The organism is Streptomyces sp. NPDC048734 (genome assembly GCF_043198675.1).
Taxonomy (GTDB): domain Bacteria; phylum Actinomycetota; class Actinomycetes; order Streptomycetales; family Streptomycetaceae; genus Streptomyces.
This window is the reverse complement of the sequence record NZ_JBICUZ010000007.1, coordinates 121,664-347,234: the sequence shown is the minus strand read 5'-3', so window position 1 is coordinate 347,234 and position 225,571 is coordinate 121,664. Positions and strand designations below refer to the sequence as shown.

The following is a 225,571-nucleotide window of genomic DNA, read 5'->3' as shown; positions in this document are numbered from 1 at the left end:
TCGACCGCGGCGACCACACGCTGCACGGCCCGCTCGGCGTCGGCGCGCCCGGGGGCGCCCTCGGCCGCGAAGTCGATCGATCCGTCCTTCGCCTGCCAGGGCCGGATCCGCTCCACGGCATCCTTGAGCACGGGCCAGGCCGGGTGCTCCACCACCCTGGCCACGGGAGGAACCCGCCCCTCCGAACCCACCTGCACAAGAATTTCCGTCATGTCCCATCCTCCACAAAGAACCTCACGTATGGACACCGTATGCATAAGAGGTTCTTCCAGCAAGATGACCTTCGGGAAATTATCCTGCACACCCCCATGGTCACCGCGTTTTTTCCTGTACGCCATCGGACGGTCGGAGGCTTTCGGCGCGGGCCGCCGGGTAGTGGTTCCCGCGGTGCGCGCCGACCGCACCTGTCTGTCCGTCCAGGGAAGCGAGTCGTGACGTGAACGTCCCCACCATCGGCCACCGCGGGGTCATGGGTGTCGAGCCCGAGAACACCCTCAGGTCGTTCGTCGCCGCCGAGCGGGCCGGTCTCGACGCGATCGAGCTGGATCTGCACCTGAGCAAGGACGGCGCGCTCGTGGTCATGCACGACGCCGACGTGGGCCGCACCACGGACGGCAGCGGGCCGGTCGCCGACCACACCCTGGCGGAGCTGCGCGCCCTGGACGCCGGGCTCGGCGAACGGGTGCCGGTCCTCGAGGAGGTCCTGGCGGCGGTGTCGGTGCCGCTCCAGGCCGAGATCAAGGACGTGCGGGCGGCGCGGGCGCTCGCCGAGGTGATGCGGGAGCGGGACCTGGTGGAGCGGGTGGAGGTGTCCTCGTTCCACGACGAGGCCGTCGCCGAGATCGCCCGGCTGGTTCCCGGCGTGCGCACGGCGCTCATCGACAGCCTCCACCCCGTGCGAGCCGCCCCCGGCGGGCAGACCCCCCACGGCCCCGGCATCGCGGAACGCGCGGTGGCCGCCGGAGCCGCGACCGTGTGCCTGAAGCTGCGGCGGCTCACCCTGGAGATCGTCGAGGAGGTCCGCGGGCACGACCTGCGGATCATCGGCTGGGTGGTCAACACCCCGGACCAGCTGCGCCTGGCCCGGGCCTTCGGGCTGGACGGCGTGACCACGGACCGGCCGGAGATCGCGGACGCCGGTCGGCCCGGTGGCGGGGACTGCGACCGGTCGGGGAGCAAGGACCACGACCGGCCGGGGAGTCGGGACGCCGGCCGGCCGGAGGCCGGGCACACCGGCCGGCCCGGGGGCGGGGACACCGACCGGCCGTAGCTCCGGCACCGACGGCCGGCCGGCGAGCGAGGGACACCGGCGTCCCGGAAGCGGGGGCATCGGCCGTCCCGGAAGCGGGGACATCGGCCGTCCCGGAAGCGGGGACATCGGCCGTCCCGGAAGCGGGGGCATCGGCCGTCCCGGAAGCGGGGACATCGGGGGTCCTGGAGCGGCGGGAGCACCGATGGCCCGGAAGCGGGAACATCGGCGGGTCCCGGCTCGGGCACGCCGGTCGGCCGGAGGCCGGGCACCCCGCCGTCTCAGGGCACGCGGCTCATCCGAGGGGCTTGACCAGCAGTTCGAACTGGAGGTCGTCGCGCTGCGGGACGCCGAAGCGCTCGTCGCCGTAGGGGAAGGGCGTCATCCGGCCGGTACGGCGGTAGCCGCGCCGTTCGTACCAGGCGATGAGTTCGTCGCGCACCGAGATCACCGTCATGTGCATCTCGGTGACGCCCCATTCGGCGCGGGCCCGGCGCTCGGCCTCCTCCAGCACCGTCCGGCCGAGACCGCCGCCCTGGACGGTGGGGCTGACCGCGAACATGCCGAAGTAGGCGTACTCGCCGCGGTGTTCGAGCTGACAGCAGGCGATGATCCGGCCGTCCCGCTCCACCGTGAGCAACCGGGCGTCGGGCGACTTGATGATCTCCCGGACGCCTTCGGGTTCGGTGCGCTGCCCTTGCAGGATGTCCGCCTCCGTGGTCCAGCCGGCCCGGCTGGAGTCCCCGCGGTAGGCCGACTCGACGAGCGCGACCAGCGCGTCCACGTCGGCGTCGGCGGCATCACGGAAGCTGACATCGGTGGCGGTGGTGTCCATGCGGGGTTCTCCGGATCTGTGGCGCGGCTGGGCACCGCCGAGCCTAACCGTCGCCTACGCTCCGGATGCATGGTGCATGTACTCAGCAGCCGAATCCTGCTCCGCCCCACCGACCCCGAGCGTTCCCGCGCCTTCTACGGGGAACAGCTGGGCCTCGCCGTGTACCGCGAGTTCGGTACGGGCCCGGAGCGGGGCACCGTCTACTTCCTCGGCGGCGGGTTCCTGGAGGTCTCGGGGCGGACTCGGACCCCGCCGGACCCCGCCGTACGGCTGTGGATGCAGGTCCCCGACGCGGCGGCGGCCCACGAGGAGCTGACGGCCGCGGGGGTGGAGATCGTCCGGCCGCCGGTGAAGGAGCCGTGGGGTCTGGTCGAGATGTGGATCGCCGACCCGGACGGGACACCGATCGTGCTGGTGGAGGTGCCGGCCGACCATCCGCTGCGGTACCGACCGGGCATCTGACCTCAGCGGATGCCGGGGAGCGGACCCGGGTCTAGCGTGCTGAGGGGGTGCTCCCTCTGCCGGAAGGAACGCCATGAAGCTCGACGTGCCCGTGCCCGGTGGGCCCTGCTGGGCCGAGCTGGGCACCGACGACCTGGCGGCCGCCCAGCGGTTCTACACGGAGTTGTTCGGCTGGCGGTGCGAGACCGATCCCAGGGAGGAGGCGGGCGGCTACACCGTCGCGCACCTCGGGGACGCCGACGTCGCCGCGCTCAGCCCTCTGTACCAGAAGAGCCGACCGGTGGCCTGGAACGTGTCCTTCGGGGTCTCGGACGCCGACGTCACCGCGCGGATGATCGAGGAGGCCGGGGGCAAGGTGCTGGTCGGTCCGATGGGCGTGTTCGACATGGGCCGTTTCGTCGTCGCCCTCGACCCCGGCGGCGCCGCCTTCCAGCTGTGGCAGGCGCAGGCCTTCCCGGGGGCCGGCCTGTTCAACGCGCCCGGCTCGCTGGGCTGGGTGGAACTGCTGACCCGCGACACCGCGCGGGCGGAGGCGTTCTACACCACCGTGTTCGGGTGGACCGTGGCCACCTCCGAGTACTACACGCGGTGGGGTGTCGGCGGTGTCGACTTCGGCGGCATGGTGGCGATGGACGACAAGTTCCCGCCCGAGGTGCCGCCGCACTGGCTGCCGTACTTCGCGGTGGCCGACGTGGACGCCGCGGCCGCGACGGCCGGGCGGGCGGACGGCACGGTGCTGATGGAGCCGACCTCGGTGCCGGAGGGCCCGCGGATCGCGGTGCTGCGGGACCCGCGGGGAGCGTTGTTCGGCGTGTACCGGGCGGGCGACGAGCGCTGAGCCCGGCCGGCCGCAGCGTGGTGTCCCCGGCGTTGACCTGGGCCTCGGTCCCGGCGTCGGCCTCGGCCTCTGCTTCGATCTCGGCTTCGGCTTCGGTTTCGGCTTCGATCAGATCCGCAGCGTCTGCATGTGCCCCTCCAACCGACTGAGCAACTCCCCCAGCAGTCCAGCGAGTTCGCCCTGCCGGTCGGCGTCCAGGGCGGACAGTACGGCGCTCTCGTAGGCGAGTTGCTCGGGCATGATGCCGTCGACCAGCGCGCGGCCGGCCTCGGTCAGGCGGAGGTGGGCGACGCGGCGGTCCCGGGCGTCCCCGCGGCGCTCGACCAGACCGCGTTCGGTCAGGTGCTTGACGCGTTTGGTGACGGCGGCCCCGGAGGAGAACGTCTCCCGGACGAGTTCGCCGGGAGTCAGTTCGTGGTCGGTACGGCGCAGCGCACCGAGCAGGTCGAACTCCGCGCGGGTGAGCCCGGCGCGCCGCAGCGGGGCGTCCTCGGCCTGCTGAAGGAGCGCGGCACAGCGGTTGACCCGTCCGATGATCTCCATGGGTCCGGTGTCCAGCTCGGGCCGCACGGCCTGCCACTGCCGCACCACGGAGGCGACGGTGTCACCATGGGCCGCGGCCGCGCGGGAGGCCGTGTCGTCCCCGGCGTCGGGCTGCCGCCGAGCGCCGGCGCCCGGACCGGCAGCGGGCCGCCGCGCGCCTGCCCGGGCCGGCGGCTCCCGCACGTCACCGCCTTCACCGGCCGGCTCCCCCCGAGCGGCGCCGGGTCCTGCGGAATCGGTGGGACGCCGTCGGGTCGCACCCGCACGGCCCCCGCCGGCCTCCCGCCCCCGCGTCTCGTCGTTCCCGCCGGTCGGCCCACCCGCGTCGTCCCCGTCCACAGGTTGTCCCTGCGTCGCCGTCATGGCCGTACGTCCTCCGGTCTCGCCTCGTTGTGCCCGGTCAGGTGGAGTCCCTGGCGCCGGACCGTCGCGGCGAGCGTACGGTGTCCGTCCTGTTCGGCCGCGACGACCCGCTCCTGCGGCAGGGCGCGCTGCCACCACTCGCCGCTCGCGGCATCGGCGGTGGCGCGCAGGTCGACCAGTGCGGCGGCGAGGCCGCGGCGGGCGGACTCCAGCGCCGCCGGGGCGGGGTCCGGCCGGGCGAGGAGGCGGGCGGCGGTGTCGCGGGCGCGCTCGGCGGCCGTCAGGGCGTGTTCGAGGCGGTCGCCGGAGCGGCGGTTGGTGACGGCGACGGCGGCGACGAAGCCGACCAGCGCGCCGACGAGGGTGTCCACGACCCGTTCGGCGATCAGCGTGCCCGCGTCCTCGTACCGGGCGAACTCGGTGATGAGCAGTGCCATCGGGGTCACGCAGACGCTGCCGAGCCAGTAGTTGCGGCTGATCAGCGCCTCCGCGCCGAAGTTCAGGGCGAGGCAGGTGAGGACCAGGGCGGCCTGGTGGAGGTGGGCGAGCGGGACGATCGCGGCGAAGGCGAGGACGCCGACGAGGTTGCCGACGACGCGCTGGACGCCGCGACTCCAGGTGAGGGTGACGTTGGCCTGGTAGAGGGAGGCGGCGGTGACCAGGGCCCAGTAGGGCCGGCCGACACCGAGTGCGAGGGAGGCGTAGCCGGCCAGGGCGCAGCCGAGGGCGGTGCGGACGGCGAGCGGGGAGAGGGGGCCGAGACGCCGCCACAACGGCCTTCGCGGCGCGGCCGGTTGGCTGTCCACTCCGAGGAGCTCGTCGTCGTCCACCAGGTCGTCGGGGCGCGGGACGGCCCCCGTGCCGCGCAGTGCGCGGGCCCAGTCGCGCAGCCGTACCGGATCGGTGTCGGCGGGCGCGGCGAGTGCCACCTCGGCGCGGACCACGAGCCGCTCCAGCGCGCGTGCGGTGTCCCCGTCGCGGGCCGGCAGCAGCGTCTGCCACGCGGCGTGCACGGCGGCGGCCGCGGCGGCGCGGGTACGGGTGTGTCCCTCGCCGGTGCCGCGCGTGGCGGCGTACGCGGCGGCGGCGTTCAGTGCCTGCGCGGTGGCACGGCGCTCCGGGCCGTGCGGACGCAGCAGGCCCGGCGCCATGCCGACGGTCCAGGACCAGGCGCCCGCGAGGAGCGCGAGACCCAGGTGGCCGGGGATCCGGCCGAGGGTCTGCGGCGCGAACAGCGCGGCGGAGCTGATGAAGGTGAGGATGACGTTGCCGGGCGGCCCGATCCGGGTGGCGTCGCAGAGTGTCTTCTGCGCGGCCGCCAGGAGGGCGCCGACGGTGACGAGGACGACGGCGTCGGCGGCGAGGGCGGCCGCGAGCAGCGCGACGGCGAGCCCGCCTGTCATGCCCAGCACCACCAGGGCCAGGACGCGGGCGCGGGCGGTGTAGGGGCGGTCGTGGGCGTACAGCGCGCACAGGGATCCGGCCATGGTGTACATCGCCAGGTCGAGGCGGCCGAGGGCCAGCAGGATCAGGTTGGGCGGGGCGACGGCGGCGACGACGCTGACCGCGGGCTTGAACCAGATGTCGGAAGGGCGCCCGAGCCTCAGCACCCCGGCCAACGGGAGACGGACACGGGAGCCGGCCCGGCGGGGACGGGGGGTGGGACGAGAGTGGTCGCCGGATCGCTGGGGGGTCGTGCTGCTCGAACTCACCCTCATCAATTTAGCAGGTGTTTTACCTGTAAACGATATGACGTGACACCGCCCGAACGCCTCTCTCACCCGCTGTGCTCCGTCGAATGCTCCCCGTGTACATCCTTGCGCTCGCGTGCGCGCCGCGTGGTGCGGGCATCGCCTTCCTGGACCGTCCGTCCGTCGAGCGGGGAGGTACGCGTGCACGGACCGGCATCGCCCGGCTGGCTGCTGGTCGCCGTGTGCGCGGCCGCCGGCGCCTACTGCCTGCTGCGGATGCGGAGCAGCGACGAGACGCAGCGCCGGGCCGCGGGCGACGAGGCGCTGATGGGGTTCGGAATGGCCGTGATGGCCGTGCCGGGCACCGCGTTCACCCCGCCGACATGGGTCTGGCCGCTGTACGCGACGGTCTTCGGCGGGGCCGCGCTGCGGGCCCTGTGGGCGGCCCGGACGGGCTCGCACCACCTGCACCACCTGGTGGGCACCGCGGCCATGGTCTACATGGCGGCCGCGATGACGGCGTCCCCCGCGGCAGGTCACGGGCACGGCGGCGCCGGGATGCCCGCGCTCACGGGTGGCCTGCTTGTCTACTTCGCGGCGTACGTCCTCGTCTCCGGAGTACGGCTGCTGCCGGTGGCCGGGGTGCCGGGCGGCGCCGGCACGGTCGCGGGGAACACGACGGCGGGGAGTGCCTCTGCGGGGAGCACGGCCGCGAGGGACGCCGCCGCGGGGCGTGCCGTGGCGTGGGGCGACCGGCCCGAGCTGGCGCGTGCCTGCCGACTGTCGATGGGGATCGGCATGCTGGCCATGCTGCCGGCCTTCTGAGGCACCGGCCCTGTGGGGCGGGCTGCCGGCCTTCTGAGGCACCGGCCCTGTGGGGCGGGAGACAGCCCGCGGCCGGACGACTCGTGGTGCTGCAGGGTGAGCGGTCGGACGTCCGGTGGCTGCCCGGCGGGGCGCCCCGGCCGGTCGTCACGACGGCCGCGCTGCGCCGCCTGAAGGGGCGCAGCCTGAAGGGGCGCCGGCTGGCCGCGGTCCTCGCGCACGAGCAGGGGCACGCCCGGGCTCGTGCGCGACTGGCTGCCGCGCTGCCCGGCCGCGCCGGCCTCCGGTTTCCCGCAAGGTGCCGGTGTTCTCCGCGTTCCGTGCCGAGACGCACCGGCTGGTGGAGCCGGCCGCCGACGACACGGCCTCCCGCCGCTTCGACAGGCTGACGACCGCGCTCGCACTGGTGGAGCTGGACGAGGACCGAGGCGTGTCCGGCCACGCCCTGGGCCCGCAGGCCCACGTCCCGCAGCGGGTGCACCGGCTGCCGGCGGCCCCGGGCCGGCTCACCGCGGCCCGCCGACCGCGACTGACGGCCGCGGCCTCGCTGGTCCCGGCGCTTGCGGCACTTCCGGTGCTTCCGGCGCTTGCGGTGCTTCCGGCGCTTGCGGTGCTTCCGGCGCTGGTGACGCTGGTGCCGGCGCTGCGGGCACCCGGCTGAGGCAGCCCGGCCGACGGGTGGCTGGCTTGGCACCCCGCAGTTCGGCAAGGATCACTTCATGCACCGCCACTTCGTCGACTCCCCGCCCGCCCCGTCGCCGTACCGCACCGCCGTCCGTACGGCGATCGCCCTGGGCCTTTGCTCGCTCGCGCTGCTGATCCTGGTGGCCGCCCAGTGGCATCCCCTGATCTCCGCCGACGGAGACATCTCGCGCACGACCCACCGCTGGGCACTCGCCGATCCCGACGTCACCCACGCCGGCCGCATCCTGACGGACTGGGTCTGGGACCCGCTGACGATGCGACTGCTGTGCGCGGCGGTGGCCGTGTGGCTGGTGTGGCGCCGCTCGGCGTGGTGGACGGCGGTGTGGCTGATCACGGTGTCGGCCGTCGGCACCGCTCTCCAGCAGGGCCTCAAGGCCGCGGTCGACCGTGAACGCCCGGTCTGGACCGACCCCGTCGACTCTGCCCACTACGCGGCCTACCCCTCCGGCCACGCCCTCACGGCCACCGTGGTCCTGGGTCTCCTCCTGTGGCTCCTGCACCGCCACGGCGCGGGCCCCGTCCTGTGGCGTACGGCGGTGGCGGTGGCCGTCGTCTCGGTGGCGGGCGTCGGACTGACCCGCGTCTGGCTGGGGGTCCACTGGCCCACGGACGTGCTCGGCGGCTGGCTCATGGGCGCGACGCTGGTGTGCCTGGCGATCGCGGCGCACGTGAGGTGGCGGCCATGACCCGCCGGACGGTCATGACCCGCCGGACGACGGCGGCCCCCGTACGGTGACGGCCGTGCGCGCGCCCCGTGGTCAGCGAGGGCTCGTTCGTGCGCGTGTTCGTCCGAGTGTTCCCCGACGCGGATCCTTCCGAGGCGCACCACCCGGAACTGCCGCTTTTCCAGGATCAGCTCCATGACTTCCACCGTGCTGTTCGACTTCTCCGGCACCCTCTTTCGCATCGAGTCCGCCGAGTCGTGGCTGCGGGCGGTGCTCGACGCGGCAGGTGCCGAGCTGCCCGAGGGCGAACTGCTGGAAACGGCCCGGGCACTGGAGGCGGCCGGTGCGCTGCCCGGCGGGGCCTTTCCGGTGCGGATGCCCGAGGAACTGGCGGACCTGTGGCAGGTACGCGACAAGAGTGCGGAGCTGCACCGGGCCGCCTACACCGGACTCTCCCGTCAGGTGCCGCTGCCCGACCCGGCCCTGCACGACGCGCTGTACGACCGGCACATGCGCCCGGCCGCCTGGGCGCCGTACCCGGATGCCCCGCACGTGCTGCGCACCCTGCGCGAGCGCGGGGTGCGGGTGGGTGTGGTGAGCAACATCGGGTGGGACCTGCGGCCGGTGTTCCGCGAGCACGGCCTCGACACCTACGTCGACGCCTATGCGCTGTCGTACGAGCACGGGGTGCAGAAGCCGGACGCGCGACTGTTCTCGACGGCGTGCGAGGCGCTCGGCGCCGATCCGCGCGCCACGCTGATGGTCGGCGACAGCCGGCCGGCCGACGGCGGGGCGGCGGTGCTCGGCTGCTCGGTGTACTTCGTGGACCACCTGCCGGCCGCCGAACGGCCGGACGGCCTGCGGCCGGTACTGGACCTGGTGGGCTGAAACACCCGCCGATCGCCGTACCGCACACCGGCTGTCGCATACCGGCTGTCGCCCACCGCCCACCGCCCACCGGCTACCGGTGCGTGGCGGATCAGCCCCGGCAGCCCTCCACCCGCGACGAGGACCGCACCCGCGCCTCGTCCGGGTTCTCGCCGAACCCGGCCTCGGCACGCCGCCGGCGCAGCAGGTCCCAGCACTGGTCGAGGGCACGTTCCAGTTCGCCGATCCGCTGGTGTTCGGGGGCGTCGTCGATGCGGCCGGCCGCCAGGTCCTCCCGGAGCCGGAGGAACGCGGAGCGGAGTGAAGGAAGGCGTGGAGGAGGAGCCGAGGGACGAGACTCCCGAAAAGATGCCTCAGGAAACCATCGGGTGAGAAGTACGCCCACTCTGGACGATCCCCCGCGTCGCCCAGAGCAGGCGGTTCCCGGCACGCCTCCACAACGGAGCCGACCGGGCTGCGTTGAGTATAGTTGGCTGGCAGCCAGTCAACGCAGGAGTTACAGGATGTCCCCGCGCAGCGCCTCGGTCAATGAAGAATTGCGTCGGCGTTCCCGGGAACGACTCCTCCAGGCGGCCGTCGAGCTGGTCAGCGAGCGCGGGTACGAGGCGACGACGCTCGCAGACATCGCGGACCGGGCGGGATCGGCCCGCGGTCTGGTGTCGTACTACTTCCCGGGCAAGCGCCAGTTGGTGCAGTCGGCCGTGCACCGGCTGATGCACCGCACACTGGAGGAAGCGCTGGAGCGCGAGCCGCGCGTCGAGGACGGCCGGGAGCGGATGGCGAGGGCCGTCGACGCGATCCTGGGACTGGCCCGGGACCGGACGGTGCTGATGCGCCAGCACATGGCGGGACTGCTCCAGGCGGAGGGGTTCCTGCAGTGCCCCGAGCAACGGCGGCTGGCCGAACTGCTGCGGGACACGGTGGTCCGGCACGGCTCGCCGGACGTCGACACCGATTACCCGATGCTGCGCTCCCTGCTCATGGGCGCCGTCTACGCGATGGTGCTGCCGAACGTGGGCATGCCCCTGACGCCGCTGCGGGCCGAACTGTTCACGCGGTACCGGCTGGACTGGGCCCAGGGGGTCCCGCCGGACGCCGAGGCGCCCGGCGGGACGTGTGACACCGATTTCTCACGCTTCTTCGCGACGGGCCGGCCGGCCGCGTCCGGTCCGGGGCCCGCGGATCGGACGGGACCCGCGGATCCGACGGGACCCGCGGGCGGGCCGAGAGGCGTCGATCAGTCGAAGTAGTCCGGCTGCGTCTGGACGTTCAGCTCACGCAGTCGCACGTGCTTCGCCGGGTCCGTGCGCCGGTCGTTGATCTTCAGCACGTCGAAGCCCTTGGCGATGTCGTTCGAGTAGATGTAGCCGTTGTAGTAGTACGCCGACCAGGGGCCGGCGGTGGTCAGCCGCTCGGTGTTGACCGGGCCGCGCTCGAAGTAGGCGATCTCCTTCGGGTGGGCGGAGTCGGTGAAGTCCCAGACGGAGACGCCGCCCTGGTACCAGGCCTGGACCATGATGTCCTTGCCCTTGACCGGGATCAGCGAGCCGTTGTGCGCGACGCAGACCTCGGTGGGGGCCTGGGGACGGTCGATCTTGAAGTAGCTGCGGAAGACGAGCTTGCGCTTGTCACCCTTGCCGACGATGTCGTAGACGCCGTCGGCGCCCTTGTCCGGACCGATCTCCGCGGTGCAGGTGGCCGCGCCGCCGCCGCCCAGCTCGTCGGTGAAGACGACCTTGTCGGCCTTCTGGTTGAAGGTCGCCGAGTGCCAGAACGCGAAGTTCACGTTGTCCTGGACCTGGTCGATGATCCTCGGGTTCTCCGGGTCCTTGATCGAGAACAGGATGCCGTCGCCCATGCAGGCGCCCGCCGCCAGGTCCTTCTCCGGGAACACGGTGATGTCGTGGCATCCGGTCGTCTTGGAGACACCGGGGTTGGTGGGCCCGCCCGGGTTGCCGCCGCCGTCCGGCCCCTCACCCGGGAACAGCACCGGGAAGTTCACGATCGCGGCCTTCTCCGGCGCCTTGCGCGGCACCTTGATGACCGAGATGCCGTCGTGCGGGGGCTGGCAGTCGGGATAGGCCGCGTTGGGCGAGTACGACGAGACGTAGACGTAGACGTTCTTGCGCTCGGGCACCAGCGTGTGGGTGTGCGACCCGCAGGCGGTCTCGACGGCGGCGACGTACTTCGGGTTCGCCTTGTCGCTGATGTCGAAGACCTTCATGCCCTCCCACGAGGACTTCTCGGTCGCGGGCTGCGTGGTGCTGTTGCAACTGCTGTCGCTGCGCGAGGAGTCGGTGGACAGGAACAGCAGGTCGCCGGAGACGGAGATGTCGTTCTGCGAGCCGGGGCACAGCACCTGGGAGACCGTCTTCGGGGCCTTCGGGTTGCTGATGTCGAAGACGCGGAAGCCGTCGTAGTTGCCGGAGAAGGCGTACTTGCCCTGGAAGGCCAGGTCCGTGTTGGTGCCGGGCAGCAGGTCCTTGGGGATGTTGGCGAGATGCTCGATGTTGGCGGAGTGGACGATCTCGTCCTGGCCGGGTATCTCGCCGTCGGCGATCGCCTCGGCCACGTCGGCCTGTGCCTTCTGGGACACCTCGCGCTCCACGGCCGGGCCGTCCCCCGGGTCGGGGGTCGCGGCGGCCGGCACTGCAGAGAGCAGCGTGGCCAGGAGCCCGGCACAGGCTGCGACAACTCCCAGGCGTCTGTGCCGCGTTCGGGATTCTTTCAACAGGATCACTGCGTCCTCCCTGGTCGCCGTTCACGGGGAACGGTTCACGGTCCTCCGAAGTATCGTCTTCATCATGCACAGATCAATAGTCGGCAACGCACTTGTCATGAATGTTTTCGATCAGTGAGGCGCAGACTCGTACCAGGACGGTCCAGGATCGTCCGCCCACCCATGGCCGGTTCTGAACTCGCCAGCACCTGGAGGTCGTTGTGCCCGTCCGCCGTGCGCCCCTTGCCGTCGCCGCACTGTTCGCCCTGGCCCTGACGGGCTGCGACGCCGGGTCGGACTCCGAGTCGGGCGCGGCCGCCGGGCCTTCGGTGATCGTGCCGGGGAAGCCGGGAGAGGCCAACCGGACACTCTCCGCCCAGGACGCGGCAGCGCAACGCGTCGACGACGACACCCCCAACAGCGCGGACATCGACTTCGCCCGGATGATGATCGAGCACCACCGCCAGGCACTGGAGATGACCGGACTCGCCCCGGAACAGGGCGAGTCGGCGAAGGTCAAGGCGCTCGCCTCCCGGATCACCGCCGCGCAGGGCCCGGAGATCGAGGCCATGGAGAGCTGGCTGGCGACCTACGACAAGGGCGGCAGCGGCGGCGCGGGCGGCGGACACGAGCACGCCGCGATGCCCGGAATGGCGACCGAGGCGCAGTTGAGGAAGCTGCGGGCGGCGAGCGGCAAGGCCTTCGACCAGCTCTTCCTGACCTTGATGATCACTCACCACGAGGGGGCCATCACCATGGCCGCGGACGTCAAGGCACAGGGCAACAACATACGAATCGAGGAGATGGCCGACGACGTCGTCGCGGAGCAGACGACGGAGATCACGCGGATGCGCGCGATGCTCTGACGCCTGCCCCCTCGGGAACTCCGGCCGCACGGCGGGCCGGGCGGGCCGAGGCCGCATGGGGCGGGCCGAGGCGGTACGGGGCAGTACGGGGCGGACCAAGGCGGTATGAGGCGGTACGGGGCGCCCCACCGGGGCGGGACGGCGTGCAGCGGTTCGCGCCGGGCTTCCTGAGCCGGATCGCGGTGCTGATCGGCGTCGTGGTGGGTCTCGCGGTCGCCGTCCCGTTCGGTTTCACCGACTTCGGCGGGGTCACCGACGCCGACTGGGTCGGCGTCAGCACGCCGTTCCACTTCGGGGCTCCCGCCTTCGAGGCGTCGGCGATCGTCTCCATGCTGGTCGTGGCGCTGGTGTCCATGACGGAGACGACGGGGGACCTCATCGCGGTCGGCGAGCCGACCGGCCGCAGGGTCGACCCGCGCTCCCTCTCCGACGGCCTGCGCGCCGACGGCCTGTCGACCGTGCCGGGCGGTGTGTTCAACACCTTCCCCTACACCGCGTACGCGCAGAACGTGGGGCTGGTGGGCATGACCCGGGTGCGCAGCCGCTGGGTCGTGGCCACCGCCGGCGGCATCCTCGTCCTGCTCGGCCTGCTGCCCAAGCTGGGCGCGGTGGTGGCGGCGGTTCCGGCGCCGGTTCTCGGCGGTGCGGGCCTCGTGATGTTCGGGACCGTCGCGGCGAGCGGGCTGCGGACGCTGGCCGAGGTCGACTACGAGGGCAACCACAACCTGACCGTGGTGGCCGTGTCGGTGGCGGTGGGTGTGCTGCCGGTGGGCGTGCCGACGGTCTACGAGAAGTTCCCCGACTGGTTCCAGACGGTGGAACAGCGGTGTCAGCGCGGGCTGCGTGACCGCGATCGTCCTGAACCTGCTGTTCAACCACCTTCCCCGAGGCGGTTGTTCACCGCGCGCGAAGACGCCGGGCCTCGCGGCCGGCGGCGTCGAGGACGGCGTCGAGAAGCCCCGGGAAGAGGTCGTCCAGGTCGTCCTTGCGCAGGCCGTTCATCTTGGCCGTGCCCCGGTAGGCCTGCCGCAGGACGCCGGCTTCGCGCAGCACCCGGAAGTGGTGCGTGGTGGTCGACTTGGTGACCGGCAGGTCGAAGTGGGAACAGGAGAGCTCGTCGCCGTCGGCGGCGAGCTCCCGCACGATCCGCAGGCGCATCTGATCGGAGAGCGCGTGCAGCACGGCCTCCAGCCGGATCTCCTCGCGCGCCGGATGCGGAAGATCGCGGCTGCTCGCTGCGGGGGCGGTCACGGCGGCTCCACTTCGTCGGGAATCCCCATGGTACGAGATCCATCGTAGTTTGACACTCGACGTACTACGATGCCTATCGTACGAGTCGACCACCGGCCCCGCGACGAATGGAGTCCGCCGTGAGCGCGCTCTTCCAGCCCTACTCCCTGCGCGACGTGACGATCCCCAACCGGGTGTGGATGCCGCCCATGTGCCAGTACTCGGCCGCACCCGAGGGCCCGCTGACCGGCGTCGCCACCGACTGGCACTTCGCGCACTACGCGGCCCGCGCGACGGGGGGTACCGGCCTGATCATCGTCGAGGCCACCGCCGTCTCCCCGGAGGGCCGCATCTCGCCGTACGACCTCGGCATCTGGAACGACACCCAGGTCGAGGCGTTCCGCCGGATCACCCGCTTCCTCGTCGGGCAGGGCACCGTCCCCGCGGTCCAGCTCGCCCACGCCGGCCGCAAGGCCTCCACCGACCGGCCCTGGAAGGGCGGGGCACCCGTGGGACCGGAGGCGCACGGATGGCAGCCGGTGGGCCCGAGCCCGGTCCCCTTCGCCGAGAACCACCCGGTGCCGGGCGAGCTGACCGTTCCTCAGATCTCGCGGGTCGTGGGCGAGTTCCAGGACGCGGCGCGGCGCGCTCTCGCCGCCGGCTTCGAGATCGCCGAGATCCACGGCGCCCACGGCTACCTGATCGGCAACTTCCTCTCCCCGCACTCCAACCACCGCACCGACGAGTACGGCGGCTCCTACGAGAACCGCACCCGGTTCGCGCTGGAGGTCGTCGACGCCGTACGGGCCGTGTGGCCCGACGACAAGCCGTTGTTCTTCCGCGTCTCCGCGACCGACTGGCTGGAGGAGGACGGCTGGACCCCCGACGAGACGGTCCGCTTCGCCCGTGAGCTGCACGCGCACGGCGTGGACCTGCTCGACGTGTCCACCGGCGGCAACGCCTCGGGCGTGCGCATCCCGGTCGGTCCGGGCTACCAGGTCCCGTTCGCCGCGCGGGTGAAGGCCGAGACGCCGATGCCGGTCGCCGCGGTCGGCCTGATCACCGACGCCGGGCAGGCCGAGAAGATCCTGGTCAACGGCGAGGCCGACGCCGTGCTGCTCGGCCGCGAGCTGCTGCGCAACCCCTCCTGGGCACGGCAGGCGGCCCGCGAGAGGGGCGCCGAGGTGCGGGTGCCCGACCAGTACCACCGGTCGGTGTGAGCCCCGGGCCCGGTCGGTCGAGCACCGTGGCGCTCGCGGCACCCGGCGCCACGGCGGTGAGGACGCGGCCCCGTCCCCCGTCGGCGAACAGCCTCACCACGCCGTCGTCCGTCCTACGCGCCCCTCCGTCCCGCCGGGGCGGGGAACGGTCGCGGTGACGTGGCGTCGCCGCGACCGTTCCCCCGCTCCCGGACTTCCGCGCCGCCCCCGGCGAGCGGCATCAACCCAGCGCGCACTGCGTCCCGTTCAACGTGAAGGAGGAGGGCGCCCGGTTGTCGCCCGTGTGGCTCGCCTGGTAGCCGAGGGTGACGCTCGCGTTCGGCGCGAGCGTGCCGTTGTACGACGCGTTCGTGGCCGTCACCGCCCCGGAGGCCGGGGTGTAAGTGGCGCCCCAGCCGTGGGTGACGGCCTGTCCGGCGGGCAGGGTGAAGCCGAGCCGCCAGCCGTTCACCGTCGGGGTGCCGGTGTTGGTGAGCGTCACCGAAGCGGTCAGACCGGTGTTCCACGCGCTGGTGGACACGGTCACCCTGCAGGAGCCCGTGGGCTGGGGATCCGGTCCGGGTCCGTCGCCGGCGTCCAGGCCGAAGAAGGTGAGCACCCGGGCCGCCATGCCCCACGCGTAGAGGTTGTGGCCGACGCCCTGGAGACTGATGGCCTCCACCGGGGCCCGGTCACCGGTGCCGCCGTAGCGGGTGCGGGTCCAGCCGGTCTGCGGCGAGTCGGTGACGGACGGGGTCTGGCCGATCCCCCGCACCTCGGTCCACTGCTCGATCTCCTCGCCGAAGTTGGGGTAGCGCAGCACGTCGTCCTCGGTGCCGTGCCACAGCTGCATGCGCGGCCGGGGCCCGGTGTAGCCGGGATGGGCGCCTCGCACCAGGTCGCCCCACTGCCGCGGGGTGCGGACGACGGTGCCGCCGGAGCAGGCGCTGTTCCATTCGGAGCCGTCGGTGGTGGCGAAGCAGCCGAACGGGACGCCGGCGAACGCGGCACCCGCCGCGAACACGTCGGGATAGTCGCCGAGCAGGACGTTGGTCATCATCGCCCCGGAGGAGATGCCGGTGGCGAACACGCGCGAGGCGTCGGCGGAGTAGGCGGCGCTCACCCAGTCGATCATCGACTTGATCCCGACGGGGTCGCTGCCTCCGTCGCGGCGGAGTGCCTGCGGCGAGGAGACGTCGAAGCACTTGCTGCTCCGGGTGACGGACGGGTAGACGATCACGAAGCCGTACCGGTCGGCGAGTTGGGCGTACTCGGTGCCCGAGTGCATGGCCGGGCCGGAGCCCCCGCACCAGTGCACGGCGACGAGGACGGCGGGGTGGGCGGCGACACCGGCCGGCGCGTACACGTACATCCGGAGGTCGCTGGGGTTGGCGCCGAAGCCGGTGACCTCGGTGAGGGTGGCGGGTGGGACCGCCGCCGGCGCGGAGGGCGGACGGGCGGAGGCGGTAGGGGCGGCGAGCAGGACGCCGGTGAGCAGGAGCAGCACCGCGAGTACCGAACGCAGCGCTCTCCTGAGGAAGTCGGGGGTGATCACGCCGGTCCCTTCTGTTGACGGCTCGTCATGCACGGAAGGAGGTTTCAGCGGGCGGAGTTCGTCCGGACCTCGCATAGTGGCATGCACATGCTCTCCATGGAAGCGCTCCCACGGCCCCGTTCCCAGGGCCTCACCGGTCGGCCGTCACGACCGGGTGACTTCCGCCGTCTTCTGCGTGAGGCGTTGACTAGAAAGCGCTTGCCCTCTACCTTCCGTTCAGAAGTGTGGACGAGCCGCTCGCCGTGACCCGCGAGGCTCCACGCCTCTCAAACAGTGTGTTCAATACCGAGAACGTGGTTCACACACAGGAATCGACCGTCGTTCCGGCGACGTCCGGCGCGACACCGGAGAACTTCGACCATCCCCCACCTGGAAGAAGGCATCGGGACATGACTTCCCCAGCACCCACACGCCCCCGCGGGCGCGCCCTGACGGGCTCACTGGCCGCCGTCGGCCTCGCGGTTGGCATGATCATGACTAGCGGGGCGCTCACTCCGGCGAGCGCGGCCACCTGGCCCACCGCGAACGGCAGCCAGGGCGTCTCCGCCACCATCTCGGTCTCCGGCACCAAGGACTACGGGATGAAGCGCCTGTACGGCACGGGCGACCTGGGCAGCGGCAGCCAGGACGAGGACCAGGGACCCATCCTGGAGCTGGCCGCCGGCACAGTCCTCAAGAACGTCATCATCGGCGCGCCCGCCGCCGACGGCATCCACTGCAAGGGCAGTTGCACGCTCCAGAACGTCTGGTGGGAGGACGTCGGCGAGGACGCGGCGACCTTCCGCGGCTCGTCGTCGTCCAACGTCTACAACGTCGTCGGCGGCGGGGCGAAGGAAGCCAGCGACAAGGTCTTCCAGTTCAACGGCGCCGGGACCCTGAACGTCTCCAACTTCGCCGTCAAGAACTTCGGCACCTTCATCCGCTCGTGCGGCAACTGCTCCACGCAGTACAAGCGGACGATCAACCTCAACACCGTCGAGGTCACCTACCAGGGCAGCAGGCTCGTCGGCATCAACACCAACTACGGCGACAGCGCGACCCTGCGGGGCATCACGATCGTCGGGGACACCAGCAAGAAGATCGTCCCCTGCCAGAAGTACATCGGCAACAACACCGGCAAAGAGCCGACGACGAACGGCTCGGGCCCCGACGGCACGTACTGCAAGTACGCCGCCTCGGACATCACCTACAAGTAGGCCGAGCACCCCGCAGACCGGGCGTTCCCCCCACGGGCGGCCGGAGGAGGCGACCCGCACGCGCCCCCTCCGGCCGTCACGCGTGTTCACGCGCGCGAGCCGTCACCTCCCGCCGGAACCCGGCGCAGGCGGCGCGCGGTGCGGCGCCGGGCCGGTGCACCGGCAGCAGCCCGGGGGCAGGACGGGGTCGGCGAGGTCACGCAGGCGGGAGCCCGTCGGCCCATGGAGCGCATGGCCTCACCCTCCAGGTGCCCCCCTGTCCGGTACGCGCCGCCCGCGGTCGCCGACGCCTTCTGCGCGACCCGGCTCGGCGGCGGCCGGGGGCACTGCTTCGGCACCCTGCCCGACGGTGCCGACCTGGACGGGATTCCGGAGCGGTCACCGTCGCCCGCCGACGGCTGACGAGGGCCCAGGAGCACGGAAGTTACACGAAGCAGCTGCGGTTAGAGGCCGTCACGAAAATGATCGACACTCCCCTTCGCTTGAGTTGGAACTTATGACGAACAAGAAAGCACGTAACTCAGCGGACCGCATGGAGGTCGTCGTGAACGCCGAAGAACTCGTCGAGGTCGTCCTGCCCGGCAAGGTGGAGCCCGAGGAGCTGCACCTGCGGCACGGCGTCGTGCCCCCCGCCCGAACAGCGCACTCCGCCCAGTCCGTCCCCGCCCGGACAACGCCCCAGGGCGGGTGCCGCGGGCACGGCGTGGACGAGGCCGCCCTGATCCGGTACAAGTCCGGCATCATGATCGACGCGCCGATGAGCACCGTGTGGAAGCTGCAGACCGACGTGGAGCGCTGGCCGTCCTGGCAGCCCCCCGTCACCAGCTCGGAGCGCCTGGACACCGGCCCGCTGCGCCGGGGTTCGCGGTTCCACTGGACGACGCCGGCGCCCGCCACCCCGACGGCCCCCGCCACCACCCTCGACATCACGTCCACGGTCCAGGAGATCCGGCGGGGGCACTGCGTGCTGTGGCGCGGCCCGGCGGTCGGCGAGGGGCTGCGCATCGACGAGGGGGTCCACCTGTGGACCTTCACGAAGGTCGGGGACGGCGTCCGCGTCCACACCGAGGAGACCTGGACCGGCTCCCAGGCCGAGGCGGACCTTCCCACCGCCACCGCCGCTCTCGGCCGGGGTCTGGAGACATGGCTGCGCGACCTCAAGGCCACGGCCGAGGCGCGCTCCTGACGCCGGACGGCCCCGCTCAGCCCGCGGGCCGCCCCCGCACCGCGTCGAACAGGGCCCACTCCACGGCCCAGCGCTCGATCCGGCGGCGCTCCAGCCGGCCACGCAGGTACCCGCCGCCGGCGCACGGCAGGACCCCCACGGTCACGCCCGCCAGGCCGCCGACGAGCCAGCCCCGCACCCGGGCCTGGGCGGCGGTGGCGGGCTCCGTGACCAGACGGCCCCGGCGGTCCGTCCACACCGTCACCGTGGTGCCGACGCCGCTGCCCGGAGCCACTCTGACCTGACCGGTGCGGGCGGATCCGTCGGGCCCGGTCCAGCCGGCCTCGGCCCAGACCCGTTCGCCGGCGGGCGCGGTGGCCTTCCCGGGTGCCCGCTCGGTGAGCCGTCCCGCGACCGGGCGCCACTCGGCGCGCTCCCGGGCCAGACCCTGCTCGACGGACCGGGCGGCCGTCCAGCCGGCCAGCACGCCGCACACGACGGTCAGCACCCAGGCGCCGAGCACGACCCAGGCCTCCACCGTGTCGGAGCGCCGCTTGAGCGGATTGCGCCGCCAGCGCCACAGCCACACCCTCGGACCACGGAACGCCATCGAAGGTTTCCTCCTCATGAGCGCATGAACATCCCGGCCGCCCTCCCATACGCGGCCGGCGGTCCGGATGCTCAGGACGAGTCCTCCGTCCCGACGGTGCCACGGACGCGGTGGGCGCGCCGGCCTCCCGCCGAAGGTGGCCGACACCTTGCGGTCCCGGACCGTCGCCGCCGCGGTGACCTGCGGCGACGACCACTTCAGGGGTGACTGTCAGTGGTTGGGTGCAGACTGGCCGGTAGTTGGGACAAGGACGTCACAGCACAGCGGAGGTGACCGGCATGGCCGAGGTACTGCTCGCCGTGGGCACGCGCAAGGGCCTGTTCATCGGACGGAGGCGCGGGGACACCTGGGAGTTCGACGGATCCCCCTGCTTCAACGCACAGGCGATCTACTCGGTCGCGATCGACACACGGGGCGGCCGCACACGGCTCCTCGCCGGCGGGGACAGCTCCCACTGGGGCCCGTCGGTGTTCCACTCCGACGACCTCGGCCGGACCTGGACCGAACCGGCGAAGCCGGCCGTCAGGTTCCCCCAGGACACCGGGGCTTCGCTGGAGCGGGTGTGGCAGCTGCACCCGGCCGTCGGCGAGCCGGACGTGGTGTACGCGGGCACGGAACCGGCCGCGCTGTACCGCTCCGAGGACCGCGGGGAGAGTTTCGAGCTGGTCCGCCCGCTGTGGGAGCACCCGACGCGCTCCCGGTGGGTGCCCGGCGGCGGCGGTGAGGGCCTGCACACGGTGCTCACCGACCGGCGGGACCCGCGGGCGGTGACGGTGGCCGTGTCCACGGCCGGCGTGTTCCGCACCACCGACGGCGGCGCGAGCTGGACGCCTTCCAACTCCGGGGTCTCCGCGGTGTTCCTGCCGGATCCGAACCCGGAGTTCGGCCAGTGCGTGCACAAGGTCGCGCGGGACGCGGCCGATCCGGACCGGCTGTACCTGCAGAACCACTGGGGGGTGTACCGCAGCGACGACGCGGGCGCCCACTGGACGGACATCGGCGCCGGTCTGCCGTCCACCTTCGGCTTCGCCGCCGCCGCGCACCCCCACCGCGCGGACACCGCGTACGTCTTCCCGATCAACGCCGACGCGGACCGGGTGCCCGCCGACCACCGCTGCCGGGTCTACCGCACGACGGACGCGGGCAAGAGCTGGGAGCCGCTGTCGGCCGGTCTGCCGCAGGAGGACCACTACGGCACCGTGCTGCGCGACGCGCTCTGCACGGACGACGCGGACCCGGCGGGCGTGTACTTCGGCAACCGCAACGGCGAGGTGTTCGCCTCGGCCGACGACGGCGACAGCTGGCGGCAGTTGGCCTCGCACCTGCCGGACGTGCTCTGTGTGAGGGCCGCGGTGGTCGGATGAGTCCGACGGGTGGAACCTGGGGTCCTGGCCGCAGGTTGATCACCGACGCCCGTACGGCAGTAGGGTGACGCCCGTGGCACCACGACCCTTGCATGAGATCGTCGAACCGGGCTGGGCGAAGGCCCTCGAACCCGTGGCCGGACGGATCGCCGGGATGGGCGACTTCCTGCGCGCGGAGATCGCCGCCGGACGCACCTACCTCCCCGCCGGGCCCAACGTACTGCGGGCCTTCCAGCAGCCCTTCGACGAGGTCCGCGTCCTGATCGTCGGGCAGGACCCGTACCCGACGCCGGGCCACGCGGTGGGCCTGTCCTTCTCGGTGGCACCCGAGGTACGGCCGCTGCCCGGCAGCCTCGTCAACATCTACCGGGAACTGAACAGCGACCTGGGGCTGCCCCAGCCGTCCAGCGGCGACCTGACACCGTGGACGCGACAGGGGGTCCTGCTGCTCAACAGGGCGCTCACCACGGCCCCGCGCAAACCCGCGGCGCACCGGGGCAAGGGCTGGGAGGAGGTCACCGAGCAGGCGATACGGGCGCTCGCCGCCCGCGGCAAGCCGCTGGTGTCCGTCCTGTGGGGCCGCGACGCGCGCAATCTGCGTCCGCTCCTCGGCGACCTGCCCTCGGTGGAGTCGGCGCACCCCTCGCCCATGTCGGCGGACCGGGGCTTCTTCGGCTCCCGGCCGTTCAGCCGGGCCAACGACCTGCTGGTCCGGCAGGGGGGTCAACCCGTGGACTGGCGCCTGCCGTGACCTCCCGCGCAGTTCCGGAACCCTCCCCCGCCGTCCTGGCCGTGGACTCGGGCGGCTCCGGACTGCGGGTGGCCCTCGCCACGGCCGATGGCGGCGCGCCCGCCGTACGGTCGTCACGGAGCCCCGTGCGCACCGGCGCGCGGGGCATCGACCCCGAGCACCTGATGGCACAACTGGTTCCCATGGTGCGGTCGTTGGCGGCGGAGACCGGGGTGTCCCGGCCGGACACGGCGGTGGTCGGCGCCGCCGGTCTCGCCACCCTCGGCGGCGCGCTGCGGGCGGAACTGCCGGGCGCGCTGGCACGGGAGTTCGGGGTCGGCACCACCGCCCTGGCCGCCGACGCCGTCACCGCCTACGCCGGCGCCCTCGGCACGGATCCGGGCGCCGTGGTGGCCGCCGGGACCGGACTGATCGCGATCGGCACGGACCTGACGTCCTGGCGGCGGGCCGACGGCTGGGGCCATCTGCTGGGCGACTGCGGCGGCGGCGCGTGGATCGGGCGGGCCGGCCTGGAGGCCGCCCTGCGCGCCCACGACGGCCGGTCCGGCGGTTCCGCCGCGCTCCTGGCCGGTGCCGAGGAGCAGTTCGGACCGATGCCGGGTCTGCCCGGTCTGCTCTACCCGCGCCCCGACCGCGCCGCCGTCCTCGCCTCCTTCGCACCCCGCGTGGCCGCCTGCGCGCCGGCCGACCCGGTCGCCGCGGACATCCTGCGCGCGGCGGCCCGGCACATGGCCGACTCGGCCGCCGCGGTCTGCCCGCCGGACGCCGGACCCCACCCCCGCGTCGCCGTCACCGGCGGCCTCGTGAGACTGGGCGACCCCCTCCTCGTACCACTGGCGGAGGAACTGGCGCGGCGGCTGCCGTACGCCCGGCGGGTGGCGGCCGCCGGTGATCCGCTGGACGGCGCCGTCCGCATCGCCCTCGCTCTCACGGCCGGCACGCTCGGCCTGCCGGTCGACGGGACGATGCTCTGCGTGGCTCCGCGGGGGGAACGGCGCGCCATGACGGAAAAGGGGGATTGAACCCTTCACGGGCAAGTCGCCCGGAACACACGCCGATCACTTCTGATCCGTACGTAACTCATCAGACAAAACCGGACGGATACCGCTCACCTGCACCCTCCCCGAACAGGGGAGCCCAGGAAGCCAGTAACATGCGGCGCCATGAGCTCCCCCACTGGGCCCGCGTCCGGCCTCCCTGTACGAATGCCGCGCCCCCGCCAGCCCGGGCGGCACCGCCGACCCGAGCCCCTGGCGGCTCCCGAGGGCGCGCCCGCGCTCGTTCTCGCGGTGCCGGGTACGCCGAGCGCCGCCACCCGCGGCCTCGCCGAGGAAGTCGTGAGCATCGCCCGCTCCGAGCTTCCCGGCCTCGACGCGCGCATCGGGTACCTCGACGGGGACGACGCCGAGTTCCCCAGCCTCCCGTCCGTCCTGGCGCACGCCGCCGACGAGCGCACCGCCCGCTACGAGCAGGCCCTCGCCGCCGGGGTGGACGCCAAGGAGCCCGACGGCCCGGTCGCCGTCGTCGTACCGCTGCTGGCCGGGCCGGACAGCGCGCTGCTGCGCCAGGTCCGCCAGGCCGTCATGGAGAGCCGCGTCGCGGCCGACCTGACCGACGCGCTCGGCCCGCACCCGCTGCTCGCCGAGGCGCTGCACGTGCGGCTGTCGGAGGCCGGTCTGGCCCGCGCCGACCGCGCCCGCCTGTTCACCGTCGCCACGGCCGCGGACGGCATCATCCTCGCCACCGTGGGCGGCGAGGAGGCCGTACAGGCCGCCGGCATCACCGGCATGCTGCTCGCGGCGCGCCTCGCCGTGCCGGTGATGGCCGCGGCCCTCGACCAGGAGGGTTCCATCGCCTCCGTGGCCGAGCAGCTGCGCGGCTCCGGCTCCCAGCAGCTGGCCCTGGCGCCGTACCTCATCGGTCCGGAGATCGACTCCACCCTGCTGGAGGAGGCCGCAAGGGAGGCGGAGTGCGCGTCCGCCGACGCGCTCGGCCCGTACCCGGCCATCGGCAAGCTCGCCCTGGCCAAGTACACGACGGCGCTGGGGATCGCGCCGCAGCAGCCGCAGGGCGCGCCTGCCCGCCAGTCGTAAGCGACGCGGGCGCGAGCCCGCACGACCTGCACGGACGCCGAAAGGGCCCGCTCCCGACCGGGGAGCGGGCCCTTCGTCGTGCCTGCGGGCCGGGGTGCGGAGCCCGGCGGGTGGGCCCCGCCGGGCTCCTGGCGGGTTCGGGGACCAGTGCTGCGACCGGGGAGGTCCACCGCCGCGCGCCGCCCGGCCCGGCACTCCCCCCAGCCTTCGGCCGGGGGCACCCCCACGCCGCGTTGTCGGGGTCGCCCCGACACAACCAGTATCGGGGCGACCCTCCGCCTTGCGATCGCACGCACCAGACGCCGCCGGGCCTGCCCTTCGGGCAGACGACGCCACTTTCGAAACACGCCCTAGCCGAAGACCACGCAGGACGCCGCCGGCACCGGGACCGAGCCGCCGCGCCGGGGCAGTCCGGTCGCCGGGTCGAGGGCGAACCAGGTCACGTCGCCGGAGCGCTCGTTGGCGACGTACAGGAAGCCGGCGGACTCGGTGAGCGCCCGCGGCCAGCGGCCCGCGCAGGGCACGGTGCCGATGAGGCGCAGCGCCTCTCCGCCGCCCTCGACGGCGAACACCGACAGCACGTCCTCGCCCCGGGTGGTCGTCCACACGAACCGTCCGTCGGGCGAGACGACGATGCCGGACGGGTAGGCGTCCCCGGCAGGCGCGCCCGGCAGCACGGGCACCTCCGCCAGCGGCTTCAGCGAGCCGTCCGGGTCGTCCCAGCGGCAGACGGTCACGGTCGGGGTGAGTTCGTTGACGACGTACGCGTGGCCACCGTCCGGATGGAAGACCAGGTGACGGGGGCCGGAGCCGGGGCGCAGGGCGAACTCCCGGTGCAGGACCGGCCTGCCGTCGCGCAGGTCGCACACCCGCACCGAGTCCGTCCCGAGGTCCACGCTGACCAGCCGACGTCCGCTCGGGTCCGCCTGGACCTGATGGGCGTGCGGCCCTTGCTGACGCGGGGTGTGGGGGCCTGAGCCGCTGTGGTGGAGCACGCCGGAGGGCGCCGGGGCGAGGGTGCCGTCGGGTCGGACCGGCACGGCGGTGACACTGCCGGATCCGTAGTCGGCGGTCACGACATGGCCGTCGAACACGGTGAGGTGGGTGGGGCCGCCGCCGACCGGCACGGGTGGTCCGGCCTGCTCCGGGACGTCCCCCGCCAGGCTGTACGCGGCCACCGCGCCCTCGGCGGTCTCACTGACCGCGTAGAGCGTGCCGCCGCTCGGCGACAGGGTCAGGTACGAGGGATCGGGAACGCCGTTCACGCTGCTCAGGACGGTCAGCGCGCCGTTGCCCGGGTCCACGGCCGCCGCCACGATCCCGGGCCCTCCGGCCGCCGTGAACGACCCGATGAACGCCCGCCGGGGCCGCCTGCCGACGTCTGCCACCGCTGTCCCCTCTCGTGCCGCCGCTGTCCGGGGTGACGGTAGCAGCCGGTCACGCGCGGTCTAGACCAAGACGGGGCGGGTGACGCGGCAGGCGCCGCGGGGTTTCGCCGGGCGGCGCGAGCCGTGGCGGAGGACGGAACGCCGACCTGCCGGGCGTGGCGGGTGCGGCGGGCGCTCAGGCTCCCACCAGTGGTGAGCCGGACGGGGCGCGCAGGGGGTGTGCCAGTTCGGCCAGGGCTCGTTCCAGGCCGTGCAGGTGGGCCAGGGCGGGGCCGGCCGCCGAGGGGTGCTCGGCGGGGACGAGGTGTTCCGTGCCACCGTCGGTCAGGGCCTCCACCGCGGCCTGGACGCGCCAGCAGGCGGCGGCGAGGCGGGCGTCGTGGGAGGCCTCCGGGTCGGCGGCGACGGCGACGAGCCCGCGGATCTCGCGCGCGCAGTCGTCGAGCAGGTCGAGGACGCGGCGGGCGCGTGCCTTGCGGCCGAGCATGGGGTTCAGCGGGTGGGTGAGCGGGGCGACGGAGAGCCGGACCCGGCCGAGGAGCTGTTCCAGTTCGGCGACGCGCGCGCCGGGGTCGGCGAGGGGATCGCCGGCGAGGCGGGCGGCGGCTTCGGCGGTACCGGTGTGGACGCAGCGCAGCGCGCGCTGGATCCAGGCGTCGGTGACGGCGTGGGTGGTGACGGGGAGCACGAACAGCACCGCCAGCCCCGCGCCGAGCGCGCCCACACCGGTCTCGGCGAGGCGGACCGCCAGCAGGCCGGGGGTAAGCACGCCGAGGAGCCCGTAGAGCAGCTCGGCGAGCAGGGTCACCCAGAGCATCATCCAGGTGTAGGAGACGGCGGCCGTGTAGAAGATGCCGAAGACGCAGACGGCGACGAGGGCGGCCGTGGGCGCGCCGGCGCCGTGCACGGGGACGGCGACGAGGAGGCCGAGGCCGATGCCGATCACCGTGCCGAGCACCCGGCGGAAGCCGCGTACCAGGGTCTCGCCGCGGGAGGTGGTGTTGACGAAGATCCACCACGTGGCGCCGACGGCCCAGTACCAGCGCTCCCCCGACACCGACTGGCCCACGAGGAGCGCGAAGCCCGCGCCGGCCGTCGCCTGGACGGCCTGCCGGGTGGTGACCCGGGCGAGGCCGTGCCCGCCCGGCGGGGCGGGCACGGCGGCCGGGGGCAGACGGCGCTCGTAGCACCACAGGCCGAAGCGCACGGCCGCCGCGCCGAGGACGGAGAGGACGACGGCCGCGGCCAGCTCGGGGAGCCGTCCCCCGGTCGCGTGCAGGAACTGGGCGACGAAGAACATCATGAACGCGAACACGCCCAGGCTGTGGCCGCGCGGCCCCCACCGGCGGGCGTACACGCCCGCGCCGGTGACGGCGAGGAAGGTCAGGTCGCGGGCCAGGGGCTGGTCGTGCAGGAGGGCCGCGGCGGCCAGGACGGGCAGGCCGACGGCGGGCAGCAGCGCGGTGGTGACCGCCTGGCCGCGCACGGTGGTGTCGGTGACGGTGAACAGGGCGAGCAGCGCGGCGAGCCCTCCGGTGACGGCACCGACCAGGGAGAGCCCCGCCAGGCCGCAGACCACGACGGCCAGCCCGATGCCGAGGACGGCCCGCGCGGCGAACCGCAGCCGTACCCGCCCCGGATCCGGAGCCGTGAACACCCTCTTCAGCACTTCTCGCCCCCAACGGTCACCCGTGAACACCGGCATGAAAAAGGCGCCGCGGGATCCGCAGCGCCATCGACGGCACCATGACAGCACCCGTGCCGCCGCTGGCTCAAGTGGCTGGAAACCGACTGGTCCATTGGCCCACCGACTGCCCTTCAGGGAGGACCATGGAAGGGCCAACGGACCAGGAACGGCCGGTCTGCCTGCAATGCACCCACCTGGGCCATTGGTACAGTCGTCCGCGATCACCGATGAACACGAGGAGTCCGGGCACCATGGCCGTCGACCAGCTCGACACCCGCATCCTGCGCCTGCTGCTCGAGCAGCCCCGCACCAGTGTGCGGGAGTACGCGCGCGTGCTCGGCGTGGCCCGCGGCACGCTCCAGGCCCGCCTCGACCGGCTGGAGCGCGAGGGCGTGATCACCGGCTCGGGCCCGTCGCTCTCGCCCGCCGCACTGGGCCACCCCGTGCTCGCGTTCGTGCACATCGAGGTCACCCAGGGCCACCTCGACGACGTCGGCGACGCGCTGGCCGCCGTGCCGGAGATCGTGGAAGTGTTCTCGATCACCGGCGGCGGTGATCTCCTCACCCGGGTCGTGGCCCGCGACAACGCCCACCTGGAGGACGTGATCCAGAAGCTGATCAGCCTGCCCGGCGTGGTCCGCACCCGCACCGAGGTGGCGCTGCGCGAGCGGGTGCCGTACCGCCTGCTGCCGCTGGTGGAGTCGATCGGCCGCACGGTCGGCGGCTGACGGCGGCGACTCCTCGCCGATCCCGTCCGCACCGGTTGACGCCTTCCGTCACCCCCTCTACCGTCTGGTCGATCATCCGCACGCTGTCCGTGATATCGAACACTGTGGACCCTGGAGGAGCAGCACATGGCACCGCCCCTCACCAGACGGACCCTTCTGCAGAGCGCGGTCCTCGCCGCCACTGTCCCCGGCATCGGGGGCGCGGCGGCCTCGGCGGCGGCCGGGGCCGCGGCACCGCCGCCCCCGGCCGCCCGGACGCTCCGGCCTTTCCCGCTCGACACCGTCCGGCTCGGCGCCGGTGTCTTCGCCGCCAAGCGGCAACTGATGCTCGACCACGCCCGCGGCTACGACGTGAACCGGCTACTCCAGGTGTTCCGCGCCAACGCCGGCCTGTCCACCCTGGGCGCGGTCGCCCCCGGCGGCTGGGAGGGACTCGACGGCGAGGCAGGCGGCAATCTGCGCGGCCACTACACCGGGCACTTCCTCACCATGCTGTCCCAGGCCTACGCGAGCACCGGCGAGCAGGTGTTCGCGGACCGGATCGGCACGATGGTCGGCGCGCTGACGGAGGTGCGCGAGGCCCTGCGGCACGACCCGGCCGTCCTGAGCGTGGACGGACGGTTCGGACGGGCCGCGGAGCACGTGCGCGGGTCCTACCGGTACGTCGACCTGCCCGCCGGAGTCCTCGGCGACGCCGCCGAGATCACCCTGGCCGCCTGGGTGAGGCCCACCCACGACGGCGACTGGGCCCGCGTCCTGGACTTCGGCGACGACACGACCCGCTACCTCTACCTGGCCGTGCGCAACGCCGCCGGTGTGCCCCGGTTCGCCGTGACCACCGGCGGGCCCGGCGCCGAGCAGGCCCTCGACGGGACCGCCGCGCTGCCCCTGGACCGTTGGAGCCACCTCGCGGTCACCATCGGCGGTGGTACCGGAACCCTCTACGTCGACGGCACGGCCGTCGCCCGGAACACGGCGATGTCCCTGACCCCGGCGGCTCTCGGCGCCCTCGCCCACCACTGGCTGGGCCGCTCCCACTACGCCTCCGACCCGCTCTTCGCGGGCGCGTTCGGCGGGTTCGACGCGTGGTCGCGCGTGCTGACCGCCGAGGAGATCGCCGGGCTGCGGAGCACCCGCGTCCCCGGCGACCTCGTCTCCTACGCCTTCGACGAGACGTCCGGCTCCTCCTTCGCGGACTCCTCCGGGCGCGGCCTGACCGCCACTCTGCGCCGCACCTGGGGCGGCCCCAGCCATCCGGGGTTCCTCGCGGCGTACCCGGAGACGCAGTTCGTCGAGCTGGAGTCGATGACCCGCAGCGACTACAGGCGCGTGTGGGCGCCCTACTACACCGCCCACAAGATCCTGCGGGGCCTGCTGGACGCGCACCTCGCCACCGGTGACGCCCGCGCCCTGGACCTGGCGGCCGGGATGGCCGACTGGATGCACTCCCGACTGTCGAGGCTGCCCGGAGCCACCCTGCAGCGCATGTGGGGCCTGTTCTCCAGCGGCGAGTTCGGCGGCATCGCCGAAGCCGTCTGCGATCTGCACGCCCTCACGGGAAAGACCGAACACCTCGCGCTGGCCCGGCTGTTCGACCTCGACCGGCTCATCGACGCGTGCGCCGCGAACACCGACGTCCTCGACGGCCTGCACGCCAACCAGCACATACCGATCTTCACCGGGTACGTCCGGCTGTACGACGCGACGGGCGAGGAACGCTACCTCACCGCCGCGAAGAACTTCTGGGACATGGTCGTACCGCACCGCACGTACGGCATCGGCGGCACCAGCACGGGCGAGTTCTGGCGGGCACGGGACGTCATCGCCGGCACGATCGGCGCCACCACGGCCGAGACGTGCTGCGCGTACAACCTGCTCAAGCTCAGCCGGACGCTGTTCTTCCACGAGCAGGACCCGAAGTACATGGAGTACTACGAGCGGGCCCTGCTCAACCAGGTCCTCGGTTCCCGGCAGGACCGGGCGGACGCGGAGAAGCCGCTGGTCACGTACTTCATCGGGCTCACGCCAGGTCATGTGCGCGACTACACGCCGAAGCAGGGCACCACCTGCTGCGAGGGCACCGGCATGGAGAGCGCCACGAAGTACCAGGACTCGGTGTACTTCGGAGCCGCCGACGGCAGCGCGCTGTACGTCAACCTCTACAGCGCGTCCACGCTGACCTGGGCCGAGAAGGGCGTCACCGTCACCCAGAGCACCGACTTCCCGCGCGAACAGGGCACCACGCTCACCGTCCGGGGCCGTACGGCGTCCTTCGCGCTGCGGCTGCGGGTGCCGGCGTGGGCGACCGCCGGGTTCCGGGTGACGGTCAACGGCCGTGCGGCGAGCGGCACTCCGACGCCCGGAACCTACTTCACGGTGTCCCGGACCTGGCGCGACGGCGACACCGTGCGCGTGTCGGCCCCGTTCCGGCTGCGGGTCGAGAAGGCCCTGGACGACCCGTCCCTGCAGACCCTGTTCCACGGTCCCGTGAACCTGGTCGCCCGCGACCCGTCGACGTCGTACCTGGAGTTCGGCCTCTACCGCAACGCGGCGCTCTCCGGCGACCTGTCGCCCTCGCTGACGCCCGTGAGCGGGAAGCCGCTGCACCACACGCTCGACGGCACCGAGTTCGCGCCCTTCTTCGAGGGCACCGAGGACCCGACGCACGCCTACGTGCGGCGGGTGGAGCCCCGGATCGTCTTCGGCGGCACCGACTCGGGGGTGGCCAACCCCGCGAAGGAGGACGGCACCACCCTGCTCGACGAGGTCTGGGCGGGGGCGCCGTTCAGCGGGAAGGGGGCGCTGGTGAGCCGGGTGCGGAGCGTGGTGGACGCCTGGGTCGCCGCAGGACTGCTCGGGCGGGCCGACGGGGAGCAGGTGGTGAGCACCGCGCGGAACGCGACCTTCGTGCCCTGACGCCCGGCGGCGCTACGAGCGGCGGCGGGGTCTACCGCCGGTGCCGCGCCGGCCGCCGCCGCCCTTGGCGCCACCGGCGCGGCCCCGGGCGGCCCCGCCCGAGCCGGCCTTGCGCGGGGCGCCGCCGGTCCTCGGCTTGGCACGCTCGGCCTTCGGCTCGGCCGACGGTTGCCGGTCCCGGCCACGGGTGCTGTTGACCGTGCGGCCGCGGACGATGCCGATGAAGTCCTCGACCAGATCGGTGGTGGCGTCCTCGGGCCAGGCGAGGGCGACGCCGGACTGCGGGGCGTCGACGAGGGTCCGGTAGGTGAGGTCGCGGCGGTGGTGCAGCCGGGCCAGCGACTGGGGCACGACCAGCACGCCGATGTTCGCCGCGACCAGCTCGATCGCGTCGGCCGTGGTCGCCGGGCGCTCGAAGGCGGGCTCCCCCGGGAGCCGCTCCCAGTCGAGGACGTCGTCCAGCGGATGGACGACCACCTCGTCGGCGAGGTCGTCGAGGGTCACCTCGTCGGCCGCCGTGATGACGTGGTCCTTGGGGACCACGACGACCGTGGTCTCGGTGTAGAGGGGGATCGCGCTGAACACCGTACGGTCCACCGGGAGCCGGACGAAGGCCGCGTCGGCGGCGCCCTCGCGCAGCATTCCGGGGGCCTCGGCGGACGTCGCCTGAAGGAGGACGAGGGGTACGTCGGGCAGGCGCTCCTGCCAGGTCCGCGCCCACTTGGCGGGGGTCACTCCGGGGACGTACGCGAGCCGGAACGAGGGGGAATCCGCCGAGTCGGTCATCCCGCCAGGTTACCGGCTGTGGTCGGCGGTCCGGTTCACGGCCGATACCCTGGACGGCATGACGTCGCACCAGAGCACCCAGACGATGAAGCCCGCGACCGCGGCGAAGAAGCTGGGTGTGTACCTCCCCGCCACCCCCGCCGAGTTCCAGGAGGGTGTCGTCACGCGCGCCGAGCTGAACGAGCTCCAGGCGAACCCGCCGGAGTGGCTGCGCGCCCTGCGGGAGAAGGGACCGCACCCCCGTCCGGTGGTCGCGGCCAAGCTCGGCGTGTCCATCGCCGGACTGGCGCGCGCCGGGATCACGGAGGCGCTGACCACCGAGCAGATCCAGGAGATCAAGGACGCCGGGCCCGAGTGGCTGGCGAAGGAGCGGGCCACCCAGGCCGAGGTCCGCAAGGAGACGGCGCGCCTGCGGCAGCGCGACGCCGAGAAGGCCGCCGGCGCGGAGTCCTGACCCGCCTCCCGTACGGCGTCAGAGCCTGACCCGCCTCCGGTACGGCGCCGGCAGCCCGCCCCGCGCGCCCGTGATGGTCGCCCCCGGCCATCGGGGTGACTACGATCTGGTGAGGTTCACCGACGTGGGTGTGCGAGGTCGCTGGGGGTTGGGATGGTTGCTGGTCGTGTGGTGCGCTTCGACAGCCAGCGGGGTTACGGGTTCATCGCGCCCGACGACGGCGGGGAGGACGTCTTCCTGCACGTCAACGACATGCTGATGCCCGAGTCGCAGGTCCGCAGGGGCATCGTCGTCGAGTTCGAGATCGAGGACGGCGAGCGCGGCCCGAAGGCCTCCGGGGTACGGCTCGCGCGCGGGGCGGACGGCAAGCCGCTCGCGGCCGACGACGACGTCCTGTGCGACGTGCTCAGCACGGAGGAGTTCACCCGCGACGTCACCGAGGCCCTGCTGACGGCGGCGCCCTCGCTGACCGCCGAGCAGATCCTCCAGGTGCGCTCCGGGCTGGCCCAGTTCGCGAAGAACCACGGCTGGGTCGAGGGCTGACCTCCCCCGCCGGTACACCTCCCGTGACCGGCCCCTGGGCCGCGCGCGCCCTGGTCCCCGCCGCCCGCTCCCGCTTCCGCTTCTGCCCGGTGATTCGAGGGCGTGCGGCGCGGCGACCGTCTCGGCGGCGGTGATCGAGGTGCCCGGTTGCGGGAAATCCGGGAAAACGGTCGCCGGAACGCCGACCACTCGTCGCGGACCCGTTGTCAGTGGCCTGATCTAGAGTTCCCGTCACTTGATCAGTGCGGGTGCGGGAGGCACACATGGGGTGGGTGTCGGCCGGCGACTACGAAGTCGCCCTCGACGACGGCAAGGTGGTGTGCCGCAACGCGGCGGGGCGACGGTTGAAGTCCGTGCCGCCCAAGATCGCCGACGATCCGGCCGTGGTGGGCCTGCGTCAGCTCGTCGAATGGCTGGAACGGCACGAACAGCGGTGCCTGACCGACGTGGAGCGCTGGATGGTGCGCTCGCTGCCGGTGCCGTTCGCCGTCCTCGCGCGGGTGTGGCCCGACCCGGCGTGGCGGGCCGCCCTGCGCGACCTCGTCGTCACCGGTGAGGACGGCGAGGTGGCCGGATTCCTGCGGGACGCCGACCCCGAGCGCGGCCTCGGCCTCGTCGACCTCGACGGCGACACCGTCCGCATCACCCCCGACCTCGTCCGCCTCCCGCACCCGGTGCTCCTCGAAGACCTGGAGGACCTCAGGGAGTTCGCCGTCGAACTCGGCGTCGAACAGCGCGCCCAGCAGCTGTTCCGCGAGGTCTGGCACCGGCCCGCCACGCTCGACGCGGAGGCCACCTCCGTCGAGGAGTACGCCGGCGGCGCCTTCAAGGAGCTGCGTTTCCTGCACGGCAGGGCCGCCCAGCTCGGTTACCGCGTGCGCGGCGGCAACGCCGTCTGCTCCGTCCTGGAGGACGGCCGGGGCGTCGAGGCCCGGGTGTGGATCGGCGACTACGAAGGCTACGAGGAGACGGAGACCGGCCCCCTCACCTTCACCGACCCCGCGGGCCGGGCGCTGAAGCTCGGTCAGGTGGGGCCGGTGGCCTGGTCGGAAGGCATGCGCATGGCGGCCTCGCTGTACGCCGGGCGGAACATCGAGGACGAGGAGCAGGCGGCATGACGACGTACGACGAGACGACTTCCGCGGCACTGCTCGACGCCGGCGCGATCCTGCCGCCGGGCACGACCGGCCGGGAGGACGCCGACGCCCTCACCGTGCGCACGTACACGCATCCCGCCCTGGACGAGCGCAGGATCGTGCGGCTGGTGCCGGGCACACTCGGCGAGGCGGAGGACCTGGCGCTGGACTTCCTCGGCCTGGTCCGGGAACCGGAGACGCCGCAGGTAGGGCAGATACGCCGGGAGACGCTCGGCTTCCCCGCCTGGGCGCTGGTCAACGACCCGGCGAACGGCCACCACGCGCTGGCCCTCGTCAAGGACGTCGAGCGGCTCGCACGGCAGGCCAAGTCCCGCCCCGGCGCCGCCAAGGAGGGCTTCGAGGCGCTCGGCGAACGGCTCGGCCGGACCGTGCCGCACTTCCTGCCCACCTTCTACGAGCAGGCCGCCCGCGTCTTCCTCCAGCACGAGAACACCACGTACGCCGCCGCGTTCTTCGGCAAGGCCCGCGAGGCCGAGCGGGTGCACGCGCTGGCCGTCGACGAGGAACGGCAGCGCGCCGTGTTCCTGGAGTTCGCGTTCGCCGGGGCGCTCACCGTGAAGGCGCTCAAGGAGCACGTCAAGGCCCTCGCGGCGCGCCTGAGTCCCGCCGACGCCTGGGCCCAGTTCCGGCAGCTGACGGTGGAGCGCTGCGCGGCCGGCATGCCGCCGTACGCCTCGCTCCCGCAGGACGCGCGCGGGCTGGTCAAGGCCGCGGGCCTGGACCGGGTCGCCGAGGAGTGCGCGCTGGTCGCCGACCTGATCGCCTCCCCGGCGGCGGTCCGGGCGCCCGCGTCCTTCTGGAACACCTACCGGGCGACGCTGGTGCTCCTCGCCAGGGAGCAGCCCGCCGTGCGGGCCCGGCTGCTGGAGATCATGCCGGCCGGCCTGGGCCGCTCCACGCGCGACGACGAGTTCTGGCTGGACCTGCTCACCGAGTGCGGAGCGGACCTGCTGCTCACCGGAGAGACCGATTCCGACGTCGACGCGGCGGACTGGCTCAGCCGCTGGTCCCTGCACCGCAAGCACGGCAGCTCGGTCAGCGACCGGTCGCCGGCCACGCTGGCGCTCGTCCGGCGGATGGCGTCGCGGCTGCGCGAGGGCGGCCGGCCCGTCGACCTCTTCACCGGGCGCTGGCACCCCGGCGCCGACCTGGACCTGCTCGACCTGTGCCTGGCGGAGGACGTGCCGCTGGCGGACCCCGCCACCGGCCGGGACGTCTTCCTCCCCCTGGGCCAGTGGCTGAAGGACAAGGCTCCGGGGCGGCGGGACCTGACGGCACTCGCGGCGCACCCGCGCCACCGCCGGCTGCTGTACCTGTCCGTCGGCACGCTCAACGGCCACCGGCCGGACACGCAGCTGCTGGAGGGGCTGGCCGGTCATCCCGTACTCGCCGACGTGCTGCGCGAGTGGCTGCAGGACGCGGCCGGGGAGCTGACCGCCGCGGCCGGTCTGCCCGCCGCGCGCGCGGCGCTGGAGAAAATGCGGCCGTTCCGGGCGGTCGCGGCCCGGGTCGGGCCCGCCGCCGTCGCCGAGGTCGCCGCCCACGAGGTCGCGCCGCTGCTCGGCCGCACGCTGCGCGCCGGCATCCCGGACGAACTGGTCTGGCCCGCGCTGGAGGAGGCGGTGAAGCGGCTCGACGCCGAGACCAGGCACGACCGTGACGACACCCTGCGCGTCGACGAGGCCTGGCCCGCGCTGATCCTCTCCCGCAGGCACAAGGTGATCGTCGTCGGCCCCGAGGACGTCCTCCTCGAACACGACCTGCGACTGCCCGAGGGTCTGGACCGCTGGCAGCGTCCGTCGTTCCGCTTCACGGACGGCGAGCTGCTGGTGATGTGGCCCAAGGACGGCAAGCAGTTCGGCTACTGGTCGGCCCGCCCCTCCGACGTCTTCCCCCTGAGCGGCGAACGGGTCCCTCACTGGTACGGCGCCCACGACGCCGGTGAACCCTCGATCCCGCTGCCGGGGGGTGGCCGGGCCACCGGCGGCCGCACGCTGCACGCCGGTGACACCGTCCTGCCGCCGAGCCGCCGCATCCTCGGCGACGGCACCTCGTACTGGCGTCAGGGCCGGCAGGGGCGCAAGCAGGTGTGGCTGGAGTACGACCCGGCCACCGGCACCCACGGGCGTGCCTCGCTGCCCGCGTTCCTGCGCTCGGGCGTCAGCGACGACGCCGCGCTGCTCCAGCAGCACTGCGCGGTGCTGCCGCTCCAGCCCGGTCTGGAACACAGCCCGTTCGGCACGGACGGCGCGGTCCTCGGACGCTGGGTGCGCGAGGAGGGCGAGGGCGCCCAGGCCCGCATCACCGCCGGTACGCCGGACGGGCGCACGGTCTCCCTGCCGAAGGACCGCGACGGCGTCACGCGCGGTGTGCCGGTCGGCGCGCTGCGGCTCCCCGGAGGGGCCGAGCCCGTCGTCGTGGCCCTGCACCGGCAGATCGTCTTCCACACCGCGGACGACACCTCCGCGTCCGGGGAGTCGGGACGGGTGACCCCCCTGAAGCAGGGCGGCGAGTTCGCCGCCGGCACGCGGCTGGTCCCGCCGGTCGACTTCTGGCACGCGCTGCGGCCCCGGGACGAGGCCGCGTCGGCGGTCCTGCGGGCGCTGAGCGACGAGCAGGCGGCCGTGGTACTGCGCACCGGCGCGGAGGCGCTCGCAGAGCACGCCGCGCGCGTGGCGGCGGCGAAGGCCGCCTCGGCGGGGGGCGCGCCCGAAGGGGCGGCGGCGACCACGACGGGGACGGCGGCGGTGTCGAACGGCGCCTCCGGCGACACCGCCGACGGCAAGCCCGTCCTGCCGACCGCCGACGATGTCCTGCGCGAGGCGGTCTCCCGTTGCCTGCCCGGTCTGAGCGAGCGGCGCCTGCTCATCGGGGTCTCCGCTCTGGTGCGCGCGGTGCTGCGGCTCGCGGAGTCGACCGCCGCGTTCGTGGCGCCCCCGGCGGAGCCGAAGCCGGCGCAACGGCAACGCGTCGAGGGCATGTTCGGCGACTACAGTCCCCGGCACGCGGACGACCAGACGCTGCGGGAGGCCACCGCCGGCCTCGCCGACCAGCGGGGCTGGTGGGGCGGCGGGCAGCAGTGGAGCGCCGTGCGGCAGATCCGCGCCGTCAACCACGTGTTGTCCGGCAGGCCCGCCGACGGCAGGCCGCTGCCCGAGCGCTCCCGGTCGACGGGGTCCGCCGAGGGGTGGCGCAGCGACGAGTTCACCGTCCCCGGCATCGGGGGGCTGTGGCCCTCCCTGCTCGACGTGCTGCGGCCCCTGGCCTACCGTGCCGCCTCCCCGGTCCTCTCCGACGCGCACCGGGAGGCTCTCCTGGTGCTGTTCGAGGTGATCGCGGACGGGCGGCTGGCCGCCGCCGACGGCGCCGCTCTGCGGGAGGTCGTGCTGAGCGAGCCGCAGGACAAGCACGAGCGCGTGGGCCAGGTGCTGCGCCACGGGGACCGTACGGTCGTCGTGCTCGGCTGCCGGCAGGTCGACCGGGAGAAGGGCCGGGTGCACTGGCTGGCCCTGGACCACGACCCGTCCGGCGCGTTCGGCGCGATCGCCCACTTCGTCCTGGAGCGGGAGACGGCGCACCCGCCGGTGTTCCCCGCCGACGCCCTGGCCGCCGTCACCGCGCTGATCCGGGACAAGGGCCCCGCGCCCTGGCAGCAGACGGCTCCGGACGCGCTCGCCGCCGCGACCGGGGGCGGACTCGGTCCCGTGCAGTCGGCGCTGCTGCTCGCCGGCAAGCCGGTGGAGGTGGCCACGGACCGGCTCGCGACCATCGGCCTGAAGCCCCGTCAGAAGACCTTCGGTGACGGCCTGCTGACCTCCCTCCGGCTCGGCGACGGGTCCGCCCTCGTCGGCGCCCTGCTGCCCGACGGTCCCGGTGACCTGTGGACCGTCGGCCCCGACACGGCGGCCGCGGGCGCGATCTGGCAGGAGCGGTTCGGCGGGTTCGTCCGGCTCCCCGAGGACATCGCCGCCGATCTCGAACTCGCCGGGGTCTCCGCCGGTGCGGCCGAGGACGTGCTCAACCCGACGCGCACGCCCTGGATCAGCCGCACCACCGTCCAGCGGCCCGGCAGGAACGGCGACCTCGTCCCCGACGACGCACGGGCGCTGCCCGGCCGTCACCACCTGTCGAGCGCCGTGGCCTCCCTGGCCGGGCTCGCCTACACGCTGCCGTACGGCCATCCGCTGCGCGCCGCCCTGCCCGAGGGGCTCGCCGCGGTCCGCCGCCGCCTCACGGACCCGGGACTGCTGCTCGACCTCGACGTCACCTGGGCGGAGAAGGACCTGACCGCCCCCGGCCTGCGCAAGGCCTACGGTCTGCCCGCCACCGGCGGCAGTGACGCGGACGGGCTGACCCGCCTGGGCGACGCGCTCGTGCTGCGCCCCTGGTACCAGGACCAGGAGGCGGTCCTGGTACGGCCGGCCGGGCTGACCGGGCCGGACGACGCCGTGTTCGGACTCGTCGAGGGGCTGGCCGGGCCGGGACGCGGCGGCGGCCTGCGCGCGCTGCGGGCCGTCCTCGGCGACGACCTCGCCCGGGCACTCGCCGCCGGCACCGGTCCCGAGGGGGCCGGCGGGCACGCCCAGGACCCGATGGTCAGCGTGCCGGAACTGGTCGCGGAGGCCGCCGGGGCGCACGGCCTGAGCGAGGACGCTGCGGCGCTGTACCTGCAGCTGCTCGCCCTGCCCGACCCCACGGACCGCAACTGCGCCCGCTGGACCGGCTGGAGGCCCGCCCGGACGAAGAAGGCCCGTGCGGAACTCGCGGCCACCGACCTGGTCGTGGAGGCCAAGCGGCCGCGCGCCGGGCGCACCCTCTTCCTGCCCTGCGGCTGGCGCGACCTGAAGGCGCCGGCACTGCCGGTCGAGGTGTGGAAGGAAGGCCTGTATCCGGTGGGCGAGCGCTCCCGTGCGGTGCCGCTGACGCCGGTGCCCGAGCTGTTCACCCGTGCGTGGGAACGCGTCCGCGCCGGCGACGCCCCGGCCTACGAGGAACTGACCACCCGCGCCACCCGCAAGGGCCGCCGCCGATGACCACCGTCCCCCCGCACCTGGAAGAACACGCGCCGATGACGACCACCCTCTCCCCTGCTCCGGCCCGCCAGGTCGTCCCGCCCGAGGACCGGTACGCCGCCGAACTGGCCTTCCTCGCCGCGTACGACGACGGGCCGCGTCCGCCCGCCTGGCGGCTGACCCCGCGGGCGGTCGTCACGTTCGTCATGGGCAGCGACGGTCGGGCCCTGAAGCTGCCCGACGGTGCCGGGGCGGCCGACGGGGTGCCGCGCCGGCTCGTGATCGAGGGCAAGTTCGTGGGCGACCGGGCCCTGGTCGAGCGGTGTGTGGTGACCCTCGCGGGCGAGCGCGGTCTGCTGCTCGTCGGCGAGCCCGGTACCGCCAAGTCCATGCTGTCGGAGCTGCTGTCGGCCGCCGTGTGCGGCACCAGCGGCCTGGTCGTGCAGGGCACGGCGGGCACCACGGAGGACCAGATCAAGTACGGCTGGAACTACGCCCTGTTGCTGGCGCAGGGACCGAGCCGGGAGGCGCTGGTGCCCTCGCCGGTGCTGACCGCCATGCGCCGGGGCGGTATCGCGCGGGTCGAGGAGGTCACCCGCTGTCTGCCCGAGGTGCAGGACTCCCTGGTGTCGCTGCTCTCCGAACGGCGCATCGCGGTACCCGAACTGGCGGGCTCCGAGGACGCGTTGGCGCACGCGGCGCCCGGGTTCAACCTCATCGCCACCGCCAACCTGCGCGACAAGGGTGTCTCCGAGATGTCCGCGGCCCTCAAGCGCCGTTTCAACTTCGAGACGGTCGGCCCCATCCCGGACGTCGACGCGGAGACGGCGCTCGTGCGCAGCCAGGCCCGGGCGTCGGTGGAGCGGGCGGGAGCGCCGTTCCACGTCGACGACGCGGTGCTGGAGGCGCTGGTGACGGCCTTCCGGGATCTGCGCGAGGGCCGGTCGGCGGAGGGCTGGGAGGTGGAGCGGCCGTCCACGGTGATGAGCACCGCCGAGGCCGTGTCGGTGGCGGGGGCCCTGGCTCTGGCGGCGGCGTACTTCCCGGGGGACCGTGACGTGCTCGGCCTGCTGCCGGGGCATCTGCTGGGCGTGGTCCGCAAGGACGACCCCGCCGACGCGGCCCGGCTGCGCGGCTACTGGGACGGTCCCGTCCGCCGCCGCGCGGAACAGGGCTCCGCCACCTGGCGCACCCTGTGGGACCTGCGCACGGTTCTGGAGGGCTGACGGCCGTGTCCCTCTCCCGCCTCTCCCCCCACCACGGGCCCGGCGCGGCCGGCCCCCGCCTCGGGCCGGACGCGGCCGGATCCGGCTCCGGTCGGGTGCCGTCCGGATCCGACTCCGGTCAGGTGCCGACCGGATCCCGTCCCGGTTCCGTGCCTCCCGAGGAGGCCCTCGCCGCCCTGACCGGCCCGGCGGCGCCCTACCTCGTGGGCGTACGGCATCACGCGCCCTCCCTGGCCGCGGCGCTGCCCGCGCTGCTGGACGCGGCGAAGCCGGACGTGCTGCTCGTCGAGCTGCCGGCCGAGATGCAGGAGTGGCTGCCGTGGCTCGGGCACGAGGAGACGCGGGCCCCGGTCGCCCTCGCCGCCGCCCCCTCTGACGGGAGGGACGGTGCGGGGCCGGCGTTCTATCCGTTCGCGGACTTCTCGCCCGAGCTGGCCGCCGTGCGCTGGGCTGACCGGCGGGGCGTGCCGGTGGTCGCCTGCGACCTGCCGCTCGCCGACCGGGCGTGGGACGCGGGCCGGGCCACCGCCCCGGCGCCGGGGGCGGGCGGTCCCGGGCTGGCCGCCGCGCTGCGGGCCGGGGTGAGCGGCCGTCCCGGGGACGATCTGTGGGACCGGCTCGTCGAGGCCACCGCACCCGGTTCGCCGCCGGAGGCCCTGCGCCGGGCGGCCCTGCTCACCGGCTGGGCGCTGCGCGAGGACGCGGCCGCGGCGGGCGGCGTGCCCGAGCTGGACCTGCGGCGGGAGCGGTGGATGCGGGAGCGGATCGCGCGGGCCACCGCGCACGGGGAGCGGGCCGCCGTGGTGGTCGGGGCCTTTCACGCCCCGGCGCTGGTGGGTGGACACCCGGAGAAGGCGGCGGGGGCGGAGGAGACCGGTCAGGCCGCAGTCGGCCCGGACCGCCCCGCGTGGACCACGTCCCTCATCCCCTACACCTACGCCCTGCTGGACGAGCGGTCCGGTTATCCGGCGGGCATCCGGGACCCCGAGTGGCAGGACATGGTCCTGCGGGCCGCGGGTGTTCCCGAGGCACTGGAAGAGGCGTTGACGCGGGCCGCCGTCCGCGTCTGTGCCGAGCTGCGCCTCCTCGGTCACCCGTCGGGGCCGGCCGACGCGCGGGAGATCGTCCGGCTCGCCTCCGATCTGTCCCGGCTGCGCGGGCTGCCCGCGGCGGGCCGGGGCGAGCTGGTGGAGGCCGTGCAGACGGTGCTGACGCAGGGCGAGCCGTACGGGCGGGGCCGGGCCGTGGCGCGGGCGATGGAACGGGTGCTGGTCGGCACCCGCACCGGACGGCCCGCGCCGGACGCGCCGCGCTGCGGTCTGGCCCCGGCGGTGGAGGGCGAGGTGGCGGAACTGGGCCTGCCCGGACCGGCGGACGGGGTGCCCGGCGCGGCGCGGGATCTGCGTCTGGACCCGCTGCGCTCCGACCTCGACCGCCGCCGTGAGCTGCTGCTGCGCCGGCTGGCGGTGTGCGGAGTGCCGTACGGGGAGGCGAAGGAGGTGGTCGGCGCGGGGGGTGCCGAGGCGCTCACCTCGCGCTGGGAGGTGCGCTGGACACCCGCGACGGCGGCCATGCTGACCGCGGCCGGTGTGCGCGGGGTCACCGCCGCGCAGGCCGCCGAAGGGGTGCTGCGGGAACGGCGGCGCGCCGAGGAGAACGAGGGCGGGCCGACGGCGGCGCAGGCTCTCGACGGGCTGGCGCGGGCCGCCGAGTGCGGTCTGACCGGGCTCGCGGACGAGCGGCTCGACGACCTCGCCGAGGCGCTCCCCGGCGCCGGCACCCTGCCCGAGCTGCTCACCGGGCTGGCCCTGCTGGACCGGCTGCGGGCCGGGCACGTCCCCGGTCTCGGCGCCGACGGGGGGCGTACGGCACGGGCGGCCGGCGTGGCCGAGCTGCTCACGTCGGCGGCGGTGCGGCAGGTGGACGGCCTGACCGGTTCCGAGGACCTGGCGGACGCCCGCGCCCTGCTCGAACTGGCCCACCGCGCCGACCTGTCGGGCGGCATCAGGCTCACCGATGCCCTCGGCCGGCTGGCCACCGACGGGTCCCCGCTGATGCGCGGCGCCGCCGGGGCCGTACGCGTGCTGCTCGGGCAGGAGGATCCGCGGGGGTTCGGGGACCGGGTGGCGTCCTGGGTGGACGGGGCCGTCGACGCCGACTCGCGGGCCGCGCTCACCGCGCGGCTCGGCGGGCTGCTGACCGCCGCCGGTCCCCTGCTGGAGGCGGCGGCGCCCGCGCTGGAACCCCTGCTCGACCGGGTGTCGGAGCTGCCCGACCGGGAGTTCCTCGACCGGCTCCCGGCGCTGCGCGGCGGCTTCGACGCCCTCAGCCCCGCGGCCCGCGACCGTCTGCTGGCGGCCGTCGAGGAACGCCTGGACGTCTCGCGCGTCGCGGACACCGGCGGTGTCGACCCGGTCGCGCTCGCCGCCTGGACGCGGGCGGACCTCGTCGGCCGCGAGGCCCTGCGGACTCTGGGGCTGCTGCCCGCGCCCGCCGCCGCGCAGGCGGACGTGCCCGTCGGGTCGTCGGCGGCTCGGGCCGAGGGCGGTCTGCTCGCCCCCGGTGACCGCTGGCGACTCGTCCTGGGCCGCAGGAAGGATCAGCTTCCCTCCTCGGCTGCTTCGCTCGCGACCGCGCTGGACGAGCTGTACGGCGGTGGACGCGGGGAGGGCAGCAGGGGCGACCTGACCGGGCGCGGCCCGGGCGGCGGCCGGGAGGTGCCCTACCCCGGCGTGCGGGAGTGGTCGCAGGAGCTGGCGATGCTGTTCGGTCCGGGCGTCCGGGAGGAGGTGTTGGCCGCGGCCGCCGCGGCGGGCCGCAGGGACGTGCTCGCCGAGCTGGACGCGGACAGCGTGCGCCCCTCGGTCGACCTGCTGCGCACCGTGCTGAGTCACGCGGGCGGTCTGCCCGAGGCCCGGCTGGCCGCGCTGCGTCCGCTGGTCCGGCGGCTGGTCGAGGCCCTGACCCGGCAACTGGCCACCCGGCTGCGGCCGGCGCTGCACGGCACGGCCCTGCCGCGCCCGAGCAGACGCCCGGGTGGCGGCCTCGACCTGCCGCGCACCATGCGTGCCAACCTGGCGACCGCGCGCCGCTCCCCCGACGGCACGATCCGGGTCATCCCCGAGCACCCCGTGTTCCGCACCCGCGCGCGGCGGTCCGCGGACTGGCGGCTGATCCTGGTCACCGACGTGTCCGGGTCGATGGAGGCGTCCACGGTCTGGGCCGCGCTCACGGCGTCGGTGCTGGCCGGGGTGCCGACCCTGTCCACGCACTTCCTGGCGTTCTCCACCGAGGTCATCGATCTCACGGGGCACGTCGAGGACCCGCTGTCGCTGCTGCTGGAGGTCAGCGTGGGCGGCGGCACGCACATCGCGGCGGGACTGCGGCACGCCCGTGAGCTGGTCACCGTCCCCTCGCGGACCCTCGTCGTGGTCGTCAGCGACTTCGAGGAGGGCTATCCGCTCGGCGGGCTGCTCGCCGAGGTCCGCGCGCTGGTCGGGGCGGGCTGTCACGTCCTGGGCTGCGCGAGCCTCGACGACACGGGCCGGCCCCGCTACTCCACGGGCGTCGCCGGTCAGCTCGTCGCCGCAGGCATGCCCGTGGCCGCCCTCAGCCCACTCGAACTCGCCCGCTGGGTAGGGGAGAAGATCGCATGACTTTGGACCTGCCCGTGGAACACCCGGGCCCGGAAGGGACCACTGATCACCCTGGCCCGGAAGAGGCCTCGGATCGTCCCGGTCCGGAAGGGACCTCGGGTCACCCGGAACCGGAAGGCGCCTCCGGTCACCCGCGCCCGGAGGCGGCCTCGCGTCACCCGGACCCGGAGGCGGCCTCGGACCGCCCGGGCGCGGGGCTGCCCCCGGTCGTCCCGTCCGTCACCGCCGAGCTGGTCGGGGCGCTGTCGCCCCGGCTGCGCAAGCGGCTGGACGCGGGGGTCGCCAAGCTCGCGGCCCGTCCGGTGGCGCGCGACGGCGACATCGTGCGGATCGCCGTCGACGACGACACCGACCTCGAACTGCGCGCCCCCGGTGGAACGGTGACCAGTACGGACGCCATCCGCTGCGGCTGCCTGCTGGCGCCGGACTGCCTGCACCGCGCGGCCGCCGCCTCGGCGGCGCCGGTCGCCGAGGACGCGCCACCGGCCGCGCCGGCCGGCGAACCGGCGGACACGGCGGGTGAGTCGCGGGAGGAGGACGGCCCCGGACCCGCACCGGAGTCGGCCGGGCCGGAGGAACGCGCCGCCGCCCGTGCGGTGTTCGAAGCGGCGGCCGCCGTCCTGGAGGCCGGTACCGACGGGGCCGGCGCCGTGCTCCAGTCGGAGCTGCTGCGCGCCGCGCACACCGCGCGCCTCGCGGGTCTCCCCCGCGCCTCGGCCGCCGCAGTCTCCGTGGTCACCGGGGTGCGCGCGGCCCGTTCCGCCGATCCGGCCCACCGCCTCGACGACCTCGCGGACGCGCTCCGCGGCCTCCTGGCCGTGGCGCACCGCCTCCCCCACGCCACGGGCCCCGACCTGGCCGAACTGCGCGGCACGGCACGGCAGCCGTACCGTCCCGACGGCTCCCTGCGGCTGTACGGACTGTTCTCCGAGCCGGTCCTCACGGCCACCGGTCACGCGGGCGCGGTCACCTGGACCGCGGACGCCGACGGCCGCCTCTACACGGTGTCCGACGTGGCGCCCGGCGGTCCCGGCCGCGCGACCGGGGCCGCCGACCGGGCCGTCCGGATCGGCGACACCTCCCTGACGCACCGTGAACTGGCGCGCGCGGGCCTCGCCGTGTCGGGCGCGACCGTCTCGCCGACGGGACGTCTCGGCGCGGGAGCGGGGGTGCGGGCGGTGCGCGCGTCCGGCGCGCCGTGGCGCGGCGGGCCGCTGGAGCAGCTGTGGGCCGTACCCGTGGCCGATCAGGTGGCGCGGGCGCTCGGGGGCGGTCACGATCTGCTGTTCCTCGAGGTGACGCTCCGGGGCACGGTCCGGGAGGCGGCGGGCGACTGTCTGCTGGCCGACTGCGCCGGCGTGCCCCTGCGGCTGGCGGTGGCCCACGACGCGCCCGCTCTGCCGTACCGCGAGAACCTGCGTCTGCTGGCGGCGGCCGGGAGCGGCAGTGTCCGGATCGTGGCCCGGCTGGCGCCCGGACCGGTTCCCCGTGCGCTGCTGCTGGCCAGCGAGCACCCGAGCGACCCGGCCGCCCGGGTGGACCTGGGGCTGGACCGGCTCCAGCACGCGGATCTGCCCGCGACGACGTGCCGGGACAGGACTCCGGCTGCGGCCCCGGACGCGGACGAGGCACCGCTGCACCTGCTGCGCCGACGGGTCCACCAGGCCGTGTCGGGGGGCCGCCGGGTGCTGGCCTTCCCGGGCGGCGCGGCGGGCGACGGCGCCCGGCTTCGCCGCGTGGGACTCGGCACGGCGGGCGACCTCCTCGACGCGCTGCACGCCGCCGCGGCGGACCGCGCCCGTGACGCGTTCGGGCGGCTCCTGCCGTCGGACTCGGGGCGTTTCGCGAGCGCATGGCTGGCGGCGGCGCTGTACACCGGCGAGGTCGAGCGGGCGCTGTGCGCGCAGGCGTGGGGGGCGGCCGCGCTCCCGGCGTGAGGGCGATCCGCGGACCCCGTTTCTTCAGATCCGCGCCCCCGCCTCTTTAGGACAGGAACTGACCTGTATCCCTCCTACCGTGGTCCACGAACGCGGAACACACCTCTCGGAGACGGAGACACGCCATGTCCCTGAACAGCACCGCCCCCCTCGCCCCGGCCCTCACCGGGGAGCGCGCCGACCTGCTGGAGACCCTGGCCAAGCACCGCGGTTTCCTGCGCTTCACCACCAACGGCCTGACCGACGAGCAGGCGGGGCTGCGGACCACCGCCAGTGAGCTGTGCCTCGGCGGGCTGATCAAGCACGTCACCTCGGTCGAGCGGAACTGGGCCTCCTTCATCGTGGACGGCCCGTCGGCGATGGGTGACTTCGACGACATGACCGAGGAGGACTTCGCCCGACGGGCCGACGAGTTCCGGATGCTGCCCGGTGAGACGCTGGCGGGGGTGCTGCAGGAGTACGCCGAGGTGGCCCGCCGTACCGACGAACTGGTCGCGTCGCTGCCCGACCTCGACGCGGCGCACCCGCTGCCGTCGGCACCGTGGTTCGAGCCGGGCAAGCACTGGTCGGCCCGCCGGGCACTGCTGCACGTGATCGCCGAGACCTCCCAGCACGCGGGGCACGCCGACATCATCCGCGAGTCCCTGGACGGCGCGAAGACCATGGGATGAGCCGGTCGGGCCGCTTGTTCGTCAGGGGACCGGAGAAGATGCCCCTGCCAGGGCCCGAGGTCCACGAAGAGGCCCCGGCCGGCCGGTTCGCCGCACTCACGGTCGTACGTCCGTGAGGTGAGCAGGTCGGTCAGGTGCGGTGCGCGGTCCCGCAGGCCGCACCAGGGGGCAGCCGCGCCCGGGCCGGACGGCCGGAGTGGTTGACGACGACCAGGTGGCGTGCCTCCGTACGCGTCCCCGTCCAGCTCAGCAGGGCGCGGCGGCTGTCGTCGCCCGGCAGGCCGGCCGGCGTGACCGTCCGCCGTTCGCCCCGCCGGAGGGCCGGCGTCGCCCGCAGCAGCCGGCCGTAGAAGTCGCGCAGCGCCTCGTCGACCGGTTCCGGGTGCCGGCGGGAGAGGAAGACCGGCGGGCGCACGCACCGGCCCTCGAACTGGCCGTCGTGCCACAGCGTCGCGCCGGGCGGGGTGGCGACGGTGAGGGCCGCCGCGCGTCCCCGTTCGCCCGGCAGGGTGGTCGCCGCCCGCGGCTCGCCGTGGTTCTCCAGGAAGCGGGCGAGGCCGCGCTGGGGCGCGAGGCCGGCCCGCGGGTGGGCGCGGACGGCGCCGGCGTCCTCGTGCAGCGGACGGTCGTGGAGCCCCTTGTCGTAGCAGTGGTCGAACCCCTGCCGCTGGAGGGCCTGTTCGAGCCCCCGGTACGCCTCGGCGACGAGGAGCGGGCCCGGGCGGCGGGCCCGGACCAGCGGGACGACGTGGGAGACCGGCCGGAACATGCCGGAGACAGGCAGTAGGCAGGTGAGGGGTGCTCCGTCCTGGTGAACCCCGTTGAGGAGGCAGGTGCTGGCGGGTGATCTACTCGGTGGTGCGGAGGCTGCGGCCCGACGTCGTACTGATGGACATCCGGATGCCCGTCATGGACGGCCTGGAAGCCGCCCGCCGGATACTCGCGCAGGTCCCGGACTGCCGGGTGATCATGCTGACCACCTTCGACCTCGACCACTACGTCTACGCCGCCCTCGCCGCCGGAGCCAGCGGATTCCTGCTCAAGGACGTCACCCCCGCGCATCTGGCCGCAGCCGTACGCCTGGTCGACACCGGCGATGCCCTGCTCGCGCCCTCGATCACCCGCCGCCTGGTGGAGCGCTTCGCCACCAGCGGCCCCAGAACCGGTTCGGGCCCCGCGACCCCGGCCGTCCACCGGGACCTGGCCGCGCTGACGCCGCGCGAGCGTGAGGTGCTGACGCTCATGGGCCGGGGTCTCTCCAATGCCGAACTGGCGAAAAAACTGACGCTCGGTGAGGCGACGGTGAAGACCCACGTGGCCCGGATCTTCGCCAAACTGACCCTGCGCGACCGAGCCCAGGCCGTCGTCCTCGCCTACGAGACGGGGCTCGTCTCACCGGGCGAGTCCGCCGGCACCACCAACCCCTGCCGACAGCCGGCAGACTCACCGCGGCCGGCTGTACCGAAGGACACGCCTGAGAGGTCCTGACAGAAGTTGTTGATCAAGCGACCGTCGGCTTGTCCACTCGTTGCTCAGGTCGTGGGGCCGGGCCGGTCGTCATCTCCCGTCCGCCTCACCACAGGGTCGTGTCTCCACGGTCGTACCGGTCGCGCGGGCCCGAATGGTGGGGCGCGGCGGAAAGGTGTCGGACCGGCGGTGGCCCTCGGGGGCCGGTGGTGGGGGTCCCCAGGGGTCCGGGGAAAATGTCTGGCCCCGCCGGGCGGGTGAACACCACGGTGATCGCGATGACGACTCACTCCGTTGACAGATGGGGGGACCCCACCGCGCAAGGTGAGTGCCGATGCTCACCCGAACCGCGAACGGGGATTCCCGACTCTCCTTCTGGCCGCCGCAGCCGTGGCGGGAGTTGCTCGGCGCCGCCGTGCGCCCCGCGGCCTCCGGCCCGGGCGCGGGCGAGGGCGAGGGCGAGGACTACACCTACGGCAGACCCGCACGGCGCTCGGCCGGGGTGCCCGGGGTCGTCCTGCCCAGCCTGCGGCGCAGACCGCCCCACGTCTCGGTGATCATCGACACCTCCGGATCGGTCAGCGACGCCGAACTGGGCAGCGCGCTCCTCGAAGTCGCGGCCATCGCCCGCGCCGTGGGCGGTCGGCGCGACCTGGTCAGGTGGCTGCCTGCGACGCGTCGGCGCGGATCGTGCACCCGCCGTGCCGGGGCGAGGGCATCCCCCTGATGGGTGGTGGGGGCACGGACCTGCGCACGGGCTTCGCCAAGGCGCTCCGGTCACCGCCCCGGCCGGACGTCATCGTGGTCCTGACGGGCGGTCAGACGCCCTGGCCCGCCTCGCGTCCGCCGTGCCGGACGGTCGTGGAGCTGTTTCCCCGAAGGGGCGGGGCGTGGGACGAGGACGATCCCGACCACGTGCCGAGGACCCCGCCCGCGTGGGCACGGGTGGCGGAGATCGGGTCGGTGCCGTCGTGGGGACACCCGTGAGGCCGGCGGTGGCCGGTGCGGGCCCCTTGCGCGGACGTCCGTACGGGCGGTGCCGGCGCGCTCGAAGACGGGTCCCCGGCTGTCTGCCCCACCGTCGTGGTGGGGCAGGCCCCACCTCCGGTCCGGTGGGCCGCTCCCTCGTGCCGGGGAGCGGAACACGGCATCGTTCGACGTGGCGGTTCCGCAACGGGGTTGATTCCCAGGTGGCCCGAGTGCCCAGGTCCGCGTGCCCGTAGGTCCGGCTGCCAGTAGGTCCGATCACCCCGGAAGGAACCCGCGATGACGTCGCCCGTCCTGTCGAAGCCCCGGCCGAAGCCCAGGCCGGAACCGCGGCGGCGGCCGGCCCCGGAGCAGCTGCGCACGGGCGGTCCGGCCGGCGCGGGGCCCGTGGTGGCGGCCGCCACGACGCCCGGCCCGCTCGCCTCCTTCGTGCGGTTCGTGGTCTGCGGCGGCGGGGTCGGGCTCCTCTCCGGCGCCGCCGTCCCGCTGGTGGCCACGCTGATTCCCTGGGCCCTGGCGAACGCGGTGGTCACCGTGGCCTCGACCCTGGTGTGCACCGAGTTGCACGCCTTCTTCACCTTCGGCACCGGACGACGCGCCGGGTGGCGCCGTCACCTGCAGTCCGCCGGTTCGGCGACCGCCGCGTACGGGGTCACCTGCGCCGCGGTGCTCGTCCTGTACGCGGTGCGGTCGTCACCCGGTCTCGTCACCCAGCAGGCCGTGTACCTGGGCGCTTCCGCCCTGGCCGGCACGGGGCGCTTTGTGGTGCTGCGCCTGTTCGTGTTCGCGGACCGCGCGCGGGGCGGGACGGTCGAGGCCCCGCGGGGCGGGGCGACCACGCCGGTCACGGCCGCTCCTGCCTCGGTCGGGCCGACCGCGGCCGCCGTGTCCGCCGCCAGGCCGCCGGTCGTCACGCGGCCCGCCCTGGCCGCCGCCTGCTGAACCGCTCCCTCGGCCCGCCGGGCCCACGGGCCGAGGCCGGGTTGCGGCAGGCGCCGGTCTCCTTGAGCGCGCCGCGGACCTGTTGTACGGCGCCGAACCCGGCCTGCACGTCCCCGTACCGGGCGGCCCGGCCGGGCACGGGGAAGATCCGCTGGACGTGCAGGCCCCACCCGTGGTGACCGTGCGTCAGCTGCGGGCAGGCGTCTGTGCCACCTGCCCCGGCGGCACAGGCGGCGCCGTGTCCGCCCCGTCCGCCCCGCCCGTCGTGAGCCCCGTGTCCGCCCCGCCCGTCGTGAGCGCCGCGAGCGTTTCGCCGGCGCGGGCGGCCAGTCGCTCGTCTGCGCGGATGATCCGGTTCTCGATCCCCGCGGTCACCACCCGCCGGTCGCCGCGGGCCAGGCGTTCGACGCGGCGCAGGTGTTCGCCGGTCAGGGCGGCCCGGCCCAGCGCCGACAGCGCCTCGAACGCGGCGGCCGAGTCGACGTCGGACTCCGCCGCGTCCAGCACCGGCCCGGCCAGCGCGGTGCGCTCCAGCGGGCCGCGCAGTTCCTCCTCGGGGAGCGCGGCCAGCAACGCGAGGACCGCGGCCGGTGCGTGCAGTGGTGTGGCGAGGAGATCCTCCAGCGCCGGGCGCAACGGCCGGGCCGCGGGCCCCAGCCGGACCGCGAGGCGCGCCGTCCGCAGGGCCGTCCACCGGGTCCAGGGGCCGCCGTCGGCCCTGATGACGGCGTCGAACACCGGGACCGCAGTGGCGGCGTCACCCGTGATGTCCCAGAGTGCGGCGGCGAGTTCCGCGAGGGCGTCGAGGCGGGGGATCGTCCGGCCCTCGGGCCGTTCCCGCAGGGCGTCGCGCATCGCGGGCACGAGTTCCCCCGCGGCCTCCCCGAGACCGGTGACGAGCTGGGCGGCCTCCCTCAAGCACCTTCCTTCGCCGGTCAGTTCGGCGCGTATCGCGGCGAGCAGCGGTCCGCTCTCGCCCGTCAGCCCGTGCAGGGCACGCGACGCGGACAGCCGTCCCCCGTCGGGACCGTGCAGGGCGGCCGCGCGCAGGGCCTCTGCCGTGCGGGCCCGGAGCTCGCCGCCGGGCGGGCAGACCGCCGCCAGCGCGGTGGACGGCCCGTCCTCCGCTCGGCGCGACCTGCTCGGTCCGGTGAACGGTCGCCGCCGGCTGACGCCGGGTCAGGCGGTACCCGGGGAACCGCCGCGGGGCGCGCCCGGCGGTGTGTGCGGCGTCACACACCCCGAGAGCCATCCGAGTTGTCTGCATCACAGCGCAAATGTCCCTTTGTCGCCCATGCTCGAGGCAGCCACCGGCTCCCGAACTGGAGCCCCTCGGCGATGCCTTGGGCGCCGAATCCCGAAGTGACCCATGACACAGCACTCGTGACACTCCCGCTCGTTCTCCTGGAAGGTGACCCACCATGGCCGCGTACCTCTGCCCCCCTGCCGTGATACACGGCGAACACGCCGTGCGGACCAGCCAGATCGTGGCGGAGGTGCGCGACCGGCATCCGCATGCGGCGTGGGCGCCGCGCGTCGACGCCATCGCGGCGAGCACGGGCATCGAGACCCGCGGGTGGATGCTGCCGCTGGAGGCCGCCGTCGCGCCCGGCAACGGCGGCGGCCTGCCGGCCGTCGGCGCAGGACCGACCCAACAGGCCCTGGCAAGCGCCGGTTTCGCCCAACAGGACGTGGAGCGGGTGATCGCCGCCCTGGAGGCGATACCCGGACCGCAGACCGTCCAGGAACGCACCGCGCCGGCCTGGGAGGCCGTGCGGTCCTACGGCGAGCGGGCGGCGCGCGGGGCCCTGCAGATCGCCGGGCTGGAGGCCGCGGACGTCGACTGCCTGATCACCAGTCACTCCACCACCCCGGCGCTGCCGGGCCTGGACGTCGCCCTCGCCAACAAGCTCTCGCTCCGCGGCGACACCATGCTGCTCCCGGCCACGCAGTGGGCCTGTGTCGCGGGGACCCGCTCGCTGGCGCTGGCGGCGGATCTCGTGGCCGCGGACCCCGACCGGGTGGTCCTGGTCGTCATCGCGGAGGCGCTCAGCACGACCTACCAGCCCGCGGACGACACCCTCGAGTCCCTGATCGTCCGGTTGCTGTTCGCGGACACCGCCGTCGCCGCGGTGGTCACGGGTCGCCCGCGGCGCGAGTCGGTGCTGCGGCTGGACTCCGCCTGGCACCACACCCTGCCCGGCACGCAGGACCTGCACCGCCTGGAGACGCGGGCGGACGGCACCCACTTCGTGATGGACCGGCGCGGGCCGCGCGCCGTGCAGGAGACGGTGACCGCGATGTGGGAGTGGCTGCGCGCCCGTTACCAGGACGACCCCGTCTCCTGGCACCCCGACGTGCTGCTGGCGCACCCCGGCGGGACCCGCGTGCTGGAGTACATGGAGCAGACGATGCCCGACTCCTGGCCGTCGGGGCTGCTGGACCACAGTCGGGAGAGCTACACCAGCGGCAACCGTGGCGGCGCCGCCGTGTTCGACATCCTGCGGCGGGCGCACGACGCCGGGCAGAAGCCGGGCAGTCGCGCCGTGCTGTACGCGGCGGCGCCGGGCCTCACCGCCACCGCCCTGGAAGGAGAGTGGCTGTAGGGCGGGCCCGCGCCACCGCGGCGGTGACGGGGCGTCCGCGGCACCGGCCGCGCCACGCCGCCGTCACCGCCGGGGAGCACCGTGCGCACCGCGGTGCCCGCCGACGCGCACGCCGCCCGGACCGACACCGCGCTCCGGTACGCCGGCCGGCTCCGGTACGCCGGCCGGCCGCGTCACCTCACGACGGTCGCCCAGACCACCTTGCCGGTCTCCGTCCACCGCACTCCCCACCGGGTGGTGAGCCTGTGCACGATGTGCAGGCCACGACCGCCTTCGTCGAGGAGGCCGCCCGGGCTCAGGCGCGGTCTGCCGTTGCCGGTGTCGCCCACCTCGCACAGCAGGCCGTTGCCGGTCCTGATCAGCCGTACCGTGATCGGACCGGTGGAGTAGCGCACCGCGTTCGTGACCAGCTCGCTGACCAGCAGCGACACGTTGTCGCGGGCGTCGTCCCTGGTGCGCCACTGCCGCAGCAGCGTGGAAACCCGCGCGCGGGCGCGGGCGGGCGCGTCGTCGCGGGCGGGCAGCCGCCAGGTCGCGGTGTCCCCCTTGCGGTAGCCGATCGTGCGGGCGAGCAGCAGGGCCACGTCGTCGCGCTGGCGCGCGGGCGCGAGCACGGAGACGACCTGCCGCGCGGCCTGCTGCAGGGAGTCCCAGGGGTGCACCGTGGACACGGTCTCCGCCAGTCTGTCGATGCCCTCGTCGATCGACATGGCCGGATCCTCCACCAGACCGTCGGTGTAGAGGGCGAGCAGGGAGCCCGGGGGTGCGTCGAAGGTGTGGAGGTCGAACGGCTCCCGCAGCGCGAACTCGGCACCGAGGCCGGGATGGGGGCGGACCGCGAGCAGGTCCGCCTGCCCGTCCGGCGACACCAGGACCGGCGGGAGGTGGCCGGCGCTGGACAGCGTCATCCGGTGACTGACCGGGTCGTAGAGGACGATGCAGCAGGTCGACCCGAGGGCGCTGTAGCCGGCCGTCAGCCCGGACTCCGCGTCGTCCAGCAGCGTCACGGTCTCGTCCAGGTGTTCCAGCACCTCGTCGGGCGCCAGCCCCGCGGACAGCAGCGCCCGGGCCTCCATGCTCAGCTGGCCCATGGTCGCCGCGGCTCCCAGGCCGTGCCCGACGACGTCACCGACCACCAGCGCGGTACGCCCGTCCGCCAGGGGAAAGCTGTTCACCCAGTCGCCGCCGACGCCGGCGCTGTCGGGGGTGGCGGGCTGGTAGACGCTGGCAACCGCGATGGTGTCGCCGCCGGTCCGGGGCAGCAGCCGGCGCTGCAACGCCAGGACCTGCGTGTGCTCGCGCTGGTGCTGGCGGGCCAGGTCGACGTGATGGGCGGTCCTGGCCACCAGTTCCTGCAGGTCCAGCAGCTCGCTGTCGCGGAAGGGACGGTCCGCCCGCCGCCAGACCTCCGCCACGCCCAGCACGACGGGCGGCGAGCCGTCCAGTACCAGCGGGATGCACGCCACGCCCGCCGACCGGTCGCCGGGCACCAGGGCGCGTACCACTCGCGGACTGCCGAGTACCCGCTCGACCGTTTCCCGGTCGGGTATGACGATCGTCTGCGGGGCGTCGTCGCGCCGTACCGCCTGCGCCAGCAGGCGACTCGCGTCGCCGGGGAGATCGTCGCCCGGCGTCGCATAGCCGTCGGGCCACGCGCGGTCCGGTACGAGGGCCGCCCGCCGGAGCCGGATGCGCCCCTGTTCCTGCCCGGTGACTCCCTCGCCCGTCCACACGGCGAAGTCGAGGTCGACGGCGGCCACGTCTCCCCAGGCCAGCAGTGACTCCGCCAGCGACTGGGCGGTCTCGCCGATGTCCAGCGACGTGCCGACCGCGGTCTCGGCGGCGTACAGGTGCAGCCTCCTGGCCATGGCGATCAAGGAGACGGTCAGGCCCCCCTCGGGCGCCGCGGCGGGCAGGATGCTCAGGGAGACCACCAGCTCCGACCCGTCGCCACGCCGCAGGCGCTGGATCCGGGCGACGTGCGCCTCACCGGTCTCCAGGACCTGCCGCAACCGCCGTGTGACCGTCGGTACGTCCCCGGAGGGCAGGAGATCGACGAAAAGACTTCCGGTCTCGGCTTCCAGGCCCGCGAACACGGGGGCGTCCAGATTGCGGCGGGTGATCCTCAGATCCCGGTCCAGGTTGACCGCACCGAGAATCTGATCCTGCCGACCGGATTCCGGGTCGTCGGGCACGCGCCGGCGGAGGGTGCGGTCGTCCCGCTCCTCGGCGGCTGCCGCTCCGCCGCGCGGCATGTAGCGCCCCAGGGCGCTGCTCACCAGCTCGAAGGGCGACGACGGAGACGGTGTGGAGTCCATGCGGCTCTCTCGGCAATCCCCGGCACAGCACCGGGGCCGTACTCGGAACCGTGCGACGGGGCCCCGAGCTCCCTGACCGCACACCTCATTGAATAACACCGGGGGTCGCTTCGCCCACACCAGCGGATCGCGCGGTGAACACGGACCGTGAGGGAATGCCGCGGGCGGTGGGCGTCGCACCGGCGGGCATCGTGCCCGTGGGCATCACCCGCCACCCGCCAGGAGGTATCGCATTCCCGCCGCGCCTCACGCCCTCCTCGTGATCACACGAAAGCGATCTTCACTCGCGCTTCACTCGCGAGAGGGGAGACCGGAAACGCTCAGCACAACCGCCGCGGTGAGGATCTGCGGCGGCTTCGTCGACATCGGCTGCCGCTGGTCGAGCAGCGCGAGACGCTTTCGGAGCCGTACGCCGAGCTCGGCCTCCTGGTGGGCGGCCTGCGAACGCTGCTCGGACGTTCCGGCGTTTTCCTGATCCGGTCGCCTTCGTCAACCGGGGTCGCTAATCTTCCCAGGGGTCGTGCGAGTCGGCGGGGGCAATGGAGCGAGAAGCACGTCAGCACCTGCGTGGTGTGGTGGAGGAGATCAGCGGGTGGCGCAAGCTCGCGGTGGGGATCCTCGAGCAACGTGGGCCCGTCGAGACAGCGGCGGAAGACGCCGACGGGCAGTTCCTCGGCCGCGTGGCCCCGCTCGGGACCGGGACCACCACCGCATGGCGCGTACTGCAGCTCGCTCCGTCCGATGCAGACCTGGTGAACTCCCTGGCCTGCCGTCGGGCTCTTCCGCCGCTCACTGCCCGTGCCCAACAGGGCATCCGCGAGTTGACCGGCGACGCCGGCCGGGCACTGACGGCCGTCCGGGCGCTGTTCGGTGCCCGCCGGATGTTCTCGGGCAAGAGCCGCAAGGACGAAGCGGGGCAGGCTGCGGCCTACCTCGTCTCCCTTCACGAGCGGGCTGCGGGCACCCGACTCGTCACCGAGTTGGAAGGCCTGGCGGCTTGGGACAGAAGTGCCGTCCCCGCGGTCGGGCTCCCGGCCGTCCTCGATGACACGGTCGGCCTCGGCCACCGCCTCGGCGCCCGGGCCGAACTCGTCGGACGGCATGAACTGGACGCCGCCGGGACCGCGATCGGCGCGATCGATCGCGCCCTGCACCGCGAGAACGAGTTCAGAGCGGCAGTCGAGGCCGCCGGCAGCGCCGTCCGACAGGCCGAGGTGCGCAAGCTACTCGCCGAAATGCCCGTCGAGCGGCTCAAGGACGCGACCAGCGGCCAACTACGCATCACGGCACTGATCGATGCCCGAATCAGAACCGTGCAGCAGGTCCTCGACCAGAGATCACGGATCCGATCGCTCCCCGGAGTCGGTGAGACCACGGGCAACCGGATGGTCGGCGCCGCGCAGACCATCCGGCAGACCACGCTGGACGAGACGCCGGTCCGCATCGACGTCAAAAACCGGTCCCACGCCACCACGAAGCTCCTCACGACGATGCGGGCCTGGGACGCGGCACGCTCGATCCGCGGCGCGGCAGCGGACCTCGCCGCCGCCGACGCGGTACGACCGCTCCTCCGGAGTCTTGATCCCCGGACCTCCCACCTGGTTCTTGTCCCCCAGGCCCGGTCCGTCGCCGAGTTGCGTGCCGCGCTGGCGGCCGTCGAGCGCCGCGGGGCGTTGCTCGACGGTGGGGCTGACGTCGCAGGCGGTGATCCTTGGGAGGACTTCAGCGCCCGACCGGCCGATTACTACGCGATGCTCGCGGAGCTCGGATTCCTGGCGGACGACGCCGAGAGGAGCCAAGGGGACCTGCCGTCCGAGATCGTCGACGCGGTCAGGGCACTCAAGCTCGACACCAGCCATCTCAAGGCGTCTCTGCGCGGGTACCAGTCATTCGGCGCCCGCTTCGCGCTCGTGCAACGGAAGGTCGTCATCGGCGACGAGATGGGTCTGGGGAAAACGGTCGAATCACTCGCCGTGCTCGCCCACCTGCGCGCCAAGGGCTCCTCCCATTTCCTGGTGGTGTGTCCCGCCGCCGTCGTGACCAACTGGGTGCGCGAAGTCCAGGCGAAGTCCGACCTGCGCGCGTACCGCCTGCACGGGCCGGGTCGCGACGACGCGCTGAAGTCCTGGATCCGCAACGGCGGAGTCGCGGTCACCACCTACGACACCCTCGGTTGGCTGGAAGGACGGATACCCGAACGCGCCTCACCCGCATGCCTGGTGTTCGACGAAGCGCACTACATCAAGAATCCGGATGCCCGGCGCACCCGACGCTCCACGGCCCTCATCCACGCATCGGAGCGAGCGGTCCTCCTGACCGGCACCCCGCTGGAGAACAGGATCGAGGAGTTCCGCAATCTCGTCGGCCACCTCCGGCCGGACCTGTCGGTCAGTGCCTCGGAAATCGCTCCTCGCCAGTTCCGGAAGCAGGTGGCCCCGGCCTACCTGCGGCGCAACCAGGAAGACGTCCTCACCGAGCTCCCGGAGCGGTTCGAGGTCGACGAGTGGATGCCGATGTCCAGCGCCGACGAGCAGCATTACCGAGCGGCTGTCGTCGAAGGCAACTTCATGGCCATGCGCCAGGCCGCTCTACGCGCCGGCGCCAAGTCCGAGAAGATGCGGCGCCTCGTCGACATCGTCCAGGAGGCGGAGGACAACGAGCGCAAGGTGCTGGTCTTCTCGTACTTCCGTGACGTCCTCGACGAAGTGGCGTCGGTCCTTCCGGGAAAGGTGTTCGGGCCCTTGACCGGTTCCGTACCCGCCGCGAAGCGACAGAGCATGGTCGACGAGTTCTCCCAAGCCCGCCACGGGGCCGTCCTCGTCGCCCAGATCGTGGCGGGCGGCGTGGGTCTGAACATCCAGGCGGCATCAGTCGTCGTGATCTGCGAGCCCCAGCTCAAGCCGACGACCGAATGGCAGGCGATCGGCCGCTCGCACAGGATGGGACAGCTGGAGTCGGTACAGGTACACCGCCTGCTCTCCGAAGAAGGCGTCGACCAACGCATCATCGAGATACTGGCGCGCAAGCATCAACTCTTCGCGGAGTTCGCCCGCGTCTCCGAAACCGCCGACAGCGCCCCGGAAGCGTTCGACATCACGGACGCCGAGCTGGCGCGGGAGATCGTGGCGGCCGAGCGCGAACGCCTGCTCACCGGCGGCTGACGGACGCGGGACACGGAGCCGGCCACGGTCGGCCGCAACTCGATCGAGGCCCCCCGACGATCACTGCTCTCGCACCTGTGCCGTTCTCGCACCAGCTCTCCTGAGCACGGGCGATCCAGGCGATCCCGGAGCCTGCCACCACTTGTCCCTCATGACGCTTGCCTGTCACACGCATCCGACTTCTCGACCTTCTCGGTGAAGGAGACGATCAGACGCTTCATGGCGTCGGCGTCCTTGTGGTCGGAACCGTAGGCCTGAATTCCGGTGTAGAGCTCTTCCCCGTACTTCTCGTCGACGCAGTCTTCCGTCTTGCCGAACGCCTGCCAGTCGGAGTACACGTACCGCCCCGCGTCCGCGGTCTTCTCCACCCGCTCGAGGGTCTGGCTGCGGAGGAAGTACGCCGTGTCACGGCCCTCCTGCCACCATTTCTGGACCGTTCTGACGGCGAGCTTTCCGTCCACGGACACATCGCACCAGGTCGCCGTGGGGTAGACGACGGGCTTGACGGAGAGCTTCCTCCCCGGTGGGAGGAACGGAGTGAGCTCCTCGGCATCGACGCGTATGCCACAGAGGGTGCCCGGCACGGAGTAGTCCCTGGTCTCCTCGTCGGCGCCGCATCCCGTGACCGCGGGGGCCAGGACGGCGAGGAGGACGGCGACGAAGGCAGGACCGGAGCGTGGTCCGGGAACCGGTCGACGGCGGGTCATGGTGGTACCTCTCGAGGGCTGCTCGGTATTCGGGTGGGGTTCGACGGCTTCGTCAGGATGTTGTCCGGCTGCCCGGGGTACGGCCGTCGACGATCGACTGGGCGTTGTAGAAGCCCTGTTCGCCGCTGTTCCGGGCCCAGGCCTCGGCGTCGGCGGGGTCGACCATGCCGTGCTCTTCCGCGGCCAGCCGGGCCGCCTGGCCCGAGCGGTTGCCGTCGTTCTCCATGCTCTTCTGCCAGAGCTCGCCCCTCGCGTCCTCGGAATCCTCCAGTTCCGTGCTCTTGAAGTCCTGGAACATGGATTCGAGGACGGTGCCGGTGACGGTGGTGGTGGCTCCACCCGCGAGAGCCCCGACCCAGGGGGTGGCGACGAAGGAGGTTCCCACACCGACCGCCGTACCGAGACCACCGGAGATGCCGCTCTTGACCAGGTCCATCGAATCCTTGTAGGCCTCGTCCCTCTCCTTCCCGGCAGCCGCCAGTTCCTCCTGGCGGCCCAGGGCGAGGATGCCGGAGATCTCCCCCGACTTCTCCGCGATCTGCCGCACGACGCCTTCCGTGTCGTCGTCCACGACCTGGCCGGCAGGCAGATCGGGGTTGAGGTGGTGCTCCATCAGCTGGCTCATGTACGCCTTCTGGCCCACCTCCACCGCCGCGTAGCCGTCCGGGTTCTGCCCCACGGCGAAGAGGAGCTTCGTCACGTCCCGCGGATCGAGTACGGCCTCTTCCCCGTACATCGGGTACATCTTCTGCGTCCGCTCCCAGGACGTCGAGTCGGGGTCGGTCCGATCAGCGCTGCTGATGGAGCGATTGATGTCCGGGAGGTACTCGGAGGTGATCTGACCCACGCTGTCGAGCATGTGCCCGTGCTTGAGCAGACGCTCGTCCGGGTCCTCGCCGATGGACGACACGAGGCGTTCCATGAGCTTGGTCTGCTCGGCGTTGTGGTGCGGCGTGTCCAGCGTCGGCTGCTCACCGGCCGGGTGACCCGTGGTGGCGGCCTCGAGGGCCATCGCCAGGTTGTTCCGTCCCGCGATGCTCTCCTCGTGTTCGGAGTCGAAGTCGGCGGGCCAGTCGCGCTCCTCGAAGAGGTAGTCGAAGTTGGTCAGTGACTTCTTGACCTCCTTGTCGTCCTTCTTCTCGGTGAAGTCGTGGTCCTCGTCCTTGGTGAGGAAGGTGTCGTTGAAGAAGGACGTCGCGGCGTCCGGGTTGTTGGCGAGGGCCTTGAGGTAACCCGTCATCGGGTCCCAGCCGGTGTCCGTGCCCGTGTGGTTGAGCGTCGCGTCGGGTCCCAGACGCTGCCAGGCTCCGTGCCGACCGTTGCCCGTGAACTTCTTCTCCGTGGCCATGAGCCTGTCGCCGTAGCTGTTCAGGAACCGGTCGTCGTAGTCGCCCCAGCGCATCAGGTTGCTCATCACCTGTCCGCCCAGGGGGAAGCCCCCGCCGCGGCCCACGGGCTGGTCGACCAGGGCCACCATGTTGCCCTTCCAGGAGGTCATCGCGGCGCTGTCGCTCTGGGTGGCGCCGGCGAGCGTGAGACTCAGGTTCCTCTGGAGGTCGTCGAACTGCTCCCGGCGGTCACGGCGCAGGTCCCACCCCGTGTTCGGGTCGGTGATGCCTGCCCAGAAGTCCAGCGTCTTCCGCGGTCCGAGCGTGGTGGCGAAGCGTTCGGCGAACAGCGGGTCGTCGGAGTACTTGCTCAGCCCCGCGTTGAGCCGGTCGAACTCGGCGGTGGAGAGCTCTTCCGGGTCCTTCTTGGCGAGTGCCGCCAGGTCGTCGGCTGTCTTGAGTGCCTCGGCGGCTGCGTCCCGGTCCTGGTAACCGGCGTCGCCGAAACCGTGGTTGGTCTGGTCGGCCAGCGCCTTGAGGACCTTGTCGGCGGAGTTGTCGCTCTCGGTGGCCTTGCCGAGGATGCCCTGGATCTCGTCGCGCAGGGCGTTGACGTCGCTCTGGGTGTGGGAGGGCGGGGTATGGCCCTCCGCCGCGCGGTCCGGGTGGATGTTCATGGTGACGGTGAAACCGCCGTCACCGGTGTCCATCACGGTGAGGTTCTTCTTCAGGCCGCGGTCGATGGCGTCCTTCAGCTGGGTGTGGTACTCCCTCAGCTCCCCGGCGGTGTCCTTGAGGATGCCGTGGATGGACTTGGCCTGGGTGTGGGCGTCCTTGATCTCACCGGCCGTCTTGCCGATGAACTCCTTGGTGACCTGTGAGTTCTCACCGGCCCAGTTCGCCTTGTTGGCCGCCTGGTGCAGGCCCTTTTCGGCGTCCTCGGCGAGGGTTCGGAGAGAGCGGACGATGACCGACCAGTCCTCGACGGCGTCGTCGAGCAGTTTGAGGTTGGCGTGGCGCAGAGTGTCGAGATCCATGAGTGGGGCCCCCGTTGTGCGGTTACTTCTTCTCGCCGTAGATCGGGTTCTTGTCCCCGGCCGGTCCGACCCGCTCGTCGAAACCGGCGTCGAGGACGGCGATGCTGCTCATCTGCCGCAGGATGTAGGCCTCGTCACCGTTGTGGATCTTCTTGGTGACCTGCATGTGGTTGGAGATGTGCGCGCAGGCGTCGAGGACGGTGTTCAGTTGCGTGGACCAGCGGTTCGACACGTGTCGGAGCCCGGAGCCGAGCGCGAATCCCTGTGCGGTCAGGTCGCTCGCCGCCTTGTCGACGCTCGTGTTGTCCAGGCGGGCCTGGTCCCAGAGCCGGTCGTAGAGCGTGTGCGCGTGGCTGCCGATCTTGGAGAGGTCCTGCTGGTTGACGTTGAGGTCGCCCGTGCTGCCGGGCGTCGTCGGGGCCGGGCCCGGGCCGGAGTCACCGGGGTACTGGTTGAGCTGCATGCGCGTCGCGCCGCCCTGCTGGCGCTCCAGCGCTTCAGTCTTCAGTTGGTCCCACTCGTCCCACGCCACTGACCTGCTCCTTACCCCCGACGGACATCGCCGGCAGGCCGCTGAACGGCCCCGACGCCGCTAGCGTAGTCATTCGTCCTGGCGTTCGGGACCACCGCACCAAGTCTCCCTCAGATCCTCCACAGGACGTGGCCCGGGCAGCGTGCGTTTCGTCCCCGGAGCCGGAGCCGTCAGACGGCCTTCTCACCCCACCGGCAAGTCTTCTGTCCGACCGACCTGGGTGACTGCCATTGCGCGACCCTGACGGTTCGTTCGCTTCGGGACGGCTGACGCAGCAGGGCCCGGGAGGGATTCCGTGGGGGGTCAGCGCGCTGGTGCCCGTCCTCACCCGCACCCACCGCGCGCCGGCCGCCCGGATGCTCGCCGAGGTGGACCTGACGCCCGTCCAGGGGCTGTTTCCGGCCCACCTGCGGGAACACGAGTCCAGCTCACGGGCAGAACTGGCGGAGGCGCTGTGGGGCGAGGCGTCCGCCGTGGCCAAGGTGCCGACCCGCGTGGAAGCCGCCGGGTCGGCGGCACGGGAGGACGCTCCCCCAGGACCGCCGAGTCCTGCTGGTGGCCCTCACGGACAAGGGACGCGCCGCGTGTGGCCGGTGGTCCGGATCCGGACGACCCGGGAGGAGGCCACGCCAAGGACCTGAGTCCGGTCGAACGGGATCAGGTCGAGCACCTGCCAGGCCGGGTCCTCGCAAGCACCGGCGCCCGCCACGCCCAGGCAGAATCGACCGCGCCCTCCGGGAACGGCCCGTCCAGGGAACGCGCGGACCTCCCCCGAGGCCATCACCGATCCGGACGGCGTCCCATTCGGTGCGTCCGGAAGTCGCTCCTGCAGTGACGGCGGACAAAGCCCTACCCGAGGAACGACAACCGCACCTGACGGTCGGCGTTGTCCTTGTTCGTGCCCGCCAACCTCCATCAGGACAACCATCACGCTACCTGGTTGCGCCCCACACTGATCGGTCGCCGGAAGGGCTTCGTATGAAGGGCAGGCTGACTCAGAGGTCCTGACAGAAGCTGTTGATCATGCGACTGTCGTCCCGGTTGGTCGTTGCTTGTGCCGTAAGGGAGAGACAGTCGCGGCCGTGGATCGTGTCGGATGAACTGTGGTCGCTCATCGAGCCGTTGTTGCCTGAGCCGGGTCCGAGGCCGGTCGAGGACAGGCCGCGGGTGCCGGACCGGCAGGTCCTGTCCGGGATCTTGTTCGTGCTGCACACCGCCATCCCGTGGGAGTACCTCCCCGGGGTTGGGCTTCGACTCCCTTTGGGGCCGACCGACGCGCTCCGGCGGGTCGGCCGGTCGTGTCGAGCCTCAGTGGCGCTCGGGCAGGTCACGCTCGGCGGGCAGCGGTGCGCGGGCAGAGGTGCCGGAGGGCGTCGTGGAGCGCGCGGTCGAGGCGGGTGTCGGCTTCTTGCCGCAGAAGGCGGCCTCCAGGGTGTTGCCCAGCGCGGTGTTCGCGGCGCCGTGGTTGGAGGTGTTGGCCAGCGCCGAAAGGCTGCGGCGGCCGTCGCGGGTGGAGAAGGCGTAGGTGTAGAAGCCCTGGACGGTGCCGGTGTGCCCGTACACCTGGGTGCCGCAGGACAGGTCGTAGCGGCGCAGACCGAGGCCGTAGAAACGGGTGTTGGTACCGTCCGTCGGCGTGACCGTGGTCATCGCCTCCAGTGTCGTCGGGGACAGCAACCGGCCGCGCATCAGGGCACTGGTGAAGGTGTTGAGGTCGGCGGGGCTGGAGATGACGGCGCCGGCGGACTGCGCCCAGGACACGGTCTGCTCGGTGGAGTCGACGAGCGGCGCACCAGCCTCGTCGGGGTGCAGATAGCCGCGCACGTGTGTGCCCTTGATGCGCGTGTCGGGGTGGAGGTACGCGGTTTTGCGCAGCCCCAGCGGCTTGATGACGCGCCGCTGGTAGGCGTCGGCCACCGGGCGTCCCGTCAGCTTCTCGATGAGCATACCGACGACGACGAAGTTGGCGTTCGAGTACTTGTACGCGGCACCGGGCTCGGTGGTCCGAGGTTCGGCGAGGGAGAGGTCAACCAGCTCCTGGTAGCTGAACACGCGGTTGCGTACCGCCTCGAAGCCCGGCACGGTCTCGTTGAACATGGCGTCGGTGTAGTCGGCCAAGCCACTGCGATGGGTGAGGAGATGACGAACCGTGATCCGGTCGTCGGGCAGCAGCTCTTCGAGATACGTGTTGACGGGCGCGTCCAGCTTCAGCCTTCCCTCTTCGACCAGTTGGAGCAACACGACGCTGGAGAACGTCTTGCTGACGCTGCCGATCCGGAACCGCGCCCGGGTGTCCATGGCCGCGCCCGACTCCCGGTCACGGACGCCGACGGCTCTTCCCCTGACCCCGTCCGGGCCCGAGTAGCGGGCCATCGCACCCGGCGCCCCGTTGGCCATCGCGGACTCGAGTGCGGCAACGATGCCGGCCATGTCGGGTGCGGGCGTCTGGGTGCGGATGGTGGTGGGGGCCGCGGACGCGCTGGTGGCGGGAGCGAGAGCACCGGCGAGAGCGGCGATCAAAGCTGCGCTCACGGGCAGACGTCGGTGTGACAACAGGGGCACGGTCATCCTCGGTTCTTCTTCAATTGCATGGGTACGGCAGCACCGCGGCGGTCGGCCTCGGCCGCTCTCTACGGGCCGGGGGCTGAAGCGGTGTATTCGTCGCCAGGCGACCGCGGCTCCGACGGGCCGAGGGCCGGTCGGAGCCACATGCCGTTCTTCACCGGGTCGGGAGCACGCGATGGCGGGTGGCGAGGTCCGGCCCGCCCCGGCGGGCGAGGTGGACCCGGTGGGCTGTTCGGCTCAGCACAGACTCAGGCCAGGGACTTGGTTCTCGGGAACGCTCAGGTAGATGTTGGTGATGTAACCCCCGTACTGGGGCAGGTAGGCCCACCAGTCGTTGGTGTAGGGAGGGATGCTGACCTCCTGGCCCCGCTTCTGGCAGGACACCAGGACCTCGGCGCCGGCGGGCAGCACCGTCAGCTTGCGGGATGTCGTGGTGGAATCCGCGCGGACGTTGACGTCGGCGCCCCACGTGCCGATCCACGTGCCGGCGGGGCGCATGGCCCCGGGCACGTTCAGGGAGCGGGTCAGCCGGCCCAGGTCGGTGTACGCCCTGCCGTACGAGGTGCCGTCCGGGTGCAGGGTCAGGACGGCCACGATCGCGCGGTCGTCGGGGCCGACGGTACCGGTGCTGTGCAGGGCCGGCCGGTCGAGGTCGACACCCGCGACGGCCGGAGTGCCGGTGCGGGCCGTCGGTGTGGCCCGCACCGGTGTGGTGCAACCGCCCGAGCTGAAGCCCGACCAGCCTTGCTTGACCGCCCAGGGACGTTCGAAGGCGCCGGGGATGCCGAAGTGCTGGTCATAGCCGTCGCTGGCACAGCGGGTGGAAGAGCGCAGGCCGTCCATGACGTAGTCGCGTACCGCTGCGGGCGCGGTGTCCAGCAGGTACCGGTAGATCCTGACGGCGTCCCGGGCGGAGAGAGCGGTGTATCCCCAGTAGCCGGGATGGGTCGCCGGAGGGCGGGTGGTGTCGGTGAGGCTGAGCTTGCGTACCATCCGGTCGATGATCGCGCCGCCGCCGTTCACGGTCCAGAAGTGGCTGGCCGCGTCGTCGTCACTGGCGCGCAGCATGTCGTCGACGCGTGCGCGGTCCTGCGCGCCGAGTGCGTCGGGGCCGCGGTCGCCCAGGAGGTCGAGGGCGATCAGGAGCTTGACGACGGAGGCCGAACGGAAGGGCAGCGAGGGGTTGACCTGTTCGGTGAAGGAGCCGGATCTGCGGTCGTAGACGGCGACGCCGGCCGTCACTCCGGACGGCACCTCAGCGCGCGCGGTCCTGGGCGTCGGGTCGGGTGACGGGGCGGCTGCCGCGGCCGGCAGGGCGGCCGAGAAGACCAGCGCCAGCAGAGCAGCCCCGAGCACGGCGACGTGCGCCGGCCGCCACGGCGGGCGTCGTCGAGCGGGGACGAGGAAACGGGTGAGAGACAGAGTCATGAGTCTCCAGAGATACGCGAGCGTCGGATGCGATGTGTGACCTGAGGATCCGTGGGCCGGGGCGCGGTCCGCCGCGGGCGCGATACCGGTCTGCCGGTTCGTGCCCGGCGGCGGACCCCAGGAGAGGGCCGGATCTCAGTGGTACCGGCGGGTCACCACCAGTCGACGTTGTTCTTGGTGGCGCAACGGACGACGCCGTTGGAGGCGAGCGAACCACAGACCCGGAACTGGTAGTTGGGGTCGGTACTGGTGCGCTTGAAGGGAGTCGTCAGGCTTTGGCCGTGGTTCTGAACGGTGAAAGGTCCGCACTGGAGCCAGGGGTGGATCGGCCATTCGGGCCTGCCTCCGTCGTCCCATCCGGCGGCCCGCCAGTCCATCCACACCTTGTCACCCGGACGGGTGGGGCCGCTGATCTTCCCGAAGCCGATCTGCTGGTCCCCGTACACCCCCTTCTCCAGGGTGATGACGACGCCACCGCCGAGATCCAGGCTGCGAGGTTTGTCGGTGTCCCCGGAGGCGTTGTCCGGGTGGTCGCGGAAGCCCCGGGCGCCGCCCGTGCAGTCCGACGCGGCGGCCTGGGCCGGGGCGACGGGCCCCGCAACGGCCAGGCCGGCCGCGAGGGCGCATACCGCGGCGAGAGAGGTGAGCGCGGAACGCAGTGAACTCATGTTGCAGATGCCCTTTCAGTGGTTGACGGTCGCGGCGTCAGCCGCGCCAGACCTTCACGTACGTGACGGCGTCGTTGAGGGTGTCGCCGACGTACGGGACCTGACCGGTGAACGAGCCGTTGCCGCGCGGGCCACTGAGGTACGACTTGGTGCAGCCGCCCATCACCTGGAAGGACGTCAGGTTGTTCGACCACCATGTGCTCGGCGTGAAGCTGTAACCGGTCGCGTCGCACGGGCCGTCGTAACCGTAGATGCGGTCGTACACACCGCCGTAGTCACTGTGCTCCGCCCAGAGCATGAGCTGGGTTGCAGCGGCCGGTGCCGCCCGCTCGGCGCGTCCGTCCGCGTCGGGTCCCGAGAAGCAGGTACGTGAGCGGACCGTCGATTCCCCCTCGCCGCGCTCGACCCCGTTCAGGACGGTGACGCAGTGTGTGGCTCCCGTCCGTTGCTCAGCGGCCGTCGCGGCAGGCGCCGCGACCCCCAGACAACTGGTGGCGCAGACCACGGCGGTGAGCAGCGCACGGCGGCGACGGTGGGCCGACGGCTGTGCGTCGGCGGACGAGGCTCTTGCCGCTGGTGTCTTTCCGAACATATGTGATCTCCCCGTATGCCCGGCGGACCTCGTGGTCCACCCGGAGCCGATGGTGGCGGGATCGCTCCGTACCGGACTATGGGGAGAAGTGCTCATGGACAACGGCGGGTTACGGTGAAGAGGCATACGCACGGAGACGTCGGGGGACATCGTCATGCCGGATCGGTACGCACGCATGCTGGACTTGTCGATCGAGGTCATGAGCACCGAGGCCCCTGAGTTCGTCTGGCCCTTGCTCACCGAGGAACTGCTCACGGCGCTCGACGGCGAGCTGATCGTCGTCAAGGAGGTGCCCTGGACACGTGAGCAGGGCAGCGTGGTGATCCGATCCCCAACGCCTCTACCGGGCGTTGGTGACGACTCGGTGCAGGCTCACATCCGTTCGGGGTACCCCTTCATCGAACGCTACGGGGCCAGCACCGACTGGGCACCGCAGAGCGCCGCACGTGTGGTGGGGGCGCGGACCTGGCAGAACAGTCCGACCGCCGACGCTCTCCACCAAGCGTTCGGGACACGGCACGTGTTCGGCCTGCCGCTGCCGGGGAGGGGACCGCACGTCAGCGGATTCTTGGTGCACCGGTCCGGCGGCGACTTCTCCCGGCACGATGAGCGCTACGCCGCACGCGTCCAGCCACTGCTCAAGGCCGCGACGGCCCACCGGTCCCTCCTGACGGCGCTGCGCGAGTCCTCCGGCAGCGATCGCAGGCGGCAGGCCAACCAAGCCCTGGCGACGCCACTGACCCCGCGCGAAACAAACGTGCTGCACCTGCTGGCCACGGGACTGACCGCCGAGGTGATCGGACGCAGGCTGGGCATTTCGCCGCGCACCGTCCACAAGCATCTGAACGCGCTGTACCGGAAGCTCGGAGCCGCGGACCGGCTCAGCGCGGTACTGCGTGCCCAGGACGCAGGCCTGCTTCCCGGGCCGTCCGGGCCGTCCGGCGCACACCCCGGCCCGGGCTCGGCCGGCTCGCATACCCGGTGAACGGGAAGCCCCCTGCCCACCTGCCTCGCGGTCGTCACCGGCAGGAACGGGGGCGTATGCGTAAGCCGTGTCGCTGCTGCTGGAAGCGGGCGGAGGCCATCGGCTTCAGAGGAGACCCGGCGGGTCGGGGTGGGGCCGGCTTCCCGGGACCAGCAGCTCGTGCGGCCGGCTCCGGGAGGGGGAACTCGGCGCCGAAGTCCTCATCGTCGTCCTCGTAGTAGACCCCGGCGGCCTCTCGCACGAGACAGGCACGCCAGTGGCCGCCCGTGCTGGAGTGCCCCTCGACGAAGACCGTGTCGCTGTCCAGCACGAAGCCGGTCAGCGTCGGTGCCCCGTCTCCTCGGCCAGTCCCGCGAGCATCGCCGGGCCCTCGTCGGCGAGTACCGGGCCCGGGTAGCGGGCGATCTGCCAGCCGCCCGGCCGGCGTTCGTGTTCGCCGACGCCGTCGTGCCGTCCGATGACGGCCTCGCGCTCGTCGAGCGGCGTTTCGCTGCGGCACACGACATAGCCCCCCAGAAGCCCACGGTCAGGCCTCCCCGACCGTGCGCCGCTGCAGTCGCTGTCGCGCCCAGGCGACGAAGCCAGGGAACACCCCGGCCGCCTCGGCCTTGTCGACCAGCGCGGCCACGTCAGCGACCGGGTCGTCGTCGATGCGCAGCACGATCTCGCTCTGCGCGGCGCCCCACATCCTGACCAGCTCGCCGTTCGGGTTGGTGCGGGTCTCCTCCAGAAGAGTCTTGCGGTCGAGCAGACGCGTCATGCGCGGAAGGTCATCCTCCACGAGGGCGCGGGCGAGTTCCCGCCCGCACAGATCCCGCGTACGCGGCTCTGTGAAGGCCCACCGGGACCTGAACGGCATCTCCTCGTCGGGCTCGTGGGCGACTTCGGCCGGCGGGACCACGGGGCAGGTGGCAAGGGCGCCACTGGCATCGGGGGCCGGCGGGTCGACGTGCTGCCGATTGACGAACTCCCAGTACGGCAGCGGGACGACCCAGAAGATCACGTCGAAGACGTGCCTGCCCGGATCGACGGCGTGGGTGTCGAACTGCAGGAACAGGTGGTCGCCGTTCTCGGCCGCGAGACGGAAGGTCCTGCCCTTCCTGGTGAAGCCGACCGCCTTCAGGACCGGGGCCACATGCTGCCCGACAAGGGTGTCCAGGGGATTCATGCCGCCGTTCAGACCCCGCTCGCGTCCTCGAACACCACACGGAGATCCTCCCGCGCGGGGTCGTCCTCTGGAATGCCCGGTGGCAGTACCGGTGCTAGCGCGCGGAAGACCTCACGCATCGCCTGGTTGTCGTACCCGGCGAGCGTCTCGGTCGCCTGCAGCAGCAGGCCGCCACCGCGCAGCTCCCGTACGGCGTGGAAGGCGCCGGTGGCCGCGAGACCCGAGGCGCCGCCGAGGCGGGCGGCGAGTTCGCCGGGCACGCCGCTGATCCAGGAGCAGCCGCGTAGGCAGGTGCGGGACTCGCGGAGATGTCTGCGGTGAGTCCGGCGCAGAGCCGCTTCCAGATCTGGGGTGTCGTGGACGTTGAGATGGTCCACGCGCGCGAACACCGGGTTGGCGCCGTCAAGGGCAGTGGCCAGGAAGTCGAGCAGGCCTGCGCAGAAGAGCGGATCGGCGATCCGATCTCCTCCCGGGAGGAACACGGAAAGCTCGGTGTGCGTACCGTCGCGGCCCCTGTGCTGGCTGCCGATACGCCCGAGATCCTCAACCCGTTCCTCTTCATCGACCAGGGGCTCATGGGAACCGACACAGGCGTGGAACGGATGCGAGCGAAGCTCTTCGGCGAGCGCCGACCAGTTCTTCCGGACATCCTTGAGCTTGGTGTCCCGCCCGCCTCTGAGGGACTCCGCAACGACCGCGTACGAATCGCTGGGTTCTTTCGCCTCATCGGAGAAGAAGTCGATCGCCGTCCGGAGCCAATGGACAACGAGCTCCCCTCGCGGCGCGGCCACCTGTTCGTCGAGCGCGGCCCAGAGGGTCACGTCCTTGACGGGGCCGTCGTCCTCGATCACAGCTTCCTCCTCAAGCGGTCGCCTCTGACCCCACTTGCCGCCCCGCCAAGGGCTGTCCCGCGATGACCGAAGTGGGAGCAGTCGCCACACCTCCTGGTAGACGTTGACGATGTTCCCTCTCCAGATCACGTAGCCACACTGACCAGCGTGCCCACAGCTGACATGTCGGCGATTTGAGGTCTCAGCACCATCGGCCGGCAGACGCTCGTGGCGAGCGTTCACGTCGATGACCACCGCCGGAGGCGAGCAGACTGCACGGTGTGTGGAAGGCCGGTCCCCGCGCACGGTGGGGCTCCGGTCCGACTGTGGCAGTGCCCTGGCGGGAGGAAACGCCGTCTGGAGCGGCCATGGCCGCTCCAGACGGCGTCACGTTTGGTGCGGCCGGAAGCCGCTCCTACAGTGACGTCTGACGCGGCACTATCCGAGGAACGACAACCGCACCTGACGGTCGGTGTTGTCCTTGTTGGTGTCCACGAGGCACACCGACTGCCAGGTTCCCAGCTGCAGGGCGCCGTCCACCACCGGCAGGGTGGCGTGGGGCGGCACGAGGGCCGGCAGGACGTGGTCGCGGCCGTGGCCGGGGCTGCCGTGGCGGTGCTGCCAGCGGTCGTCGGCGGGAAGGAGGGTGTGGAGGGCGGCGAGGAGGTCGTCGTCGCTTCCGGCGCCGGTCTCGATGATGGCGATGCCGGCCGTCGCATGGGGGACGAAGACGTTCAGGAGGCCGTCGCGGCCGGCCGCCGCCTCCCGCAGGAAGGTCCCGCAGTCTCGGGTGAGGTCGACGACCCTCTCCTGTGCGCCGGAGGCGATGTGCAGTACCCGGGTGGTGAACGCGTCTGACATGCCTCCATCCTGACCCATCGGCGACCCCGTACACCGGATTCCCCAGGCCGGTGTCCGCCCGACCCGTGGCACAGGGGGTCCGGTCCGCGAGACGCTCGTCGACCACGGCCACGCCGGCGCAGAGGAGCGCCGACGCGTTCGCGGGAAGATCCACGACCTCACCACTGTTGGTTCAAACGTGAACGACATGCGTGAGGTCGAGGTGGTCGTCATAGGCGCCGGGCAGGCGGGGCTGGCCGCCGCCTACCACCTGCGGCGCACCGGCTTCGAGCCGGAGCGGGACTTCGTGGTGCTGGACCACTCCCCCGGCCCGGGCGGCGCCTGGCAGTTCCGGTGGGCCTCACTGACGTACGGCAAGGTGCACGGGATGCACGCGCTGCCCGGCAGGGAGCTGACGGGCGCTGATCCGGCGCGACCCTCCTCCGAGGTGGTCACCGAGTACTTCACGGCGTACGAGCGCGCCTTCGACCTGCGGGTACGGCGGCCGGTCGATGTGACGGCGGTGCGCGAGGGGACGGACGGGCGACTGCTCGTGGAGAGCACCGCCGGTACGTGGGCGACGAGGACGCTGATCAACGCCACCGGCACCTGGGACCGGCCCTTCTGGCCGCGCTACCCCGGGCAGGAGACCTTCCCGGGCCGGCAGTTGCACACCGCGCGCTATCCGGGGCCCGAGGCGTTCGCCGGGCTGCGGGTGGTCGTGGTGGGCGGCGGCGCGTCGGGGACCCAGCACCTGCTGGAACTCGCCCCGTACGCGGCCGCCACCACCTGGGTGACGCGACGCCCGCCGGTCTTCCGCGAAGGCCCCTTCGACGAGGAGGCGGGCCGCGCGGCGGTCGCCCTCGTGGAGGAGCGGGTGCGGCAGGGGCTGCCGCCGAAGAGCGTCGTCTCCGTGACGGACCTGCCGCTGAACGACGCGATCAGGCAGGGGCTGGCGGACGGGGTCCTCGACCGGCTGCCGATGTTCGACCGGATCACCCCGGACGGCGTGGAGTGGGAGGACGGGCGGCGGGTGTCCGCCGACGTCATCCTGTGGGCGACCGGCTTCCGGCCCGCCGTGGACCACCTGGCACCACTGCGGCTGCGCGAGCCGGGCGGCGGAATCCGCGTCGAGGGCACGCGCGCGGTCGCCGACCCCCGTGTGCACCTCGTCGGCTACGGCCCCTCCGCGAGCACCGTCGGTGCCAACCGGGCGGGGCGCGCCGCCGTGCGGGACATCAGGCGGCTGCTCGCCGAGCGGGCCGGCGAGCCGGCCGCCGCCTGATGCGCCACCGCCGGATCAGCGGGCCTTCGACGGACTCGCCGAGGCCTGAGCGCTCTGCTGGACCCTGTTGAACTCCGCGACGTTGCGCTGGTGTTCCTCGTAGCTGGCGGTGAAGCGCGTGTCGCCCGGCTTGACCGTGACGAAGTACAGCCAGTCGCCCGGCGTCGGGGTGATCGCGGCGCGCACGGCCTCCTTGCCGGGGTTGCCGATCGGGGTCGGGGGCAACCCCATGCGCTGGTAGGAGTTGTAGGGACTGTCGATGCGGGTGTCCGCCGTGCTCGTCCTGGGCGTGGAGCGGTTCAGCGCGTAGTTGACGGTGGAGTCCATCTGCAACGGCATGCCGCGCTCCAGACGGTTGAAGACGACGCGGGCCACCTTGCCCATGTCCGCCCTGGTGGCGGACTCGGCCTGGACGATGCTGGCGACGGTGACGGCCTGGTAGACGTTCATGGCGTTGCGCTGGGCCCCGGCTGCGACGGGGGCGCCGTTGAAGTTCCTGTTCGCGGTCTCGACCATCCGGGCCAGCAGCGCCTGCGGCGTCGGTTCCTTGCCCAGCGGATACGTCGCCGGGAAGAGATAGCCCTCCGGATTGCCCTCGGCGTCGGCCGGCAGCTTCAGGCCGGCCTTCGGCAGCGATTTCCTGGTGGTGCCGGGCGGCAGGGCGAGGGCCTTGTCGACGGCTTCGTAGATCTGGCTCGCACGCCGGCCCTCCGGGATCACCAGCGTCGTCGGTCTCTTCTCCTCGGAGCTGTCCATGCTCAGCAGCGGCACGGCCACAGCGGTGCCGGCCGCGACGGCTCCGACGGCGATGAGGACGAGACGGCCCCGGCGCGTCAGTCGGATCGCGCTCCGTGGCGGAGTGTTCATCTGCATGCGGGCACGGTAACCCGCACAACGTCACAATTCCGACATAACCTGGCCTATCGTCATCTTGTCATCTCGTCGGTTCCAGGCGGGCGTCCCGGCGCACCAGCTCGGCGTATCGCCCGTCGCGCTCCAACAGTTCCTCGTGCGTACCCCGTTCGGCCAATCGGCCGGAGTCCAGGACCACGATCTGGTCGGCGCTGCGGATGGTGGACAGTCGGTGGGCGATGGTGAGCGTGGTGCGGTCGGCCGAGAGCGCGTCGATGGCCTCCTGGACGGCGTGCTCGGTCCGGGTGTCCAGGGCGCTGGTCGCCTCGTCGAGGATCAGCACCGGCGGGTCTCGCAGGATGGTGCGGGCGATGGCCAGGCGCTGCTTCTCACCACCGGAGAAACGGTGGCCTCGCTCGCCCACGACCGTGTCGTACCCGTCGGGCAGTGCGGCGATGTGGTCGTGGATCTGGGCCGCCCGCGCCGCGGCGTGCAGTTCCTCGTCGCTGGCGTCCGGCTTGGCGAAGCGCAGGTTGTCCGCGATCGAGGAGTGGAAGAGGTACGTCTCCTGCGAGACGACCCCGACCGCGCGCGCGAGGGTGTCGAAGTCGAGGTCGCGGACGTCGACCCCGTCGATGGTGACCCGGCCGCCGGTCACGTCGTACAGACGCGGCACCAGGTAGCCCAGCGTGGACTTGCCCGCGCCGGTCGGCCCGACGACGGCGAGGCTGCTGCCGGCCGGGACGGTCACGTCGATGCCCTCGAGGACGGGGGCGACCGTGTCGTCGTCGCCGTCGTAGCGGAACTCCACGTGCTCGAAGCGGACCTCGCCCTTGATCTGGTCGAGGTGGACCGGGTCCGCCCGCTCGGTGATGTCGACGGGCAGGTCGAGGTACTCGAAGATGCGCTGGAAGAGCGCGAGGGAGGTCTGGATCTGCACGCCGGTCGACAGAAGGCTGACGGCGGGGCGGAACAGGCCCTGCTGGAGCGAGACGAAGGCGACGATCGTGCCCAGGGAGGCACCGGGTCCGCCGAGCCCCATCGTCAGGCCCGCGGTCCAGTAGATGACGGCCGGCATGGCCGACATGACGATGCCGATGACGGCCATGCGCCAGCGGCCGGCCATGCTCGACCTCACTTCGAGGTCGACGAGGCGCTCGGACTCGTCGGCGAAGGAGTGGGTGAGGGAGTCGGCGCGGCCCATGGTGCGGCCGAGCAGGATGCCGCTCACCGAGAGCGATTCGGTGACCGTCGCGGCCATCCCGGCCATCTGTTTCTGCCGCTGGGTGGTGATCTTCCGCCGTTCGTTCCCGACGCGGCGGCTGATCCACACGAACACCGGCAGCAGGAGCAGCGAGACGACGGTGAGACGCCAGTCGAGGGCGACCATCGCGACGATCGTGGCGACGACGCTGGTGAAATTGGAGACCAGGGAGGTGGCGGTGGAGGTGACGGTCGCCTGCATGCCGCCGATGTCGTTGGCGATGCGGGACTGGACCTCGCCGGTGCGCGTGCGCGTGAAGAACGCGAGCGACATGCTCTGGAGGCGGCCGTAGACGGCGGTGCGCAGGTCGTGCATCACGCGCTGGCCGACCGTGGTGGAGATCAGCGTCTGGAGGACGCCGAAGACCCCGGCGAGGACGGCACTGAGGATCATGCCGAGGGCGAGCAGGCTCAGCAGGCCGGTGCGGCCTTCGGGGATGGCGACGTCCAGAGCCTCCTTCAGCAGGAACGGCGTGGCCACCGAGACGAGCGAGGAGGCGGCGACGAGCAGGCCGACGACCGCGAGCCGCCCGCGGTAGGGACGGAAGAGTCTCAGGATGCGGCGTACCTGCCGGGGGTGTTCCCCGGTGTCGCCGGACGGGTTCCAGGAATCTGGCGTGTCGGGGTGCATGGGCTCCTACGGGAGGTGAGACGAGGCGAGCGGGACACAGAGAGCGTAGCTCATTGTTACCTACACTCACAATGAGCGGGGTCCTGATATTGTTCCCGCATGACCACCTCCGATCCCGACGGCGCGCTCGCCGAGCAGCTGCTGCGGTTCACCCGTCGGGTGCACCGCATCCAGAAGCACCATCTGGAGCTGTCGGACCTGGGCATCACACCCGCCCAGTCCCGCCTGCTGCGCACCCTCTCCCATTTCAGCGCACCGCCGCGGATGACGGACCTCGCCGAACGCCTGGAGGTCGTACCGCGGGCGGTGACCACGCTGGTCGACGGGCTGGAGGCGCACGGCAAGGTCCGCCGGGTGCCCGACCCGACCAACCGCCGGGTGATCCGGATCGAGCTGACCGACGCGGGCCGCGCCACGCTGCGCGAACTGCACCGGGCACGTCAGTCGGCGGCGCGGGAGATCCTGGCCCCCCTGACGGACGTGGAGCGAGTGGTGCTCGGGGATCTGCTGGACACGTTGATCGGCGGGGCGGCGGCTCCTCACTGCTGAGGCGTTCACGCACCACATGAGGGCAGGCGGCGTCCGCCCCTCCGGGATGCCGGAGGGGCGGACGCCGCCTTCGGGGACGACTTTCCGGCGACTGGCCGGCCGCCCTGGTCACCGGCGGCGGGTTCCTCGGGACGGTGACCGCCTCAGGTGGCGGCCGGAACCACGCGGTGCCGCGGAAAACCGGTTGATCCAGACCACCCTGCGGAGCGAACCTTTCACGGTTTGCTGTCGCCGCTCGCCGCGGTCCCCTCCCCCATCCCTGACACGAGCCACTGGGACGTCATGAAGATCCGAGACCTTCCCTATCCAGACCCGGGTGTGCCCGACGCCCGCTCGGGGCCCCGATTCCTGTGGTGGCTCGGACGCAACCAACTGGGCGGCCAGCTCACCTCCCTGGCCTGGGGCCTGCTGCACTTCATGGCCGTCTCGGCACAGCCGTTCTGCGTCGGGTTCGCCATCGAGGCGGTCGTCGACCGCTCCGGCGCCCGGCTGGCCCTCGCCGGTGGGCTGATGGCCCTGTTCGGCGCCGCCACCGCGCTCGGGGACACCTTCCTGCACCGCGCCGCGGTCACCAACTGGATCACCGCGGCCGCTCGCGTCCAGCAGCTCCTCGCCCGCAAGGCCTCACAATTGGGCTCCGCGCTCAGTCGGCGGGTCGCGGCCGGGGAGGTCGTCGCCGTCTCCACCGGCGACGTCGAGAAGATCGGCTGGTTCGTCGAGGCCGTCTCCCGCTTCACGGCGGCCGCCCTCACGGTCGTGTTCGTCTGTGTCGGCCTGGTGGTCTACCAGCCGGCCCTCGGCGTCGTCGTCGCCGTGGGCCTGCCCGTCGTCGCCTTCGCGGCGCTGCCCCTGCTGCCCCGCGCGACCCGCCGGGCCGACCTTCAACGGGAGAAGGCCGGACGCGCCACCGAACTCGCCTCCGACACCGTGGCGGGCCTGCGGGTACTGCGCGGCATCGGCGGCGAGGACCTCTTCCTCGACCGCTACCGCCGCGCCTCCCAGGAAGTCCGTCACGCGGCCGTGCGCAGTGCCCGCATGTGGTCACTGATCAGCGCCATCCAGGTCCTGCTGCCGGGACTGCTGCTGATCGCGGTCGTGTTCCACGGCGTCCACCTGGCCCGCGCGGGCCGCATCTCCGTCGGCGAACTCGTCACCGTCTACAGCTCCGTCATGGTCCTGGCCTATCCCCTCAGGCACTTCGAGGAGATCGCGATGGCCTACTCCTTCTCCCGTCCGTCGGCGAAACGCGCCGCCCGCGTCCTGTCGATGGAGCGGGTCACGGACGCGGGTGGATCACGCGCCGCGGACCTGCCCTCCGGTGACCTGTACGACCCGGCCACCGGCCTGCTCGCCCCGGCCGCACGGCTCACCGCCGTGGTGTGCGGCGACCCGGACACCGCCGGACGACTGGCCGAACGCCTCGGCGGACACCCTGCCGAGAGCGGTCCGTCCGTGCTGCTCGGCGGGGTCCCGCTGGACGAGTTGCCGCTGGGCAGCGCGCGCACCGCCGTCCTCGTCCAGGACAAGGACCCGGTGCTGCTGTCGGGCTCCCTGCGCGACCTGCTCGACGTGCCCGCCTCGGGCGCTGTCGGCGCGGCCGAGGCGCTGGCGGCCGCCCGGTGCGGGGACGTCCTCGACGCCCTCGTCCAGGGCTCGCTGGACGTGGACGATCCGCTGGACGCCCACATCACCGAGCGAGGACGCTCCCTGTCGGGCGGCCAGCGCCAGCGGCTGGCGCTGGCCCGGTCACTGTTCACGGACCCGGAGGTCCTCGTCCTGGACGAGCCCACCTCCGCCGTCGACTCGCACACCGAGGCACGGATCGCCGAGGGGCTGCGGGAGATCAGGACGGGGCGCACCACGGTCCTGTTCACCTCGTCCCCGCTGCTGCTGGACCGGGCCGACCGGGTGGTCCTCGTCCACGAGGGCCTGGCCGTCGCCGCCGGCGTGCACCGCGAACTGCTGCGTACCGAGCCGCGGTACCGCGCGGTGGTCACCCGCGAGACCGACGAGGAGACCTCGGTGAGCGGTGCGCTGGACGAACAACTGCACGAACTGCACGGGCTGCACGGACTGCAAGACGCAGAACGGCACGAGATCGAGGAGTCCGCATGATCGGCGTGGCGCCACCGGCCTACGACCCGGCGGCACCGACGACAGCCAACACGCTGCCCGTCGGCGCCCCCGCGACCGTACGCGCCTACGTGGCCGAACTGCTGCGTCGGCACCGGCGTGCGTTCGGGATCCTCCTGGCCGTCAACACGGTCGCCACCGTCGCCTCGATGGTGGGCCCGTGGCTGCTCGGCGACGTCGTGGAGCGGCTGTCGGAAGGAGCCCGCGAACTCCACCTGGGCCTGACAGCGACGCTGTTCACCCTCGCCCTGGTCGTCCAGGCAGTCTTCGTGCGGCAGGTGAGGCTGCGCGGCGCGATGCTCGGCGAGCGCATGCTGGCCGACCTGCGCGAGGACTTCCTCGTCCGGGCGGTGCGCCTGCCGCCGGGCGTGCTGGAGCGGGCCGGCACGGGCGACCTGCTGTCGCGCATCACCACCGACATCGACCGGCTGGCCAACGCCATGCGCGAGGCCGTGCCGCAACTGACGATCGGCGTGATGTGGGCGGCACTGCTGCTCGGCGGACTCGTCGTGACCGCTCCGCCGCTGGCACCGGCCGTACTGGTCGCGGTGCCCCTGCTGGTGGTGGGCTGCCGCTGGTACTTCAGGCGGGCCCCGGCAGGCTACCGCTCGGAGGCCGCCGGTTACGCCTCCGTCTCCGCCGCCCTCGCCGAGACCGTGGACGCCGGCCGTACCGTCGAGGCCCACCGCCTGGGCGACCGGCGCGTGGGACTGTCGGAACTGCGGATCAAGCAGTGGACGGCCTGGGAGGACTACACGCTGTGGCTGCGGTCGGTCCTCTTCCCGGTCATCAACCTCGTGCACGTCACCGTCCTGGGTTCGGTCCTCATGCTCGGCGGGGTGTTCGTCCTGCAGGGCTGGATCGAGGTCGGTCAGCTGACCACGGGCGCGTTGCTCGCCCAGATGCTCGTCGACCCGGTGAACCTGATCCTGCGCTGGTACGACGAGCTCCAGGTCGCGCAGGTGTCGCTGGCCAGGCTCGTCGGGGTGCGCGACATCGAGCCGGACGCCGGTGACTCCGGGCTGGAACCGGACGGGCGGGACGTGCTCGCCGACCGGGTCCACTTCGGCTACCGCGAGGGCGTCGACGTGCTGCGCCAGGTGTCCCTGGAGGTCGCGCCCGGCACCCGGCTGGCCCTCGTCGGGCCCTCGGGCGCGGGCAAGTCCACGCTGGGCCGGCTCCTCGCGGGCATCTACGCGCCCAGGGACGGCCGGGTCGCCCTCGGTGGCGCGGAACTGTCCCGGATGACCGCCGAACGCGTCCGCTCGCACGTGGCGCTCGTCAACCAGGAGCACCACGTCTTCGTCGGCTCGCTGCGCGACAACCTGCGGCTGGCCCTGCCCCACACCCGCCTCGAGGAGGACCGGCCGGATCCGGCCGACGCCGGGCCGGCGGAGGAGGCCGCGCTGTGGGCGGCGCTCACCGCGGTCGACGCCGACGGCTGGGCAGGCGCTCTGCCCGACGGCCTGGACACGGAGGTCGGCTCGGGCGGGCACGTGCTCACCCCGGCACAGGCCCAGCAGGTCGCGCTGGCCCGCCTGGTCCTCGCCGACCCGCACACGCTGGTCCTGGACGAGGCGACCTCGCTGCTCGACCCGCGCGCCGCCCGTCATCTGGAGCGCTCTCTCGCCCGCGTCCTGGACGGCCGCACCGTGGTCGCCATCGCCCACCGCCTCCACACCGCGCACGACGCGGACGTCATCGCCGTCGTGGAGAACGGGCGCATCAGCGAGCTGGGCAGCCACGCAGAGCTGGTCGCCGCGGACGGGGCCTACGCGGCACTGTGGCGGTCCTGGCACGGCTGAGGAGGCGGATTCGGGACTCGGACGGACAGGAACCGGTAGGGGCCGGCCCGCAACCGGACAGGCAGGTGGGAGCCGGCCGCCCGGCTCGCCCGGGCGGGCACGGCGGCCGGGCCACTGCGGGACGGGCGGCTGCTCCACGAGGCCGGATCACCGCCGGACGAACGGGAGGCGGTCACCGCACCGGGCCGGCGACGCTGTGCGAGACCTGCGGGGCCCCCGTCGGCGGACCACCGCAGTCGCCCCCCGCCGACGGCGCCGGGGGGAGGCCGTCAGCCCGCGTCCGAGCGCGCCGGCGCGGTTCTGGCGTTGCGCACTCCCGAAGGGGGGTGGAACGCTGGAGAGCGGCACCCCACGCGGCAGGCAGCCGGGCCGGCCGGTCCGGCGCGCACCGCCACCGGCCGGTGTCCCGTGCCACGGTCGCCCACCGCCGACCCCGCGGTGAGGATGGGCCCGTCACCCCCTGGAGGTACCCGTGAACAGCGCCGACGGATGGGGAGACGACGTCTACCAGCCCGACGCCTCCGAGATCCAGGACGACGCCGGACTTCTCGACGCGGAGGACACTCTGGAGAACGACGGCGTCGGCGATCCCCTGGACCGGGGATGGTCGCCTCCTGAGCGGCCCTGGGCCGTGGAGCACTCCGGCGTGACGGCCGCGGAGCGCCGGCAGGGCGAGACCCTGGACCAGCGGCTCGCGGAGGAACTGCCCGACCTCGTCGCACCCGACGGCGACGGCCTCGGCGACTGCGACGGCACCGACGGGGAACTCCTGGACAACGAGGTCGGCGCCGTCCGCTCCGGCCGACTCGTCGCACCGGACGAGGGAGCCCACGAAGACGAGGAGAGTGCGCTGGTCGCCACCGACGTCGGTATCGACGGCGCCGCCTCCTCCGCGGAGGAGGCGGCGATGCACATCGTCGACGAGGACGCTCTGCCCGGCTGATCGGCGCCGTCCGTCCGGTCCGGCCGCCGCGGCCCACCCGTGCCGGCCGGCCCCGCACCCACCGCGCGCACTGTCCGAGGAGCACGCATGCAGCAGGACAAGCACCCCGACCACCACTCGGTCGTCTTCCGTGACCGCACGGCCGGCTGCGCCTTCCTGACCCGGTCCACCGCGGCCAGCGACCAGACGATCGAGTGGGACGACGGGGAGACCTGCCCCCTCGTGGATGTCGAGATCTCCTCGGAGAGCCACCCGTTCCACACCGGCAAGGCCCGCACCGTGGACACGGAAGGCCGCATCGCCCGCTTCGAACGGCGCTACGGGGAAGGCACGCCGACCTGAGCCGATCCCGTCGGCCCCGGCAGGACTCGCCCCGGCACGGCTCAGATGTAGTTGAGCGCGGCCGCGCCGCCCACGCCTCCGAGCACCATGAACACGGGCATCAGCACCTTCAGCTCGACCCAGCTTCCGGCCCGGAACCGCATCGCCTTGGGCGGACCGATCGGGTACCAGCGCTTGCGCCCGATCGGGATGGGCCACAGAACCGGACAGCCCGAGACGGTCAGCGCGTCCCCGATGTCGTGGACCAGGGCGCCGAGCACGATCGGCAGTCCGAGCCAGAGGTACTCCTGGCCCGGGTCCGTGAACAGCCAGTCCGATCCGTTGCCCGGCTTGTCCAGCAAGCCGGCGATGATCCACGCGCTCGCCGCCGCCAGCAGCCACACCAGCACGTCGCTGCTGGACCCCCGCGTCGCCCGCCACAGCAGGCCCTCGATCGCCAGGACCATGTGGACGAAGAGCAGCGCGAGAACCGCCCAGCGTCCGCCGGTGATCGCCAGCGCCGAGCAGCCCGCGCCGATCGTCACCGCCCACAGCCAGGTGTGCGTCAGGGTGCGGTGCCCGCCGGAGCGGCGCGGGTCGCCCTGCTTGCGCGTGCTCTTGTAGACGGCGTAGGAGAGCTTGTCCACGATCTCGCACAGCCAGCGCGAGAGGGGTCCGAAGGCGCGGGAGATCGTCGCGGCCTTGTGGTCGAGGTCCGGGGCCAGAGCAGCGCCGGCGCAGATCAGCGCGCCGGCGAGCAGCACCGGCCACGGCATCGAGTGGCCGGCCGCGGCCGCCGCCGCGCCGACGCCGAGCCAGGCGGCGGCGCCCGACAGTGAGTGTGCTGGTCCCATCATGGCCGTTGCCCGCCCCATTCCTCGTGCGCCGCTGTCCAGTTGAACGGGTGCGATGACGCTCCGTCGGCGACACAGCGTAGCTGCCGTGATCTTCGGTCCCGCATCCGATTCCCCCGTTGCGCACCGGGGCAGGCAAGATGGGGGCGTGACCCTCATCGATCAGCTGCCGCCGACCGCAGATCCCGACGCCCTGTACGAAGCCTTCGAGTCCTGGGCCCAGGAGCGCGGTCTGACGCTCTACCCCCATCAGGAGGAGGCGCTGATCGAGGCGGTCTCCGGGGCGAACGTGATCGTGTCGACGCCGACCGGCTCCGGCAAGAGCATGATCGCGGCGGGTGCGCACTTCGCGGCTCTCGCCCGCGACGAGGTCACCTTCTACACCGCTCCGATCAAGGCGCTGGTGTCGGAGAAGTTCTTCGAGCTGTGCAAGATCTTCGGCACGGAGAACGTCGGCATGCTCACCGGTGACGCGTCCGTCAACGCCGACGCCCCGGTCATCTGCTGCACCGCCGAGGTGCTCGCGTCGATCGCGCTGCGCGACGGCAGGCACGCGGACGTCGGCCAGGTCGTCATGGACGAGTTCCACTTCTACGCGGAGGGTGATCGCGGCTGGGCCTGGCAGATCCCGATCCTGGAACTGCCACAGGCCCAGTTCATCCTCATGTCGGCCACGCTCGGCGACGTGTCCTTCTTCGAGAAGGACCTCGCCCGGCGCACCGGCCGGCCCACCGCGGTGGTCCGCTCGGCGACCCGGCCCGTACCGCTGTCCTACGAGTACCGCTTCACGCCGCTCACGGAGACGCTCACCGAGCTGCTGGAGACGAAGCAGGCTCCCGTGTACATCGTGCACTTCACTCAGGCGCAGGCGGTGGAGCGGGCGCAGGCGCTGATGAGCATCAACATGTGTTCGCGCGAGGAGAAGGAGCGGATCGCCGAGCTGATCGGGAACTTCCGCTTCACCACCAAATTCGGCCGCAACCTCTCGCGTTACGTACGGCACGGCATCGGCGTGCACCACGCCGGCATGCTCCCCAAGTACCGGCGACTCGTGGAGAAGCTCGCCCAGGCCGGCCTGCTGAAGGTGATCTGCGGGACGGACACGCTCGGCGTCGGCGTCAACGTGCCGATCCGCACCGTGCTGTTCACGGCGCTGACGAAGTACGACGGCAGCCGTGTCCGCACGCTGCGGGCCCGTGAGTTCCACCAGATCGCGGGCCGGGCCGGTCGGGCCGGCTTCGACACGGCGGGCCTGGTGGTCGCGCAGGCGCCCGAGCACGTCGTCGAGAACGAGAAGGCGCTCGCGAAGGCCGGCGACGATCCGAAGAAGCGCCGCAAGGTGGTCCGCAAGAAGGCGCCCGAGGGCTTCGTCGGCTGGACCGAGAGCACCTTCGAGAAGCTCATCGCCTCCGACCCGGAGCCGCTGGCCTCCCGCTTCCGGGTGACGCACACGATGCTGCTGTCGGTCATCGCACGCCCCGGCAACGCCTTCGAGGCGATGCGGCACCTGCTGGAGGACAACCACGAGCCGCGCAAGCAGCAGCTGCGGCACATCCGGCGCGCGATCGCGATCTACCGTTCGCTGCTGGACGGCGGGATCGTGGAGAAGCTCGACGAGCCGGACGCCACGGGCCGCGTCGTCCGCCTGACGGTGGACCTCCAGCAGGACTTCGCACTGAACCAGCCGCTGTCCACCTTCGCACTGGCCGCGTTCGAGCTGCTGGACCCGGAGTCGCCGTCGTACGCGCTCGACATGGTCTCCGTCGTGGAGTCCACGCTGGACGACCCGCGGCAGATCCTCGCGGCCCAGCAGAACAAGGCGCGCGGCGAGGCGGTCGCCGCGATGAAGTCGGACGGTGTGGAGTACGAGGAGCGCATGGAGCGTCTCCAGGACATCACGTACCCGAAGCCGCTGGAGGAGCTGCTGTTCCACGCGTACGACACGTACCGCAGGAGTCACCCGTGGGTGGGTGACCATCCGCTGTCGCCGAAGTCGGTGATCCGTGACATGTACGAGCGGGCGATGTCGTTCACCGAGCTGGTGTCGCACTACGAGCTGGCCCGCACCGAGGGCATCGTGCTGCGCTACCTGGCGAGCGCCTACAAGGCGCTCGATCACACGGTCCCGGACGACCTGAAGTCGGAGGACCTGCAGGATCTGATCGAGTGGCTCGGCGAGATGGTGCGGCAGGTCGACTCCAGTCTGCTGGACGAATGGGAGCAGCTGGCCAACCCGGAGGAGATGACCGCCGAGGAGGCCCAGGAGAAGGCCGACGAGGTCAAGCCCGTCACCGCCAACGCGCGTGCCTTCCGTGTCCTCGTCCGCAACGCGATGTTCCGCCGTGTCGAACTCGCCGCCCTCGATCATGTCGACGAGTTGGGCGAGATGGACGGTGAGTCCGGCTGGGACGCCGACGCGTGGGGCGAGGCGATGGACAAGTACTGGGACGAGTACGACGACCTCGGTACCGGTCCGGACGCCCGCGGCCCCAAGCTGCTGGTCATCAAGGAGGAGCCGCAGCACGGACTGTGGCGGGTCCGTCAGATCTTCGACGATCCGAACGACGATCACGACTGGGGCATCAGCGCGGAGGTCGACCTGGCGGCGTCGGACGCCGAGGGTCGCGCGGTGGTCCGTGTCACCGACGTCGGCCAGTTGTGAGTACAGGACGAGGCAGACACCGCACAGGAGAAGCACACACATGACGAATCCGGCCGAGAGGCTCGTGGACCTGCTGGACCTCGAGCAGATCGAGGTCAACATCTTCCGCGGCCGCAGCCCGCAGGAGTCGCTGCAGCGGGTCTTCGGCGGACAGGTCGCCGGCCAGGCGCTGGTGGCGGCCGGCCGGACGACGGAGGGCGACCGGCCCGTGCACTCGCTGCACGCGTACTTCCTTCGGCCGGGCCAGCCGGGGGTGCCGATCGTGTACCAGGTCGAACGGGTTCGGGACGGGCGGTCGTTCACGACCCGCCGGGTCACCGCGGTGCAGCAGGGACGCACGATCTTCAATCTCACCGCCTCCTTTCACAAACCTGAGGAAGGTCCCTTCGAGCACCAGCTGCCACCGGCCCGCGAGGTGCCGGATCCGGAGTCCCTGCCGACGGTCACCGAGGAGGTCCGGGCACATCTGGGGGCACTGCCGGAGCAGCTGGAGCGGATGGCGCGACGGCAGCCCTTCGACATCCGGTACGCGGACCGGCTGCGCTGGAGCTCCGAGGAGATCAAGGACGCCGAGCCGCGCAGTGCGGTCTGGATGCGTGCCGTCGGTCCGCTGGGTGACGATCCGCTGGTGCACACCTGCGCCCTGACGTACGCCAGCGACATGACTCTCCTGGACGCCGTGCGTCTTCCGGTCGAACCGCTGTGGGGGCCCCGGAACTTCGACATGGCGTCCCTGGACCACGCGATGTGGTTCCACCGGCCGTTCCGCGCGGACGAGTGGTTCCTCTACGACCAGGAGTCGCCCGTCGCGATCGGGGGTCGCGGTCTGGCCCGCGGGCGGATCTACGACCTTCAGGGGCGACTGCTGGTGTCCGTCGTGCAGGAGGGCCTGTTCCGGAAGCTGTAGGCCCGGGCGTCTCGGACGCTTCTGCGGAGCAGCCGGCCCAGGAGTCCGGTCCTGGGCCGATCGGTCCGCGGAGCCTGCTCCCGTTTCCCGGCCGGCCGTGGCGGGGCGGGCTTCGCGGCGGGTCGTGGTGCCGGTCGGTGTGCGCGGGCCAGTTCGAGGGCGTGCGCCAGGTCGGAGCGCAGCCAGGCGATCTCGTCGGGGTCGGCCGCCGTCATGATCCTCTCCGCCAGCCGCGCTGCCGGTGAACCCGGGACGCTGTGCGTCGGGGGTCCGGGCCGGAAGCGGTTCAGGTGGGAGCGTTCGTAGGGGTCCCTGGCGATGTCGGCGACCTGTGCCGGGTCCAGGAGGGCGGCCAGGGCGCCCGCCCGCTGCCAGGGACCCTCGGCCTGCCGCAGCAGGGATCCGAGGTGCCGCCCGCGCCAGTTCCGGGCCCGCAGGTCCAGTCCGGCGGCCAACTGCTCCCGCATCCCCTCGGGCGCACGGCCCGTCAGCAGGGTGGCGTTGTCCTCGTCGCCGGCGAACTGCCTTAGTTCATCGGCGAGATAGAGCCATACGACGGCACGGTAGCGATTCGGATAGAACGTCACGGGCACCAGGAACCCCATCCTGGCCAAGCGGGTGAACCGGCTCGGGGGCACCCGCATGACGGCTGCCGCCTCGGTGGTGCCGACGGCCTCGACGCTCCTGGTCAGGGCGTCGGGGAAGCCGGGTGCCGCGCGCAGGCGGTCGATCTCGGCGCGGGCCACCCGGCGGCCCCCGCCTCCTTCGTCGGGCACGGTCCTGATGCGTCCGAGGTGCACGGCGAGATCGAACTGGCTGCGCTTGAGGCCCAGTTCCCGTGCCGCGCGGCTGTAGGTGCAGGAGAGGGCGTGCGGTGACGCGACGGTGTTGCCTGACATGGTCGGTCTCCCCCGTGGAGTGCGGGGCCCCGCGCCGTCCGCGGTGGCCTCGGGAAAAACCGTAGCCGGATTCGCGAAACTCTTGGCGGCCTGTGGATAAGTCCACGGGGAAAGCGAACACGCAGGTCAGAGGTGCGGATAGGGGTCGCTGTCGGGTCGGCGCGCGTCGACGGCGAGGTGCTCTCCGACGCGATTGACGAGCAGGGCCATCTCGTAGGCGATCTGTCCCATGTCGGCCTCGGCCGTGCTGAGCACGCAGAGACAGCTGCCGCTGCCGGCGGCCGTGACGAACAGCACCGCGTCGTCGAACTCGACCATCGTCTGGCGCACCCCGCCGACACCGAAGTGACGGCCGGATCCCTTGGCGAGGCTGTGCAGTCCGGACGAGACTGCGGCGAGGTGCTCGGCGTCCTCCCTGCGCAGTCCCGTGCTCGCGCCCGCCACCAGCCCGTCGTTGGACAGGACCAGCGCGTGGTGCACTTGTTCGACGCGCTCGGTCAGGTCGTCCAGCAGCCATCCCAGGCTCTGCTTCTGTGCCATGATCCGTCTCCCCGTGACGTTTCCCCGTGTGATGTTCCCGCCTGGCCGACAGGTCCGTCCGCCAGCCTTCCCCACCTCCGGCCGCCGGGCAAGGAGGATGGGGGCATGGCACAGAAGATGACCGACGAGGAATGGCGGGCGTTCGTCTCGCAGGGCACCCGCACCGCAAAGCTGTCGACGGTACGGGCCGACGGAAGCCCGCACGTGGCACCCGTCTGGTTCCTGCTCGACGGGGACGAGGTGGTGTTCAACACCGGTAAGGAGACGGTGAAGGGGCGCAATCTGGCGCGGGACGGCCGGGTCGCCCTGTGCGTGGACGACGACCGGCCGCCGTTCGACTTCGTGGTGCTGCAGGGGCGAGCCCGGATCTCGGAGGACCTCGACCAGGTGCGGCTGTGGGCGACCCGTATCGCGGCGCGGTACGTGGGAGAGGACCGGGCCGAGGCGTTCGGGGCCCGCAACGGCGTCCCGGGCGAACTGCTGGTCCGCGTCGGGATCGAGAAGGTCCTGGCGCAGAGGGCCGTGGCGGACTGACGCGAAGGGCGTCCTCCCTCAGCTCACGGAGTCGAGGATCCGGGCGGTGTGCATCCGCCCGGCGTACTCGACGAGCCGGATCAGCACCTCCTTCCCCGAGTCGCGGTCGCGGGCGTCACACGGGACGACCGGGGTTCCCCGGTCCAGGTCGAGGGCGCGGGACACCTCCGAGGCGCCGTGGGAGTGCGCTCCGGTGAAGCGGTTGACGGTCACCACGAAGGGGATGTGCCGATGCTCGAAGTAGTCGACCGCGGGGAGGCAGTCCTCCAGCCTCCGGGTGCCGGCGAGCACCACGGCGCCCGGTGCTCCCTGGGAGAGTTCGTTCCACAGGAACCAGAAGCGGTCCTGGCCCGGGGTGCCGAGACGGAAATGCGCCGGGCCGATCGCCTCCCGCTCGAACGCGTACGCCAAGGCGCCCTCCGCACCGGTGAGGGATCATGCGGAACATGAGCGACGACCACACACACGTCCAGGAGTTCTTCACCCCGCGCGCGGCGGACTGGGACAGCCGGTTCCCCGACGACGCCCCCGCCTACGCGGCCGCAGTCGCGGAACTCGGTCTGCACGGGGGCGGCCGCGTGCTCGACGCGGGCTGTGGCACCGGACGGGCCCTGCCACCGCTGCGCGACGCCGTGGGGCCCTCCGGGATCGTCGTCGGGGTGGATCTGACCCCGGCGATGCTGGAAGCCGCCGTGCGGGCCGGACGTGACCGTGCCGGGCGACTGCTGCTCGCCGATGTCACCGCGCTCCCCCTGCGCTCCGGTTCGCTCGACGCGGTGTTCGCCGCAGGTCTCGTCGCCCACCTGCCCGACCCCTCGCGGAACCTGCGCGAACTGGCGCGGGTGGTCCGTCCCGGCGGCGCGCTGGCCCTCTTCCACCCGATCGGCAGGGCGGCCCTCGCGGCGCGCCAGGGCCGCAGTATCACCCCGAACGACCTGCGTGCCGAGCCGAACCTGCGGCCGCTGCTCGCGGGCTCGGGGTGGCGCATGACGTCGTACGTCGACGAGGACGCCCGGTTCCTGGCGCTGGCCGTGCGCGAGGGCTGAGGCTCACGTGTCTCCGGCGACAGCCTTCACGAAGGCGTCGGGGTTGTCGAACATGACGTTGTGCCCTGCGGTCGGCACGGTCTCGACCCGTACACCCGCCGTTCTCAGGGCGTCGGCACCGTCGAGCGGACCGCTCGACTCGCCTTGCAGGTAGACGCGCTCGACCTTGTCGAGTCCCATGAGGATCTTCCGCATGACCGGTCGGGATCCTCGTCGCAGCCCGACGGCGGTACGGTGCAGGCCTCGCGGGTCGGCCAACCGCATGGTCGCCGCCCACAGCGGTCCGACTCCGTCGAGCACGCGCGCGTGGCCGCTGTGGACGAACTCGTCCTCCGTATAGGAGGCGATGCCGCTGCTGCCCGCGGTCATGGGCGGGAAGGCGTCGAGGTTGGCTTCGGTGAGGACCAGCCGTGCGACCAGGTCGGGCCGGCGGTGGGCGAGGACGATCGCCACGGAACCGCCCATGCTGTGAGCGACCAGCTCGGCACCCGTGACGCCCGCCGCGTCCAGCGCCGCGGCCAACGCGTCGGCGTGCTCCTCGAGCGTGTAGCCGAAGTCCTGTGGCCGGTCGCTGATGCCGTGTCCGGGCAGGTCCACGAACAGGCTGCGCCGGCCCGCGAGTTCGGGCCGGGCCGCCACATGCGCGTGGTAGACGGCCGAGGCGGCCCCCAGGCCGTGCACGTACACGCGCGCGGGCTCCTCACCCGGTGTCTCCGTCCAGCGGATCCTGCTCCCGCCGGGACCGAACTCGGCCTGCCGCATCGCTGCCTCCCCGGCGCGCCGTCATCGACTCGAACACATCGAGCATACTTCGCCACCGATGTATTACGCCAGCGATATAGTTTGTTCCCGATGTAGTGCCCATAAGAGGTACTGCGCCGATGCGGCAGAATGCGGTCATGCTGGAGCTCGCCATCCTCGGCTTCCTGTACGACGCCCCGCTGCACGGCTACGAACTGCGCAAGCGCATCTCGGCGCTGACCGGCCATGTGCGGCCCGTGGCCGAGAGCACCTTGTATCCGGCGATCAAGCGCCTGGAGAGAGCGGGGTTGCTGGTGCGCGCCACGGAGCCGGGCGCCGTGGCCGCTCCCCGGCACGTTCTGAGCCTCACTCGCGAGGGACGACTCGAGCTGCGCCGCCGGCTCGCCGAGCCCGACCAGCGGGACATCACCGACGAGAACCGGTGGTTCACGGTGCTCGCCTTCCTGCGGCACCTGGACGACGCCCCGGCCCAGGCAGCGTTGCTGCGCCGTCGGCTGGCCTTCCTCGAAGAGCCGGCGAGCTTCTTCTACGACGGCGAACGGGCCCTGCGAGCGGAGGAGTTGGACGACCCGTTCCGGCGGGGTGTCCTGACCGTCGCCCGGGCGACCTCGCGGGCCGAACTCGCGTGGTTGCGCGAAACCCTGACGTCACTGGAAGGCTGAGCCGTCACCGTGCCGTACGGGGCAGCCCCGCAGTCCGGGCGTCGGCCGGGTGCCCAACTGCTCGAGGCGGTAGCCGTCCGGGTAACTCCTGATCTCCCGGTTCTGGCGCGCGAAGTGCGGTGTGCGGCGCGGCGGGAGGAGTCGGACGGCACGTCCACGCGCGCGTACGGCCCGACGGACCAGCGCGCGCGTGACGGGGGCGGGCGGGGTGTACCGGAAGGCCCGCAGGAGCGGTTCGTCCAGCAGGGCGAGGGTGGCGGTGCGCAGCACGGGGGCGAGCGGCCTCGGGTACCAGGAGGCCATCAGGTCGAGGGTGGCGTCCGAGACCGCCCGCGCGCCCTCGTCCCAGGCGAAGTGGGCCTCCTCGTAGGCGTCGAGGAATGTCTCGAACTCCTCGTAGGACGAGGGGACGCCCTTGATGCCCATCCGGTGCCCGAGGGTGCGGTAGTGGACGATGGAGGCGACGATCTCGTGGCGGGACAGCCTGCGCCATCCGTAGGCGTCGATCCAGCGCTTGGGCACGACGACGAACGTGCAGAGCACGTAGCGCATGTCGTCGTCGCTGATGTCGTAGCTGTGGTGCATGCGGTTGATGCGGCGGACGGCCGTTCGGCCCTGTTCGCTGTCGAATCCGTGCTCGACGACGGCGTCGAGGAGCAGCGCGGTGTCGTCGTAGCGTTTCTGCGGGCGCTCCGTGAGTTCCGCCGTGCGCGCGAGCAGACGGCCGATGCTCGGCACCGCGTAGGTGCGGTAGAGGGCGAGCTCCAGGGCTCGGGTGACGTCCCAGGGGAACTCGTGGGCGACGGTCAGCCGGTAGATCTCGGAGGCCTCCTTCACGGGGTCCATGCGCCGGATCCGTTCGAGCCGCTCGTAGCGCTTCACCGCTCCGTCCCCCTTCTGCCGCCGGAACTCCGACTCTACTCTGAGTGACAGCAGGTGAACGCTCGGTCGGCACAACGGGCAAGGGAAGGCGGTCTGCGATGTTCGACTCGGTCCGCAGGATCCGGGGGTGGCTTCTCGGCGCCACGCGCGGGCGGCCGCGTCCGGCCGAGGGGCGTTCCGCCGGGGATTCTCGGGGATCCGGCACGAAGCGCGCGCCCAACCTGTTCGAGGCGGCCGCCGCGTACGTGGCGGCGTGCGCGGAGGACGATCAGGACGGGATCGAGGAGGCGGCGGGCTGGGTGCCCCCCGAGGCACTGTCCTTCGGGGTCAACGAACTGGCGTGCCGGGCGGTGATCGCGCTCGCGCGTGAGCGCGATGAGTCACCGCGGACGGTGGCGCGGGCTCTTCTCGGGCTGCCGTCGGCGTGACACTGCCGGCGGCAAGAGGGCGATTCGCCCCTGTCCGGCAGGAAAACTGCAGCTCCGGACGGGTCGAGGAGTCGTGACAAGCTCCTTCTCGCCGCACTAGGGTGCGCGCCGATGGACGAACCGACGGGGAGGCTGGGATGGCAGGGACGGAAGAGGACGCCGTCGCCGCCGCGGACGATGCGCTCTACGTGCTCACGGCGGTACTGCTGACGCCGGCGAAGTTCCCGAGTGTGCTGGGCGACGACTACCCGGAGGCCTGCGCGGCGCTCGGCCTCGCGCCGCTCGCCGACGGCTACGGCCTGGTGCTGGGCCAGGACGGCGAGGGCGCCCGGTGGACGGTCGTCATCGACGACGTGTCGCTGGTGGCCGTCGCCATCGCGTCGTGGGACTGCGGCATGGAGTACGACCTGTCGCCCGACGAACGCACGGTGGTCGCCGCCCTGCCCGGTTGGCCCCTGGCGGTGGCCGTCGCGGCGCCCGGCGTGCCGGCGCCTCACGACCCCGAGCCGGAGGCAACGGACGGCCCAGCCCTGCGTCCGCCGGACACGACCGTCTGGGGCCCCGCGCAGCGGCGGCTGGGGGCCGACGAGATCGCGCTCCAGTGGGCGGTGTGGCGAGAGCAGATCGACGACGCCGAGTTCGCGCCCGCGCCGGAAGGGGCGGAGCCGGCCCATGGCGGGGAAGGGGAAGAGCACGGCAGGAACACCCCGGCGGGGCACGGTGGTGTCCGACGCGTCCTCGCGGAGGTCCGTGCCTACATGGAGACACCGCCTCCGCTGGGGCGCGTGCGCTCCTCGTTCGCTCCGGGTGACGCGCGCACGCTGCGCGCGGACGGCCCCGGCTGGTCGCTGGTGGCCCGCACCGACGACATCGCCTTCGTCCTGCTCGACGACGAACCGGGTGAGGTGCTCCCGGTCGGGCGGGGGCCAGAACTGCCCGGCCTGCTCGAGGCGCTCGACAAAATGGCCGTACGGCCCAGCTGAGCCCGCGGGTATGCCGGACGGCGGGGGCCGCGACGCGGCCCCCGCGGATCAGCGGCCGATCTCCTTGCGCGTGACCCGGCGCAGCCTGCGCCGCTGCGAGGGATCCAGCGCGAGGTACGCCACGGCCGGAACCCCCAGCACGATCAGCAGAGCCGCCCACCAGGGCAGCCAGATCAGCAACAGGAGCCCTACGGCCACACCTCCTGCGGCGATCTTCGCGTTCTTCGACATGTGCGTCGCCTCCTCCGCGGCCACTGCCGCTCTCTGGTGTGAGAACGGCTCTGCGCGGCGCCCGGTTCCAGCATCAGCCCTGAGACGTCCCTGACGTCCACCCCGAGATGCCCCTGAGCCCTCTCGACCGCGCATCTCGCGGGAGCCCTTCCTGCGGCGGCACGCGTTCGGTGGCGGAGTGCTGTACCCTCGGCCGCCGACATCAGTAGTCAAATTTGAGGAGTGGCATCTCCGTGCAGTGGGTTTCCGCCGGAACACCGTCCGAGACCATGGAACTGGCACGTCGGCCCGCGGTGTTCGTGCCCGGCGTCCCCGCGCGTACCGGCCGCTTCGCCTTCTGGCAGCACGACGGCGAGGTCCCGCCCGTCCCAGGGGCGGGCTCACTGGAGGACCTGTCCGTCGTCCGCCCCTCCGGTACGGGCGTGGCACTGGTCCGCGTACCGGCCGTGCTGCTGCCGGTGCACGAGGCCCTGCCCGTCCTCACCCGCGCGCGTGCCGTTCGCGAGGCGCACCGGGCGGTCGCCTTCTGGGGGGCGGCGGCTCTGACGGCCCTCGAGCTCACCGCGCGCGGGCTGCTGCTGCCCGGTCTCTCCCCGGACGATCACGACGCCTGGCGCGCGGGTCCCCTGGGACCGGACGACGTCGAGCGGGTGCGCCGGCTGGCCGCCGCCATGCCTCCGGAGGCACACGCCCTACCGCTGGACCACGTCCCGCCGCTGCGGCTGCCGGACCAGGAACGGCTGCTGCGGGCCTTCCTGGACGCGGTCGCGGACACTCTCCCCCGCTCCCCCGCCGCACCGCTCCTGACGGGCGGACCGGCCTACGCGGCGCCAGGGCCGCTGCGCGTGCCGCAGCTGCGGGCCTGGGCCGCCGACGTGGCGGCCGGCCACGACGCCGGTGTACGGGTTTCGCTGCGGATCGAGATCTCGGGGCTCGCCTCGGGTGCCGAGGAGGCGGCACCGTCCTTCCGCGCCGTGCCGCAGGTGCACAGCGTGAGCGATCCCGCACTCGTCGCGGACGCCGCAGAGATCTGGCAGGGCTCCGGTGCCGGCCGGCCGGTGTTCGGCCCACACGCGCGAAGGGACGCGCTCCTCGCCCTGCGCCGTGCCGCCCGCGCGTGGCCCGCGCTCACGCCCCTGCTGTCGGCGGCCGTGCCGGACTCCGTCGATCTGGTCGACGAGGAGATCTCGGAACTCCTGGGAGAAGGATCGCGGGCGCTGGCCACGGCGGGAGTCGAGGTGCACTGGCCCAGGGAACTGGCCCGCACGCTCACCGCCCGCGCGGTGGTGGGCCCGCCCGACGACCTCACCGGACCGGACCGGGCCGCCTCGGACACGCCGTCGTTCCTGTCCGCGGACGCGCTCCTCACTCTCAGCTGGTCGTTCGCGCTGGGCGACCAGCACCTCACGCGCGACGAGCTGGACCGCCTCGCCGAGGCGAACCGGCCGCTCGTGCGGCTGCGCGAGCGGTGGGTGCTGATCGACCCCCAGGAGGTGCGTCGCGCGCACGTCCGGCGGGACCGCGAGGTGACCCCGGTCGACGCGCTCGCCGCCGCTCTGACCGGCTCCACGGAGGTCGACGGCCGTCGCGTCGAGGTCCTGCCCACGGGATGGCTCGCGGTCCTGCGGGAGCGCCTGTCGCGCCCGCAGGACGAGGAACCGGTGGAACAGCCCGCCGCGCTCCACGCGACGCTGCGCGACTACCAACGACGCGGCCTCGGCTGGCTGGCCAGGAACACCTCCCTGGGGGTCGGCTGCTGCCTGGCCGACGACATGGGCCTCGGCAAGACCGTCACCCTGATCGCCCTCCACCTGCGCCGCCGGGCGGACCCCTCTGCCGCCGGTCCCACGCTGGTGGTCTGCCCGACGTCCCTCATGGGCAACTGGCAGCGGGAGATCGAGAAGTTCGCCCCCGGCACACCCGTGCGCCGCTTCCACGGGCCGCGCCGCGATCTCGCGGACCTGGCCGACGGGGAGTTCGTCCTCACCACCTACGGCACCCTGCGCATGGACGCGGGCCGGCTGGGCGAGGTGCCCTGGGGGCTGCTGGTGGCGGACGAGGCGCAGCACGTGAAGAACCCGTACGCGGAGACCGCGCGAGCACTGCGCACGATCGGGGCACGCGCGCGCGTGGCGCTCACGGGAACGCCGGTCGAGAACAACCTGTCGGAGCTGTGGGCGATCCTGGACTGGACGACCCCCGGACTGCTGGGCCGGCTGGGCACGTTCCGCACCCGGTACGCGCGGGCGGTCGAGGAGGGCGGGGACCCGGCCGCGGCCGCACGGCTCGCCCGGCTCGTGAGCCCGTTCCTGCTGCGCCGCCGCAAGTCGGACCCGGGCATCGCGCCCGAGCTGCCGCCCAAGACCGAGACCGATCACCCGGTGTCCCTGACCGGGGAACAGGCGGGCCTGTACGAAGCCGTGGTGCGCGAGACGCTCGCGGCGATCGCCGAGGCGGACGACATGGCGCGGCGCGGGCTGGTCGTGAAGCTCCTGACCGGCCTCAAGCAGATCTGCAATCACCCGGCGCAGTACCTCAAGGAGGAACGGCCGAGGACCGCCGGGCGCTCCGGGAAGCTCGAACTGCTGGACGAGCTGCTCGACACGATCCTCGCCGAGGGGTCGAGCGTCCTGGTGTTCACGCAGTACGTGCGCATGGCACGGGTTCTCGAACGCCACCTGGCCGCGCGGGGCGTGCCGACCCGGTTCCTGCACGGCGGCACGCCCGTCGCGGAGCGCGAGGCCATGGTGGCGCGCTTCCAGGACGGCGAGGTGCCCGTGTTCCTGCTGTCGCTCAAGGCCGCCGGGACCGGACTCAACCTGACGCGCGCGGAGCACGTCGTGCACTACGACCGCTGGTGGAACCCGGCCGTCGAGGCGCAGGCCACCGACCGGGCCCACCGCATCGGACAGACCCGGCCGGTGCAGGTGCACCGGCTGATCGCGGAGGGCACGGTCGAGGACCGCATCGCCGGGATGCTGCGCCGCAAGCGCGAACTCGCCGACGCCGTGCTGGGTTCCGGAGAGGCGGGGTTCACGGAACTGTCGAACGCCGAACTGGCCGAGCTGGTCGAACTGCGAGGGGGAACGCGGTGAACGCGTACGACAGCGAGCGGGAACGCACTTTTGAGGCGCCGCCTCCCGCACTGGGGAGGGGTTTCGCGCGGTCGTGGTGGGGGCGGGCGTGGCTGGCCGCACTGGAGGAGGGTGCGCTGGACGGGCAGCAGGTGCGGACGGGCCGCAGGCTCGCGCGCGCGGGAGCGGTGGGCGCCGTGTCGGTTCGGCCGGGGCGGGTCACGGCCGTCGTCAAGGACCGTGACGGCACGGGACACCGGGCCGATGTGCTGCTCGACGTCCTGACGGACGGCCAGTGGGACCGGTTCCTGGACCTGGCCGTGGAACGGGCCGGGCACGTGGCCGCGCTGCTCGACCGTGAGCTGCCGCCGCACCTGGTCGAGGACGCGGGGACGGCGGGTGTCGACCTGCTGCCGGGGCCGGGCGACCTGGAGGCGGAATGCGGCTGCGGCGCGTGGGACCACTGCGGCCACACGACGGCCCTGTGCTACCAGGTGGCGCGGCTGCTCGACGAGGATCCGTTCGTCCTGCTGCTTCTGCGCGGCGGCGCCGAACGGGCCCTCCTCGCAGACCTCCAGACCCGCAGCACCGCCGCGGCACCGGCCGGGACCGCGTCCGCCCCGCAGGAGGGCGTGGACGCGCTGGAGGCGTACCTCGCCGGGCACGTCCTGCCTCCGTTGCCCGCCGTTCCCGGGCTGCCCGAACAGCCCGGCGTACCGCCCTCGCTGGACACCGAGGTTCCGCCCACCGGGGAGGTGGAACCGGCCGTCCTGGAACTCTTGGCCGCCCGGACGGCCGTACGGGCCCGTGCCCTGCTCGCGGAGGCTCTGCGCAGCGGTACGGAACGGCGGGCTCCGGCCGAAGTGCTGACGGTCGGTGAGGACGCTGTGCGGCTGGCGGCGGGCGGTCCCCGGGACGCCGGGACGCCGCGTCGCGTGTCGGACCGGCTCGCCGCCGGTTCCGGGCGTGGCGGGGAGCAACTGGAGCTGGCCGTCCGGGCCTGGCGCATCGGGGGCCGGGCCGCCCTGGCGGCGCTCGAGGAGGAGTGGACCGTCGAGGGCGAGGCTCTCGCACGCGCGCGTGCCGCCCTGGACGCCGCCTGGGCGAAGGACGAGCGGCCGGCGCTGCGGGCGCGGGGCAACCGGTGGACGGTGGTCGGGTCGGCCGGTCAGCTGCGTCTGGGGCGGGACGGCCGCTGGTGGCCGTACCGCAAGGAGCGCGGGCGCTGGGTGCCGGCCGGGGACGCGGCCCGGGACCCGGCGACGGCCCTGGCCGCCGTCGACTACGACGCAGCCGTCGGGTACGACGGGGAGGAAGGGCCCTCCTGAGGTGGGGGCCGCTCCGGTGGAGGCGGGCGGGCAGGCGGGACCGACGGTCGGCCGACGGCACGCGTTCACCGGGGCGTCGCACGGTGTTCCGCGGGTGAACCGACTCTGTCCGCTGTCACCGATGCGTCAACGCGCGATGCGGCACGCGGCCGCGTGCGTGCCGCACGACGGCAGGCTCACGGGAGCAGTTCCTCCAGAGACGGCAGGAGGGACTCGAGATCGCTCGGCAGCACAGTCGGCAGCCCACTGGGCAGCTGGGACGGCAGCTCGGTCGGGAATCCGCTGGGCAGCCCGCTCGGCAGGCGGAGCGCGGGGGTGGGCGAGGAGCCCGTGCCCACCGGCACGTCGCCGTCGGGCGAGTCGTCGTTCCCGGAGGCCATCAGCACCACGGCGACGACGGCTGCGGCGGCCACCAGCAGCGCCAGCACGGCGAAGAGCGGGTTCCTGTGCCTTCCGGGGCCGTCGGGAGGGCCGGGCGGCGCGGGGGGCGGCTGGGACGGCGGCCGGCCGTCGCCTCCCGCGCCGCGATCGGGGCCGAAGCCCGGGGAAGGCGGTCCGAAGCCGCCCGGAGGCGGCGTGTCACCCGGCGGGCCGGGCGGCTTGGGCGGTACGGGCGGCATGGCCATGGCGTCCAGGGTCGCGGTGGACGCGTCGACGCGCGACCCCTGAACGGAAGTCGACACCGGCTCATGCCGTGGACGGCATCATTCCGGCGTACTGCCCACGGAGACGCCCGGCTCGGCGTGTTCGACGGCACACCCGCGCGTACGTCCCGACGGCACACCCGCGTACGCGTGAGCCGCACACGCACCTGACCGGTAAGCCACACGCGCGTGCGTGGTGAATCGTACGCGCGCGTGCGTCGTGATCAGTACACGCGCGTGCGTGGCGAACGGCGCGCGTGAGGGCACCGGAAGGGTCCGGACGCACCCACGCGCGCGTGCCGTCAGCCGCGGGCGCCGAGCAGGTGGTCCATGGCGAGCTGGTCGAGACGCTCGAAGGCCATGCCGCGGGCGGCGGCCGCGTCGGCGTCGAAGTCCTCGAACGCCGCACGGTCGGCGAGCAGGGCCTGCAGGCCGTCGGCGGCTGTGGGCTGGGCCAGCTGGTCCAGGCGGGAGTCACGCAGGGCCTGCTGGACCTCGGGGTCGTCGCGGAACGCGGCCGCACGCTCCTTGAGGATCAGGTAGTTGCGCATGCAGCCCGCGGCCGACGCCCACACGCCGTCGAGGTCCTCGGTGCGCGGGGGCTTGAAGTCGAAGTGCTTGGGACCCTCGTAACCGGCGCTCTCCAGCAGGTCGACCAGCCAGAACGCCGAGCGCAGGTCGCCGGCGCCGAAGCGCAGGTCCTGGTCGTACTTGATGCCGGACTGGCCGTTGAGGTCGATGTGGAAGAGCTTGCCCGCCCACAGCGCCTGGGCGATGCCGTGCGGGAAGTTCAGGCCCGCCATCTGCTCGTGACCGACCTCGGGGTTGACGCCGTACAGCTCCGGGCGCTCCAGGCGCTCGATGAAGGCCAGCGCGTGCCCGACGGTGGGCAGCAGGATGTCGCCGCGCGGCTCGTTCGGCTTGGGCTCGATGGCGAAGCGCAGGTCGTAGCCCTGCTCGACGACGTACTCGCCGAGGAGGTCGAAGGCCTCCTTCATCCGGTCCAGGGCCACCCGAACGTCCTTGGCGGCGCCGGACTCCGCGCCCTCGCGCCCGCCCCAGGCGACGTAGGTCTTCGCGCCCAGCTCGGCGGCCAGGTCGATGTTGCGGATCGTCTTGCGCAGCGCGTAGCGGCGCACGTCGCGGTCGTTCGCGGTGAACGCGCCGTCCTTGAAGACGGGGTGCGTGAACAGGTTGGTGGTGGCCATCGGCACCTTCATGCCGGTGGCGTCCAGGGCCTGGCGGAAGCGCTTGATGTGCTCCTCGCGCTCGCTGTCGGAGGACCCGAAGGGGATCAGGTCGTCGTCGTGGAAGGTCACGCCGTGCGCGCCCAGCTCGGCCAGGCGCCGCACCGTCTCGACCGGGTCCAGGGCACGCCGCGTGGCGTCACCGAACGGGTCGCGTCCCTGCCAGCCGACGGTCCACAGACCGAAGGTGAACCTGTCCTCGGGGGTGGGCTGGTAGCTCATTGCCGCGGCTCCTTGCTTGCAGACTATTTCGTCATGGCCGTTTACAAATTAGTATGCGGAAGCATCTCTGGGAAGTCAGATCCCGCGGAGCCGCGGAAAAAGTTAGGGAGATCCCGATGTCAGCAGCCGAGGGTCCGCTCGTCGTCGGCGTGGACACGTCCACCCAGTCCACCAAGGTGCTGGTCGTCGACGCGGCCACCGGCCGGGTCGTCGCGAGCGGCCAGGCACCGCACACGGTGACCTCCGGCGCCGGCCGGGAGAGCGACCCGCGCCAGTGGTGGGACGCCCTGCACGAGGCCCTGCGCCAGTGCGGTGACGCGGCGCGCGAAGCGGCTGCCGTGTCCGTCGGCGGGCAGCAGCACGGGCTCGTGACGCTGGACGGACGCGGCGAACCGGTGCGCCCGGCGCTGCTGTGGAACGACGTGCGCTCGGCCCCGCAGGCCCGCCGGCTGACGGAGGAACTGGGCGGCGCGAAGTTCTGGGCGGAGCGCACCGGCCTGGTGCCGGCCGCCTCCTTCACGGTCACGAAGTGGGCGTGGCTCGCCGAGCACGAGCCGCAGGCCCTGCGCGCGACCAAGGCCGTCCGCCTCCCCCACGACTACCTCACCGGACGTCTCACGGGCGAGGGCACGACCGACCGCGGTGACGCCTCCGGCACCGGCTGGTGGGCGTCCGCGACCGAGGCGTACGACGACGAGATCCTGGACCGTGTCGGCCTCGACCCGGCACTGCTGCCGCGCGTGGTGCGGCCCGGCGAGGTGGCGGGCACCGTGCGGGACAGTCACGACCTGCCGTTCTCCAAGGGCACCCTGGTCGCCGCGGGCACCGGCGACAACGCGGCGGCCGCGCTCGGCCTCGGGCTGCGCCCCGGCAGCCCGGTGCTGAGCCTCGGCACCTCGGGCACGGTGTACGCCGTGTCGAAGCGGCGCCCCACCGACCCGACGGGCACGGTGGCCGGCTTCGCCGACGCGCACGGCGCCTGGCTCCCGCTGGCGTGCACCCTGAACTGCACCCTCGCCGTCGACCGCGTCGCCGCCCTGCTCGGCCTCGACCGTGAGGCCGTCGAGCCCGCCGCCGGTCTCACGCTCCTGCCCTACCTGGACGGCGAGCGCACCCCGAACCTGCCGAACGCCTCCGGTCTGCTGCACGGCCTGCGCCACGACACCACCGCCGGCCAGCTGCTCCAGGCCGCCTACGACGGTGCCGTGCACTCCCTGCTCGGCGCGCTCGACCTGGTCCTCGACGAGGACGCCGACCGCACCGCCCCGCTGCTGCTGATCGGCGGCGGCGCCCGCGGCACGGCCTGGCAGCAGACCGTGCGCCGGCTGTCCGGACGGCCCGTGCAGATCCCGGACGCCAGGGAACTCGTCGCACTGGGTGCCGCGGCACAGGCGGCCGGCCTGCTGACCGGGGAGGACCCGGCCGCCGTCGCCCGGCGCTGGAACACCGCGCGGGGCCCGGTGCTCGACGCCGTGGAGCGGGACGAGGCGGCCCTGGCCAGGATCGCCGGGGTACTCTCCGACGCGTCCCCGCTGCTGGAGCGGGGCACGGACACCCACTGAGGATCGACGCAGGCATGAGCGCACCGCCGCACGAGGCCCGCCCGACCGGCCCCGGGCGAACGCTGCCCGACACCCAGCAGGGCATGCGCCGCCGCAACCTCGCCCGGGTGATGCACGCCGTCAGCGCCGAGGGACCGCTGTCACGGGCGGCGGTCGCCGCACACATCGGCCTGACCCGTGCGGCGGTCTCGACGCTCGTCGACGAGCTCATACGCACCGGTCTGATCGAGGAACTCGGCCCCGAGCGGCCGGGCAGGGTGGGCCGGCCCGGATCGGCGCTCGCGATCAGCGGGCGCGGGCCGGCGGGGATCGGCGCGGAGATCGGCGTGGACCACCTCGCGGTCTGCGCCGTCGACCTGCGCGGCGAGGTGCGGGCGCGCGCCGTACGGCACGGCACGAACCGGGGCCGTGCCCCCGGACCGGTGCTCCGGGAACTCACCGCGCTCGTGCGCCGGGTCGTGGCCGACGGGGAGCGTGAGGGGCTGTGGCCGGCGGGGCTCGCGGTGGCCGTCCCCGGGCTGGTGGGCCGGGACGCCCGCACCGTCGTCCGCGCCCCGAACCTGGACTGGCACGACGTCGATCTCGGCGCCCTGCTGCCCGGCGGGTTCCCGCTGACCGTGGACAACGAGGCCAACTTCGGCGGCCTCGCGGAACTCTGGCTCGGCACGGACACGCCGCGGGACTTCCTGCACGTCTCGGCGGAGATCGGCATCGGTGCCGCACTCGTCGTCGACGGCAGCCTGCTGCGCGGTACCCGCGGTTTCGCCGGCGAACTGGGGCACGTTCCGGTCCGTCCCGACGGGCCGGACTGCGTGTGCGGCGGCCGTGGCTGCCTGGAGCAGTACGCCGGCGAGGAGGCGGTCCTGCGCGCGGCCGGCCTGGAACCGGGCGAGGACCGCGTCGGGCTGCTGGCCCGGCGCGCGGCGGACGGCGACGAGCGGGTACGCGGGGCACTGCGCGAGGCGGGCACGGCGCTGGGTGTCGCCCTCACCGGAGCCCTCAACCTGCTGGACCCGGAGGCCGTCGTGCTCGGCGGGGCCCTCGCCGGACTCGCGCCCTGGCTGCTGCCGTCCCTGGAGTCCGAGCTCGCCCGCCGCACGGCCGGCCCGCCCTGGCCGGTGTCCGTCTCCCCGCTGGGCCCGGAGGGCCCGCTGCTCGGTGCGGCACACTCCGTGGTGCGGGCGGTGCTGGACGACCCGGCGGGAGTGGCGGGGCGGGGCTGAGTGCCCGGGCCCGACGCCCGATGCGCCGGCAGGGCCGGAGCGCGAAGGCGTCCCCGCGAGCTGCCGCTGTTCCCCTCTTTCGGGTGACCCCGGTCCAAACGGTTGTCGGGAGGCACCCCCGGCGTGACGATGTCCCCAGCCGCATCGCCTTCCGGAGGACGACGTGACCGATCCCTGGGTGGCCCTGGAACCGGGTGCCGACCCCGCCGAGCGTGTACGGACACTGCGGCGGGCGCACGACGCGTTCACCCGGGCCGGCAGGGTGCCGCGGCCGGTGCGGTCCGTGGTGGCCGACTCGTGGCGGCGATCGGCGCGGGCGGGCGTCGGGCCGGACGGCACCGCGGACGTGGAGCTGACCGACGCGGACCTCGGCGCCTACCGGGCCGAGCATCCACTGGCACGGGTGATGCCGCTGTTCCGGGAGTTGATGGGCACGTTCGCCGCCGACGGAGAACACCTCCTCGCGGTCTGCGACGCGCACGGCCGGCTGCTCTGGGTGGAGGGTCACCCGGCGACCCGGCGGCAGGCGGGGCGGATGAACTTCGTGCCGGGCGCGCGGTGGTCGGAGACCGCGGTGGGGACGAACGCCCCGGGGACCGCGGTCGCCGTGGACCGGCCGGTGCAGGTGTTCGCGGCCGAGCACTTCATCCGGCGGGTGCAGCCGTGGACCTGCGCGGCGGCGCCGGTGCACGACCCGCGGACCGGGCGGGTGCTGGGCGCGGTGGACATCACCGGCGGCGACGGGCTGGCGCATCCGCACAGCCTGGGCTTCGTCCAGGCGGTCGCGCGGGCCGCGGAGTCGCACCTCGCGCTGCTCGCCCCGGAGCGGCCGGAGACCGACCCGCCCGAGCTGACCGTGCTGGGGCGCGACGAGGCACACCTCGCGGTGGGCGGGCGACGGATCAGGCTGAGCCGACGGCACAGCGAGATCGTGGTCCTGCTGGCCCGCCGTCCGGAGGGCCTGACCGGGGACGAGCTGCTGTGCGCCCTGTACGAGGACGAGTCGGTGACGCCGGTGACGCTGCGGGTCGAACTCGCCCGGCTGCGCGGGGTGCTGGGACCGGGGTTGCTGGCCTCGCGGCCGTACCGGCTCACCGTCCCCGTCGAGTCGGACGTCGCCGTCGTGGAGCGGCGGCTGGCGGCCGGGGCGGTCACGGCCGCGATCACGGCGTACGCCGGGCCGCCGCTGCCGGCGTCGCGGGCACCGGCGGTGGTACGGCTCCGGGACCGCCTGGTCGGCGGCCTGCGCGCCGCTCTGCTGGCCGGCCGGGACCCCGACCTGCTCGCCGACTGGGCGCACGCGCCGTGGGGCGAGGACGACGTCGACGTGTGGCGGGCACTGGCGACGGCACGGCCGACGGCCGCGGTACGGGCTCGGCTGGCCGCACTGGAGTCGGAGCTGGCGGCGCCGGCGCCATGGACGCGCCGCTGACCACCGGCCGCCCACCGGCACCGTCGACAAGTCACCCTGCCCACGCGCCGCCCGGACCGGCACCGTCGACGCGACGCGCCGCCCGGACGGCTCCGGTCGTCACCCCGCCCGCGCAACGTGCATGCAACGTCGGCCTGCCTAGCCTCGCGCGCAGAGCTGCCCGACGGCGGGCAGCGCTGCTGAGGGAGGCCATCCACCATGACCCGTTACGCGGCGCCCGGAACCGATGGCGCGATCGTCTCCTACCGGACGCGTTACGACCACTTCATCGGCGGCGAGTACGTGCCTCCGGCCCGCGGCCGGTACTTCGAGAACCCGTCCCCGGTGAACGGGCAGCCGTTCGCCGAGGTGGCCCGCGGCACGGCGGAGGACGTGGAGCGGGCGCTCGACGCGGCGCACGCGGCCGCGCCGGGCTGGGGCCGGACGTCGGCGAGCGAGCGTTCCGACATCCTGCTGAAGATCGCGGACCGTATGGAGGCCCACCTGGAGCCGCTCGCGGTCGCGGAGAGCTGGGAGAACGGCAAGCCGGTCCGCGAGACGCTGGCGGCGGACATCCCGCTGGCCATCGACCACTTCCGCTACTTCGCGGGTGCGGTCCGAGGGCAGGAGGGTTCGCTCAGCGAGCTCGACGAGGACACGGTGGCGTACCACTTCCACGAACCGCTCGGGGTGGTCGCGCAGATCATCCCGTGGAACTTCCCCATCCTGATGGCGACGTGGAAGCTCGCGCCGGCCCTGGCCGCCGGCAACGCGGTGGTCATCAAGCCCGCCGAGCAGACACCGGTCTCGCTGCACTACTGGATGAGTCTGGTCGCCGACCTGTTGCCGCCGGGTGTGGTGAACATCGTCAACGGCTTCGGCGAGGAGGCGGGCAAGCCGCTCGCGTCCAGCCCGCGGGTGGCGAAGGTCGCATTCACCGGTGAGACGTCGACCGGGCGGCTGATCATGCGGTACGCCGCGGAGAACCTGAAGCCGGTCACGCTGGAACTGGGCGGCAAGTCGCCGAACATCTTCTTCGACGACGTCTGGGAGAAGGACGACGACCTGCGCGACAAGGCCCTGGAGGGCTTCACGATGTTCGCGCTGAACCAGGGCGAGGTGTGCACCTGCCCCTCGCGCGGACTGGTCCAGCGCGGCAACTACTCCGAGTTCATGGCGGCCGCCGTCGCCCGCACCGAACTGATCAGGCCCGGACACCCCCTGGACACCGACACGATGATCGGGGCCCAGGCGTCCGGCGACCAGCTCAGCAAGATCCTCTCCTACATCGACATCGGCCGGCAGGAGGGCGCCAAGATTCTCACCGGTGGTGAACGCGCCGACCACGACGGCGAGTTGAAGGGCGGCTACTACGTCCAGCCGACCATCTTCGAAGGCGACAACCGCATGCGGATCTTCCAGGAGGAGATCTTCGGCCCGGTCGTCTCGGTGGCCTCGTTCGACGACTTCGAGGACGCCGTCAAGATCGCCAACGACACGTCGTACGGCCTCGGCGCCGGGGTGTGGACGCGGGACATCAACACGGCGTACCGCGCGGGACGGGCCATCCAGGCGGGCCGCATCTGGACGAACTGCTACCACGCCTACCCGGCCCACGCGGCGTTCGGCGGCTACAAGCAGTCGGGAATCGGCCGCGAGACGCACAAGATGATGCTGGAGCACTACCAGCAGACGAAGAACATCCTCACTTCGTACAGCCCGAAGAAACTCGGGTTCTTCTAGAGCCTGAAGTCGGGTTGCCCGGAGACCTCGCCGTGCTCCGGGCAACCCGACACGACAGGTGCTCAATGTCATCGATCGAGTTCTTCACGTCACCTTCTGACGTCCAGAGGAACTCTCCAAGCGCCGTAACAGGTGGTGGGCGCCTGTCCGGCATATCGGGCGGATGACTCAAGGGAACCCAGGGAAGTGCAGGAAAATTACAGGACAGATCGGTCGACAGCCACAAGGGAAACCCTTCAAGACATTCGGGTGTTTCCGCGAAGCCTTCTGGAGGGCTGTCGCCCACGGCCCGCGCCTGGCAGCAGGTTTCAGTAAAGCAAACAGCACACGCATGGCTGCCGGTAGAGCACCGTTTGCGACGAACCAGCGATCCGCAGGAGAGAACAACAAGTACGTCCCGCACCACGTGACGCCGGTTCAACATGGCGGCGGTGTCCGCGATCCGGACGACTTGATAGTCGTGACCCACCGGTACCATGCTGAAGTACTGGACCCAGGCTGTCATCAGTGAGGCGTGGTGGACGTGCGTGACCTTACCCGCGATCAGCTCGTCGGGCTCGTTCGGAAAATCATGGCCGCGAACGGGACGGAAGAGGAAGACGATGGACTCGTTGAGATTCTCGAAGCGAACGCGCCTCATCCTCGCGTGCTCAATCTCATTTACCACCCCGACGAGGAAGGCTTCACGGACGAGCTGACGGCGGAAGAAGTCGTGGACACTGCTTTGACCTACTCTCCTTTCGCCTTGTAAGAAGACGTGGTGTTCCTGGACGGCCGGTCGGGGCACGCCGGTCTCTCGCCGTGACGGAACTTCTCCCTCCTGAGGACGGACCGATGCTGAACACGGAAGAGGCGGCCAGGCTGGCACAGAAGTTCCTGGACGAGAAAGTGAGCCATGCGGGCATGGCCTTTGCGCTCGTCGAAGGAGAGCACGCCCGGGTGGGAAGCACCTTCTACTTCGACTGCCAGTCGGTCGCCCACCTCCGCAGCGGAGACTTCCGGGACATGGCTGTCGGCACGGGCTACGTGTGCGTCGATGGAGCGACAGGGGAGTGTCGCATGCTGGGAGCGACCGAGTCCGCCCGACTCGACCTCTTCTGACCCGCCCGGTCACGCCCCGTGGTGTGACGTCGTGGGGGAACGGGCCGGTGGCACACGGCAGAGGTGCCACGCACGCCACCGGCCCGTGACACCGTTCAGCCACGGGGCACCGACCGAGAGGCATACCGCGGACACCGGTCCGGACGACGTGATCCTCCTCGACGGACAGTCCGAGCAGGCGGGACCCGGCATCTATCGGAGCTGTGGATTCCTCAGGAGCGACCGATGATCAGTCTCGAACGAGCGGCGGAACTGGCCCGGCAGTACGTGGCCGAGGATCCGCTCAACTCCCAGGTGGAGCTGGTGCCCGTCGAGGGCGCCGTAGCCGTGGTCGGCGAGGCCGTCTACTTCGGCTTTCAGAACCGGGGCTACCTGGAGACCGGGGACCCGTCCCGGATGACCATCGGCATCGGCCCCGTCCGAGTCGATCGGGTGACGGGCGGATGCAGAATGCTCGGCTCCGTCGAGGCCGGGGAGATGGACCTGTTCGACGACGATGAGCTTGCCCTGCCGGGTCCGGGCGGTTGGCGGCTCGTTCCGCCCGAACTGCTGGACGCCTGGCGGGCGGCCTTCGACGCGGAACCGGCCGCTGCCGACCTCTCGGCACCCTGTCCGCACTGCGGCGCGACCGGTCTCCACCGCTGGTACCGGGCGGACGGTCCGCTGGACGAGACGTTCGACGGGGTCCACGCCGTCGCCTACGGATGGCGCACCGAGTGGTGCGCCTCGTGCCACCTCTGCCACGAGGACGGCGACAGCTTCGTACCGGACCACTGGCAGTCTCCGTACGACGTGCCCGAGGCGTACGAGATGAAGTTCGCCCCGCGCCACATCGAGGCCGCCCGCCAGAGGAAACTCACAACCGAACCGACTCGGAACGACTGAGACCGACGACGGTGCCGTGCTTCCCGCCACGTGATCAGCAGGGAGGTACTGCCCGTCGACCGGACCTTTCGGACGTTCGTTTCATGTCAGGAGACGGCATGACGAGACCACCCTGCCGGTAGAGCTCGTCGAGGGCGAGCGCTCCGGACGACCCGGTACGACAAACACGCCCGCTTCGACCCGGGACAGACGTCGGCGGGGTGGAGCCTGGGTGATCCTGGCTCCACCCCGTGGTGCGGGCGTGTCACTGGAACTGTGCGAAGAACCTCCAGATCTCTGCCTTGGTCCAGGTGGCGACGCCGCTCTCGCCGGGAGAGCCGTCGACCGGACCGGGTATGTGGCCTCCGTCGAACGCGGCCCATTGGACCGGGTACCCGGCACGGCAGCCCGAGTAGGTGGTGGTGATGTGCGTTCGGCTGCCCTGCGCGGGCTCGCGCGGGCTTTGGGCAGTGCAGCCGTTGTTGGCGACGAACTTGTCGCGCAGGGACCGTCCTTGCGCGATGCCGAGGACGTTGTCGCTGATGCCGTGGATTCCGAAGTAGGCGATGGGCTGGGTGCCGCCGCTGCACCCGCTGATCTGGGCGCCGGAGATGACCGCGACGGCCCTGAAGACGTTCGCCCGGCTGCATGCGAGTGCGTAGCTCATACCGCCGCCCCAGCTGAATCCCGTGGCGAAACGCTGTGCCGGGTTGACACAGAGGCCGCCCTCGATGCGCCGGATCATGTCGTCGACGAAGGTGACGTCCTCACCGCCCGAATTGGCCCAGCCGTTGCCGAGGCCCTGGGGGGCGACGAGGATCGCACCGTTGTTGGACTGTTCCTGTTGGCCGTAGTAGGACCAGGCGTTCCCGCTCGTGCCGCCCGAGGCGACGTCGCCGGCGGTTCCGCCCCGCCAGTGGAACGCGAAGATCAGCCGGTAGGGGTGGCTGTTGTCGTAGTTGGCGGGAACCCTGAGGATGAAGCTGCGGCTCTTGCCGCCGCTCTGCATCGTGTGCGTACCGCTCGCCAGAGTCGGGGCGCTGCCGCATCCGCCGCCGCCACCACCGGACGACAGCTTGATCATCTGCCATTGCTGGTTGGCGCCGCCCCAGTCGGTGTACTGGACGACGTTGCCGCCGTCGGCGGTGGAGCCGCCCTGCACCTCCACCGCCTTGCCGCTGGTGCGGTTGACCAGCCGGACGTGGCCCGCGTCCGAGTCGGCCAGGCGGAACTGCTGGTTGGCCCCGTTGTGGTCGGCCCACTGCTGGATCGCGGCACCGTCTGCGGTCGAGGCGCCGGCCACGTCGAGGACCTTGCCCGAATGCCGGGCCTTGAGGCGGTAGAAGCCGTCGCCGGAGTCCACGAACTGCCACTGCTGGTTGGCTCCGTCGTTGCGCGTCCACTGGCTGGCCCGCGCGCCGTCGGCGGTGGACGCGCCGGAGACGTCCAGTGCCTTGCCACTGTTGCGATTGACCAGGACGTACGAGGCGTTGGGGTCCACCGTCGCCGCCTCGGCGGGCGACGGGTTCACCGCGGCGAGCATGCCGGCCGCGAGGGTCGCGGCCGCCACGGCGGCGACCCGGGACCACCAGCGATGTCTTTGTGGAGGGGCGGGGGAAGCCGCACCGTGGGTCTTCATCGATTCACCCCTTCGTCTGTGGCAGGTCCCATCAGGTGCGGGTCCAGCGTTGGTTGCTGCCGTTCGAGCAGGAGTAGAGCTGGATCAGGGTGCCGTTGGCGGTGCCGCTCGCGACGGCGTCGAGGCAGAGGCCGGACTGGACGCCGACGATGGATCCGTCGGAGTTGAGGCGCCATTTCTGGTTGTCGCCGCCCCAGCAGCCGTAGATCTGGACTTTGGTGCCGTTGCCGGTGCCGGCGGCGTCCAGGCACTTGTTGCCGTAGACCCTGAGCTCGCCGGCGGTGGTGTACGTCCACTGCTGGTTGGTGCCGTTGTGACAGTCCCACAGGTGGAGCTGGGTGCCGTCGGTGGTACTGGTGCCGGGCACGTCCAGGCAGCGGCCCGAACCGACGCCCTTGATCGGTCCGGAATCCGCAGGGGGCGTGGAGGTGCCGCCGTTGAGTGCGTTGAGGACGGCGGTGTAGGCGGACTTCTTGCTGCCGTCGCCGTTGAACAGCAGCGGCGTGTGCTCCGGTCGCCAGGAGTCGGTGTCGCGCACGCCCCAGACGGTGATGCCGAGGCAACGCGGGACGGCCAGGCAGTCGTTGGTCACGTTGGCGTAGGTCGTGGCCGGGGCGCCCTGGATGTCGAGTTCGGTGACGGCCACGTCGACGCCGAGGGCGGCGAAGTTCTGCAGGGTGGTGCGGAAGTTGCTGTTGTAGGGGCTGCCGCTGTTGAAGTGCGACTGGAAGCCGACGCAGTCGATCGGCACGCCGCGCTGCTTGAAGTCCCGGACCATGGCGTACATGGCCTGGGTCTTGGCCCAGGTCCAGTCCTCGACGTTGTAGTCGTTGTAGCAGAGCTTGGCGGCCGGGTCGGCGGCGCGCGCGGTGCGGAAGGCGACCTCGATCCAGTCGTTGCCGGTGCGCTGCAGGTTGGAGTCGCGTCGGGCTCCCGAACTGCCGTCGGCGAAGGCCTCGTTCACGACGTCCCACTGGGCGATCTTGCCCTTGTAGTGGGCCATCACGCCGTTGATGTGGCCGATCATCGCCTGGCGCAGTGTGCTGCCGCTGAGGCTCTGCATCCAGCCGGGCTGCTGGGAGTGCCAGGCCAGGGTGTGGCCGCGCACCTGCTTGCCGTTCTGCACCGCCCAGTTGTAGACGCGGTCGGCGGCGGTGAAGTTGAACTGGCCCCGCTGCGGTTCGGTGGCGTCGATCTTCATCTCGTTCTCGGCCGTCACCGAGTTGAACTCACGGTTCGCGATCGACGTGTACGTCGAGTCGCCCAGCCTGCCCGAGGCGATGGCGGTGCCGAAGTAGCGGCCGCTCTGCGCCGCCGCGGCGCCGAGCGTGCTCTCGGCGGCGAGCGTGCTCTCGGCGGCGTGTGCGGTCGGCGGCGCGACCAGTGCGGTGACCATACCGAGGACGCCGACGAGCAGCGCCAGCAGCAGGCCGCGGATCTTCCGGTGGATAGCGGGTCTGGGAAGGGCGTACGAGCCCATGGGGGTGCCTCCAAGGTAGAGATCACGGAAGGACTGAAGCGCGGGGGAACGCGTCGTCCGCTCCCACTCGGCGGACGGACGGGGCGGGCCGGAACCCGGGCTGCACGGAACCACCGGACACCGCGTCACCGGACACCGCGGTCATGGGACCGGGACGATCTCGACCGGCACGGACGGCACCCGGCCGGCCGTCGGGTGACGTACGGCGGGTGGCGGCGGTGTTTCGACACGGGCATGGGGGTACTCCATCGCGGCTCAGCCGGGGGGACCGCCACGCGGCGTCGCGCACCTCTCCAACTGCGCGAAGAGCCAGGATGCGCTGGTGCGAACCTCACCGGAACGAAACGGGGTGGCGCAGGTGACTTGGTGCGTGGGTCTGTTGTGCGGCTGTACGTGGGTCCGCCGGGCAGCGCAGACGGCTCAAGACTGCCGTGGTTCGGCATCTCGAACCATGACCGGTTTCCCAGACAGGGATGATTGAGGTGTTGACGATGGATCGTCAATACTCCTCGCAGAAGAAGTTTCGGTTTCCCGCTCGAAACTTTCTGGAATCCCGGCGGACCGGAAGGCGAGCCCTCGACGCCGTCGACGGATGCCGTGGGGCTGGGGCCGGGACGAACGTACGGACGCCACTTACCCAGCCTCTCTCTTCCGCCCGGTCGTCTTGGACCGGCGAGCCGCGTCCGTCAGCTCCGGAGTGGATCCGGACGGCGAGACAGTCCGCCGGCCCGACGGGGAGGCGCTGTTTGTGGACAGATCGGCGACAGGCCTTGACCGGAGGGCCCCGCATTCCTAGCTTGTGGCGTCGAAGCATCCGGGAATTCTTCGAAACTTTCGAGATGGCCCCCGTCCCCGGCACGTCCGCTCCGCGGTTCATCGTGATCACCTCACCCCGCCCCCTCGAAGGAGGCCCTCCGATGTGGTTTCGCCACCCGTCCCTGGCCCGGCCAAGGCGCTTACTCGCCGTTCTTGCGCCCTTGCTGCTCGTGGCCACCTTCCTCGGCGCCCAGCCCGCCGACGCGGCGACCGTGGACCCCAACGCCTCGTATGTGCTGGTCAACCGCAACAGCGGCAAGGCCCTGGACGTCTACAACATGGCGACCAACGACGGCGCCCGCATCACCCAGTGGACCAGGAACGATCAGAACCAGCAGCAGTGGCAGTTCGTCGATTCCGGGGGCGGCTACTACCGCATCAAGTCCCGCCACTCGGGCAAGGTGCTGGACGTCCACAACTGGTCCACCGCGAACGGCGGCTCGATCGTCCAGTGGGCCGACCTGAACAGCACCAACCAGCAGTGGCGGCTGGCCGACAGCTCGGACGGCTACGTGAGGTTCGTCTCGCGCCACAGCAACAAGGCCCTCGAGGTACAAGGCGCCTCCACCGCCGACAACGCGAACATCGTCCAGTACGACGACTGGGGCGGCACCAACCAGCAGTGGCAACTCGTCAAGGCCGGCGGCGACAACCCCGGCCCGTGCGACCTTCCGTCGACATACCGCTGGACGTCAACGGGCGCGCTGGCGCAGCCCAAGGCGGGATGGGTCTCGCTCAAGGACTTCACCGTCGCCCCCTACAACGGCAGGCAGCTCGTCTATGCGACGACGCACGACACGGGGACGAGTTGGGGGTCGATGAACTTCGGCCTGTTCGGCAATTGGTCGGAGATGGCATCGGCCGGCCAGAACACGATGTCGGCTTCCACCGTCGCGCCCACGCTCTTCTACTTCGCGCCGAAGAACATCTGGGTGCTCGCCTACCAGTGGGGCGGGACGGCCTTCTCCTACCGGACGTCGAGCGACCCCACCAACCCGAATGGCTGGTCGTCCCAGCAGGTGCTCTTCTCCGGAAGCATCTCCGGCTCCGGCACAGGACCCATCGACCAGACGCTCATCGGTGACGGGACGAACATGTACCTGTTCTTCGCCGGTGACAACGGCAAGATCTACCGGGCCAGTATGCCGATCGGGAACTTCCCGGGCAGCTTCGGCACGACCTCGACAGTGGTCATGAGCGATACGACGAACAACCTGTTCGAAGCCCCGCAGGTCTACAAGCTGCAGGGCCAGAACCGCTACCTCATGATCGTCGAGGCGATCGGCTCGCAGGGCCGCTACTTCCGCTCGTTCACGGCCACCAGTCTGAACGGCTCGTGGACGCCCCAGGCCGCGACCGAGAGCAATCCCTTCGCCGGCAAGGCCAACAGCGGCGCCACCTGGACCAACGACATCAGCCACGGCGAACTGATCCGCACCAGCGCCGATCAGACCATGACCGTCGATCCCTGCAACCTGCAGTTGCTCTACCAGGGGCGCAGCCCCAACTCCGGCGGCGACTACGGCCTCCTGCCCTACCGTCCGGGTCTGCTGACACTGCAGCGCTGACGGCGTGGCACGAGTCCGGCTCCGGTGGGGAGCCGGCGTGGGGGGGGGGGGGGGGGGGGGGGGGGCCCGCCCCCCCCCCCCCCCCCCGCCCGGGTCACGCGACGAGGTCAGCGCTCACACGGCGACGGAGCGCGGGGTCGGGCAACGCTCACCAGCCCGAAGGCCATCCCGTATGGCGGTGCCGCCGACCGCGCTCGCTCCTGAGGTTTTCAGGGTGGCCACGGAGATGGCCGTAAGCCTGGATCTTCATGCCGTACCGGTCGGACCAGAAGTACGCCACCGGCGCGAACGGTTGCGCACCTCCGGGGCGGCGAGCAGGTCGCGGGCGGCGGCCATGCCCTGTTCGACGGCGGCGGTGCGGTGCTCGATGCGCATCGAGGTGCCGAACAGCGGGTTGTACCAGCGGGCGACGTCACCGGCGGCGTACACGTCCTTCGCGGCCCCGCAGCACTCGTCGCACACCACTCCGTCGCCGATGGAGAGCCCGCTGCCGTCGAGCCACTCGGTGCCGGGCGGCGGGCCGACGGCGACCAGGACCTCGTCGGCTTCGACGAGTTCGCCGTTCCCGAGCCGCACCCCGTCGTCGGTCACCCCGGTGACGGTGACCCCACGGCGCAGGTTCACGCACCGGTCCAGGTGGGTCCGGGCCAGCATCCGGCCCACCTCCGTGCCGACGGCGTGCGCCAGCGGTACGGGGGCGGGTTCGAGCGGGGTGACGCGGACCTCGAGCTGCCGGGTGACGGCGGCGGCCTCCGCGCCGAGGAAACCGGCGCCCACCACGACCAGGCGCCGCCCGGGGTGAGCCGCTCGCGCCGGGCGAGGGCGTCGTCGAGGGTGCGCAGGACGTGCGCGACCTCGCCCGGCAGCCGGCGTGGCCGGACCCCGGGGGCCCCGCCGCGGCACTGCCCCTGCGGTCCCCTCTCCCAGGCCGCGGACACGGGTACCGACCCGCCACCGCAACCGACTCATGCCCGGCGCCAGGAAGAAGCCCCCGTGGCCCACCGCGATGCACCCCGACCGGGAACGGGCGCCTACGCCCGGCCGTCCGGATCCGCGGTCACCGCCCGCACCGCGGCCGGAGCACGACCTGCCGCCGACGCCGCGGCGGCCGGTACGGGTCGTCCGCCTTCGCCGGGGCGGGCCACGGCGTCGTGAGGACGATCTCGGATTTCCTTTCCCGGCCGGCTCTTTCTCGCTCGTCCCTCGTACGTTTCCGGCCAATCACGTGAGCCGTCGTCGTCGGTCCGGCGGTGTCCGGGGCGTTGGACTCCGGACACCGCACGGGTCCGCGCGCTTCCGTCGTGGTCTCCTCCTCCGATGGGGTGCACGGCGTACGGCGCGCCGGCGGCGGGGGGCGCGTTCGCCACCGGGAAGGCCGCGCATGCCGTCGGCGGCGGGCGCGGGGGTTGTGCCCGGCGGCCGTGGCGGGGCGTCGTGGCACATGGTGCGGCCGGGTCCGGTCGGCGGCGTCCCCTCCCGTTCCCCGCGCAGTTCAGATGCCGTTCCCCGCACGGAGTGGCGAATTCCGGCTCATGTCCGGCGCGGCCGGCGACGATCCGCAAGGGCCCCGCCCGCCCGGGAGTTCCCTTCGGCGCCGCGAATGCCAAAGCGAAGCGGGAACCCCGGGCGCCGCGCCGACGCCGCCCGGATCCGCCCCCCTCGGCGCGGTGATCGCGGATGGCGGGCGCGGCGAGAACCGCTCGCCCCGATGCTGCCGTACGGGGCCCTGCAGCGCCCCACACCGCTCGTGTGAAATCGAACCAGCTCTCGTTCAGGCGTCCTTGTCCTCCGCGTCGGCGCCTGGTTAAGCTCCCGACTGTTTCAATTCCTGCACCTTTTCTACACATCTTTGCCAACTGTGGCGCCATTTCGCATGCGCTCTCGCATGCGGGTTCGAGTGTGACGGCGGAAACGGGGAGGGCTGCGCATGGGATCTTCTGTTCCCGAAACAGGGGCCTCGCGCGTCCAGGCCGTTTCGACTCCGCCGGTCCTGGTCAAGGACACCGAGTCCGCCGAGGACACCGAGCCCGTCACCCGCGACGTCCGGCTCCTCTGGTGCGCGAACGCCGCGGACTCCCTGGGCAGCCAGGCGTCCGGGGTCGTCCTGCCGCTGCTGCTCCTCGGGCTCGGCTACTCGCCGGCGGTGGTGGGGCTGGTCGCGGGGGTGTCCACGGCGACCGGGCTGGTGCTCGGCCCGCTCGTCGCCGTACCCGCCGACCGTGGCGCGCGTAAGCGGGTGATGTTCTGGTCGGCGGTGGTCTCGGCGCTCGCGATGGGCTCCGTGGCCGTGGCCCTGGCCGTCGCGGAAGGACGGCCTTCACTGGTCCACCTGCTCGCCGCCGTGCTCGTGGAACGTACCGCCACCGCCTGCTACGAGGCCGCGGCACGCGGCACGGTGGCCCTGATCTCCACCCCCGGGAACCTCCCGCGCGTGGTGGCCGGGCTGGAGGCGGGCGACCGGGGTGCCCTGGTCGCGGGGCCCGCCCTGGGCGGCATGCTGTACCAGGCCTCGCGCGCGCTGCCCTTCGTGCTGGACGCCGTCTCGTACGCCGTCACGGCCGTGTGCGTCCGGGCCATGCGCTCGCACCTGCGGGCCGACCGGACCGACCGGACCGACGGTGCGGACGCGGTGGACACCGCGGACCGGGCGGACGCGGCCCACCGGGCGGACGGCGCGTCGGGGCCGGCCGGTGGCACGGCCCAGGACGGTCCCGTGCCGCGGCCCGTGCCACCGCCCGCGTCTCGCTCCGCACGCGGCACCTGGTCCGCTCTGGCCGCCGAGGCGAGCGCCGGAGTCCGGCTCGTCCGGACGACGCCCCTGCTGCGGCTGGTACTCGTGTGGACCACCACCGTCAACGGCGTACTGGCCGCGCTGTACTACGACGCCGTCTTCACCTTGCAGGAGAGCGGCCACGGCGGCACGCCCATGGGTCTGGTCCTGGCGCTGTCCGGCGCCGCCGGACTCGCCGGCTCGCTCGCCGCGCCCCGGCTGGTGCGCGGACTCAGCCCCGTGCGGGCGGTGGTGACGGTGTCCTGGCTCATGGTCCCGCTCGCCGCCGCGCTCGCGACGGCCGGGGGACCGTGGTCGTACGGGGCGCTGTTCGGCGGGTTCTGCCTGATCATGCCGCCGGCCACCGTGATCCTCCAGGCGCGGGCCATCCAGGGGACGCCGCCCGGACTCCAGGCCCGCGCGGGCTCCGTGCTCGCCACCGCCGCCGGCGGGGCCGCCGCTGTCGCGCCCGCGCTCGCCGGGTTCCTGACGGCTCACGCGGGGGCCGCCGTACCCGCGCTCGCCTCCGCCGGAGTACTGGCCCTGCTCGCTGTGCACACCACCCTCGGCGCGGGACGCGTACTGGCGCCGGGCATACCGCCGAAGGGCACACCGGCGGGAGACGTTCCGACGAGGGGGCGAGGCGCATGACCGGATCCCGCTACCAGGTCTACCTCGCCGCCCTGCCCGAGGTCTGCGCCGCCGATCCGGCGCTGATGGCGTTCACCGCCGACGCGGAAGGCCGTTGCGAGGTGTTCGCCTGGGACGCCGGGACCGGGCGCGCCCGCCGGGTCACCGACCGGCCGCGGGGCACCCTGCACGCGGCGATCGACCGGGACGCGAACGTGTGGTGGTTCGACGAGGACGCGCACGGCGAGGGGCACTGGCGGTTCCAGCCCTTCCGCGGCGGCCCCGACCTCCCCGGGCTGACCGGGGTGCCCGCGGGCACCCCGCGCGGCCTGGCCGTGAGCGACGACGGGATCGTCGCCATGGGGCTGGGGAACGGCCGCACGACCACCGTCCACCTGGGCCGGCGCGGCGCTCGCGCACGTGAGGTGACGCGCGTCGACCGGCACGCCACACTGTCCGGGATCACCGCCTCGGCCGGTCTGCTGGCGATCAGCGGACCGGCCGGTTCCGCGCACGCCGTGACCGTCCTGGCCGCGGACGGCACACCGCGCGCCGTGCTCTCCGGCTCCGGGGAACACGGCAGACTCTGGTCGCTCGGCTTCGCGCCCACCGCCGAGCGCGACGAACTGCTGCTGGTGCGCGAGGACGACGACCGCTATCTGCTGGCCAGTTGGCGGCCGGAGACCGGGATCCGTACGTACCCGTGGTGCGCGTTCGCCAGTGAGATCACCGCCCGCTGGTACCCGGACGAGGACGAGGGGCGTACCGTCCTGATCCGCGAGGACCGCCACGGCCGCAGCACCCTGCACCGGGCCCGCCTGGACACCGGCGCCCTCACGCGCGTGCCGACACCGCCCGGCAGTCTGCTGGACGCGGCGCCGCGAGCCGGTGGCGACGTGCACTACCTGTGGACGGACACGGCCCATCCGCCGCGCATGTGCTCCACGGCCGGTACCGCGCTGCCGGCCCTCGGCACCGTGCCGGGACGCGTACCGGGCGACCACCGCGACCTGTGGACGCCGACCCCGGACGGCCCCGTGCACACATGGCTCAGCCTTCCCGAGTGCCACGGCCTGCCCCGGGGTCCAGAACTTCCGCGGGGCGAAACCTCCGAGGGCCGGGCCTCCGCGGACGAGGCCTCCGAGGGCCTGGCCACCGGGGGGCGGGGCGCGCCGCCGCCCGTCGTCTTCCTCGTGCACGGCGGTCCCGCCGACCACGACCGCGACGCCTACGACGGTGTCGTGCACTCGCTCGTGGCCTCGGGCTTCGCCGTCGCACGGGTCAACTACCGCGGCTCCACCGGCTACGGCCCCCGCTGGCGCCGGGCCTTCGGCGCGGGCGTGGGGCTCACGCAGGTCGAGGACCTGGTGGCGGTGCGCGCCGATCTGATCGGGCGCGGGCTGGTGCGCCCGGACGCCGTCGGACTGTGGGGCACCTCGTGGGGCGGCTACCTCACGCTGCTGGCCCTCGGCACCCGCCCCGGGCTGTGGCAGGCGGGCGTCGCCGTCAAGCCCGTCGCCGACGGCGTCGCCGCCTACCGCACCACCACGTCCGCGCTGCGCACCCTGGACGAGCGCCTGTACGGAGGCACACCCGACGACGTGCCCGAGGCGTACGCCCGCAGCTCGCCGATCCAGTACGCCTCGCGCGTGCGGGCACCGCTGCTGGTCGTGGCCGCCACCCGGGACGCCAAGTGCCCGCCCGGCCAGGTGCGCGGCTACCTCGCCGCGCTGCGCGCCGCCGGAGCCCGCCACGAGTCGATGTGGCTCGACAGCGGGCACGACGGCTACGAGGGCGGCGACCACGTCGCCGTACTGCGCCGCGCCGTGGTCTTCCTCGACCGCGAGCTGCGCGGCGCGCACCGCGCCCCCCAGACGCCCCCCGCCGACCGGAGGGGGGATTCCGGCCGCGTCCGTACCGCGGCGGCGGCCGGGACAGGTACCGCCGAACACACCGAGAGGAGAACCGCCCATGCAGAAGGACATCATCCACAACGACCCGCTCGAGGGTGACGAGGAGAACCGGAAGCCGAGCGTCGGCGTCACGGTCACCATCCCGTTCCGCAACGCGGAAGACGCGGAAGAGGGCTGATCCTCGCCGGCCGGCCCGGCGGCCACAGATGCCGGGCCGGCCGGTCGGCCCGGCACCACAGGGGCGGCCACCGCAACGGGGTGTCCGTCCCGACGGGGTCGGGGGCGTCCCGCCACGGCCGCGGCCGGTTGCCCGAAAAGCCCCGCCTCCCGCCTCCTTTCTCCGCCGTCTTCCCCGTTGCCCGTTCCCCGTCCTCCGGCCGTCCCACGAGGAGCTGCCATGCGCGTACTGCTGGTCAACATGCCCTGGTCGCCCATCGACCTCCCGTCGCTGGCCCTGGGAATCCTCAAGCGGAGTGTGGACGAGCACGTGCCGGACGGCAGTGCCGAAGTCCTGCACGCCAACCTCGAATTCACCGACTGGATCACCCGGCGCATGGAGTTCACCGCCGAGGACTACGAGTACTACGCCCTGGCCTCCTACTTCATGGGCTGCGGCGACTGGGTCTTCTCCTCCGCGCTCTACGACGACCCCGACTGGCGGGACGACGAGTTCGCCGCCGCGATGAAGGGGAAGCTCAACGCGTCCCGGATGCGGATGACCCGCGAACTGCACCGGCTGGTACCGGAGTTCGTCGCGGACATCGCCCGGCGGATCGTCGACGAGGCACCCGACGTCGTGGGCTTCACCTCCACCTTCCAGCAGAACACCGCCGCGCTCGCGGCCGCCCGCCAGGTCAAGCAGCTCGCGCCGCACATCGTGACCGTCATCGGCGGCGCCAACTGCGACGGCGAGCAGGGCGCGACGGTCCACCGCAACTTCCCGTTCGTGGACTACGTGATCCGTGGCGAGGGCGAAGCCGCGTTCCCGCGGCTCCTGTCCGCGCTCGGTGAGGAGCACCCGGACCTCTCCACGGTGGCCGGGCTGTGCCACCGCGATCCGGACGGTGTGAGCATCGCCAACGCGATGGCCACCAGCCCGCTGCCGCCCGCCACCATCCTGCCGCCCGACTACAGCGGCTACTTCGAACGCCTCGGCGCCTCCGTGGCCCGCAACTGGGTCGAGCCCAAGCTCGTCGTCGAGGGCGCCCGGGGCTGCTGGTGGGGCGAGAAGCACCACTGCACGTTCTGCGGACTCAACGGTTCCTTCATGCAGTTCCGCAGCAAGAGCCCGGACACCTTCTACGACGAGATCATGGATCTCGCCCGCCGCCACCGTGTACTGGACATGTACGTGGTCGACAACATCCTCGACATGGGATACCTCTCCACCGTCCTGCCCCGGATCATCGAGAGCGGCTACGACCTGCGGCTGCACATCGAGATCAAGGCCAACATGCGCCGCGCCCACCTCCGTACGCTCTCCGACGCGGGCCTGATCTACGTGCAGCCGGGCATCGAGAGCCTGAACAGCCGCGTACTGGACCTGATGGACAAGGGGGTCAGCGGCTGCCAGAACGTCCGCATGCTCCGCGACGGCGCCGAGACCGGCCTGTCGGTGTCCTGGAACTACCTGCACGGCTTCCCGGGAGAGAGCGCGGAGGACTACGACCCGGTCATCGCGCAGATACCGGCGCTGGAACACCTCAACCCGCCGGTCGACCTCTCGGCCCGTATCGCCATCGAACGGTTCAGCCCCTACTTCAACCGGCCCGAGCTGGGCTTCTCCGGCCTGCGCCCGGAGGCGCACTACCGCTTCACCTACGACCTGCCGGAGGAGGAGCTCCACGGCCTCGCCTATGTCTTCGAGGCGCCGGAGCGGGGCATCGGCAAACCCACCGTCACCGCGCTCAACGCCGCGCTCGCCGCCTGGCGCAAGCACCACGCCGACGCGCGTCTCACGCAGGCCGACCTGGGCGACCGCATCGTCCTGGTCAGCAAGCGCCGGGCCTTCGAGTGGCGGGCGATGGAGCTCACCGACCCGTACGAGATCGCCGTGTTCCGGCTGCTGGACCAGCCGCACACACCGGCGGCCCTCACCCGCAAGGCCGCGGGCCGGGTGCCGGGCGGGGCGCTCCGGGAGGACGAGGTGCAGGAACTGCTCGACCGCTGGGTGGGGCTCGGGCTGGTCTTCACCGACAACGGGCAGTACGTGCACATCGCGCCCTCGGCGGTGAACGAGGACCTGCTGCGGCTGGACTTCATGCGGCACCGGTACGCGGCGCCCGTACCGGCCGCCGCGCCGGCCGAACCGCACATGACCGGAGTCTGACCCGTCTTTCCTCTTCCCCTCCCCCTTTTCTTTCGGCCCCCTCCCGGGGTTCGTCCGACTTCGCCCGGGGTTCGTCCGAGGTCCGTCCGACCCTCGTCCGAGCGTCGTCCCACCGCCGTCCGACCGTTCAGGCGCACCTGGAGGCCAGTCCGATGAGTGCCAGCTCCACCCTCACCGCGTCCGCCGCCGTCTGGCGTGACTACGACCCCGTCGCCTGCGCGCTGCCGGGGATGTTCCTCGGCGACGTCGCGCTGACCGGTCCCGTCGCCGAGGAATGCGACCGGCTGTGGGAACTGGGCGCGCGCCGCGTCCGGCTGTCCGGCGTCGTCGATCTCGCCGACACGGGAACGCCGGACGCGGCGGCCCGTGCCGTACGAACCCTCAGCCTGGTCAGGGACCTGACCGCCCGTGCGGTGCTCGTCGAGTGGGACCTGCGGCCGGATCCGGACGGGGGCCCGACGGCCGCCGAGGACATCGGCCGCCTCCTGAGCCACCTCCAGCCGCCGCAGCGGATCGAGGGGGTGGACCCGGCGAGGGCGGACGACGCGCTGCGGACCTGGCGCAACGGCCACTACCTCGGCAAGTGCCTCTGGCGGCAGGGGCCGGGCTTCGTCCAGATCCGCGACCGCCGCTGGGGAGATCTCCGCCGGTTCACGGTGGACGAGCCGCACTACCAGGAAGCGATCGAGCGCCTGGCGTACGGGGCTCCCGCGTCGGCGGTGCCGTCGGACGCGCTCGCCGACTTCCGCGAGGAGCGACTCGTGCTCGCGGTCGGCGGGGTGGAGTGGTGGCTGCCGTACCGCGTCAACCGCTGGATACAGGAGGCGATGACGATCTGAGACGGGGTGTTCCCGAGCGGCAACCGGCGGGACGCGGGTCCTGACCGGGGTGCGGCGGCTGCCGGCCCCGTCGCGGCGGAAGGTGAGCGAGAAGGCTCTGCCGCCGCGCGAGATCGACGGCAAGCCGGTGCCGCCGCACCGGCGCAAGGCGGTGCGCGCGAACGCCGACCTGCCGGAAAGGGCGGTGGACCGCGACGCATGCTCGGTGTGCGTGCTGTGCTGGAACAGCCGTTCCGCGCGCTGGAGCGCCGCGACGTCTTCGCCTCGCCCTCGCACCGCCGGTCCGGGCCGCGCGCCCGCCTGCCTCAGGGAAAGGTGCTCGGCCGGTCGGGGACGCGACGTCGGGATTCCTGATGCCTCCCCGTCCGGTCCGGGCAGTCCGCGGCCTGGTCGAGGGCTAGGAGGAGGCGCATGCCGTCGGCGCCGGCGCCCCCGAGACCGTTCCGGCTGTCGGCGACGCGCCGACGCGAAGACCTTCCCCCATCGCGGCCTTCTGGCGGCGGGTCGGAAGGGTGAGGATCACCACTCTGAGGGCGGGATGTCGTATCGTCCGGCGCTGCCGTCCGACAGGGCGCCCTCTCCGTTCCGGGACCGGAAGTCCGGATGCCTGCCGGGCCTCGGCGTACGGACAAGGGTGCTCCGGTAGGGCGTCCGTGTCCGGCACGCGCACCCGCGCACCCCCGCCGGAGCGTGCCGGCTCCCTCCGGCCGGGACGCGCCGAACCGGTCGCGGGCGTCGGCCGAGGACGTCGTCCGACACGGGGCGAGCACTGAGCGCCGACGCATCGGACGATCCGTCACCTGTTTCTGCGCGCAGGGAAGTTGACGGCGCGAACCGAAGCCGAGGCGTGGCCGGCGAGTCCTCCTGTCCCCCGTTCCGTCCGGAGTATTGACGTCCCGTGAAACAACTCAATAGTTTCAGTATCTTCGACTCACAGGGGGTGCTTCCCAGGGAATCCCGTGCAGCCGGCACCACCACGATCCGTTCCGGGAGGGGCGCCACCCGCGCGGCACCACGTCGCCACGTCACCCGGCTCACCGGCGGCGTCGTCGCGACCTGAACATCCGTACTCAGCTGCCGTCAGCGCCCGGCTGCCGGTCGACGCGGAGACCGGCCACGTCTGCGTCACGACCACGCGCACCGCGGGCCGGTCGGCCACGATCGGGACAGGAGGGATCACCCATGGGCCGCTACGGCCGGCTCCGCCGCATCCAGCAGATGGACCCTCGACAGGACTTCGAGCAGATCTACCGGTGGATCGTCCACTACGAGTTCCCCCGCGACTATCTCCACGGGACCTCGATCGCGTTCCTGCGCGACTACGGCGTCCCGCGCATCTCCCGACTCCTGGACCGCACACAGGAGTTCGAGCGCGCCGGCCAGAAACGGTACGACGACACGGTACTGCTCACCTACGAGATGGTCCGCGCGGGGGCGGACTCGGAGCACGGCCGGGCGGCCGCCCGTCACCTGAACCGCATACACGGCCGGTACCGGATCCCCAACGAGGACTTCCTCTACGTCCTGGCCACCACGGTGGTGGGGCCGAAGCGGTGGATCGACCGGTTCGGCTGGCGGCGCCTGTCCGGGCAGGAGACCGAGTCCCTGGCGCTGGTGGGCCGGCGGATGGGCGAGATGATGGGCCTCTCCGGCGTGCCCGGCACCTACGCCGCGTTCGAACGGCTCCACGACGACTACGAACGGGAGATGTTCGCCTACGACCCCGCCAACCGCAGGGTCGCCGCGGCCACCCTGCGGATCCTGGCCTCCTGGTACCCGGCCCCGGTGCGGCGGCCGGCGTCCCGGGTCGTACTCGCCGTCCTGGACGAACCCCTGCTGGAGGCGCTCGGCTTCCGTCCGGAGCCGCGCTGGCTGCGGTCCGCGGTCCACCGCGTGTTCCGCGTCCGGGCCTCGCTGATCCGTCTGCTGCCCGCGCGGCCGGAGCGGTTCCCGCGCAAGCCCAGGGCGCGGACCTATCCGTTCGGCTGGACCCTGGACGACCTGGGTCCGCGCTGGGTGCACTCCCGTCCCCCGACCCCGCTCCAGGACGAGACGCCGCCGGAACGGGCCTCCTCTCCGGCGCGGCCGTCCGCACCCCGTGTTCCCCGTCAGGAGACCCGATGACCGACACCGCCCCGCCCACCGCGCCCCGCGCCGCGACCTTCACCACGTACTCCCCCGCCACCGGCGAGCCGATCGCCGCACACCCGGTGAACGGGCCGGAAGAGGTCTCCCGCGCCATGGCCTCGGCCCGGACCGCCCAGGCCGGCTGGGCGGCGCTGCCCGCGTCCCGGCGCCGCGACCACCTGCTGCGCTGGAAGAGGGCCCTCGCCGCCGACCTGGACGCCGTGGCAGCCGTCATCGCCGGGGAGACCGGCAAGCCGGCCGGTGACGCCGCGCTGGAGGTCGTCCTCACGCTGGAGCACCTGGGCTGGGCCGCCCGCAACGCCGAACGCGTGCTGCGCCGGCGGAAGGTGGGCACCGGACTGTTCACCGTCCACCAGCGGGCCTCGCTGGTGCACCGGCCGCTGGGGGTGGTCGGTGTGATCGGCCCCTGGAACTACCCCCTGTACACCCCGATGGGCTCCGTCGGTTATGCCCTGGCCGCGGGGAACGCCGTGGTCCTCAAGCCGTCCGAGCTGACGCCGGGCACCGGGGTCCTGCTCGCCGAGCTGTTCGACGCCGCCGTGCCCGGGCACGCCGGGCTGCTCACCACCGTCACCGGCGCGGCGTCCACCGGGGACGCCCTGGCCCGGTCCGGGGTCGACAAGCTCGCGTTCACCGGTTCGCCGGGGACGGCCCGCAAGGTGATGGCGGTGTGCGCCGAGACGCTGACGCCGTTCCTCGCCGAGTGCGGCGGGAAGGACGCGGTGATCGTCACCGCGGACGCGGACCTGGACGCGGCCGCCGACGCGATCGTGTGGGGCGCGCTGAGCAACGCGGGCCAGACCTGCGCGGGGGTGGAGCGCGTCTACGCGGTGCGCGGGATCCACGCGGCGCTGTGCGAGCGGGTGGTCGAGCGGGCCGGGGCGCTGCGCCCGGGTGCCGGGGCGGACGCGTCCTACGGCCCGATGACCCTGCCGGACCAGGTCGCGATCGTCGAGCGGCATGTGACCGGTGCGGTCTCGGCGGGTGCGCGGGCCCTGCTGGGCGGGCCCGAGTCGGTGCGCGCCCCGTTCGTCGCGCCGGTCGTGCTGACCGGTGTTCCGGAGGACGCGGCGGCGATGACGGAGGAGACCTTCGGGCCGGTCGTGGCGATCAACGCGGTGGCCGACGTGGACGAGGCGGTGGAGCGGGCCAACGCCTCGCGCTACGCCCTGGGGGCCGCGGTGTTCTGCCGCGACGGGCGCGCCGGTGCGGCCATCGCGGCGCGACTGCGCGCGGGGGCGGTGTCGGTGAACTCGGTGCTGGGCTTCGCGGCGGTGCCCGCGCTGCCGTTCGGCGGGTCGCGGGACTCCGGCTTCGGGCGGATCCACGGCGCGGAAGGGCTGCGTGCCTTCACCTCCGTGCAGTCGACGACGGTGCAGCGGTTCACCCCGCCGATCGTGCTGACCTCCTTCGGGGTTCCGGCCGCCACGCGGGAGCGCGCGGTGCGGCTGGCCAGGGCACTGCACCGGCGCCGCTGAACGAGCGGGCGGCGCCCGGCCCGCCGGACCGTACGGGCGAACCGTCCGTCCGGACGAACCGTCCGTCCGGGCGAACCGGCAGGTCAGGCCTCCAGCAGCGGGGCCAGGTAGCGGCGGGCGAAGGCCCGGGCCTGGTCCTCGTCCTCCATCTCGATGCAGCTGGCGGGGTTGAGCAGGAAGGACACAGCGACCCGCACCATCAGCTCGGCGACCGGACGCGGGTCGTCGTCGGGACGGCCCTCGACCTGTTGCGCGCGACGCAGATGGACCGTCAGGTACTCGACGGTGGCGGAGAGCGAGGAACCGCCCTGCACGGTCAGGTAGGGCAGCACCAGCTCGGGTTCGAGGCGCAGCAGGCCGCCGAAGAGCGGGTGGGCGCGGGTGTGGCGCAGGGCGACCACGAAGCCCTCGACGACCCGCTCCTTCATGGTCGGCAGCGCCGCCACCGCCGCGTCCAGCCGCTGGAAGAAGCGGCCGAGTTCGCGCAGCAGGGTCTCCTCGACCAGCTTGTCCTTGGTGTGGAAGCGCCGGTAGACGGTGACCCGGGAGACGCCGGCCCGCTTGGCGACGTCGTCCACGGAGGAACGGCGCAGCCCCAGGAGGGTGAACTGCTCCAGTGCTGCGTCGAGGATCCCGCGCGCCACGGGGTCCTCCGGCTCCGGCTGGGCGAGGACCCGGTCGAGCCACGAGTCGTTCGTGTCAGTTCTCATGGTGCTCCTCACGATACCGGCGAACGACCCCCCGAGAGACTCTGAAACATCTAGCATGTCTTTGTAACTCCGCTGCTTGCCCGACCCTGACCGAGCCGCCGACCGGCACCCGGAACCCGGAGGACCTGATGGGCAGTCGACTCACCGAGGAACAGACCGCTTTCGCCGCTGCCGTGCGCGATTTCGCCAAGCGCGAGTGCGGCACCCGGGAGCAGCGTGACGCGCTGACGGGAGGAGGCCGCGAGGCCCATCACCCCGAGTTGTACGGAAGGCTCGCCGACCTGGGCTGGCTCGGGGTGTGCCTGCCCGAGGAGTACGAGGGCGCCGGCGGCGGACTGGCCGACGCCTGCCTCTTCCTGGAGGAGACCTCGTACGGGATGGTCCCGTGCGGGGGTTTCGTCACCACCGTCATCGCCGCGAAGGCGTACGAGCGGTTCGGCACCGAGCGGCAGCGGCGGGAGGTGCTGCCCGGCGCCGTGCGCGGCGACGTCCTGTCCATCGCCATGTCGGAGCCGGAGGCCGGGTCGGACGTCGGCGCGCTGCGTTGCCGCGCCCGGCGGCAGGGGGACGGCACGTGGGTGATCGACGGTCAGAAGACCTGGATCTCCAACGCCCACTGCGCGAAGAGCATCCTTCTGGTGGCCCGCACCGGCGAGGACAAGCACGGCGGTCTGACCATGTTCCATCTGCCCGCCGACGCCACCGGTGTGGAGGTGCGGGGCATCGAGACCATGCGCGGCCGGGAGGTCAACGACGTCTTCCTCACCGGGGTGCGGCTGCCCGCGGACGCGGTCGTCGGCCAGGTGGACGACGGCTGGCGGCAGTTGATGGCCGGCCTGAACCACGAGCGGCTCTTCCTGGCCGCGAACATGCTCGGCCTGGCACGCCGCGCCTTCGACGACGCCGTCGCCCATGTGCGCGAACGCGAGCAGTTCGGGCGGCCCGTCGGGTCCTTCCAGGCGCTCAGGCACCGGATCGCCGATCTCGCCACCGAGATCGAGTGCACCCGGCTGCTGGTGCGCGAGGTGGCTCTGGACTGCGACGCGCAGCCGGACCGGCTGTTCCCGCGCGAGGCGTCCATGGCCAAGCTGAAGGCCACCGAGCTCGCCAAACGGGCCGCGCTGGAGGGCATGCAGATGATGGGCGGTTACGGCTACACCACGGAGTTCGACATGGAACGCCACCTGCGGGTCGCGGTCGCCTCCACGGTCTACGGCGGGACCAGCGAGATCCAGCGGGACGTCATCGGCAAGACCTACGGTCTCTGAGCCGCCCCGCACGCGAACGGCGGCCGCCCATCCCTCGGACGGGGGTGGGCGGCCGCCGTTCGCGTGCGGGAAGCACGGGACCGTGCGGGCGCGGGGGCGACAGGCGACAGGCGACAGGCGACAGGCGACAGGTAACGGCCCGAGGGGCGACGGGGCGAGGGGTGTGGAAGGAAAGCGGCCCGGTCAGTCGGGGTAGAGCTCGGACAGCTCGTCGGCGTACTTGTCCCGGATGACCCGGCGCCGCATCTTCAGCGACGGCGTCAGCTCGCCGGTCGCCGGACCCCACTCCTCGGCGAGCAGCTCGTACCGCTTGACCTGCTCGGTGCGGTTGAGCCGGGTGTTGGCGGCGGCGACCGCGCGGTCCACCTCCGCCCGGACGGCGGGGTGTCGTGCCAGCCCGGCCAGTCCCCCCTCCGCCTCGACGCCGTGGGCCACGGCCCAGGCGGGGGCGGCCTCCGCGTCGAGCACCAGCAGGGCGACCAGGTAGGAGCGGTTGTCGCCGTGCACCATCGCCTGGCCGATCAGGGGGTGTTCCTTGAGGGCGTTCTCCACCAGGGCCGGCGAGACGTTCTTGCCGGTGGAGGTGACGATCATCTCCTTCTTCCGGTCGGTGAGCCAGAGGAAGCCGTCCTCGTCGATCCGGCCGATGTCACCGGTGGCCAGCCAGCCGTCGGCGTCCAGGGCGGACCGCACCGAGCCGTCCGGCTGGAGGTAGCCGGAGAAGACGGACGAACCCCGCACCAGGATCTCGCCGTCCTCGGCGGTACGGATCTCCACGGACTCGACCGGGCGTCCCACCGAGCCGAGCCGGAAGCCGGTCTTCGGGCTGTTGCCGGTGGCCACGCCGGTGGTCTCGGTCAGCCCCCAGGCGTCCATGACGACGATGCCGAAACCGGCCCAGAACCTCACCACGTCGAGCGGCATCGGCGCCGACGCGCTGGCCGACCAGGTCACCCGGTCCAGCCCGCCCGCGGCCAGCATGGGCAGCAGCACGTCCTCGCGGACGCGCGCGTAGCGCTCCTCGAGCCCGGCGGGCGGGGTCTCGCCCCGCTCGCGGTACCCGACGTGCTCGCGGGCGACCTCGAACGCCCGGTCGATGACCACCCGCTGCTCGGCCGGCATCAGTGAGAGGACGGCCCGCACGGCGGCGGACAGTTTCTCCCAGATCCTCGGCACGCCGAAGAACTGCGCGGGGCGCACCTTGCGCACCACCTCGCCGACGCGCGTCGGGTCGACGCAGAGGTAGACGTGCGAGGCCCGGTGGCAGGGCAGGTAGATGCCCAGCATCCGCTCGGCGATGTGGGCGAAGGGCAGGTAGCAGACGTGTTCGACGTGCGGGGGCAGCTCCACCACGGCGTCCAGCGCCAGGGCGTTGGACATCACCTGGCGGTGGGTGAGGACGACGCCCTTGGGCTCGCCGGTGGTGCCGGAGGTGTAGACGACGGTCAGCGGGTCCTCGGGGCGGGCGGCGTCCAGTTCCCCGGCGAACCGCTCCGGCACCGGTTCGCGGAGCAGGCCGGCGTACGGGAGGTGACCGCCCCGCGCACCCGCCTCGACCACCACCAGCCGCTCCAGCGGGGTGTCGGCGTCGGCCAGCAACGGCTCCCACACGGCGACCTGCGCCGCCCCCTCCACGACGGCGAGGCGGGCCCGGCAGTTACGGGCGATGTGGGTGATCTGCTCGGGGGCCGCGGTGCCGTAGACACTGACCGGGACCGCACCGAGGCGGACCAGCGCCAGGTCCGACAGCCAGTGTTCGGGCCGGTTGGCCGTCATCAGCAGTACGTGGTCGCCGCGGCCGACGCCGAGGGCCCGGTAGCCGGCGGCGAGGCTTCGGGTGTGCTCCTGGACCTCCGCCCAGCTGAGCGTCGTCCAGTCGCCGTCCGGGTCCGCCGACTGCCAGGAGAGGGCGGGGAGCCGAGGGTACTCGCGGGCGTTTCGGGCCAGCAGATGCGGCAGGGTCCGGTCGGCCGGGTCGCCGGGCAGGTCACCGGTGGTGCGGGGTGCTGATGTCATCGGGGTCCCCTTGCGGGTCGGGAGGGAGCGTCTGGGGAGACCGGGGCGCTGAAAGCCCCTGCGGGCGTGCCTGGTGGAACCGGCGGGAAGCGGGACGGCCGACCGTGGGCCCGGGCTCCGGGGAACGACGGCCCCGCGCACCCGAGCCGGTCGGTGGGCAGGAGGTGCGGGGGCGGCGTGGGCCGCCGGAGCGGTCGAAGCGACCGTCCTGCCGGGCGGCGGCCGCCCGCTCCTGGGAGAGCTCCGCGTAGGAGTCCACGTCGTGCCGGGAGAAGCCCTCCAGAGTGGCGATCAGGTCAGCGCCGATGCCCTGCGGGACGAAGTCGGGTCCGGACGCAGTCGCGAACGCGACACGGGTGTCGTCGGGGGGCGGTCGGCGGTCAGCCGAGCAGCGAGCGGCCGATGATCTCCTTCATGATCTCGGTGGTGCCGCCGTAGATGGTCTGGATGCGGCTGTCGAGGAACGCGCGGGCCACCCGGAACTCGCTCATGTAGCCGTATCCGCCGTGGAGTTGAAGACAACGGTCGACGGTCCGCTTCTGCAGTTCGGTGGCCCACCACTTGGCCATCGAGGCGTGCACGGCGTCGAGCCGGCCCTGGCTGTGCTCGGCGACGCAGCGGTCGACGAAGGTCCGGGTGACCGCGGCCTCGGTGGCCATCTCGGCGATCTCGAAGCGGATGTGCTGGAGCGTGGCCAGCGGTCTCCCGAAGGCCACGCGCTCCTTCACGTACCGCGTGGTGACGTCCAGGATCTCCTCGGCCGCGGCGGCGGCGCCGACCGCGATGGCCAGCCGCTCCTGGGCGAGGTTGTCCATGAGGTGGGCGAAGGCCCGGTTCTCCTCCCCCAGCAGGTTCTCCTTGGGGACGCGTACGTCGTTGAAGAACAACTCGGCGGTGTCCTGGGCCTTCTGGCCGATCTTGTCGAGGTTGCGGCCGCGTTCGAAACCCGCCGTGCCGCGCTCGACGACGAGCAGGCTCTGCCCGCCGCTGCCGCCCTCGGGGGTGGTGCGGGCCACCACGACGACGAGGTCGGCGAGGATGCCGTTGGAGATGAAGGTCTTCGCGCCGTTGAGCAGGTAGTGGTCGCCCTGGTCGGTGGCGGTGGTGCGGATGCCCTGCAGGTCGGAACCGGCGCCGGCTTCCGTCATGGCGATGGCGGTGACGAGGTCGCCGGAGACGAATCCGGGCAGCCAGCGCCGCTTCTGCTCCTGTGTGGCGAGCCGGGTCAGGTACGGGCCGACGATGTCGTTGTGCAGGCTCAGGGCCAGCCCGGAGGCACCCGCGCGGGCGAACTCCTCGATGAGGACGGCGCTGTACCGGAAGTCGCCGGTCCCGCCGCCGCCGTACTCCTCGCCGACGGCCATGCCGAGCAGGCCCCGGCGGCCTGCCGAGCGCCACACCTCGCGGTCGACGACGCCGTCCTTCTCCCAGCGTTCGTGGTGCGGGGTCACCTCCTTGGCGAGGAAGGTCCGCACCGTCTCGCGGAAGGCCTCGTGGTCGGGGCCGTACAGGTCTCGTCGCGGTGTCACAGCCAACTCCTCACGCGCTCGATCAGACGGGCTGGGTCGGGACCGACGGGGGTGACGTTGAGCATGGTCACGCCCGCCGCGCGGAAGACCTCGACGCGGTCGCGGACGTAGCCCTCGGGGCCGGCCAGGCAGAGGAGCTCCAGCAGTTCGGCCGGTACGGCGGCCTCCGCGTCCTTCTTGCGGCCGGCGAGGTAGTGCTCCTGGACGGCGTCCGCGGCGGCCCCGTAGCCGTAGGAGCAGACGAGGTCGTGGTAGAAGTTGCGGCCGGAAGCGCCCATGCCGCCGACGTAGAGGGCGACGGTGGGGCGCATCAGCTCACGGACGGCCTCCGCGTCGTCGCCGATGGCCAGCAGGCCGCCCGCCACGACCGAGAGCGGGCCGAGCGCGGGGTCTCGGCGTGCGGTGCCCTCCGCGAGGGGGCCGCCCCAGACCTCGGCGGCGTGCTCGGGGACGTAGAGGAACGGCAGCCATCCGTCGGCGATCTCGGCGGTCATCCGGACGTTGGCCGGGCCCAGCGCCGCGACGTAGACCGGGACGGCGTCGCGGACCGGGTGGTTCAGCAGCTTCAGCGGTTTGCCGAGGGTGCCCCCCTTCCCGGCCGGCAGGGGCAGGTCGGTGATGCCGTGGTGCTCGATCACCTCGCGCCGCCAGATCCGCCGGGACAGCTCGATCACCTCGCGGGTGCGGCCCAGCGGGCGGTCGTAACGGCGCCCGTGCCAGCCCTCGACGACCTGGGGTCCGGAGGCGCCGACACCCAGGAGGGCGCGGCCGCCGGTGAGGGCGTCGAGTCCGGCCGCGGTCTGGGCGATCAGCGCGGGGGTGCGGGAGTAGACGTTGAGAACGGCCGAGCCGATCCGCATCCGCTCGGTCTTCGCGGCGAGGTATCCCATGGTCGTCGGGGAGTCGAAGCCGTAGGCCTCGGCCACCCAGACGGCGTCGAGGCCCGCGGACTCCAGGCCGGCGACGCGGTCCGCGGCGGCGCGCGGCTCGCCGGCGTACGTCAGCGGTGAGGACAGTTCCATCAGCAGTGGTCCTTCAGCAGTTCGGGCACGCCCCAGTCGCGGGCCACGTCGGGGGTGTGCGCGCCGGGGACGGCCGGGGGGCGCCGGAGGGTGCCGGGGGTGGCGGAGAAACGGGGGGCGGGAGCGGGCTGGGTGACGCCGTACGCCTCGGTGTAGGTGCCCCGTCCGGTCAGGTGCCGGTGACCGGCCGCCTCGTGCAGCGAGAGCACGGGCGCGACGCAGGCGTCGGTGCCTTCGAAACGGGCCGTCCACTCGTCACGGGTGGCGGTCTTGAACCGGGCGGTGAACACGGCCCGCAGCTCGGGCCAGTTGCGCGGGTCGGCGCGGTCCGGCAGGTCCTCGCCGACCAGGCCCAGCAGGGAGACGAACACCGTGTAGAACTGCGGCTCGAGGGCGCCGACCGCCATCCAGCCGCCGTCGGCGGTCTCGTAGACGCCGTAGTGGGGGCAGCCGCCGTCGAGCAGGTTGCGGCCGCGGGCGTCCTGCCAGGTGCCCTCGGCGAGCATGCCCCAGAACATGGCGGTGAGGTGTGCGGCGCCGTCCACGATCGCGGCGTCCACCACCTGGCCGCGGCCGGTGGCGCGGGCGGTGAGCAGCGCGGCGAGGACGCCGGTGGTCAGGTAGAGGGAGCCGCCCGCGTAGTCGCCGAGCAGGTTGACGGGGAAGACGGGTCGTCCGTCCGGCGCACCGATCATGGACAGGGCGCCCGCGGTGGCGATGTAGCCGATGTCGTGTCCGGCCAGGGGCGCGAGGGGACCTCGCTGGCCCCAGCCTGTCATCCGGCCGTACACCAGCGCGGGGTTGGCGGCCGTGCACTCCTCGGGGCCGACCCCGAGCCGCTCCGCGACACCGGGTCGGTACCCCTCCAGCAGGATCTCGGCGCGTGCCGCCAACGCCCTCACCGTTTCCGGACCTTCGGGCGACTTGAGGTCGACCAGGACGGAGCGCTTGTTGCGGTTGGTCACGTCGTGGGCGGGATCGCCGCCGAGCGGCGAGGGGCCGGGGCGGTCCACGCGCACCACGTCGGCGCCCAGGTCGGCGAGCAGCATCGCGGCGAACGGACCGGGACCGATCCCCGCCAGTTCGACCACGCGTACGCCGTCCAGCGGGCCCGCCACGTCGGGGCCCGGAAGCTCGGTGGAGTGCCGGCTCATGGGTTCCTTTCTCGGTGCAAGACGCTCGGGGCAGGGCTCTTGGCGCGAGGCGCTCGGAGCGGGGCGCTCGGGTCAAGGCGGACTCACCGCCGTCGGCCGGAGTTTTACTGAGCGTTCGCTAAGAACGTAGGAGCGCGATGCCGGTCGGTCAACTCCCCTTGCAGAGATAGTTTTTCTGGACGCACACTGGGGAAGTGACATCAGGCCGGCCACCGGGGACCGGGTTTCACTGATCGATCGCTAAGCAGTCGGAGGGAGGCGTGGTGGACTCACGGCCGTACGATGTCGCCGATCGCCGCCCGTCCCGAGGAGAGCCGTTGAACACCGCGCCGAGCCAGGACACCACACCGCCGGCGGAGCACTGGCGCTCCTACGGGCCGCTCGAGCTGCACCCGATCCTGACGCACGCCATGGAGGCCTTCAACGAAGCGGGCTACCACGGCACTTCGGTCCGGGACATCGCCGGCCGCGTCGGCGTCACCGTGCCCGCGCTGTACTACCACTACGAGAACAAGCAGGCTCTGCTGACCACGCTGCTGGAGACGTCCATCAAGGACGTCCTGGACCGCTGCCGCGCCGCTGCCGGGGAGGCCGGGGAGGATCCGCTGGCGCGCTTCTGCGGCATGGTCGAGTCGATCGTGCTCTACATGGCCCACCGTCGGCAACTGGCCTTCCTGGACACGGAGATCCGCAGCCTGGAGCCCCAGAACCGGGCGCGCTACGTCGCCCTGCGCGACTATCTCGAGCACATGCTGCTGGACACGGTCGAAGCGGGCCGCGCCCAGGGGGTGTTCACCACACCGATCCCGGCCGACGCGGTGCGTTCGGTGCTCGTCATGTGCCAGGGGGTCGCCAACTGGTTCCGCGAGGACGGTCCGCTCACCCCGGAGGAGGTCGCCGAACGCCACGTGCTGCTGAGCCTCGGCACCGTGGGCCACCCCGGCGCGGTCACCGGCGACCCTCCGCTCCCGTTCCCACGGCCCGCTCCTCCCCGGACTCCGGCGGCCGGCAGTGGCCGGCAGCGGTCGGGGCGGCCGTCTCCGGCGCGCCCCGCCCCGGAGACATCCTGACGTATCGCTTCCACGGTGCCACCACCGACGAGAGGACACCCGCATGGACGTGCTCGAGGCCCGCGCCCGGTTCCAGGAGCTCCGGGAGCAGGACGGCCCGGTCGACCCCGCCGAACTCGACGAGATCTGGGCGGCGTTGGCCACCGTCCGCCCCGAGGAGATACTCGGTGGGTGGAAGGGCGGCGAATTCGCCACCGGTCACCCGCTCAACGGCATGCTGGCGAAGGCCGGCTGGTACGGCAAGACGTTCGCCTCCGTGCACGACGCCAAGCCGCTGATGTGCCGGGACGACAAGGGCGAGCTGTACTCCAACCGCGAACTCGGCAAGGGCGAGGCCAGCCTGTGGACCGTGGAGTTCCGCGGAGAGACGACGGCCACCATGGTCTACGACGGCCAGCCGGTCCTCGACCACTTCAAGCAGGTGGACGACACCACGCTGATGGGGATCATGAACGCCAAGGGGGTCCCCCCGGAGGGCCCCTTCTACTACTTCTTCCTCGAGCGCGTCCCCGAGGGATCGTGAGGCGCGTCCGCGCCGCGGTCGTCGAGGCGCCGGGCGCCCCGTTCACCGTCCGGGACGCGGACCTCGAGGACCCGCGGCCGTACGAGGTCCTGGTGAGGATGACCGCGGTCGGCATCTGCCACACCGACCTTGCGATGCGGGACGTCTGGCCCCGGCGGCTCACCCCGATGGTCTTCGGTCACGAGGGCGCCGGCCGGGTCGAGGCGGTGGGCTCGGAGGTGACCGGCCTCGCGCCGGGAGACTCCGTCTGCCTCACCTTCGCCAGTTGCGGCGCCTGCGAGCAGTGCGCGGCGGGCCACCCGGCGTACTGCCGCTCCGCGCAGGCCCGCAACTTCTCCGGTGGGCGCGACGACGGCACCACCTCGCTCTCGCTCGGCGGCGCACCGCTCCACGCCGGCTTCTTCGGCCAGTCCAGCTTCGCCACGCACACCGTCGTCCACGAACGCGGCGCGGTCAAGGTGCCCTCCGACCTGCCGGCCGCGGTCGCCGCGCCACTGGGCTGCAGCGGCCAGACGGGCGCGGGCACCGTGCTCAACCGGCTGCGCCCCGAACCGGGCTCCTCGCTGGTCGTCCTGGGCGCGGGCGGGGTCGGTCTGAGCGCGCTGATGGCCGCGGTGGCCGCGGGCTGCGATCCGGTGGTGGCCGTCGACCCGGTCGCCTCCCGCCGTGCCCTGGCCACCGGACTGGGGGCCACGGCGGCCCTGGCCCCCGGGGACGGTCTGGTGGCGGCGCTGCGCGACCTCACCGGCGGTGGTGCGCACCACGTCGTCGAGACCACCGGCCGTCCGGAGATGGCCCGCAGGGCCGTCGGCGCACTGCGCCCGCGGGGCGAACTCGCCCTCCTCAGCATCGGCGGTGAGGTGACGTTCGACGTGATGGGCCTGCTCGCCAAGGGCGTCCGCGTGCACGGGGTGATCGAGGGGGACTCCGACCCCGGCCGCTTCCTCCCCGAGCTGATCGGCCTGCACGGTCGTGGCCTCTTCCCGCTCGACCGGCTGGTCACCACGTTCCCGTTCGAGGACATCGGCGCGGCCGTGGCCGCCATGGGGGACGGCACCGTGGTCAAGCCGGTCCTCACCTTCACCTGACCGGCTGCTCCGGCACCGGGAACGGCGGTGCCGGACGGCGGGCCCCGCCGGACTGCCGACAGCCGCCCGTCGCCCATCGGCAGTCGCCCATCGGCAGTCGGCAGTCGGCAGTCGGCAGTCGGCAGTCGGCAGTCGGCAGTCGGCAGTCGGCAGTCGGCAGTCGGCAGTCGGCAGTCGGCACGAGCCGTACGCGTCCCGGGACGGCGGATCAAGCGGGAAGTGATCCCCGGTGAGTGGTCCCGCGGTCGCGTCCCGGGCGGTCCGCGCCGAGGCGGCCGGGCCCGCTGACGGCGTGTGATTGACTGAACCGCATGGCTCCCGCCTCCCCGTCCGCCCGTCCGGCCGCGACCGCCGATCCGGCCCCGGGCACGCGGCCCCGCAATCGCAGGCAGCTCATCCTCGACGCGGCGGGGCGGGTCTTCAGCGAGCGCGGCTACCACAAGGCGTCCATGGAGGAGGTCGCCGCCGGCGTGGGTATCACCGCGGCCGCTCTGTACCGGCACTTCCCGAACAAGTACGCGCTGTTCGCCGAGTGCGCCCACGTCATGGTGGACGGACTGGCCGCCGCACTCGACGAGGTGCCGTCCGGAGCGCCCTTGACGGAAGTGCTGACCGCCGTCACCCGGGTCACCGTCGCCCATCGCGCGTCGGGCGGGGTGTACCGCTGGGAGGCCCGGTACCTCAACCACGAGGACCGCCGACGTCTCGGGGGGAAGTTCGGTCGCCTCGTCGAGCGGGTCGACGAGGCGGTGCAGCGCGAGCTCCCCCTGCCCGACGGCCGTCTGCGGGCCATGGCTGCCCTCGGTGCGATCGGGTCCATCACGATGCACCACACCTCCATCGCCGGGCGCCGCGCCGAGACCCTGCTCCTGGCGTCCGCGCTGCGCGTGGCCGCGACGGGTCCGGCGGCGGGACGGCGGGCCGCGCGCCCCGTCGAGCTGCCCGCCCGGCCGGTGCCGCGCACGCGACGCGCGGAGATCCTCGCGGCCTCCGTCCCGCTGTTCGCCCGGGACGGTTTCGCCAACGTCACGAACGGACAGATCGCGGAGGCGGTGGGACTGACCCCGTCCGCGCTCTACCGCCATTACCCCGGCAAGGTCGACATCCTGGCGGCGGCATGCCTCCAGGCGGCGGGACTGCTGGCCCAGGGCGTGGAGCGGAGTCTGCACGAGGTGGCCGGCCCGCACGACGCCGTGGTCGCGCTGGCGGCGACGTACGTGGCCTACTGCTTCGAGCACACCGAGCTGAACAGCGTCGCCGAGGCCGAGCTGGCCGGCTTGCCGGCCGACCTGCGGCGGCCCCTGGTCGTCGCGCAGCGGGAACACATCGCCGTCTGGGAGCAGCAGTTGCGGCTGGCCCGTCCGGAGCTGTACCCGCGCCAGGCCCGGGTGCTGGTGCACGCGGGGTTCGGCGTGGTGGTCGAGGCGGGGCGCAGACTGCGGTGGCGGGACAGCCCCGACCACCGTGCGGCCGTGACGGCTCTGGTCGTGAGCGCTCTGGGCCTCTGACCTGCCTCGGAACCGAGCGGCGACGGGGCTCCGCGTCGTGAAGCGCCTCGCGCGCGTCCCCCTGATGCCCGCCCTGGCCCGTCTGCCGCGGGGCGGGCACGGGTGGGACCGGATCGCCGGCTCAGCCCGCCCTGTTTCCGGTGGGGATCGTGATGGGGGTGGTGGTCCCGGAGGAGCCCTTGTTGAGGAACAGCATGGCCAGGGCGCGCACGAACTGGTCGAACATGTAGAAGGTGCCGGGCATGACGGGCGACAGCCCCTCACGGAACAGGATGTACGCCGGCCAGGCGGTGCGGACCAGGGCCGCCGACGCGTAGTCGCGTTTCAGTCCCAGCCAGTCGCCGACCTCGTCGCTGAGGACGTAGCGCACGAACTCGTTCAGGAACCCGCGCGTGACGCCGAGGTCGATCTGCGCGGTCAGGCCGAGCAGTTCCTCGGCCAGGGCGATGCCCTCGGTCGACGGGGTCAGGATCGGGGTGAGCACCTGCGCCGACTGCCTCTCGGCCTCCGCCCAGGTCCGGGGGATGTGCTCGTACGGCACACCGAGCAGGTGGACGGCGACCTGCCACGAGTGCAGGAACGCCTCCTGGTCCGCGGCCGGGTACGGGATCCTCCAGTCGAGCAGCTTCCGGTGCACGTAGGTGCCCAGGCTGTGGAAGGTGACCAGGATGTCGGCGGCGCTGATCGGGACGCTCTCGTCGGCGACCGCCCGCCAGTGCGGCGACTGCGGCAGCAGGTGACGCACCGCGGCGTGCACCACGCGCGTCTTGTTGGCGGTGACGACGAACTGTCCCCTCGGGGTGAAGGCCCCCAGCTGGGACAGGTCGTAGCCGAACGTGAACGTCTTGGCCGCGCGGTCCTGCATGTCGGCGCCACCCGCGGACCAGTAGACGCTCTTGGCCTCGCGCGGGATCACGGTGCTCATGATGCCGCTGCCGAGGCCGTACAGCATGAAGAGGTAGGTGTCCCGGCGCCGGTTGAAGTCGGCGGCGCGGGCCAGCTTGGCGGGGTCGGCCCAGGAGGGCAGCCGGTTGACCTGCCCCAGGTACGCGGTGAACGCGGCCGGCAGGCCGCTGGGCAGCGGGTCGTTGTTGTTCACCCACGACGCCCATGCCGTGTTGATCGCCGGCACGTGTCCGTCGTCGAGCATCGAAGCCATCAGAGGGTCCGCCGCGTTGTCCCAGATCCACTCCGGACCGGTTCCCGCGGCGGCTCCGGTCACCGACCCGGTCGACGCCGGCACCGACGCCCGGGCGGGGTTCGCCACGGCCACGAGGCCGAGTGCGACACCGAGGGACAGAGCCCTTCGCCTGCTGAGGTTCTCCATTGACTTACCTGCTTCCCTGATGGGCCAGATGGTTCCAGATGCCTTCGCAGACTTGCCGGTTGTACGACCAGTGCGCGCCGAAGCTTGTCGCACGGATGTGATTTTCGATTAACATAGCGAGGTGTGTCACGGTCGGCAATGGTGATGACCGAGGGCTCGTCGTCGATGTCGGCGGAACCGCGCGCATCGCCGGCCGCCCTCGCGCCACCCGGCCTCCTGTGCCGCACACGGCCGTCGGCGTCGGTGCCGACGCCGACGTGACCGTCCTCGGCGAGCGGGGACCGCCGCCGGGCCGCCGCCGGCGCGGCACCGCCGAACCGCCTGGTGGGGCCGTCGGCCCGGTGGGGGCATCAGCCCGGTGACGGTGTCCACGGAATCGGTGGGGGCTCGAACATGGGCAAACGGCGCGCGGCCGGCGGCGAAACGTGCGCCTGGCGGCGCCGTCCCCTGGCCGCCGTCCGGCGTGTCCGAGCGGAGCGGCAGGCGTGCGGCCGGCCGCAGGTCGAAACGTTCCTTCCGCTTGTCACCCGCCCGGTCCCCGAACAACGCGGCGAAGAAACGGACACGAACGGAGAGGTGTGATCTCCACGGAATCCGGACTCTTCATATGAGCTGAGCTTCGGAAACGCTCTTGCCCGGCAGGCACGGTCTGCAGCTAGCTGGGTGCCGCGCCCACTTCCCGGCCGGGTTCCGGACGAACCCTCGGCCGGACCGACGGCACCGGGCAGTCCCGGGGCCGTCGGGCGGGGAAGTCGGCGGAAGAAGATCCGTACGTGAGGAGTAGCCATGAAGAAGGCCTACGAGGCTCCGACGCTCGTCCGACTCGGCACCTTCCGCAAGGAGACGGGGCTCCTGGGACGCTCCGGCAACGACCGGCTGATCCTGAGCAAGAACTGACGACCGACGGTCCTTGACCCGACGACATGACCGAACTGCACGAAAGTGCGGGGACGGGCCCCGGCGACGCGCACTTCGCGGTCTTCACCGACCGTGCGGACGCGGCCGCCGTGGCCCGCTCCTTCGCCCGTCCCGGAAGCCGGACCCTCACGCATGCATCGGGCCGGCCCTGGCTGGTCGGCCACTGGCACGACGACGAGGCCGTCACGGCGTCCGCCGGCGGCGTCCGCCTCGCCGTGGTCGGCTGCTGTCCGATCGACGCCGACGAACTGCGGCGCCGAGCCGCACGGTTGCGGGATCTCGCGGAGCTGGACGCCCTGGCCCGGTCCCTTCCCGGCAGTTTCCACCTCGCAGGTGCCCTCGACGGGCAGGTCAGGGTGCAGGGCACCGCCTCCGGACTGCGACTCGTCTTCCACGCGGAGATCGACGGCGTGCGGGTGGCCGCCACCCGCGCCGACACGCTCGCCGCCGTCCTGGGCCTGGACCCCGACGTCGAGGAGCTGGCCGTCAGGCTGCTGTGGCCCGCCCCCTACCCGTTGTCCGAAACGTCGCTGTGGCGTGCGGTCACCGCCGTTCCCCCGCAGGACGCCGTGATCGTCGCGGCCGACGGGCGCACCGTCCGGCACACGCGTTGGTGGACACCACCGGAGCCGGACCGGCCGCTCGCCGAGGCGGCGCCCCTGATCCGCGAGGCGCTGCGGGAGGCCGTGGACGCCCGCACCCGGCAGGGCGGCGTGGTCAGTTGCGACCTCTCCGGAGGCCTCGACTCCACCTCCGTCTGCTTCCTCGCCGACCGCTCCCCCGCCCGCGTGCTGGCCAGCACGTGGCCGGGACGCGATCCGGCGGACACCGACCTGCACTGGGCCGAGAGGGCGATGGACCACCTGCCCGACGTCGAGCACGTGGTCTGGGACGCCGACGCCTCGCCGCTGGTCTACGAGGACCTGCTCAGCGTCGACGACCTCCTCGACGAGCCCACCATCGGCGTCATGGACCGCTCCCGGGTCCTGCACCATCTGCCCGGTCTCGCCGCACGGGGCAGCCGGGTGCACCTGACCGGCATCGGGGGCGACCACGTGGCATGGTGCTCCGAGGCGTACTACCACCGGATGCTGCGCACCCGCCCCCTGCCGGCCGTGCGGCAGTTGCGCGGCTTCCGGGCGCTGTGGCAGTGGCCGCTCGACGGCACGGTCCGCGCCCTGGCCGACTCCCGGCCGTACGGGAAGTGGCTCGCCGACGCCGCCGGCCGGCTGCGCGCCCCTTCGCCCCCGTCCGTCGCGACGGGCCTCGGCTGGGGCATGGCGCCGCGCCTGTTCGACTGGGTGACGCCCGAGGCCGAGCGCATGGCCCGCCGGGCCCTGCTCGCGTCCGCGGCCGGGGTCTCGCCGCTGCATCCGGACCGGGGCATGCACAGCGACCTGGAGCAGATCCGCTCGTGCACCCGCGTCATCCGCCAGTGGGACCGGATGGCGGCCCGCGCCGGTCTGCCGATGGCCTCGCCCTTCCTCGACGACCGGGTCATCGAGGCCTGCCTCGCGGTGCGGCCGGGCGAGCGCGTCTCGCCCTGGACGTACAAGCCCGTCCTGACCGCCGCGATGCGCGGGATCGTGCCCGAGGCGTGCCTGCGGCGGGCCGACAAGGCCACGGCTTCCATGGACGCCGCCAACGGACTGCGGGAACACCGCGCCGACCTGCTGGCCCTGTGGGAGGACTCACGGCTGGAGGCGCTGGGCCTGGTCGACGGCGCCGAACTGCGCCGCCTCGCCCGGCGGCCCGCCTCTCCGGGACTGTCCGACGCCATCCTCTACTCCACGATCGCCGCCGAGGTCTGGCTGCGGGGACTCGCCCCCGGCCGCGCCCGCGCCCCCCGCCCCTGACCACGACCGCCGCACGACGACCCGTCCCCGTGCCCGTGTCCGTACGTCCCCCGCGCCCCACGCCCCACGTCCGCCCGACAGAAAGGCCTCCTCATGTCCCTGCGGTTCGGCGACAACGTCTCCACGGCCGAGACCGACTACGGCACGGTCCTCCTGGACGAACGGGTGGGCGCCTACTGGGAGTTGAATCCGACCGCCACCCTGGTCGTGCGGACACTGCTCGACGGCGGCACGGAGTCGGACGCGGCCGCCGCCCTGGCCGGGGAGTTCGACATCGACCAGGCGCAGGCCCTGACGGACGTCGAGGCGCTCGTGCGTGAGCTGCGGAACTCGGGACTCGCCTCATGACGACGCCCAGCGCGCTGGAACGGCCGACCGGTGTTCCCCTGGCCCGACGCCTGTCCGCCCGCCTCGTCCTGCTGCCGGCCGTGGTCCTCGCCCTCCTGCCGCCCCGTCGCATCCGCGCCGTACTCGGCGTCCTGCGACGCGGTGCCGCTCCCGCCACCGCCGCGCAGGCCCAGAGGGCACGCGACGCCATGTGCGCCGCCAGTCTGCACTGCGCCGGACCGAAGGGGTGCCTGCCGCGCTCCCTGGGGGCGGTGCTGCTGTGCCGGCTCGGCGGGACGTGGCCGACCTGGTGCACCGGGGTGCGCGTCGTCCCGCCCTTCACCGCGCACGCCTGGATCGAGGCGGAGGGCCGCCCGGTGGGCGAGGGCGTGCCGGAGGGCTACTTCGCCCGGCTGGTGGCCGTCGCCCCGTTGGCCCGGCCGACGGACCGATGACCGGCACGCCGGACCTGGACGACGGCCGGACCGGGGTCCTCGAGGGAGACAGATCCACTCGGGCGGCGGTGGCCACGATGTACCGGCTCGTCGCCGGGCACCGCAGGGAGGTCGCCGTCGCCACCGTGCTGACCCTGGTGGGCTCCGCCCTGGGCCTGGCCCAGCCGCTCGTCGCCAAGCACGTCGTGGACGCGAGCGGGCGCGGGCAGGTCGTCTGGCCGCTGCTGGCACTGCTCGGCACGCTGTTCGTCACCGAAGCGGCGACCGGAGCCGCGGGGCGCTTCCTCCTGGAACGGACGGGCGAAGGTGTCGTACGGCAGCTTCGGCACACCCTGGTGGGACGGCTGCTCCGGCTGGAGATGCGGGAGTACGACCGCCACCGGCGCGGCGACCTCATCTCCCGGGTGACCGCCGACACCACCCTGCTCCGGGAGGTCGTGTCGCAGGCGCTGGTCGACCTGGTGACGGGCAGCCTCGTGGCCACCGGGGCGATCGTCCTCATGGCGTGGCTCGACCCCCTGCTGCTGCTCCTGGTCGCCGTCGTCGTGACCGCGGCGGCCCTGGTCGTCGCCTCCCTGCTCAAGGGCATCCGGTACGCGTCCGAACGCATGCAGGACTCGGTCGGCGCCATCGCGGCCGACCTCGAACGCGCCCTGGGGGCCCTGCCGACGGTCCGCGTGCACCGCGCCGAGGAGCGCGAGGCGGCGGTCATCGGCGCACGCGTCGACGCGGCCCACGGGGCGGGGGTGCGCACCGCGAAGTTCGCCTCCGTCATGAGCCCCGCCGTCGAACTCGCCGTCCAGGGCTCCTTCCTCATCGTCCTGGTCGTCGGCGGCCTGCGCGTCGACGGCCGGGCCGGTTCACTCGGCGACCTCGTCGCCTTCCTGCTGTACGCCTCGTACCTCGTCCTGCCGCTGTCCTCCGTCTTCCACGCCGTGGGCCTGGTCCAGCGCGGGATGGGCGCCTACCGGCGCGTCGACGAGGCACTCCGGCTGCCCGTCGAACACACGGCGCCCCGGTTGTCGAAGGTCCGTCTCCCCTGTCCCCCGCCGTCCGCCACCGCCGGACAGCCGGCACTCGCGCTGCGCGACGTCCGCTTCGGGCACGACCCCGGCCGGCCGGTCCTGCGCGGCGTCTCGTTCACCGTCGCGCACCGGCAGCACGTCGCCCTGGTGGGCCGGTCCGGAGCCGGCAAGAGCACGGTGTTCGCCCTGGTGGCAAGGTTCTACGAGCCGGACGCGGGCCACGTCCTCTTCGACGGGGTGCCCGCGGCCCGGCTCAGCCGTGACGCGTGCCGCCGTCGCATGGCCGTGGTCGACCAGAACGCCCACGTCGTCCACGGCACCCTGCGCGACAACATCGCCTACGCCGTGCCCGACGCCCCGGAAGCGGAGATCCGGCGCGTCGTGGAACTGGCCCGTCTCGAGGAAGTCGTCGACCGGCTCCCCGGCGGTCTGGACGCCGTCGTCGGTGAGCGCGGCAGCACCCTCTCCGGCGGCGAACGGCAACGCGTCGCCATCGCCCGCGCCCTGCTGGCGCGCCCCGCGCTGCTCCTGCTGGACGAGCCCACCTCCCACCTCGACGCGATCAACGAGTCGGCACTCACCACCGTCATGAAGGACGTCGCCCGGGAGTGCGCCCTGCTGGTCGTCGCACACCGCCTGTCCACCGTGCAGCACGCCGACCACATCGTCGTGCTGCACGACGGCCGCACCACCGCCGCCGGACGCCACGAGGACCTGCTGGCCGGCAGTGCTCTCTACCGCGAGCTGGCCGCGGGCCAGATGCTCCGGCCGGGCGGGGACCCGGGGAGCGCGAGCCGCGCGGGAACACCGGGGTGAGGTCCCGCCGTCCGGCCGGGGGCAGCACGCCGGCCCGGACGGCGATCCGCACCGGTCACGGCCGGGCGGCGATGCGCGTCCCCGACCGGGGAGTCGTCGGGGCACGCTCGCACGGCCGCCGCCCCGCGCGGCTCACCGCGCCGGCCGGGAGCAGCACCATGAACCCGCCGAGGAGTCCGGTCGACTGCCGCGGATCGTCGCCCGGGGACCGGAACGCCTGCCCCGGCTCGGCTTCCGCCTCCCCACCGAGGCCGAACACGGCACTCGCGGAGGCGGTGAACTCCTCCCGCATCCGCACCCGCACCCGCCCCGGCACCGGCACCGGCACTGGCCCCGGCACCGGGGCGTAGGCGCTCACGAGTCGGCACGGAGGCCCGCGATCCGCGGCCCGCGCGGACAGCTCACCGGCCCGATGACGCCCACCACGACCGGCAGCCCCGCCCCGGGACCGACGCAGCCCGGCCGCTTCTGCCGCCGCGCGGGCCGGTCCCGGGGGCGGACGGCGGCTGCCGGCGATGCCCGGGCACGCCGACCGGGTCCGCCCCTCCGGCGACACCCCGGCGGAGGTCTCCGTCCCGCCGCCCCCTCCCAAGCTCCGGAACGCGCGACGGCGCGTGCCGCGGCACGTCGTGGAGGGCCGCGGCGCGGAGCCGGTGAGCGGCGGCCGTGTCGCGCTCGTCGCACAGGCTCAACGACATCGGGTACCGCGTGCCCCCCGGACTTCCGGCATACCCCCCTGGGGTATATAGTCGACCCTGTCGGGAGGAGCGGATCGAGCCCCTCCGGAAGCGACCCACGCATCGACAGCCGAGGAAGACGCCATGACCGACCTGAAGAACTCCGGCTCCTGCTGCTCCACCGACGGCTCGTGCCACTCGGACGCCGCGGCCGACACCCTGGACGGCGCCGTCACCACTGTCTACCAGGTGTCCGGCATGACCTGCGGGCACTGCGAGGGCGCGGTCTCGCGGGAGATCTCCGCACTCGACGGCGTCACCACGGTCACGGCGGTCGCCGGGACCGGTGAGGTCACCGTCACCTCCGCCGCCCCGCTCGACGAGGAGGCCGTCCGCGCCGCCGTCGACGAGGCTGGTTACGAGCTCGCCGGCACGGCATGAGCCCGTCCGGGGCCCGACAGCCCCGGAGCACGCGCATTCCTCCCCGCCGGGGCGTGCCGCTCCGCTGATACGGACGCCGCACGTCCCGGCCCTCCCCAGGAGTACCTTCATGACCAGCACGGCTCCCGAGAAGACGCCTCCCGACCGGGCACCCGCGCCCGTCTCCGAGGTGGAGCTCTCCATCGGCGGCATGACCTGCGCCTCCTGCGCGGCCCGCATCGAGAAGAAGCTCAACCGGATGGACGGCGTCACGGCGACCGTCAACTACGCCACGGAGAAGGCGAGGATCTCCTATCCGGACGGCATCGAGGTCGCCGACCTCATCACCACGGTCGAGAAGACCGGCTACACGGCCGCGGAGCCGCCCCCGCCCGCTCCCCCGGGCGACGGGGGCGAGGCCGGGAGCGCCGCGCCCGCCGCCGACCACGAGCTGGTCACCCTGCGGCAGCGCCTGTTCGTGTCGCTGGCCCTCTCGGTGCCCGTGGTGCTGATGGCGATGGTCCCGGCCCTGCAGTTCGAGAACTGGCAGTGGCTGTCGCTGACCCTGGCCGCCCCGGTCGTGGTCTGGGGCGCGTTCCCCTTCCACCGGGCCGCCTGGACGAACGCCCGGCACGGCGCGGCGACCATGGACACGCTGGTGTCGATCGGCACTCTCGCCGCCCTCGGCTGGTCGCTGTGGGCACTGTTCTTCGGCACCGCCGGCATGCCGGGCATGCGGCACGGCTTCGAGTTCACCGTCTCCCGTTCCGACGGCTCGTCCTCCGTCTACCTGGAGGCCGCGGCCGGCGTGACGACGTTCATCCTCGCCGGGCGATACCTGGAGGCGAGGTCCAAGCGCAAGGCCGGTGCGGCGCTCAGGGCGCTGCTGGAACTGGGCGCGAAGGACGTCTCGGTGCTGCGGAACGGCACCGAGGTACGCATTCCCGCCAATCAGTTGGCGACGGGCGACCGCTTCGTGGTGCGCCCGGGCGAGAAGATCGCGACCGACGGGACCGTGGTCGAGGGGATCTCCGCGGTCGACACCTCCCTGCTGACCGGCGAATCCGTACCGGTGGACGTGGGCGTCGGCGACACCGTGACCGGGGCGACGGTGAACGCCGGCGGCCGACTCGTCGTCGAGGCGACCCGGGTCGGCGCGGACACCCAACTCGCCCGGATGGCACGGCTCGTGGAGGACGCCCAGAACGGCAAGGCCGAGGTGCAACGCCTCGCCGACCGGATCTCCGGCGTCTTCGTCCCCGCCGTCCTGCTGATCGCGGCGGCCACCCTCGGTGCCTGGCTCGGCGTCACGGGTGACGCGACCGCCGCCTTCACCGCCGCCGTGGCCGTCCTGATCATCGCCTGCCCCTGCGCCCTCGGTCTCGCGACACCGACCGCCCTCATGGTCGGCACCGGCCGCGGTGCCCAACTCGGCATCCTGATCAAGGGCCCTGAGGTCCTGGAGTCCACCCGCCGGGTCGACACCATCGTCCTCGACAAGACCGGCACCGTCACGACCGGCCGGATGCGGCTCCACGACGTGTTCACCGCACCGGGTGTGGCCGAAGGCGAACTGCTGCGCCTCGCGGGCGCGTTGGAACACGCCTCCGAGCACCCGGTCGCCCGGGCGGTCGCGGCCGGTGCCGCTGACCGGGCGGGAAGCCTGCCGGTCCCCGAGGACTTCCAGAACGTCGCCGGTCTCGGCGTCCAGGGCGTCGTCGAGGGACACGCCGTACTCGTCGGCCGCGAGAAGCTCCTGCGGGAGTGGGCGATCGAACTGCCCCGCGAGCTGGCCGACGCCAAGGCCGCCGCGGAGGCCGAGGGGCGTACGGCGGTGGCCGTGGCCTGGGACGGTGAGGCGCGCGGTGTCCTGACCGTCGCGGACGCGGTCAAGGAGACCAGCGCCCGGGCGGTGGCCGAGCTGCGCCGGCTGGGGCTGAAGCCGGTCCTGCTGACCGGTGACAACCGGCTCGTCGCCGAGTCCGTGGCGAAGGCCGTCGGTATCGACGAGGTCATCGCCGAGGTACTCCCCCAGGACAAGGTCGACGTCGTCAAGCGGCTCCAGGCGGAGGGCCGTACGGTCGCCATGGTCGGCGACGGCGTCAACGACGCGGCCGCCCTCGCCACCGCCGACCTCGGTCTGGCGATGGGCACGGGCACGGACGCGGCGATCGAGGCGGGCGACCTGACCCTCGTACGGGGCGATCTGCGGGTCGCCGCGGACGCGATCCGTCTCTCGCGCAAGACCCTGTCCACCATCAAGGGCAACCTGTTCTGGGCCTTCGGTTACAACGTCGCGGCCCTGCCGCTCGCGGCCTTCGGGATGCTCAACCCGATGATCGCGGGCGCCGCGATGGCCTTCTCGTCGGTCTTCGTCGTCACCAACAGCCTGCGGCTGCGCTCCTTCAGGTAGCCCCCCGCGCCGTACTCCCCGCCGCCCGGTCGCCGTCCGCGAGGACAGGGGCCGGGCGGCGGTGCGCCGGGGCGGGAGCGGGCCGGGCGGGCGACTCGGCCCGGTGCCCGCACCTCACCGGCAGGGCGCCGGCGGCGTCGGCCGGTTCCGGTTCCGGCGCGGAACCCAGCCGTCCCGCCCCGGACGCGGTGGCCGGCGAACAGGTCCACCCCGCTGACGACGAGGCGGTTCGTGAAGTCGTCGTCGACGTGGGCGCCACAGGTGCCGAAGACCATGTGGGGGAAGACCGGCAGCGCGCCGGCGACGGACGGCGACAGCCTCCGACACACCCTTGCCATATACCCCCCCGGGGTATATGGTCGGTGATTGTGGGGCTCAGGAGGACGGGTCGCACCCGACAGGAATGGGGATGACGGTCATGGACCACACCGCTCACCACGCTCCGCACGGGGAGCACCACGGCCACGCGGGCCGGGGAACGCACGCCGCCTCGGGGGCGTCCTGGGGTACGGCGGTCAAGGCGACCTTGCACTGCCTCACCGGCTGCGTCATCGGCGAGATCCTCGGCATGGTCATCGGCACCGCCCTGATGTGGGGCAACGTGGCCACCATGGCCCTGGCGATCACGCTGGCGTTCCTCTTCGGCTACTCGTTCACCCTGTTCGCCGTCGTCCGGGCCGGGCTCGGCCTCAGGAGCGCGGTCAAGGTGGCGCTCGCCGCCGACACCGTGTCCATCACCGTGATGGAGATCGTCGACAACGGCATCATCGCCCTCACCCCCGGCGCGATGGACGCCCACCTCTCCGACGGGCTGTTCTGGTCGGCCCTGCTCGGCGGCTTCGCGGTCGCCTTCCTGATCACCGCTCCGATCAACAAGTGGATGATCGGCCGCGGCAAGGGCCACGCCGTCGTCCACGCCCACCACTGACGATCAGGCGGTGACGATAGCGACGTGTCCGGGCGCCCCGTGCCGATCGGGACACCCGGACACGTTGCGGCGTTGCCGGCTTTCGGCGTTGCGGCGTCGCGCGACGGTCAGGGTGTCCGGAGCGTGAGACGCGTGGCCGTAGCCGGAGTTCCGGCGGCCCTCCTCGCGCCGTGCGTCGGGAAGGGCCGCCGGCCTCAGTCCGCCACCCGTGCGACGGGCGCCTCACCGCCGCGCACGCACGCGTGAGCCGGCTGGTGGGGCAGGAGCGGTTTGCGGATCAGGATCAGCGCTGCGTCGTCGTGCAGGTGGCCGCCCACATGGGCGAGCAGGTCGGCGTGGAGCGCGGTGAGGGTGCGTACCGGCTCGTCGGTCAGCGTCCGCGCCAGCCCGTCGTGGAGGGGGTAGAACTCGCGGTCGCCGTCACGGGCCTCGGTGACGCCGTCGGTGTAGAGCAGCAACTGGTCGCCGTCGGTGAACGGCAGGACATGGAGGTCGGGGGTCTGGTCGGTGAGGGCGCGCAGGCCGAGCGGCGGGGCCGGACGCGGCGGATCCACCGGGACGACGACGCCGGACGCGCGGACCAGCAGCGGGGGCGCGTGTCCGCAGTTCACCACTTCCAGCTGTCCGGGACGCGGGTGGCCGGCGACCACGGCGGTCACGAAGTCGTCGGGGCCGAGGTTGCGCGCCAGGCTGCGTTCGATCCGGTCGACGACCGCGAGGAGGTCGGGTTCGTCGTGCGCGGCCTCCCGGAAGACACCGAGCACCAGCGCGGCCGTGCCCACGGCCGGCAGCCCCTTGCCCCGCACGTCGCCCACGATCAGGCGGACGCCGTACGGGGTGGACACCAGGGCGTAGAGATCGCCGCCGATCCGGGCCTCGGCCGCGGCGGCGCTGTAGCGGACGGCGACCTGGAACGGGCCGACGGTGGGCGGCACCGGCACGAGCAGCGCGTGCTGGGCGGTCTCCGCGACCGAACGCACGGCGGCGAGGACCCGTTCCCGGCGTCCGCGCAACACGCTGGCCAGGCCGCTCGCCAGGGTGACGGCGACCAGGACGGAGAGCACGGCGGCCAGATCGCCTCCCGGTACGCCGTACCGCAGGCCGTGGACGACACCGAACGCCGCGGCGAGCAGACCGACGCACAGGACACCGCGCGGACCGTTGGTGGTGGCGGCCAGCGCGGGCCCGGCCGCGAGCAGCGGCAGCCAGATCGCCCCGGCTCCGCCGGCGAGGTCCACGGCCAGCACCACGACGGTCACGAGCAGCACCGGCAGTACGGCCGTCGCCGCGGCCGCCCACGCGACGGCCCGCCGGACCGCCGATGCCCCGGGGACGCGCACGCGTCTGTTGAAGGGCCGCACGGTCCGGTGGCCGTCACGACGGTCTCGGGCCTGGCTCATGGGGTGTCCGCAGTCCTCGTCTGTGCAGGGGGAGCTGTGCAGGGGGATCTTGTTCGGAGATCTGCGCGTGGGGGATCGCCCCCCCCGCAACGCCTGTTCCCTCCAGGAATACGGGTTCGACCCGCGCGTCACAAGGAGGGGGTTTTCAGATAGTGAGCGACAGGCCCCTGGTCACCCGGCCCGCGGTCGGGATGAGCCGCTCCCTGATCTCCCGCAGCCGGGGCAGCCGGTCCGCCGGCAGGGACACCCCGAGCGAGCCGAGGGTGCCTCCGCTGTAGACGGGGACGGCGACACAGACCGTGCCGAGGATGTACTCCTCCAGGTCGGTGACGGCCGGGGCCATCGGCGCGGCGTCCAGGCGGCGCAGCAGCTCGGCCGGGCTGGTGATCGTGCGCGGGGTGAGGTCGCGGAGGTGGTGGCGGGAGAGGTACTCGCGGCGTGCCTCGTCGTCGAGCTCGCGCAGGACGGACTTGCCGAGCGCGGTGGCGTGTCCGGCGTCCTCGAAGCCCACCCAGAGGTCGACGCGGGGCGTTCGGGGGCCGTCGACGATCTCGGCGACCCGGATCTCGCCGTCCTCGTAGAAGGTGAGGTAGGCGGCGGTCGCCAGCTCGTCCCGCAGCGCGGCGAGCGCGGGACGGACCCGGTTGAGCAGCGCCTGCCCGCGGCCCGTCGAGTGCAGCGTCCGGAGCCTGTCACCCAGGACGAAGCCGCCGTCCTCCAGCTTGCGCACGTATCCGTCGTGGACCAGCGTCCGCAGCAGGTGGTAGGCGGTCGCCAGGGGCAGGCCGGTCTCGCGCGCGAGTTGCTTCGCCGGGGCACCGTTCTCGTGCGCGCCGACCGCCTCCAGCAGGCGGAAGGCCCGCTGGACGGACGTGATCAGCGTCGGCCCGCCCTGCGCACCCATGCGTCCAGCGTGCGTCAGGGGCAGGGAACGGGCAAGGCGGGCGGAGGACGCGTCACTTTCGGGGCACCCGGTCCGCACGGGCGGCACGGACGGCACGAGCGGGGTGGGAGACGGTCGACTGTCGGCGCACGCGGCCGAGGGCCTCGCCGCCCGGGTCACCGCCCGGGTCACCGCCCGGGTCACCGCCCGGGTCACCGCCCGGGTCACCGACACCGGTTTCGACGAGGACGAGGCCCGCGCGTCGACGGGCCGGCCCGCGCCACCCCGGCCGGCAAGGACGCCGTGGGCCGCCGGCTCGCGAGGCGGGGCCCGGCGTCCGGGGCCCGGTGCGGCGGGCACTCGTGTCGACGGCGCCCCGCCGGGTACCCGGAGATCTCGACGTCACGGTCCTCCGCACCCGGCCCGCCGGACGCGCCGGGTGACGGACCGTCCAGGAAAGGGGCAGTGATGACGCAGCACGCGGACGACGACGCTCTGGATCAGCCCGCGGGCGTCGCGGAACTGCGGCTGGCGACGGGAGCACCGGATCCCGGCCCGCCGAACGACATGTCCGCGCAGGAGCTGCCGCTCGACCGCAACCAGGCGATCCTCGAGGCCGCCAAACAGGTCGGTTCCCTCCTGAAGCGCAAGGGCCACCCGTTCGCCCTGGCGGGCAGCGTCGCCGTGTACGCCCACGGCGGCACCCAGAACCTCCAGCACGACGTCGACTTCGCCATCCGCCCCGAGGACGCGGAAGCCGTCGCCGAGACGCTGCGGGAGGCGGGGCTGACGGTGTACGAGCCGCCGGAGGACTGGCTGCTGAAGGCCGACTGCCTCGGCCAGCAGGTCGACCTCATCTTCGAACTGGCCCACCGGCCGGTCAGCACGGAACTGCTGGAGCGGGCCGAACGGCTCTCCGTCGACTCGGTCCTCATGCCGGTCCTGTCGCCGACCGACCTGGTGCACAGCCGGGTGGCCGCCTTCTCCGAGCACCACTGCGACTTCGGGGCGGTCCTGCCGGTCGCCCGTCTGCTCCGGGAGAAGGTCGACTGGGACCGGGTGCGCCGGGCCTGCGGCGACGAGCCGATGCCCGACGCGTTCTTCTACTTCCTGGAGCGGCTGGACGTCATTGCGCCGAGGCCGAAGGAGGACCGGTGATGGGACCTTTCGCCGAGCCCACGGGCGGCGGTGCCGACGGCGCCGGCCTGCCCGCCGGGAACACCGGGAACACCGGGAACGCTGAGAGCGCCGAGAACATCGAGTACCGCGTCGCCCATCTGCACGACCGGCTCGCCGCCGAGGAACTCGCCGAACTGGGCGTGCGCGCCGAGGTGCGCGCCGGGTCGGTGGTGGTGACCGGCACGGTGCCCTCCGTGCAGTGCCGCGAGACGCTGCTGCGGACCGTCCACGAGGAACTGGCCGGACTCGCCGTTCACACCGACGTGGTGGTGGCCGAGACCGCCTCACCCGACCATGCGGAGGACCTGCCATGATCCGCGTCGCAGCCGTCGGGGACATCCACATGGGCCCCGACAGCCAGGGCCTGCTGCGGCCCGCCTTCGACACCCTCGACCAGTGCGCCGACCTGCTGCTGCTGGCGGGCGATCTGACCCGGCACGGCACGCCCGAGGAGGCACGGGTGGTGGCCCGGGAGGTGCGGGGTCTGCCGGTGCCGGTGGTGGCCGTGCTCGGCAACCACGACCATCACGACGAGCAGCCCGAGAAGGTCACCGAGATCCTCCAGGAGGCGGGCGTGACCGTCCTGGAGGGTGAGGGGACCGTCGTGGAGTGCGCCGGCGCGCGCGTCGGCATCGCCGGCACCAAGGGCTTCTGCGGCGGGTTCGTGGGCCGCAGCGCCGGAGAGTTCGGCGAGCCGCTGATGAAGGAGTTCGTCCGCTACACCCGGCGCAGCGCGGACGCGCTGCACGGCGCGCTGGCGGGTCTGGGCCGGGACGGCTGCGACGTCCGGGTCGCGCTCACCCACTTCTCCCCCGTCGCCGACACCCTCGCCGGTGAGCCGCCGGAGATCTACCCGTTCCTCGGCAGTTACCTGCTGGCCGAGGCCATCGACACGGCCGGCGCCGACCTCTCCGTCCACGGCCACGCCCACATGGGCACCGAGCACGGAATGACGGCGGGCGGGGTCCGCGTGCGGAACGTGGCCCAGCCGGTGATCCGGCGGGCGTTCAACGTGTACCAGCTGCACGCCGCCTGATGGCGGACCAGGCGTCGGCCGTCCGACATCGCTCCACGCATTTGAACGCGTTCAAATATCCGCTAGGCTCCCCTTCACACGAGGGAGGGGAGCCTCATGATGAAGATCGTCGTACCCGGTGGCACCGGACAGGTGGGGACGGTCCTGCGCCGGGCGTGGGCCGCGGCCGGACACGAGGTCGTGGTGGTCGGCAGGCGGCCGGAGAGACCCGGCGATCTCGCCTGGGACGGCAGGAGCCCCGGCCCCTGGACCGAGGCCGTGGACGGTGCCGACGTCGTGGTCAACCTGGCCGGCCGGAGCGTCAGCTGCCGCTACACCCCGGCCAACCTGCGGGAGATGATGGACTCACGGGTGCACTCCGCGCGGGCCGTCGGCGAGGCGATCGCCGGGGCCGCCCGGCCGCCCCGTCTCTGGCTCCAGATGAGCACCGCCACCCTCTACGCCCACCGCTTCGACGCACCGAACGACGAGGCCACCGGAATCGTCGGGGGCACCGAGCCCGACGTCCCCGCCTACTGGTCCTACAGCGTCGACATCGCCAGGAACTGGGAGCGCGAGCAGGAGGCGGCCGACACCCCGCACACCCGCAAGGTGGCCCTGCGGTCGGCCATGGTGATGAGCCCCGACCGGGGCGGCGTCTTCGACGTGCTGTCGGCGCTGACCCGCCTCGGCCTCGGCGGTCCGGTCGCCGGGGGCGCGCAGTACGTGTCCTGGATCCACGACCGTGACTTCGTGCGCGCGGTCGACTTCCTGATCGAGCGGGAGGACCTCGCCGGACCGGTGAACCTCGCGGCCCCGGTCCCCCTGCCCCAGCGCGCGTTCATGCGCGCGCTGCGCAAGGCGTGGGGCGTCCCGGTGGGCCTCCCTGCGACCCGGTGGATGGCCGCACTCGGCGCCCTCGCCCTGCGGTCGGACACCGAACTCCTGCTGAAGAGCCGCCGCGTCACCCCCGGCCGCCTCCTCGAAGCGGGCTTCGCCTTCGACCACCCCGAGTGGCCGGGAGCGGCGCGGGACCTGGTACGGCGGCGGAGGCGGGGCGGCGCCGGGATCTCCCCGGGGAAGGGCCCGGCGGCCGCGCGGACTTGACGCGGGGCAGGTGTCCGCGCGGCTGCGCCCCCGTGTCAGCCCGTGGCCCGGACCGCGGCGCGGATCAGGTCCGCGACCTCCTTCGGCCGGGACACGGCGACGGCGTGCGAGGCGCCCTCGAGTTCCACGACCGTCGCACCGGCGCGCTCGGCGCCGAACCGCTCGACCTCGGGGTTGATGGCGTTGTCCGCGCCGGCGACCAGCGCCCAGGAGGGCTTGGTCTTCCAGGCGGCCGCGGCGGCCCTCTCCTCGAACGCGGCGGCCGCCAGCGGGCGCTGGGCGGCGGCGAGGACCCCGGTGACCTCGGCCGGCACGTCGGCGGCGAACACGGACGGGAAGGCGTCCTGGGCGATGGTGACCTCGGCGGCGGGCTCGCCGCCCGGCACCGGGTACGTCCACTGCTTGAGGTTGTCGACCAGCGGGGACAGCGGGAAGCGGCCCTGGAGCTCGCCGAGGCTCTCGCCCTCCTCAAGAACGTAGGCGGCGACGTACACGAGGCCGACGACGTTCTCCGTGACGCCGGCGACGGTGATGAGAGCGCCGCCGTAGGAGTGGCCGACGAGGATCACGGGGCCGTCGACCTGGGCGGCGACGGAGGCGACGTACGCCGCGTCGGACGCCAGGCCGCGCAGCGGGTTCGGCGGGGCGATCACGGGGATGCCGTCGCGCTGGAGTTCGGTGATGACACCGGACCAGCTGGCCGCGTCCGCGAACGCGCCGTGGACGAGGAGGACGGTGGGAGTGGTGCTCATGGCAGGTGTCTCCTCGGGTCAGGCGGTGTGCAGGGCGGTGCGGAGGGTGGTGACGGCCTGGGTGATCGCGGCCTCGGCGGCGTGGGTCTCCCGCAGGGCGTTGAGCATGACGAAGTCGTGGACGATGCCCTGGTAGCGGACGGCGGTGACGGGGACGCCCGCCTGGCGCAGCTTGTTGGCGTAGGCCTCGCCCTCGTCGCGCAGGACGTCGGCCTCGCCGGTGATGACCAGGGCCGGGGGCAGGCCGGTGAGCTGGTCGACGGTGGCGCGCAGCGGGGAGGCGGTGATCCGGGCGCGCTCGGACTCGTCGGTGGTGTACTGGTCCCAGAACCACTGCATGCCGTCACGGCGCAGGAAGTAGCCGGTGGCGAACCGGTGGTAGGAGCCGGTGTCGAAGCTCGCGTCGGTCACCGGGTAGAAGAGGACCTGGTGCACCAGCGGCACGTCGCCGCGTTCCTTGGCCATGAGGGTGAGGGCGGCGGTCATGTTGCCGCCGACGGAGTCGCCGGCGGCGGCGATGCGGGTGGCGTCCAGGCCCTTGCCGGCGCCCTGTTCGACGATCCAGCGGGCGACCGTGTAGTTCTGCTCGATGGCGACGGGGTAGCGGGCCTCGGGCGAGAGGTCGTACTCGGGGAAGACGACGGCCGCGCCCGCGCCGACGGCGAGTTCGCGCACCAGGCGGTCGTGGGTGCGGGCGTTGCCGAAGACCCAGCCGGCGCCGTGGATGTAGAGGATGACGGGCAGGACGCCCCGGCTGCCGACCGGCTTGACGATCCGGGCGCGGACACTGCCCGTGGGGCCGCCGGAGACGGTGATCCACTCCTCGTCCACGGCGGGCTTGTCGATCTCGCCGGACTGCACCTCGTCGACGGCCCTGCGTCCCTCCGCCGGCGCCAGGTCGAACAGGTACGGCGGGTTCGCGGTCGCCTCCACGAACGCCTGGGCGGCGGGTTCCAGCACCGGCGCGGCCGGCTCGACGACGTCGGACATGAGGTTCTCCTGCTGTTGACGGTGGGCGTCTGCCCTGCCCGTTCACGCTAGAGGCGCTGCGCGGACGGGAGTTGCCCGCAGGTGCAGCGGCAGTGTGCTCAGAGCGCACAACGCGTGACGCCCGGCCGACGGCGAGCGGCCGGGTGCGGCGGACCGGCAGCCCGGCCAGGGCGGCGGCGGCCGGCAGGGTGAAGTCGGGGCCGGGGTGCAGGGTGAGCAGCCGGAACAGCCGGGCCACCGCGTCGGAGATCCGTCGGGAGGACCAGGAGAAGACGGTGCCGACGTCCACGGAGGCGTCGGAGCGGGCGAACGCGTCGAGGCTGCCGTGCGCCTCGCGCAGTTCGGCGGCCACGGCCGACAGCGGGAAATGCGGGTGTGCGGCGGCGCGCGCGGCGAGGCAGGCGAGGGCCAGGGGCAGTCCCGCGCACAGTTGGGCGATCCCGCCAGCGCCCGGCGGACACCGACCGCGCGCGGGCCAGCGCACCCGCCAGCGCCCGGCGGACACCGACCGCGCGCGGGCCAGCGCACCCGTCAGCGCTCGGTGGACACCGACCGCGCGCGGGCCAGCGCACCCGTCAGCGCCCGGTGGACACCGACCGCGCGCGGGCCAGCGCACCCGTCAGCGCCCGGTGGATCTCGTCGGGGAGCCAGCGGCAGTGGGCGCCCTGCACCACGTACTCGGCCACCTCGCGCAGTTTGGTGTTGGTGCGCTGGGAGACCTCCCGCAGCACCTCCCAGCCCTGCTCGGGGCGCAGCCGTCCCACGGCGACGACCACCCCGATCGCCTGGTCGACCACGGCGTGGGAGGCGACGGCCTGCCGCAGCTGGGCCACCTCCTCCTGCAGGGCGGCGACCCGCGCCTCGACTTCCTCCTCCGCGGCCATGTCGCATTCCACGTGTGTTTCCCCTCGTAAGGAGCCCGCGAAGACGCGGGCGGCCAGTGCGGCGTCACCGCGCCGTCCCTGTCCAGCCTGCACAGCACGGGCCGGTCCGGCCGCACCGCGGGCGAACGACATCACCGGTGTCGATCCGGAAAACGAATGCGCACCGGGATGCGGGGAAAACGTGCGCAGGGGCGCGCCGGCCGGCTGCCGCCCGGCGCACCGCGTGCGGGCCGCTCGACCCATCGGACGAAGGATTCATGGACACGCTGTTCTTCGACAGTGACGACCTCGGACTGACCGAGGACTTCCTCAGCCGGGCCTACGCCAGGATGCGCATCGACAGCGGCGGGCCGGACGCGGGCCGGACGCGGGTCAGCCGCGCCGCGATGCCCTCGGTGACCGTCGACGAACTCGACCTCGGTTTCGAGATGAGCTACTCCGTCACCCCGCTGGGCCGGATCTGTCTGTGCCTCGTGCACGAGGGGACCATCCGGGACCACACCTTCGACGGGGTGGAGGACGCCTTCGGGCCGGGCGACGTGGTGTCCTTCGCCCCGCCGGAGCTGCCGTACTCGGGCCGGATCTGCGCGGCCCGCTACAACATCACCATGCTCGACACCGATCTGCTCGCCCAGGTGGCCGCCACCGCCCCGGGTCGCAGGCCGGGGCCGGTCCGGCTGACCGGGCACCGGCCGCACTCCCCGGCCGCGGCCCGACAGCTGCGGCAGACGATCGGCTACCTGCGCGACCACGTGCTGGCCGCGCCCGGCGTCGCCGACCAGCCGCTGGTCGCCGCCACCGCCGCCCAGCACCTCGCGGCGGGCGTCCTCGCCGCGTTCCCCAACACGGCGTTCACCGAGCCGACCGCGACCGACCGCAACGACGCCCGGCCGGCGACGCTGCGCCGCGCGCTGGCCTACATCGACGACCACGCCGCCGAACCGGTCACGGTCGCCGACATCGCGGCGGCCGCGCACGTCACCGTGCGGGCCCTCCAGTACGCCTTCCGGCGGCACCTCGACACCACGCCGCTGGCGCACCTGCGCCGGGTCCGGCTCGCCCACGCGCACGACGACCTGCGGGCCGCGAACCCGCTCGACGGCACCACGGTCACCGACGTGGCGGCCCGCTGGGGCTTCTTCCATCCGGGCCGCTTCGCCACCCTGTACCGCTCCGCGTACGGCCACCCGCCGCACCGCACGCTCGCCGGCTGAGGTTCACCCGGCGTCCGGGGCGGCGACGACGTTCCCGCGCCCGTCGAGGGTGCGGGTGCTCCAGTAGGTGTCCCACTCGTCGCCGACGTGCTCGGGGACCTTTCCCTCCGGGTAGCGGGCGTAGCCCGCCGGGGGCTCCTCGACGTTCGGGACGCAGGAGCCGCCCGTGCTGCCCACCGCGAGCACCGGGTACTCGCCGTCGCCGCACATCGCCTCCTCGATCTGGAGGGAGCAGCCGGTCAGGAGCGCCGCGGCCAGCCCCGCCAGGGCCGGGGCGGATCGCGTGATCCCGCGGCGGGTGGCGGACGGGTTCTGCGGTCGGTGGTTCGTACGCACGGCTGACTCCCTCTCGACGGCTGACGGAACCGGCCTGCGCGAGCCGGCGGGGATCGCCGTGAGTACGGCTGCTCAGCCACGCGGGCGCGGCCACCCGGCTTCGGGGGCGCGCTCCACGTCAGCGCCTCCGCGGGAGCGCCGCGGCGGTGCCGTCTTCGGGGCGGTTCACGACAGTGCCGCGCGGACGGCCGCGCGGACGGCCGGGCGGGGAGCCCGGTGGGTCAGCGCGGCGGCGGCCAGGCCGATCAGCGCGCCGGCCGCGACGTCGGAGGGGTAGTGGGCTCCGGTGTGGACGCGTTCACCGGCCACCATCACCGCCGGCACCGCGCACAGGGCGCCGGCCGGCGGCCAGACCCCCGCGACGGCGGCGGTGAAGCCCACGGCGGCCGCCGTGTGGCCGGAGGGGAACGAGGAGGAGTCGGGCCGCTCGTGGACCTCCTCGTGCGGGATCCACTCCTTCGGCGGCCGGCGCCGGTCCCAGAGCTGCTTGACCACGCCGTTGGACACCAGCTCCGCCACGGCCATGCTGACCAGGCCCGCCGCGGCGGCCCGGCGGCCCCGCCGGCCCCCGGCCGTGGCCATGACGAAGGCGGCGCCCCACCAGAGTTTGGTGTGCTGCGCCGCCTCCTCCACCGCCGGAAGCAGTTGCCGCGCGGCGGGCGACCGCCACGACGCCACCCTCCGCGTCAGCCGGTGGTCACCGTCTCTCAGATCTTCCCGAGCACCCATGTGCTGCGACTTCCCGCGCCGGGCGGTCCCTAACGGAAGACCGCGGGGCGCCCCTCACTCCATACGCCGCTGGTCCTCCTCGCTCCAGGCACGGGTGTCCCGGGGCGGCACGTACGGCTCCTCGTCCTCGGGCAGTCCGCCGGCGACCGCCCGCTGGCGGGCCAGTTCCGCGTCGAACTCGAGGCCGAGCAGGATGGCGATGTTGCTGATCCACAGCCACACCAGGAACACGATGACACCGGCGAGCGTGCCGTAGGTCTTGTTGTACGAGCCGAAGTTGGCCACGTAGAAGGCGAAGCCTGCCGAGGCGACGAGCCAGATCAGCAGGGCCAGCACGCTGCCCGGCGTGATCCACCGGAAGCCGCGGCCCTTGACGTTGGGGGTCGCCCAGTACAGCAGCGCGATCATCATGGTGACCAGGACGACCAGAACCGGCCACTTGGCGATCGACCACGCGGTCAGCGCGGTGTCACCGATGCCCAGCGCCGTGCCGGCCCGCTGGGCGATGCCCCCGGTGAACACCACGATCAGGGCGCTGATCACGGCCAGCACGAGGAGCACCACCGTCACTCCGACCCGGACCGGCAGCACCTTCCACACCGGTCGGCCCTCCGGCATGTCGTACACGGCGTTCGCGCTGCGGATGAAGGCGGCGACGTAGCCGGAGGCCGACCACACCGCCAGCACGATGCCGACGAGCGCCATGACGGAGCCGACGCCGCCCCGTCCCTGGAGCTGGGTCACCGCGTCGCTGATGATGTCCCGGGCCGAGCCCGGGGCGAGCTTCTGGAGGTTCTCCAGCACCTGGTCGGTCGCCGACTTGCCGGCGACCCCCAGCAGCGACACGAGGACCAGCAGGGCGGGGAACAGCGACAGCACCCCGTAGTAGGTCAGGGCGGCGGCCCGGTCGGTGAGCTCGTCGTCCTTGAACTCCTTCACCGTGCCCTTCAGCACCGCCGACCAGGACCGCTTGGGCAGCCCGCTCGGATCGTCCGGCGCCCGGCGCTCCACCTGCTCGTCCGGTCCCGGGCGCTCCGCCCGCTCGTCGGGTCGGGTTCTCGATGTCCGTGCCATGAGGAACGGAGTAACCCGCGCGGGCCGGTCCATGCCCTTCCCGGAGACCTCGGCCACAACCCGTGCAGGTTCGCGGCGGCTCGGGGTAGCAGCGCTCATATGTGCGCTTTGTGTGCAGGTCCCGGTCGGGGCGCCGCCCCGGATGCCGGCTCCCGACGCCGGCCGACGCCGGCGCGGCCGCGGTCGCGGTCGCGGTCGCGGTCGCGGTCGCGGTCCGCCGGTCAGGCCGTACGGCTGCCGGAGTCCGGGAGCTCGTCGTGCGCCCGGGCCGCCGCCGCGTCGCAGAACGCCTCGAGTCCCTCCAGCAGCGCGCTCCGCTTCCCCGCGGGCATCACCGCCAGCACCGCCCGCAGCTCACGCTCCCGGCGCTCCCGGAGGTCGGCCAGGAAGGCCCGCCCCCGGCCACTGAGGCGCAGCCTCAGCTCACGCCGGTCGGAGGGGCTCACCACCCGCTCCACCAGCCCGGCGGCCTGGAGCCGGTCGCACAGGCGGCTCGTCGACGGCGGGGTGGAGGCCAGCGAGTCGGCGAGGGTGCGCAGGTTGATGCCCTCCTGGTGCTCCAGGACGAACAGCACACGCAGCTGGGACGCGGACGCGGGCGCCGTGGAGGCCCGTCCCCACAGCACTTCCAGCAGCTCGGCGGCCGTCGCGGTCACCCGTGCGACCTCGTCGGGGTGCGGGCGATGGCGGAAGGCAGTCACGGTCACACTCTCGCAGGCACTGGGACGACCGCCAGCGTACTAGCGGCTCCCCCGCCCCCGGCACCCCTCGAACCCGCCGCGCCGCCCGGGCGCGCGGGACACCTCCGGCCGGCGAACCGGCCCCCGAGCGAAGGATCGGTGTTACTCCCGTCGTGGTACCCCCCGTCACGAACAGATTCGTCACCGCCGAGCGTGCCCTGCGGAAGGCGGCACCTCATGAACTGGTCGAGGCCGTGCGCCGTGCACTGGTCGAGCAGTACGCGGCCCGCTGCGTCGAGCTGCTCATGGCCGACTACGGCCTGACGTCGCTGCAGCCGGTGGCCGGACCTCGGGACCAGGAGCCCGTGTCGGTGGACGACAGCGCCGCGGGCCGGGCGTTCGGCGCGCAGGAGCCGTACGTCGAACCGGCCGGGAGCGGGCGGGTGCGGGCCCACCTGCCGGTCTCGGTGCGCGGCGACCGGCTCGGGGTGCTGTCGGTGACGCTGCCCGAGGACAGCGGGGCACCGGACGCGCTGGGCGAGCTGGCGGAGGTCGCGCAGGTGCTCGGGCACGAGGTGGTCGTGGCCGAGCGGGTCACCGACCTGTACCTGCGGGCCCGGCGCAGGGAACGGCTCACCCTGGCCGCGGAGATGCAGTGGCAGCTCCTCCCGGCCCGCTCCGGCACCGGTCCCGGATACGCGCTCGGCGCCCAGCTGGAGCCCGCCTACGCCGTCCGCGGCGACAACGTCGACTGGTCCGCCACGGGCGACCGCCTCACCCTGTACGTCAACAACGGCACGGGCGACGGCGCGGAGGCGTCGCTGCTGACGAGCCTGACGGTCAACGCGCTGCGCAACGCGCGACGGGCCGGCCTCCCGATCGCCGACCAGGCGGCGCTGGCCGACCAGGCGGTGCACGCCCACTACCGGGGCCGCTGCCACCTGTCGGTGCTGATGCTGGAGGTCGAAGTCGCCACGGGGCGGGCCCAGGTGGTGGACGCCGGTTCACCGCGGCTGCTGCGGCTGCGGGCGGGCACCGTCGAACCCGTCGACCTGGAAGCCCAGTTGCCGCTGGGCATGTTCGAGGAGACCGACTACGTGGCGCAGCCGTTCCAGGTGGAGCCCGGCGACCGGCTGGTGTTCGTCAGCGACGGCGTCCACGCGGTCGCCTCGCCCGGCGGGGCGACGTACGGGGACGCCGCCCTGGCCCGCGCGATCACCGCCACCCGGCTGGTGCCGGCGGCCGAGGCCCCGCGTGCCGTGCTGCGCGAACTGGCGGGGCACCGCGGCGGAGCCGTGACGGAGGACGACGCGCTCGTGGTGTGCCTGGACTGGCACGGCCGCTGACCCCCGGATCCCCTGACCGGCACAACCACCGACCGGCCGGTGCACCCCGACCGGCACAACCACCGACCGGCCGGTGCGCCCGGACCGGCACGGCCGCCGAGCGGCGGTCCGCGCAGCCCCGGTGCGGCCCCGGCGTGGCCGGTGTGCGCCGGGTCGGCACCCCGCGTCCGCCGCCCGTGCGCCCCCGTTCCCGCTTGTCACCGCCCCTGTCCTCCCACTACTGTCACCACGCCTTGGTGAACGGGAAATCCGGTGTGATGCCGGTGCGGCCCTCGCCACTGTGATCGGGAAGTCCGGCTCCGGCCCTCGCGGGCAGCCACTGGGTCCTCACGGACCCGGGAAGGCGGAGCACGGGCGGTGGTACCCGTCAGCCAGGAGACCGGCCAAGGCGCGTCAACCATCCACGAGGTGCTGGAGAGGGTCTGCTGAGCCATGCACATAGCCGAGGGTTTTCTGCCTCCGGCGCACGCGGTCGCCTGGAGCGTCGCGTCGGCGCCGTTCGTCGTCCACGGAGCCCGGTCGCTCACCCGTGAAGTCAGGGAGCATCCCGAGAGCACGCTGCTGCTCGGTGCCTCCGGTGCCTTCACGTTCGTCCTGTCCGCACTCAAGCTCCCTTCGGTGACGGGGAGTTGTTCACACCCCACCGGCACCGGCCTGGGTGCCGTCCTGTTCCGGCCGCCGATCATGGCCGTGCTGGGCACGATCACCCTGCTCTTCCAGGCGCTGCTGCTCGCGCACGGTGGCCTGACCACGCTCGGCGCCAACGTGTTCTCGATGGCGGTCGTCGGACCGTGGGCCGGGTACGGCGTGTACCGCCTGCTGCGGCGCTACGGCGTGCCGCTGATGGTCACGGTGTTCGCCGGAGCCTTCGTCGCCGACCTGTCCACCTACTGCGTGACCAGCGTGCAGCTGGCGCTGGCGTTCCCCGACCCGAGCAGCGGGTTCCTGGGCGCACTCGGCAAGTTCGGGTCCATCTTCGCCGTCACGCAGATCCCGCTGGCCGTGAGCGAGGGGCTCCTCACCGTCCTGGTGATGCGTCTCCTCGTGCAGTCCAGCAAGGGCGAACTGACCCGGCTGGGCGTGCTGGTGGCCGGAACCCGGAACCGGAAGCCGGAGACGACCGGGGCGGTGGCCCGGTGAAGCGGAACACGAAGATCAACCTCCTGCTGCTGCTCGCCGTGCTCGCGCTCGCGGTACTGCCGCTGGCCCTGGGACTCGGCGACCACAAGGAGCAGCCGTTCTCCGGTTCCGACAGCGAGGCGGAGACGGCGATCACCGAGCTGGAGCCGGACTACGAGCCGTGGTTCTCGCCCCTGTACGAGCCTCCGTCCGGGGAGATCGAGTCGGCGCTGTTCGCCGTCCAGGCCGCCCTGGGCGCGGGTGTCCTCGCCTACTACTTCGGGGTGCGCCGGGGCCGCCGCCAGGGCGAACTGCGGGCGCTGGCCCGGCTGGAGGAGAAACGGGACGGGGTGCGGGACAGAGACGGTGCCGAGGCGGGGGACGACGTGAGCGCGCCCGACGCCGGGAAGTCCCCGCAGGGACGGGTCTGATCGGAACGTGCTGCCGATCGACGCGGCGGCGCACAGCAGTCGCTGGCGCCACCGTCATCCCGTGGACAAGGCCGTGCTGGGGCTCGGCCTCACCCTGCTCGCGATCTCCCTCCCGCCCTGGCCGGGCGCGGTCCTGGTGCTGGTGACGGCGCTCACCCTGCTGCTGGGTCCGGCGGGGGTGCCGCCCCGCCGACTGTGGCGCGCCTACCGGGTCCCGCTGGGCTTCTGCGCGACGGGCGCGCTCCCCCTCCTCGTCCAGGTGGGCGGGTCCGACGGGTTCGTGTCCCTGGCCGACGGTGGCCCGGTGCGGGCCGGGGAGCTGATGCTGCGCACCTCGGCCGCCTCACTCGGCGTGCTGCTGTTCGCGTTCACCACGCCCATGTCGGATCTGCTGCCCCGCCTGGTGAGGGCCGGCGTGCCCGCGCCGGTCGTCGACGTCGCCCTGGTGACGTACCGCATGAGCTTCCTGCTGCTGGACTCGATGCGCCGGATCCGGGAGGCGCAGGCGGCCCGGCTCGGACACACCGGCCGGGCCGCCGAGTGGCGTTCGCTCGCCGGGCTCGGCGCCACCGCGTTCGTGCGGGCCTTCGACCGGGCGGCACGGCTGCAGGCCGGGCTCGCCGGGCGCGGTTACGACGGCACCCTGCGCGTCCTGGTGCCCGAGGCCCGCGTCTCCGCACGCTTCACGGTGGCCGCGGCCGCCCTCCTGGCGGCTCTGGCCGCCCTCACCCTCGTCCTGGAAAGGCCCCTGTCATGAGCGAGCTGGTCGCCCTGCGGGGTGTCTCCTTCGGGTACGAGGACGGCCCGACCGTGCTCGAGGACCTCGACTTCACGGTACGCGCGGGGCGCGCCCTCGCCCTGCTCGGCCGCAACGGCAGCGGGAAGACGACCCTGATGCGGCTGCTCAGCGGCGGACTGCGACCGCGCACCGGCACGTTGACGGTCGAGGGACGGCCGGTGGGGTACGACCGCAAGGGGCTGACCCGGCTGCGGACGACCGTGCAGCTGGTGGTGCAGGACCCCGACGACCAGCTGTTCGCCGCGTCCGTCGCCCAGGACGTGTCGTTCGGGCCGTTGAACCTGGGGCTGCCCGACGCCGAGGTGCGGGCCCGGGTGGAGGAGTCGCTCGCCGCGCTGGACATCACCGCCCTGGCCGACCGGCCCACTCACCTGCTGTCCTACGGGCAGCGCAAGCGGACCGCGATCGCGGGCGCCGTCGCGATGCGGCCGCGCGTGCTGATCCTCGACGAGCCGACCGCCGGGCTCGACCCGGACGGCCAGGAACGGCTGCTCACCACGCTGGACGGGCTGCGCGCGTCCGGTACGACGGTGGTGATGGCCACCCACGACGTCGATCTCGCCCTGCGCTGGGCCGACGACGCGGCCCTGCTCACCCCGTCCGGCGCGCACACCGGTCCGGCGGACACCGCGCTGGCCCGCACGGACCTGCTCCACGAGGCGGGCCTGCGGCTGCCCTGGGGCATCGCGGTCGCCCGACTGCTCGCCGGCCAGGGCCTGTTGTCCGAAGGGGGGACCGGACCGCGCAGCCCGGAGGAACTGGCGGCGCTGCTGGCCGGGGGCTGAGCCCACGGCGGGGCGCCCGGTCCCGGTACCGCCGGGCGTCACGGCCCGGTCCCGGTACCGCCGGGCGTCACGGCCCGGTCCTTGGTACCACCGGGCGTCACGGCCGGGCCGACCGCCGCGGCATCCCGGCCGGGCCGACGGCCGCGGGCGTAGCAGGCCGGGCCGACCCGCGCAGGGCCACGACCGGGCCGGACCGACGCGGGCGGGGCGGCTCGGTCCGCGACGCCGACGCCGACGGCGCCGTGCGCCGTGCGCCGTACCGGCCGGCTCGGACTCCACGCCCGCGATTCGCCCTGCCGGTTCACCGCGTCCCGCGGGGCCCGGCGGGCGCCTGCCGTGCCTCCCGGCAACGAGGGGATGTGCCCCTGGCCGTCGGCCGGCGAGCAGGCTCTGGCATCCTGGCGCCGTGCCGCACCCCGCCTCCGTGACGCCCGACGCCCCTCGTCCCGTGGGGGTGCCGCTGCTGACCCAGCAGTGGCTCGACCTCTGCTTCGTCCACTGGGCGGTGGCGCCGGAGACGGTGGCGGGACTGCTGCCGCCGGGCACCGCCGCCGACGTCCACGACGGGTCGACGTACGTCGGTCTGGTCGCCTTCCGGATGCACCGCGTGGGCTGGCTGGGGCTGCCCGGGGTGCCGTACCTGGGGTCGTTCCCGGAGACGAACGTGCGGCTGTACTCGGTGGACGGGCACGGGCGGCGCGGGGTCGTGTTCCGGTCGATGGACGCGGCGAGGCTGATACCGGTGGTGATGGGCCGCGTCGGCTTCCGGCTGCCGTACCTGTGGTCGCGGATGCGGGTGCGCGCGGACGGCGACACCGTCACCTACACCAGCGCGCGCCGGTGGCCGGGGCCGCGCGGCGCGTCGAGCCGGATCGTGGTGCGCCGGGGCGAGCGCATTGAGGAGCCCACGGAGCTGGAGCACTTCCTCACCGCGCGCTGGGGCATGCACAACGCCTTCTTCGGCGGCGCCGCCTATCTGCCCAACGAGCATCCGCGCTGGCCACTGCACCGGGCGGAACTGCTCACCTGCGAGGAGGACCTGGTCGCCGCGGCCGGACTGCCGGCGCCGCCGGAGGCGCCGGTCAGCGTCCTGTACTCGCCGGGCGTGCCGGTACGCCTGGGCCGGCCGGCGCGCCCGGCGGGCATCCCGACCCCCTGACCCGCGTCACGGACGCGTTCCCGCCCCCGCACGTGCCGTGGCCTCCGTCAGCGAGACGGTGAACGGATGCCGGGGAGCCGTCAGCACCCGCTGTGCCGGGCCCTGTTCGACGAGTTCTCCCGCCTCCATTACGGCGATGCGGTCGGCGAGGCGCGCGGTGTCCAGGTCGTGCGTGATGAGGACCAGGGCGAGGTCGTCACCGTCGCGCACCCGGCCGGCCAGGAGGTCGAGGATGCCGCGCCGGGTGACCGGGTCGAGGCCGGAGGTGATCTCGTCTCAGACGAGGACCCGGGGCCGGGCGAGCAGGGCGCGGGCGAGGGCGGCCCGCTGGAGTTCGCCGCCGGACAGGGCACCGGGCGGGCGGTGGGCGAGGTCCGCCGGCAGGCCGAGGCGGGCCAGAGTCGCCGACGACGAGGACCGTCGCCCCGGCGGGCAGGTCGAGCAGGTCGACGACGGCGCGGGCACGGGCGCGGGACTTCGCCAGGGAGGATCCGGCGGGCAGCGGGACCGGCCGGGCGCCGTGCCCGGGGGTGTGCGAGGTGACCCGCATGAGGTAGGCGTCGAGGGCGGCGACCCGCACCGGCGGCAGGGGGTGGCGCAGGAGCCGGGCCACGTCGGCGCCGACGCAGTCGTCGAGGACGCTGTCCGGCAGTTCTCCCGGCTCGACGGCGCAGGAGCCGACGGCTTCGTCGAGGCGGAGGCTGAGCACCTCGTTGCGGTAGCCGGTGCCGCGCCCGTCGTGGCGTACCGCCTGCCGGGTGGTGAAGGCGACGGCGATCCGCCGCGTGGCCGGGTCGGGGCCGAGGGCACCGTCGCGGACGCGGTCGACGAGGTCGTCGTAGGTGGGGAAGGTCCCGGTGGTCATCGGACCACCAGTCCCGCGCGCAACCCGGTCAGCAGGTCCTCGACCCGGGCACGGGCGCCGGGGCCGCGGGTGTCGGCGGCCATGACGTGCCCCAGGTACTCGTTGTTGCCGCCCGCCGCCCGCACCGCCCGGCCGGGCTCGGCGAGTTCCACCTCGAGCACGCCGTCCGCGTCCCGGACGCCGGTGCCGTCGAGCGCCTCCAGGGTGCCGGTGCGGTCCGGCACCAGGAAGCCGATGGCAGCGCTGCGCACTCCGGTGTCGGCCGGCCGCAGGTCGGGGGCGCGGCCGAGGGCGACGTCCACGAACGCGGCGGCGAGGTCGACTCCGGTGACGTGGCGGACGAGTTCGGTGATGCGGTTGCCGGCCGGGCGGGGGTTGACCTCCACGACGCGGGGGCCGCCGGGAGTCAGCTTGATCTCGGTGTGCGCCACGACCCCGTCGGTCAGGCCGAGGGCCTTGAGCGCGCCCAGGGCGGTCTGTTCGTGAGCCACAGTTCCCCTTTTCCAGCGACGGGTTCGGACGTCAGGACAGCCCGGCGCACTCTCACCGGAGGGGAGGACGCCGGGCCACGCACCCCCACACGCTATCGATAACCATTTTCATTTGCTAGACCCTTCTGCGCACGGATCACCCGCGTCGAGCCGAGCGCCGTACGGATGCCCCTTCCGCCCCCTCCGCCACGCCGGTTCCTCCGGCGGAGATGACGCCCGCCACCTCTGTCAGCAGTGCACCGGCACCCGTAGACTGACAAGTCACCGAAGTTCGGGCGCTGTTGATGGGGGAGGACAGCCATGTCCGGAGATCAGTACGGCATGCACGACCACGGTTTCCACGTGCCACCCATGCCGTCGGCGCCGCCACCGGCACCACCCGCGCCACCGGACGGTGCGCGGGCCGTCGCGGTCGCGGTGCTCAACCTCAGCGGCCTGGGGCTCGGGTACGCGCTGCTGCGCCGCTGGGTGCTCATGCTGCTGTGCTGGACGACCACCGCCGTGCTGCTGCTCGTGGCCCTCCCGGCCGACCCGGACGGCGTCCCGGTGGCCGCCCTCCTGCTGTACGCCGTGTTCCTCGCCGGGGTCGCGGCGCACGGCGCGCTCGTCGGCCTGCGCTCCCGCACGGCGGTCGTGCGACGGGCACCCCTCGCCCTGCTGCTGGGTCTGGTCCTGCTCGCCGTACCGGCCGGTGGCGTCGTGCTGTACGACGACGCGCGGGAGGAGGCGACGGAGCGGATGCTCCTCGACCGGCTCGACGAGGCCGACGAACTGGTCGCGGCGTCCGGCAAGAAGGACTTCGGCAGCGGCCGGACCGGCTACCGCGAGGCGCTGAAGGCCTACGAGGACCTCAGATCCGACCACCCCGACTCGCGCGCCGCCCAGCGGGTGCCCACCCGGATGAGGACCTTCTACACCACGGTCGCCGCCCCGTACGAGGACGCCGACTACTGCACCGCGATAGCGCCCCTCACCTACCTGCGCACGGTCCCCGAGGCCATGCCCTCCACCGACCTCGGCACCCTGGAGAAGTGGCCCGACGACCGGCTGGCCACCTCCCTGTACGAATGCGCCTCGCGGGGCCTGGCCTCCGACCAGTCCACCTGGGCTTCCCAGTTCGGCGAACTGCTGACCACCTTCCCCGACTCCGACCAGGCCGCCAAGGTCCAGCCGGCGGTGGGCGCCGCCGTCACCCGGGAGGTCAAGGGCCTCGCCGGAGCCGAACCCTGCACGGCGGTCGAGCGGCTGCGCGACCTCGGCGCCGACATCGCGGACCTGCCGGGCGACGAGGCGGGCATCGAGACCGCCCTCACCAAGGACGCCGGACGCGCCACGAGCAGCGCCGACTCGGGCACGTACACCTGCGGTGTGGACCAGTACCGGGACGGTGACTTCGAAGCCGCGCAGACGACGATGAACGAGTACGTCTCGGCGCACAGGACCGCCAAGAACGCGGCCCGGGCGAAGAAGATAGCGATCGCGGCGGAGATCGCCCAGACCCTGCCTGCCGCGGGCAAGACCCTGCCCACGACACGGTCCGGCGGCAGCATCTCGGTCACGGTGAAGAACGACAGCCCCGACGAGGTCACCGTCCTCTACACCGGCCCGGTGACGGGCAGCCTCACCCTCAAGGCCTGCGGCAGCTGCAAGGCGTACTCCCTGGGCAGCACCCTCGCCCCCGGCTTCGAGCCGTGCAGCGGCGGCAAGAACTACCCGCAGCGCACGATCAGCCTGCCCCCCGGTACCACCTACTTCGTGCACAAGTCGGCGTCGAGCACCTCCTCCACCTCCTCCACGCCCGCCACGGACACCGCCAAGCTGGAGTCCGGCTACATCTACACCGAGTGCGCCTACACGACGAACTCCCTCGGATCGGGCATCTGAGCGACCCGTACCAGCCTCCGGAGGGCCGTCGTGAACGGCCCGGACGGAACCCCGCGAGGGCCGTCGCCGCCGCCGGACCCGTCTCCCCGGCTCGTGCGGCGGCCCTCGCGCGCACCGGCGCTCGGGCCACGGTGGTCACGCGCCGTCAGGCGGGTGAAGCCTGGGCCGCCGTTCGCCGGGCGGGGCATGCATGACAGTCCCGGCCGTCCGGCCGCAAACGGCCGTGTCGGCGGACACGACGTGCTGGAGACACATCATGAAACACAGAACCGACCAACCGGGCGGCCCGATCCACCGGGTCCCCGTCCTGATCGTCGGGGGCTCCCTCGTGGGCCTGTCGACCTCACTGTTCCTGGGCCGGCTGGGGGTGCGCCACACCCTGGTGGAGCGCCATTCCGGCACCTCCCACCACCCCCGCGGACGCGGCAACAACGTCCGCACGATGGAGCTGTTCCGGGTGGCCGGCGTCGAGCCGGCGATCCACCGGGCCGCGGCCACCCTGGCCGACAACCACGGCATCCTCCAGGCGCGCGACCTGGTCGACGACGCGGGCGAGTGGCTGGTCAAGGACATCGACCCGGGGGGCGGACTGGCCCGCTTCAGCCCGAGCTCCTGGTGCCTGTGCAGCCAGAACGACCTCGAGCCGGTCCTGCTCGACCACGCCACGACGCTCGGCGGCGACCTGCGGTACTCCACCGAACTGCTCTCGTTCGACGCCGACTCCGACGGGGTCACCGCGCTGGTCAAGAACCGGGAGACCGGTGAGCACACCGGGATCCGCGCCGACTACCTGGTCGCCGCCGACGGCCCCCGCAGCCCCGTCCGCGAGCAGCTCGGCATCGGCCAGAGCGGCCCCGGCGAGCTGTTCAGCAACGTCAGCGTCACCTTCCGGTCCCGTCTCCTCGCCGACGTGGTGGGCGAGCGCCGGTTCATCGTCTGCTACCTCACCAGCCCGGACGGCGACGGCGCGCTCCTGCCGGTGGACAACCGGGAGAACTGGGTCTTCCACGCCCCCTGGCACCCCGAACGCGGCGAGACGCTGGAGGACTTCACCGACGAGCGCTGCGCCGAGCACATCCGGCGCGCGGTCGGCCGGGCGGACCTCGACATCGAGATCACCGGGCGGGCGCCCTGGCACGCCGCCCAGCGCGTGGCCCGCGGCTACCGCTCGGGCCGCGTCCTGCTGGCGGGCGACTCGGCCCACGAGATGTCCCCCACCGGGGCCTTCGGCTCCAACACCGGCATCCAGGACGCGCACAACCTGGCCTGGAAGCTGGCGGCGGTGCTCGGCGGCTGGGCGGGTCACCGCCTGCTGGACTCCTACGACCTCGAGCGCCGCCCCGTGGCGGAGGCGACCAGTGCCCGCGCCGCGGTCCGGTCGGCCGAGCACAGCCACCCCGGTTTCGCCCCGCCGGCCGGCGCGGGCGGGGGCGGGCCGCAGCGCGGCATCCTCAACGTGGCCCTCGGCTACCGCTACCCGCAGGGCGCCGTCGTCGGCACCGACCCCACCTCGCCGGTGGTCCCGGAGAAGCTCGCCCTCGACGGCGCGCCCGGCACCCGGGCGCCCCACCTGTGGGTCCGGCACGAGGGCAGGCGGCTGTCCACGCTCGACCTGTACGAGCGGTCCCTGGTCCTGCTGAGCGACGGCGACGGCGACGCCGGGGCCGACGGGCCGGAAGGCTGGCACGAGGCCGCCGTCCGGCTGGCCGACGAACTGTCCGTCCCCCTCGTGTCGTACCGCGTGGGAGCGGGACCCGGCGCCGCGCTGGTGCCCGAGGACGGCGCGGACTGGCGGGAGCGCCACGGCACGGCGGCCGGAGGTGCCGTCCTGGTGCGGCCGGACGGGTTCGTCGCCTGGCGCTCGCCCGGCCCGGTCCCGGAGCCCGAACCGGTGCTGCGGCGCGTCCTGACCACGGTGCTCGCCCTCGCCTGACCGGGCGCCGGATGCCGTGGCGGCGTCCGCGGGGCCTGGGCCGGCTCTCCCCCGGGAGGCCGGCCCAGGCCCTTCGTCGTTCCCCCGGGTGCCGCCCGCCTTCACCCGGCTGAGCGCCCTGAGTGGTGGAACCCGGCGGGGTGGCTGACGGTGGATCACGTCGGGGCCGGGTTCTCTCAGCTGACGAACTGCCAGCTGCCCGGCCGACGGAAGGACCCTCATATGCGCTCAGCACGCATGATCCTGGCCACCGCGGCGGCCTCGGCCGCCCTCGCCCTCGCCGCGCCCGGCGCGTACGCGGCGGACGGTGACCGGGAGCACGACGACTCCTCCTACAGCAAGGAGCAGGACCACGGGAGCAAGGACGACTCCTCGTACGGCAAGGAGGACAAGGAGAAGGAGAAGGAGCAGGACCACGGGAGCAAGCACGACGCGCCGCGCGGCGGCATGCACACGGGTGGCGGCGCGCTGACCGCGGTCACGGCCGACGACCGGGACACCGAGCGTGACCCCAAGCAGGACTCGGAGACGCACAAGAAGGACAGCGAGCACGGCAAGGACTCCTCCTGGACCAAGGACGGCGAGGAGAAGGAGTCCTGGACCAAGGACGGCGAGGAGAAGCCGCGCGGCGGCATGCACACCGGTGGCGGCGCGCTGAACACGGTCACGGCCGACGACTGGGGCACCGCCCGTGACCCCAAGCACGACCCGGAGACGCACAAGAAGGACAGCGAGCACGGCAAGGACTCCTCCTGGACCAAGGACGGCGGGGAGAAGGGGTCCTGGAGCGGTGAGGAGAAGCCGCGCGGTGGCATGCACACCGGGGGCGGCGCGCTCGACGCGCCCGGCGCGACCGCGGGCGGCCTGGCCGTCCTGGCCGTCGCCGCGACCGGCCTGTACGCCGCGCGCCGTAAGAAGTCGGCCGCCGGCCTGGCCTGACCCGTGCCGGGCGACATAGCAGCCGTGGCCGCCACCTGAGCTGGACGTGGCGGCCCGGCTCGCTTTCCGCCCCCCGCCCGTCCCGCTGCCGTGAACCAGCTAGTGAGGTCACCTCAGATGGCCGTCCACCCCTCCGCCTCCTCTTCCGCCGGGTCGGCGCCGGCCCGGCGGCCCCGCCGGGGCCTGACCCTGCTGTGTGCCGGGGGCCTGCTGCTGCTGGCGGTGCGCCTGCTCGGCGACGACACCCCGCAGGCGGGCACGCCCAGTCCGCCGTCCGACCCGCGGGCCGCCGCACCGACCTCACCCGGCGCCGGGCCGGTGGGAAAGCACCTGCCGCGGTCCAGCCCCGTGCGGCTGCTCATCCCGAAGATCTCCGTCGACGCCCCCTTCACCGACCTCGCCGTCGGCGCGGGCGGGCAGCTCCAGGCCCCGCCGCCGCACGACACCAATCTGGTCGGGTGGTACGCCAAGGGCGCCTCGCCCGGTGAGACGGGGACCTCGATCATCGCCGGGCACGTCGACACCGCCACTTCCGCCGCCGTCTTCGCCGAGCTGGACGAACTCGAGAAGGGTGACGTCTTCCGCGTGCGGCGGGCCGACGGGCGTACGCCCGTCTTCGTGGTCGACAGCGTCGAGACGTTCGACAAGGACCGCTTCCCCAGCCGGCGGGTCTACGGGGACACCCCCGACGCCCAGGTGCGGCTCATCACCTGCGCGGGCGACTACGACCGCACGGCCAAGGACTACACGGAGAACCTCGTCGTCTTCGCGCACCTCAGGTGACGGAACCTCACACGGACGAGGGGAGCAGGTCACCCACCCAGTCCCTCCCGGTCGCGCACCGGTCCGGACCGCCACAGGATCAAGACACGCTCACGTCGCCTCACCGCAGCCGAGGTTCCGCCTCGTGCCCCGAAGGAGATCCCCACGATGACCACCACGTCCGCCCCCGCTTCCGAACAGCTGACGCGCCAGATCTCGCAGCGCGTCTCCCAGTCCGTCTTCGACGGCTCCCACCTCCGGGTCGTCCTGCTGGTGGACGTCTACGACGGGGCCCAGCAGCAGTTCCTGGAGGCGTACGAGCAGCTCTGCAACCAGATCGCGGCGGTCCCCGGCCACGTCAGCGACCAGCTGTGCCAGTCGATCGAGAACCCCTCCCAGTGGCTCATCACCAGTGAGTGGGAGAGTGCCCCGCCGTTCCTGACCTGGGTCAACAGCGAGGAGCACGTCCGGATGGTGGAGCCGCTGCACAGCTGCGTGCGGGACACCAGGTCGCTGCGGTTCCACGTCGTCCGCGAGACGGGCGGCCCGGCCGCGCTGGCCGAGCCCGGCGAGCGCCGGCTCCAGTCCTCGCCCCGGATCGGCGACGGCGTGATCCGTCACGCGCTCACCTTCACGGTGAGGCCGGGCAGCGAGGAGGCCGTCGCGAAGATCCTCAGCGACTACGCCTCGCCGGAACCGCGGGTCGACGACACCACCCGCCTGATCCGCACCTCCCTCTTCATGCACGGCAACCGGGTGGTGCGGGCCATCGAGGTGCGGGGCGACCTGCTCGCCGCGCTGCGGCACGTCGCCCGGCAGCCCGAGGTGCGGGCCGTCGAGGAGGCCATCAACCCCTACCTGGAGCAGGACCGGGACCTCGACGACCCCGAGTCGGCCCGGGTCTTCTTCACCCGTGCGGCGCTGCCGGCCGTCCACCACGTGTCGGCGGGCGAGGAGCGGCAGGACGCCGTACGGCACGCGCTGTACTACCCGGCGCGGGAAGGCGGCGGACTGCGGCTGGCCGAACTCCTCGCCCAGCAGGACGAGGAGGCGGCGGACGACCCGGGTAGCCCGGTGCTGCGCAGCACGATCTTCCAGCGCGACGACGTCGTGGTGCGCCTGGTCGACGTACGCGGCGGAGACACCGACGCCGGCCAGGTGCTCGGCATGACGGACCGGGCCCGTACGGCGGAGCTGACGGCCCTGCTGGACGCCTCCGCGGTCGGCGTGGACGCCTCCGCGCTGCGGGACGGGGCCGCCGACCGTCTCCTCACCCTCGCCCGCATGCAACTCGTCACCGACCGCCGCTCGCCCGACGCCTGAGCCGTCCGGCAGGCGGGGCGCCGGTCGCCCACGCCGACACAGCACACGAAACGGAGCAACGTCGTGATCACATCCCGTCCCAGAATCGTGGACCTCAGCGAGGTCGAGCCCAACACCCGGCGCGGCGGTGACCTGCGCGCCATGCTCACGCCCACCACGTCCGGCGCCACCAGCGGTTTCATGGGCGTGGCCATCGTCCAGCCGGGTGACCGCATCGGCGAGCACTACCACCCGTACTCCGAGGAGTTCGTGTACGTGGTGTGCGGGCAGCTGGAGGTCGACCTCGACGGCGAACCGCACCCGCTCCAGCCCGAGCAGGGGCTGATGATCCCGATGCACATGCGGCACCGCTTCCGCAATGTGGGCAAGGTCGAGGCGCGCCTGGTCTTCCACCTGGGCCCGCTGGCGCCGAGCCCGCCGCTCGGGCACGTCGACACGGAGGAGACCGAGCCCGTCGCCGCGGCGGCGCAGGGCGCGCACGGCGGTGCGGTCCGCACGGCCGGACGACGGCAGGTCGGTTCATGAACCGGCGGGTGGCGGTCACCGGCATAGGCGTCGTCGCTCCGGGCGGCATCGGGGTGCCGGCGTTCTGGGACCTGCTGTCCCACGGACGCACCGCGACGCGGGGCATCACCTTCTTCGACCCGACGGGCCTGCGGTCGCGCATCGCGGCCGAGTGCGACTTCGACCCGGCGGCACACGGGCTGGACGCGGAGCAGGTCGCCCGGTGCGACCGGTACATCCAGTTCGCCCTGGTCGCCGGGGAGGAGGCGGTGCGGGACTCCGGTCTCGACCTGGGCCGGGAGAACCCCTGGCGGGTGGGTGTCTCGCTGGGCACCGCGGTCGGCGGCACCACCCGCCTGGAACACGACTACGTGCTGGTCAGCCACGGCGGACAGCGCTGGGACGTGGACCACAGCAGGGCCCGGCCGCACCTGCACCGCGCTTTCTCGCCCAGCACGCTGGCCTCCACGGTGGCGGAGCGGTTCGAGGCGCGCGGGCCCGTGCAGACGGTGTCGACGGGCTGCACCTCCGGGCTCGACGCGGTCGGGTACGCCTTCCACACGATCGAGGAGGGCCGGGCCGACATCTGCATCGCCGGCGCCTCGGACTCGCCGATCTCCCCGATCACCATGGCCTGCTTCGACGCGATCAAGGCCACGTCGTGCAACAACGACGACCCGGCGCACGCCTCGCGCCCCTTCGACGCCCACCGTGACGGCTTCGTCATGGGCGAGGGCGGTGCGGTGCTCGTCCTGGAGGAACTGGAACACGCCAGGGCCCGCGGTGCGCACGTCTACTGCGAGCTGGGCGGTTACGCGACCTTCGGCAACGCCTACCACATGACCGGTCTGACCAGCGAGGGCCTGGAGATGGCACGGGCCGTCGAGGACGCCCTCGACCACGCCCGGGTCGACCCCACCGAGGTCGACTACGTCAACGCGCACGGCTCGGGGACCAAGCAGAACGACCGGCACGAGACCGCCGCCGTGAAGCGGACCCTGGGCGAGCACGCCTACGGCACGCCCATGAGTTCCATCAAGTCGATGGTGGGGCACTCCCTGGGCGCGATCGGCGCGATCGAGGTCGTCGCCTGTGTGCTGGCCCTGGCCCACCAGGTGGTGCCGCCCACCGCGAACTACGAGACCCCGGACCCCGAGTGCGACCTGGACTACGTGCCGCGTGACGCGCGCGAGCGGAAGCTGAACAGCGTGCTCTCCGTGGGCAGCGGGTTCGGCGGTTTCCAGTCGGCGGTGGTCCTCAACCGGCCGAGGGAGAGGGAACGATGACCGAACCCCGTCCGCGGCGCGCCGCCGTCACCGGTATCGGTGTGGTCGCGCCCAACGGAGCCAGCACCGAGTCCTTCTGGAAATCCACCCAGGAGGGCATCAGCGCCCTCGGCCGGGTCACCCGCGAGGGCTGTGAACACCTCCCGCTGCGCGTGGCGGGCGAGGTGCGGGATTTCGAGCCGACGGCGGCGGTCGAGGAGCGCTACCTCGTCCAGACCGACCGGTTCACGCACTTCGCGCTGGCCGCGGCCGACCTCGCGCTGGAGGACGCCCGCCTCGGCCAGGCCGACACCGGTGACGCGCCGTACTCGGTGGGCGTGGTCACCGCGGCCGGTTCCGGCGGCGGCGAGTTCGGCCAGCGCGAGCTCCAGCAACTGTGGGGCAAGGGCAGCCGCTTCGTCGGGCCGTACCAGTCGATCGCCTGGTTCTACGCCGCCAGCACCGGCCAGGTCTCCATCCGGCGCGGCTTCAAGGGGCCGTGCTCGGTCGTCGCCTCCGACGAGGCCGGCGGACTGGACGCCCTGGCGCACGCGGCACGCGCGGTGCGACGCGGCACCGGGGTGATCGTGGCCGGCGCGACCGAGGCGCCGCTCGCCCCGTACTCGGTGGTGTGCCAGCTCGGTTACGAGGAGCTGAGCACCTGCGACGACCCCGAGCGGGCCTACCGCCCCTTCACGGAGGGGGCCTGCGGGTTCGTGCCGGCCGAGGGCGGCGCCATGTTCGTCGTCGAGGACGGGTCCGCGGCCCGGGAACGCGGGGCGCGGGTGCGGGCCACCCTCGCGGGGCACGCGGCGACGTTCACCGGCGCCTCCCGGTGGGAGCGGTCCCGGGAGGGTCTCGCGGAAGCCGTCCGCGCGGCCCTGGCGGACGCCGGGTGCGCGCCGGAGGAGATCGACGTGGTCTTCGCCGACGCGCTCGGCGTGCCGGAGGCGGACCGTGCCGAGGCGCTGGCCATCGCCGACGCCCTCGGCGCGCACGGCAGGCGGGTGCCGGTCACCGCGCCGAAGACCGGGACCGGCCGCGGCTACTGCGCGGCGCCGGTGCTGGACACCGCGGCGGCGGTGCTGGCCATGGAGCACGGCCTGATCCCGCCCACCCCGCACGTCTTCGACGTCTGTCACGACCTCGACCTGGTGACCGGCCGGGCCCGCCCCGCCGAACTGCGCACGGCGCTGGTCCTCAGCCGGGGCCTGATGGGGTCGAACTCGGCGCTGGTGCTGCGGCACGGCGCCACCGGCGCCTCGTGACGAGGCGCGTCCAGGAAGCACGGAGCAGCAGGAACACAGCAGAAGGAGAGGAACCGCATGAGTGACCGCATCACGGTCGAGGAACTGGCCGAACTGATGAAGAAGTCCGCCGGCGTCACCGTCGCCCCGGACGACCTCCAGCGGCAGTACGACGTCGGCTTCGACACCCTCGGCATCGACTCGCTCGGGCTGCTCGGCATCGTGGGCGAGCTGGAGAACCGCTACGGCACGCCGATGCCCCAGGACGCGGAGCGCAGCAAGACGCCCCGGCAGTTCCTCGACCAGGTCAACAGTGCTCTGCTGGCAGGGGCGTGACATGTCCGGACACACCGAGAACGAGATCGTCATCGCCGCTCCGCTGGACCTGGTCTGGGACATGACCAACGACGTGGCGAACTGGCCGCAGCTGTTCAGCGAGTACGCCTCCGCCGAGATCCTGGAGCAGGAGGGCGGGAAGACCACTTTCCGGCTCACCATGCACCCCGACGAGAACGGCAAGGTCTGGAGCTGGGTCTCCGAGCGGGAGGCGGACCGCGCCGCGCTCACCGTGCGGGCCCGCCGCGTCGAGACCGGACCGTTCGCCTACATGAACATCCGGTGGCGCTACGAGGAGGTGCCGCAGGGCACCCGGATGGTGTGGACCCAGGACTTCGAGATGAAGCCCGAGGCCCCCGTCGACGACGCCTGGATGACGGACAACATCAACCGGAACTCCAAGGTCCAGATGGCGCTGATCCGGGACCGCATCGAGCAGGCGGCCACGGAGCACCGGCCCGTGCCGAGCCTGGCCGACTGAGCCGGACGGAGGACAGGATGACGCACCAGACCCTGATCGTCGCCCGGATGGCCCCGGGGTCCGCCCCGGACATCGCCAAGCTGTTCGCGGAGTCGGACCGCGGGGAGCTGCCGCACCTCATCGGCGTCTCGCGGCGCAGCCTCTTCCAGTTCGACGACGTGTACATGCATCTCGTCGAGGCCGAGCAGGACCCGACGCCGGCCATCTCCGAGCTGGCCGGGCACCCGGAGTTCCGGGCCATCAGTGAGCGGCTGAGCGCGTACGTCAGCGCCTACGACCCCGCGACCTGGCGTTCGCCGAAGGACGCGATGGCGCACTGCTTCTACCGCTGGGAGCGTGACTCCACGGCGTGATACGCCGATGACCGACGGCGGCCGGCCCCGCGACGTGCGCGGGGCCGGCCGCCGTCGGTGCGGGGGTGTCACGCGGGCACGGTGCAGTCGAACGCGTGCAGGTAGGGGTTGACCGGCCGGATGTCGTCGATGACCAGGCCCGCCCCGGTCAGCCGGCTCACCATGCTCTCGGTGGTGTGCTTCGCGCCACCCACGTTGAGGAGCAGCAGCAGGTCCATGGCGGTGCTGAAGCGCATCGAGGGCGAGTCGTCGACGAGGTTCTCGATGACGACGACCCGTGCGCCGGGTCCGCCCGCCGCCATGACGTTGCGCAGGGTCCGGGCGGTGCTGTCGTCGTCCCACTCCAGGATGTTCTTGATGATGTACACATCGGCCTGGACGGGGACGGCCTCGCGGCAGTCGCCGGGCACGATGCGCATCCGGTCCGCGAGCGCGCCGCCCGGACGCAGCCGCGGGTCGGCGTTCTCCACCACGCGGGGCAGGTCGAGGAGCGTCCCGTGCAGTGCCGGGTACTTCTCCAGCAGGCTCGCCACCACATGCCCCTGGCCGCCTCCGATGTCGGCGACCGAGGCGCTCCCCGACAGGTCGAGGAGGTCCGCGACGTCCCGTGCGGACTGCGCGCTGGAGGTCGTCATGGCCCGGTTGAAGACGAGCGCGGATTCGGGGGCGTCCTCGTTGAGGTAGGTGAAGAACTCCTTGCCGTACAGGTCCTCGACGACGTTGTGGCCGGTGCGCACGGCCTCGTCGAGCTTCGGCCAGGCCTCCCAGGTCCACGGCTCGGTGCACCACAGGGTGATGTAGCGCAGGCTGTGCGGATCGTCCTCGCGCAGCAGGCGGGACATCTCGGTGTGCGCGAAGGTCCCGTCCCCCTGCTCGGCGAAGACGCCGTAGCAGGAGACGGCTCGCAACAGCCGTCGCAGGGGCTTGGGTTCGGCCTTCACCGCGGCCGCGAGGTCCTCCACGGCCATGGGGCTGTCACCGAGGGCGTCGGCGACGCCCAGGCGGGCCGTCGCGCGCAGGGCGGCGGCACAGGCCGCCCCGAACACCAGCTCCCGCAGCCGCATGGACGGCGCCGGGGCAGTTTCTGCGGTCGTCATGTGCCGCCTTTCCTCTTCGTCGTGTTCACGGGTGGTCACGGCCTTCCGGTCAACACAGGCCCGCGGGCCTGGAGACCTGGCAGGAGTTGGCCTCGAAGGTGTTGGCCTTGGCGGTCTCCTGGTCGACGAGGTCGGCCGGGAGGTTGCCGCTCAGCTCGTTGCCGCTGATCCGGTTCCGCTCACTGGTGGTGCCGACGAAGCTCTTGAACAGGACGATGCCGCCGGACAGCGGGGATTCCCCGGCGTTGTCCCGGATGACGTTCCGGGTCACCAGGGTTTCCTCGGTGCCGGTCATGACGATGCCGGAGCCCTGCAGGGCGTCCAGCCGCGCGGTCTTCGGGCAGGACTTGTTGTTGCGCACGATGCGGTTCGCGGCGACGGTCACCGCTCCGGCCCTGGGCTTGTTCTCGTCGCCGACGACGAACACGCCCGCGCAGTTGCCGGTGACGTAGTTCTCCGCGACGGTGAGGTTGCGCAGCCGGCGGACGGTCACACCGATCCGGTTGCCCTCCAGCCGGTTGTGCTCGACGCGCGTGCCGTCGGTGTCGGTGGCACCTTGTTCGGCGGTGATCGTGTTGGCGAGGAAGAGGCCCGCGTCGCCGTTGTCCCGGGCGGTGTTGCCCCGGAACACACCGCGCACCGACGCCTCCTGGGCGATGCCCCACACCCCGTTCTTCACCGCGGTGACCTTGCGCACCGTCAGCCGGTCGGTGTCGGCGGCGTACACGCCGCTGCGGGTGAAGCCGGTGACGGTCAGGGAGGCGAGGGTGACGTCCTCGAGCTTGCGGTTCTTCGTCCCGACCACGCAGATGCCGTTGCCGGCCGCGGCGCAGGTGTCGGTGGCCTTGGCGGCGTCCTTGCCGGTGGCGGCCCTGCCCGTGGACTTGTCGGTGGCCCTGCCCGTGGACTTGTCGGTGGTCTTGGTCGCGGTCTTGCCGGTGGTCTTGGCGGCGGCCGGCTGGATCACCACGCCCCGGCCCAGGCCTCGCAGGGTCAGTCCGGGGGTGGTCACCGTGACGCTCTCCCGGTAGGTGCCCCGGGTGATCAGCACCGTGTCACCGGGCTCGGCGGCGTCCACCGCCTTCTGGATCGACTGTCCCGCGTGGACCACGTGGGTCATGTGGCCCGCGGACGCCGGGGCGGCGCCGAGGCCCGTCCCCACGACCGTGGCGGTGCACGCGAGGTACACGAGATGGCATTTCTTCATATTCCGGACAATATGCTCGACGGGTCGGCGGCCCGGCGGTATCGGCCGTACGTTGGCGTGTTGCGGGGCGGCGCGTCGCGGGGCGGCCGAGATCCGGGGCACACGATCGGCTGTGCGACCGGCCTGTCCCCTCCCGCCCTTCTCGTCGCCGGCTGTCCGCCGGCCACGGTGGGTTCCCTCCTGCTGTCCGGCGGCCGGCGGCTGCTGGTGCCGGGGATCTTCGTCGCCGTGGGCGCGCTGATCTGCTGGACGCTGTGGCGGCTGGAGTCCGTCTCCACCTGGCGCGCCTTCGCGGCGGTGTGCTCGGTGCTGCTGCTCGGCCGGGTCCGCGACCGGCCGGCGCCTCGGTGAGCACCGGCGTCGGCCGCTCCGGGAACCGGGCGGCAGTCTGCTCGAACTCCACTTCGCGGTAAGGCGGTTCACCCTCACACCGGGTGGGCGTGGCCGGGTCCCCGGTGATCTTCCGGGCGGGCGGCGCCGCGACGGGGAACCGATCGTTCCTCCCCCGCACGTGAAACCCCCAGCGCCACATGTGTCATACTCGGCGCCGCTCATAGCAAGATCCGACCGGGGGGGCCACCTGCACGCCATAGCCTTGGACGCCCCCTACCTGGACACGGACGCGGACCAGCTCTGCTTCTCGCTGGACCTGGACGAACGGCCGGCCCTCGCCGAGCACGAGACGACCGTGGGTGGGCTCGACGTCCGTCTGCGGCTGCTCGGCGCCTCGCACCAGGTCTTCGCCGGTCCCGTACGGGAGACCGTGGCGTGCCTGCTGGGCTCCGTGAAGGGCCTGCCCGGGGCGTACAACCGTCAACTGCCCGGCTGGAGCTACGACTTCACGGCCGACACCCGGCGTCTGGACCCCGCGGGCTTCAGCGACCGGGTGGCGGGGATCCGTCGTCAGGTCGCCGGCAACCCCGACAGCCTGTGCGGGATCTTCCCCGGGTCGCCGGAGGCGCTGACGGCCGTCGTCGTCGAGGCGGCCGACGGACCGCCCGGCGGCGGGCTGGTCTGGCGCACCTGGCACACGTATCCCCAGCACGGCCAGATCGTATCGACGTACACGCGGCTGGAGGCCCGATGAAGAGCGCCCGACTCGTCCGCGCAGCGGTGGCGGCCGTGCTGGCCGCCGCCCTGCTGGCCGCCTGTTCCTCCGACGGCGCCGACGGGGTGCCGCGCGGCTGGATACGCGACACGTACACCGAGAGCGGCACGGACTGGGTCGTTGCGAGCAAGTCCCCGACGCAGGTGGCCGACGCCATCCACGGGCACCGCGCGGCCCTCGACCGCGCGTCCGGCGGGAGCATGGAGTTCCTGCGCTACGGCGACGACATGGTCACCGTGTCGCCGTACCGGAGCGGCAGCCGGATCGAGATCGAGGACTACCGCAACGGCTACCACCGGCACGGCACGCACCTCACCTACTGGCCGAACCCGGACAGCGCCAGCTTCCGCGGCGGCGGCCCCGGCGAGGGCAAGTGACACCGGTGGGCCGGCTCCCCGCGTGAGGCATCACCAGACCCCGACGACGCCGTCAAGAAAGGCAACACAGTGACCGAGATCTTCGAGTCGACGGGCCAGGCCCTGCTCTACGGAGTCGTGGGCCTCGTGGTGATGGCCGTCGGCTTCATCGCCCTCGACCTCGTCACGCCCGGCAAGCTCTTCCACGTGGTGTGGACGGACCGCAACCGCGGCGCGGCGGTGCTGCTGGGCAGTCAGTCGATCGCCGTGGGTCTGGTCGTCATGGAGGCCATCCGGGCCAGCGAGTCCGAGGAGGGCCTGGGCCACGGCCTGCTGAGCACGCTCCTGTACGGCCTCGCCGGGGTGCTGGTGATGACGCTGGTCGGCATGGTGATCGGCCACCTCACGCCGGGCCGGATGGGCGCGGTCGCGCTCGACGACGGCAGCGACGGCCGTCCGCACCCGGCCGCCTGGGTCCAGGCCGGAATGTACCTCGGCACCGCGTTCATGGTCGGCGCGGCACTGTCATAGGCACCGCACCCGTGAGCACCACCGCACTTCGGGGCCGCGACGCCGCGGCCCCTTCCCGCCCCCCGGCCGTCCGGTACACCCGGGGGGCGCGCTTCCTCCTGCTGCTCGCCGTCTTCCTCTGCGCCGCCTGCGGCCTCGTCTACGAGCTGGCGCTCACCGCGCTGGGCAGCTACCTCATCGGCAACTCCGTGCTCCAGACCTCCGTGGTCATCTCCGTGATGGTCTTCGCGATGGGTCTCGGCTCGCTCGCCGCCAAACCGCTGCGCCGCCGCGCGGTCGGCGCGTTCGCCCTCGTCGAGGGGGCACTGGCGCTGGTCGGCGGGCTGTCCGTGCTGGTGCTGTACGCGGCGTTCGCCTGGCTGCAGCTGTACACCCCGGCGATGATCGTGATCACGCTGGTGGTCGGCCTCCTCATCGGGGCCGAGATCCCGCTGCTGATGACGCTGCTGCAACGGATCCGGCGGCAGGAGGCGGGCAGCGCCGTCGCCGACATGTTCGCCGTCGACTACATCGGGGCACTGGTGGGCGGGCTGTGCTTCCCGCTGCTGCTCCTGCCGACGTTCGGACAGCTGCGGGGCGCGCTGGTGGTCGGCGCGGTCAACGCGGTGGCCGGCGTCCTCGTGGTGCTGTTCATCTTCCGCCGGCAGACCCGGCGTTTCGTCCAGGTCGGCCTCCTCTGCGGCGTGACGGCGGTCCTGGCCGTGCTCGGTACGGCGTACGCGCTGGCGGACGACCTCGAGGTCACCGCGCGCCAGCAGATGTACCAGGACCCGATCGTGCACGCCGAGACGACGCCGTACCAGGAGATCGTCGTCACCCGCTCCACCGCCTTCACCGGCGGTGCGGACATGCGCCTCTTCCTCAACGGGGACCTCCAGTTCAGCTCCGTCGACGAGTACCGCTACCACGAGTCGCTCGTGCACCCCGCGCTGTCGCGGGGACGCGGCGACGTGCTGATCCTGGGCGGTGGCGACGGGCTCGCCCTGCGCGAGGTGCTGCGCTACGACGGCGTACGGCACGTGACGCTCGTCGAGCTGGACCCGGCGATGACCGAACTGGCCCGTGACTTCGCACCGCTGCGCGAGCTGAACGGCGGGGCGTTCGCCGACCCCAGGGTCCAGGTGGTCAACGCCGACGCCTTCAACTGGCTGCGCGGCGCCCGGCAGCGGTACGACGCGGTCGTCATCGACTTCCCGGACCCGGACACGGCGGCGCTGGCCAAGCTGTACTCGGTGGAGTTCTACACCCTGCTCGGCCAGGTCCTCACGCCGCGGAGCCAGGTCATGGTGCAGAGCGGGTCGCCGTTCTTCGCGCCGAAGACGTTCTGGTCGATCGCGGCGACGGTGGAGGCGGCCGGGTACGCCACGACCGAGTTCCAGGTCGACGTGCCGAGCTTCGGCAACTGGGGATTCGTGCTGGCCACCCGCGGCGGCACCGCTCCCCCGCCGCTGCGACTGGCCCCGGACGCCCCCCGCCTGCGCTACCTGGACGACTCGGTCCTGAAGGCGGCCGCGGTGTTCCCCGTCGACCGCCGCCGCGAGGACGTGCGGCCGAGCACGCTGATGGAACCGACCGTGCTGGAGTACGTGCTCGACGAGTGGAAGAACTACTGAGCCCGCCGGGCGGAACCGGAGCGGGGCCGGCTCCGCCCGGGGCGGCCCCGGTCAGCCGATGAGGCCGGCGACGAGAACGGCGAACTCGTCGGGGGTGGCCAGCCGCACGCCCAGGGACTCCGCCTTGGCCCGCTTGGAACCGGCGCCCTCCCCGGCGACGACCAGGCTCGTCCGCTTGGAGACGCTGGAGGAGGAGCGGCCGCCGGCCCGTTCCACCAGTTCGTTCATCTCGTTGCGGCTGAGCTTCTCCAGCGGGCCGGTCATCGCGCCGGTGACCACGACCGTCATGCCGGCCAGCGGCCCGCCGGCCGACGCGGTGACGTCGGCGGTGTCGGTGGCGTGCGCGGCGGCCGCCGGCCCGGTGCCGCCGCCGGTCTCGTCGGACGGCGGGGCGGGCGGGGTCGCCCCGGGCTCGGTCATGTTGACGCCGACCGCGGCCAATTTGTCGATGAGCGGGGCCAGTTCGGCGAGTTCCGCGACGATGGACGGGGCCTTCTCGGTGCCGATGCCCTCCACCCGCTGGATCGTCTCCGCGTCGGCGGCGCGCAGGTGGTCCATGGTGGCGAAGTACCGGGCGATGCGGCGGGACATGGAGCGTCCGGTGCCGCGCACGCCGAGTGCGCACAGCACCCGCGCCAGCGGCCGGCCCTTGGCCGTGGCGAGGGCGGCGAGGAGGTTGTCGGTACTGGTCCCGCCCATCCGGTCCAGGCCGAGGAGCTGCTCGCGGGTGAGGGTGAACAGGTCGGCGAGATCGGCCACCAGGCCCGCCTCGACGAGCTGCACGACGCGGGTGTGGCCGAGGCCCTCGATGTCGAGCTGGTCGCGTCCGGCGGCGTAGGAGAGGGAGGCGACCAGGTGGCAGTTGCGGCCGTTCTCACAGCGCCAGCGCTGCTCGCTCGTGTCGATCGCCGATCCGCAGCGCGGGCACACCTGGGGGAAGACGATCGGCTGTTCCCCGCCGGTGCGCAGATGGGCGACGGGCGCCTCGACGCGCGGGATGACGTCACCCGCCCGGTGGACCATCACGTGGTCGCCCAGGCGCAGGTCGCGGCGGGTGATGTCGGCCGGGTTGTGAAGGGTGGCGTAGGTGATGGTGGAGCCGTCGATCTCCACCGGGGCGAGGACGGCGCGGGGCGCGATGATGCCGGTACGGCCCACGTTCCACTCCACCTCCAGCAGGCGGGTGATCTTCTCGACGGCCGGCAGCTTGTAGGCGATCGCCCAGCGCGGGGCTCTGGAGCCCGCCCCGGCGGCCCGCTGGTCGGCGGCCAGGTCGGCCTTGACGACGATCCCGTCGATGCCGAAGGGCAGTCGCGGCCGCAGGTCGGCGATCTCCCGCACCCGGGCCAGGACGTCCTCCACGGTGTCCGCGGTGACGCCGGGTACGGCCGTCGTGGCGGTCGTGTTCACGCCGAGCGTCGCGGCCCGGGCCATCAGTTCGCTGTGGGCGGCCTCGCCGAGGGCGGCGGCGAGGCCGGCCTCGGTGCCGGCGAGGGGCAGCAGGCCGTAGCCGAAGAAGGTCATCGGCACGGTGTAGGCGCGGTCCTTGGCCCGCAGGGTGCCGGCGGCGGCGTTGCGCGGGTTGGCGAACGGCTGGCCGCCGTGGGCGGTGCGGACCTCGCCCGCGTGCTCGAACTGGGCGGTCGTCATCAGGACTTCGCCGCGCACCTCCACGGTGACCGGCTCGGTCAGCCGCTCGGGCAGGCCCTCGATGGTGCCGGCGGCGTGCGTGACGTCCTCGCCCGCCGTCCCGTCACCCCGCGTGATCAGCCGTGTCAGGCGGCCTTCGGTGTAACGGGCCGCGACCGCCAGGCCGTCCAGCTTCGGCTCGACGCTGTACCGCTCGCTCTCGTGGCCGACGCGCCGCGCCAGCGAGGCGGCCCAGGCGGTGAACCCCTCCGGCGAGAACACGTTGTCCAGGCTGAGCATCGCGATCGTGTGCGGGACGTCGCCCTCGACGGCGCCGCCGGCCACCTTGCCGCTGGGCGAGTCGGGCAGCACCTGGCCGGGATGGGCCGCCTCCCAGTCCGCGATGCCTCGCACCAGCCGGTCGTAGGCGTCGTCGTCCAGCACCGAGGTGCCCCCGGTGTAGTAGGCGGCGGACGCCCGCACGGCGTCCTCGACCGCCTGCGCGTAGGCGGCGGCATCCACGATCTGTGCGGCAGGTGTCGTCATGCCCGTCATCCTGCCTCCCACCACTGACAACGCCCCTCGCACGGGCGGGCGTCGGGGCACCCTGCGCCGTCGGGGCGGGCCGGGCACCGGGTACGCTGCGGCAGCGTCCGCCGTACGGCCACCGCTCGTGCGCCACCGCTCGTCCGGTGCTCCCGACCTCCTCAAGAATGTTTTATATTCAACTATGACTCGACGGATCTTCATCGACAAGCAGAGCCCCAAGGCCTACCACGCGCTCGTGCAGACCTCCGAGGCCGTGCGCGCGACCGCCGCCGAGGCGGGCCTGGAGCGCACCGTCGTGGAACTGGTCAACCTGCGCGTCTCACAGCTCAACGGCTGCGCCTTCTGCCTCGACCTGCACACCAGGGCCGCCCTGCGCGCCGGGGAGTCGACCCGGCGGCTCGGCGTGCTCGCCGCGTGGCGGGAGACCGAACTGTTCAGCCCGCTGGAGCGGGCGGCCCTGGCGCTGGCGGAGGCGACCACCTCCCCCACCGACGCCGCCGTGCAGGAGGCCGCGTACGCCGACGCCCGCGAGGCCCTCACCGAGGACCAGATCGCGGCGGTGATCTGGGTGGCGGTCACCATCAACGCCTTCAACCGGGTCTCCGTCCTGAGCGGGCACCCGGTGCGCTGACCGGTCCGGCCGGCACGGAACGCCCCCCACCACCCGGACCCGGACCCGGACCCCACGCCTCACCCGTCCGCGCCGTTCACGTCCGCGCTGCCGCGGCGGCCCCCGCCCCCGTGAGAAGGTTGCCGCCCGCACGAGGCAGGAGGTCGGGTGACGGGAAGTCAAAAACGGTCCCGCGCAAGCAGAACGTCACTGACGCTTCTGACGGCACTCTGCACGCTGGCCGGTGCCGCCCTGACGGGGGCGGCACCGGCCAGGGCGGCGACGGGGACCACCATCGCGGCCGGCGTGGTGTACCGGCAGTACGACCTCGATGCGGCAGCCGGCGTGACGCACGTGCACGTGCTCGGCGTCGACCTGACCGACACCCGTGTGGGCCTGGGCCTGTTGCACCCGGGAAAGGTCGCGGCCCGCGCCACCGTCTCCCGGCAGGCCACCGCCCACAGGGCCGTCGCCGGCATCAACGGGGACTTCTTCCACATCACCGAGGCGCAGCACCCGGGCGTCGCCGCGACCGGCGCGAGCGTGGGCCCCGCCATCGCGAACGGCAGGGTGCTCAAGGCCGCCGTGCCGACGGGGCAGCGGTTCGGCCCCGAACTGCCGCCCGGTACGGACACCGACGACGTGGTGGGCGTGAGCGGTGACGGACGGGCCCGACTGGACCGCCTGACGCTCGTCGGCACGCTCCTCACGCCCGGCCGGCGGTGGCCGCTGGGCGGCCTCAACCAGTACGCGCTGCCGGAGGACTCCATCGGCGCCTACAACTCCGACTGGGGCAGCGCCTCCCGGGTGCGGGCCACCTGCGGCACCGACACCGACCGGGCCGCGCCGTGCGGCACCGACACCTACGAGGTGACGGTGCGGCAGGGCCGGGTGGTGTCCGCCTCGGCCACGCCGGGCGGCGGCGCCATCGCGGCGGGCACGACGGTGCTCGTCGGCCGGGAGGCGGGCGCGGAGAAGCTCAGGAAGCTGGTCACGGGGCAGCGGGTGACGGTGCGGTACGGTCTCGCGGCCGCCTCGCGGCGCGCCTACCGCTTCGCCCTCGGCGGTCACCCGGTGCTCACCGGTGGGCGGCCGTCGACGGGCCTGGACACGCGGACCTCGGCGGTCCGCACCGCGGTGGGCATCGCGAACGGCGGGCGGCGGGTGCTGCTGTTCGCGGTCGACGGTGCGCCGGCGTACCGCGGGGGCCTGACGATCGCCGAGGTCGCGGCCGCTCTCGGGGACCTCGGGGCGACCGAGGGCTTCAGCCTGGACGGCGGCGGCTCCTCGACCCTGGTGGCGCGGGAGCCGGGTGCGGCCACGGTGTCGGTGCGCAACCACCCCTCGGCCGGGGCGGAGCGTGCCGTGCCGAACGGCATCGGGGTGTTCACCCGGTGAACCGGCCCGCGCGGGGGCCGGTTCAGCCGGTGCTCCCGCAGGACCTCACGGCCGGATGCCGCCGACGATGTCGGCGGTCGCCGTGAGGCCGCTGTGGATGGTGGGGGCCATGCTGGTGCCGGCCAGGAAGAAGCCGAGCAGCAGGCAGACCAGCCCGTGCGAGACCTTCAGTCCGCCGTTGCGCAGGAAGATCACCGCCAGGATCAGCAACAACACCACCACGGAAAGGGAAACGACCACACCGACCTCCTCCACTACGTCCGCTTTCGCGGTATTCGGCCGCAAGTGTGACGTAGCGGAGGGTTCGTCCGCGCGGCTCACCTGTCCGCCGAACGAGTGGTTCACGGGTCGACCGGGCGGCCGGCCGGTGGACCGCCCGTGGTCACGCCTTCCCGCGGGCGTCGAGGAAGGCCTCCAGGCCGGCCAGGTCGTCGGTGTTCAGGTAGTCGACGCCGGCGTCGAGCAGTTCGCCCCACAGCGCCTCCCGGGCGGGCCCCGCCAGGTCCGGCGTCGCCCAGAAGCGCACCTTCTGCCCGCGGTCGTGCGCGGCCCGGACGAGGGCGCGCAGCCTGCGCCGCTCCGCGTCGGGGAAGGCGCCGACACCGAGCCAGGTGAAGTGGAGCGTCCAGTTGTCGCTGATCAGGGAGGCGAAGGAGGCGTCGGTGCTGCCCAGGTCGGCGAGGCGGCCGTCGTAGAAGGCGCGGCGCACCGTCTGCGCCGCCATCGGCACCCGGGCCCCACGGTCGCCCGAGATGACGGCGGTGACCGGGCCGCGCCGCACCCGGCCGTGGTCGTAGGTGGTGAACAGGTGCCGGTAGCGGCGCAGGTGACGGTCGAGTTCGAGGTACGTCGACGCGCCCCCGGTCTTGATGTCGACGAGCAGTTGCAGGGGGGTGTGCGAACCGCGGTACACCGAGCCGTGGTTGGCCTCGACGCGGGCGGCGAGCGGGGCGAGGTAGAGGGATTCCAGCGTGCGGGCCGGGTCGAGGTCCGCCGGGTCGTGGGCGACGAGCAGTTGGCCGTCGACGAGGAAGATGTCTGCCTCGACGCTGCCGAAGCGGTGGTCGAGGGCGTCGAGCAGGGGCCGGGGGTGCTCGTAGTCGTTGTGGGCGTGGGCGTGCCGCAACGGGCGTGGCCGGTGCCGCTGTTCGGCGGCGAAGGCGCTGCCGGCGGGCGGCGCCAGCACTGCCGTGAGGGCGACGCCGAACGTGGTGAGGACTCCGCGACGGGTGATGAGTGCCATGCTCTGCCTCCCTGTGGAACGGTCTGAACCACAGGGAGTATGGATCCGGCCCGGCCGCAACGAACCTGTCCATGAGAGGAGTTGGCCGGACCGCCGTCGGGTGTTCACCCCTTCCGCGCGAGCGCGCGAAGAAGCCCGCCCCGGGTGGGGCGGGCTTCACGGAGGGACCGTCAGGGGGCCCGCAGGTCGACGAGTTCGGCCAGGGCTGCGCGGTGGGCGCCCGCCGTGCCGTAGGCGATCGAGTCGGCCTTCGCGCGCTTCAGGTGGAGGTGGGCCGGGTGCTCCCACGTCATCCCGATGCCGCCGTGCAACTGGACCGCCTCCTCGGCGGCGCGGACGGCGACGGGCGCCGCGTACGCCTGCGCCACGGCGACGGCCACCTCGACGTCCTCGCCGGTCGCCAGGGCGTCCGCCGCGCCCCGGGCCGCGGCCCGCAGGTTGACGACCTCCAGCCACAGCTGGGCGAGCCGGTGCTTGAGCGCCTGGAAGCCTCCGACGGGCCGGTTGAACTGCTTGCGGTCCTTGAGGTAGCGCACCGTCTCGGTCAACGACCAGTCTGCGAGACCGAGTTGCTCGGACGCCAGCAGCCCGGCACCGGCGCGCAGGGCCCGCCGCACGGCGGGGTCGGCGTCCCCGAGCCGACGGCCGGTGGCCCCGGCGAGGGTGACCGTGGCGAGCGGGCGGGTCAGGTCGAGGGACACCTGGGAAGTGACGGTGACGGCGTCGGCGTCGGCGTCGACCGCGTACAGCCCGCCGTCGTCCGCGGGGACGAGCAGCAGGTCGGCACAGGCGGCGTCGGCGATGCCGGTCAGCTCTCCGTGCAGGGAGCCGTTCTCCAGCCGTACGGCCGGGAAGGCGGCGCCCGGTGCGGTGTGCAGCCCGACGGCGAGCGCCGCGACCATGGTGGCCTGCGACAGCCGGCCGAGCAGATCGGCGGCGACGGAGGTCCCCCCGCCCGAGCGAGGCCGGGAGTGGGGGAAGGCGAGCAGCGCCTCGGTGGCGACGACCGCGCTCGTGAGGTACGGAACGGGGGCGACCGCGCGGCCCAGCTCCTCCAGGACGACGGCGGCCTCCCGGTGGGTGGCGCCCTGGCCGCCCAGTTCCTCGGGCACCAGCAGCCCCGCGAGGCCCATCGTGCCGGCGAGCGCCTTCCACAGCCGGAGGTCGTGCGGGGCGTCCGACTCGGTGCGGGTGATCACGCCGGCCGCGTCGCAGTGGTCGCCGAGCAGGTCGCGGACCGCGGAGCGGAGCGCCTCCTCCTCCTCGGTGTAGAGCAGGTCAGTCATCGAGCGAGGTCCTTCCAGGCGACGTCCTTGTCGGTGCGCGGCTCGGTGGGCAGGCCCAGGACGCGCTCGGCGACGATGTTCAGCAGGACCTCGGTGGTCCCGCCCTCGATGCTGTTGCCCTTGGAGCGGAGGTAGCGGTAGCCCGCCTCGCGGCCGGTGAAGTCGACGTGTTCGGGCCGGCGCATGGTCCAGTCGTCGTACAACAGGCCCTCCTCGCCGAGGAGTTCCACCTCCAGGCCACTGATCTCCTGGTTGAGGCGGGCGAAGGCGAGCTTCATGCCGGCGCCCTCGGGGCCGGGCTGGCCGGCGACGAGCTGCTGGCGCAGCCGCTCGGCGGTGAGCCGGGAGACCTCGGCCTCCACCCACAGTTTCAGCAGTCGCTGGTGCAGGTCGTGGGTGCGCAGTTCGGGGCGCTCGCGCCAGGTCCTGGCGGCGGGCCCGATCATGCCGCCCTCGCGGGGCAGCCGCATGCCGCCGATCGCGACCCGCTCGTTGTTGAGCGTGGTCTGCGCGACCCGCCAGCCGTCCCCGACCTCGCCCAGGCGGTGGGCGTCGGGGATGCGGACGCCGGTGAGGAAGACCTCGTTGAACTCGGCCTCGCCGGTGATCTGCCGCAGCGGCCGGACCTCGACGCCGGGGTCGGTCATGTCGCACACGAAGTACGTGATGCCGCGGTGCTTGGGCACGTCCGGGTCGGTGCGGGCGATGAGGATGGCCCAGCGGGCGACATGGGCGCTGGACGTCCACACCTTCTGCCCGTCGACGACCCAGTCCCCGCCGTCCTCGCGGACGGCCCGGGTGCCGAGGGCGGCCAGGTCGGAGCCGGCGCCGGGCTCGCTGAACAGCTGGCACCAGACCTCCTCGCCGGTCCACAGGGGCCGCAGGAAGCGCCGCTTCTGCTCCTCGGTGCCGTACTGGAGGATCGTCGGCGCGGCCATGCCGAGGCCGATGCCGATGCGCCGCGGGTCGTTGTCGGGGGCGCCGGCTCCCTCCAGCTCGGCGTCCACGACGGCCTGGAGGGAGCGCGGGGCGCCGAGTCCGCCCAGTCCCTCGGGATAGTGCACCCAGGCGAGACCGGCGTCGAAGCGGGCCTTGAGGAAGTCGAGCCGGTCGGTGCCGGCCGGGGGGTGCGCGGCCAGCAGTTCGGCTGTGCGGCGCCGGAGTTCGGCTGCGTCGGTCATACGGCGGCTCCGTTCTGCGGGACGACGGCGACCCGGCCGGTGGTGGCACCGTCGGCGACCCGCTGGACGGCGGCGGCGGCCTCCGTCAGCGGCACGCGCTCGCTCACCAGCGGCTTGATCGCGCCACGGGCGGCCAGCTCGGTGAGCTGCTCGTGGCAGTGCTGGACCAGCTTCGGGTTCTTGGTGTTGTACAGGCCCCAGTGCAGGCCGAGGATCGCGTAGTTCTTCACCAGCGCGTGGTTGAGCGGGGGGCTGGGAATCGTCCCGCTCGCGAAGCCCACGACCACGATCCGGCCCTCGAAGGCGACGACCTTGGTGGACTGGGCGTAGGCCTCGCCGCCGACCGGGTCGTAGACGACGTCGGCGCCCCGGCCGCCGGTGGCCTCCTTGACGGCGGCGATCACGTCCTCGGCACGCCGGTCGATCACCACGTCGCAGCCCAGCTCACGGGCGACGGCCGCCTTGCCGGCCCCGCCGACGACCCCGATGACGGTGGCGCCGGCCGCCTTGCCGAGCTGTACGGCCGCACTGCCGACCCCGCCCGCCGCGGCGTGCACGAGGAGCGTCTCACCGGCCTGGAGGCCGGCCCTGCGGTGCAGGCCGAACCAGCCCGTCTGGTAGCCGATGTGCAGGGCGGCGGCCTCCGCGTCGTCCAGCGAGTCCGGCGCGGGCAGCAGGGCGGCGGCGTCCGCGAGGGCGTACTCGGCGAAGCCGCCGTGCGGCAGCGCGGGGTTGGCGAGGACGCGGCGGCCGTCCTCGGTCTCGCCGCAGATCTCCACGCCCGGGGTGAACGGCAGCGGCGGCCGGACCTGGTAGTGGCCCCGGGCCATCAGCACGTCGGGGAAGTTGATGTTCGCGGCGCGCACCCTGAGCAGGACCTGGCCGTCGCCGGGCGTGGGCCGCTCGACGTCCGCGAGCCGCATCACCTCGCTCGGCTCGCCGTTCTCGTGCACCTGCCATGCCTGCATGCGGAGCCTCCACGGGACTGCGTCGTCTGACCGGGGTCGATCGCATACTAAGCGGTCGCTTGCCAATCAGGGAACAGTCGGCGGGCAACAGCCCCGCGCGAGGCGCCGCGCGCGGAAGGCCGCCCGCCGGAGGTCACCCGCGGGAAGTCACCCCGCGTCACGCTCCCTTGGCCCGCGCCCGTACGTGCATCCGCTCCCCCTGCGGCCCGAAGAGGCTGAGGAACTCCACCGGCCCCTCCCCCGTGGACCCGAACCAGTGCGGCACGCGCGTGTCGAACTCGGCGGCCTCCCCCGCCGACAGCACCACGTCGTGCTCGCCCAGCACCAGCCGCAGCCGCCCCGACAGCACGTACAGCCACTCGTACCCCTCGTGCACACGGGGGTCCGGGTCGATCCTGCGCTGCGGTTCCAGCACCTTGAACGCCTGGAGACCGCCGGGCTGACGGGTCAGCGGCCAGTGGGTGCGGCCGTAGCGGACGATCGGCTGCGCCCGCACCCGCGGGTCGCGCACCGCCGGCGCGCCCACCAGCTCGTCCAGCGCCACCTCGTGGGCCCGCGCGATCGGCAGCAGCAGTTCCAGGCTGGGCCTGCGCAGCCCCGACTCCAGCCGGGACAGCGTGCTCACCGAGATGCCCGTCGCCTCGGACAGTCCCGCGAGCGTCGCGCCCCGCTCCTTGCGGATCCGCCGCAGCCGCGGCCCGACCTCGGCGAGCACCGCGTCGACGCACTCGCCACCCGCCCCGGCGCCGCCGTCGGCCCGGTCGCCTTCCCTGCCGTCATTCCTGTCGTCACTCATGAGGCTATTGCAGTTTCGGCAAACTCATTTGTCAATATGGCAGCAGTGGCGCGACGGTCGGCAGTGGAGGTGGTCACACATGACCGAGCACATCACGCACACCGAGCACACCGAGCACACCGCGAGCCCCGAGAACGCCCCGGGAAGCACCGACGCCTACGAAGTGATCGTCATCGGCGGCGGCGCGGCGGGGCTGTCCGCCGCCCTGGTCCTGGGCCGGGCCCGGCGCCGCACCCTGGTCGTGGACGCGGGTGAGCCGCGCAACGCGCCCGCCGCGCACATGCAGGGCTACCTGTCGCGGGACGGGATGTCCCCGGCCGAGTTCCTGGCGGTCGGACGCGAGGAGATCACCCGGTACGGCGTGGAGCTGGTCCGGGACCGGGCGGTGGACGCCGGGCGGGACCACGCGGTGGACGCCACGCGGAACGGGGGCTTCGCCGTGACGCTGGCGGGCGGCCGGACCGTGCGGGCCCGGCAGCTCGTCGTCGCCACCGGCCTGAAGGACGAGCTGCCCCCGGTCGAGGGCCTCGCCGAGCGGTTCGGGCGGGACGTGCTGCACTGCCCGTACTGCCACGGCTGGGAGGTTCGCGACCAGGCCTTCGGCGTGCTCGCCACCAGCCCGATGAGCGTGCACCAGGCGCTGATCGTGACCCAGTGGTCGAAGGACGTGAAGCTGTTCCTGCACACCGTCGGCGAGGCGGAACTGTCCGACGAGGACCTGCGCCGGCTCGCCGCGGCCGGTGTCGACGTCGTCCCCGGCGAGGTGGCCGGGCTGGTCGTCGAGGACGACCGGCTCACCGGGATCCGCCTGGCCGGGGACGACGTCGCCGGGGCAGGGGCCGTGCACGCCCGCGAGGCGCTGTTCGTCGCCCCCAGGGCGGTCCCGCGGACCGACCTCCTGGCCCGCCTCGGCGCCGAGATGACCGAGACGCCGTTCGGCCGCTACCCCGTGGTCGACAGCCGGGGCCTGACCACCGTGCCGGGCCTGTGGGCGGCGGGCAACGCCTCCGGCTTCGCCGAGCAGGTCGTCAACGCGGCGAGCCGCGGCTACCGGGCGGGCGCCGCGATCAACGGGGAGCTGCTGATGGGCGACATCGACGCCGCCGTCCGGGTGTAGTCGCCACGTCGGCGTTGCACCATGGCTGCATGCTGCTGATCCGGCTCGCCGACGTGTCCCGGGAGGTCGCCGCCGCCCCGGCGCGCTCCCGCAAGATCGCTCTGCTCGCCGCACTGTTCCGGGAGGCGGAGCCGGAGGACGTGCCGGTGGTGATCCCGTATCTGGCCGGACGGCTCCCCCAGGGGCGGCTCGGCGTCGGTCGGAAGGTACTGGGCCGCCCGGTGGCCCCGGCCGCCGCGCCGACGCTGACCGTGCGTGAGGTGGACGCCCGGCTCACCGGCCTGGGCAAGGTGTCGGGCCCCGGCTCTCAGGCCGAACGGGTCCGGCTGGTGCGGGAGTTGATGGGCGCCGCCACGGAGGACGAGCAGCGTTTCCTGATCGCCCTGATCAGCGGCGAGGTCCGGCAGGGTGCCCTGGACGCGGTGGCGGTGGAGGGGCTCGCGGAGGCGACCGGCACTCCCCCGGCGGACGTGCGGCGGGCGGTGATGCTGGCCGGCTCGCTCCGGACGGTGGCCCGTGCCCTGCTCGTGGAGGGGCCGGCGGCGCTGGAACGGTTCCGGCTCACCGTCGGCCGCCCGGTGCTGCCGATGCTCGCGCACACCGCGTCCTCCGTGGCCGGGGCGGTCGGCAGGCTGGGCGCCTGCGCGGTGGAGGAGAAACTGGACGGCATCCGCGTCCAGGTCCACCGGGACGGCGACACCGTACGGGTGCACACCCGCACCCTCGACGACATCACCGACCGACTGCCCGAACTCACCGCCGCGGCGCTGGAGCTGCGCGGTGAGCGGTTCATCCTGGACGGTGAGGTCATCGCCCTCGACGAGACCGGCCGGCCCCGCTCCTTCCAGGAGACGGCGGGCCGCGTCGGCTCCCGGGTGGACGTGGCCACGGCCGCAGCGGAGGTCCCGGTCTCCCCCGTCTTCTTCGACGCGCTGTCGGTCGACGGCAGGGACCTCCTCGACCTGCCCCTCTTCGAGCGGCACGCGGAGCTGGCCCGGCTGGTGCCCGAGCCGATGCGGGTGCGCCGGACCGTCCTGGCGGGCGAGGCGGACCTGCGGGCGGCCGAGGACTTCCTCGAGGAGACGCTGGCCCGGGGCCACGAGGGCGTGGTGGTGAAGTCCCTCGACGCGCCCTACAGCGCGGGCCGGCGGGGCGCGTCCTGGCTGAAGGTCAAGCCCGTGCACACGCTCGACCTGGTGGTGCTGGCCGCCGAGTGGGGCCACGGCCGGCGCACCGGCAGGCTCTCCAACCTCCACCTCGGCGCCCGCACCGCCGACGGCGGCTTCACGATGCTCGGCAAGACCTTCAAGGGCCTGACCGACGCCCTGCTCACCTGGCAGACCGACCGCCTGCGGGACCTGGCCGTCGAGGACGACGGCTGGGTGGTGACCGTACGTCCCGAACTCGTCGTCGAGATCGCCTACGACGGCATCCAGCGCTCCAGCCGCTACCCGGCCGGCGTCACCCTGCGCTTCGCCCGCGTGGTCCGCTACCGCGAGGACAAGCGCCCGGAGCAGGCGGACACGGTGGAGACACTGCTGGCCGCGCACCCGCGGGTACGGCCGTGACGGCGCGGCGCAGCGCCGGTCTGCTGCTGTTCCGGCGCACCGGCGACGGACCACAGGTGCTGCTGGGCCACATGGGCGGCCCGTATTTCGCGAAGAAGGACGCCGGTGCCTGGACCGTAGTGAAGGGCGAGTACGAGCCGGGCGAGCCGGCCTGGGAGGCCGCCCGCCGCGAGTTCCGGGAGGAGCTGGGGGTGGCGCCGCCGGACGGCGAGGCGTTCCCGCTCGGGGAGGTCCGGCAGAGGAACGGCAAGATCGTGACGGCCTGGGCGATCGAGGCGGACCTCGACCCGGCCGCGGTCGAACCCGGCACCTTCGTCATGGAGTGGCCGCCGCGTTCCGGGCGGACGCGGGAGTTCCCCGAGCTGGACCGGGTCGCCTGGTACGGCCTGGACCGGGCCCGCGAGGTGATCGTGACGGCACAGGCCGCGTTTCTCGACCGGCTGACGGAGCACTCGGGCTGAGCGGACGCGCACGCGTTGCGGGGCCCTCCGGGACGCGCGAAGGTCGAAGCACATCCAGCACCGAGGGAGGTCGGTCATGCCCATCGCGACGGTGAACCCGGCGAACGGCGAGACGCTCAAGACGTACCAGGCCATGGACGAGGAGGAGCTCGAACGCCGGCTCCAGCTCGCCGAGGCCACGTTCCGCACGTACCGCACGACGGCGTTCGCCGACCGCGCCCGGCTGTTGAACCGGGCCGCCGACCTCCTCGACGAGGACTCGGCGGAGATCGCCCGCGTGATGACCACCGAGATGGGCAAGCCGGTGAAGCAGGCCCGCGCGGAGGCCGCCAAGTGCGCGAAGGCCATGCGCTGGTACGCCGAGCACGCGCCGGGGCTCCTCGCCGACGAGCGGCCGGCCGAGTCCGACGTGCGGGACTCCGGCGCCTCCCGCGCCCTGGTGCGGTACCGCCCGCTGGGCCCGGTGCTCGCGGTGATGCCGTGGAACTTCCCGCTGTGGCAGGTCGTCCGCTTCGCCGCGCCCGCGCTGATGGCGGGCAACGTCGGCCTGCTCAAGCACGCCTCGAACGTCCCGCAGACCGCCCTCTACCTGGAGGACCTCTTCCACCGGGCCGGCTTCACCGAGGGCTGCTTCCAGACCCTGCTGATCGGCTCCGCCGCGGTCGACGAGATCCTGCGCGACGAGCGGATCAAGGCGGCCACCCTGACCGGCAGCGAGCCCGCGGGCCGCGCGGTCGCCTCCACCGCCGGCGAGATGGTCAAGAAGACGGTGCTGGAGCTGGGCGGCAGCGACCCCTTCGTCGTCATGCCGTCCGCGGACGTCGACCGGGCCGCCGAGGTGGCGGTGACCGCGCGCGTGCAGAACAACGGGCAGTCGTGCATCGCCGCCAAGCGGTTCATCGTCCACGCGGACGTGTACGACCGCTTCGCCGAACGCTTCACCGGCGGCATGCGGGCGCTGAAGGTGGGCGACCCTCTGGAGGAGGAGACGGAGGTCGGTCCCCTCGCCAGCGAGCAGGGCCGCGCCGACCTGGAGGAGCTGGTGGACGACGCCCGGCGCAGCGGCGCCACGGTGCTGTGCGGTGGCGAACGCCCGGACCGGCCCGGCTGGTACTACCAGCCGACGGTCCTCGCGGGCATCGACCGCGAGATGCGCATCCACCGCGAGGAGGCCTTCGGACCGGTGGCGACCCTCTACCGGGCGGCCGACCTGGACGAGGCGGTCCTCATCGCCAACGACTCCCCCTTCGGGCTGAGTTCCAACGTGTGGACCCGGCAGGAGGCCGAGGTGGACCGGTTCGTCCGGGACCTGGAGGCGGGCGGGGTGTTCGTCAACGGGATGACCGCCTCCCACCCGGCGCTCCCCTTCGGCGGGGTCAAGCGGTCCGGCTACGGGCGTGAGCTGTCCGGGCACGGAATCCGCGAGTTCTGCAACATCACCACGGTTTGGCACGGTGCGTGAGCACCGCGCGGCTACGATCCCGGTTGTGAACCGCGAAGTGACTCTGCCTCTGATCGTCGACGACCGCGGGACCCTCCAGGTGGCCGCGGCCGACGTGAGCAAGCTGCTCCGCACGCTGGGGGGCCGGTGGCTGCATCTCGTCGAGGCCGGGGCGCAGGGTCTGGACGAGGACACGGTCGCCGCGCTGACGATCGAGCTGGCGAAGCTGGCCGACCGGATCGACGTGGCGTGCATCGCCCACAGCAGCGGCGGGGCGCCGTAGGGGCGCCGGCGCGCTGCCGTGGGCGACGACGCGTCGTGGCCGGTCGCGCGGTTCCCGCGACCGGCGGCTACCGGATCGGCATCCCCGACAGGGTGCGGGCGATCACCAGCCGCTGGATCTCGCTCGTCCCCTCGAAGATCGTGTAGATCGCGCTGTCGCGGTGCATCCGCTCCACCGGGTACTCCCGCGTGTAGCCGTTGCCGCCGAGGATCTGGACGGCCTGCGCCGTCACCTTCTTCGCCGTCTCGCTGGCGTACAGCTTCGACATGGAGCCCTCGGCGGCCGTGAACGGCTTGCCGTTGACCGCCATCCACGAGGCGCGCCAGACCAGCAGCCGCGCCGCGTCGATCTGCGTGCGCATGTCGGCGAGCTGGAAGGCGACCCCCTGGTTGTCGATGATCGGGCGGCCGAACTGCTCGCGCGTCATCGCGTAGTCGAGGGCGACCTCGTACGCCGCGCGGGCCGTGCCGACGGCCATCGCGCCGACCGCCGGGCGTGAGGCCTCGAAGGTCGCCATGGCCGCGTTCTTCACGCGCTCGCCGCCGGTCCTCGCCCGCTCGCGCGCCCGCGCCAGCCGTTCGTCGAGCTTCTCCTTGCCGCCGAGCAGGCAGGAGCCGGGGACGCGCACGTTGTCGAGGATCACCTCGGCGGTGTGCGAGGCGCGGATGCCGTGCTTCTTGAACTTCTGGCCCTGGGCGAGACCCGGCGTGCCCGGCGGGACGATGAAGGAGGCGTGCCCCTTGGAGCCCAGCCCGGGGTCGACGACGGCGACGACCACGTGGACGTTGGCGATGCCGCCGTTGGTGGCCCAGGTCTTCGTGCCGTTGATCACCCACTCGTCCTTGGCCTCGTCGTACACGGCGCGGGTGCGCATGGAGGCCACGTCGGAGCCGGCGTCGGGCTCGGACGAGCAGAAGGCGGCCACCTTGACGTCATCGGCGTCGCCGTACATCTGGGGGATCCAGGTGCCGATCTGCTCCTCGGTGCCGTTGGCGAGGACGCCCACGGCGGCGAGGCCGGTGCCGACGATGGACAGGGCGATGCCCGCGTCTCCCCAGAACAGCTCCTCCATGGCCATGGGGATGCCGAGGCCGGTGGCGTCGAAGTACTGCTGGGCGTAGAAGTCGAGGGAGTAGATGCCGACCTTCGCGGCCTCCTGGATGACAGGCCAGGGAGTCTCCTCACGCTCGTCCCACTCGGCGGCCGCGGGGCGGATCACGTCGGCCGCGAAGCCGTGCAGCCAGTCCCGGACCTCCTTCTGTTCGTCGTTGAGCTCCATGGTGAACTCGGCCATGTCCCCTCCAGCGGCGGAACGTGCGTGTTACTAGCGGTAACGCGAGTCTGTTACCGGTCGGTAGGAAAAGTCAACTCCCGAGGACAGCCCGGCAGCCCGTTCGATGCGAGGCCATCTTCAGGTGTTAGTTTGCGCAGGCGTCACCGAATCAGCACGGGTGGGGAGAGCACATGGACACCACGCAGCGGACCGAGCAGCAGCGGTCCGCCGACCGCCGAAGGCGCGAACTGCTGGAGGCCGCCGACCGAGTGGTGCTCCGGGACGGCCCCCAGGCCTCCATGAACGCCATCGCGGCGGAGGCCGGCATCACCAAGCCGATCCTCTACCGCCACTTCGGTGACAAGGGCGGCCTGTACGCCGCTCTCGCCAAACGGCACACCGACGCGCTGCTCGCCTCCCTGCGCGCCGCGCTGGACGCTCCCGCCGAACGCCGGGAGCGCGTCGAGGCCACGCTGGAGACCTACCTCGCGGCCATCGAGGCCCGCCCCCAGGTCTACCGCTTCCTGATGCACCCGGCGGACGGGGCCTCCGGCGAACAGGGCTTCGACGTCGGCAAGCACTCGGCTCCCCTGCTGCGGCGGATGGGCGAGGAACTGGCCCAGGTCATCGAGGAGCGGCTGGACCTCGGACCCGGGACCCAGCAGCTCGCCCGCGTCTGGGGACACGGGATCGTCGGCATGATGCACGCGGCGGGCGACTGGTGGCTGGGCGAGCGGCCGTGCTCCCGGGCCGAGCTGGTGCGCAGCCTCGCCGACCTGCTGTGGGGCCGCCTCGCGGCGGCCGGGGACAAGGTCGGCGGACCGGGGTTCTGACGGCCGTACGCCGCCCTCACCCGCCCCAGGAGGACCGCGCCACCTGGCGCGCCAGCCGTCTCCCGCGCCACCCCGTCACACGGTCCGCGTACACCCGCCCCTCCAGGTGGTCGCACTCGTGCTGCAGGCACCTGGCGAAGAATCCCGTGCCGTGGACGGTGACCGGCTCGCCCGTCACCGTGAAGCCCTCGACCACCGCGTGGTCGTGGCGTTCCGTCCCCGCCTCCAGACCCGGCAGGGACAGGCAGCCCTCGGGGCCGCGGATCACCACGCCGTCCACGTCCACCAGGCGCGGGTTCACCACGTGGCCGAGGTGGCGGACGTCCTCGTCGTCAGGGCAGTCGTAGACGAACACGCGCAGGGACTCGCCGACCTGGTTGGCGGCGAGGCCCACGCCCTGTGCCGCGTACATCGTGGCGAACAGGTCCTCGACCAGGCGGGCCAGGGCCGGACCGAACTCGGTGACCTCCGCGCAGGGTTGCCGCAGGACCGGATCGCCGAGCAGGCTGAGGGGCCGGACGCGCCCGTGGGCACCCGGGATGGAACCTTGTCGCATGGCGGCAAGGGTACGGTCCTTTCTGACACGCGCATGCCGTGCACAGCGTGGAACGGTGCCGGGATTCGGGACTGTGAATGGATCTCGATAGGCTGACCACCTACCACGTTGCCGTCAGGCTTCAGGCGCGGCGCGTACGCAAGGAGGATCGAGAACTGATGGCAGGCAACTCGGACCCGCTCACGCCGCGGGCCAAGATCGCCGTGACCGCGGGCAAGGCGGTCGCTGCGGCATCGCGCGCCGCGGGACGCGGCAGCGGTTCGGTGATCGGCGGCAAGGTGGCGCTGAAACTCGACCCCGACCTCCTCGCACGGCTCGCCCAGAACCTGGACGTCACCCTCGTCTCGGCGACCAACGGCAAGACCACGACCACCCGCCTCATCGCGGAGGCCCTGCGGGCCGCGGGCCCGGTCGTCTCCAACGCGCTGGGCGCGAACATGCCGGCCGGCATCACCTCGGCGCTCGCCGGCGGCTCCGACGCCAAGTACGGCGTGATCGAGGTCGACGAGAAGTACCTGGCCGGCGTCGCCCGCGACACCGCGCCCAAGTGCATCGCGCTGCTGAACCTCTCCCGCGACCAGCTGGACCGCGCCGCCGAGACCCGCATGCTCGCGGAGAACTGGCGCGAGGGGCTGGCCGGCTCGAAGGCCGTCGTCGTCGCCAACGCCGACGACCCGCTGGTGGTGTGGGCCGCGTCCTCCTCCCCCAACGTGATCTGGGTCGCCGCCGGGCAGATGTGGAAGGACGACGCCTGGTCCTGCCCGTCCTGCGGCGGTGTGATGCAGCGTCCGGGCGACGACTGGTTCTGCGGCGAGTGCGGGTTCCGGCGGCCGACGCCGAGCTGGGCGCTCTCCGGCGACCACGTCCTCGACCCGCACGGTTCCGCCTGGCCGATCCACCTCCAGCTGCCGGGCCGCGCCAACAAGGCCAACGCCGCCTCCTCGGCCGCCGTCGCCGCCGTCTTCGGCGTGCCGCCGCAGGTCGCGCTGGAGCGGATGTACCAGGTGCAGGCCGTCGCCGGGCGCTACGACGTCGTCCAGTTCATGCAGCGCGACCTGCGCCTGCTGCTGGCGAAGAACCCGGCGGGCTGGCTCGAGACGTTCAGCCTGATCGACCCGCCGCCCACGCCGGTCATCCTCTCGGTGAACGCGCGCGGCGCCGACGGCACCGACACGTCCTGGCTGTGGGACGTCGACTACACCCGTCTCACCGGCCACCCGATCTTCGTCGTCGGTGACCGCAAACTGGACCTCGCGGTACGCCTGGAGGTGGCCAACCAGCACTTCCAGGTGTGCGAGAACGTCGACCAGGCCGTGCAGCTGGCGCCGCCCGGCCGCATCGAGGTCATCGCGAACTACACCGCGTTCCAGGACCTGCGCCGCCGCGTCGGCAACTGAGCCCCGAGGGATACATCACCGTGATGAACGACAACCAACTGCGGGTCGTCTGGGTGTACCCGGACCTGCTCAGCACCTACGGCGACCAGGGCAACGTCCTGGTCGTGGAGCGGCGGGCGCGGCAGCGCGGCCTGGACGTGGCGCGGCTGGACGTGCGCAGCGACCAGCCGATCCCCACCTCCGGCGACATCTACCTCATCGGCGGCGGCGAGGACCGGCCGCAGCGGCTCGCGGCCGAGCGGCTGCGCCGTGACGGGCACCTGTACCAGGCGGTGCAGAACGGCGCGATCGTGTTCGCGGTGTGCGCCGGCTACCAGATCCTGGGCCACGAGTTCGTCAACGACCTCGGTCAGCGCGAGCCGGGTCTCGGTCTGCTGGACGTCACCACCACCCGCGGTGAGGGCGAGCGGTGCGTCGGCGACGTCCTCGCGGACATCGACCCGCGCCTCGGGCTGCCCCCGCTCACCGGCTTCGAGAACCACCAGGGCATCACCCACCTCGGCCCGACCGCCCGCCCGCTCGCCCGCGTCCAGATCGGCAAGGGCAACGGCACCGGCGACGGCACCGAGGGCGCGTACAACGACACCGTCTTCGGCACCTACATGCACGGTCCGGTGCTGGCCCGCAATCCGCTCATCGCGGACCTGCTGCTGAAGCTGGCGCTCGACGTGAACGCGCTCCCGCCGACCGACGACCGCTGGTACGAGGCCCTGCGCAACGAGCGCATCGCGGCCGCGCAGCAGCCCGCCTAGCGGGCGCTTCGCGGGCGCCCGCGGCAGCCCGCGTGACCTGTGTGTTCACCTGATCTTCAGGGTGCCGTCAGCAGCCCGGATGACGGTACGTCCGCACAGGTGAGCGGGCTCGTCCAGCAGGCGGACGTGTGCTTCGGCCCCGCCCCCTCCTGACGCTAGGGTGGCGGGGATCGAGCCGGACGACGCGGTCCGGATCCGGCCCACGTGGAGAAGGTTGTTCGGGCTATGCGCATTGGTGTCCTCACGTCCGGCGGCGACTGCCCCGGCCTGAACGCCGTCATCCGGTCCGTCGTGCACCGTGCCGTCGTCGACCACGGCGACGAGGTCATCGGCTTCCGGGACGGCTGGAAGGGCCTCCTGGAGTGCGACTACCTCAAGCTCGACCTCGACGCGGTGGGCGGCATCCTCGCCCGCGGCGGCACCATCCTCGGCTCCTCCCGCGTCCAGCCCTCGCAGCTGAGGGACGGCGTGGAGCGGGCCCGCGGACATGTCGAGGAGCTCGGCCTCGACGCCGTCATCCCGATCGGCGGTGAGGGCACGCTCAAGGCGGCCCGCCTGATGTCGGACAGCGGCCTGCCGATCGTGGGCGTGCCGAAGACCATCGACAACGACATCGCCGTCACCGACGTCACCTTCGGCTTCGACACCGCGGTGGGCGTCGCCACCGAGGCGCTCGACCGGCTCAAGACCACCGCCGAGTCCCACCAGCGGGTCCTGGTCGTCGAGGTCATGGGGCGGCACACCGGCTGGATAGCGCTGCACTCCGGCATGGCGGCCGGCGCCCACGCCATCGTCGTACCGGAACGCCCCTTCGACATCGAGGAGCTGACCCGGCGGGTCGGCGAGCGGTTCGCGGCGGGGAAGCGGTTCGCGATCGTCGTGGCCGCGGAGGGTGCCAAGCCCGCGCCCGGCTCCATGGCCTTCGACGAGGGCGGCAAGGACATCTACGGGCACGAGCGGTTCGCCGGGATCGCGCGCCAGCTGTCCGTCGAGCTGGAACAGCGCCTCGGCAAGGAGGCCCGGCCGGTGATCCTCGGGCACGTGCAGCGGGGCGGCACGCCCACCGCGTACGACCGCGTCCTGGCCACCCGGTTCGGATGGCACGCGGTGGAGGCCGTGCACCGGGGCGAGTTCGGCCGGATGACGGCCCTGCGGGGGACGGACATCGTGATGGTGGAGCTGTCGGAGGCCGTCGAGACGCTGAAGACGGTCCCCGCGGACCGGTACGCCGAGGCGGAGTGCGTGCTGTAGCCGTCCTGCGGGGCTTCGCGCCCCTTGCGAGCCCGCTCGTCCCGCCCCCGGTCGCGATCGCGACCGGGGGCGGTTCTACTCTTGGGGCGGCGAGAAACGCACAACCCCCCACGAATCAGGAGCCGGCGGATGGATCACAGCGGGCACGGCATGACGATGGATCTGCCGCCGTTCACGCTGGGGCGGGGTCTCCAGTGGTCGGCGGACCCGTTCTTCCTCGTGGCCTGTCTGGCCGCCCTCGGGCTGTACGCCTGGGGGGTCGTCCGGCTGCGGCGGCGCGGGGACACGTGGTCCGCGGGGCGGACGGTGGCGTACGTCACCGGTGTACTGACGATCATGCTGGTGATGTGCACCGGACTGAACGACTACGGCATGGTCATGTTCAGCGTGCACATGGTGCAGCACATGGTGATCAGCATGCTGTCGCCGATCCTGATCCTGCTCGGCGCCCCGGTCACCCTGGCGCTGCGGGCCCTGCCCACCGCGGGCCGGGGCCGCAAGGGGCCGCGTGAGCTGCTGCTGATGCTGCTGCACAGCCGGTACATGCGGATCGTCACACATCCCGCGTTCACCATTCCGATGTTCATCGCGAGCCTGTACGCGCTGTACTTCACGCCGCTCTTCGACTTCCTGATGGGGTCGAAGACGGGGCACGTCGCGATGATGGTGCACTTCCTCGCCGTCGGCGTGGTGTTCTTCTGGCCGATCATGGGCGTGGACCCGGGCCCGAACCGGCCGGGCTACCTGATGCGCATGCTGGAGCTGTTCGCCGGGATGCCCTTCCACGCGTTCTTCGGTATCGCGCTGATGATGGCGTCCACGCCGATGGTCGAGACGTTCCGCAACCCGCCCGCCTCCCTCGGCATCGACGCCCTCGCCGACCAGAACGCGGCCGGCGGCATCGCCTGGGCGTTCAGCGAGATCCCGTCGGTGCTGGTGCTGATCGCCCTGCTGTTCCAGTGGTACGGCTCCGAGCAGCGGCAGGCCAAGCGCCAGGACCGGGCGGCCGACCGGGACGGTGACAGGGAGCTGGAGGCGTACAACGCCTATCTGGCCTCGCTGAACGGCCGCGGTTGAGCCGTCGCCGGGGCTGAAGGGCCGAAACCGGGGCACCATGGAGGCGGACACACCCTGTGGGGGGTGTGCCGGAGGAGGGTGTCGCGATGCCCGGTTCCACGCACGGTTCGGCGGACGGTTCCACGAAGACCATGGGGGTGCTCACCATCGGCGGCCTCGTCGTGGTGACGGCCTACACGGTGGCGCTCGGCAGCAACGGCTGGCTGTGGTTCGGCTGGGTCGTGCTGGGGCTGATCACGCTCGCGATGGTCGCCACGCGCACGACGTGAGTGCCGGACGGCTCACCCCGGGGTGCGGTCGGCACACCTAGGGCCTCTCGTCCGGATCATGCCGGGCTCGCGGGGTCCGGCCTGATCCGGACGAGAGGCCCTGGTGGACGCCCGGCTGGTACTTCGGCAGCCGGGCGGTGATCTTCATGCCCGCGCCGGGCGCGGTCTCGATCACGAGGCCGTGGTCGTCGCCGTACACCTGGCGGAGCCGGTCGTCGACGTTGGACAGCCCGATGCCGCCGGACGGGCTGACCCCGGCGGCCAGGATGCGGCTCAGCAGGACGGGGTCCATGCCCGCGCCGTCGTCCTCGATGACGACCAGGGCCTCGGCGCCGGCGTCCCGCGCGGTGATCTGGATGTGGCACTCGTCGGCCTTGCCCTCCAGGCCGTGCTTGACGGCGTTCTCCACCAGGGGCTGGAGGCAGAGGAAGGGCAGGGCCACCGGAAGGACCTCCGGGGCTATCTGGAGGGTGACGGAGAGGCGGTCGCCGAAGCGGGCCCGCACCAGCGCCAGGTACTGGTCGATGGCGTGCAGCTCGTCGGCGAGGGTGGTGAAGTCGCCGTGCCGGCGGAACGAGTAGCGGGTGAAGTCGGCGAACTCCAGGAGCAGCTCGCGGGCCCGCTCGGGGTCGGTCCGCACGAACGAGGCGATCACCGCGAGCGAGTTGAAGACGAAGTGCGGGGAGATCTGGGCGCGCAGGGCCTTGATCTCGGCCTCGATGAGGCGGGTGCGGGAGTCGTCGAGGTCGGCGAGCTCCAGCTGGACGCTCACCCAGCGGGCCACCTCCCCCGCGGCCCGGACCAGGACGGCGGACTCACGGGGCGCGCAGACGACGAGGACACCGTGCACCCGGTCGTCGACGGTGAGCGGGGTGAGGACGGCCCAGCGGACCGGGCAGTCGGGGGCGTCGCAGTTGAGCGGGAAGGCCTCGCCGCGGCCGGTGTCCAGCGGGCCGGCCAGCCGGGCCGTGATCTCCGTGCGGTGGTGGGCGCCCACGCCGTCCCAGGCCAGCAGGTGTTCGCGGTCGGTCAGGCAGAGGGCGTCCGTGCCGAGCAGGGTGCGCAGCCGGCCGGCGGACCTGCGGGCCGTCTCCTCCGTGAGGCCGGCGCGCAGGGGCGGGGCGGCGAGGGAGGCGGTGTGCAGGGTCTGGAAGGTGGCGTGCTCGACGGGGGTGCCGAGGTCGCCGAGGCTCTGGGGGCGGGCGGTGCGGCGGCCCAGCCAGAAACCGGCCGCGAGGAAGGGCAGGATCGCGATGCACAGGCCCGCCAGGAAACCGCTCACGCCTTGACCTCCGCGGCCCGCAGCTCCTCGGGGAGGTGGAAGCGGGCAAGGATCGACGCCGTGCCGGCCGGGACGCGGCCCGGGGTCGCCAGCGAGACCAGGACCATGGTGAGGAAGCCCAGCGGGACCGACCACAGGGCGGGCCAGGCCAGCAGGGCGTGCAGCCCGCCCGTGACGGGCAGGCCCGCCATGGTCGCGGCGACGGCGGCGAAGGCCGAGCCGCCGCCCACGAGCATCCCGGCGGCCGCGCCGGGCGGGGTCAGCCGCCGCCACCAGATGCCGAGGACGAGCAGCGGGCAGAACGAGGACGCGGACACCGCGAAGGCCAGGCCGACCGCGTCGGCCACCGGCAGTCCGCCCACCAGCAGGCTCGCGGCGAGCGGGACGACCATGGCGAGACCGGTGCCGAGCCGGAAGTGCCGGACGCCGCGGGTGGGCAGGACGTCCTGGGTGAGGACGCCCGCCACGGCCATGGTCAGGCCCGACGCGGTGGACAGGAACGCCGCGAAGGCACCGCCCGCGACCAGCGCGCCGAGCAGGTCGCCACCGAGGCCGCCGATCACCCGGTCGGGCAGCAGCAGGACGGCCGCGTCGGCGTCGCCGGCGAGGGCCAGTTCCGGGGCGTACAGGCGGCCGAGGGCCCCGTAGACGGGCGGCAGCAGGTAGAAGGCGCCGATCAGGGCGAGGACGACGACGGTGGTGCGGCGGGCGGCGACGCCGTGCGGGCTGGTGTAGAAGCGGACGACGACGTGCGGCAGGCCCATCGTGCCGAGGAAGGTCGCGAGGATCAGGCCGTACGTCGCGTACAGGGGGCGTTCCTCGCGGCCGGCGGCGAGGCTGGTGGACATGCCGCCGTTGCCGCCGCGCTCGGCGGTGGGGAGGGGGGTGCCCGCGGTGAAGGTGAGGCGGGTGCCCCGCTCGATGCGGTGGGTGCCGGCGGGCAGGCTCAGCGCGGCCCGCTCGTGCCGCCGGCCGTCGACCGTGCCGGTCACCGTCACGGTCAGGGGCCGCTCCAGTGTCAGGTCGAGGGTGGAGTCGACCCGGACGGCCCGCTGGTCGCGGAAGGCGGGCGGCTCCTCGAAGACCTGCCGGGGCGCGCCGTCGCCCTGCCAGGCGAGGACCAGGAACAGGGCGGGGACGAGGAGCGCGGTCAGCTTGAGCCAGTACTGGAAGGCCTGCACGAAGGTGATGCTGCGCATGCCGCCGGCGGCGACGGTCGCGGTGACGACCACGGCCACGATCAGCCCGCCGAGCGAGTCGGGCGCCCCGGTGAGCACGGTCAGGGTCAGCCCGGCGCCCTGGAGCTGGGGCAGCAGGTAGAGCCAGCCGACGCCCACGACGAAGGCGCCCGCGAGGCGCCGTACCGCCTGGGAGGCGAGGCGGGCCTCGGCGAAGTCGGGGAGGGTGTAGGCGCCGGAGCGGCGCAGCGGGGCGGCGACGAAGAGGAGCAGCACCAGATAGCCGGCGGTGTAGCCGACCGGGTACCAGAGCATGTCCGGGCCCTGCACCAGGACCAGTCCGGCGATGCCGAGGAAGGAGGCCGCGGAGAGGTACTCGCCGCTGATGGCGGCCGCGTTGAGGCGGGGGCCGACGGTGCGGGAGGCGACGTAGAAGTCGGAGGTCGTGCGGGAGATGCGCAGGCCGAAGGCGCCGACGAGGACGGTCGCCACGACGACCAGGGCGACGGCGGGGACGGCGAACGCGGAGTTCACCGGTCCTCGACCAGGCGTACGAGGTCGCGTTCGTTGCGCTCGGCGCGGCGGACGTACCAGCGGGCGAGCAGGACCAGCGGGGCGTACAGGCCGAAGCCGAGGACCGCCCACTCCAGGCGGCGGGCGTCGGGCATCGCCGCGAACAGCAGGGGCAGCGGGCCGACCAGCAGCACGAGGACGGCGAACACGGTGAGCGCGGCGCGCAGCTGGGTGCGCATCAGGGAGCGGACGTAGGTGTGGCCGAGGGTCGTCTGCTCGTCGATCTCGGTGCGCGGGCGGTAGTGGCCGAAGGCGTGGGGGTGGCGCCCGCGCGCGCGGGGCCGGGCGTGCGGGAGGGTGCGGCGGGGCGGGCCGGTGACGACCACGCGGCGCTCGGCGGGGTCCTGCTGGGGCACGGTCACGGCCTCCTCATCAGCAGGTCCCGCAGTTCGCGGGCGTGGCGGCGGCTGACCTGGAGTTCCTCGCCGCCGACGACGACGCTGACCGTGCCGGCGTCCAGACGGAGTTCGCCTATGTGGCGCAGGCCGACGAGGTGGCGGCGGTGGATGCGGACGAAGCCCCGGGTCCGCCAGCGCTCCTCCAGGGTGGACAGCGGGATGCGGACGAGGTGGCTGCCGCGGTCGGTGTGCAGGCGGGCGTAGTCGCCCTGGGCCTCGACGTGGGTGATGTCGTCGACGGACACGAACCGGGTCACGCCGCCCAGCTCGACGGTTATGTGGTCGGGGTCGGGCTCGTGGACGGGGATGCGCGGGACGGTGCCGCGCAGTTCGGCGGCGCGGCGGACGGCCTCGGCGAGCCGTTCCTTGCGGACCGGCTTGAGGACGTAGTCGACGGCCTTGAGGTCGAAGGCGTGGACGGCGAAGTCCTCGTGGGCGGTGACGAACACGACCAGGGGCGGGCGGGCGAAGCCGGTGAGCAGCCGGGCCAGGTCGAGGCCGTCGAGGCCGGGCATCTGGATGTCGAGGAAGACGACGTCGACGGCGTCGGGGCCTTCGGGGCCGGATTCCAGGGCCCGGTTGATCCGGCGCAGCGCCTCCGTCGCGTCACCGGCGCCCTCCACGCTGCCGATCCGGGGATCCGCGGAGAGCAGGTAGAGCAGCTCCTCCAGCGAGGGGCGTTCGTCGTCGACGGCGAGGGCGCGCAGCATGAAGGTGGAGTGTAGGGGCGATCCGGACGGCTGGACACGTGCCGGGGTGCGGACGCGTGCGCTGGATACAGTGCCCGCATGAACAGCGGCCCCGCCCCTTTCGACGGACTCGACCGGAAGATCCTCACCGCGCTGATGGCGAACGCCAGGACGAGTTTCGCCGAGATCGGCACGGCGGTCGGGTTGTCGGCCACGGCGGTCAAGCGCCGGGTGGACCGGCTGCGGGACAGCGGGGTGATCACCGGGTTCACGGCGACGGTGCAGCCGTCGGCGCTGGGCTGGCGCACGGAGGCGTACGTGGAGGTGTACTGCGAGGGGGCGGCCCCGCCGCGGCGGCTCGCGGAGGTGGTGCGCAACCATCCGGAGATCACCGCGGCGATGACGGTGACGGGGGGCGCGGACGCGCTGCTGCACGTGCGGGCCCGGGACGTGGAGCACTTCGAGGAGGTGCTGGAGCGCATCCGGGTGGAGCCGTTCATCCGCAAGACGATCAGTGTGATGGTGCTGTCGCACCTGCTGCCGGAGAGCCCGGAGGCGGGCGCGACCCACGAGGCCCCGCACGCCGAACCCGGCGACGCAGCAGACGTGCGCTGAGCAGGGCGAAGACGCAGCGTTCCTGCGTGAACGCGCAACTCATCTTCCTTGTCGGGCGTCCCGCTCGCTTTCTACCGTGGTGTCACCCCCAGTCGACCGCGCAGGAAAAGCGGAGGAACCCCTCTGTGACCGTCAGCCGTGTGCCGCGCCTTCGGCGCTTCCTCGTCTGTGAACCCAGACACTTCGCGGTGCAGTACGCGATCAATCCCTGGATGCATCCCGACTCCCCCGTCGACGTCGACCTCGCGCACGAGCAGTGGCAGGCGCTGATCAGCGCCTACCGTGCGCACGGCCACACCGTCGACACCCTCGAGCCCGCCCCCGGGCTGCCCGACATGGTCTTCGCCGCGAACTCGGCGGTCGTCGTCGACGGCCGCGTCTTCGGCTCCCTCTTCCACGCGCCGGAGCGGCGCGACGAGTCCACCCACTACGACACGTGGTTCAGGACGGCGGGCTTCGACGTCCACCGGCCCGCGTCCGTCTGCGAGGGCGAGGGCGATCTGGTGTGGACCGGCCGGTACATGCTGGCCGGCACCGGGTTCCGCACCACCCGGGAGGCGCACCGGGAGGTGCAGGAGTTCTTCGGGCACCCGGTGGTCAGCCTGACGCTGGTGGACCCGCACTTCTACCACCTGGACACGGCGCTGTTCGTGCTGGACGGCGGGCCCGACGGAAACATCGCCTACTACCCCGAGGCGTTCTCGCCGGGCAGCCGTGCGGTGCTCGCCCGGCTCTATCCGGACGCGGTGCTCGCCACCCGCGACGACGCGATGACGTTCGGGCTGAACTCCGTCTCCGACGGCCGCAACGTCTTCATCGCGCCGCGTGCCGAGGCGCTCGCCGGCCGCCTCGCCGACCACGGCTACGTCCCCGTCCCCGTCGACCTCTCGGAGTTCCAGAAGGCCGGAGGTGGCATCAAGTGCTGCACCCAGGAGATCCGTCCATGACCGCACCCGCCCGCACGCGTTCGTCCGCCGACCTGATCCGGGCCGAGGAGCCCGTCCTCGCGCACAACTACCACCCGCTGCCCGTGGTCGTCGCGCGTGCCGAGGGGGTCTGGGTGGAGGACGTCGAGGGCCGCCGCTACCTCGACATGCTGGCCGGGTACTCGGCGCTGAACTTCGGGCACCGCCATCCGCTGCTGATCGAGGCCGCGCACCGCCAGCTGGACCGGCTGACGCTCACCTCCCGCGCCTTCCACAACGACCGGCTCGCCGAGTTCGCGGAACGGCTCGCACGGCTGACCGGGCTGGACATGGTGCTGCCGATGAACACCGGCGCCGAGGCCGTCGAGAGCGGGATCAAGGTGGCCCGCAGGTGGGCGTACGACGTGAAGGGGGTGCCGGCCGACCGGGCGACCGTCGTGGTCGCCGCGGACAACTTCCACGGCCGTACGACGACGATCGTCAGCTTCTCGACGGACGAGACGGCGCGGGCCGGGTTCGGGCCGTTCACGCCGGGGTTCCGGATCGTGCCGTACAACGACCTGGCGGCGCTGGAGGCGGCGGTCGACGAGACGACGGCGGCCGTGCTGATCGAGCCGATCCAGGGCGAGGCCGGCGTCGTCGTCCCGGACGACGGCTACCTGGCCGGGGTGCGGGAGCTGACCCGGCGCCGGGGCTGCCTCTTCGTCGCCGACGAGATCCAGTCCGGGCTCGGGCGGACGGGCCGGACGCTGGCCGTCGACCACGAGGGGGTCGTCCCGGACGTGCTGCTGCTCGGCAAGGCGCTGGGCGGCGGGATCGTGCCGGTGTCCGCCGTCGTGGCGCGGCGGGACGTGCTGTCCGTGCTGCGGCCGGGTGAGCACGGGTCGACGTTCGGCGGGAACCCGCTGGCGGCGGCGGTGGGGACGGCGGTGGTGTCGCTGCTGGAGACCGGTGAGTTCCAGGCGCGGGCGGCCGCGCTGGGGAGTGTCCTGCGGGACGGTCTGTCCCGGCTGGTCGGCCGGGGAGTCGTCGGGTTCCGCGCGCGCGGGCTGTGGGCGGGGGTCGACGTGGACCCGGCGATCGGCACCGGCAGGGAGATCGGCGAACGGCTGCTCGCGCGGGGCGTCCTGGCCAAGGACACCCACGGTTCCACCATCCGGCTGGCCCCGCCCCTGACGATCACGGAGGAGGAGCTGCGGATGGCCCTGGGAACGCTGGAGGAGGTGCTGGGGGCCTAGTCGGCGGGGCCCTCAGGGGTCCGGGGGATTCCCCAGGGCGGCGGTTCCCCTTACCGGAGGAGGTTTCACCCGGGGACGATCCCCCGGGGGCCCGCGGGGCGGTTCTCCGGGGCTGCGGGGCTGCGAGGTTCCGGGACTGCGAGGCTACGAGGCTGCGAGGCTGCGAGGCTGCGAGGCTGCGAGGGCGACTCTCTCGCGGGTTCTTCGCCCCCGCCCGCCCCCTTCCTCCAGTCCAGGCGTTCCGCCCCTCGGCCCCGGTCCCGCGACAGCCGCAGTGCGGTGGTCGCGATGCCCTCCACGAGGTAGCGGTGCGGTGCGGCGCGCCGCCACGCCCGCGGAGAGTCTCGGGGCTGGTCTCCGCGGGCGCTCGCTCCCTCGGCCCCGGGGGCTGCCCCCGCACTGCGGGGGCGAGGACCGCGTGCGCGTGCTGCGGTGGTGTGCGGCACCCGGCCTGCGGCGGGCCGGGGCGACCGGCTCCCGGGTGGATCCGTGTGCGGGCCGCGTGTGGGGCAGGCCCGGGCGCGCCGGGTGTGGCCGGCCGATGGGGCCGGACGGAGGACCGCGTGCGCGTGCTGTGGCTGTGTGCGGCACCCGGCCTGCGGCGGGCCGGGGCGACCGGCTCCGGAGTGGGGCCGCGTGCGGGCCGTGCGTGATGGCCGGCCGGTGGGCCGCCTGCGGGGCCGGGCGTGGGCCTGGGCCCTTGTCCGCGTCGTGGTTCCGGTCGGGACCGGGGCCGGGGCAGGGTCGCCCTGCCAGAGGCCGTCCTCGGGGTGCGGGGTGAAGATGGAGTCGAGAGGTGGGAGAGGACTCACAGGACCATCAGGACTCTCAGCGACAGAGAGGTCGGCCGTGGGCAGTCACGACCTGGACGATGTTGCCCGCCGGCGGTTCGACGTGGCGGATGCCGTACCCCTGCTGCTCGATGCGCGTGGCGTGGTGACCAGCTGGACCAGGGACGCCGAGCGGCTGTTCGGCTACGGGGCCGCGGAGGCGGTGGGCAAGGGCCTGGCCGGGCTGCTGACGGTGGGGGACGCCGCGCGGGTGCCGGACGTGCTGGAGCGGTGCCGCCGGTCCGGTGGCTGGGCGGGGCTGCTGTCGGCCCGCCGCAAGAACCGGCAGCCGGTGCCCGTGATGGCGCGGATCACCTCGGCGGACGAGCCCGGCGGACCGTGGCGCTGGCTGGTCCTGGTGAACGAGATGGGCGAAGCGCACGGCTGGAGCATGAGCCGTGACGTGCTGGAGCAACTGGTCGCCGGCTCGCCGATCGGCATCGCGATCGTGGACACGGACCTGCGGTTCGTGTGGTCGAACACGGCCCTGACCCGGTTCGGCGGCGGCGCGCCCGACAGCCGGCTGGGGCTGCGGCTGGCGGACGTCCAGCCGGGCTTCGACGCGGAGGCGGTCGAGGCGCAGATGCGGCAGGTGCTGGAGACCGGCGAGCCCGTCGTCGGCTACGAGCACGTCGGGCGGATGCGGGCCGCTCCACTCCGCGAGACGGCGCACATGCTGTCGTTCACCCGCCTGGACGACGACCACCGCCAGCCGATGGGCGTCTACTACACCGTCGTGGACATCACCGACCGGCACCGCGCCCGGCAGCGTCTCGCCCTCCTGGACCGGGCCGGCCGGCACATCGGCCGCAGCCTGGACATCGCCCGGACCGCACAGGAACTCGCCGAGGTGGTGGTCCCCGGTTTCGCCGACGCCGTAGCCGTGGACCTCCTGGAGTCGGTGCTGCGGGGGGCCGAGCCCGTGGTGGGACGGGCGGCGCGGCCGGACGGGTCGATGGTGCTGCGCAGGGCCGGGCAGCGGTCGGCGGCGGACGGCCCGCGGCCGGACGGGGAGACGGGGTCCGGCCCCGACGCCGTCGTGGCTCACCGAGCCGGTTCCCCCGCTGTCCGCTGTCTGGTCACCGGGCGGTCCTGGTGGGCGGAGCGGCTCTGGCCGGACGCCGCGGACTGGGGCCGGGACCTTCCGCCGCTGGGCGCCGCGCCGAGGGCCGGCGGGGGGCCGCCGAGCGTGCTGATCGTGCCCGTGCGGGCCCGTGGCGCCACCCTGGGGGTGGCCACGTTCCTGCGCCGCGCCACGCAGGAGCCCTTCTGCGAGGACGACGTGGCACTGGCCGAGGACCTCGTCTCGCGCGCCGGCGTCTGCGTGGACAACGCACGCCGTTACACCCGCGAGCGGGACGCCGCCCTGGTGCTGCAGCGCAGTCTGCTCCCGCACCGGCTGCCCGAACAGGAGGCGGTCGAGGTGGCAGCCTACTACCGGCCGGCGGACGAGCTGACCGGCCTCGGCGGCGACTGGTACGACCTCATCCCGCTCTCGGGGGCCCGCGTGGCCCTCGTGGTGGGCGAGGTGCAGGGTCACGGCATCGACGCCGCCGCGGCCATGGGGCGGCTGCGCACCGCCGTCCGCACCCTCGCCGCGCTGGAGCTGCCGCCCGACGAGGTCCTCGCCCACCTCGACGACCAGGTGGCGCGCACGGCGCAGGAGAACGCGGGAGAGGGCACGGCGGCCGCGGCGGAGGACGTGGCGCAGGCCGTGGAGGCCGGGTGTCTGTACGTGGTGTACGACCCCGTCGACGGGCGGTGCGCGATGGCCTCCGCCGGACATCCCGCCCCTGCGGTCGCGCTGCCCGACGGCACGATCGCGTTCGTCGACCTGCCGCAGGGGCCGCCGCTCGGGGCGGGCGGGCCGCCCTTCGAGTCGGCCGAGCTGCTGCTGCCGGAGGGCAGCACGCTGGCGCTGCACACGGACGGACTGCTGGCCCAGGGCGGGCGGGAGACGCCGGAGGCCACCCGGGAACAGTTGGTGCGGGCCCTGAAGGCGCAGGCGGAGTCGCTCGACCTGCGCTGCCGGACGGTGGTCGACCTGCTGGTCCCGGAGCACCCGCACGACGACGTGGCCCTGCTGATGGCCCGTACCCGGCGACTGCCACCGGACCGGGTCGCGCAGTGGGAACTGCCCGCCGATCCGGCCGCGGTCGCAGAGGCCCGCAAGGCCGCGGCCCGCCGGCTCGCGGAGTGGGACCTCGCGGAGCTGTCGTTCACCACCGAGCTGGTCGTCAGCGAGCTGGTCACCAACGCCATCCGGTACGCCGACGGTCCGATCCTGCTCCGCCTGATCCGCGAGCGCACCCTGGTCTGCGAGGTGCACGACGGCGGCGCCACCGCTCCCCATCTGCGCCACCCCCGCACCACCGACGAGGGCGGCCGCGGCCTGCTGCTGGTCTCCCAGATGACCCGGCGCTGGGGCACGCGCTTCCTCTCCGACGGAAAGATCATCTGGGCCGAGCAGTCCCTCGCCGACCCCGGCGTCTGACGCACCCTCCGCCACACCCCACCCTCCGGCCACAGCATGCGAAAATAGCCCAAAAACCGGCAGATGGGGCGCGGCCATGAACGACTCGGCGATCGACTACGCGGCGGTGTTCCAGTCCCTGCCCGGCATGGTGGCGCTGCTGACCCCGGCCCTGGTGTACGCCGACGCCAACGAGGAGTTCCTGCGCGTGTCCGGCCGCCGGCGCGAGCAGGTGGTCGGCCGTCACCTCTTCGAGGTCTTCCCCGACAACCCGCACGACCCCGCCGCCAGCGGCATGCGCAACCTGGAGGCCTCGCTGCGCCGGGTGCTGGCGACCGGCGAACGCGACGCGATGGCACTGCAGCGCTACGACGTGGAGTCGCCGGACCGGCCCGGCGAGTGGGACGAGCGGTACTGGAGTCCCGTCAACGCGCCCGTGCGCGACGGGGACGGCTCGGTGGTGCTGCTGGTGCACCGCGTCGAGGATGTCACCGAGCTGATCCGGGCCCGGGGCGGCGGCGCGGGGGGCCCTGCCGGGAGCCGGGCCCGGGTGCTGGAGGCCGAGCTGTACACGCGTGCGCGCGAACTCCAGGAACTGAACGAGCGTCTGCGGCTGGCGCACACCCGCGAGCGCGAGGTGGCCCTGGCCCTCCAGGAGGCGATGCTGCCGCCCCGCCGGCAGGTCGGCCGCCACCAGGTGGCGGTCCGCTACCGTCCGGCGGCCGGCGCGCTCAACGTCTGCGGCGACTGGTACGACCTCGTCGACCTGGTCGGCGGCAACCGGATCGGGGTGTCGGTGGGCGACGTCGTCGGGCACGGGCTGGCCGCCGCGGGCGTGATGGGACAGCTGCGCAGCGCGCTCAGTGCCGCCTCCCGGGTGGCGGCGGGCCCCGCCCAGGCGCTGGACGTGCTCGGCCGCTACGCCCACGTCGTGGACGGCGCCGAGTCGGCGACGGCGGTGACGACGTTCATCGACTGCGACGACCACACCGTCACCTACAGCAGCGCGGGGCATCCCCCGCCGGTGCTGGTGCACCCCGACGGCCACGTGGAGTTCCTCGACCGGGCCACCGATCCCCCGCTCGACGCCCGCCCCGATCCCCGGCCCCGGCCGCAGGCGTCCACCGCCTACGCGCCGGGCGCACTGCTCGCGCTGTACACCGACGGCCTGGTGGAACGGCGGCGCGAGGACATCGACACCGGCCTCGCACGGCTCGCCGGCTCCCTGACCCGCCACCGGCACGCCGACCCGGAGGAGATAGCCGACGCCGTCCTGCTGGAGCTGCTGCCGCACGGGGGCGCCACCGACGACACGGCTCTCGTCGTCGTCCGGCTGTGACCGCCGACGACGTTGCGCCGCGGGGTTCGTGACGTCGATGCGCGCGGGTTCCTGCCGTGCGCCGCCCCGCCTAGACTTGCACCCCGCACCATGCCGGTTGACCTGCTGGGACACGGCGGTTGAGCCGATCCGCCGGATTGAGGAGCCACCCGTTGTTCTACTACCTCCTGAAGTACGTGGTGCTGGGACCGCTCCTGCGCCTGCTGTTCCGGCCCCGTATCGAAGGGCTCGAGCACGTGCCGGCGTCCGGGGCGGCGATCGTCGCGGGCAACCACCTGTCGTTCTCGGACCACTTCCTGATGCCGGCGATCCTCAAGCGGCGCATCACGTTCCTCGCGAAGGCCGAGTACTTCACGGGCTCCGGGGTGAAGGGCCGGCTGACCGCGGCGTTCTTCCGCAGTGCGGGGCAGATCCCGGTCGACCGCTCCGGCAAGGACGCGGGTCAGGCCGCCATCCGTGAGGGCCTCGGCGTACTGGGCAAGGACGAGCTGCTCGGCATCTACCCGGAGGGCACCCGCTCGCACGACGGCCGTCTCTACAAGGGCAAGGTGGGGGTCGCGGTGATGGCCCTGAAGGCCGGGGTGTCCGTCGTGCCCTGCGCGATGATCGGCACGTTCGAGGCGCAGCCGCCCGGCAAGAAGATCCCGCACATCCGCCCCGTGGCGATCCGCTTCGGCGAGCCCCTCGACTTCTCCCGCTACGCCGGCATGGAGGGCGAGAAGGCGGTCCTGCGCGCGATCACCGACGAGATCATGTACGCGATCCTGGCGCTGTCGGGGCAGGAGTACGTGGACCGGTACGCGGCCGAGGTCAAGGCGGAGGAAGCGGCGGCTAAGGAGAGGGCGCGAAAGTTCCCTCGTTTTCCCACGCGTTGACACCGGCGGGACGGAACGGGGTTACGGGGGACGGCGGTACGGGTGAGGGGCGGCCGGGATGATCCGGCCGCCCCTCGCTGTCGTGTCGGCCGCTACGGCGAGGCCGTCGCGGCCCTCACGGCAAAGCCGTCGCGGAGCCTACGGCTTGGGCGTGGCGTGCGGGGCGCAGGTCACGTCCGCGGTGTCCAGCTCGCCCGTCAGGAGGTAGGTGTCCACCCGGGTGTTGATGCAGGAGTTGGCCAGGCTGGTGACGCCGTGGGAGCCCGCGTCCTTCTCGGTGATCAGGCGGGAGCCCTTGAAGCGCTGGTGCAGTTCGACGGCACCCTCGTAGGGGGTGGCCGCGTCCCGCTCGGACTGCACGATGAGCACCGGCGGAAGGCCCTTGTGGGTCTTGACGTTCACCGGGGTCTGCTGCTTGACCGGCCAGGTGGCGCACGGCAGGTTCATCCAGGCGTTGGCCCAGGTCATGAACGGATGGTCCTTGTGCAGACGCGTGTTGTCGCGGTCCCACTTGTTCCAGTTGGTGGGCCACTTGGCGTCGGCGCACTCGACGGCCGTGTAGACGGCGTTGCCGTTCTCGGAGGCGGCGTTGCCGGCCGTGTCCGACAGGTCGGGGGCGGCGGCGTCGACGAGGGCCTGGGTGTCACCGGCGACGTACTTGCTGAAGACGGTGGCGACCGGGACCCAGGAGGAGTCGTAGTACGGGGCGCTCTGGAAGAAGGAGATCAGCTCGGCGGGGCCGACGACGCCGCCGAGGGGGCTCTTCTTGGCCGTGGCGCGCAGGTCGAGCCACTTGGCCTGGACGGCGGCACGGGTGGTGCCGAGGTGGAAGGTCGCGTCGTTGGCGGCGACCCAGTCCTGCCAGTCCTTCCAGCGGCCCTCGAAGGCGACGTCCTGGTCGAGGTTGGCCTGGTACCAGATCTTCTCCCGCGAGGGGTTCACCACGCTGTCGACGACCATGCGGCGCACGTGCCCCGGGAACAGGGTGCCGTAGACGGCGCCGAGGTAGGTGCCGTAGGAGACGCCGAGGAAGTTCAGCTTCTTCTCACCGAGGGCGGCGCGGATGACGTCGAGGTCGCGCACGGTGTTCGGCGTGGTCATGTACGGCAGCATGTCGCCGCTGCGCTCGTGGCAGCCCTCGGCGTACTCGCGGGCGAGCCTGCGCTGGGCGCGCTTGTCGGCCTCGGTGTCCGGGACGGGGTCGGCCTTGGGCGCCTTGACGAACTCCTGCGGGTCGACGCAGGAGATGGGCGCGGAGTGGCCGACGCCGCGCGGGTCGAAGCCCACGAAGTCGTAGGCCTTGGCGATGTTGGCCCAGACCGGGGCCTTGGTGGTGACCCGGCGCGGGAAGCGCAGGCCGGAGCCGCCGGGGCCGCCGGGGTTGTAGACGAGGGCGCCCTGGCGCTCCTCCTTCGTCCCGGTGTTGCCGATGCGGTCGACGGCGATCTTGATCTGCTTGCCGTCGGGCCTGGCGTAGTCGAGCGGCACGGTCACGTAGCCGCACTGGATGGGCTTCTCCAGCCCCCAGTCGGCGGGACAGTCCTGCCAGTCGACGCCGGCCTTGGCGGCCCGCTCCGCGGCGATCGCGGCGCCGCGCATCTCGCGGTCCTGCCCCGACCGGTCACCGGTCGCGCTCGCGGTCGGTGCCATGACCGCGCCGGCCACCAGCGTCGCGGCGACGAGTGCGCCGACCGAGCCGAGCGCCGCCGTCCGTCCGGTAGGTCGTATGTCCCTCAAGTGGGACCTCCCCGTATCTCAGTTCGTCGTTCAGAACGTCAGTACGGGATCCTTGCCGCTGTGAGGTCCCTGAGAACAGGTGTCGTTGACCTTCTTTGCCAATCCGATAACCGGAGAGACACGTCCCGCTCACCGGATGAACGCCGGACTCAGGTCAGGGACTTGAGGGCCGCGTCCAGGACGCGCCGCAGCCGCAGGCCGTCCGGCGCGACCGCGGTCACCAGAACGGCGGGCCCGGCCAGCGGCACCAGCGTGGCGCTGTCGCCGAGCATCCGGGCGGAGACCGGATCGTCGGCGAACTCCGGTCTCACGACGACCAGTTGACCGACGGCTCGATGTCCCGCGAGGACGGCGGGTCCGTCCCAGCCACCGGGGGCGCCCGGCCCGCAGGCCAGTTCCTGGACGAGGACGGCACGCCCGCCGACCCGCACGACGAGCCGGCTGGTGAGCCGGCCGGGCTCCTCGCCGACCCGGCCGAGCACCTGCTCCTCGCGCAGGACGAGCCGGGCGCCCGGGGCGAGGTCGGCACGGGTGGTGACGTGCAGGTCGCTGCCCCGCGCGGAGATCAACGGCTCCGGGAGCCAGTGCAGTTCGCCGCCGTCGGCGATGTCCAGCCGAACCGTGTAACGGGCCTCGTCCTTGACCTGGCCGGGCAGGGCGATGGTGGCGGCGGCCGAGCCGACGCGCAGCCGGGCGCCGCCGTCGACGTCCGCCTCGACGGCGAAGCGGTCGCCGCCGAGCGGTCCGCTCATCGCGCCGACCAGCACGACGCGGGCCTCGTCGGCGTCACCGCGGGTCCGCCGCAGCGCGAGCGGTCCGTCGCTCTCCAGGACGGGCAGGGCGGTGCCGCCACGACCGTCCGCACGGGCCCGGATCCGCGCGGTGGCGTGCACACCGCTCATGTCAGGCCGTCCACGCGGCGAGCCGCTCCCGTACCCACGCGGCGACCTGCCGTACGCCGTCCTCGTTCCGCAACGACTGGAACACCACGGGGAGTTCGGCGCGCTGCGCCTTGGCGTCGGCGGCCATCCGGGCGAGGTCGGAGCCGACGTACGGCGCGAGGTCGGTCTTGTTGACGACGAGGAGGTCGGCGGTAGTGACGCCGGGCCCGCCCTTGCGGGGGATGTCGTCCCCTCCGGCGACGTCGATGACGAAGATCTGGGCGTCCACGAGCCCCTTGGAGAAGGTGGCGGTGAGGTTGTCCCCGCCGGACTCCACCAGGACGAGGTCCAGTGGCCCCACCTCGTCCTCCAGGTCCTCCACCGCTTCGAGGTTGGCGGAGATGTCGTCCCGGATCGCGGTGTGCGGGCAGGCCCCCGTCTCGACGGCGGTGATCCGCTCGGGCGGCAGTACGGCCTCCCGCAGCAGGAACTCGGCGTCCTCGCGGGTGTAGATGTCGTTGGTGACGACCGCCAGCGAGAGCTCGTCGCGCAGCGCCCGGCAGAGCGCGGCCACGGTGGCGGTCTTCCCGGACCCGACGGGCCCGCCGAGCCCGATCCGCAGGGCGCGACGGGCCCCGTCGGGCCGCCGGGCATCGGCGCTGACGGCGGCGGGACCGTGGTGGAAGTGGTCAAGATGCATGTACGGCTCCTTTTTCGACCGGCCGGGACCGGCTGGGCTGCACGGCCCGTCCGGGGGTGCCCCCTCCGGGGGAGTGTGAGGACGAGGCCGTTCAGGCCGATGGGGGGGGCGGGGGCACAGTCCTCCGGGGACGGGAGGGGAAGGGGCGGCGGGGGCGAGGAACCTCAGGACGCGAACAACCGCACGCCCCAACCCGCATGTGCCTCCGCCCCGATCTCCAGCAACGGCGCGGACACGGCGGGCAGCACCTCCACTCCCTCGCTCAGCACCGCCACCCCCGCGACCACCGCCCGCTCGACGAGCCCGTCCACCTCCGGAGCCACCCGCGCCAGCACAGCCGTCGCCTCGAACGGATCGAGGCTCAGCAACCGCACGACCGCCGAAGCCGGTCCGCTCACGCTCTCGTACGCCGCGCAGTACGCCGCGTCCCCGGGCTCGAGCCCGGCCGCACGGGCCGTCAGCCCGAGCACCACCGGCTGATGCGCACCCTTGGGGAACTTCCGTGCCAGCGCGTCCAGTTCGGCGTCGGGCCAGGTGACCCGCGCCGCCCGGAGCAGCTGCCGGCCCAGTCGGCGGGCGGCCACCCGCAACGCGGGCGACGGTGTCCGCGCGTCGGCGGCGGCGTCCAGTCCGCCGGGGTCGGCCCCGGCCGCCGCGGCCGCGGCCAGCGCCGCCGCCACCAGCCCGGCCGTGTGCAGCCGGCCGCGGCAGAAGTCCTCCAGGCCCGCCGCGCCGGTGATCCGGCCCGCCTTGACCGCTTCCTCGGCTCCGCCGGAGTGGGCGTGCCCGCCGGCGGGGAAGCGTCCGTCGGCGAGGACGAGAAGTGCCGCCCTGCTCATCGCGGGCTCATCAGAAGAGGAAGTAGCGCTGGGACATGGGCAGTTCGGCTGCCGGTTCCGCCTCGACCAGTTCGCCGTCGATGCGTACGGCGAAGCTGTCGGGGTCGACCTCGACCCGCGGCCGGGCGTCGTTCTCCCGCATGTCGGCCTTGGTGACACCCCGCGTGGAGTCGATCGCGACGAACCTCTTGCCGAGCTGCAGGCGTTCGGGGAGCCCGTCCTCGATCGCCAGTGGTGCGACGAAGTTGAACGAGTTGGACGCCGGCGCCCGGCCGATCGCCCCGTACATGGGACGCGGCAGGATCGGCTGCGGGGTGGGGATCGACGCGTTGGCATCGCCCATCTGCGCGTACGCGATCTGCCCGCCCTTGATGACGAGGTGCGGCTTGACGCCGAAGAACGCCGGTTCCCACAGGACGAGGTCGGCCAGCTTGCCGGTCTCGACGGAGCCGATCTCCCTCGCCAGCCCCTGCGCGAGCGCGGGATTGATCGTGTACTTGGCGACGTAGCGGCGTACCCGGTGGTTGTCGGCGCCGCCGTCCCCGGGCAGCGCGCCCCGGCGTCGCTTCATCACGTGCGCCGTCTGCCAGGTCCGCAGGACGACCTCGCCGACCCGGCCCATCGCCTGGCTGTCGGAGGAGATGATCGAGATGGCGCCGAGGTCGTGGAGGACGTCCTCCGCGCCGATCGTGGAGGGCCTGATCCGGGACTCGGCGAAGGCGAGGTCCTCCGGCACCGCGGGGTTCAGGTGGTGGCAGACCATCAGCATGTCGAGGTGTTCCTCGGCGGTGTTGACGGTGTAGGGCCGGGTCGGGTTCGTCGAACTCGGCAGCACGTGCGGCTCGGAGACGACGGTCATGATGTCGGGCGCGTGCCCACCGCCCGCACCCTCGGTGTGGTACGCGTGGATGCCGCGGCCGGCGATCGCAGCGAGCGTGTCGCCCACGAATCCGGCCTCGTTCAGCGTGTCCGTGTGGATGGCGACCTGGATGCCGGTGCGGTCGGCGACCGTGAGGGAGGCGTCGATGACGGCCGGGGTGGAGCCCCAGTCCTCGTGCAGCTTCAGGCCCAGCGCGCCGCCCCGGATCTGGGAGAGCATCGCCTCGTGGGAGACGGTGTTGCCCTTGCCGAGGAAACCGACGTTGAGCGGGTAGTGCTCCATCGCCTCCAGCATGCGGGCCAGGTGCCAGGGGCCGGGCGTCACGGTGGTCGCCTTCGAGCCCTCGGCCGGCCCGGTGCCGCCCCCGACCAGGGTGGTCACGCCCGCGGACAGCGCCTCGTCGGCGATCTGGGGGCAGATGAAGTGGACGTGCGCGTCGATCGCGCCGGCCGTGAGGATCCGTCCGTTGCCGGCGATGACCTCGGTCTCGGGCCCGATCACCAGGTCGGGGTGGACACCGTCCATGGTGTCGGGGTTGCCGGCCTTGCCGATGCCGGTGATGCGCCCGTCACGGATGCCGATGTCGGCCTTGACGATGCCCCAGTGGTCGACGACGACGGCCCCGGTGATGACGGTGTCCGGCGTGCCGTCCGCGCGTGTGGCGCGCGCCTGGCCCATGGACTCCCGGATGACCTTGCCGCCGCCGAACACGGCCTCGTCACCGGCGAGGCCCGGCCCGCCGGAGCGGTCCTCCTCGATCTCGACGATCAGGTCGGTGTCGGCGAGCCGGATGCGGTCCCCGGTGGTCGGCCCGAACAGATCGGCGTACGCGGCACGCGAGATCTCAGGCATCGAGGGCACCTCCGGTCTCCCCGCGCAGGCCGGGCACGACCCTGGCGCCGGCGAGCGGTACGAGTTCGACGTCGACGGGGATCCCGGGCTCGAAGCGCACGGCGGTGCCGGCGGCGACGTTCAGCCGCTTGCCGCGCGCGGCGGCACGGTCGAACTCCAGCCCGGGGTTGGCCTCGGCGAAGTGGTAGTGGGAGCCGACCTGGACGGGCCGGTCGGCGGCGTTGAGGACGGTGAGCCGGGTGATCTCGCGGCCCGCGTTGTAGACGATCGGGCCGGACCCGAACAGGATCTCGCCGGGAATCATCGAGGCCCCCTCAGACGATCGGGTCGTGGACGGTGACGAGCTTGGTGCCGTCCGGGAAGGTCGCCTCGACCTGCACGTCGTGGATCATCTCGGGGATGCCCTCCATGACGTCGTCACGGGTGAGCAGCCTGCGGCCGGAGGCCATCAGCTCGGCGACGGTACGGCCGTCCCGCGCCCCCTCGAGGATGTGCGCGGTGATCAGGGCGACGGCCTCGGGGTGGTTGAGCCTGAGCCCCCGGGCCCTGCGCTTCTCGGCGACGTCGGCGGCCACATGGATGAGCAGCCTCTCCTGCTCGTGCGGGGTCAGTTGCACGTCCCACCTCACCTCCTCGCTCCGGACCGTGCGGGGTCCGGTTGCCGCGGCCATCCGGCGAAGTGCCTGGTGGCGTGGAGGGGCAGGCTAGTTGGACCGCGTTTCGAGGACGTTAACCGAGCTGTGATACGTGCGCCCGGTGCGTGCCCGGTCCGTGCTCAGCTGCGCGCCCGGCGCGCGGGTCCGGCGTGCGCTGCGGTCCGCGGGTCCGGCGTGCGCTGCGGTCCGCGGGTCCGGCGTGCGCTGCGGTCCGCGGGTCCGGTCCGTACGTCCGGTCCGCGCGCCTAGGAGGGATCGGTCCCGCGGTGTTCCGCCGCGATCCCGAACCGCTGCCGTTCGCGGGAAGCGGACGCCGCGTCGCGGACGGCCGAGACCGAGCTGATCACCCGCTCCCCGGCCGGGGCGTCGGGTGCGTCCAGCGCGTCGAGCCGCTCGAGGTCGGAAGCGGAGACGAGGGCGACGAGGGGCTTGCCGTGCCGCGTCACGACGACGCGCTCACCGCCGTACACCACCCGGTTGATCAGGTCGGCGAGTTCAGCCCTGGCTTGTGTCACCGGAATCTCGTAGGCCATGGACCCATTCTAACGTGACGTACGTCCTGTACATTTTTACCGATGCCGAAGAAGGGGGTTCCCATGGCCCGACCGACCGCCCGCCGCACCCCGGACGCGGGGTGAGCCGCCGATGCTTCCCGAGCTGCCGCCACTGCCGGCGCTGACCCGCGCCGAGGCCGAGCTGATCGACCGTTACCTGGAGGTGGTCGACCTGGTCGGCCGCGTCAATCCCGCCCGGCGCGCAGACACGTACGGCGGGCTGCGGGCCGCCCAGGCGCTGGTGGGCCGGGCGACCGCGCTGCGGGACGCGCTGACGCTGATGCACCAGCGGGGCGAGAGCGAGCTGCACGCGCCCACGCTCGCGCGGGCGCTGCGCCTCCTCGACGGGGAGCGCCGCACGGCGCGCGTCACGATGCCGCCGCTCTCCGACAGTTGACCCGTGTCCGTCCGGTCCGGGCGGCGGGCACGGAGCACGTGACGTCCGGACCGGGACACAAACGGACCAAATGACGTACCCCTGTTCGGCGTACCGTTGGCCGCTTTCCCCGACCCCACAAGTTGCGCCGAGGACCGCGAAAGTGGGCGGAATCCGAGGTTCCCGTGCTGGTCGGAGGCCTGGTGGCATCTTGACATCTGATCGAACATCAGGGTGTCCACCCGAACGGGCGAGTGGTGAGTAACCCCACAAATCCCCGGTTCCGTTGGGATTTTCGGACATCGGTGAGCCAAGATCCCTGACTGACGACAAGCCCCCGCCACAAGCGGCGGGGCGGTCCGGGCGGACGCCGAGTCCTGCCGCCGCCCGGATGCCCGAGTCGACAGGAGTGCACCGGCAGGAGTGGAGGACCCGAGCAAGCCGGGTTGCCGGACCGACCGTCCCCGACAGGGAGGCGCCGGGCCGAGCAGCCCTTGGGGTGAAGCCGCAGCAGCGGCCGGGCAACTTCGCCAGCCCGAATCCGACAGGTCATCCTTCACAGGCGGCTGACGAAGGGTTGCGCATGACTGCGCTCAATCGTGTTCCGTCCCTCATGGCCCGGGCCGGTACGGCCTCGGCGTTCGCCATCGCCGCCGTCGGCGGCTCGATCGTGGTCCCGGGTGTGGCGTCCGACGCCGCGGCCGCCACCCCGGCGACGAAGGCGCTGAAGATCGCCGCCTCCAAGAAGGGCTCCCCGTACCGGTACGGGGCCACCGGGCCGAACCGGTTCGACTGCTCCGGGCTGACGCTGTACTCGTTCAAGAAGGCCGGCAAGAAGCTGCCGCGTACGGCCGCCCAGCAGTACAACAAGACGCGCCACATCTCCGCCGGCAGCCGCAAGGCCGGGGACCTGGTGTTCTTCCACTCGGGGTCGAACGTCTACCACGTCGGGATCTACGCCGGTAAGGGCAAGATCTGGCACTCCCCGAAGACCGGGGACGTGGTGAGGCTCCAGAAGATCTGGACCAAGAGCGTCTGGTACGGCCGGGTCAAGTGACCTCCCGGGGCGGGGGGGGGGGGCCCCCCGCCCCCCCCCCCCCCCCCCCCCCCCCCCCCCCCCCCCCCACGGCCCCCTGGTGCGGACGCTCAGCAGCCATCTCGCCTACTACCGGCGCTGGGC

Annotated in this window: 198 protein-coding genes, 12 pseudogenes and 1 riboswitch (1 of these 211 only partly in view); of the genes and pseudogenes, 127 read left to right on the top strand and 83 right to left on the bottom strand. The window is 73.0% G+C overall.

From position 1 onward, the window contains the following. On the bottom strand, positions 1-212 hold the 5' end (the start) of the coding sequence (locus ACGFQC_RS21075; protein ID WP_363090244.1) for a DUF6421 family protein. It extends 1,186 nt beyond the left edge of the window; only the first 212 of its 1,398 coding nucleotides appear in the window; the start codon lies at positions 210-212; its stop codon lies beyond the left edge, outside the window. A 224-nt stretch (positions 213-436) separates the two neighbouring features. Here ACGFQC_RS21075 and ACGFQC_RS21070 point away from each other — a divergent pair. Then, positions 437-1,144, top strand: a pseudogene (locus ACGFQC_RS21070) (glycerophosphodiester phosphodiesterase); the annotation flags it as partial. A 400-nt stretch (positions 1,145-1,544) separates the two neighbouring features. Here ACGFQC_RS21070 and ACGFQC_RS21065 read toward each other — a convergent pair. After that, complete coding sequence (locus tag ACGFQC_RS21065) at positions 1,545-2,084, bottom strand: GNAT family N-acetyltransferase (RefSeq protein WP_363090245.1); 540 nt, start codon at positions 2,082-2,084, stop codon at positions 1,545-1,547. Between the two features lie 69 nt (positions 2,085-2,153). Between ACGFQC_RS21065 and ACGFQC_RS21060 the strand changes: the two genes are divergently transcribed. Continuing rightward, positions 2,154-2,546: a VOC family protein gene (locus tag ACGFQC_RS21060; RefSeq protein WP_363090246.1), complete on the top strand. Its 393-nt coding sequence runs from the start codon at positions 2,154-2,156 to the stop codon at positions 2,544-2,546. A gap of 73 nt (positions 2,547-2,619) precedes the next feature. Further along, a complete protein-coding gene (locus ACGFQC_RS21055; protein WP_363090247.1) occupies positions 2,620-3,384 on the top strand; it encodes a VOC family protein in 765 nt (254 codons plus the stop codon). A gap of 108 nt (positions 3,385-3,492) precedes the next feature. On the opposite strand, the gene ACGFQC_RS21050 is transcribed toward ACGFQC_RS21055, so the two are convergent. Together ACGFQC_RS21050 and ACGFQC_RS21045 are read right to left on the bottom strand one after the other, a co-directional pair. Further along, on the bottom strand, positions 3,493-4,110 hold the full coding sequence (locus ACGFQC_RS21050; protein WP_393288484.1) for a MarR family winged helix-turn-helix transcriptional regulator: 618 nt from the start codon (positions 4,108-4,110) through the stop codon (positions 3,493-3,495). Between the two features lie 176 nt (positions 4,111-4,286). Continuing rightward, positions 4,287-6,008, bottom strand: a complete 1,722-nt coding sequence (locus ACGFQC_RS21045; protein WP_393288482.1) for an FUSC family protein — start codon at positions 6,006-6,008, stop codon at positions 4,287-4,289. 174 nt (positions 6,009-6,182) lie between these two features. On the opposite strand from ACGFQC_RS21045, the gene ACGFQC_RS21040 reads away from it, so the two are divergent. The 4 genes and pseudogenes from ACGFQC_RS21040 to ACGFQC_RS21025 all read left to right on the top strand — a co-directional run bounded on the left by ACGFQC_RS21040 (position 6,183) and on the right by ACGFQC_RS21025 (position 9,064). Next, entirely contained in the window at positions 6,183-6,806 is a 624-nt protein-coding gene (locus ACGFQC_RS21040) for a DUF5134 domain-containing protein (protein WP_363090250.1), read from the top strand. A 56-nt stretch (positions 6,807-6,862) separates the two neighbouring features. Further along, positions 6,863-7,467 (top strand): annotated as a pseudogene (locus tag ACGFQC_RS21035) (hypothetical protein); the annotation flags it as partial. 58 nt (positions 7,468-7,525) lie between these two features. Beyond that, positions 7,526-8,197, top strand: a complete 672-nt coding sequence (locus ACGFQC_RS21030; RefSeq protein ID WP_363090251.1) for a phosphatase PAP2 family protein — start codon at positions 7,526-7,528, stop codon at positions 8,195-8,197. Between the two features lie 174 nt (positions 8,198-8,371). Continuing rightward, positions 8,372-9,064 (top strand): HAD-IA family hydrolase, encoded by a 693-nt coding sequence (locus ACGFQC_RS21025; RefSeq protein WP_363090252.1) that lies wholly within the window; start codon positions 8,372-8,374, stop codon positions 9,062-9,064. A gap of 91 nt (positions 9,065-9,155) precedes the next feature. Here ACGFQC_RS21025 and ACGFQC_RS21020 read toward each other — a convergent pair whose 3' ends face one another. Beyond that, positions 9,156-9,449 carry a DUF2630 family protein gene (locus ACGFQC_RS21020; protein ID WP_363090253.1) on the bottom strand — a complete coding sequence of 98 codons (294 nt, stop codon included), beginning with the start codon at positions 9,447-9,449 and terminating at the stop codon, positions 9,156-9,158. A 118-nt stretch (positions 9,450-9,567) separates the two neighbouring features. Here ACGFQC_RS21020 and ACGFQC_RS21015 point away from each other — a divergent pair, with 118 nt between their 5' ends. Beyond that, complete coding sequence (locus tag ACGFQC_RS21015; protein ID WP_363090254.1) at positions 9,568-10,314, top strand: helix-turn-helix domain-containing protein; 747 nt, start codon at positions 9,568-9,570, stop codon at positions 10,312-10,314. Here the strand turns inward: ACGFQC_RS21015 and ACGFQC_RS21010 are convergent. Further along, entirely contained in the window at positions 10,302-11,804 is a 1,503-nt protein-coding gene (locus ACGFQC_RS21010) for a hypothetical protein (RefSeq protein ID WP_363090255.1), read from the bottom strand. The two genes, ACGFQC_RS21015 and ACGFQC_RS21010, sit on opposite strands and share 13 nt — an antisense overlap. Before the next feature lie 200 nt (positions 11,805-12,004). Here ACGFQC_RS21010 and ACGFQC_RS21005 point away from each other — a divergent pair, with 200 nt between their 5' ends. Both ACGFQC_RS21005 and ACGFQC_RS21000 read left to right on the top strand, forming a co-directional pair. Further along, the gene (locus ACGFQC_RS21005; RefSeq protein WP_363090256.1) at positions 12,005-12,649 is read left to right on the top strand and encodes a DUF305 domain-containing protein; all 645 of its coding nucleotides are present in this window, start codon (positions 12,005-12,007) and stop codon (positions 12,647-12,649) included. Between the two features lie 140 nt (positions 12,650-12,789). Further along, positions 12,790-13,624, top strand: a pseudogene (locus tag ACGFQC_RS21000) (solute carrier family 23 protein); the annotation flags it as partial. Here the strand turns inward: ACGFQC_RS21000 and ACGFQC_RS20995 are convergent. Continuing rightward, the gene (locus ACGFQC_RS20995; protein ID WP_363090339.1) at positions 13,547-13,900 is read right to left on the bottom strand and encodes a helix-turn-helix domain-containing protein; all 354 of its coding nucleotides are present in this window, start codon (positions 13,898-13,900) and stop codon (positions 13,547-13,549) included. The pseudogene ACGFQC_RS21000 and the gene ACGFQC_RS20995 overlap by 78 nt on opposite strands. Positions 13,901-14,019: 119 nt before the next feature. On the opposite strand from ACGFQC_RS20995, the gene ACGFQC_RS20990 reads away from it, so the two are divergent. Next, on the top strand, positions 14,020-15,099 hold the full coding sequence (locus ACGFQC_RS20990) for an NADH:flavin oxidoreductase/NADH oxidase (RefSeq protein WP_363090257.1): 1,080 nt from the start codon (positions 14,020-14,022) through the stop codon (positions 15,097-15,099). A 220-nt stretch (positions 15,100-15,319) separates the two neighbouring features. Here ACGFQC_RS20990 and ACGFQC_RS20985 read toward each other — a convergent pair whose 3' ends face one another. Continuing rightward, complete coding sequence (locus ACGFQC_RS20985) at positions 15,320-16,633, bottom strand: PHB depolymerase family esterase (protein ID WP_363090258.1); 1,314 nt, start codon at positions 16,631-16,633, stop codon at positions 15,320-15,322. 389 nt (positions 16,634-17,022) lie between these two features. Here ACGFQC_RS20985 and ACGFQC_RS20980 point away from each other — a divergent pair, with 389 nt between their 5' ends. The 3 genes from ACGFQC_RS20980 (at position 17,023) to ACGFQC_RS20970 (ending at position 19,015) form a co-directional block, all read left to right on the top strand. After that, complete coding sequence (locus ACGFQC_RS20980) at positions 17,023-17,829, top strand: pectate lyase (protein WP_363090259.1); 807 nt, start codon at positions 17,023-17,025, stop codon at positions 17,827-17,829. Positions 17,830-18,060: 231 nt separating this feature from the next. Further along, positions 18,061-18,231, top strand: coding sequence for a hypothetical protein (locus ACGFQC_RS20975; protein ID WP_363090260.1), 171 nt, complete (start codon positions 18,061-18,063; stop codon positions 18,229-18,231). A gap of 199 nt (positions 18,232-18,430) precedes the next feature. Then, positions 18,431-19,015, top strand: a complete 585-nt coding sequence (locus tag ACGFQC_RS20970) for an SRPBCC family protein (RefSeq protein WP_393288506.1) — start codon at positions 18,431-18,433, stop codon at positions 19,013-19,015. Between the two features lie 16 nt (positions 19,016-19,031). On the opposite strand, the gene ACGFQC_RS20965 is transcribed toward ACGFQC_RS20970, so the two are convergent. Further along, positions 19,032-19,604, bottom strand: a complete 573-nt coding sequence (locus ACGFQC_RS20965) for a hypothetical protein (protein ID WP_363090261.1) — start codon at positions 19,602-19,604, stop codon at positions 19,032-19,034. Positions 19,605-19,882: 278 nt separating this feature from the next. On the opposite strand from ACGFQC_RS20965, the gene ACGFQC_RS20960 reads away from it, so the two are divergent. The 4 genes from ACGFQC_RS20960 (at position 19,883) to ACGFQC_RS20945 (ending at position 23,812) form a co-directional block, all read left to right on the top strand. Continuing rightward, positions 19,883-20,968: an exo-alpha-sialidase gene (locus ACGFQC_RS20960; protein WP_363090262.1), complete on the top strand. Its 1,086-nt coding sequence runs from the start codon at positions 19,883-19,885 to the stop codon at positions 20,966-20,968. A 73-nt stretch (positions 20,969-21,041) separates the two neighbouring features. Further along, positions 21,042-21,719, top strand: a complete 678-nt coding sequence (locus ACGFQC_RS20955) for a uracil-DNA glycosylase (RefSeq protein ID WP_363090263.1) — start codon at positions 21,042-21,044, stop codon at positions 21,717-21,719. Beyond that, a complete protein-coding gene (locus ACGFQC_RS20950) occupies positions 21,716-22,741 on the top strand; it encodes a BadF/BadG/BcrA/BcrD ATPase family protein (RefSeq protein ID WP_363090264.1) in 1,026 nt (341 codons plus the stop codon). Before ACGFQC_RS20955 ends, ACGFQC_RS20950 begins: the two co-directional genes overlap by 4 nt. Before the next feature lie 141 nt (positions 22,742-22,882). After that, on the top strand, positions 22,883-23,812 hold the full coding sequence (locus ACGFQC_RS20945; protein ID WP_363090265.1) for a hypothetical protein: 930 nt from the start codon (positions 22,883-22,885) through the stop codon (positions 23,810-23,812). A 350-nt stretch (positions 23,813-24,162) separates the two neighbouring features. On the opposite strand, the gene ACGFQC_RS20940 is transcribed toward ACGFQC_RS20945, so the two are convergent. Next, positions 24,163-25,200, bottom strand: a complete 1,038-nt coding sequence (locus tag ACGFQC_RS20940) for a lactonase family protein (protein WP_363090266.1) — start codon at positions 25,198-25,200, stop codon at positions 24,163-24,165. A 175-nt stretch (positions 25,201-25,375) separates the two neighbouring features. Continuing rightward, on the bottom strand, positions 25,376-26,869 hold the full coding sequence (locus ACGFQC_RS20935; protein WP_363090267.1) for an FUSC family protein: 1,494 nt from the start codon (positions 26,867-26,869) through the stop codon (positions 25,376-25,378). Between the two features lie 269 nt (positions 26,870-27,138). On the opposite strand from ACGFQC_RS20935, the gene ACGFQC_RS20930 reads away from it, so the two are divergent. Next, positions 27,139-27,615: an Lrp/AsnC family transcriptional regulator gene (locus tag ACGFQC_RS20930; protein WP_363090268.1), complete on the top strand. Its 477-nt coding sequence runs from the start codon at positions 27,139-27,141 to the stop codon at positions 27,613-27,615. A gap of 126 nt (positions 27,616-27,741) precedes the next feature. Continuing rightward, the gene (locus ACGFQC_RS20925) at positions 27,742-30,531 is read left to right on the top strand and encodes a beta-L-arabinofuranosidase domain-containing protein (protein WP_363090269.1); all 2,790 of its coding nucleotides are present in this window, start codon (positions 27,742-27,744) and stop codon (positions 30,529-30,531) included. 12 nt (positions 30,532-30,543) lie between these two features. Here ACGFQC_RS20925 and ACGFQC_RS20920 read toward each other — a convergent pair whose 3' ends face one another. Further along, a complete protein-coding gene (locus ACGFQC_RS20920; protein ID WP_363090270.1) occupies positions 30,544-31,317 on the bottom strand; it encodes a LysR family substrate-binding domain-containing protein in 774 nt (257 codons plus the stop codon). A 58-nt stretch (positions 31,318-31,375) separates the two neighbouring features. Between ACGFQC_RS20920 and ACGFQC_RS20915 the strand changes: the two genes are divergently transcribed. The 8 genes from ACGFQC_RS20915 to ACGFQC_RS20880 all read left to right on the top strand — a co-directional run bounded on the left by ACGFQC_RS20915 (position 31,376) and on the right by ACGFQC_RS20880 (position 45,973). Beyond that, positions 31,376-31,771, top strand: coding sequence for a DUF5997 family protein (locus tag ACGFQC_RS20915; protein WP_363090271.1), 396 nt, complete (start codon positions 31,376-31,378; stop codon positions 31,769-31,771). 153 nt (positions 31,772-31,924) lie between these two features. Beyond that, positions 31,925-32,314 (top strand): cold shock domain-containing protein, encoded by a 390-nt coding sequence (locus ACGFQC_RS20910; protein ID WP_363090272.1) that lies wholly within the window; start codon positions 31,925-31,927, stop codon positions 32,312-32,314. Between the two features lie 263 nt (positions 32,315-32,577). Continuing rightward, a complete protein-coding gene (locus tag ACGFQC_RS20905) occupies positions 32,578-33,432 on the top strand; it encodes a DUF4132 domain-containing protein (RefSeq protein ID WP_363090273.1) in 855 nt (284 codons plus the stop codon). Beyond that, the gene (locus ACGFQC_RS20900; protein ID WP_363090274.1) at positions 33,429-38,504 is read left to right on the top strand and encodes a hypothetical protein; all 5,076 of its coding nucleotides are present in this window, start codon (positions 33,429-33,431) and stop codon (positions 38,502-38,504) included. The genes ACGFQC_RS20905 and ACGFQC_RS20900 overlap by 4 nt, the downstream gene beginning before the upstream one ends. Positions 38,505-38,539: 35 nt before the next feature. Further along, the gene (locus ACGFQC_RS20895; RefSeq protein ID WP_363090341.1) at positions 38,540-39,709 is read left to right on the top strand and encodes an AAA family ATPase; all 1,170 of its coding nucleotides are present in this window, start codon (positions 38,540-38,542) and stop codon (positions 39,707-39,709) included. A gap of 95 nt (positions 39,710-39,804) precedes the next feature. Next, entirely contained in the window at positions 39,805-43,365 is a 3,561-nt protein-coding gene (locus tag ACGFQC_RS20890; RefSeq protein ID WP_393288504.1) for a DUF5682 family protein, read from the top strand. Further along, positions 43,362-45,302, top strand: coding sequence for a hypothetical protein (locus ACGFQC_RS20885; protein WP_363090276.1), 1,941 nt, complete (start codon positions 43,362-43,364; stop codon positions 45,300-45,302). The genes ACGFQC_RS20890 and ACGFQC_RS20885 overlap by 4 nt, the downstream gene beginning before the upstream one ends. Positions 45,303-45,427: 125 nt before the next feature. Then, complete coding sequence (locus ACGFQC_RS20880) at positions 45,428-45,973, top strand: DinB family protein (protein ID WP_363090277.1); 546 nt, start codon at positions 45,428-45,430, stop codon at positions 45,971-45,973. 130 nt (positions 45,974-46,103) lie between these two features. Here the strand turns inward: ACGFQC_RS20880 and ACGFQC_RS20875 are convergent, their stop codons facing one another. Next, complete coding sequence (locus ACGFQC_RS20875) at positions 46,104-46,742, bottom strand: hypothetical protein (RefSeq protein WP_363090278.1); 639 nt, start codon at positions 46,740-46,742, stop codon at positions 46,104-46,106. 74 nt (positions 46,743-46,816) lie between these two features. On the opposite strand from ACGFQC_RS20875, the gene ACGFQC_RS20870 reads away from it, so the two are divergent. The 3 genes and pseudogenes from ACGFQC_RS20870 to ACGFQC_RS20860 all read left to right on the top strand — a co-directional run bounded on the left by ACGFQC_RS20870 (position 46,817) and on the right by ACGFQC_RS20860 (position 49,369). After that, complete coding sequence (locus ACGFQC_RS20870; RefSeq protein WP_363090279.1) at positions 46,817-47,461, top strand: response regulator transcription factor; 645 nt, start codon at positions 46,817-46,819, stop codon at positions 47,459-47,461. A gap of 349 nt (positions 47,462-47,810) precedes the next feature. Next, positions 47,811-48,427 (top strand): annotated as a pseudogene (locus ACGFQC_RS20865) (VWA-like domain-containing protein); the annotation flags it as partial. 279 nt (positions 48,428-48,706) lie between these two features. Then, entirely contained in the window at positions 48,707-49,369 is a 663-nt protein-coding gene (locus tag ACGFQC_RS20860) for a hypothetical protein (protein ID WP_393288475.1), read from the top strand. Positions 49,370-49,555: 186 nt separating this feature from the next. Here the strand turns inward: ACGFQC_RS20860 and ACGFQC_RS20855 are convergent, their stop codons facing one another. Beyond that, complete coding sequence (locus ACGFQC_RS20855; RefSeq protein WP_363090280.1) at positions 49,556-50,287, bottom strand: hypothetical protein; 732 nt, start codon at positions 50,285-50,287, stop codon at positions 49,556-49,558. Between the two features lie 503 nt (positions 50,288-50,790). Here ACGFQC_RS20855 and ACGFQC_RS20850 point away from each other — a divergent pair. After that, positions 50,791-51,975 (top strand): type III polyketide synthase, encoded by a 1,185-nt coding sequence (locus ACGFQC_RS20850; protein WP_363090281.1) that lies wholly within the window; start codon positions 50,791-50,793, stop codon positions 51,973-51,975. A 173-nt stretch (positions 51,976-52,148) separates the two neighbouring features. Here the strand turns inward: ACGFQC_RS20850 and ACGFQC_RS20845 are convergent, their stop codons facing one another. Continuing rightward, positions 52,149-54,293 carry a SpoIIE family protein phosphatase gene (locus tag ACGFQC_RS20845; protein ID WP_363090282.1) on the bottom strand — a complete coding sequence of 715 codons (2,145 nt, stop codon included), beginning with the start codon at positions 54,291-54,293 and terminating at the stop codon, positions 52,149-52,151. Between the two features lie 572 nt (positions 54,294-54,865). Here ACGFQC_RS20845 and ACGFQC_RS20840 point away from each other — a divergent pair. After that, positions 54,866-57,454, top strand: coding sequence for a DEAD/DEAH box helicase (locus tag ACGFQC_RS20840; RefSeq protein WP_363090283.1), 2,589 nt, complete (start codon positions 54,866-54,868; stop codon positions 57,452-57,454). A gap of 149 nt (positions 57,455-57,603) precedes the next feature. Here the strand turns inward: ACGFQC_RS20840 and ACGFQC_RS20835 are convergent, their stop codons facing one another. Genes ACGFQC_RS20835 through ACGFQC_RS20825 form a run of 3 tightly spaced genes read right to left on the bottom strand, consistent with a single transcriptional unit; the run spans position 57,604 to position 61,058 of the window. After that, positions 57,604-58,161 (bottom strand): hypothetical protein, encoded by a 558-nt coding sequence (locus ACGFQC_RS20835; RefSeq protein ID WP_363090284.1) that lies wholly within the window; start codon positions 58,159-58,161, stop codon positions 57,604-57,606. Positions 58,162-58,213: 52 nt separating this feature from the next. Continuing rightward, complete coding sequence (locus ACGFQC_RS20830) at positions 58,214-60,526, bottom strand: DUF6571 family protein (protein WP_363090285.1); 2,313 nt, start codon at positions 60,524-60,526, stop codon at positions 58,214-58,216. A gap of 22 nt (positions 60,527-60,548) precedes the next feature. Beyond that, a complete protein-coding gene (locus tag ACGFQC_RS20825) occupies positions 60,549-61,058 on the bottom strand; it encodes a hypothetical protein (RefSeq protein WP_363090286.1) in 510 nt (169 codons plus the stop codon). A 1,086-nt stretch (positions 61,059-62,144) separates the two neighbouring features. Between ACGFQC_RS20825 and ACGFQC_RS20820 the strand changes: the two are divergent. After that, positions 62,145-62,297, top strand: a pseudogene (locus tag ACGFQC_RS20820) (transposase); the annotation flags it as partial. 69 nt (positions 62,298-62,366) lie between these two features. Here the strand turns inward: ACGFQC_RS20820 and ACGFQC_RS20815 are convergent. The 4 genes from ACGFQC_RS20815 to ACGFQC_RS20800 all read right to left on the bottom strand — a co-directional run bounded on the left by ACGFQC_RS20815 (position 62,367) and on the right by ACGFQC_RS20800 (position 66,017). After that, the gene (locus ACGFQC_RS20815; RefSeq protein WP_363090287.1) at positions 62,367-63,626 is read right to left on the bottom strand and encodes a serine hydrolase domain-containing protein; all 1,260 of its coding nucleotides are present in this window, start codon (positions 63,624-63,626) and stop codon (positions 62,367-62,369) included. A gap of 234 nt (positions 63,627-63,860) precedes the next feature. Beyond that, positions 63,861-65,051 (bottom strand): hypothetical protein, encoded by a 1,191-nt coding sequence (locus ACGFQC_RS20810; protein ID WP_363090288.1) that lies wholly within the window; start codon positions 65,049-65,051, stop codon positions 63,861-63,863. Between the two features lie 152 nt (positions 65,052-65,203). Continuing rightward, a complete protein-coding gene (locus ACGFQC_RS20805; protein ID WP_363090289.1) occupies positions 65,204-65,719 on the bottom strand; it encodes a hypothetical protein in 516 nt (171 codons plus the stop codon). A 37-nt stretch (positions 65,720-65,756) separates the two neighbouring features. Further along, positions 65,757-66,017: a hypothetical protein gene (locus ACGFQC_RS20800; RefSeq protein WP_363090290.1), complete on the bottom strand. Its 261-nt coding sequence runs from the start codon at positions 66,015-66,017 to the stop codon at positions 65,757-65,759. 448 nt (positions 66,018-66,465) lie between these two features. Here ACGFQC_RS20800 and ACGFQC_RS20795 point away from each other — a divergent pair, with 448 nt between their 5' ends. Next, complete coding sequence (locus tag ACGFQC_RS20795; RefSeq protein ID WP_363090291.1) at positions 66,466-67,296, top strand: response regulator transcription factor; 831 nt, start codon at positions 66,466-66,468, stop codon at positions 67,294-67,296. A gap of 318 nt (positions 67,297-67,614) precedes the next feature. On the opposite strand, the gene ACGFQC_RS20790 is transcribed toward ACGFQC_RS20795, so the two are convergent. From ACGFQC_RS20790 to ACGFQC_RS20775, 4 genes are all read right to left on the bottom strand, one after another. Then, the gene (locus ACGFQC_RS20790; protein WP_363090292.1) at positions 67,615-67,797 is read right to left on the bottom strand and encodes a hypothetical protein; all 183 of its coding nucleotides are present in this window, start codon (positions 67,795-67,797) and stop codon (positions 67,615-67,617) included. 25 nt (positions 67,798-67,822) lie between these two features. Continuing rightward, entirely contained in the window at positions 67,823-68,464 is a 642-nt protein-coding gene (locus ACGFQC_RS20785; RefSeq protein ID WP_363090293.1) for a hypothetical protein, read from the bottom strand. Positions 68,465-68,472: 8 nt separating this feature from the next. After that, complete coding sequence (locus ACGFQC_RS20780; RefSeq protein ID WP_363090294.1) at positions 68,473-69,315, bottom strand: hypothetical protein; 843 nt, start codon at positions 69,313-69,315, stop codon at positions 68,473-68,475. A 417-nt stretch (positions 69,316-69,732) separates the two neighbouring features. After that, on the bottom strand, positions 69,733-70,155 hold the full coding sequence (locus ACGFQC_RS20775) for a secondary thiamine-phosphate synthase enzyme YjbQ (protein ID WP_363090295.1): 423 nt from the start codon (positions 70,153-70,155) through the stop codon (positions 69,733-69,735). A 178-nt stretch (positions 70,156-70,333) separates the two neighbouring features. Between ACGFQC_RS20775 and ACGFQC_RS20770 the strand changes: the two genes are divergently transcribed. After that, positions 70,334-71,419, top strand: a complete 1,086-nt coding sequence (locus ACGFQC_RS20770) for an NAD(P)-binding domain-containing protein (RefSeq protein WP_363090296.1) — start codon at positions 70,334-70,336, stop codon at positions 71,417-71,419. A gap of 15 nt (positions 71,420-71,434) precedes the next feature. On the opposite strand, the gene mltG is transcribed toward ACGFQC_RS20770, so the two are convergent. Beyond that, a complete protein-coding gene (gene mltG, locus ACGFQC_RS20765; RefSeq protein ID WP_363090297.1) occupies positions 71,435-72,292 on the bottom strand; it encodes an endolytic transglycosylase MltG in 858 nt (285 codons plus the stop codon). Between the two features lie 61 nt (positions 72,293-72,353). Beyond that, positions 72,354-74,165, bottom strand: a complete 1,812-nt coding sequence (locus ACGFQC_RS20760; RefSeq protein ID WP_363090298.1) for an ABC transporter ATP-binding protein — start codon at positions 74,163-74,165, stop codon at positions 72,354-72,356. Between the two features lie 99 nt (positions 74,166-74,264). On the opposite strand from ACGFQC_RS20760, the gene ACGFQC_RS20755 reads away from it, so the two are divergent. The 5 genes from ACGFQC_RS20755 (at position 74,265) to ACGFQC_RS20735 (ending at position 79,937) form a co-directional block, all read left to right on the top strand. Next, complete coding sequence (locus ACGFQC_RS20755) at positions 74,265-74,714, top strand: MarR family transcriptional regulator (protein WP_363090299.1); 450 nt, start codon at positions 74,265-74,267, stop codon at positions 74,712-74,714. A gap of 282 nt (positions 74,715-74,996) precedes the next feature. Continuing rightward, on the top strand, positions 74,997-76,829 hold the full coding sequence (locus ACGFQC_RS20750) for an ABC transporter ATP-binding protein (protein WP_363090301.1): 1,833 nt from the start codon (positions 74,997-74,999) through the stop codon (positions 76,827-76,829). Next, positions 76,826-78,652, top strand: coding sequence for an ABC transporter ATP-binding protein (locus ACGFQC_RS20745; RefSeq protein ID WP_363090302.1), 1,827 nt, complete (start codon positions 76,826-76,828; stop codon positions 78,650-78,652). The genes ACGFQC_RS20750 and ACGFQC_RS20745 overlap by 4 nt, the downstream gene beginning before the upstream one ends. A 472-nt stretch (positions 78,653-79,124) precedes the next feature. Beyond that, entirely contained in the window at positions 79,125-79,595 is a 471-nt protein-coding gene (locus ACGFQC_RS20740; protein WP_363090303.1) for a DUF5709 domain-containing protein, read from the top strand. A gap of 87 nt (positions 79,596-79,682) precedes the next feature. After that, complete coding sequence (locus ACGFQC_RS20735) at positions 79,683-79,937, top strand: type B 50S ribosomal protein L31 (protein WP_363090304.1); 255 nt, start codon at positions 79,683-79,685, stop codon at positions 79,935-79,937. A gap of 41 nt (positions 79,938-79,978) precedes the next feature. Here ACGFQC_RS20735 and ACGFQC_RS20730 read toward each other — a convergent pair whose 3' ends face one another. Next, a complete protein-coding gene (locus tag ACGFQC_RS20730) occupies positions 79,979-80,773 on the bottom strand; it encodes a metal-dependent hydrolase (RefSeq protein ID WP_363090305.1) in 795 nt (264 codons plus the stop codon). A gap of 145 nt (positions 80,774-80,918) precedes the next feature. Here ACGFQC_RS20730 and ACGFQC_RS20725 point away from each other — a divergent pair, with 145 nt between their 5' ends. Together ACGFQC_RS20725 and ACGFQC_RS20720 are read left to right on the top strand one after the other, a co-directional pair. Then, the gene (locus ACGFQC_RS20725) at positions 80,919-83,432 is read left to right on the top strand and encodes a DUF3516 domain-containing protein (protein ID WP_363090306.1); all 2,514 of its coding nucleotides are present in this window, start codon (positions 80,919-80,921) and stop codon (positions 83,430-83,432) included. Between the two features lie 40 nt (positions 83,433-83,472). Beyond that, positions 83,473-84,339, top strand: coding sequence for an acyl-CoA thioesterase II (locus tag ACGFQC_RS20720; RefSeq protein WP_363090307.1), 867 nt, complete (start codon positions 83,473-83,475; stop codon positions 84,337-84,339). Here the strand turns inward: ACGFQC_RS20720 and ACGFQC_RS20715 are convergent. Beyond that, on the bottom strand, positions 84,285-85,238 hold the full coding sequence (locus tag ACGFQC_RS20715; protein ID WP_363090308.1) for a DUF6397 family protein: 954 nt from the start codon (positions 85,236-85,238) through the stop codon (positions 84,285-84,287). The two genes, ACGFQC_RS20720 and ACGFQC_RS20715, sit on opposite strands and share 55 nt — an antisense overlap. 126 nt (positions 85,239-85,364) lie before the next feature. After that, positions 85,365-85,778 carry a roadblock/LC7 domain-containing protein gene (locus ACGFQC_RS20710; RefSeq protein WP_363090309.1) on the bottom strand — a complete coding sequence of 138 codons (414 nt, stop codon included), beginning with the start codon at positions 85,776-85,778 and terminating at the stop codon, positions 85,365-85,367. Positions 85,779-85,883: 105 nt separating this feature from the next. Here ACGFQC_RS20710 and ACGFQC_RS20705 point away from each other — a divergent pair, with 105 nt between their 5' ends. After that, entirely contained in the window at positions 85,884-86,312 is a 429-nt protein-coding gene (locus tag ACGFQC_RS20705) for a PPOX class F420-dependent oxidoreductase (protein ID WP_363090310.1), read from the top strand. An 18-nt stretch (positions 86,313-86,330) separates the two neighbouring features. Here the strand turns inward: ACGFQC_RS20705 and ACGFQC_RS20700 are convergent. Further along, positions 86,331-86,675, bottom strand: a pseudogene (locus tag ACGFQC_RS20700) (ATP/GTP-binding protein); the annotation flags it as partial. Positions 86,676-86,758: 83 nt separating this feature from the next. Here ACGFQC_RS20700 and ACGFQC_RS20695 point away from each other — a divergent pair. After that, positions 86,759-87,358 carry a class I SAM-dependent methyltransferase gene (locus ACGFQC_RS20695; protein ID WP_363090311.1) on the top strand — a complete coding sequence of 200 codons (600 nt, stop codon included), beginning with the start codon at positions 86,759-86,761 and terminating at the stop codon, positions 87,356-87,358. A 3-nt stretch (positions 87,359-87,361) separates the two neighbouring features. Here the strand turns inward: ACGFQC_RS20695 and ACGFQC_RS20690 are convergent, their stop codons facing one another. Further along, positions 87,362-88,120: an alpha/beta hydrolase gene (locus ACGFQC_RS20690; protein WP_363090312.1), complete on the bottom strand. Its 759-nt coding sequence runs from the start codon at positions 88,118-88,120 to the stop codon at positions 87,362-87,364. A gap of 137 nt (positions 88,121-88,257) precedes the next feature. Here ACGFQC_RS20690 and ACGFQC_RS20685 point away from each other — a divergent pair, with 137 nt between their 5' ends. Continuing rightward, positions 88,258-88,782: a PadR family transcriptional regulator gene (locus ACGFQC_RS20685; protein ID WP_363090313.1), complete on the top strand. Its 525-nt coding sequence runs from the start codon at positions 88,258-88,260 to the stop codon at positions 88,780-88,782. On the opposite strand, the gene ACGFQC_RS20680 is transcribed toward ACGFQC_RS20685, so the two are convergent. Next, the gene (locus ACGFQC_RS20680; RefSeq protein ID WP_363090314.1) at positions 88,768-89,664 is read right to left on the bottom strand and encodes an oxygenase MpaB family protein; all 897 of its coding nucleotides are present in this window, start codon (positions 89,662-89,664) and stop codon (positions 88,768-88,770) included. The genes ACGFQC_RS20685 and ACGFQC_RS20680 overlap by 15 nt on opposite strands. A 98-nt stretch (positions 89,665-89,762) precedes the next feature. On the opposite strand from ACGFQC_RS20680, the gene ACGFQC_RS20675 reads away from it, so the two are divergent. Beyond that, on the top strand, positions 89,763-90,092 hold the full coding sequence (locus tag ACGFQC_RS20675) for a hypothetical protein (protein ID WP_363090315.1): 330 nt from the start codon (positions 89,763-89,765) through the stop codon (positions 90,090-90,092). A gap of 137 nt (positions 90,093-90,229) precedes the next feature. Then, entirely contained in the window at positions 90,230-91,075 is an 846-nt protein-coding gene (locus ACGFQC_RS20670; protein WP_363090316.1) for a hypothetical protein, read from the top strand. Between the two features lie 48 nt (positions 91,076-91,123). Here ACGFQC_RS20670 and ACGFQC_RS20665 read toward each other — a convergent pair whose 3' ends face one another. Beyond that, on the bottom strand, positions 91,124-91,306 hold the full coding sequence (locus ACGFQC_RS20665) for a hypothetical protein (protein ID WP_363090317.1): 183 nt from the start codon (positions 91,304-91,306) through the stop codon (positions 91,124-91,126). A 269-nt stretch (positions 91,307-91,575) separates the two neighbouring features. Between ACGFQC_RS20665 and ACGFQC_RS20660 the strand changes: the two genes are divergently transcribed. Both ACGFQC_RS20660 and ACGFQC_RS20655 read left to right on the top strand, forming a co-directional pair. Beyond that, the gene (locus ACGFQC_RS20660; RefSeq protein WP_363090318.1) at positions 91,576-94,401 is read left to right on the top strand and encodes a DEAD/DEAH box helicase; all 2,826 of its coding nucleotides are present in this window, start codon (positions 91,576-91,578) and stop codon (positions 94,399-94,401) included. Further along, entirely contained in the window at positions 94,398-95,708 is a 1,311-nt protein-coding gene (locus tag ACGFQC_RS20655) for an SWF or SNF family helicase (RefSeq protein WP_363090319.1), read from the top strand. Before ACGFQC_RS20660 ends, ACGFQC_RS20655 begins: the two co-directional genes overlap by 4 nt. Before the next feature lie 176 nt (positions 95,709-95,884). Here ACGFQC_RS20655 and ACGFQC_RS20650 read toward each other — a convergent pair whose 3' ends face one another. Then, on the bottom strand, positions 95,885-96,391 hold the full coding sequence (locus tag ACGFQC_RS20650) for a hypothetical protein (protein WP_363090320.1): 507 nt from the start codon (positions 96,389-96,391) through the stop codon (positions 95,885-95,887). Positions 96,392-96,654: 263 nt separating this feature from the next. After that, positions 96,655-97,821, bottom strand: coding sequence for a xylose isomerase (gene xylA / locus ACGFQC_RS20645; protein WP_363090321.1), 1,167 nt, complete (start codon positions 97,819-97,821; stop codon positions 96,655-96,657). 116 nt (positions 97,822-97,937) lie between these two features. On the opposite strand from xylA, the gene xylB reads away from it, so the two are divergent. The 8 genes from xylB (at position 97,938) to ACGFQC_RS20605 (ending at position 105,746) form a co-directional block, all read left to right on the top strand. Beyond that, positions 97,938-99,383, top strand: a complete 1,446-nt coding sequence (gene xylB / locus ACGFQC_RS20640; RefSeq protein ID WP_363090322.1) for a xylulokinase — start codon at positions 97,938-97,940, stop codon at positions 99,381-99,383. Between the two features lie 14 nt (positions 99,384-99,397). Further along, positions 99,398-100,606 carry an ROK family transcriptional regulator gene (locus ACGFQC_RS20635; RefSeq protein WP_363090323.1) on the top strand — a complete coding sequence of 403 codons (1,209 nt, stop codon included), beginning with the start codon at positions 99,398-99,400 and terminating at the stop codon, positions 100,604-100,606. 163 nt (positions 100,607-100,769) lie between these two features. Further along, positions 100,770-102,038, top strand: coding sequence for a GAF domain-containing protein (locus ACGFQC_RS20630; protein ID WP_363090324.1), 1,269 nt, complete (start codon positions 100,770-100,772; stop codon positions 102,036-102,038). Between the two features lie 198 nt (positions 102,039-102,236). After that, positions 102,237-103,760 (top strand): aldehyde dehydrogenase family protein, encoded by a 1,524-nt coding sequence (locus ACGFQC_RS20625; protein ID WP_363090325.1) that lies wholly within the window; start codon positions 102,237-102,239, stop codon positions 103,758-103,760. A gap of 163 nt (positions 103,761-103,923) precedes the next feature. After that, positions 103,924-104,271 (top strand): hypothetical protein, encoded by a 348-nt coding sequence (locus ACGFQC_RS20620; RefSeq protein WP_363090326.1) that lies wholly within the window; start codon positions 103,924-103,926, stop codon positions 104,269-104,271. Between the two features lie 6 nt (positions 104,272-104,277). Beyond that, positions 104,278-104,511 (top strand): bacteriocin immunity protein, encoded by a 234-nt coding sequence (locus ACGFQC_RS20615; protein ID WP_363090327.1) that lies wholly within the window; start codon positions 104,278-104,280, stop codon positions 104,509-104,511. A gap of 83 nt (positions 104,512-104,594) precedes the next feature. Beyond that, entirely contained in the window at positions 104,595-104,861 is a 267-nt protein-coding gene (locus tag ACGFQC_RS20610; RefSeq protein ID WP_363090328.1) for a hypothetical protein, read from the top strand. 225 nt (positions 104,862-105,086) lie between these two features. Beyond that, positions 105,087-105,746 carry a hypothetical protein gene (locus ACGFQC_RS20605; protein WP_363090329.1) on the top strand — a complete coding sequence of 220 codons (660 nt, stop codon included), beginning with the start codon at positions 105,087-105,089 and terminating at the stop codon, positions 105,744-105,746. A gap of 244 nt (positions 105,747-105,990) precedes the next feature. Here ACGFQC_RS20605 and ACGFQC_RS20600 read toward each other — a convergent pair whose 3' ends face one another. Then, entirely contained in the window at positions 105,991-107,364 is a 1,374-nt protein-coding gene (locus ACGFQC_RS20600) for an RICIN domain-containing protein (protein WP_393288465.1), read from the bottom strand. Positions 107,365-107,395: 31 nt separating this feature from the next. Beyond that, positions 107,396-108,844: an endo-1,4-beta-xylanase gene (locus tag ACGFQC_RS20595; protein WP_363090330.1), complete on the bottom strand. Its 1,449-nt coding sequence runs from the start codon at positions 108,842-108,844 to the stop codon at positions 107,396-107,398. A 917-nt stretch (positions 108,845-109,761) separates the two neighbouring features. Here ACGFQC_RS20595 and ACGFQC_RS20590 point away from each other — a divergent pair. Further along, positions 109,762-111,228, top strand: a complete 1,467-nt coding sequence (locus ACGFQC_RS20590; RefSeq protein WP_363090331.1) for a non-reducing end alpha-L-arabinofuranosidase family hydrolase — start codon at positions 109,762-109,764, stop codon at positions 111,226-111,228. A 208-nt stretch (positions 111,229-111,436) separates the two neighbouring features. On the opposite strand, the pseudogene ACGFQC_RS20585 reads toward ACGFQC_RS20590, so the two are convergent. Beyond that, positions 111,437-112,118, bottom strand: a pseudogene (locus tag ACGFQC_RS20585) (NAD(P)/FAD-dependent oxidoreductase); the annotation flags it as partial. A 1,037-nt stretch (positions 112,119-113,155) separates the two neighbouring features. Here ACGFQC_RS20585 and ACGFQC_RS20580 point away from each other — a divergent pair. The 7 genes and pseudogenes from ACGFQC_RS20580 (at position 113,156) to ACGFQC_RS20550 (ending at position 123,335) form a co-directional block, all read left to right on the top strand. After that, positions 113,156-114,649: an MFS transporter gene (locus ACGFQC_RS20580; RefSeq protein WP_363089719.1), complete on the top strand. Its 1,494-nt coding sequence runs from the start codon at positions 113,156-113,158 to the stop codon at positions 114,647-114,649. Then, on the top strand, positions 114,646-116,640 hold the full coding sequence (locus tag ACGFQC_RS20575; RefSeq protein WP_363089720.1) for a prolyl oligopeptidase family serine peptidase: 1,995 nt from the start codon (positions 114,646-114,648) through the stop codon (positions 116,638-116,640). Before ACGFQC_RS20580 ends, ACGFQC_RS20575 begins: the two co-directional genes overlap by 4 nt. A gap of 298 nt (positions 116,641-116,938) precedes the next feature. After that, entirely contained in the window at positions 116,939-118,870 is a 1,932-nt protein-coding gene (locus ACGFQC_RS20570) for a RiPP maturation radical SAM C-methyltransferase (RefSeq protein WP_363089721.1), read from the top strand. Between the two features lie 152 nt (positions 118,871-119,022). Continuing rightward, entirely contained in the window at positions 119,023-119,709 is a 687-nt protein-coding gene (locus ACGFQC_RS20565; protein WP_363089722.1) for a DUF5825 family protein, read from the top strand. 16 nt (positions 119,710-119,725) lie between these two features. Continuing rightward, positions 119,726-120,021: pseudogene (locus ACGFQC_RS20560) on the top strand (hypothetical protein); the annotation flags it as partial. Between the two features lie 870 nt (positions 120,022-120,891). Beyond that, positions 120,892-121,833, top strand: coding sequence for an oxygenase MpaB family protein (locus tag ACGFQC_RS20555; RefSeq protein ID WP_363089723.1), 942 nt, complete (start codon positions 120,892-120,894; stop codon positions 121,831-121,833). After that, positions 121,830-123,335 (top strand): aldehyde dehydrogenase family protein, encoded by a 1,506-nt coding sequence (locus ACGFQC_RS20550; protein ID WP_363089724.1) that lies wholly within the window; start codon positions 121,830-121,832, stop codon positions 123,333-123,335. The genes ACGFQC_RS20555 and ACGFQC_RS20550 overlap by 4 nt, the downstream gene beginning before the upstream one ends. Before the next feature lie 83 nt (positions 123,336-123,418). Here the strand turns inward: ACGFQC_RS20550 and ACGFQC_RS20545 are convergent, their stop codons facing one another. After that, a complete protein-coding gene (locus ACGFQC_RS20545; protein WP_363089725.1) occupies positions 123,419-124,045 on the bottom strand; it encodes a TetR/AcrR family transcriptional regulator in 627 nt (208 codons plus the stop codon). Positions 124,046-124,173: 128 nt separating this feature from the next. Between ACGFQC_RS20545 and ACGFQC_RS20540 the strand changes: the two genes are divergently transcribed. After that, positions 124,174-125,313, top strand: coding sequence for an acyl-CoA dehydrogenase family protein (locus tag ACGFQC_RS20540; RefSeq protein ID WP_363089726.1), 1,140 nt, complete (start codon positions 124,174-124,176; stop codon positions 125,311-125,313). A gap of 183 nt (positions 125,314-125,496) precedes the next feature. Here ACGFQC_RS20540 and ACGFQC_RS20535 read toward each other — a convergent pair whose 3' ends face one another. From ACGFQC_RS20535 to ACGFQC_RS20515, 5 genes and pseudogenes are all read right to left on the bottom strand, one after another. Then, positions 125,497-127,329 carry an AMP-dependent synthetase/ligase gene (locus tag ACGFQC_RS20535; RefSeq protein WP_363089727.1) on the bottom strand — a complete coding sequence of 611 codons (1,833 nt, stop codon included), beginning with the start codon at positions 127,327-127,329 and terminating at the stop codon, positions 125,497-125,499. Between the two features lie 166 nt (positions 127,330-127,495). After that, a pseudogene (locus tag ACGFQC_RS20530) lies at positions 127,496-127,651 on the bottom strand (acetyl-CoA C-acyltransferase); the annotation flags it as partial. 58 nt (positions 127,652-127,709) lie between these two features. Further along, complete coding sequence (locus ACGFQC_RS20525) at positions 127,710-128,858, bottom strand: acyl-CoA dehydrogenase family protein (protein WP_363089728.1); 1,149 nt, start codon at positions 128,856-128,858, stop codon at positions 127,710-127,712. Continuing rightward, positions 128,855-129,880 carry an LLM class F420-dependent oxidoreductase gene (locus ACGFQC_RS20520; RefSeq protein ID WP_363089729.1) on the bottom strand — a complete coding sequence of 342 codons (1,026 nt, stop codon included), beginning with the start codon at positions 129,878-129,880 and terminating at the stop codon, positions 128,855-128,857. The genes ACGFQC_RS20525 and ACGFQC_RS20520 overlap by 4 nt, the downstream gene beginning before the upstream one ends. Beyond that, positions 129,880-131,034: a CaiB/BaiF CoA-transferase family protein gene (locus tag ACGFQC_RS20515; protein ID WP_363089730.1), complete on the bottom strand. Its 1,155-nt coding sequence runs from the start codon at positions 131,032-131,034 to the stop codon at positions 129,880-129,882. Before ACGFQC_RS20515 ends, ACGFQC_RS20520 begins: the two co-directional genes overlap by 1 nt. Positions 131,035-131,351: 317 nt before the next feature. On the opposite strand from ACGFQC_RS20515, the gene ACGFQC_RS20510 reads away from it, so the two are divergent. From ACGFQC_RS20510 to ACGFQC_RS20495, 4 genes are all read left to right on the top strand, one after another. Continuing rightward, on the top strand, positions 131,352-132,104 hold the full coding sequence (locus ACGFQC_RS20510) for a TetR/AcrR family transcriptional regulator (RefSeq protein ID WP_363089731.1): 753 nt from the start codon (positions 131,352-131,354) through the stop codon (positions 132,102-132,104). Positions 132,105-132,147: 43 nt separating this feature from the next. After that, complete coding sequence (locus tag ACGFQC_RS20505; RefSeq protein WP_363089732.1) at positions 132,148-132,627, top strand: DUF4334 domain-containing protein; 480 nt, start codon at positions 132,148-132,150, stop codon at positions 132,625-132,627. Further along, positions 132,624-133,715 (top strand): NAD(P)-dependent alcohol dehydrogenase, encoded by a 1,092-nt coding sequence (locus ACGFQC_RS20500; protein ID WP_363089733.1) that lies wholly within the window; start codon positions 132,624-132,626, stop codon positions 133,713-133,715. Before ACGFQC_RS20505 ends, ACGFQC_RS20500 begins: the two co-directional genes overlap by 4 nt. A 311-nt stretch (positions 133,716-134,026) precedes the next feature. Beyond that, the gene (locus ACGFQC_RS20495; RefSeq protein ID WP_363089734.1) at positions 134,027-135,223 is read left to right on the top strand and encodes a TetR/AcrR family transcriptional regulator; all 1,197 of its coding nucleotides are present in this window, start codon (positions 134,027-134,029) and stop codon (positions 135,221-135,223) included. Between the two features lie 121 nt (positions 135,224-135,344). Here the strand turns inward: ACGFQC_RS20495 and ACGFQC_RS20490 are convergent, their stop codons facing one another. Beyond that, positions 135,345-136,550 (bottom strand): oxygenase MpaB family protein, encoded by a 1,206-nt coding sequence (locus ACGFQC_RS20490; RefSeq protein WP_363089735.1) that lies wholly within the window; start codon positions 136,548-136,550, stop codon positions 135,345-135,347. 786 nt (positions 136,551-137,336) lie between these two features. Between ACGFQC_RS20490 and ACGFQC_RS20485 the strand changes: the two genes are divergently transcribed. The 5 genes from ACGFQC_RS20485 (at position 137,337) to ACGFQC_RS20465 (ending at position 141,947) form a co-directional block, all read left to right on the top strand. Next, positions 137,337-137,447, top strand: a complete 111-nt coding sequence (locus ACGFQC_RS20485; protein ID WP_107102704.1) for a keywimysin-related RiPP — start codon at positions 137,337-137,339, stop codon at positions 137,445-137,447. A 26-nt stretch (positions 137,448-137,473) separates the two neighbouring features. After that, positions 137,474-139,324, top strand: a complete 1,851-nt coding sequence (locus tag ACGFQC_RS20480) for a lasso peptide isopeptide bond-forming cyclase (RefSeq protein ID WP_363089736.1) — start codon at positions 137,474-137,476, stop codon at positions 139,322-139,324. A gap of 93 nt (positions 139,325-139,417) precedes the next feature. Then, positions 139,418-139,672 carry a lasso peptide biosynthesis PqqD family chaperone gene (locus ACGFQC_RS20475; RefSeq protein ID WP_363089737.1) on the top strand — a complete coding sequence of 85 codons (255 nt, stop codon included), beginning with the start codon at positions 139,418-139,420 and terminating at the stop codon, positions 139,670-139,672. Beyond that, complete coding sequence (locus ACGFQC_RS20470) at positions 139,669-140,106, top strand: lasso peptide biosynthesis B2 protein (RefSeq protein ID WP_363089738.1); 438 nt, start codon at positions 139,669-139,671, stop codon at positions 140,104-140,106. The genes ACGFQC_RS20475 and ACGFQC_RS20470 overlap by 4 nt, the downstream gene beginning before the upstream one ends. Then, positions 140,103-141,947 carry an ABC transporter ATP-binding protein gene (locus ACGFQC_RS20465; RefSeq protein ID WP_363089739.1) on the top strand — a complete coding sequence of 615 codons (1,845 nt, stop codon included), beginning with the start codon at positions 140,103-140,105 and terminating at the stop codon, positions 141,945-141,947. The genes ACGFQC_RS20470 and ACGFQC_RS20465 overlap by 4 nt, the downstream gene beginning before the upstream one ends. 55 nt (positions 141,948-142,002) lie before the next feature. Here the strand turns inward: ACGFQC_RS20465 and ACGFQC_RS20460 are convergent, their stop codons facing one another. Next, complete coding sequence (locus tag ACGFQC_RS20460; protein WP_363089740.1) at positions 142,003-142,305, bottom strand: hypothetical protein; 303 nt, start codon at positions 142,303-142,305, stop codon at positions 142,003-142,005. A 463-nt stretch (positions 142,306-142,768) separates the two neighbouring features. Here ACGFQC_RS20460 and ACGFQC_RS20455 point away from each other — a divergent pair, with 463 nt between their 5' ends. The 3 genes from ACGFQC_RS20455 to ACGFQC_RS20445 all read left to right on the top strand — a co-directional run bounded on the left by ACGFQC_RS20455 (position 142,769) and on the right by ACGFQC_RS20445 (position 146,385). Beyond that, positions 142,769-143,065, top strand: a complete 297-nt coding sequence (locus tag ACGFQC_RS20455) for a heavy-metal-associated domain-containing protein (RefSeq protein WP_363089741.1) — start codon at positions 142,769-142,771, stop codon at positions 143,063-143,065. A 109-nt stretch (positions 143,066-143,174) separates the two neighbouring features. Further along, entirely contained in the window at positions 143,175-145,457 is a 2,283-nt protein-coding gene (locus ACGFQC_RS20450; RefSeq protein WP_363089742.1) for a heavy metal translocating P-type ATPase, read from the top strand. Between the two features lie 418 nt (positions 145,458-145,875). Beyond that, a complete protein-coding gene (locus tag ACGFQC_RS20445; RefSeq protein ID WP_363089743.1) occupies positions 145,876-146,385 on the top strand; it encodes a DUF4396 domain-containing protein in 510 nt (169 codons plus the stop codon). 194 nt (positions 146,386-146,579) lie between these two features. Here the strand turns inward: ACGFQC_RS20445 and ACGFQC_RS20440 are convergent, their stop codons facing one another. Both ACGFQC_RS20440 and ACGFQC_RS20435 read right to left on the bottom strand, forming a co-directional pair. Then, a complete protein-coding gene (locus tag ACGFQC_RS20440; protein WP_363089744.1) occupies positions 146,580-147,785 on the bottom strand; it encodes a PP2C family protein-serine/threonine phosphatase in 1,206 nt (401 codons plus the stop codon). Positions 147,786-147,930: 145 nt separating this feature from the next. Beyond that, a complete protein-coding gene (locus tag ACGFQC_RS20435) occupies positions 147,931-148,689 on the bottom strand; it encodes an IclR family transcriptional regulator (protein WP_363089745.1) in 759 nt (252 codons plus the stop codon). Positions 148,690-149,136: 447 nt separating this feature from the next. Between ACGFQC_RS20435 and ACGFQC_RS20430 the strand changes: the two genes are divergently transcribed. The 4 genes from ACGFQC_RS20430 (at position 149,137) to ACGFQC_RS20415 (ending at position 151,969) form a co-directional block, all read left to right on the top strand. Further along, positions 149,137-149,826, top strand: coding sequence for a nucleotidyltransferase family protein (locus ACGFQC_RS20430; RefSeq protein WP_363089746.1), 690 nt, complete (start codon positions 149,137-149,139; stop codon positions 149,824-149,826). Beyond that, positions 149,826-150,161 (top strand): hypothetical protein, encoded by a 336-nt coding sequence (locus tag ACGFQC_RS20425; RefSeq protein WP_363089747.1) that lies wholly within the window; start codon positions 149,826-149,828, stop codon positions 150,159-150,161. The genes ACGFQC_RS20430 and ACGFQC_RS20425 overlap by 1 nt, the downstream gene beginning before the upstream one ends. After that, on the top strand, positions 150,158-150,883 hold the full coding sequence (locus ACGFQC_RS20420) for a metallophosphoesterase (protein ID WP_363089748.1): 726 nt from the start codon (positions 150,158-150,160) through the stop codon (positions 150,881-150,883). The genes ACGFQC_RS20425 and ACGFQC_RS20420 overlap by 4 nt, the downstream gene beginning before the upstream one ends. A 99-nt stretch (positions 150,884-150,982) precedes the next feature. After that, the gene (locus ACGFQC_RS20415) at positions 150,983-151,969 is read left to right on the top strand and encodes a DUF1731 domain-containing protein (protein ID WP_363089907.1); all 987 of its coding nucleotides are present in this window, start codon (positions 150,983-150,985) and stop codon (positions 151,967-151,969) included. A gap of 35 nt (positions 151,970-152,004) precedes the next feature. Here the strand turns inward: ACGFQC_RS20415 and ACGFQC_RS20410 are convergent, their stop codons facing one another. The 3 genes from ACGFQC_RS20410 to ACGFQC_RS20400 form a co-directional block, all read right to left on the bottom strand. After that, the gene (locus ACGFQC_RS20410; protein ID WP_363089749.1) at positions 152,005-152,721 is read right to left on the bottom strand and encodes an alpha/beta hydrolase; all 717 of its coding nucleotides are present in this window, start codon (positions 152,719-152,721) and stop codon (positions 152,005-152,007) included. A gap of 18 nt (positions 152,722-152,739) precedes the next feature. After that, the gene (locus ACGFQC_RS20405) at positions 152,740-153,711 is read right to left on the bottom strand and encodes an alpha/beta hydrolase (protein WP_363089750.1); all 972 of its coding nucleotides are present in this window, start codon (positions 153,709-153,711) and stop codon (positions 152,740-152,742) included. A gap of 575 nt (positions 153,712-154,286) precedes the next feature. Next, on the bottom strand, positions 154,287-154,595 hold the full coding sequence (locus ACGFQC_RS20400) for an ANTAR domain-containing protein (RefSeq protein ID WP_363089751.1): 309 nt from the start codon (positions 154,593-154,595) through the stop codon (positions 154,287-154,289). Between the two features lie 257 nt (positions 154,596-154,852). Here ACGFQC_RS20400 and ACGFQC_RS20395 point away from each other — a divergent pair, with 257 nt between their 5' ends. After that, positions 154,853-155,809, top strand: a complete 957-nt coding sequence (locus ACGFQC_RS20395; RefSeq protein WP_363089752.1) for a helix-turn-helix transcriptional regulator — start codon at positions 154,853-154,855, stop codon at positions 155,807-155,809. 3 nt (positions 155,810-155,812) lie between these two features. Here ACGFQC_RS20395 and ACGFQC_RS20390 read toward each other — a convergent pair whose 3' ends face one another. From ACGFQC_RS20390 to ACGFQC_RS20375, 4 genes are all read right to left on the bottom strand, one after another. After that, positions 155,813-156,145, bottom strand: a complete 333-nt coding sequence (locus ACGFQC_RS20390; protein WP_393288457.1) for an SCO0607 family lipoprotein — start codon at positions 156,143-156,145, stop codon at positions 155,813-155,815. A 165-nt stretch (positions 156,146-156,310) separates the two neighbouring features. Next, entirely contained in the window at positions 156,311-156,874 is a 564-nt protein-coding gene (locus ACGFQC_RS20385) for a phosphatase PAP2 family protein (RefSeq protein WP_363089753.1), read from the bottom strand. A gap of 54 nt (positions 156,875-156,928) precedes the next feature. After that, a complete protein-coding gene (locus ACGFQC_RS20380; RefSeq protein WP_363089754.1) occupies positions 156,929-157,948 on the bottom strand; it encodes a YihY/virulence factor BrkB family protein in 1,020 nt (339 codons plus the stop codon). A 221-nt stretch (positions 157,949-158,169) separates the two neighbouring features. Beyond that, positions 158,170-158,655: a MarR family transcriptional regulator gene (locus ACGFQC_RS20375; RefSeq protein WP_363089755.1), complete on the bottom strand. Its 486-nt coding sequence runs from the start codon at positions 158,653-158,655 to the stop codon at positions 158,170-158,172. A 146-nt stretch (positions 158,656-158,801) separates the two neighbouring features. Here ACGFQC_RS20375 and ACGFQC_RS20370 point away from each other — a divergent pair, with 146 nt between their 5' ends. The 6 genes from ACGFQC_RS20370 to ACGFQC_RS20345 all read left to right on the top strand — a co-directional run bounded on the left by ACGFQC_RS20370 (position 158,802) and on the right by ACGFQC_RS20345 (position 164,267). Beyond that, entirely contained in the window at positions 158,802-159,974 is a 1,173-nt protein-coding gene (locus ACGFQC_RS20370; protein WP_363089756.1) for a PP2C family protein-serine/threonine phosphatase, read from the top strand. Between the two features lie 217 nt (positions 159,975-160,191). Next, a riboswitch (cobalamin riboswitch) is annotated at positions 160,192-160,377 on the top strand. Between the two features lie 29 nt (positions 160,378-160,406). Further along, positions 160,407-161,114: an energy-coupling factor ABC transporter permease gene (locus ACGFQC_RS20365; RefSeq protein ID WP_363089757.1), complete on the top strand. Its 708-nt coding sequence runs from the start codon at positions 160,407-160,409 to the stop codon at positions 161,112-161,114. Then, on the top strand, positions 161,111-161,524 hold the full coding sequence (locus tag ACGFQC_RS20360) for an energy-coupling factor ABC transporter substrate-binding protein (RefSeq protein WP_363089758.1): 414 nt from the start codon (positions 161,111-161,113) through the stop codon (positions 161,522-161,524). The genes ACGFQC_RS20365 and ACGFQC_RS20360 overlap by 4 nt, the downstream gene beginning before the upstream one ends. 7 nt (positions 161,525-161,531) lie before the next feature. Continuing rightward, positions 161,532-162,281, top strand: a complete 750-nt coding sequence (cbiQ, locus tag ACGFQC_RS20355) for a cobalt ECF transporter T component CbiQ (RefSeq protein WP_363089759.1) — start codon at positions 161,532-161,534, stop codon at positions 162,279-162,281. Then, on the top strand, positions 162,278-163,108 hold the full coding sequence (locus ACGFQC_RS20350) for an ATP-binding cassette domain-containing protein (RefSeq protein WP_363089760.1): 831 nt from the start codon (positions 162,278-162,280) through the stop codon (positions 163,106-163,108). Before cbiQ ends, ACGFQC_RS20350 begins: the two co-directional genes overlap by 4 nt. Positions 163,109-163,514: 406 nt before the next feature. Then, on the top strand, positions 163,515-164,267 hold the full coding sequence (locus ACGFQC_RS20345) for a DUF2071 domain-containing protein (RefSeq protein WP_363089761.1): 753 nt from the start codon (positions 163,515-163,517) through the stop codon (positions 164,265-164,267). 6 nt (positions 164,268-164,273) lie between these two features. On the opposite strand, the pseudogene ACGFQC_RS20340 reads toward ACGFQC_RS20345, so the two are convergent. From ACGFQC_RS20340 to ACGFQC_RS20330, 3 pseudogenes are all read right to left on the bottom strand, one after another. Beyond that, a pseudogene (locus tag ACGFQC_RS20340) lies at positions 164,274-164,672 on the bottom strand (ATP-binding cassette domain-containing protein); the annotation flags it as partial. After that, positions 164,671-165,132: pseudogene (locus tag ACGFQC_RS20335) on the bottom strand (hypothetical protein); the annotation flags it as partial. The pseudogenes ACGFQC_RS20340 and ACGFQC_RS20335, both read right to left, overlap by 2 nt. Next, positions 165,129-165,611 (bottom strand): annotated as a pseudogene (locus tag ACGFQC_RS20330) (carboxylate--amine ligase); the annotation flags it as partial. The pseudogenes ACGFQC_RS20330 and ACGFQC_RS20335, both read right to left, overlap by 4 nt. 312 nt (positions 165,612-165,923) lie before the next feature. Here ACGFQC_RS20330 and ACGFQC_RS20325 point away from each other — a divergent pair. The 11 genes from ACGFQC_RS20325 to ACGFQC_RS20275 all read left to right on the top strand — a co-directional run bounded on the left by ACGFQC_RS20325 (position 165,924) and on the right by ACGFQC_RS20275 (position 176,650). Continuing rightward, positions 165,924-167,507 (top strand): hypothetical protein, encoded by a 1,584-nt coding sequence (locus tag ACGFQC_RS20325; protein WP_363089763.1) that lies wholly within the window; start codon positions 165,924-165,926, stop codon positions 167,505-167,507. A gap of 256 nt (positions 167,508-167,763) precedes the next feature. Beyond that, positions 167,764-169,440, top strand: coding sequence for an FAD-dependent monooxygenase (locus ACGFQC_RS20320; RefSeq protein ID WP_363089764.1), 1,677 nt, complete (start codon positions 167,764-167,766; stop codon positions 169,438-169,440). A 222-nt stretch (positions 169,441-169,662) separates the two neighbouring features. Then, positions 169,663-170,379 (top strand): hypothetical protein, encoded by a 717-nt coding sequence (locus tag ACGFQC_RS20315; protein ID WP_363089765.1) that lies wholly within the window; start codon positions 169,663-169,665, stop codon positions 170,377-170,379. 117 nt (positions 170,380-170,496) lie between these two features. Then, positions 170,497-171,162: a class F sortase gene (locus tag ACGFQC_RS20310; RefSeq protein ID WP_363089766.1), complete on the top strand. Its 666-nt coding sequence runs from the start codon at positions 170,497-170,499 to the stop codon at positions 171,160-171,162. A gap of 147 nt (positions 171,163-171,309) precedes the next feature. Further along, entirely contained in the window at positions 171,310-172,464 is a 1,155-nt protein-coding gene (locus ACGFQC_RS20305) for a SchA/CurD-like domain-containing protein (protein WP_363089767.1), read from the top strand. A gap of 63 nt (positions 172,465-172,527) precedes the next feature. Further along, on the top strand, positions 172,528-172,989 hold the full coding sequence (locus tag ACGFQC_RS20300; RefSeq protein ID WP_363089768.1) for a cupin domain-containing protein: 462 nt from the start codon (positions 172,528-172,530) through the stop codon (positions 172,987-172,989). Then, positions 172,986-174,254 (top strand): beta-ketoacyl-[acyl-carrier-protein] synthase family protein, encoded by a 1,269-nt coding sequence (locus ACGFQC_RS20295; protein ID WP_363089769.1) that lies wholly within the window; start codon positions 172,986-172,988, stop codon positions 174,252-174,254. Before ACGFQC_RS20300 ends, ACGFQC_RS20295 begins: the two co-directional genes overlap by 4 nt. After that, positions 174,251-175,501 carry a ketosynthase chain-length factor gene (locus tag ACGFQC_RS20290; RefSeq protein ID WP_363089770.1) on the top strand — a complete coding sequence of 417 codons (1,251 nt, stop codon included), beginning with the start codon at positions 174,251-174,253 and terminating at the stop codon, positions 175,499-175,501. Before ACGFQC_RS20295 ends, ACGFQC_RS20290 begins: the two co-directional genes overlap by 4 nt. Positions 175,502-175,558: 57 nt before the next feature. Further along, positions 175,559-175,816 carry an acyl carrier protein gene (locus tag ACGFQC_RS20285; RefSeq protein WP_363089771.1) on the top strand — a complete coding sequence of 86 codons (258 nt, stop codon included), beginning with the start codon at positions 175,559-175,561 and terminating at the stop codon, positions 175,814-175,816. Between the two features lies 1 nt (position 175,817). Then, complete coding sequence (locus ACGFQC_RS20280) at positions 175,818-176,297, top strand: SRPBCC family protein (RefSeq protein ID WP_363089772.1); 480 nt, start codon at positions 175,818-175,820, stop codon at positions 176,295-176,297. A 17-nt stretch (positions 176,298-176,314) separates the two neighbouring features. Beyond that, a complete protein-coding gene (locus ACGFQC_RS20275) occupies positions 176,315-176,650 on the top strand; it encodes a TcmI family type II polyketide cyclase (protein ID WP_363089773.1) in 336 nt (111 codons plus the stop codon). A 68-nt stretch (positions 176,651-176,718) separates the two neighbouring features. Here the strand turns inward: ACGFQC_RS20275 and ACGFQC_RS20270 are convergent, their stop codons facing one another. Together ACGFQC_RS20270 and ACGFQC_RS20265 are read right to left on the bottom strand one after the other, a co-directional pair. Beyond that, complete coding sequence (locus ACGFQC_RS20270; protein WP_363089774.1) at positions 176,719-177,747, bottom strand: methyltransferase; 1,029 nt, start codon at positions 177,745-177,747, stop codon at positions 176,719-176,721. A gap of 49 nt (positions 177,748-177,796) precedes the next feature. After that, on the bottom strand, positions 177,797-178,954 hold the full coding sequence (locus ACGFQC_RS20265) for a right-handed parallel beta-helix repeat-containing protein (RefSeq protein ID WP_363089775.1): 1,158 nt from the start codon (positions 178,952-178,954) through the stop codon (positions 177,797-177,799). Here ACGFQC_RS20265 and ACGFQC_RS20260 point away from each other — a divergent pair. The 5 genes from ACGFQC_RS20260 to ACGFQC_RS20240 all read left to right on the top strand — a co-directional run bounded on the left by ACGFQC_RS20260 (position 178,940) and on the right by ACGFQC_RS20240 (position 182,562). Beyond that, a complete protein-coding gene (locus tag ACGFQC_RS20260; RefSeq protein ID WP_393288451.1) occupies positions 178,940-179,305 on the top strand; it encodes a DUF6629 family protein in 366 nt (121 codons plus the stop codon). The two genes, ACGFQC_RS20265 and ACGFQC_RS20260, sit on opposite strands and share 15 nt — an antisense overlap. 244 nt (positions 179,306-179,549) lie before the next feature. Then, positions 179,550-180,041 (top strand): DUF2617 family protein, encoded by a 492-nt coding sequence (locus tag ACGFQC_RS20255; protein ID WP_363089777.1) that lies wholly within the window; start codon positions 179,550-179,552, stop codon positions 180,039-180,041. Then, positions 180,038-180,439, top strand: coding sequence for a DUF4247 domain-containing protein (locus tag ACGFQC_RS20250; RefSeq protein ID WP_363089778.1), 402 nt, complete (start codon positions 180,038-180,040; stop codon positions 180,437-180,439). The genes ACGFQC_RS20255 and ACGFQC_RS20250 overlap by 4 nt, the downstream gene beginning before the upstream one ends. 69 nt (positions 180,440-180,508) lie before the next feature. Continuing rightward, positions 180,509-180,949, top strand: a complete 441-nt coding sequence (locus ACGFQC_RS20245) for a DUF350 domain-containing protein (RefSeq protein WP_363089779.1) — start codon at positions 180,509-180,511, stop codon at positions 180,947-180,949. Positions 180,950-180,960: 11 nt separating this feature from the next. After that, the gene (locus ACGFQC_RS20240; RefSeq protein WP_363089780.1) at positions 180,961-182,562 is read left to right on the top strand and encodes a polyamine aminopropyltransferase; all 1,602 of its coding nucleotides are present in this window, start codon (positions 180,961-180,963) and stop codon (positions 182,560-182,562) included. A 51-nt stretch (positions 182,563-182,613) separates the two neighbouring features. Here the strand turns inward: ACGFQC_RS20240 and ligA are convergent, their stop codons facing one another. Continuing rightward, positions 182,614-184,737: an NAD-dependent DNA ligase LigA gene (gene ligA / locus ACGFQC_RS20235; RefSeq protein WP_363089781.1), complete on the bottom strand. Its 2,124-nt coding sequence runs from the start codon at positions 184,735-184,737 to the stop codon at positions 182,614-182,616. Between the two features lie 184 nt (positions 184,738-184,921). On the opposite strand from ligA, the gene ACGFQC_RS20230 reads away from it, so the two are divergent. Continuing rightward, a complete protein-coding gene (locus ACGFQC_RS20230) occupies positions 184,922-185,371 on the top strand; it encodes a carboxymuconolactone decarboxylase family protein (protein WP_363089782.1) in 450 nt (149 codons plus the stop codon). A 147-nt stretch (positions 185,372-185,518) separates the two neighbouring features. Beyond that, positions 185,519-186,748 carry a phosphodiester glycosidase family protein gene (locus ACGFQC_RS20225; RefSeq protein WP_363089783.1) on the top strand — a complete coding sequence of 410 codons (1,230 nt, stop codon included), beginning with the start codon at positions 185,519-185,521 and terminating at the stop codon, positions 186,746-186,748. A 45-nt stretch (positions 186,749-186,793) separates the two neighbouring features. On the opposite strand, the gene ACGFQC_RS20220 is transcribed toward ACGFQC_RS20225, so the two are convergent. The 6 genes from ACGFQC_RS20220 to ACGFQC_RS20195 form a co-directional block, all read right to left on the bottom strand. Then, a complete protein-coding gene (locus ACGFQC_RS20220) occupies positions 186,794-186,988 on the bottom strand; it encodes a hypothetical protein (protein WP_363089784.1) in 195 nt (64 codons plus the stop codon). A 142-nt stretch (positions 186,989-187,130) separates the two neighbouring features. Continuing rightward, positions 187,131-187,991: a phosphatidylinositol-specific phospholipase C/glycerophosphodiester phosphodiesterase family protein gene (locus tag ACGFQC_RS20215; RefSeq protein WP_363089785.1), complete on the bottom strand. Its 861-nt coding sequence runs from the start codon at positions 187,989-187,991 to the stop codon at positions 187,131-187,133. A gap of 170 nt (positions 187,992-188,161) precedes the next feature. Next, positions 188,162-189,277, bottom strand: a complete 1,116-nt coding sequence (locus tag ACGFQC_RS20210) for an acyl-CoA dehydrogenase family protein (RefSeq protein ID WP_363089786.1) — start codon at positions 189,275-189,277, stop codon at positions 188,162-188,164. After that, the gene (locus ACGFQC_RS20205; RefSeq protein ID WP_363089787.1) at positions 189,274-190,458 is read right to left on the bottom strand and encodes an acyl-CoA dehydrogenase family protein; all 1,185 of its coding nucleotides are present in this window, start codon (positions 190,456-190,458) and stop codon (positions 189,274-189,276) included. Before ACGFQC_RS20205 ends, ACGFQC_RS20210 begins: the two co-directional genes overlap by 4 nt. After that, entirely contained in the window at positions 190,455-191,426 is a 972-nt protein-coding gene (locus tag ACGFQC_RS20200; protein ID WP_363089788.1) for an NADPH:quinone oxidoreductase family protein, read from the bottom strand. Before ACGFQC_RS20200 ends, ACGFQC_RS20205 begins: the two co-directional genes overlap by 4 nt. 157 nt (positions 191,427-191,583) lie before the next feature. After that, the gene (locus ACGFQC_RS20195; protein ID WP_363089789.1) at positions 191,584-192,222 is read right to left on the bottom strand and encodes an XRE family transcriptional regulator; all 639 of its coding nucleotides are present in this window, start codon (positions 192,220-192,222) and stop codon (positions 191,584-191,586) included. 79 nt (positions 192,223-192,301) lie between these two features. Between ACGFQC_RS20195 and ACGFQC_RS20190 the strand changes: the two genes are divergently transcribed. The 5 genes from ACGFQC_RS20190 to ACGFQC_RS20170 all read left to right on the top strand — a co-directional run bounded on the left by ACGFQC_RS20190 (position 192,302) and on the right by ACGFQC_RS20170 (position 197,092). Next, on the top strand, positions 192,302-193,339 hold the full coding sequence (locus ACGFQC_RS20190) for an NAD(P)/FAD-dependent oxidoreductase (RefSeq protein ID WP_363089790.1): 1,038 nt from the start codon (positions 192,302-192,304) through the stop codon (positions 193,337-193,339). 29 nt (positions 193,340-193,368) lie between these two features. Beyond that, positions 193,369-194,907, top strand: coding sequence for an ATP-dependent DNA ligase (locus ACGFQC_RS20185; protein ID WP_363089791.1), 1,539 nt, complete (start codon positions 193,369-193,371; stop codon positions 194,905-194,907). Continuing rightward, positions 194,904-195,368 carry an NUDIX domain-containing protein gene (locus tag ACGFQC_RS20180; protein ID WP_363089792.1) on the top strand — a complete coding sequence of 155 codons (465 nt, stop codon included), beginning with the start codon at positions 194,904-194,906 and terminating at the stop codon, positions 195,366-195,368. The genes ACGFQC_RS20185 and ACGFQC_RS20180 overlap by 4 nt, the downstream gene beginning before the upstream one ends. A gap of 76 nt (positions 195,369-195,444) precedes the next feature. Continuing rightward, positions 195,445-196,830, top strand: a complete 1,386-nt coding sequence (locus tag ACGFQC_RS20175) for an NADP-dependent succinic semialdehyde dehydrogenase (protein WP_363089793.1) — start codon at positions 195,445-195,447, stop codon at positions 196,828-196,830. A gap of 25 nt (positions 196,831-196,855) precedes the next feature. Beyond that, positions 196,856-197,092 carry a DUF6213 family protein gene (locus ACGFQC_RS20170; protein WP_363089794.1) on the top strand — a complete coding sequence of 79 codons (237 nt, stop codon included), beginning with the start codon at positions 196,856-196,858 and terminating at the stop codon, positions 197,090-197,092. Between the two features lie 67 nt (positions 197,093-197,159). On the opposite strand, the gene ACGFQC_RS20165 is transcribed toward ACGFQC_RS20170, so the two are convergent. Continuing rightward, positions 197,160-198,386 (bottom strand): acyl-CoA dehydrogenase family protein, encoded by a 1,227-nt coding sequence (locus ACGFQC_RS20165; protein ID WP_363089795.1) that lies wholly within the window; start codon positions 198,384-198,386, stop codon positions 197,160-197,162. Positions 198,387-198,556: 170 nt separating this feature from the next. Here ACGFQC_RS20165 and ACGFQC_RS20160 point away from each other — a divergent pair, with 170 nt between their 5' ends. Continuing rightward, positions 198,557-199,198 (top strand): TetR family transcriptional regulator, encoded by a 642-nt coding sequence (locus ACGFQC_RS20160; protein WP_363089796.1) that lies wholly within the window; start codon positions 198,557-198,559, stop codon positions 199,196-199,198. Positions 199,199-199,214: 16 nt separating this feature from the next. Here ACGFQC_RS20160 and def read toward each other — a convergent pair whose 3' ends face one another. Next, positions 199,215-199,754 (bottom strand): peptide deformylase, encoded by a 540-nt coding sequence (gene def / locus ACGFQC_RS20155; protein ID WP_363089797.1) that lies wholly within the window; start codon positions 199,752-199,754, stop codon positions 199,215-199,217. 158 nt (positions 199,755-199,912) lie between these two features. Between def and ACGFQC_RS20150 the strand changes: the two genes are divergently transcribed. The 5 genes from ACGFQC_RS20150 (at position 199,913) to ACGFQC_RS20130 (ending at position 204,500) form a co-directional block, all read left to right on the top strand. After that, positions 199,913-201,151 carry a MurT ligase domain-containing protein gene (locus ACGFQC_RS20150; protein WP_363089798.1) on the top strand — a complete coding sequence of 413 codons (1,239 nt, stop codon included), beginning with the start codon at positions 199,913-199,915 and terminating at the stop codon, positions 201,149-201,151. Positions 201,152-201,174: 23 nt separating this feature from the next. Beyond that, the gene (locus tag ACGFQC_RS20145; protein WP_363089799.1) at positions 201,175-201,903 is read left to right on the top strand and encodes a glutamine amidotransferase; all 729 of its coding nucleotides are present in this window, start codon (positions 201,175-201,177) and stop codon (positions 201,901-201,903) included. A gap of 225 nt (positions 201,904-202,128) precedes the next feature. Continuing rightward, positions 202,129-203,154 (top strand): 6-phosphofructokinase, encoded by a 1,026-nt coding sequence (locus ACGFQC_RS20140; RefSeq protein ID WP_363089800.1) that lies wholly within the window; start codon positions 202,129-202,131, stop codon positions 203,152-203,154. A 129-nt stretch (positions 203,155-203,283) separates the two neighbouring features. Then, the gene (locus ACGFQC_RS20135; RefSeq protein WP_363089801.1) at positions 203,284-204,231 is read left to right on the top strand and encodes a cytochrome c oxidase assembly protein; all 948 of its coding nucleotides are present in this window, start codon (positions 203,284-203,286) and stop codon (positions 204,229-204,231) included. Between the two features lie 86 nt (positions 204,232-204,317). Then, positions 204,318-204,500 carry a hypothetical protein gene (locus ACGFQC_RS20130; protein ID WP_363089802.1) on the top strand — a complete coding sequence of 61 codons (183 nt, stop codon included), beginning with the start codon at positions 204,318-204,320 and terminating at the stop codon, positions 204,498-204,500. A 37-nt stretch (positions 204,501-204,537) separates the two neighbouring features. Here ACGFQC_RS20130 and ACGFQC_RS20125 read toward each other — a convergent pair whose 3' ends face one another. Genes ACGFQC_RS20125 through ACGFQC_RS20110 form a run of 4 tightly spaced genes read right to left on the bottom strand, consistent with a single transcriptional unit; the run spans position 204,538 to position 208,641 of the window. Then, on the bottom strand, positions 204,538-205,782 hold the full coding sequence (locus ACGFQC_RS20125) for a histidine kinase (RefSeq protein WP_363089803.1): 1,245 nt from the start codon (positions 205,780-205,782) through the stop codon (positions 204,538-204,540). After that, positions 205,779-207,494, bottom strand: coding sequence for a cation acetate symporter (locus ACGFQC_RS20120; protein ID WP_363089804.1), 1,716 nt, complete (start codon positions 207,492-207,494; stop codon positions 205,779-205,781). The genes ACGFQC_RS20125 and ACGFQC_RS20120 overlap by 4 nt, the downstream gene beginning before the upstream one ends. Next, entirely contained in the window at positions 207,491-207,889 is a 399-nt protein-coding gene (locus tag ACGFQC_RS20115) for a hypothetical protein (RefSeq protein ID WP_363089805.1), read from the bottom strand. The genes ACGFQC_RS20120 and ACGFQC_RS20115 overlap by 4 nt, the downstream gene beginning before the upstream one ends. Positions 207,890-207,891: 2 nt before the next feature. Then, positions 207,892-208,641, bottom strand: a complete 750-nt coding sequence (locus ACGFQC_RS20110) for a LytTR family DNA-binding domain-containing protein (protein WP_363089806.1) — start codon at positions 208,639-208,641, stop codon at positions 207,892-207,894. Between the two features lie 78 nt (positions 208,642-208,719). Between ACGFQC_RS20110 and ACGFQC_RS20105 the strand changes: the two genes are divergently transcribed. The 6 genes from ACGFQC_RS20105 (at position 208,720) to ACGFQC_RS20080 (ending at position 216,916) form a co-directional block, all read left to right on the top strand. Continuing rightward, positions 208,720-209,235 (top strand): Lrp/AsnC family transcriptional regulator, encoded by a 516-nt coding sequence (locus tag ACGFQC_RS20105; protein ID WP_363089807.1) that lies wholly within the window; start codon positions 208,720-208,722, stop codon positions 209,233-209,235. A 125-nt stretch (positions 209,236-209,360) separates the two neighbouring features. Further along, positions 209,361-210,182 (top strand): dimethylargininase, encoded by an 822-nt coding sequence (ddaH, locus tag ACGFQC_RS20100; protein ID WP_363089808.1) that lies wholly within the window; start codon positions 209,361-209,363, stop codon positions 210,180-210,182. Beyond that, positions 210,179-211,399 carry an ornithine--oxo-acid transaminase gene (gene rocD, locus ACGFQC_RS20095; protein WP_363089809.1) on the top strand — a complete coding sequence of 407 codons (1,221 nt, stop codon included), beginning with the start codon at positions 210,179-210,181 and terminating at the stop codon, positions 211,397-211,399. Before ddaH ends, rocD begins: the two co-directional genes overlap by 4 nt. 849 nt (positions 211,400-212,248) lie before the next feature. Continuing rightward, the gene (locus ACGFQC_RS20090) at positions 212,249-214,723 is read left to right on the top strand and encodes a SpoIIE family protein phosphatase (protein WP_363089810.1); all 2,475 of its coding nucleotides are present in this window, start codon (positions 212,249-212,251) and stop codon (positions 214,721-214,723) included. A 76-nt stretch (positions 214,724-214,799) separates the two neighbouring features. Then, positions 214,800-216,041 (top strand): SpoIIE family protein phosphatase, encoded by a 1,242-nt coding sequence (locus ACGFQC_RS20085; protein ID WP_363089811.1) that lies wholly within the window; start codon positions 214,800-214,802, stop codon positions 216,039-216,041. A gap of 152 nt (positions 216,042-216,193) precedes the next feature. Beyond that, complete coding sequence (locus ACGFQC_RS20080; protein WP_363089812.1) at positions 216,194-216,916, top strand: lysophospholipid acyltransferase family protein; 723 nt, start codon at positions 216,194-216,196, stop codon at positions 216,914-216,916. Between the two features lie 138 nt (positions 216,917-217,054). Here the strand turns inward: ACGFQC_RS20080 and ACGFQC_RS20075 are convergent, their stop codons facing one another. The 8 genes from ACGFQC_RS20075 to ACGFQC_RS20040 all read right to left on the bottom strand — a co-directional run bounded on the left by ACGFQC_RS20075 (position 217,055) and on the right by ACGFQC_RS20040 (position 223,994). Beyond that, complete coding sequence (locus ACGFQC_RS20075) at positions 217,055-218,653, bottom strand: alpha/beta hydrolase (RefSeq protein ID WP_363089813.1); 1,599 nt, start codon at positions 218,651-218,653, stop codon at positions 217,055-217,057. 149 nt (positions 218,654-218,802) lie between these two features. Continuing rightward, positions 218,803-219,555, bottom strand: a complete 753-nt coding sequence (locus ACGFQC_RS20070) for an urease accessory protein UreD (protein WP_363089814.1) — start codon at positions 219,553-219,555, stop codon at positions 218,803-218,805. A gap of 1 nt (position 219,556) precedes the next feature. Beyond that, a complete protein-coding gene (gene ureG, locus ACGFQC_RS20065; RefSeq protein ID WP_363089815.1) occupies positions 219,557-220,234 on the bottom strand; it encodes an urease accessory protein UreG in 678 nt (225 codons plus the stop codon). 164 nt (positions 220,235-220,398) lie between these two features. After that, positions 220,399-221,073, bottom strand: coding sequence for an urease accessory UreF family protein (locus ACGFQC_RS20060; RefSeq protein WP_363089816.1), 675 nt, complete (start codon positions 221,071-221,073; stop codon positions 220,399-220,401). A 10-nt stretch (positions 221,074-221,083) separates the two neighbouring features. Beyond that, complete coding sequence (locus tag ACGFQC_RS20055) at positions 221,084-222,805, bottom strand: urease subunit alpha (RefSeq protein WP_363089817.1); 1,722 nt, start codon at positions 222,803-222,805, stop codon at positions 221,084-221,086. Next, complete coding sequence (locus tag ACGFQC_RS20050; RefSeq protein ID WP_363089818.1) at positions 222,798-223,109, bottom strand: urease subunit beta; 312 nt, start codon at positions 223,107-223,109, stop codon at positions 222,798-222,800. Before ACGFQC_RS20050 ends, ACGFQC_RS20055 begins: the two co-directional genes overlap by 8 nt. Positions 223,110-223,119: 10 nt before the next feature. After that, positions 223,120-223,422 carry an urease subunit gamma gene (locus ACGFQC_RS20045; RefSeq protein ID WP_363089819.1) on the bottom strand — a complete coding sequence of 101 codons (303 nt, stop codon included), beginning with the start codon at positions 223,420-223,422 and terminating at the stop codon, positions 223,120-223,122. Positions 223,423-223,706: 284 nt separating this feature from the next. Beyond that, positions 223,707-223,994, bottom strand: coding sequence for a type II toxin-antitoxin system Phd/YefM family antitoxin (locus ACGFQC_RS20040; protein ID WP_363089820.1), 288 nt, complete (start codon positions 223,992-223,994; stop codon positions 223,707-223,709). Between the two features lie 112 nt (positions 223,995-224,106). Between ACGFQC_RS20040 and ACGFQC_RS20035 the strand changes: the two genes are divergently transcribed. After that, entirely contained in the window at positions 224,107-224,412 is a 306-nt protein-coding gene (locus tag ACGFQC_RS20035; RefSeq protein WP_363089821.1) for a hypothetical protein, read from the top strand. A gap of 562 nt (positions 224,413-224,974) precedes the next feature. After that, on the top strand, positions 224,975-225,448 hold the full coding sequence (locus ACGFQC_RS20030) for a C40 family peptidase (RefSeq protein ID WP_363089822.1): 474 nt from the start codon (positions 224,975-224,977) through the stop codon (positions 225,446-225,448). Positions 225,449-225,571: the final 123 nt, after the last annotated feature.

What these genes read in the sequence shown, in the direction of transcription:
- ACGFQC_RS21015 (WP_363090254.1), top strand. Translation starts at nt 9,568, where the DNA reads ATGTCCCCGCGCAGCGCCTCGGTCAATGAAGAATTGCGTCGGCGTTCC.
- ACGFQC_RS21060 (WP_363090246.1), top strand. Translation starts at nt 2,154, where the DNA reads ATGGTGCATGTACTCAGCAGCCGAATCCTGCTCCGCCCCACCGACCCC.
- ACGFQC_RS20910 (WP_363090272.1), top strand. Translation starts at nt 31,925, where the DNA reads ATGGTTGCTGGTCGTGTGGTGCGCTTCGACAGCCAGCGGGGTTACGGG.
- ACGFQC_RS20785 (WP_363090293.1), bottom strand. Translation starts at nt 68,464, where the DNA reads ATGAATCCCCTGGACACCCTTGTCGGGCAGCATGTGGCCCCGGTCCTG.
- ACGFQC_RS20745 (WP_363090302.1), top strand. Translation starts at nt 76,826, where the DNA reads ATGATCGGCGTGGCGCCACCGGCCTACGACCCGGCGGCACCGACGACA.
- ACGFQC_RS20850 (WP_363090281.1), top strand. Translation starts at nt 50,791, where the DNA reads ATGGCCGCGTACCTCTGCCCCCCTGCCGTGATACACGGCGAACACGCC.
- ACGFQC_RS20365 (WP_363089757.1), top strand. Translation starts at nt 160,407, where the DNA reads ATGCACATAGCCGAGGGTTTTCTGCCTCCGGCGCACGCGGTCGCCTGG.
- ACGFQC_RS20320 (WP_363089764.1), top strand. Translation starts at nt 167,764, where the DNA reads ATGAAACACAGAACCGACCAACCGGGCGGCCCGATCCACCGGGTCCCC.
- ACGFQC_RS20505 (WP_363089732.1), top strand. Translation starts at nt 132,148, where the DNA reads ATGGACGTGCTCGAGGCCCGCGCCCGGTTCCAGGAGCTCCGGGAGCAG.
- ACGFQC_RS20905 (WP_363090273.1), top strand. Translation starts at nt 32,578, where the DNA reads ATGGGGTGGGTGTCGGCCGGCGACTACGAAGTCGCCCTCGACGACGGC.
- ACGFQC_RS20795 (WP_363090291.1), top strand. Translation starts at nt 66,466, where the DNA reads ATGCCGGATCGGTACGCACGCATGCTGGACTTGTCGATCGAGGTCATG.
- def (WP_363089797.1), bottom strand. Translation starts at nt 199,754, where the DNA reads ATGCGACAAGGTTCCATCCCGGGTGCCCACGGGCGCGTCCGGCCCCTC.
- ACGFQC_RS20380 (WP_363089754.1), bottom strand. Translation starts at nt 157,948, where the DNA reads ATGGCACGGACATCGAGAACCCGACCCGACGAGCGGGCGGAGCGCCCG.
- ACGFQC_RS20490 (WP_363089735.1), bottom strand. Translation starts at nt 136,550, where the DNA reads ATGGAGAACCTCAGCAGGCGAAGGGCTCTGTCCCTCGGTGTCGCACTC.
- ACGFQC_RS20430 (WP_363089746.1), top strand. Translation starts at nt 149,137, where the DNA reads ATGACGCAGCACGCGGACGACGACGCTCTGGATCAGCCCGCGGGCGTC.
- ACGFQC_RS20720 (WP_363090307.1), top strand. Translation starts at nt 83,473, where the DNA reads ATGACGAATCCGGCCGAGAGGCTCGTGGACCTGCTGGACCTCGAGCAG.
- ACGFQC_RS20545 (WP_363089725.1), bottom strand. Translation starts at nt 124,045, where the DNA reads ATGAGAACTGACACGAACGACTCGTGGCTCGACCGGGTCCTCGCCCAG.
- ACGFQC_RS20275 (WP_363089773.1), top strand. Translation starts at nt 176,315, where the DNA reads ATGACGCACCAGACCCTGATCGTCGCCCGGATGGCCCCGGGGTCCGCC.
- ACGFQC_RS20210 (WP_363089786.1), bottom strand. Translation starts at nt 189,277, where the DNA reads ATGACTGACCTGCTCTACACCGAGGAGGAGGAGGCGCTCCGCTCCGCG.
- ACGFQC_RS20150 (WP_363089798.1), top strand. Translation starts at nt 199,913, where the DNA reads ATGGCAGGCAACTCGGACCCGCTCACGCCGCGGGCCAAGATCGCCGTG.
- ACGFQC_RS20450 (WP_363089742.1), top strand. Translation starts at nt 143,175, where the DNA reads ATGACCAGCACGGCTCCCGAGAAGACGCCTCCCGACCGGGCACCCGCG.
- ACGFQC_RS20445 (WP_363089743.1), top strand. Translation starts at nt 145,876, where the DNA reads ATGGACCACACCGCTCACCACGCTCCGCACGGGGAGCACCACGGCCAC.
- ACGFQC_RS20705 (WP_363090310.1), top strand. Translation starts at nt 85,884, where the DNA reads ATGGCACAGAAGATGACCGACGAGGAATGGCGGGCGTTCGTCTCGCAG.
- ACGFQC_RS20405 (WP_363089750.1), bottom strand. Translation starts at nt 153,711, where the DNA reads ATGTCCGACGTCGTCGAGCCGGCCGCGCCGGTGCTGGAACCCGCCGCC.
- ACGFQC_RS20280 (WP_363089772.1), top strand. Translation starts at nt 175,818, where the DNA reads ATGTCCGGACACACCGAGAACGAGATCGTCATCGCCGCTCCGCTGGAC.
- ACGFQC_RS20900 (WP_363090274.1), top strand. Translation starts at nt 33,429, where the DNA reads ATGACGACGTACGACGAGACGACTTCCGCGGCACTGCTCGACGCCGGC.
- ACGFQC_RS20925 (WP_363090269.1), top strand. Translation starts at nt 27,742, where the DNA reads ATGGCACCGCCCCTCACCAGACGGACCCTTCTGCAGAGCGCGGTCCTC.
- ACGFQC_RS20305 (WP_363089767.1), top strand. Translation starts at nt 171,310, where the DNA reads ATGACCACCACGTCCGCCCCCGCTTCCGAACAGCTGACGCGCCAGATC.
- ACGFQC_RS20845 (WP_363090282.1), bottom strand. Translation starts at nt 54,293, where the DNA reads ATGGACTCCACACCGTCTCCGTCGTCGCCCTTCGAGCTGGTGAGCAGC.
- ACGFQC_RS20875 (WP_363090278.1), bottom strand. Translation starts at nt 46,742, where the DNA reads ATGTTCCGGCCGGTCTCCCACGTCGTCCCGCTGGTCCGGGCCCGCCGC.
- ACGFQC_RS20070 (WP_363089814.1), bottom strand. Translation starts at nt 219,555, where the DNA reads ATGAGCGGTGTGCACGCCACCGCGCGGATCCGGGCCCGTGCGGACGGT.
- ACGFQC_RS20285 (WP_363089771.1), top strand. Translation starts at nt 175,559, where the DNA reads ATGAGTGACCGCATCACGGTCGAGGAACTGGCCGAACTGATGAAGAAG.
- xylB (WP_363090322.1), top strand. Translation starts at nt 97,938, where the DNA reads ATGTCAGCAGCCGAGGGTCCGCTCGTCGTCGGCGTGGACACGTCCACC.
- ACGFQC_RS20835 (WP_363090284.1), bottom strand. Translation starts at nt 58,161, where the DNA reads ATGACCCGCCGTCGACCGGTTCCCGGACCACGCTCCGGTCCTGCCTTC.
- ACGFQC_RS20930 (WP_363090268.1), top strand. Translation starts at nt 27,139, where the DNA reads ATGGCCGTCGACCAGCTCGACACCCGCATCCTGCGCCTGCTGCTCGAG.
- ACGFQC_RS20495 (WP_363089734.1), top strand. Translation starts at nt 134,027, where the DNA reads ATGGCTCCCGCCTCCCCGTCCGCCCGTCCGGCCGCGACCGCCGATCCG.
- ACGFQC_RS20190 (WP_363089790.1), top strand. Translation starts at nt 192,302, where the DNA reads ATGACCGAGCACATCACGCACACCGAGCACACCGAGCACACCGCGAGC.
- ACGFQC_RS20570 (WP_363089721.1), top strand. Translation starts at nt 116,939, where the DNA reads ATGCGCGTACTGCTGGTCAACATGCCCTGGTCGCCCATCGACCTCCCG.
- ACGFQC_RS20105 (WP_363089807.1), top strand. Translation starts at nt 208,720, where the DNA reads ATGAACAGCGGCCCCGCCCCTTTCGACGGACTCGACCGGAAGATCCTC.
- ACGFQC_RS20270 (WP_363089774.1), bottom strand. Translation starts at nt 177,747, where the DNA reads ATGACGACCGCAGAAACTGCCCCGGCGCCGTCCATGCGGCTGCGGGAG.
- ACGFQC_RS20315 (WP_363089765.1), top strand. Translation starts at nt 169,663, where the DNA reads ATGCGCTCAGCACGCATGATCCTGGCCACCGCGGCGGCCTCGGCCGCC.
- xylA (WP_363090321.1), bottom strand. Translation starts at nt 97,821, where the DNA reads ATGAGCTACCAGCCCACCCCCGAGGACAGGTTCACCTTCGGTCTGTGG.
- ACGFQC_RS20230 (WP_363089782.1), top strand. Translation starts at nt 184,922, where the DNA reads ATGACTCGACGGATCTTCATCGACAAGCAGAGCCCCAAGGCCTACCAC.
- ACGFQC_RS20400 (WP_363089751.1), bottom strand. Translation starts at nt 154,595, where the DNA reads ATGGCCGCGGAGGAGGAAGTCGAGGCGCGGGTCGCCGCCCTGCAGGAG.
- ACGFQC_RS20520 (WP_363089729.1), bottom strand. Translation starts at nt 129,880, where the DNA reads ATGGAACTGTCCTCACCGCTGACGTACGCCGGCGAGCCGCGCGCCGCC.
- ACGFQC_RS20975 (WP_363090260.1), top strand. Translation starts at nt 18,061, where the DNA reads ATGGCCTCACCCTCCAGGTGCCCCCCTGTCCGGTACGCGCCGCCCGCG.
- ACGFQC_RS20715 (WP_363090308.1), bottom strand. Translation starts at nt 85,238, where the DNA reads ATGTCAGGCAACACCGTCGCGTCACCGCACGCCCTCTCCTGCACCTAC.
- ureG (WP_363089815.1), bottom strand. Translation starts at nt 220,234, where the DNA reads ATGCATCTTGACCACTTCCACCACGGTCCCGCCGCCGTCAGCGCCGAT.
- ACGFQC_RS20055 (WP_363089817.1), bottom strand. Translation starts at nt 222,805, where the DNA reads ATGCCTGAGATCTCGCGTGCCGCGTACGCCGATCTGTTCGGGCCGACC.
- ACGFQC_RS20695 (WP_363090311.1), top strand. Translation starts at nt 86,759, where the DNA reads ATGAGCGACGACCACACACACGTCCAGGAGTTCTTCACCCCGCGCGCG.
- ACGFQC_RS20675 (WP_363090315.1), top strand. Translation starts at nt 89,763, where the DNA reads ATGTTCGACTCGGTCCGCAGGATCCGGGGGTGGCTTCTCGGCGCCACG.
- ACGFQC_RS20030 (WP_363089822.1), top strand. Translation starts at nt 224,975, where the DNA reads ATGACTGCGCTCAATCGTGTTCCGTCCCTCATGGCCCGGGCCGGTACG.
- ACGFQC_RS20480 (WP_363089736.1), top strand. Translation starts at nt 137,474, where the DNA reads ATGACCGAACTGCACGAAAGTGCGGGGACGGGCCCCGGCGACGCGCAC.
- ACGFQC_RS20175 (WP_363089793.1), top strand. Translation starts at nt 195,445, where the DNA reads ATGCCCATCGCGACGGTGAACCCGGCGAACGGCGAGACGCTCAAGACG.
- ACGFQC_RS20515 (WP_363089730.1), bottom strand. Translation starts at nt 131,034, where the DNA reads ATGAGCCGGCACTCCACCGAGCTTCCGGGCCCCGACGTGGCGGGCCCG.
- ACGFQC_RS20205 (WP_363089787.1), bottom strand. Translation starts at nt 190,458, where the DNA reads ATGACCGACGCAGCCGAACTCCGGCGCCGCACAGCCGAACTGCTGGCC.
- ACGFQC_RS20295 (WP_363089769.1), top strand. Translation starts at nt 172,986, where the DNA reads ATGAACCGGCGGGTGGCGGTCACCGGCATAGGCGTCGTCGCTCCGGGC.
- ACGFQC_RS20915 (WP_363090271.1), top strand. Translation starts at nt 31,376, where the DNA reads ATGACGTCGCACCAGAGCACCCAGACGATGAAGCCCGCGACCGCGGCG.
- ACGFQC_RS21045 (WP_393288482.1), bottom strand. Translation starts at nt 6,008, where the DNA reads ATGAGGGTGAGTTCGAGCAGCACGACCCCCCAGCGATCCGGCGACCAC.
- ACGFQC_RS20800 (WP_363090290.1), bottom strand. Translation starts at nt 66,017, where the DNA reads ATGCTCTGGGCGGAGCACAGTGACTACGGCGGTGTGTACGACCGCATC.
- ACGFQC_RS20730 (WP_363090305.1), bottom strand. Translation starts at nt 80,773, where the DNA reads ATGATGGGACCAGCACACTCACTGTCGGGCGCCGCCGCCTGGCTCGGC.
- ACGFQC_RS20895 (WP_363090341.1), top strand. Translation starts at nt 38,540, where the DNA reads ATGACGACCACCCTCTCCCCTGCTCCGGCCCGCCAGGTCGTCCCGCCC.
- ACGFQC_RS20350 (WP_363089760.1), top strand. Translation starts at nt 162,278, where the DNA reads ATGAGCGAGCTGGTCGCCCTGCGGGGTGTCTCCTTCGGGTACGAGGAC.
- ACGFQC_RS20035 (WP_363089821.1), top strand. Translation starts at nt 224,107, where the DNA reads ATGCTTCCCGAGCTGCCGCCACTGCCGGCGCTGACCCGCGCCGAGGCC.
- ACGFQC_RS20165 (WP_363089795.1), bottom strand. Translation starts at nt 198,386, where the DNA reads ATGGCCGAGTTCACCATGGAGCTCAACGACGAACAGAAGGAGGTCCGG.
- ACGFQC_RS20760 (WP_363090298.1), bottom strand. Translation starts at nt 74,165, where the DNA reads ATGCACCCCGACACGCCAGATTCCTGGAACCCGTCCGGCGACACCGGG.
- ACGFQC_RS20050 (WP_363089818.1), bottom strand. Translation starts at nt 223,109, where the DNA reads ATGATTCCCGGCGAGATCCTGTTCGGGTCCGGCCCGATCGTCTACAAC.
- ACGFQC_RS20610 (WP_363090328.1), top strand. Translation starts at nt 104,595, where the DNA reads ATGCTGAACACGGAAGAGGCGGCCAGGCTGGCACAGAAGTTCCTGGAC.
- ACGFQC_RS20830 (WP_363090285.1), bottom strand. Translation starts at nt 60,526, where the DNA reads ATGGATCTCGACACTCTGCGCCACGCCAACCTCAAACTGCTCGACGAC.
- ACGFQC_RS20470 (WP_363089738.1), top strand. Translation starts at nt 139,669, where the DNA reads ATGACGACGCCCAGCGCGCTGGAACGGCCGACCGGTGTTCCCCTGGCC.
- ACGFQC_RS20040 (WP_363089820.1), bottom strand. Translation starts at nt 223,994, where the DNA reads ATGGCCTACGAGATTCCGGTGACACAAGCCAGGGCTGAACTCGCCGAC.
- ACGFQC_RS20060 (WP_363089816.1), bottom strand. Translation starts at nt 221,073, where the DNA reads ATGAGCAGGGCGGCACTTCTCGTCCTCGCCGACGGACGCTTCCCCGCC.
- ACGFQC_RS20815 (WP_363090287.1), bottom strand. Translation starts at nt 63,626, where the DNA reads ATGACCGTGCCCCTGTTGTCACACCGACGTCTGCCCGTGAGCGCAGCT.
- ACGFQC_RS20805 (WP_363090289.1), bottom strand. Translation starts at nt 65,719, where the DNA reads ATGAGTTCACTGCGTTCCGCGCTCACCTCTCTCGCCGCGGTATGCGCC.
- ACGFQC_RS20200 (WP_363089788.1), bottom strand. Translation starts at nt 191,426, where the DNA reads ATGCAGGCATGGCAGGTGCACGAGAACGGCGAGCCGAGCGAGGTGATG.
- ACGFQC_RS20775 (WP_363090295.1), bottom strand. Translation starts at nt 70,155, where the DNA reads ATGTCAGACGCGTTCACCACCCGGGTACTGCACATCGCCTCCGGCGCA.
- ACGFQC_RS20960 (WP_363090262.1), top strand. Translation starts at nt 19,883, where the DNA reads ATGGCCGAGGTACTGCTCGCCGTGGGCACGCGCAAGGGCCTGTTCATC.
- ACGFQC_RS20085 (WP_363089811.1), top strand. Translation starts at nt 214,800, where the DNA reads ATGAACGACTCGGCGATCGACTACGCGGCGGTGTTCCAGTCCCTGCCC.
- ACGFQC_RS20260 (WP_393288451.1), top strand. Translation starts at nt 178,940, where the DNA reads ATGGCATTTCTTCATATTCCGGACAATATGCTCGACGGGTCGGCGGCC.
- ACGFQC_RS20385 (WP_363089753.1), bottom strand. Translation starts at nt 156,874, where the DNA reads ATGGGTGCTCGGGAAGATCTGAGAGACGGTGACCACCGGCTGACGCGG.
- ACGFQC_RS20670 (WP_363090316.1), top strand. Translation starts at nt 90,230, where the DNA reads ATGGCAGGGACGGAAGAGGACGCCGTCGCCGCCGCGGACGATGCGCTC.
- ACGFQC_RS20590 (WP_363090331.1), top strand. Translation starts at nt 109,762, where the DNA reads ATGTGGTTTCGCCACCCGTCCCTGGCCCGGCCAAGGCGCTTACTCGCC.
- ACGFQC_RS20440 (WP_363089744.1), bottom strand. Translation starts at nt 147,785, where the DNA reads ATGAGCCAGGCCCGAGACCGTCGTGACGGCCACCGGACCGTGCGGCCC.
- ACGFQC_RS20580 (WP_363089719.1), top strand. Translation starts at nt 113,156, where the DNA reads ATGGGATCTTCTGTTCCCGAAACAGGGGCCTCGCGCGTCCAGGCCGTT.
- ACGFQC_RS20465 (WP_363089739.1), top strand. Translation starts at nt 140,103, where the DNA reads ATGACCGGCACGCCGGACCTGGACGACGGCCGGACCGGGGTCCTCGAG.
- ACGFQC_RS20885 (WP_363090276.1), top strand. Translation starts at nt 43,362, where the DNA reads ATGACTTTGGACCTGCCCGTGGAACACCCGGGCCCGGAAGGGACCACT.
- ACGFQC_RS20310 (WP_363089766.1), top strand. Translation starts at nt 170,497, where the DNA reads ATGGCCGTCCACCCCTCCGCCTCCTCTTCCGCCGGGTCGGCGCCGGCC.
- rocD (WP_363089809.1), top strand. Translation starts at nt 210,179, where the DNA reads ATGACCGCACCCGCCCGCACGCGTTCGTCCGCCGACCTGATCCGGGCC.
- ACGFQC_RS20880 (WP_363090277.1), top strand. Translation starts at nt 45,428, where the DNA reads ATGTCCCTGAACAGCACCGCCCCCCTCGCCCCGGCCCTCACCGGGGAG.
- ACGFQC_RS20710 (WP_363090309.1), bottom strand. Translation starts at nt 85,778, where the DNA reads ATGGCACAGAAGCAGAGCCTGGGATGGCTGCTGGACGACCTGACCGAG.
- ACGFQC_RS20735 (WP_363090304.1), top strand. Translation starts at nt 79,683, where the DNA reads ATGCAGCAGGACAAGCACCCCGACCACCACTCGGTCGTCTTCCGTGAC.
- ACGFQC_RS20195 (WP_363089789.1), bottom strand. Translation starts at nt 192,222, where the DNA reads ATGAGTGACGACAGGAATGACGGCAGGGAAGGCGACCGGGCCGACGGC.
- ACGFQC_RS20455 (WP_363089741.1), top strand. Translation starts at nt 142,769, where the DNA reads ATGACCGACCTGAAGAACTCCGGCTCCTGCTGCTCCACCGACGGCTCG.
- ACGFQC_RS20600 (WP_393288465.1), bottom strand. Translation starts at nt 107,364, where the DNA reads ATGAAGACCCACGGTGCGGCTTCCCCCGCCCCTCCACAAAGACATCGC.
- ACGFQC_RS20625 (WP_363090325.1), top strand. Translation starts at nt 102,237, where the DNA reads ATGACCCGTTACGCGGCGCCCGGAACCGATGGCGCGATCGTCTCCTAC.
- ACGFQC_RS20620 (WP_363090326.1), top strand. Translation starts at nt 103,924, where the DNA reads ATGACTCAAGGGAACCCAGGGAAGTGCAGGAAAATTACAGGACAGATC.
- ACGFQC_RS20475 (WP_363089737.1), top strand. Translation starts at nt 139,418, where the DNA reads ATGTCCCTGCGGTTCGGCGACAACGTCTCCACGGCCGAGACCGACTAC.
- ACGFQC_RS20325 (WP_363089763.1), top strand. Translation starts at nt 165,924, where the DNA reads ATGTCCGGAGATCAGTACGGCATGCACGACCACGGTTTCCACGTGCCA.
- ACGFQC_RS21025 (WP_363090252.1), top strand. Translation starts at nt 8,372, where the DNA reads ATGACTTCCACCGTGCTGTTCGACTTCTCCGGCACCCTCTTTCGCATC.
- ACGFQC_RS20565 (WP_363089722.1), top strand. Translation starts at nt 119,023, where the DNA reads ATGAGTGCCAGCTCCACCCTCACCGCGTCCGCCGCCGTCTGGCGTGAC.
- ACGFQC_RS20215 (WP_363089785.1), bottom strand. Translation starts at nt 187,991, where the DNA reads ATGGCACTCATCACCCGTCGCGGAGTCCTCACCACGTTCGGCGTCGCC.
- ACGFQC_RS20980 (WP_363090259.1), top strand. Translation starts at nt 17,023, where the DNA reads ATGACTTCCCCAGCACCCACACGCCCCCGCGGGCGCGCCCTGACGGGC.
- ACGFQC_RS20660 (WP_363090318.1), top strand. Translation starts at nt 91,576, where the DNA reads ATGGAACTGGCACGTCGGCCCGCGGTGTTCGTGCCCGGCGTCCCCGCG.
- ACGFQC_RS20605 (WP_363090329.1), top strand. Translation starts at nt 105,087, where the DNA reads ATGATCAGTCTCGAACGAGCGGCGGAACTGGCCCGGCAGTACGTGGCC.
- ACGFQC_RS20290 (WP_363089770.1), top strand. Translation starts at nt 174,251, where the DNA reads ATGACCGAACCCCGTCCGCGGCGCGCCGCCGTCACCGGTATCGGTGTG.
- ACGFQC_RS20860 (WP_393288475.1), top strand. Translation starts at nt 48,707, where the DNA reads ATGACGTCGCCCGTCCTGTCGAAGCCCCGGCCGAAGCCCAGGCCGGAA.
- ACGFQC_RS20965 (WP_363090261.1), bottom strand. Translation starts at nt 19,604, where the DNA reads ATGGCGTTCCGTGGTCCGAGGGTGTGGCTGTGGCGCTGGCGGCGCAAT.
- mltG (WP_363090297.1), bottom strand. Translation starts at nt 72,292, where the DNA reads ATGCAGATGAACACTCCGCCACGGAGCGCGATCCGACTGACGCGCCGG.
- ACGFQC_RS20540 (WP_363089726.1), top strand. Translation starts at nt 124,174, where the DNA reads ATGGGCAGTCGACTCACCGAGGAACAGACCGCTTTCGCCGCTGCCGTG.
- ACGFQC_RS20435 (WP_363089745.1), bottom strand. Translation starts at nt 148,689, where the DNA reads ATGGGTGCGCAGGGCGGGCCGACGCTGATCACGTCCGTCCAGCGGGCC.
- ACGFQC_RS20485 (WP_107102704.1), top strand. Translation starts at nt 137,337, where the DNA reads ATGAAGAAGGCCTACGAGGCTCCGACGCTCGTCCGACTCGGCACCTTC.
- ACGFQC_RS20135 (WP_363089801.1), top strand. Translation starts at nt 203,284, where the DNA reads ATGGATCACAGCGGGCACGGCATGACGATGGATCTGCCGCCGTTCACG.
- ACGFQC_RS20130 (WP_363089802.1), top strand. Translation starts at nt 204,318, where the DNA reads ATGCCCGGTTCCACGCACGGTTCGGCGGACGGTTCCACGAAGACCATG.
- ACGFQC_RS20140 (WP_363089800.1), top strand. Translation starts at nt 202,129, where the DNA reads ATGCGCATTGGTGTCCTCACGTCCGGCGGCGACTGCCCCGGCCTGAAC.
- ACGFQC_RS21030 (WP_363090251.1), top strand. Translation starts at nt 7,526, where the DNA reads ATGCACCGCCACTTCGTCGACTCCCCGCCCGCCCCGTCGCCGTACCGC.
- ACGFQC_RS20265 (WP_363089775.1), bottom strand. Translation starts at nt 178,954, where the DNA reads ATGAAGAAATGCCATCTCGTGTACCTCGCGTGCACCGCCACGGTCGTG.
- ACGFQC_RS20550 (WP_363089724.1), top strand. Translation starts at nt 121,830, where the DNA reads ATGACCGACACCGCCCCGCCCACCGCGCCCCGCGCCGCGACCTTCACC.
- ACGFQC_RS20555 (WP_363089723.1), top strand. Translation starts at nt 120,892, where the DNA reads ATGGGCCGCTACGGCCGGCTCCGCCGCATCCAGCAGATGGACCCTCGA.
- ACGFQC_RS20945 (WP_363090265.1), top strand. Translation starts at nt 22,883, where the DNA reads ATGAGCTCCCCCACTGGGCCCGCGTCCGGCCTCCCTGTACGAATGCCG.
- ACGFQC_RS20595 (WP_363090330.1), bottom strand. Translation starts at nt 108,844, where the DNA reads ATGGGCTCGTACGCCCTTCCCAGACCCGCTATCCACCGGAAGATCCGC.
- ACGFQC_RS20575 (WP_363089720.1), top strand. Translation starts at nt 114,646, where the DNA reads ATGACCGGATCCCGCTACCAGGTCTACCTCGCCGCCCTGCCCGAGGTC.
- ACGFQC_RS20425 (WP_363089747.1), top strand. Translation starts at nt 149,826, where the DNA reads ATGGGACCTTTCGCCGAGCCCACGGGCGGCGGTGCCGACGGCGCCGGC.
- ACGFQC_RS20250 (WP_363089778.1), top strand. Translation starts at nt 180,038, where the DNA reads ATGAAGAGCGCCCGACTCGTCCGCGCAGCGGTGGCGGCCGTGCTGGCC.
- ACGFQC_RS21055 (WP_363090247.1), top strand. Translation starts at nt 2,620, where the DNA reads ATGAAGCTCGACGTGCCCGTGCCCGGTGGGCCCTGCTGGGCCGAGCTG.
- ACGFQC_RS20755 (WP_363090299.1), top strand. Translation starts at nt 74,265, where the DNA reads ATGACCACCTCCGATCCCGACGGCGCGCTCGCCGAGCAGCTGCTGCGG.
- ACGFQC_RS20750 (WP_363090301.1), top strand. Translation starts at nt 74,997, where the DNA reads ATGAAGATCCGAGACCTTCCCTATCCAGACCCGGGTGTGCCCGACGCC.
- ACGFQC_RS20420 (WP_363089748.1), top strand. Translation starts at nt 150,158, where the DNA reads ATGATCCGCGTCGCAGCCGTCGGGGACATCCACATGGGCCCCGACAGC.
- ACGFQC_RS20145 (WP_363089799.1), top strand. Translation starts at nt 201,175, where the DNA reads ATGAACGACAACCAACTGCGGGTCGTCTGGGTGTACCCGGACCTGCTC.
- ACGFQC_RS20690 (WP_363090312.1), bottom strand. Translation starts at nt 88,120, where the DNA reads ATGCGGCAGGCCGAGTTCGGTCCCGGCGGGAGCAGGATCCGCTGGACG.
- ACGFQC_RS20665 (WP_363090317.1), bottom strand. Translation starts at nt 91,306, where the DNA reads ATGTCGAAGAACGCGAAGATCGCCGCAGGAGGTGTGGCCGTAGGGCTC.
- ACGFQC_RS20160 (WP_363089796.1), top strand. Translation starts at nt 198,557, where the DNA reads ATGGACACCACGCAGCGGACCGAGCAGCAGCGGTCCGCCGACCGCCGA.
- ACGFQC_RS20410 (WP_363089749.1), bottom strand. Translation starts at nt 152,721, where the DNA reads ATGAGCACCACTCCCACCGTCCTCCTCGTCCACGGCGCGTTCGCGGAC.
- ACGFQC_RS20810 (WP_363090288.1), bottom strand. Translation starts at nt 65,051, where the DNA reads ATGACTCTGTCTCTCACCCGTTTCCTCGTCCCCGCTCGACGACGCCCG.
- ACGFQC_RS20185 (WP_363089791.1), top strand. Translation starts at nt 193,369, where the DNA reads ATGCTGCTGATCCGGCTCGCCGACGTGTCCCGGGAGGTCGCCGCCGCC.
- ACGFQC_RS20685 (WP_363090313.1), top strand. Translation starts at nt 88,258, where the DNA reads ATGCTGGAGCTCGCCATCCTCGGCTTCCTGTACGACGCCCCGCTGCAC.
- ACGFQC_RS21065 (WP_363090245.1), bottom strand. Translation starts at nt 2,084, where the DNA reads ATGGACACCACCGCCACCGATGTCAGCTTCCGTGATGCCGCCGACGCC.
- ACGFQC_RS20415 (WP_363089907.1), top strand. Translation starts at nt 150,983, where the DNA reads ATGAAGATCGTCGTACCCGGTGGCACCGGACAGGTGGGGACGGTCCTG.
- ACGFQC_RS20395 (WP_363089752.1), top strand. Translation starts at nt 154,853, where the DNA reads ATGGACACGCTGTTCTTCGACAGTGACGACCTCGGACTGACCGAGGAC.
- ACGFQC_RS20635 (WP_363090323.1), top strand. Translation starts at nt 99,398, where the DNA reads ATGAGCGCACCGCCGCACGAGGCCCGCCCGACCGGCCCCGGGCGAACG.
- ACGFQC_RS20535 (WP_363089727.1), bottom strand. Translation starts at nt 127,329, where the DNA reads ATGACATCAGCACCCCGCACCACCGGTGACCTGCCCGGCGACCCGGCC.
- ACGFQC_RS20110 (WP_363089806.1), bottom strand. Translation starts at nt 208,641, where the DNA reads ATGCTGCGCGCCCTCGCCGTCGACGACGAACGCCCCTCGCTGGAGGAG.
- ACGFQC_RS20920 (WP_363090270.1), bottom strand. Translation starts at nt 31,317, where the DNA reads ATGACCGACTCGGCGGATTCCCCCTCGTTCCGGCTCGCGTACGTCCCC.
- ligA (WP_363089781.1), bottom strand. Translation starts at nt 184,737, where the DNA reads ATGACGACACCTGCCGCACAGATCGTGGATGCCGCCGCCTACGCGCAG.